This window comes from Streptomyces sp. NPDC002623, from assembly GCF_053592635.1.
On sequence record NZ_JBSFWB010000001.1, the window covers coordinates 405036 to 635721 of the forward strand.

Sequence of the window (230686 nt, forward strand, 5' to 3'; positions counted from 1 at the left end):
TCCCCGCCGAGGACATCTTCGACGGCTCCCGCCGTATCGACGCCATCGGCATCGGCCTCAACCTCCTCGTGCAGAACTTCTCCGGCCGCCGGCTGGTCCGCCTCGCCGAGGCAGGCGCGCGCGTCCGGCTGCTCTTCCTCAACCCGGCCTCCAGTGCGGTCAAGCGCCGCGAGCGCGAACTGGGCATGAAGCGGGGCGAGTTGAGCCGCGCCGTGGAGATGAACATCCTGCACATGCGCCGGGTCCGCGCCCGGCTGCGCGACCCGGGCGCCTTCCAGATCCAGGTCTACGACGAGACGCCCCGCTTCACCGCCTACCTCGTCGACGGCGACGGCACCGACGGCATCGCGGTGATCCAGTCCTACCTGCGGCGGATGCGCGGCATGGAGGCCCCGGTGCTGGTGCTGCGCAACGGCAACCGGGTGGTGAAGTCCGGCGAGGTGGACGAAGGCGGACTTTTCTCGGCATACCGCGAGGAGTTCGAGCTGGCGTGGGCGGATTCGCGACCGGTGTCCTGATTCATCACGACTCGGACCGGCTCGGACTGGCTCGGGATGGCTCGGGATGGCTCGGGCTGACATGGTCGGCTTCCGGCGGCTTCGGGACGTCCCCTCGCGCCGTTAAGCGGAACGCGATCCTCTGATTGTCAGTGGTGCATGGCAGGGTGGAGACCACTGGGGGAAGCACCACCAAGAAGGGGGGCCGACATGGCCTGGTACCGGGAGCTGCTGATCGGCTTCGACCTGGAGACGACCGGGACGGACCCGCGCGAGGCGCGCATCGTCACGGGAGCCGTGATCGAGGTCAGGGACGGGCAGGTCCTGGGACGCCGCGAATGGCTGGCCGACCCGGGCGTGGAGATCCCGGCGGACGCGGTCGCGGTGCACGGGATCAGCAACGAGCGGGCCGCCGGCGAGGGCGCCCCCGCCGACCGGGTCGCCGACGCGATCGCCGAGGTCCTCGTGGGGTACTGGCGCACGGGTGTCCCGGTCGTCGCCTACAACGCGGCCTTCGACCTCACCCTGCTCTCCGCCGAACTGCGCCGCCACGGGCTGCCCTCCCTGCGGGACCGGCTCGGCGGCCAGGATCCGGCGCCGGTGGTCGACCCGTACACCATCGACCGCTCGGTCGACCGCTACCGGCGCGGCAAGCGCAACCTCGAAGCGGTCTGCGCCGAGTACGGCGTCCCTCTCGAAACCGCCCATGACGCCGCGGCCGACGCCCTCGCCGCGGCCCGCCTGGCCGCTGCGATAGCCGCCCGCCACCCCAAGGTCGCGTCCCTCGGCCCGGCGGAGCTGCACCGTCGGCAGATCGAGTGGTACGCCGAGTGGGCGGCGGACTTCCAGAACTTCCTGCGCCGCAAGGGAGACGAGGACGCGGTGGTGGACGGCGTCTGGCCGATGCGGGAGCCGGCGCACAAGCCCGCCTGACGCCGGTGCGTCCCGTCGGACGCCGTCGTGCACGGCGGCGGGCCCGCTACTTCATTCGCCTGAGCCGGGCGGCCGCCCGCCACGCCCGTAGCGCCTGGATCAGAACGGATACCACCGGACCGCCTCGTCCCCGTCCCGCAGCGATGCCACCCGACGCCGGAACTCCGCGAGCGCCTCGGGGTTCGTGGGCGCGTGCTGGGCGACCCACGCGCAGCTCGCGGTCTCGCGGGCGCCCCGCAGGACCGGGCAGCCCGCCCACTCCCGCACGTCCCAGCCGTACGCCGTGGTGAAGGCGTCGTAGTCCGCGGCGGGCAGCCCGTACCGGTCGCGGGTGAGCGCCATGACGACCAGGTCGTGCTCGCGCAGATCGGCGGAGACGGTCTCCAGGTCGACCAGGACCGGGCCCTCGGGGCCGATGTGCACATTGCGGGGGAGCGCGTCGCCGTGGATCGGGCCGGGCGGCAGCTGCGGGGTGAGCGCGGCGGCGGCCGTGGCGAAGCCGTCGCGGCGCTCCCGGAGATACGCCGCGTCCGCCGGGTCGATCGCGTCGCCCGCGAGCCGCAGCCAGCGTTCGACCCCCGACAGCAGGTCGCGCGGGGGCAGCCCGAAGGCGGGGGTGGGCAGCGCGTGCACCAGGCGCAGGAGTTCGGCCAGATCCCGCGGTTCGGCAGCCCGTACGGGGTCGGGCAGCCGGTGCCACAGGGTCACCGGGTGTCCCTCGACCAGCAGCGGCTTCGGCTCGGCCGCCCGCACCGCCGGGACGCCCGCCTCGGCCAGCCAGACCGCGATGTCCAGCTCGCGCCGGGCCCGGTCGAGGAGTTCGGCGTCGCGGCCCACCTTCACCACCAGGTCACCGGCGGCGAACACCGCGTTCTCGCCCAGGGCGAGGAGCCGCGCGTCCGCCGCCGGGCCGGGCAGTACCCCCGCCGCGGCCAGTACGTCCCGGGCCCGTGCCTCGTCCATCGTCCGCCTCCGTGTCGCTCTCCGCCCGGCCTCACCGGGCGGCGTCGGGATCCGGCCATCCGACGGCCAGTGTCGCATTCGCACAGATCGGACCGCGCGCGTGGTGTCTTGACGGCGTACAGCACCTTCACGACCATGGCGAGGCCCGTCGAAGCCGCGGGAAGGGGGCCGCACACGTGTCGCTTGCGACCGAGAAGAGACGGACCGCGCGCCGGGCGTCCGCCGCCGGACAACCACGCAGAACCTCCGGCCACGGCGCCTGGTTCCTCGTCCTGCCCGCCCTCATTCCCGTCCTGGGCCTGAGCGTCGGCCCGCTGCTCTACGGGATCCTGCTGGCGTTCACCGACGCCCAGTCGGGCCGCACCGCCCCCACCCGGTGGATCGGCGCCCTCAACTTCTCCGACCTGCTGCACGACACGCTGTTCTGGGAGTCGTTCCGGATCGGCCTGGTCTGGGCGGTCGCGGTGACGGCCCTGCAGTTCGTGCTGGCTCTCGGCCTCGCCCTGCTTCTGAACGAGGAGTTACGCCTGCGCTGGCTGGCCCGCGCCCTCGCGATCGTCCCCTGGGCGATGCCCGAGGTCGTCGTCGGCGTCATGTGGCGGCTCGTCTACAACCCGGACGCCGGCATCCTCAACGAGACCCTGCGCGACCTGGGCCTGGGCGACGGGCGGGACTGGCTCAGCGGACTGACGACCGCCCTGCCCGCGGTGATCGTCGTCGGTGTGTGGGCGGGCATGCCGCAGACCACGGTCACCCTGCTCGCCGGTCTGCAGAACACCCCCCGCGAACTGCACGAGGCGGCCGCGGTGGACGGCGCGGGCGCCTGGCGCCGCTTCCGCACGGTCACCTGGCCGGCCGTGCGGCCCATCGCCCTGGCGATCACAGCTCTCAACTTCATCTGGAACTTCAACAGTTTCGCCCTGGTCTACGTGCTGACCAGCGGCGGACCCGGCGGCCGCACCCGGCTGCCCATGCTCTTCGCCTACGAAGAGGCCTTCCGCTACGGCCAGTTCGGGTACGCGGCGGCGATGGGCTGTGTGATGGTCGCGGTGATCTCGGTGTTCCTGGCCCTCTTCCTGGTGGGCCGGCTCAAGGGAGGCGACGACCGTTGAGGACCCGCCCCGCCGCCCGCGCCGGCCAGTACACGGCCCTGCTCGCCTACCTCGTCTTCCTCGCCTTCCCCCTCGTCTGGCTGATCTCCGTCGCGTTCAAGCCCGCCCGTGAGCTGGGCAGTCTGCACCCCACCTGGATCCCGAAGGACCCCACCCTCGCCAACTTCCGCCGGGCCTTCGACGAACAGCCCCTGCTGCACGCCGCGCTCAACTCCCTCCTCGCCGCGCTGAGCGCCGCCGTGATCGCCGTGTGCCTGGCCACGCCGATGGCGTACGTCATGGCCCGGCAGCGGACCCGGCTCGCGCGGGCCGCCTCCGGCTGGGTGGTGGTCAGCCAGGCGTTCCCGTTCGTGCTGGTGATCATCCCGCTGTTCCTGGTCCTGAAGAACCTGCGGCTGATCGACTCCGTGCCGGGGCTGGTCATGGTGTACGTCGTGTGGGCGCTGCCGTTCGCGCTGTGGATGCTCGTCGGATACGTCCGTGCCGTCCCCGTCGAACTGGAGGAGGCGGCGGCGATCGACGGGGCCGGACGGCTGCGGACCCTGGTGTCGGTGACGGCGCCGCTGCTCGCTCCGGGGATCGTGGCGACGGCACTGTTCGCGTTCATCACCGCGTGGAACGAGTTCTTCTTCGCGCTCGTGTTACTGAAAACGCCTGAGAAACAGACGCTGCCGGTCGTCCTGACCCACTTCATCGGGGCGGAAGGGGTCGCCGACCTGGGTCCGCTGGCCGCCGCCGCGTTCCTCGCCACCCTGCCCTCGCTGGTCGTCTTCGCCCTCATCCAGCGACGGATCACGGGCGGCATGCTCACCGGGGCGGTGAAGAGCTGATGCGGACGAGACTGCTCATGCGGACGAGACCGCTGAGGCGGACGAGACCGCTGAGGCGGTCGAGACTGCTGATCGCCGTGATCCTGCTGCTGCTCGCGGGCTGCTCCTCCGGCGACGGCGGAGGCGACGACGGCCCCGTGACCCTCCGCTTCCAGTCCCTGGCCTGGCAGGAGGAGTCCGTCACAGCCAACAAGGAACTCGTCGAGGAGTGGAACGCCACCCACTCCGACGTCAAGGTCGAGTATGTGCAGGGGAGTTGGGACAGCGTCCACGACCAGCTTCTCACCTCCTTCGAGGGTGGCGAGGCCCCCGACGTCATCCATGACGCCTCCGACGACCTCGCCGACTTCGCCTATGGCGGCTACCTCGCCGATCTGACCAACCTCCTGCCCGCGCGCCTCAAGTCCGACATCCCGCAACGCAGTTGGGAGACGACGACCTTCGGCGACGGCGTCTACGGCGTGCCCTTCCTCCAGGAGCCGCGCGTCCTCGTCGCCAACGCGACCTGGCTGCGGGAGTCCGGCGTCCGCATCCCGACGCCCGAACACCCGTGGAGCTGGCCGGAGTTCCGGCAGATCACCGAACAGCTCAGCGGCGGCGACCGATACGGCGTGGCCTGGCCGCTGAAGGACCCCGTCTCCGCCACCCTCAACCTGTCCCTGTCGGCGGGCGGGCAGCTGTTCCACCGGGGCGCGGACGGCAAGGTCACCGTCCGCTTCGAGGCCGGCGACGAGGTCGTGCCGCGCACCGTCCACGAGCAGGTCGGCACCGACCGCAGCGCCTCGCCCACGACGCTGGGCAGCGGCGGCTCGGACACCCTGCCGGGCTTCTTCGGCGGCCGGTACGCGATGGTCCCGCTCGGCTTCTCCTACCGCCAGCAGATCGTGCAGCAGGCGCCGAAGGGCTTCGACTGGCAGGTGCTGCCCGCCCCGGCGGGCGCCGACGGACTCGCCCAGGGAGTCAGCCCGCAGACGCTCTCCGTCGCCGAGGACAGCCCGCACCGCAAGGAGGCCGTCGAGTTCATCGACTTCCTGCTCCGCCCGAAGAACATGGTGCGTCTCGCGCTGGGCGACTGGATGCTGCCGACCGGCGCCCAGGCCCTCGCCGACCCCGCCCTGCACACCACGAAGGACGACTGGGCGATCGGCACCGCCCTCGCCGCCCATCTGCGCCCGGCGCCCGCCCAGGCCGTCCGGGGCTACCCCGAATGGAAGGACAAGGTGGCGACCCCCGCGTTCCAGGAGTACTACAGCGGGGCGATCGGCCTTGGCGAACTGCGTGAACGGCTCGAGAAGGACGGCAACCTGGTGCTGGCGCGCTACCAGCGATGAACGGGCGTTGCCGGCCGGGCAGTCCAGGCTGGGGCACAGGCCGCCACGCCGAACGGCTGCTTCAGGAGCGCGAGTTCAAGAGCGTGAGTTCAAGAGCGTGAGTTCAAGAGCGTGAGTTCAGGAACGCGAGTTAAGGAACGCGAGCTCAGCGAGGCCGGTTCGGGAGGCCGGTTCAGGGTACTGCCGGGCCGGTGATGAGCTGCCCCCGGTCGTCGTAGGGCCAGACGTTGGGGACGCAGCCCTTCATGCCCTTGATCTGCTGCATCATCGCGGGGGCGGGCTTGCCCGCACCGGGGCAGGTGACATGGTTGTGGCCGAGGAAGTGACCGACCTCGTGGTTGATGATCAGCGCGCGGTAGGCCTTGACGTCCTTGGCGTAGACGGGCGTGGCCAGCAGCCAGCGCTCGAGGTTGACCATGACGTTCTGGTTCACGCTGCAGTTGTACTCGCCTCCGGTGTTCAGCCCCCCTTGGAGACAGAAATCGTCCACCGTGCCGGGGGTCGCGACCCGGACGACGAAGTCGACGGCGCCGCTGGAGACCCGCTGGAACGCCGAGTCGCCGTCCGCCGTCCAGCCGCGCGGGTCGGCCAGGATGACCTCCACCTGCCGGGCGACGTCCGCGGCGGACAGGTCGAGGCCGTCCTCGACGTCGACCCGGTAGCGCAGCGGCGTGCCCTTGCCCACGCTCGAACTCGAGCCGTCCGCGACGGTGAACGTGCCCGGCCCGGTGGCCGGGATGTCGGCCTCGGTGGTGCCGCCCGACGGACTGCCGGACGAGCCGGCGGTGCCTTTGCCGACGCCGGAACCGCCGCCGGAACCGCCGCCGGAACCGCCGCCGGACGGGCTGCCGGACGGGCTGCCGGACGGGCTCGTGGACCGGCCCGCCGGGGACTTGGACTGCGGGCTCTGCGTCGGCCGGGTGGGGCCGGGGCTCGACGCCGAGGACTTCGTGGGCTCGGCCCCGGCAGCGGCGTCGCTCTTGCCCGTGCCCGGTAACGTCCAGCCCACGGCTGCGAAACCGGTGACGCCCAGGACGGTCAGCGCGGCGATCCCGGCCCACAGTGCTCCCTTCCGGCCGCGCCTGGCGGAGGACGCGTGCGCGGGGCCGCTCCGACGGCGACGGTTGTGGGAAGGAGTTGCTTTGTGCGCGGTCATGGTTGTTTAGATTGTGATTGCTATGTGATCGGATCAGGCCCAAGTGATAACGAAAAGATAACGACCTGGCTGATGCGGTTTCATGTGATCATCCGGTAACAGAGTCCCGGCCGGGTCAAGGGCGTACGGATACTGTGCGCATGCCACGAGTTCTGCTGATCGAGGACGACCGCGCCGTACGGGACGGCGTCGTCCTCGCGCTGCGCCGTCAGGGCCACGAGGTCGCCGCCGCCGAGACCGGAGAGGACGGCCTGGACCGGCTGCGCTCCTTCAGGCCGGACGTCGTGGTGCTGGACCTGATGCTCCCCGGCATCACCGGCCTCGACGTGTGCCGCAGGATCCGCGATCTGGACCAGACACTGCCCATCGTCATCGCGACCGCGCGGGGCGATGACGAGGACATCGTTGTCGGTCTCGAGGCGGGCGCCGACGACTACGTGGTCAAGCCCGTACAGGCCCGGGTGCTCCAGGCCCGCATCCGCGCCGTCCTGCGCCGGGCGTCCGGCCCGCCCGCCGACGGCGCCGGCATACCGAAGATCGACACGTACGGGGACCTGACCGTCGACCGGGCCGGGCTCTCGGTCACCTGGCAGGGGGACCCCGTCGCCCTCGCCCCGTCCGAACTGCGGCTGCTGCTGACCCTGTCCGCCTCGCCCGGCCAGGTGTTCAGCCGGCAGCAACTCCTCGAAGCGGTCTGGCAGCACAGCTATCACGGCGACGCGCGTCTGGTGGACGCCTGCGTCAAACGGCTGCGCGCCAAGCTGGGCGAGCCCCCGCGCGAGCCCCGCCACATCCAGACCGTCCGCGGCTTCGGCTACCGGTTCGCCGCCCGGTGAGAAAGCTGAGAAACCGTTTCCGAGCACCCCAACTACGCGGCCTGCGCATGCGGTTGGTGGTGGCGTTCGCGCTCGTCGCCGCGGTGACCGCCGCCACCACCGGCGCGCTCACCTTCCGGGAGGCGCGCACCGGAGTGCTCCAGCAGAGCCAGGACGCCGTGATCGAACTGCTGCGCACACAGGTGACCCGGCTCGCCGGCGAGCTGGCCTTCCCGCCCGACCGGGCCGAACTGGGACGGTTCGCGGCAGAGGTGGCCGGGGCCGAGCCGTCGGGCACCTGGCGGGTGCTGGCCGCCTACCGCGGGCAGGAGGCCACCTCCGAGCCCGGCGACCCGTTCGAGGAGCTGACGCCCGCCCTGCGCAAGGCCGTCGACGCCAAGTCCGCCACCGTCTTCCAGCGGGTGAACCGTGCCGACCACACCGCACTCGTCGTCGGCATGTCGGTCGCCTTCACCTCCGCCACGTCGATCAACTGGCCCCTCTCCGGCCTCCAGGTGTTCCTGACGGTCCCGCAGACCACCGAACAGGGCTACGTCGACGCCCTGGTCACCGCCATGCAGCGGGCCGCCGTGCCCGCCCTGGTCCTCGCCGTGCTGCTCGCGCTGCTCGCGGCCCGTGGGGTGCTGCGGCCCGTACGCGCGCTGCGCCACGCCACCCGCAGCATCGCCGAGGGCCGACTGGACACCCGGCTCGCCGTCAACGGCTCCGACGAACTCGCCGAGCTGTCGCACACGTTCAACGAGACGGCCGCCGCCCTGGAGGAAACGGTTGCCGAACTGCGCGGCATGGAGGCGCGGGCCCGGCGCTTCGCCGCGGACGTCTCGCACGAGCTGCGCACTCCGCTGGCCGCCATGTCGGCCGTCACCGACGTCCTCGACGAGGACGCCGCCGGCCTCGACCCCGACACCGCCACCGCGGTCCGGCTGATCAGCGAGGAGACCGTGAAACTCGCCCGACTCGTGGACGACCTGATGGAGATCTCCCGCTTCGACGCGGGCGCCGCCGTGCTGCACCTGGACGAGATCGACCTCGCCGAATCCCTCCGGCGCACCCTCGCCTCGCGCGGCTGGACCGACACGGTGGACGCCCGGCTGCCGCAGCCGGACGCGCTGCGCGGCCGCGTCGACCCGCGCCGCCTCGACGTCGTCGTCGCCAACCTGGTCGGCAACGCCCTGCGGCACGGCGCCCGCCCGGTGCGACTGCGTCTGTACGAGGACGATCGGCCCGGCGCCGAACGGTGGGCGGTCATCGAGGTGCTGGACGCCGGGCCCGGCATCCCCGACAGCGTGCTGCCCCATGTCTTCGAGCGTTTCTACAAGTCGGACGCCGCCCGGTCCCGGACCGAGGGCAGCGGCCTGGGGCTGGCGATCACCGAGGAGAACGTCCGGATGCACGGCGGCGCCGTCCGGGCGGCGAACCGGCCGGAGGGCGGGGCCGTCTTCACCGTCGAACTCCCGCTGCGGCGGGACGAGTCGGGGCAGGAGGCACGACCGTGAAAGCCGTGCACCGAGCCTCACGCAGGGCCCAGCGCCCAGCCGTGCCCCGAGTCGTGCACCGGGCCCTGCGGCGAGTTGTGCCCCGAGTCGTGCACCGGGCCCTGCGGCGAGCCGTGCTGCTGTGCGTTCCGGCGCTGTGCACGCTGGTCTCCTGCGGCATTCCCACGACCGGCGTGGTAGAGGCGGGCGGGCCCGCGCACGGGATCACGCCGACGCTACGGATCTACTTCGTCCACGACGGCGCCCTGATCGCCGTCCCCCGCAGTACCGACGCGGTGGTCGACGTCCAGCCGGCCGTGCTGAGCCTCCTCGCGGGACCGACGGAAGCGGAGCGGGCGGCAGGGCTGACCACACTGCTGCCTCCGGTGAAGCTCGCCCTGACACCTGCCCCGACCCGCGACCCGAGCACTCCTTTCGGCGCCGTTCCGTCCGAGGATCCGGCCGCCGAGGCCAAGGCCGAGGCTGCGGAGTCGCTGACCGTGGCCGTGTCGGTGAACGCGCAGAACGGCGACGTGTCGATCCGACTTCCCTATGGCAGCAGGGAGTTGGACGATCTCGCGATGGCGCAGCTGATCTGCACCGCCGTCGAGGCGCGGCGCACGCTCGACGTCGGCGCCGAGGCGGTGACCGTGACGGTGACGGACGCGCTCGGCCGGAGCGTCGAAGGGTCCGACGAGCGCTGTCCCGACTTCTGACCCACATTATTCAAGTTGCACGAGACGTTTCGTCTCGCCTACCGTCGAAGTCATGACAGGTCACCCCGCCCACATCGCCATGTTCTCCATCGCGGCCCACGGCCACGTGAACCCGAGCCTCGAAGTGATCCGCGAGCTCGTCGCGCGCGGGCACCGGGTGACGTACGCGATCCCGCCCGTCTTCGCCGAGAAGGTCGCCGGCACCGGTGCCGAGGTCAAGCCGTGGCACTCGACGCTGCCCTCGCCCGACGACGACCCCAGCGCCTGGGGGAGCACCCTCCTGGACAACGTGGAACCCTTCCTGGCCGACGCCGTCCAGGCGCTGCCCCAGCTGATCGAGGCCTACGACGGGGACGAGCCGGACCTGGTGCTGCACGACATCACCTCCTACCCGGCCCGCGTCCTCGCCCATCGCTGGGGCGTCCCCGTGATCTCCCTCTCGCCCAACCTCGTCGCCTGGGAGGGGTACGAGGAGGAGGTCGCCGAACCGCTCTGGGCCGAGCCGCGGAAGACGGAACGCGGAAAGGCTTACTACGCCCGTTTCCGCGCCTGGCTGGAGGAGAACGGGATCACCGAGCACCCCGATCCCTTCGCCGGCCGTCCCGCCCGCTCCCTCGTGCTGATCCCCAGGGCGCTCCAGCCGCACGCCGACCGGGTCGACGAAAGCGTTTACACGTTTGTCGGCGCCTGCCAGGGCGACCGCTCCGCCGAGGGCGACTGGACGCGGCCCGCCGACGCGGAGAAGGTCGTGCTCGTCTCCCTGGGTTCCACCTTCACCGACCGGCCGGACTTCTACCGGGAGTGCGTGAAGGCCTTCGGCGAGCTGCCCGGCTGGCACCTCGTGCTGCAGATCGGCCGACACGTCGACGCGGCCGTGCTGGGCGCCGCACCCGACAACGTCGAAGTACGTTCCTGGGTACCGCAGTTGACGATCCTGAGGCAGGCCGACCTGTTCGTCACACACGCCGGCGCGGGCGGCAGCCAGGAGGGGCTGGCCACGGCCACACCGATGATCGCCGTACCGCAGGCCGTGGACCAGTTCGGCAACGCGGACGTGCTGGAGGGGCTCGGCGTGGCCCGCCGCGTCCCCACATCGGAGGCGACCGCCGAGGCCCTGCGGAAGGCCGCCCTCGCCCTCGTCGACGATCCGGAGGTCGCACGTCGACTCAAGAGCATCCAGGCCGACATGGCGGACGAGGGCGGCACCCGCCGGGCCGCGGACCTGATCGAGGCCGAACTCCCCGACCGACCCGCGAACGAGGAAGCGACAAGGGCCCGTTGACTCCCCCGGGAGGTCAACGGGCCCTTGGGCCTGGCGGGTTGTGGAGGCACTGAGTGCTCAGAGGTTCAAGGAGTTCTCAGTGACTCAGAGGGGCTCTCGGTGGCTCCGAGAGCTCTCAGTGGTTCAGAGAACTCTCAGTGGTTCAGAGGGTTCTCAGAGGGACGTGTGGGCGTGCGGCGTGGAGCGTCAGACCGTCAGCCGCTCGCCGTCGCCCCGCGTCGTCGCAGTCGTCGACGTCGCGATCGCCTCCGACGACTCGTCGTGCGTGAGGTCGGGCAGCCAGTGCAGCCACTTCGGCAGATACCAGTTGCGCTCGCCGAGCAGCGCCATCACGGCCGGGAGCAGCACGCCCCGGATGATCGTCGCATCGATCAGGACCGCGGCGGCCAGGCCCACGCCCATCTGCTTCATGGACTGCATGGACAGCGTTCCGAAGATCGCGAACACGGCGACCATGATGACCGCGGCGCTGGTGACCACACCCGCCGTGGTGACCACACCGTGCTTGATGGCCTCGTTCGTGCTGCGGCCCCGCATCCGCGCCTCGCGGATCCGTGAGACGACGAACACGTGGTAGTCCATCGACAGGCCGAACAGGATCACGAAGAGGAACAGCGGCAGCCAGGTGATGATCGCGCCGACGCCCTCCGCGCCCACCAGCGACGCCCCCCAGCCGTGCTGGAAGACGGCGACGAGGATGCCGTAGGCCGCGCCCACCGACAGCAGGTTGAGCACGATCGAGGTGATCGCGATCGTCAGCGAGCGGAACGACAGCAGCATCAGCAGGAAGGCGAAGACCACGACGAACGCGAAGACCGGGGCCACGGCTCCGGCCAACTGGTCGTTGAAGTCCTTCGAACCGGCCACCTGCCCGGTGATCGGCGCCTGGAGGCCGTCGACCTTGCCGAGCGTGGCCGGCCGCACCTCGTCGCGCAGCTTGTCCAGGCTCGCACCCGCCCTGTCCAGGTCGGAGCCGCCGACCAGCGGAACGTACACGTAGGCGATGTTCTGCGCGTCGTGCAGCTTGATCTCGACCGGGCCGCGGGAGGCGCCCGAACTGACCGCCTGCTCCTTGAACGCCTGCAGCGCGGACTTCACCTCGGCGGCGTTGATGTCGTCCGCCTTGACGATCACCTCGGCCGGCTCGGAGCCGCCCGGGAAGGCGTCGTTGACCCGGTTGTAGGTCTGCACGATCGGCAGCGAGTCGCCGAACTCCTGGTCCAGGGTGAGGTTCTGGGTCTTCATGCCCACCGCCGGCGCGGCGATGGCGAGCAGCGCGCCGGCCGCCACGACCAGCGAGATCGCGGGCCTCGCGAGGACGACCTTCAGAACGGCGTTCCAGAACCGGCTGCCCTCGTCGGTCGACCGGCCGCCACCGTTCTCCTTGCCGTTCCTACGGCGCTTGTCCGGGTGCAGGAACGGGATCCGCCCCTTCTCCACCCGATGGCCGAGCAGCGACAGCAACGCCGGGAGAACGGTTACCGAGCCGATCATGGCGACCGCGACCACCATCAGCGAGGCCAGGCCCATCGCCTCGAACGTGGCGAGCCCGGTGAACAGCATGCCCGCCATGGCCACGCACACCGTGACACCGGAGACGATCACGGCACGGCCACTGGTCGCGGCGGCGATCCGGAGAGCGGTTTCCGGGTCGCGTCCCGCAGCCCGCTCCTCGCGCTCACGGCGCAGGTAGAACAGGCAGTAGTCGACGCCCACGGCCAGACCGACCAGCAGCATCACGGAGCTCGCGGTGTCGTCCATCGGCTGGAAGTGGCTGACGATGCTCATCAGACCGATCGTGGCGACGATCGCGGTGATCGCGAGCGCCACCGGCACCAACGCCGCCACCAGCGCGCCGAAGGCGATCAGCAGAATGCCCAGCGCCACCGGCACCGCGGAGTACTCGGCCTGCTGGAAGTCGTCGCCGAACGCGTCGTCGAACGTCTTCATCATGCTGGCGCCGCCGATCTCCTCGATCCGCAGCGAGGAGTGTTCCTTCTGGACGCCTTCGACGGCCTTGAGCACCGGCTCGACCCGCTCGCCCGCGGTGTCGGAGTCGCCCCGCATGTCGAACTGGACGAGCGCGCTGCGGCCGTCCTTCGAGATCGTGTCCGTGTCGTACGGCGAGGTCACGTCGGTGACCTCGCCGGTCTTGCCGACGGCCGTGACGACCGCGGTGACGGCGGCCCGGAACTCCGCGTCGGTGGCCTTGACGGAACCGTCCTTCGACTGGACGAGGACGGTCTCACCGGCCGGTTCGTCGATGCCGGCGTCCTCGACGATCCGGGCGGCCGTGTGGGTCTCGCCCCCGAGCTGGTCGCTCTCCTTGACCTCGACCGTGCCCGCCGCCGAGCCGATCCCCATGGCCAGGACCACGAACAGCAGCCAGATGCCCACGGCGGCCCATCGGTGCCGGACGCTCCAGCCGCCGGCCCGCGCGGCGATGCCCCGCACCCGTATGTCTGCGTTCCCCATGACGGGCCTGCCCCCTTGTATGCGGTGACAGCCCCCTGCCGCCACCTTTCGATTCGAAGGTATGGGTTGGATAAAGCCTTCTCGTCGTGCTGTCCGGTGACGTGCGGGGCCCCCGACTCCTCCCGTCGGACCCCGTCGTCTCACCGCTGGGGAGGACAGCGGCCCCTTACATCTATCCCGAGCTCTCGGGGACGGCGATCAGGGTGAAGCCGACGAAGAGGCCGGGGCCCACGCCGACGCCGGGGGCCGACCCGAAGTCGATCGCCCGGAGTTTCGGCCGCCCGGCCACCCGGCGGGTGGCCGCCGCGCCCACCCTCGCGGGGCACGACGGCCGCTTAGGGTGTGCGGATGACGACGACGTACGCGGCACTGCTGCGCGGCATCAACGTGGGCGGCAGCAGGAAGGTCCCGATGGCCGAGCTGCGCACCTTGCTGGAGGGGCTCGGTCTCGGCGATGTGCGCACCTACCTCCAGAGCGGCCAGGCCGTCTTCTCCTCCGCCCACGGCGACGAGGAAACACTCGCCGCCGAGCTCACGGTGGCGATCGAGAAACGCTTCGGCTTCGTCGTCGACGTGATCGTGCGGGATCACGCTTTTCTGAAAGCGGTTGCCGAAGCCTGTCCGTACCCGGCCGCCGAGCTGGAGGCCAAGCAGCTCCACGTCACCTACTTCTCCGGCCCCGTCGACGAGGAGCGCTACGCCGGGATCGACCGCGCCGCCTTCCTCCCCGAGGAGTTCCGCCTCGGCGACCGCGTCCTGTACCTGTACGCCCCCGACGGCCTCGGCCGTTCCAAGCTCGCCGAGCAACTGTCCAGGCCCCGCGTGCACCAGGGCCTCATCGCCACGACCCGGAACTGGAACACCGTCGTCAAGCTGGTGGAGCTGACGGCGCCCTGAGCACGGTGCCGGCCGGCGGGCGGACGAGGGGGAAGGGAGAGAGTGAGGGCGGAGCCGATCCGGCCGGAAACTTTTCCCACGTGCGTGAGGAGGCGAGCACACGGCTGTGCGAGGCTCGTCCCATGCGTTACATCATCATCGGGGCAGGGGCGGTCGGGGGCACGATCGGCGGACGGCTGGCGGAGGCCGGGCAGGAGGTCGTGCTGGTCGCGCGCGGCGCGCACCGGGCGGCACTCGCGGAGAACGGACTCCGGCTCAGGGTTCCGGACGCAGAGCTGACCTACCGCCTCCCCGTGGTCGACGGACCGGGCGAGCTGGGCGCACTGCGCGCCGACGACGTCCTCGTCCTCGCCGTCAAGACCCAGGACGGCGAGGCGGCACTCCAGGCCTGGGGCCCGGCCCCGGTCGAGGGCGGCGGCACGGCGGCCGAGCGGCTGCCGCTGGTCTGCGCGCAGAACGGAGTGGAGGGCCCACGCCTGGCCCTGCGCCGCTTCCGGCACGTCTACGGCGTCTGCGTCTGGCTGCCCTCGACCCACGTCGAACCCGGCGTCGTCTCCGCCGCGGGCGCCCCGCTCACCGGCATCCTCCACCTCGGCCGGTACCCCCACGGCACCGACGACACGGCCCGCCGTATCGCCGCCGACCTGGAGAAGGCGCACTTCGAGGCGCCGGTCGTACCGGACGTCTCCCGCTGGCAGTACGCGAAACTGCTGTCCAACCTGGGAAACGCCCTGGAAGCGGTTACCGGACCGATCGACGAACCGGCGGCCGAGGCGCTGTTCGAGCGGGTCCGGGCAGAGGGCGCAGCCGTGCTCCGGGCGGCCGGGATCGCCTACGCGAGCGCCGAGGAACAACGCGCGGTGCGCGGCGACAAGGTCACCCTCGTCCCGCTCGACGGAGCCCCGCGCGGCGGCGGCTCCTCCTGGCAGTCCCTGAGCCGCGGCGCCGGCAGCATCGAGGCCGACTACCTCAACGGCGAGTTGGCGTTTCTCGGCCGTCTGCACGGCGTGCCGACCCCGCTGAACGAACTGCTGCAGCGCCTCGCGAACGAGTTCGCCCGGGAGCGGAGGGCGCCCGGATCCCTGCCGCTGCCGGAGCTGATCGGCCTGGCCGACGCCGCTGTCGCCGCTGTCGCGTTTGTTCAAGAACCCTGAGGGCCGCACTGCCTAGCGTGCTGTGCATGAAGTACGACGACATGCGCGAGACGCATCAGTACATGTCCGAATGCGCCGCCGAGGCGTCGCGCATCGCCCGCGGTGTCCCGGCGGCACGACTGAACGCCCCGACGCACTGCCCCGACTGGGACCTGCGCGCCCTGGTCGACCACTGGGTGCTCTACACCTCCCACGGCCTCGAGCACCGCGCCCTGCGCAGACAGCTCCCCGACGATCTGATCGCCCGCGACTTCACCGCCGACCCGCAGTGGGCGCAGGCGTACGCCGACCAGCTCGACCGCGCGGTCGCGGCCTGGGCGGACCCGGCCGTGTGGGAGGGCGAGGTCCCGCTCGGGACGGCCGCGATGCCCGCCGCCGACATCGCCTCGATGATCGTCAAGGAGATGGCGGTGCACGGATGGGACGTGGCCGTCGCCACCGGCCAGGAGCTGCGCATCTCGGACGACGCGGCCCGCTTCGTCCTCGACGTCGTCGAACGGCACGGCGACCTCTACCGCCAGTACGACGGCTTCGGGGCGGCCCTGCCGGTCCCGGAGGACGCTCCACTGTTCGAACGGGTGTTGGGCGCGAGCGGCCGGGACCCACGGCAGGGCATCGTCCGCGGAGACGGCTGACCGGAGCTGCCTGCTGCCCGCGACCTGCGATCCGCGACCTGAAGCCCAGCCGGCGTCTCCCCATCGCCCGGCGTGTCACTGGCCCGACCCCTCCGGGAAACGGTCCCGGCGGATCACAGGACCGGTCGGCGTCGGGGGCGTCGTCATGGACATGGGGGCGGAGCGATCTGACGGCCACCGTCGCTCACGATCGCACCGCCGCCGCCGCCACCACCGCCGCCATCGCCACCGCCTCCGTCGGCTCAGGCGCCGACAGCCGCCAGGGCCGGTGTTCGCGCCGAGTCGTACCGCTCCAGCAGCGCCCGCGCCACCTCCGGCGCCGGCCCCAGCACGTCCGCCAGGACGTCCGCCTCGGCAGCGCCCCGCGCGATGCGGTCCGGCAGGAAACCGGGGGCCAGGACGTACGGGGCGACGGCGACCCGCGCGCACCCCAGCGCCCGCAGTTCGCGGACCGCGTCCTCGGTGCGCGGAAGAGATGCGGAGGCGAACGCGGGCCGCACGGCACACCAACCGGTGCGCCGCCACTCCCGCGCGATTTCTGCGATCACCGCGATCGCCTCCGGGTCCGTGGACCCCGCCGAGGCCAGTACGACCCCGGTCGAGGACTTGTCGGCGGACGTCAACCCCGCCTCGTACAACCGTCGTTCGAGCGCGGCGAGCAGCAGCGGCGACGGGCCGAGCACCTCGGCCTGTCTGATCCGCAGCTGCGGCGGCGCGTCCCGCAGGACCGCCGGGATGTCCGCCTTCGCGTGGAACGCGCGGGTCAGCAGCAGCGGCAGGGCGACGACGTCACGGACGACGCCCTCCGCCGCCAGCGACTCCAACACCCCGTGCACGGAAGGGATGTTGAAGTCGAGGAAACCGGTCTCCACGCGCAGCCCCGGCCGCAGCGACCGTACCCGCCGCACCAGGGCGTGCACGGTCGCCGCGTGCCGCGGATCGCGGCTGCCGTGGGCGATGACCACGAGCACGGGAGGAACCGGTTTCAGGTGCATGGGACGTCAGCTCTTCACCAGCAGACCACGGCTGCGCAGCACCCACCGCTCCAGCGGACTGAAGATCAGCAGGTCGATGGCGATGCCCACGAACAGGATCAGCAGGATCGCCTCGAACACCATCGACATGTCACTGGCGTTGCGGCCGTTCTCCAGCAGCTGACCGAGACCGACGCCGAGATCGGGGAAGGACGCGATGATCTCCGCCGCCATCAGCGAACGCCAGGAGAACGCCCAGCCCTGCTTCAGACCCGCCACGTACCCCGGCAGCGCGGCCGGCAAGGTGATGTAAACGGTTCCCTTCAGACCCGTCGCACCCATCGTGCGGCCCGCCCGCAGAAACAGCGGCGGTACCTGGTCGACGCCGGACACCAGCCCGTTGGCGATGGACGGCACCGCCCCGAGCAGGATCACCGCGTACATCATCGAGTTGTTCAGACCCAGCCACAGCACGGCCGGCGGCACCCACGCCACCGACGGCAGCGACTGCAGACCGGACAGGATCGGGCCGATCGCCGCCCGCACGAACTTCACCCGCGCCACCAGCAGACCCAGCGGGGTGCCGATCGCCAGGGCGAAGAGGAAGCCGAGCAGACCGCGGGAGACACTGGTCCAGATGTAGCCGAGCAGCTTGCCCTCGAGCCAGGCGTCCTGGATCGTCCGCCCGACGTCCAGGGGAGAGACCAGCTTGGTCGGGTCGTCGACCATCTTGAAGGTGATCTGCCAGACGACCAGCAGCAGTGCCGTCGCGATGATCGGCGGCAGGATCTTGTCGACGAACGTCCGCCGGAACGGGGTGCGGCCGACAGGCGTGACCACGTCCAGCGCGTCGAGCCCCGCCTCCACCCCGGCCAGCTCGGTAGTAACCGCCTTCGTCACGGTCGTCTTCGACTCCGTCGTATCCGTCGTCTTCGTCTCAGTGCTGGCCATGACGGCGGATCTCCCCACGCAGGACTTCGGTGATCTCGATGGACAGTTCCGCCACGGGGGCGTCCTCGATCCGGCGCGGCTGCGGGATGTCGACCGTCCACTCGCGCGCCACCCGGCCGGGCCGGGAGGACAGCAGGATGACGCGCTGCGCGAGTCGCACCGCCTCGCGCACGTTGTGCGTGACGAAGAGGACGGACAGCCCCGTCTCCTCCCAGATCCGGGTCAGCTCGTCGTGCAGCACATCCCGCGTGATGGCGTCCAGCGCCGCGAACGGCTCGTCCATCAGCAGGATGTTGCTCTCCTGCGCCAGCGCGCGGGCCATCGCCACGCGCTGCCGCATGCCGCCGGAAAGCTCGTGTACACGCTTTCCGTACGCGCCCTTCAGCCGCACCAGTTCGAGCAGTTCCTCGGCCTTGTCGTGCCGCTCGGTCTTCGCGACTCCCCTGAGCTTCAGGGCGAGTTCGATGTTCTTGCCCGCGGTCAGCCATGGGAAGAGGGCGTGCTCCTGGAACATCAGCGCCGGACGGCCGTCCGTCGAGATGGAGCCGGAGGAGGGCTGGTCCAGCCCCGCCACCAGGTTCAGCAGTGTGGACTTGCCACAGCCCGAGGCCCCCAGAAGGGTGACGAACTCGCCGGGAGCGACATCGATGGTGATGTCGTCCAGGACGAGCTGCTGCCCGCCCGGTCCCGCGAAGGACTTCGAGACGTGGTCAAGGCGCGCCGCGTACTCCACGGACTCGGTGGACTCGGCGGCCTTGGTGAGGGTCGTGCTCATGGTCGTCACCTCCTGGGAACTCATCGGGACTTCGATCAGCCGACGCCGAGACCGGCGTCGTCGACCGTGGACTCGCCCTCGGCCTTGAGGACCTTGTTCAGGATCGTCAGGTCGTAGATGCCCTTGAGGTCGGGCTTCTCCAGCAGACCTGCGTTGACCGCGTGCTCTGCCTCGGTGTTGAGGGTGGCGGCCAGCGGGTCGTTGATGAACTGGATCGACGTCCACGCCGGGTCCAGCACATCGGTCGGCAGCGCCTTGCCGGAGTCGATCGCCAGCTGCTTGTTCGCCGCGGCCTTGGCCTCCGCCGGATTGGCGTTGATCCACTTGTTGGTCTCGACCGAGCCCTTCAGCACGGCCTCGACGACCTTCGGGTGCTCCGTGAGGAACTTCTGCGACACGATGATGTTCGTGATCACGAACTTCTTGTCGGGCCACAGCGACGCCTCGTCCAGCAGCACCTTGCCGCCCTCGGCGACCAGCTTCGACGCGGTCGGCTCCGGCACCCAGGCACCGTCGATGGAACCGGCCTTGAACGCGTCGGGCGTCACCTTGTTGTCGCTGCGGACGACCGTGACGTCGCCCTTGCCGCTCTGCGCGTCGACCTTCCAGCCCTGGTCCGCGATCCAGTTCAGAAACGCCACATCCTGCGTGTTTCCGAGCTGAGGCGTGGCGATCTTCTTGCCCTTGACGTCCTTGAGGGACTTGATCTTGTCCGAGTTGACGACGAGCTTCACCCCGCCGGACGCCGAACCGCCGATGATGCGCAGGCTCTTGCCGTCGGACTTGGTGTAACCGTTGATCGCCGGGGAGGGGCCGATCCAGCCGATGTCGATGGAACCGGCGTTCAGCGCCTCGATCTCGGACGGCCCCGCGTTGAAGGTCGCGTACGACGCCTTGGTGGCGCCCAACGCCTTCTGGAAGATGCCCTGCTCACGACCGACCAGCGCGGTCCCGTGCGTCAGGTTGCCGAAGTAGCCGATCTTGACGGTGTCGAGCCCGTCGATCTTCTGCGATCCGGCAGCGACCTTTTCGTTGGCGTTGTCGTCCTTGGCCTCGGAACCGTAACCGCAGGCGGCGAGGGCGAGCAGCGGAAGGGCCGCTGCGGCGGCAAGGCCGCGGCGAAGGAGAGTGGAGCGGGCGGGGCGATTGGCAGGCACGGGAGGGGTTCCTCTCGTTGGCCCGGCGGTCACGGTCTTTCAGGTCGTGGCCGGGAAATCGGCAAAGGGTTTTCGTCGCTTCCGGGACGTCGGGTGGGGGGAGAGGGCGCGCAGGCAGTGCGCGTACGTCAGAGTGCACATCGCGCCACTCCGCCCTGCCCGCTGCCGAGGGCGCCGCTGCCGACACGGCCGCCCTCCTTCGCGAACGTCGAGTAGAAATCGATTGTGGTCATTTTCAGAAGTCCCAACCGTCTTCGTCGGAGTCGTCCTTGACCGGCTCCGGCGACGCGAACGACTCGCCGACCATGCCTGCGGTGAGCGTGGTGCCGTCGGCCGGATCGATCAGGATGAACGATCCTGTGCGCCGCGAGTCGGCGTAGGAATCCACCGGAAGCGGTTCCGCGGTGCGGATCTTCACGCGGCCGATGTCGTTGGCGACGAGCTGTCCCGGGTGCGGGTGCAGGGACAGGTCGTCGAGCGTGAGACGGGACGGGATGTCCTTGACGATCGCCTTGACCGTGCGGGTGCCGTGCTTGATCAGCACCCGGTGCCCGACGGTCAGCGGCTGGTCGGCGACGTGGCACACGGTCGCCTCGACATCCTGCGTGGTGGCCGGCGCGTCCTTGGTGGGCACTATCAGGTCGCCGCGCGAGATGTCGACGTCGTCCGCCAGCAGCACGGTCACCGACTGGGTCGTCCACGCCACGTCCACCGGCTCGCCCAGCAGGTCGATGCCGGAGATCGTCGACGTACGCCCGGACGGCAGCACGGTCACCGGCTCGCCCACCCGGAACGTGCCGGCCGCGATCTGACCCGCGTACCCCCGGTAGTCCGGGTGCTCGGCGGTCTGCGGCCGGATCACGTACTGCACGGGAAGACGGGCGTGGCAGTGCGCCAGGTCGTGGCTTACCGGAACCGTTTCCAGGTGTTCCAGGAACGTCGGGCCGCCGTACCAGTCCATGACCGCGGACGGATCGACGACATTGTCCCCGGCGAGCGCCGAGATGGGGATCGCGGTGATCTCCGGGACGCCCAGCTCGCTCGCGTACGCCGTGAACTCCTTGGCGATCGCCGCGAACACCGACTCCTGGTAGTCGACCAGGTCCATCTTGTTGACGGCGAGGACGACGTGCGGGACCCGGAGCAGCGCCGCGATCGCCGCGTGCCGCCGGGTCTGTTCCACCACACCGTTGCGCGCGTCGACCAGGATCACGGTCAGCTCGGCGGTGGAGGCGCCGGTGACCATGTTGCGGGTGTACTGCACGTGTCCGGGGGTGTCGGCGAGGATGAAGCGACGGCGAGGGGTGGCGAAGTAGCGGTAGGCCACGTCGATGGTGATGCCCTGCTCGCGCTCGGCGCGCAGGCCGTCGGTGAGCAGCGCCAGGTCGGGCGCCTCCTGGCCGCGGCTGGCCGATACGCGTTCCACGGCCTCCAGTTGGTCGGTGAGGATCGACTTGGAGTCGTGCAGGAGCCGGCCGACGAGGGTGGACTTGCCGTCGTCGACGGAGCCGGCGGTGGCGAAGCGCAGCAGGGTGGTGGCCGAGAGCTCCTCGGCGGTGATCGTGGTCATGGTTAGAAGTACCCCTCGCGCTTGCGGTCTTCCATCGCGGCCTCGGACATCTTGTCGTCGGCGCGGGTGGCGCCGCGCTCGGTGAGCCGGGAGGCGGCGATCTCGGCGATGACGTCGTCGAGCGTGACGGCGTCGGAGTCGACCGCGCCGGTGCAGGACATGTCGCCGACGGTCCGGTAGCGCACGAGGCGCTTCTCCACGATCTCGCCGTCCTTGGGCCCGCCCCACTCGCCGGCGGTCAGCCACATGCCGGCGCGCTGGAACACCTCCCGCTCGTGCGCGAAGTAGATCTCCGGGAGCTCGATGCCCTCCCGGTCGATGTACTGCCACACGTCGAGCTCGGTCCAGTTGGACAGCGGGAAGACGCGCACGTGCTCACCGGGTGCGTGGCGTCCGTTGTAGAGGTTCCACAGCTCGGGGCGCTGGCGGCGCGGGTCCCACTGGGAGAACTCGTCGCGCAGCGAGAAGACGCGTTCTTTTGCGCGTGCCTTTTCTTCGTCGCGACGCCCGCCGCCGAAGACGGCGTCGAACTTCTCCGACTGGATCTTCTCGGTGAGGGGAAGCGTTTGCAGCGGGTTTCGGGTGCCGTCGGGACGCTCGCGCAGGGTGCCGCGGTCGATGTACTCCTGCACGGAGGCGACGTGCAGGCGCAGCCCGTGGGCGTCGATCACCCGGTCGCGGTAGTCGAGGACCTCGGGGAAGTTGTGTCCGGTGTCCACGTGCAGCAGCGAGAAGGGGACCGCCGCGGGGGCGAACGCCTTCAGCGCCAGGTGCAGCATGACGATGGAGTCCTTGCCGCCGGAGAACAGGATCACCGGGTTCTCGAACTCGCCCGCCACCTCGCGGAAGATGTGCACCGCCTCGGACTCCAGCGAGTCCAGGTGGCTCAGGGCGTACGGGCTGGCCGTGCTGCCCTCCTCGGCCTTGGCGACGGTCGTCGTCATGCCAGTCCCCTCTCGCTGAGCAGCGCGTACACCGACGCCGCGGACTCCTGCACGGTCTGGTCCTGGGACTGGATCCGCAGATCGGGTGACTCGGGCGACTCGTACGGGTCGTCGACCCCGGTGAGCCCGGTCAGCTCGCCCGCCGCCTGCTTGGCGTACAGACCCTTCACATCACGGACGGAGCACACCTCGACCGGGGTCGCCACGTGCACCTCCAGGTAAGCGGTTCCGCTCTCCTGATGCCGCTTGCGCACGGCCTCACGGCTGTCGGCGTACGGCGCGATCACCGGGACGAGCGCCTTGACGCCGTTACGGGCGAGCAGTTCGGCCAGGAAACCGATGCGCTGCACGTTGATGTGCCGGTCCTCGCGGCTGAAACCGAGACCGGCGGAGATGAACTCGCGGATCTCGTCGCCGTCGAGCACCTCGACGAGGTGGCCCTCCTCACGCAGCCGTCCGGCCAGCTCGTACGCGATGGTGGTCTTGCCGGCACTCGGCAGACCCGTGAGCCAGACGGTGGCTCCGGTCGTCACGTGGTTCTCCCGGTTCGTAGAAGTGGGGGTGGGGACGGGGTCGTTCGTGGAAGTCGCGGTCATGGCGGTCAGCCGTGCAGCCCGCACTCGGTCTTCGCGCGCCCCGCCCAGCGGCCGGCGCGCGCGTCCTCGCCATCGAGGACCCGACGGGTGCAGGGGGCGCAGCCGACGGACGCGTAACCGTCCATCAACAGGGGGTTGGACAGTACGCCGTGCTCGGTGATGTACGCATCGACGTCGTCCTGGGTCCAGCGGGCGATTGGCGAGATCTTGACCTTCTGCCGCTTCTCGTCCCAGCCGACGACCGCAGTGTTCGCCCGCGTGGGCGACTCGTCGCGCCGCAGGCCGGTGGCCCAGGCGCGGTAGCCCCGCAGTCCCTCCTCCAACGGCTGCACCTTGCGCAACTTGCAGCACAGGTCCGGGTCACGGTCGTGCAACTTCGGCCCGTACTCGGCGTCCTGCTCGGCGACCGTCCGACGCGGGGTGAGCGTGATGACGTTGACGTCCATCACGGCCTCGACCGCATCCCGGGTGCCGATGGTCTCGGGGAAGTGGTAACCGGTGTCGAGGAACACGACGTCCACGCCCTTCAGGACGCGGGACGCCAGATGCGCGACCACGGCGTCCTCCATGGAGGACGTCACGCAGAACTGCTTGCCGAAGGTGTCCACCGCCCACTGGAGGATCTCCAGGGCGGATGCCTCCTCCAGATCGCGGCCCGCCTGCTCGGCCAGCGCCTTCAACTCGTCGGTCGTACGGCCTTCCTGAACGGTGGTCATATCGCGTCCCCTCCCGGTTCGGTGCGCTGAACGCCCCGGGCGAGCAGCCCGAGGAACTTCAGCTGGAATGCGCGGTTGCATGCCGCGCATTCCCAGGCGCCGTGGCCCTGCTCGTTCGGACGCAGGTCCTCGTCGCCGCAGTAGGGGCAGTAGAAAGGGGCGGCCCGCTCGCTCATGAGAGGGCCTCCTCGCTGGCGCGTGCCGCCCAGGCGGCGAACCGCTCGCCGTCCTCGCGCTCCTCCTGGAACCGCTTCAGCACACGTTCCACGTAGTCCGGCAGCTCGTCCGAGGTGACCTTCAGACCACGGACCTTGCGACCGAAACCGGCTTCCAGGCCGAGTGCGCCGCCCAGGTGGACCTGGAAGCCCTCGACCTGCTCACCCTGGTCGTCGAGGACCAGCTGGCCCTTGAGACCGATGTCCGCGACCTGGATCCGGGCGCAGGCGTTCGGGCAGCCGTTGATGTTGATGGTGATCGGCTCGTCGAACTCCGGGATGCGGCGCTCCAGTTCGTCGATCAGGGTGGAGCCGCGCTGCTTGGTCTCGACGATGGCGAGCTTGCAGTACTCGATGCCGGTGCAGGCCATGGTGCCGCGCCGGAACGGGGAGGGCTTGGCGGTCAGGTCCAGCGCCTCGAGCGCCCCGACCAGCGACTCGACCTGTGTCTCCTCGACATCGAGGACGATCATCTTCTGCTCGACGGTGGTACGGACCCGGCCCGAGCCGTGCGCCTCCGCGAGCTCTGCGATCTTCGTCAGGGTCGCGCCGTCGACCCGGCCGACACGCGGTGCGAAACCGATGTAGAAACGGCCGTCCTTCTGGCGGTGCACCCCGACGTGGTCGCGCCAGCGGGCGACCGGCTGGTCCGGGGCCGGGCCGTCGACCAGCTTGCGCTTGAGGTACTCGTCCTCGAGCACCTGGCGGAACTTCTCCGGACCCCAGTCCGCGACGAGGAACTTCAGACGGGCGCGGGTGCGCAGCCGCCGGTAACCGTAATCACGGAAGATCGAGATGACGCCCTCGTAGACGTCCGGAACCTCGTCCAGCGCGACCCAGGCGCCGAGCCGGACGCCGATCTTGGGGTTGGTGGACAGGCCGCCGCCGACCCACACGTCGAAGCCGGGGCCGTGCTCGGGGTGGTTCACACCGACGAACGCGATGTCGTTGATCTCGTGCGCCACGTCGAGCAGCGGCGAGCCGGAGATCGCGGACTTGAACTTGCGCGGCAGGTTCGAGAAGGCCTTGTTGCCGATGATCCGCCGCTGGATCTCCTCGATGGCCGGGGAGCCGTCGACGATCTCGTCCTCGGCGATGCCGGCGACGGGCGAGCCGATGACCACGCGGGGAGTGTCACCGCAGGCCTCGGTCGTGGACAGGCCGACCGCCTCGAGGCGGTTCCAGATCTCGGGCACGTCCTCGATGCGGATCCAGTGGTACTGGATGTTCTGCCGGTCGGTGATGTCGGCGGTGCCGCGCGCGAACTCCTGCGAGATCTCGCCGATCACCCTCAGTTGCTCGGTGGTGAGCCGGCCGCCGTCGATGCGCACGCGCAGCATGAAGTACTTGTCGTCCAGCTCCTCCGGCTCCAGGATCGCGGTCTTGCCGCCGTCGATCCCGGGCTTGCGCTGGGTGTACAGGCCCCACCAGCGCATACGGCCGCGCAGGTCGTTGGGGTCGATCGAGTCGAAGCCCCGCTTCGAGTAGATCGTCTCAATGCGTGTCCGCACATTGAGACCGTCGTCGTCCTTTTTGAACTGTTCGTTGCCGTTGAGCGGGGTGAAGTGTCCCGCTGCCCACTGGCCCTCGCCGCGGTGACGGCTCACCTTGCGGCGGGGAGTCGCGGCGGCAGGGTTCTGCGGGGTGGCGGCCATGGTTGAACGTCCTTCGGAACAGGCGGGAAGCGGCTCTGACCTGCGCGTGCGGATGCGCATGGGAGAACAGGTGCGCGTCGTTGCGCAGGAGGGGGCTCTGCGGAGATGTCGGCGGTGCTGGGGCTCGTCAGCTCGCCGGACAGATGGCGCTGGACATGCGGCCGAGGTCGACGTGCCGCCGACTCACCAAGGCAATTCCAGTTCCGGACATGACGAAAGCGTGTCAGGCGATCTGGACCCAGTCCAGCTTCGTCCGAGATGCGGACACCCTTGTCCCGGAATGCGAGACGAGGGTGTCCTCGATCACATGCTCTGCGCCGCCTCTTGTCGGCGCAGGTCAGAACGGATAGGAGCAGTGGGTCAAGCCGGGAACGCGCCCGGCCAGGGGCCCGGCGCGGACACCTCGGGCTGTTCCTCGACCTTGGTGTCGAACAGCTTGAAACCGCGTCGCTGATAGTTGTCCATCGCGTGCTCGCCGTCCAGGCTGCAGGTATGCAGCCACACCCGCTTGGTCTCGGGCAGTCCGGGCCAGCGGTCCGTGAGGTCCCACGCCCGGCCCGCGCCGTACGACAGCAGGTGTCCGCCGATGCGCCGCCCGCGGAAGGCCGGGAGCAGACCGAAGTAAACGATCTCTACGACACCGTCGTCCTGCGGCTCCAGCTCCACGTACCCGGCCGGTGTGCCCCGGTCGTATGCGACCCAGGTCTCGACTCCGGGGCGCGCCAGGTGTTCCTGCCACTGCGCGTACGTCCAGCGCAGCCGGTCGATCCAGCGGATGTCCCCGCCGACGGACGCGTACAGGAAACGGCTGAACTCCGGGGAGGGGGCCTCGGCGCGGACGATCCGGACGTCCCCCTCGGGCGCGACGGCCGGGAGGAGGTCGGTCGGGTCGGTCTGCTCCAGGGACCAGGTGGTCACGGGGATGTTGGTCATGCCCGTCAGGGAATCATCTACTTCGTCGTTCTGTCGATCGAGGCCAGCGGCAGTGCGAAGAGCACCCGCCCCGACTGGGTCCAGACCTCGCCGGTCGCCGCCCAGTAGGAAAGGGACTCCGTCTGCGTGCTCCAGCAGCTGTGTGTTTCCTCGCTGCCGCACACCGCGGCGCTCGAGCCGTCGGCCTCGCCGTTCTCGTCGCCGTCCGTCGTGCCGACGGTCTGCCGCCACAGCGTCCCGTGCTCGTCCTTCGGGCCGGCGGCGCGGGTCACGTACCAGTCCGAGCCGTAGGACAGCACGCCCCGTACTCCGGTGACGCTCGTCTCGTACGCCTCCGAGGCGGCCACCTGCCCGGTCGTGCTTGCGGCGAGCAGCCCCTCGCGGCCGGGCAGGGTGCTGAAGGGGTAGCTCCACAGGCGGGCGCCCCGGTCGCCCTCGTCGAGGGTCCACTCCCCGGCCACCAGGCTGTCCGGCACGGTGCTGCGGTCGAGGGAGACGGTTGCGGGATGCGGGGCGTCGGAGTCGTCGCTCAGCTCGTAGGAACCGATGGCCGGCAGTACGAAGCGGTAACCGTTTGCCGACCAGCCGCCCGGCACCCGGCCGACCGTGTCGTCGGCGACCGTGGCGCGCTGGATGCGGTTCATGTCGTACACATAGAGCGCGGACCGGTCCCCGTCGTCGGCGGTGACCAGCAGCTTGTCCTGATACCAGACCATCCCGGAGACATGGGAGACCAGCCCCCGGTAGTCGCGGCCGTCGTCGACGGGGACGGCGAGCAGTGCCCAGGTGTAGGAGAGGTGGTTCAGATTACCCGCGTTCACGAAGCCGACCCGGGCCAGCCCGCGGTCGGCCGCCGTGCCGCCGCTGCGCGACCAGCCGGAGAGGATCACCCGGTTCGCGCCCCAGACGCCGTCGTCGTCCGCGTCCCCCGACGTGGTGACCGCGCCGGGCTGCCAGCCCTCGGTGTCGTCCGTGTTCCAGCAGTACGCACGCGTGGCCACGGGGGAGACCGGCAGAACCTCGCGCTCGGCGGCCGTGCAGTCGATCGCGTCCCGCAGGCTGCGCTCGGCGCCCTCCAGTACCGCACCGACGCCGACCGGTCGGCCCATCCCGGCGGCGAGCCGGTCCAGGGAGGCCTGCGGCACCAGGTTCTCCGCCAGCCGTAGTTTCCCGGTCTCGGACGATGTCGTAAGCGGTTTCAGACCCCCGGGGCCGTCGTCGGTCACCGTCGCCTGAGAAACACTGACCATGGTGGCGGCGGCGGTGAGCGCGAGAGCGGTGCCGGACAGGAACGCCCGCAGTGCCCTGCCTCGCCTGCGCCGGCGATGTCGGCCGCGTTGTCTCATTCGTCCTCCCGAGGCGGGCCAACTGCGCCTGATGATCCGTACGTTGACCGAGGAGCAGGTGGGGTGACCCGTAGAGGGATGCTACGGCAGTCGACTGCCGCAGGGGACGAAGACCCCGCAAATATGCGGAAGATGCCGACGGAAGAACTCGGATGAAGCATTGTTGCTACGGTGCCGACATCCGGTCTCGCGCCACCGCGGGCGCGGTCGAATGGGGCAACAGACCCTTCGGATCCGCCGGAAGGAGCACCTCGACCTCGGCGTCTTCGCAGAAACGATACGGCCGGTGTTCCAGGAAACCCCCGAGATACCGCCGCACCCGGGACATCTCCGCTCGCACCGTCACCGTGCGGCCCGAGTCGCCGAACATGTCCTCGGCCAGGCCCGCCGCGCTGCGGCCGCCCCGGTGCGCCGCCAGCAGATAGAGCAACTCGGCATGCCGCGGGCTGAGTTCATGCGACCAGGATCCCGCGTCCCCCGACACGGTCACCGACCAGCGTCTGGCCCGGGTCAGGTCCAGCACGATCCGCGTCGCGCCGCGCGCGGGCGGCTCGGCGGCCTCGTCCACCGACCGCACCAGCCAGCCCCCGGCCAGCGGCTCGATCGAGCACAGCCCGAGCGTCGGCAGCCACCGGCGGCCCGCGGACGGCGACTTGGGCAGCGCGATCCGGCTCGCGTACGGCATCCCGGTCACCGCCGCCGTCCAGCCCTCCGCGTCCACCGCGGCCGCCCGGCCGCCGAGCCGGGCCAGCACCGGCGCCGCCACCGCACGCAACTGCTCCAGCGAACTCAGGTGCTTCTCGCGCAGCCTGGACTCGGCGAGCTTCGCCACCGAGTCGACCCAGGCCAGGGTGGCCGGATGCATCGTCTCCAGCGGTCCGCTGACGTCGACCACACCGAGCAGCCGGCCGTTGCGCGGGTCGGTGATCGGGGCGCCCGCGCAGGTCCAGGTCGCGTGCGAGCGCACGAAGTGCTCGGAGGCGAACACCTGTACGGGCCTGCGCACCACCGCCGGCGTACCCACGCCATTGGTGCCGACCACGGCCTCACCCCAGTCCGCGCCCAGCTCGAAGCCGAGCCCGTCGGCCTTGCGCAGCACGGGATTGCAGCCCTCGCGCCACAGCACCCGGCCCTCGTTGTCGGCGACCACCATGATGTGGTGGGCGACGTCCGCGACCGACAGCAGCCCCTCACGCAGCACCGGCAGCACCTCGCGCAGCGGCGACTCCTCCCGCCGTCGCCGCACCTCGTCGGAGCTGAGCAGCCCCACTCTGAAATCGTGCTCGGGGTCGACGCCGCTGCGCAGCATCCGCTCCCAGGACTGCTCGATCACGGGCCGCGGGGCGACGCGCACCCGCTGGCCGGCCAGCCGGGCGTCGCGCACCTCGTTGAGCACCCGCGCCGCCCGTGCGGCGTCGACGGCCGCCAACTGCGGCACGTTCATCGCTGGCATCACCACTGGGCCTCCCGGGGAACACAGGCGGACAACCGGATGTCAAGCTCCTGCGCCAATTGTTTCCGGTCTTATCTGAAGGTCTTGCCGAAGGCCCCTATCTTGCCGTCCACACATGACGGAGGGGCATAGTCCCGTCACAACCGCCGACAAGTTGCAACCCCCTGCAACCCTGGTGAACATCCACAGCCTGTTTGAAACTTGAGTCAAGCCGTCCCGAGCGGCGATTCTGGCCTCGCAGGGCCATTGCGGCGGGGGTGGTGCCGTGTCGGCGCAGCACCACCCCCGCTTCCTGCTGCCGCAGGTTTCTCCAGGTCACAGCGGTCACGGCCGAGGTGCGGCCCGCTCGACGATCGCCGCCAGGTCCAGACTGTGCGGCAACGTCCCGAAGGCCAGCCCCCCGTCCCCGCCCAGCCGCGAGGCGCAGAACGCGTCGGCGACCTCCGGCGGCGCGAATCGTACGAGCAGCGCCCCCTGGAGCACCAGGGCGAACCGCTCCGCCAGCCGCCGGGCCCGACCCTCGACGCCGTCCAGATCGGCCAGCTCCGTCAGCAGGCCCTTGATCGCCCCGTCCAGCCGGTGGTCCGCCCCGCGCGCCCGCCCCACCTCCTGGAGATAGGCGTTCAGCGCCTGCGGCTCCCGCTGCAGCGCCCGCAGCACATCCAGCGCCTGGACGTTTCCGGCGCCCTCCCAGACCGAGTTCAGCGGCGACTCCCGCACCAGCCGGGGCATCCCCGACTCCTCCACGTAACCGTTTCCCCCCAGGCACTCCGACGCCTCCACCGTCACCGGCGCACAGCGCTTGGTCACCCAGTACTTGGCCACCGGAACCGCGATCCGCAGCAGCGCCCGCTCCTGCTCGCTCCCGTCGTCGTAGGCCGCCGCGAGCCGCAGCACCAGCGTGGTCGCCGCCTCCGACTCCAGCGCGAGATCGGCCAGGACATTGCGCATCAACGGCTTGTCGACGAGTTTTCCGCCGAACGCCGCACGGTAGGTGCAGTGGTGGATCGCCTGCGCCACCGCCTGCCGCATCAGCCCCGCCGACCCGACCACACAGTCCAGCCGGGTCGCCGCCACCATGTCGATGATGGTGCGCACCCCGCGCCCCTCCTCACCGACCCGGCGCGCCCATGTCCCGTCGAACTCGACCTCTCCCGAGGCGTTGGACCGGTTTCCCAGCTTTTCCTTCAGCCGCTGGAGGCGGAAAACGTTACGGGTACCGTCTTCGAGAACACGCGGCACGAGGAAACACGTGAGCCCGCCCTCGCCCTTCAGCGGAGCCGCCTGCGCCAGCACCAGGAAACCGTCCGACATGGGAGCCGAACAGAACCACTTGTGCCCGGTCAGCTCGTAGGCGCCGTCCTCGGCGAGAGGAGTGGCGACCGTCGTGTTCGCCCGGACGTCGCTGCCACCCTGTTTCTCCGTCATCGCCATCCCGAACAGCGCCCCGGCCTTCAGCCGGGCCGGCCGCAGCACCCGGTCGTAGACCGTGGACGTCAGCCGGGGCTCCCACTCCGCGGCCAGCTCCGGATCGGCGCGCAGCGCGGGCACCGCCGCGTGGGTCATCGACAGCGGACAGCAGTTGCCCGCATCGACCTGCGTCCACACCAGGAAGCCCGCCGCCCGGCGCACATGCCCGCCCGGCCGCGCCCAGGCATCCGTCAGATGCGCCCCGACGCCCTTGCCGAGCAGCCGATGCCACGCCGGATGGAAGTCGACCTCGTCGATGCGATGCCCGTAACGGTCGTGCGTGCGCAGTGTCGGCGGGTGCTGGTCGGCCTGCACCGCCCACTCCTGCACCTGCGCGGATCCGGCCGCCCACCCGAGCTCCGACAACTCGTCGCGCGCCTCGACGAGCAGCTCCGGATCCAGGTGCCGTGCCACGGCATCCAACAGCGCCCGGTCGGTGCCGTAGACGTCGTACCCGGTCAGGGGCGGGGGCTGGTTGGTCACGGTGTGCGTGCTGCCTGCCATGACCCGAACCTACCCTCGGGTACGGCGGTCATGGCCATCCGGAGCCCGCGCGCCGCTCCCCGACCCGGTGAAGCAGTCCGGCCGAAGGTGAGTGCAGCCCCGAACGGCGGATACCTTTAAGGCGTGCAGCCAGCAAGTCAGTCACCCGAGCAACCCGGGAGCCCCACAGGGCGTCTCCACCGGGCGCGTGCCCTTTACCGGAACGTCTCCAAGCGCCGGACCGCCTGGTTGCTGTTGAAGGACACGGTCAACTCCTGCATCGAGTACCGCATCCTCGGACTCGCCGCAGAAGCCGCTTTCTTCACGTTGCTGTCCGTGCCCCCGCTCCTGCTCAGCCTCATCGGCCTGCTCGGCTACGTCGACGACTGGACCGGCACCGACACCATCACCAGCTTGGAGGCCAACCTCCTCGACGCCTCGCGCAGGGTCCTGTCGGACAAGGGCGTGAGCCAGATCGCCCAGCCGATCCTCGACGACGTCATGAAGGGCGGCCGCCCCGACGTCATCTCCATCGGTTTCCTGTTCGCGCTGTGGTCCGGATCGCGCGCGGTGAACGTTTTCATCGACACCATCACCGTGATGTACGGACTCGACGGCGTGCGCGGCATCGTGAAGACGCGGTTGGTGGCGTTCCTGCTGTTCATCGCGGCACTGCTGATCGGCTCGGTCGCGCTGCCGCTGATGGTGGCAGGGCCGGACGCGGTCGTGCGGATCCTGCCCTGGTCGACGACCGTGGTGCAGGTCCTGTACTGGCCGGTCGTGATCATCCTGTCCATCGCGTTTCTGACCACGCTCTACCACGTTTCCGTGCCCGTGCGCTCCCCGTGGATCGAGGACGTGCCCGGCGCGCTCGTGGCCCTCGCCATGTGGGTGCTCGGCAGTTTCCTGCTGCGCATCTACCTGTCGAACACGATCGAGGGCGCGTCGATCTACGGTTCCCTCGCCGCCGCCGTCGCCGTGATGCTGTGGATCGGCGTGTCCGCCTTCGCCGTGCTGGTCGGCGCCGCCGTCAACGCCGCGATCGACCGGGTCTGGCCGGCCGCCGCGACGGCCGCGGCCCGCGCCGCCAACGAGCGGCTGCGGGAGGAGGAGGCCGCGGACTACGTCGCCCGCATGGCCGCGGCCCGCTCCCACGAGGACGACGACCCGGACGACCCCGACATGCCGTCCGAGTTCCCCGAACGGTGGTCCCGGTTCCTCCCGCCGGAGGACGTGACGGGACGGTTCCGGACGCAGGTGAAGAGCTCTCCGAAAGGAAACGGCGCGAACGGGGAGGAACACCCCCGCGAGCAGTGAGCCTTGAGGGGAAGGAGCCCGTGCGATGAGGTTCCCGGAGCGGGATCCCCGGAGCGGGAACCTTTGGAGCGGGAGCCCGGGAGCGGGAGCCCCGGAGGGTGCCACCCAGTGGCGTGGGGGCTACGCCTTCCAGACGCCCGCCCCCGCCGCGTCCCGCGCGAACTCCGCGAAGTCGCGCGGCTCGCGTCCGAGCACCTCCTGGACGCCCTCGGAGAGGTGGGCGTTGCGCCCGTCGAGGAGCGAGTCGAACAGCTCCACCAGGAACGCGACCTCCTCCGGCGGCACCCCGAACCCGGCCAGCTGCTCGCCGTACTGACGCGCCGACACCGGCGTGTAGGTCAGCGCGCGCCCGGTGGCCTGCCCGAGTTCGGTAACCGCTTCCCGAAACGTCAGCAGCCGCGGCCCGGACACCTCCAGCGCCTTCCCCACGTACTGATCGCCCGTAGTAAGCGTCTTCACCACCACATCGGCGACATCCCGCAGGTCGACGAACGGCTCGCGCACCTCCCCACCCGGAAACACCAGCTCACCGCTCTGTCGCAGCCCCTCCACCAGCGGCCCCTCGCTGAAGTTCTGCGCGAACCACGAGGCCCGGACGACCGTCCAGTCGGCGCCCGACGCCCGCAGCGCCTCCTCGGTCGGCAGTGCCCGCTCCTCGCCCCGCGACGACAGCAGCACCAGCCGCCGCACCCCGAGCGCGACCGCCTCCCGGGCCAGCCGCCCGACCGCGTCCGCCGCGTCCGGGGCACCCACGTCCGTCGGATACACCAGGTACGCCGCGTCGGCGCCGCGCAGGACGTCCGCCCACGTCGAACTGTCGTGCCAGTCGAAGCCCTGCGACCGCGAGGCCGCCCGCACCGTGAGCCCGGCCGCCTCGGCGGCCCGCACCACCCGGCCGCCCGTACGACCGGACGCGCCGGTCACCACCACGGTCGTCTGCTGCGCCGTCGTCTGCGGCACGGCCGTCTTCTCCGCCGTCTTCGTCGCTGTCTGCTCTGTCGTGTTCTGCGCCGTGTTCTGTGTCATGACTCCAGTCAAGTGCGGTGCGCCGCATGCTCCCATCGCTGAACGGCTCATTCCCATAAGCGCGCGTCTACGCTGGCCACATGGACGCTCCCCCACGCTCGAACATGCTCACGCGGGGGGACCCCCTTGCGGGCCTTCTGGAGGGTCCACGCGCGCGTGGCGCCCTCATGATCCGTGCGTGCTTCGACCCGCCGTGGGGTGTACGGGTCGAGGACCGCGCCCCGCTGACGGTGATGCTCATGGTGCGCGGCGAGGGATGGGTCGTGCCGGACGGGGCGGAAGGCGTCCGGCTGCGGGCCGGTGACCTCGCCATCGCCCGCGGCCCCGCGCCCTACACCTGCGCCGACGCCCCCGGCACGCCCCCGCAGGCGCTGATCCTCCCGGGCGGACAGTGCGCGTACCCCGACGGGCGCCTCCTGAACGGCTCCATGGACCTGGGCGTACGCACCTGGGGCGACCGCCTCGACGGCTCCACGGTCGTCCTCATCGGCACGTACCTGATGCAGGGCGAGATCAACGGTCGGCTGCTCGACGCGCTGCCCCCGCTGCTGTCGCTCACCTCCGACGTCTGGCAGTGCCCGCTCACCCCACTGCTGATGGAGGAGATCGTCCGCGACGAACCCGGTCAGGAGGTCGTCCTGGACCGCATGCTGGACCTCCTGGTCATCGCCGCGCTGCGAGCCTGGTTCTCCCGCCCGGAGGCAGCGGCGCCCGCCTGGTACCGGGCGCTGGCCGACCCGGTCGTCGGCCGCGTCCTGCGCCTCGTCCAGGACGACCCGGCGCACGCCTGGACCGTCGCGTCCCTCGCTGCCAAGGCCGGCGTTTCCCGGGCGGCGATGGCCCGCCGCTTCACCGACCGCGTGGGCGAGCCTCCGATGGCCTATCTCACCGGCTGGCGCCTCGCCCTCGCCGCGGACCGACTGCGCGACACGGAGGACACGATCGGCGCGATCGCCCGCCAGGTCGGCTACGGAAGCGCGTTCGCGCTGTCCAGCGCCTTCAAGCGGGTGTACGGGATCAGCCCGCAGGAACACCGGACGCGGGTGCCCTAAGGGCGGCTGCGGCTCGGTGCTGGTGTGTCGGCACCGTGGCCTCCGGATGAGTCAGGCCCGCGGCTGGGGAAGCGTGACCCGTAGTAGTAGCTGGCGGTAAGCGGTTTCGCGCTGTTCTCGGGGCGTAGGGGGCGTAGGGGGCGTAGGGGGCGTAGGGGGTGGCGGGAGTGGAGTGATGGGGGAGTGCGAGGGCGCGGGTAACGAGGGAAATCGGTTACCGGTCGCAGAAACGATGGCGTCGTTTCGTCGGGCGCCCCGCTGCGTGCCAGGCCTCGTCCCCGGAGGGCTGGGACGGGTGCGGTCCGGAAACCGGTGCACCAGTACACCGCTTTCCGGCGGCGTAGGCTGGTACAGGTGTACGAGGAGAGGGCCTCGTCCCGGCTGGCCGGGGCGGTGCTGTGGACGAACACACCGTCGTCGGCACCCGGTGCGCGTCCTGAGTTTCCCGTGTTGCCCGACGGCTGCATGGACCTGCTGTGGAGCGAGGGCAGGCTGCTCGTCGCCGGACCGGACACCCGGCCCCACGTCCCCGCCGGACCGCCGGTGCCCTGGGCTGGCATCCGCCTCTTCCCCGGTACCGCGCCCGCCCTCCTGGGCGTGCCGGCCCATGAACTGCGCGACCGCCGTGTCGAGTTGGCAGATCTGTGGCCTGTGTCGGAGGTACGGCGACTGAGCGCCCGGATCGCCTCGGCGTCGCACCCGACGACGGCGCTGGAGTCGCTGGCGGTGGAGCGGGCGGCCGGTCCCGACCCCGCACTGCGTCGACTCGTGACCGCCCTCGCCGCCGGCCGTGCGGTAGCCGCCACGGCCGATGAACTCGGCCTGGGGGCGCGCCAGTTGCACCGCCGCTCGCTGGCCGCCTTCGGCTACGGCCCCAAGACGCTGGCCCGGATCCTGCGCCTGCAACGTGCTCTCGCGCTGGCCCGGGCCGGTCTGCCGTACGCGGATACGGCGGCCCGAGCCGGTTACGCCGATCAGGCCCATCTCTCCCGGGACGTAAGGGAGTTCACGGGCCTGACACTGCGCGAGCTGTTGCGCTGGCAGGCCGGTCTGCCGACCGACGGGCCCGGGTCACCTGACTGCCCGCACTGAACCCATCGGAGGCCGGCGGACTGAACCTACGGGGCCGACGGGCGGACGGACACCTCCTGGGCCAGCGGGCGGACCCGCCCCTCCGGCCGGGGCGTCTACTGGGCCAGCGGCGCGAACAGGTCGACGCCGTTGCCGTCCGGGTCCTGCACGATCGCGTACCGCTGGCCCCAAAAGGCGTCCCAAGGCTTCAGCTCGCCGTGGTGACCGGCGCTCAGCAGCTCCTCGTAGGCCGTGTCGACCTCGCCCGGTGTGTCGCAGCGCAGTGCGAGCGAGGCTCTGCCGCCCCCGGACGGTGGCCGCCACTCCGGGAGAAACGAACGGACCGTGTCCTCGGTGTCCAGCAACAGCCGCAGGCCTCCCGGAAGTTCGGCCTCGGCGTGCGGCTGCTGCTCGGAACCCTCGGGGAACGCGAACCCGAGCCGACGGTAGAAAGAAACGGAGGCGGTCATGTCGGAGACGACCAGGCCGATGGCATCGAATCGTGGACTCATGCGGCCACCGTAGGCACAGCCGACGCCGGCGGTCTTGAAGGAAACGGACACGTCCGGCGCCGGAAAACCGTTCCACACGTGTTTCCGGCCCGTGCCAGGGTGGTCCGATGGACAACCTTGGCCGTCGTGAGCTCCTGAGCTGGCAGTTCGACCTGACCTGGTCCCTCTTCGAGTACCACCTCGACCGGCTGGAACCGGAGGACTTCCTCTGGGAGCCCACCGCTCACATCTGGACTCTCCACCCGGACGGCGCCGGAGGGTGGACACCCGACTGGGCGGACACGGAACCCGACCCCGTTCCTGTCCCGACCGCCGGCTGGGTGAGCTGGCACCTCGCCTGGTGGCTGGGCACCGCCACCGACCACCTCCTCGGCCGCCCGCCCCGAGAGCGCGCCGACGTCCGCTGGCCGGGGGCGGGCGATCCGGCCGTCACCTGGCTGCGCGATCTGCGCGAGGAGTGGACGGCCGCCGTCGTGGAACTCACCGACGCCGACCTCGACCGGACCGCACCGTTTCCCTGGCCGGACGATCCCGAGCACACCGTGACCCACCTCCTCGCCTGGGCGAACGCCGAGCTGATGAAGAACGTGGCCGAGCTGGGTCAACTGCGCCTGCTGAGGGCGGCTTCCCAGGTCAGTCGAACGTAACGGGGCCGTTGGGCGTGTCCACGGTGAACGAGAAGGCGGCCGGTCCCTCGGTGAGCGTGAGGCCGGTGCCGAGGGCGGTCAGCACGGGGTGGATCTCGTCGGGCGTCGGGGCGGTGGCGGTCAGCTCCAGCAGACGGACGACGGGCAGGCCCGACGCGGAAGGATGGGGGGTGGCGCCCCAGTCGATGAGGAAGGGCACCAGACCGGACGGGTGCGGGGAGCCGCCGTCGGTGAGTCGCCATCGGAGCAGGGTGCCGTCGGGGCGACACCGACTCATCTCCCGCACGTCACCGGTGTCGTAGCCCTGCGCGCGGGCGGCCGCCACCGTCGCGTCCAGATCGGGCGGACTGATGGCCCAGCTGATCGTCCGCGCCGACGGGAGCGCGTCCGTCCCGAAGGGACGGGCCTGGGGAGGCGTCGGCTGCTCCGGATCGGGGCCGATGATCTCCAGGTAGGCGCCATGGCCCAGTCCGACCAGGTGGTTGCGTGTTCCGAGCCCGACATGCACTCCTCCCGGCGCCGGGGCCACTCCCGTGCGCCGGGTGAACTCGGCGACCGTCGCCGCCAGATCGGGCGTTGCGACGACGATGTGATCGAGGCGTGCGGGAATGGTGTTCATCCCACCCGAGCCTACGCGCCCGGGTCCGCGTCGCTGCTGATTCCTTGAGCTCCGCGAGGCTGTGGAAACCCGATGAAAGCGGTGTATCCGCCTCGAACCCAATGCCAGTGAGCGGGCGTTCGTCATCTCACGAGTACTCATGAGTACTTGTATGCATCGCTGGACAACGGCAGCTGCGAGGCGAAATTTTCGGTTTGATCGCATCCCTGGGACTCGAACGTCCGTCCGCCTAGGCTCGTTCCCATGTCCGACCGGCTGCTTGTCTACACCCGCACCACCGCCTACCGCCACGACTCAATCCCGGACGCCGTCGCTGCCGTACGCGCCATGGACGAGTTCGCCGTGGACCACACCGAGGATCCAGCCGCCCTGGAAGCCTCGCTGGACGGGTACGCGGCCGTGGTCTTCCTCTCCACGAGCGGTGAGGTGCTGACCTCGGCCGGACGGCAACGGCTCGCCGAATACGTCGAGGCGGGCGGCGGTTTCGCCGGGGTACACGCGGCTGCCTGCACGGAGTACGACTGGCCGTACTACGGCGAACTCCTCGGTGCCCGCTTCGACCGCCATCCCCGGTACCAGCCCGGCAAGGCGGTGATCGAGGACCACGACCACCCCGCCACCCGCTCTCTGCCGACCGTCTGGGACTTCACCGACGAGTGGTACGACTTCCGCGCCAACCCGCGCGGGCAGGTACGGGTCCTCGCCGTCGCCGACGAGTCGTCGTACGAGGGCGGCGGAATGGGCGCCGACCACCCCCTGGTGTGGTGCCGTGAGCAGGGGCAGGGACGCGTTTTCTACACAGCCCTCGGTCACGCGGCCGAGGCCTACCGGGACCCCGACTTCCTCACGCATCTGCGAGGCGGGATCACCTGGGCAGCCGGGGTACGGGACTGAAACCCAGTGGCGTTTCTTAGGTGAACCACATGCGCCATGTTCTGTCTCCGGCTTCGACTTCGCGACCCATGAGGCCGTGACCCCGTGACCCCGTCCTCACCGAACTAACGCGGACGGACGGGCGGTTGGCCGCACCGGACATCGCGAGCGGGGTCGGCGTCGCGACTGTCACCCGCCTGACAGAGGCAACATCGACCGCGGCCGTCCCGCAGTAGAAAACACGGCAGAAACGCAGGAAACGGCGAACAGCAGGCGCGACCGTCAGCCCCGCGGTGGTGCCGTGCTCTGCCGCTGCACGAGCCGCGTCGACAGTTCGGTCCGCGTCCCTTCCGGGCGTTCCCCGTCCATCATCCGCACCAGCAGCCGGAGGGCCGTCGCCGCCATCTCGGCCAGCGGCTGGCGGACGGTGGTGAGGGCGGGAGTGGTCCAGCGAGACTCCGGAAGGTCGTCGAAACCGACGACGCTGACGTCGTGCGGAACCCTTAACCCCCGTTCCCCCAGGGCCTGGTAGACCCCGAGGGCCATACGGTCGGAGCAGACGAAGACGGCCGTCGGGGGCACGGGAAGGTCGAGCAGTTCGACCATGCGACGGTGGGCGACGGACTCGTCGAAGCCGCCGTTGCGAAGGTACTCGGGGCGGTGCGCCAGTCCGGCTGAGGCCAACGCAGAGCGGTAGCCGGCGACGCGGGCACTGCTGCACATCTTGCGGCGGGGTCCGGCGATCACGGCGATGCGTTCGTGGCCGAGAGCCAGCAGGTGCTCGGTCGCCGTCACCCCGCCCTGCCAGTTCGCCGCGCCCACGGACACCACCCCGGGCGGTGGTTCGACCACGGGGTCGATCATCACGAAAGGGGTGCGGTGCTGTTCCAGCCAGGCGTACTGAGAGTCCGTCAACTCCGTCAGGTTGAACAGGACTCCGGCCGAACCGCGTACGGTCAGCTTGTCCAGCCAGCCGCGTTGCGGGCGGCCGACGCGGGTGCGGGACAGGGCCGCCGAGACGACCACGTCCAGACCTGCGTCGTGCGCCGCCTCCTCCACACCGTGCAGCACAGCTCCCGACCAGGAACTGTCCAGCGAGTGCACGACTAGGTCGACCAACCGGGGCGGCTTCGTCGCGTCGAAGCGCGGTCTGCGGACGTACCCGAGCCGGTCCAGAGCCTCCGTGACCCGGCGTCGGGTTTCGGGAGCGACGTCCTCGCGACCGTTGACCACCTTGGAGGCCGTCGGCACGGACACCCCCGCCTCGCGAGCCACGACTGCCAGGGTAGGCCCGGCCGTCACGCTCGCACTCGCCGTACGCACCATCGGGAACCACCTCTCCGGCCCGCCCGAGGGCCAGCGAAAGTTCGACCAGCGCACTTTCGGAGCCGATCCGGAAACGGACGGCTTGCAGAAAGCGCTTGCTATCCTAGGTGTGCCTCAGCGTGACGTGAAGACGCCGGGAAACGCGAGATCATGAGCGACTGAATTTTCGAAACTCCGAACACGTGGGACGGCGGACGACGACGGGCCACCTCCGTCCGGAAGCGGGTGTGGGCGGCGTTACCGGGGGTGGCGAATCCCGGGGACCCAGGGGATCCGGTGTGGCCGTGGGGAGCGGCAGTGCCGGCGGCTGCCGGGCGCCGGCTGCCAGCTGCCGGTCGCCGCGAGGGTGTCGAGTCGGTGCGGGCAGTTTCCGAACGGCGAACGGCATGAGCGGCTCTACGTCGACGTGCAGCTCAACCGGAAGTCCCGGAAGTCCGCGGTGAAGGACGCGTCGACCAAGTCCCGGACGTGGATTCCCGCCAGGGTGCCGGTGAAGCGCAGCCGCCCGCCGTGGTCGTCCGACAGTCGACCGGCGTCCAGCGGCCGACCGACCGGTATGCGCACGCCGTCGCGCATGTACCAGAAACGCGCTTCCACCCCGTCGACCGTCACGCCCAGCGTGACCGGCGCACTCGCGTCGACATCCACGACCGCCGCCTGCCGCGCACCCTTCTCGTCGCGTTCCACCAGGCTGAGCACCGTCCGTCCCGCACCGCGCCACTGCTGCCCGCGCTGCGGCTCGGCCGCGGGCTCCGCCCAGGTCAGATCGAGCGAGAGATATGCCTCCGAGTCGTAGCGAAGAATCAGCCCGGCGGCCTGCGTGTAGGTGAAGGGTGTGGCCTGGACGGTGACTTGGACCGTAGATCGGTGCTCCGTGAGGCGCTGCGCGAGCAGACTCTGCGCCCAGAGTGATTCCGGACCGTGCCGCCCGCGCAGCCGGATCCAGCCCGGCCGGGAGTCGAGATCCGCCCACGAGGAATCCGGCGGTTCGCGCAGAGTGCTCCAGGGCCAGCCCAACGGGCCGGCAGGGATCGCTGGTCGGGGGACATCGCAGGAGGCTGAGGGCACGGTGACCTCGACTGCCGGATGCCAACCACCCTGTCGTAGACGGGGTTTGCCCTCCGCGTCCCAGATCACCGCCTGGATAGCGGTTTCCCGGCCGAGCGTGCAGCGAGGGCCGTTCGCCGTGTGGAGCGGGCGGGCCGTGAGGTGGCTCAGAAACCACTCGCCGTCCGGTGTCTCCACCAGCTCGGCGTGCCCGGCCTTCTGCAGCGGCAGCTCCGGGTCGTCGCGCGAGGTGAGCAACGGCCGCTCGTCGAGTTCGTATGGGCCGGTGCGGGTGCGGCTGCGGGCGGTGCGGACACCGTGCTCGAAACCGGTTCCACCCTCTGCGAGAACGAGGTGGTACCAGCCGTCGCGAGCCACCAACTTCGGTCCCTCGACGAGCCGTTCATGCTGCAGGAGGAGGTGGGTGTCGCCGACCGCGGCCAGTGTTTCACGGTCCAGCTCGGTCAGGACGATGCCCGCAAAGCGGTGTCCCCCCGGGCGGTGGTCGTTCTGGAGATTGAGCAGCCAGAGCCGGCCCTGCTCGTGGAAGAGGGCGGGATCGAAACCGTGACTGGCCACGCGACGCGGCGGCGTCCAGGGACCGGTCACGTCGGTGGCCGTGGTCACGTAGGCGTCCTGGTCGAAGTACGGCGTGCCGACGGACCGGACGACCGCGTAGACCACCCAGTAACGCTCACCGTCCCAGCTCAGCGACGGGGCCCAGATGCCGCCCGAGTCGGGCACGCCGGCCAACGTTCCTCCGGGAGCGGCCCCTTGGACGTGGCCCGTGTACTCCCAGCGCGCCAGATCTCGCGAGCGATGGATCGGGATCGTCGGAAACCACTCGAAGGAACTGGTTGCCACGTAGTACCAGTCGCCGACCCGGATCAGAGAGGGATCAGGCGCGAAACCGCGGATCACGGGATTGCGCAGGACGGTCACTTCAGCGCCCCCAGCGTGACCCCGGACCGCCAGTAGCGACGCATGGCGACCATCATGATCGCCATCGGGACGATGGACAGCAGCGCGCCGGTGAGCACCAGGCTGGTGAGATCGACGCCCGATTCCAGGCGCTTGCCGCTCCAGTTGTAGAGGCCGATGTTCAGGGTCCAGTTCTTCTCGCCGCGCAGCACGGTCAGCGGCAGGAAGAAGGAGTTCCAGGTGTTGACGAAGGCCAGCAGAAACACGGTGGCGCCGCCCGTCGTCATCATCCGCAACACGATGCTGACGAAAATGCGCAGTTCGCCTGCGCCGTCCAAGCGAGCAGCCTCGAGGAGCTCGAAGGGAATCGTGGCCTCGGTGTACACCTTGGCGAGGTACACGCTGAAGGGGTTGATCAGGCAGGGGATCAGCATCGCCCACGGGGTGTCGACCAGGCCGATCTCAGAGAACAGCAGGTACAGCGGGAGCGTGAGCAGGGCGATCGGGATCAGGAAAGAGCCCACCACACAGGCGAAGACGACGGAGCGCCCGGGAAACTCGAAGCGTGCCAGACCGTAACCGGTTGCGAGCGCGATCACGGTGCCGCCGAGCGAGCCGACCCCGGCATACAGCAATGAGTTGGCTGTCCAGCGCAGGAAGATGCCGTCCTCGTAGGTGAACAGCTGGTGCAGGTTGTCCCAGAGGTGCATGCTCGAGAACCACAGCCCGTTGCTCTGGTAGAGCCCGGTGCGGTCCTTGGTGGCGGCGACGATCAGCCACCACACAGGAAACAGGCTGTAAACGCTTGCCAGGACCAGTCCCAGGAGCAGGAACCGCTGGCCGCCACGGGAACGGGCGGCGGCGTCGGGTTTCGCGCGGCGGTGCACCGCAGGTACCGGGCTCTGCTGTGCACGGTCTTCGGTGAGCGTCATCAGTCGGCCTCCCTCGACGTCAGCCGGTAGAAGAGGAAGGACGCGACGCCCAGGATCAGTGCCAGCAGCACCGACAGGGCGGCGGCGTAGTGGTAGTTGCCGGCGTTGAAAGCCTGGTTGTAGATGATCATGATCGGCGTGAAGCTGTCGTTCACGGTCTGCGGAGTGACGTTCCGGAACAGCGCCGGTTCATTGAAGATCTGCAGCATCTGGATGACGGAGAGCAGACCCGTCAGCACCAACGCCCCACGCACATAAGGCACTTTGATGCTGCGGGCGATCCGGATCTCCGAGGCGCCATCCAGTCGGGCGGCCTCGAACAGCTCTCGGGGCACGGCTTGGAGCGCGGAGTAGATGATCACCATGTTGTAGCCGATGCCGTGCCAGGTGAGCAGATTGCCGATCGACGGCCAGACCAGGGACGGCGAGAAGAAGTTCCAGTCGGCGCCGAACAGTTTCCCCAGCGGAGTCAGCGGACCGACGTCCGGGCTGTAGAGGTTGATCCACACGATCGCGGCGACAACCCCGGGAATCATGTACGGGACCAGCAGCAGGATCCGGAACCGGCTCGCGGCACGTGACGTGAGCGCGTCGAGGAACAGCGCCAGCGCCAGGCTGACCAACAGCATCACCGGGATCTGCACACAGGCGAACAGCACGACGCGCAGGATGGAGCTCAGAAACGCCGAATCGGTCAGGCCCTGCCGGTAGTTGTCCAGGCCGGCGAATGTCTCCGTCGCACCACCGAGACCCAGTCCGGACTGTTGGGTGCGGAACAGGGACTGATAAACGGCATAGCCGATCGGTACCAGATACAGGAACACGAAGCCGAGCTGGAAGGGCACTGTGAAGGCGGCGCCCTTCCAGCGCAGGGAATGAATCATCGGTTGAGCCTCAGCCTTCGACGCTGATGCCGCGGGACTTCAGGTCGTTGACCGTCCACTCCTGCATGTGCGCCAGCAGATCGGTGACTTTCTGGTCCTTGCTGACGACCTTGGCCCAACCGGCCTGCAGCTCGGTGAACATGGCCGTCCAGTCGGGGCCGAAGGTCCAGTCGGCGGTAACCGTTTTCAGGCTGTCCTTCACGATCTGCTGGGCGGGTTCGTAGTTCGCGCCGAGGAGCTTGTCGGAGATCGCCTCGCCGACGTACGCGTTGCTGTCGGCCAGCGCCGGCATCACACCGTTGCCCGTGGTCGGGCTGGCCATCGTCTTGACCGCGCCGCTGTCGGTGGACATCCACAGCGCCGCTTCCGCCGCCTGCTGCCGGTTCTTGCACTCCTTGGTCACCAGGGTCACGCCACCGCTCTGGTTGGTGCCCGCCGGGGTCTTGGCCACCTCGCCCGCGAACGTCGGCCAGGGCGTGAGCGCCCACTTGCCGAAGGACTTGGTGAAGTTCTGCACCATGCCGGCCATCTGCCAGGTGGAGATCTGCCGGGTGGCGGTGCCGCCGTTGTCGTAGTTGCGCTGTACGGCGGCGTAGTCGGCGAAGGAGAGCGTGGAGTTGAGATCGTTGTCGACGATCTCCTGGATCACCTGCGCGGCCTTGAGCGTTCCCTCGTCCTGGAAATTCACCTTCCAGGAGTTTCCGTCGATGGAGTACCAGTGCGCGCCGGCCTGCATGGCGAGCACTTCCAGGGTGCTGGGATCCTCACCGGCGTAGTTGGTGATCTTGATGCCGTGCTTCTTGAGCTCCTTGCCCGCGGCTATGAAGTCGTCCCAGGTCTTAGGTGCCTTCAAGTCGTACTTGGTGAAGAGGTCGGTGCGGTAGATGGTGAATGCGGGCGCGGAACTGGTCGGCACGCCGTAGACCTTGCCCTGTACCTGCCCGGCGGCCCAGGAACCGGCGTTGAACTTGTCCTTGCTCGACTCGACGTACTTCGTGATGTCGGCGAGCGCGCCCTGCGAAACCCAACTGGTCACATACTCGGCGGTGTTCTGCACCAGGCAGGGCGCGTTGCCCGCCTTGACCGCGTTGGTGAGCTGCTTCTGCATGGTCAACTGGTCAGTCACCTTGGTGTACTTCAGCTGAATGTCCTTGTGGGAGGCGTTGAACGCCTTGACGACCGCCTTCTGTCCGTTGGCCCAGCCCCAGTAGGGGAGGGTGACCGGGCCGGACGCCGAGGAGTCCCCGTCGCCCGACCCGCCGCAGGCGGAGAGCAGACCTGTCAGCGCCAGGCCGGCTGCGGCGGCGCGGGCGAACCTTCTCCTGGAACTGGTGGAGTTCATCTGACCGTGATCCTTCGGAAAGTAGGCGTCTCGGAATGAGAGAGCGCGGCTCGGTACTGGCCGGGAACGGCGGGCGAGAGGGCCGGACGACGTCGGCGAAGCAGAAGCGGTAGTAACCGGTTGCTGCGACGGTAGGCCGAGGCATCCGGGCATATCAAGGGCCGTGCAGGAAAATGTTGATTCGCGTTGACGGGGCCGTGCCGCACTGCCGAGTGACCGAGGCCGCAGATGCCTACATAGAGGCAGGTCAGGGAAGGCTGCCCGTCGACTGACGAAGAGTGTTGCCGGGCCTCCGGGGAGGCCCGCAACCTCGGAAGCAGGAGGGGAAAACGTTTACGTAACTAGATCGAGGAACCGGCCCCACTCGACGAGGCGGCTTACCGAGACCGCTTCGGCGGCCGTACCGAGTCCCGTACGACGACATGAGTGCCCAGCACCAGGTGCTCGGCGTCCGTGCCCTTGCGCCGGGCGGCGGCTCCGGGACCCTCCCGACGGTCGGCCACCGCGCGCAGGGCGACCCGGCCCATCTCCTCGTACGGCACATGGACCGTGGTCAGTTGGGGGGTGAGCTGGGACGCCAGCGGGATGTCGTCGTAGCCCGTGATCGACACGTCGTCCGGCACCCGCAGACCTGCCGCGCGCACCGCCTGCATGGCGCCCGCGGCGACGATGTCGGTCCCGGCGAGCACGGCGGTGAAGTCCGGCGTCTCATGCAGGGCCGCCTCCACCGCCGCATACCCGTGCTCGTCGTCGTACGGACCGTGCCGCACCAGCCCCGGGTCGAACGGCACGCCGTACGCCTCGAAAGCCCGGCGCGCGCCCTTCAACCTGCCCTGAGCTGTGGTGAGTCCGGCGGGTCCGGGCAGGACCAGGACGCGCCGATGCCCTGCCGAGAGCAGGTGGCTGGCCATGGCATACGCGCCCGATTCGTTGTCGTAGTCGACCGTGGTGGCCGGGACGTCGCCGTCCAGCGGCGGCCTGCCGACCAGGACCAGATGCGAGCCGGCCGCGTCCAGGGAACGAGCGAAGCGGGCCATGCGCAGCTGGTACTCGTCGTAGTCGTAGGCGCCGCCGAGCAGCACCACTGCGGCGACGCCCTGCTGACGCATGAGGTTGACCAGGGCGAGCTCACGTTCGGGGTCGTCGCCGGTGGTGCCGACGAGCGACAGCCAGCCGCGCAGCGTGGCCGCGCCCTCGACCCCCTTCGCCACGTGGGCGAACGCCGCGCCGGTGATGTTGTTGATCAGTATCGCCACGGTAGGGGTGCCACCACCGGCCAGGGAACGGGCGTGCGCGTTGGTGACGTAGTCCAGGTCGCGGACGGCCCGCATCACGTTGCTGCGCAACGCGTCCGAGACCGGGTAGTTGCCCGACAGAACTCGGGAAACGCTTGCTACGGAAACGTCCGCGCGTTTCGCCACGTCCCGGATGGTCGCCCGACCGCCTCTATCGGTCGTCCTGCGCTGACTCACGTTGCGGCTCCTTCACCGTCGTCGGTGCCGTCGTGGGGCACCTCGGAGGCCACGGTTGCGGACATCGTCGTGGCCTGATCACCGGACTGACGAGGCCTGGCCCCGCGTCGGTGCGGGAACCGTATCCCAATGTTCTTCCAGGTGGACCGGCCTGTGGATAACCCCGACGACGGCTGACGGCAGCGACGCGGACACCGGGATGGACGTGCGCATCAGGCCACCCTGACAAGGTCTGCGTGGCGCACTTCATGCGTCAGCGGCAACCCTTCGGCCAGCCGCTCCAACTCGTCGACGACGATGCGGCCGAGCCGCTCCAGCTCGTTGCCGAGGGACCCGGCGATATGAGGGGTGAGGAAGACGTTCGGCAACCGGTACAGCGGGGAGTCCGCGGGCAGCGGCTCGGGTTCGGTCACGTCCAGAACCGCGTGGAGCCGGCCGGAGACCAGTTCCTCGGTGAGTGCTGCGTGGTCGACCAGGGCACCTCGGGAGGTGTTGATGAGCACGCCGCCGTCGCGGATCAGGGCGAGCCGGGCCGGGTTGAGCATGTGATGGGTCTCGGGGATGTCCGGGGCGTGCAGGCTGACGATGTCGCTGCGCCGGAGCAGATCCTCCAGGGAGAGCAACTGCGCGCCTAGATCGGCGGCTTCGGCTGTGTCCACGTACGGATCGTGGAGGAGGACGTCGAAGTCGTACGGGCGCAGCAGTTCCAGGAGGCGGCGCCCGACACGTGAGGCGCCGATGACTCCGATCCGACGGCCGAGGTTGCCGATGGCCGCGGTCTCGGCTGCGGTCGGCTGAGCGTGGGTGCGACGGAAACGCTCACGGTGGACGAATGCGTCCTTCCCGGCGAGCAGGATCATCGCGAGGGTGTACTCGGCGACCGGGAGGGCGTTGCCGGTAACGGCGCTGGAGACGGTTACTCCCCGGTTCCACACGTCCTCGCCGACCAGTGAGCGGACCGAGCCGGCGGCGTGCAGGACCGTGTGCAGTCGGGGTGCCGAGGCGAGGATGCCCGCATCGAGGCGTGGGCAGCCCCAGCCGGTGATCAGGACCTCGGCGCCGGCAAGCGCCGAAGCGGCGGCGGGATCGGAGAAATCCTGCACGACGAGCGCAGGGTCGATCTCGGCCGTTCGCCGCAACCGGGCCACGAGGGGCGCGGGGAACAGCAGGGGTAGATGCACCGGATCCATGGCGAACACGGCCCTGGGCAACTGGGCGCTGGGCATGACTCTCCTGAGGTGCGTGGGAAACATTTTCTGAAAGCGTCTTCTACCGTAGATCTGGCGTGGAGACATGGTCAATCGCTCGGAGCGATCGCTGGAGCGGAAGTCCTTGCCCGGCGGATTCCGGGGTAACTGTCCTCTTCTGTCCGGCTGTTGAGCTGGCGATGAGGGTAGGTCTCGTCGTATATGCGTGCTGACGAAACCGGTTTCCGAGCCCCTGAGGGTGCGGGCTCGGGGAACGGAGAGATCCGGGTTGCTGGTGAGCGGGGCCACAACCGGTTGCTGCTTTCTTCGTCGAAAAGCGGACCTCGGTCAGCCGACCCCGGTGGCCCGATCCGGTCGGACCTTTCGAGGATCGGGATTCGGCCCGTGCGGTCTGATTTCCGCAGGTCAGATGGATGTCCTCAGAGTCCGACAGACGAGCCATAGGTAGCCGGAGAACGCATCCGAGCAACGCACAGGGTTTTCGAAAGTCCGCGAGGACCCTTGACGGGCTATCGGGAGCGGAAGAAGCTCTGGCCACTTGGTCGTAGCAACCGGTTCCTACCTGTTACTACGACGGCATCCGCGATCTGTCGGGCTCGCCTCCCCGAGCCCGGACATGCTCCAGCCCCGAAACAGAAGGCGAGGTCCGATGCGCCCCCATGCCGGTGCTCCCCCGAGTCGCCGCCGTTTCCTCGCCCTCGCGGCCGGCGGCGCGGTGGCCGGTTCGGCGGCGCTCAACGGATGTGCGATGCAGGTCTCGACCGGCGTGAGCGGGCCAGGTGAGACCGTCACGCTGATGGTCAAGCCCGACGACATCTCCCCGGAACTGATCAAGCAGGCGCAGAACGACATCGGCGTCAAGATCGTCACGGTCAGGTACGACATCACCAAGTTGATCGGGATGATGACCAATGGCAGCCCGCCCGACCTGGTGCGCGGCGTCGGAGCCGTGGACGCGCCCTACTTCGCGGCGCGGGACGTGATGGAGGAACTGGACCCCTACTTCGCGGCGAGCAGCGTCCTCAAGGCAGACGACCTGGACCCGGTCAACGACCTGTGGCGCTACGACGGCCGTACGCAGGGCAAGGGCCCGCGCTACGGCATGGCCAAGGACTTCTCGCAGGACTCCATGTACTGGTACAACACCGCGCTCTTCGACAAGGCGGGTGTCGACCTTCCGCCGGAGACCGAGCCGGTGACATACGAGCAGTGGCTGGAGAGTGCCAAGCGGCTCACCCAACGGAGGAACGGACAGACAACCGTTTTCGGCGGCAGTTACAACGGCGTCCTCACCCCCAACCTCCTCGCCAGTCTGACCGTGTCCGCCGGCGGCAGCCTCTTCAGCGACGACTTCTCCCGGGTCGACTTCACCACGCCCGAGGCCCGCAAGGCCCTGGGCTGGTACGTCGAATACTGCAGGGCCAGGGTCGGACCCAGCGTCATCCAACCGGACCCGAACACCTGGGACGGCCCCACCTATCAAGCGAACCGTATGGCCATGTCGAACTCGGGTTACTGGCTCGGCGGTCTGATCAACGGAGACGAAAAGCTGGCACCGCTTTCCCGACTCGCCCCGGCTCCGGTTTTCGAAGGCGGCGCGAGGATCAGCCCCTGCCAGGCCGGGACCGGCCTGTGGATGCCGAGAAAAGCACGTAACAAGGACGCCGCCTGGCGGGTCTTCGAGTGGTTCTTCGGCGAGGCCCCGGCCGAGGCGCGAGCCTCCAGTGGTTGGGGCATCCCCACCCTGAAATCCCTGCGGCATCTGATGCCAAGTCAGAAAAGCTATCAGCAGCGGGTGTTGGAGGTGCAGGAGGCGGAACTCCAGTACTTCTCGGTGATCGCCTTCACTCCGTACGCCACGGCGGACTCCCTCTACGCCCTCTTCAACCAGATCGCCCCGGCCGCGATGAAGGGCGACATGACTGTCGACACCCTCGCCGGACGGCTGAACTCGGCGATGAACAAACAGCTCGAACGCGGTAAGGAGCAAGTGGGATGACGGTTGGTCACATCGCGTCGGTGTCGGACCGGGCAGGCTCCCGGACGGGTTCTGACGGGGCTCGCGCCACGGTCCGGCCGCTGACTTCCATGACCACGCGCAGGCATCGGGCGTTCTACCTCTTCGCCTCGCCCTGGATCATAGGGTTTCTCCTGCTGACCATCGTTCCGATGGCCTATGCGCTGTGGCTGAGCTTCACCACGTTCGACGGAATCTCGCCCAATTGGCGTTATGTCGGCCTCGGCAACTACCGCGAACTGTTCGCAGACTCCCAGACCTGGGACGCTCTGCGTCGCACCGGTCTGTTCGCCGTGACCTCGGTGCCGCTGTCGATCGCCGCCGGGCTCGGGCTCGCCGTCCTCGTCAATCGGCCACTCAAGGCGCGCGGGCTGTTCCGCACGTTGCTGTATCTGCCGGCCGTGGTTCCTCCGGTGGGTGCCGGCCTGGCCTTCAAAGCGCTTTTCGACCAGAACTCCGGTGCCGCCAACGGTGTGTTGACCCTTTTCGGATTCGACGCCCTCGGCTGGCTCAACGACCCCTACGCCCGCTACGTCCTGCTGATGACCGTGCTGTGGAGTGCCGGAAACATCATGATCATCTCGCTGGCCGGGCTCCAGGACGTGCCTCGCGAACTCCACGAGGCGGCCCACCTCGACGGAGCGAGCGCCTGGCGGACCTTCCGCAGCATCACCGTGCCGCTTCTGTCGCCGGTTCTGCTCTTTCAGACGGTGACCGGTGTGATCGCCTCCGTGCAGACCGTCATGCCGTTGCTGCTGTCACCGGACGGCACCACGCAGGGCGTCACCGCGATCGCCCAGTCCAACTACATGTACATGATGCATGTGTTCGCCGATTACTTCGCACTCGGCCGCTACGGCTACGCCTCCGCACTGCTGTGGGTGCTCTTCGTCCTGATCCTCATCGTGACCGGACTCATCTTCAGATTCACGTCCGGCGTGGTGTTCTACAACGTCGACCCGGAGGCGAAGAAGTGACCGCCACCAGTCCGACCACCGGCCCCGCCACCGGTCTGCCGGCCACCTCCGCGCCCCGGATGCGGGTCCGCGCCAACCGCCTCGTCCTCTATACCGCTCTCGTAGCGGTTACCGGGCTCTTCACCGGACCCTTCGGCTGGCTCGTCCTCACCGGACTGAAGACCCCGGCCGAACTGGCCGCCTCGCCCGTCCACTGGCTGCCCGACCACTTCCAGTGGCGCAACTTCACCGACGCGTATCAGCTCATCGACTTTCTGGGCTACGCCCGAAACTCCCTCATCATCGCGACTCTTTACGCCACCCTCGTCACCCTCAGCTCTGCCTGGGTCGGCTTCGGTTTCGCCCGGCTGGACGCGCCCGGAAGGAAGATGCTCTTCGGCATCCTGGTCGGCTCGATGATGCTGCCCCAGCTCATCACCCTGTTGCCCACTTACCTGATCTTCGCCAAGCTCGGCATGGTCGACACCTACTGGCCTTGGGTGCTGTGGGGTCTGGCCGCCGCGCCCTACCTGGTCTTCCTCTTCCGGCAGTTCTTCGCCGGCCTGCCACGCGAGCTGGAGGAGGCCGCGATCGTGGACGGCTGTGGCTACACCGGTGTCTTCTGGCGGATCTTCCTGCCGCAGTCCTGGCCCGTGCTCTCCGCGAGCTTCGTGATCGCGTTCACCTGGACGTGGGGCGACTACATCGCTCCCCAACTCCTGCTCTCCACCGACCGGTCCACGCTCGCCGTCGCCGTCATGTCCACGTACGTCAACCCGGCGGGCACTCCCGCCACCAATCTCCAGGCCGCGGCCTCGGTGATGTACGTCGTGCCCATCCTGCTGATCTTCCTCGTCGCCCAGCGCGGCTTCGTCGCAGGGATGTCGACGTCCGGTCTCAAGTAGCCCGACGTTCGACGCCCCCTAGTAACCGCTTTCCGACCTGTTGCAAGGAGTCATGCATGAACACGCCCCTGTCCCGCCGTACCGCCCTCCAGGCGGCAGGCGCAACCGTGCTAGCGGTCGGCCTGTCCAGCGGTCTCACGGCCACGGCGGCTCACGCGGACGACGACAACTCCGCCCCGAAGCTGGTCACTTACCCGCGCCCGGCGACGCTGCCGACCAACACCGGTTTCAAGGTCCGCGTCCGCACCGCTCCCGACGGCGAGTGGCAGACCCTCGACATCTACCGGCCTCAACTGGAGGAGATCAACGCCACGACCGGTTCCGGCAAGGTCTACAACACCTCGATGGTCTACTTCGACTTCCGCGGCTCCGTGGAAGTGGAGGTCACCTACCTCAAGGGCGGCACCACCAAGGCCAGAGTGCGGCCGGACGCGCTGGGCATCACCCCTGAACTCCTCGGTGACACCCTGCGTTTCACCCTCAACGAGCCGCGCGACATCGTCGTCCAGATCAACGACGAGATCTTCGACTGTCTGCACGTCATCACCAACCACATCGACCCGCACCCGCCCTGCGCCGACGACCCGGACGTCATCTACTTCGGCCCCGGCGTGCACAAGGTCACCGGCAATGTCCTCACCGTGCCCAGCGGCAAGACCGTCCATCTGGCGGGCGGCGCCGTCCTGACTGCGCAGGTCTATTTCAAGGACGTCGAGAAGGCGGCCCTCACCGGTCACGGCATGCTCCACGCCGGCCCCGGGGGCATCCTCTGCGAGGGCAGCAAGAACATCCGTGTCCAGGACGTCATCATCATGAATCCGAACGGCTATGCCGGCACCTTCGGCGAGAGCGAGAACGTCCACATCAGGAAGGCCCGTTCGTTCAGCTCGAAGGGCAATGGAGACGGTTTCGACGTCTTCTCCTCGACCGGGATCGTCTTCGACGGCTGTTTCATGCGCAACTCGGACGACTGCTTCGCCATCTATGCCCACCGCTGGGACTACTACGGCGACACCCGCGACATCACCATCCAGAACTGCACCCTGTGGGCGGACGTCGCGCACCCCATCAACGTCGGCACACACGGCAACACGGACGCCCCCGAGATGATCGAGAACCTGGTCATCAAGAACCTCGACATCCTTGATCACCGTGAGCCTCAGATGGGGTACCAGGGGTGTATCGCCCTCAACCCCGGTGACTCCAACCTGATCAAGAACGTTCGCATCGAGGACGTCCGGATCGAGGACTTCCGCCAGGGCCAGGTCATCCACATGCGGATCATGTACAACACGAAGTACAACACCTCGGCCGGCCGCGGCATCGAGGATGTCTACCTCAAGAACCTCAGCTACACCGGCACGCACGCCAACCCGTCGCTCTTCCTCGGCTACGACGCCGAACACGCCATCAAGAACGTCACCTTCGAGAACCTGGTGATCAACGGGCAGGTCATCGCCGACTCGATGAAGAAGCCCAGCTGGTACTACACCACCGACGCCATGCAGTGGTTCTACAACGAGCACGTGCTGAACCTGAAGTTCCTCACCACCGCCGAGGCGGAGGCGGCAGCGCAGTGAGCCCGATCAGCCGCCGCGGACTGCTGGCCTCCTCCACCGCAGCGCTGCTTGCGGCGGGCACCAACACCCTGTTCGTGCCCGCGGCTCGAGCGGTGGCGGGGACGACGAGCGGCGACGGGCCCGCCTTCGCCTTCACGCACCCAGGGCTGCTGCACAGCGCGGCCGATGTCGCCCGTATGAAGTCCGCCGTCGACGGCCGACAGTCGCCTGTCTACGACGGCTATCTCGCGCTCGCCGCACACAGTCGATCGCAGACTGCATACACCATTCAGAACACGGGCCAGATCGCCTCCTGGGGCCGCGGCCCCGCCAACTTCCAGAACCAGGCCGTCGCCGACTCCGCAGCCGCCTATCAGAACGCCCTGCTCTGGGCTGTCACCGGCGACCGTGCCCACGCCGACAAGGCTCGCGACATCCTCAATGCCTGGACGGCTTCTCTCACCGTGATCACGGGAGCCGACGGCCCGCTCGGCACCGGTCTACAGGCCTTCAAATTCGCCAACGCGGCCGAACTGCTCCGCCACACCGGCTACGACGGATGGGCGGACTCCGACATCGCGCGCTGCGAGGAGTCCTTTCTGAACGTCTGGTATCCGGCAGTTTCCGGATACATGCTCTACGCCAACGGGAACTGGGACCTGACGGCTGTTCAGACCATTCTGGCCATCGGTGTGTTCTGCGAGGAGCGAACCCTGTTCGAGGACGCTCTTCGCTTCGCCGCGGCCGGTGCCGGCAACGGCAGCGTGGCCCATCGTGTCGTCACGGGGGAGGGGCAGGGCCAGGAGTCGGGTCGCGACCAAGGTCATGAGCAGCTCGCTGTCGGCCTCATGGGCGCCGCCGCCCAGGTCGCCTGGAACCAGGGCGTCGACCTGTGGGGATACGACGGCAACCGCATACTGGCCAACGCCGAGTACGCCGCCCGCTACAACCTCGGCGGCGACGTCCCCTTCACTCCCGACCTCGACCGCACCGGGAAGTACATCAAGAAATCGGTTTCAGCGACCGGACGGGGCAACCTGCCTCCGATCTACGAGATGTACTACGCCCACTACGCGGGAGTCCGCGGCCTTGACGCCCCTTATGCCCGGGCGGCCGTGTTCCGTGGCACAGGCGGTGCCCGAGTAGTCGAGGCCAGCAACGACGACCTGCCCGGCTGGGGCACCTTCGCCTACGCGGGCGCGACCGCCCCGACCTCGACCGTTCCCGCCCCACCGGCCGGTGTCACGGCAGTGGGCGAGGCGCGAGCCGTCACTGTGTCCTGGCTGCCGTCCGCCTGGGCGACCGGTTACACGGTCCTACGTGCCTCGGCTCCCGAAGGTCCCTACGAACAGCTCGCGACCGGGGTCGGGGAGCCCGGGTTCACCGACGCCGGCGTGCACGCGGGACGCGTGTATCACTACAGGATCGTCGCCTCCAACTCCGCTGGGCGGAGCGGAAGTTCGACTGCGGCTTCGGCCGCCGCCGGGCTGCCCCGGCCCTGGTCGACGACCGATGTCGGGGCCGTCGCGATCGCCGGCTCGGCCGCCTTCGACGGCGAGCGGTGTCTGCTGGAGGCCTCCGGCAGCGCGGACGCCCACCGCCTCGTGCACCTTCCCCTGCGTGGGGACGGTTCGGTCACCGCCCGGATCGTGTGGCCGCTCAGCTCTCAGTACTCCAGGATCGGCGTCACGGTCCGTGCCTCCCTCGCCCCGGACGCAGCTCATGCCTCGATGCTGATCCAAGGGCTGCCGCTGCACACCTGGAGCGGCGTGTGGACCGTACGGCCCACTGCCGGGGCCCCCGTCTCGGCGACCGGGAGCACGCCCGTGCCTCCCTCCCAACAGACGGCGATCACCACCAAGGCGTCGTTCCCGATCTCAGATCTCGGTGCGCTGCCGGAGTCCGCGACCCCGATCGAAGCCCCGTACGTGGAAGGTGCCGGCGACGGGTATCGGCTGCGCGCGCCGTACTGGGTGCGGGTGACCCGGAAGGGGCGGCGCTACACCGGCTCCATCTCTGCAGACGGTATGCAGTGGACCGTGGTCGGAACGTCGGAGGTCGACGGTATGCCGCATACTGCATACGCTGGCCTCGCCTTCACCTCCTCCCTCGGCGTCGACGAGACGTACGCCGAGACAGGTACCGGCGCATTCGACAACGTCAGCGTCGCCGGTGCCGACGGGGACGTCTGGTGCACACCCCGCCCCACGCGTACCGCCCCCGACCTGCGCGCCGCGGCCGGCGGTGACGGCGTCCGACTGACGTGGACCGACCCCGACCTCTCCGCCCGCTACAGCGTCCTGCGCGCCCCGCGCGCCCATGGCCCCTACCGGGCGATCGCGACCGGCGTCGGCCCTGTCGGCTTCGGCACGCGCATCAGGTACACCGACGTGAGCGGCGCTCCCGGGACGACGTACCACTACGCCGTGACCAAGACCAACTCCTCGGGCCAGGGCCCCCGTTCGGAGCCGATCAGCGCCCTCGCGCCATCCGTCTCCTCGACAGCCGGCGCGGCGACGCCCGCCGAATTCACGCCCCTTCCCGCCCCGTGGACATTCGGCGATCTCGGTGACGTCGTCCTCGATCGACGTGACTACGGAACCCTCGGCGTCGTGGCCGTCCTCACTCCCGGCGAAACGGTCTACGACGGCGGGACGTTCGTGGTGCGCGGCGCGGGATCCGACCTCAACGTCAACTCGCAAGGGATGACAGGTCAGTTCGTTCGGCAGCCCGTCGTAGGGGACAGCGAGATCACCGCACGCCTGCTCTCCCGAGAGGGGGCGACGGCCGACAGGGTCGGTCTGCTGATGGCCAAGTCCCTGTCACCGTTCGATCAGGCGGCCGGTCTGATCGTCACCGGCGGCACGACCGCGCAGCTCATGCTGCGGCCCACGGTCGCGGGCGCTTCCGTCTTCTCGGGCACGACCAACGCGCAGCTCCCCCTGCTCTTGCGGCTGAAACGCACGGGAACCGTTTTCGCCGCCTCCGTCTCCACCGATGACGGCGTCACCTGGACACCCCTCGCAGAGGGCTCGGTCCCCGCTTTCGGCGACGCCCCCTACCACGTGGGCCTCGTGGTCTGCTCCCGCAGTCCGCTGACCCTCGGCACCGCACGGTTCGGCGAGGTGATCGTCACCTCGGCATAGCCAACCCGGATCCCCCACGGATCCGTCTCACGATGGGAGCCGCACCCCATGAGCCGCACATCCCCCCACCACCACAACGATGTGAGCCGCCGCGGTCTGCTGAAGACCGCCGGAGGTCTTACCGCCGCACTCGCCCTGGGCGCGGGCGTCGCATCCGCCGCCGCTACGGCGAGTGCCGCGCCCGCCGCCTTCACCCACCCGGGAATGCTGCACAACGCCGGTGACATCAACCGCGCCAGGGTCAGGGTCGCCGCGGGCACCGACCCCTGGCTGTCCGGCTGGAACAAACTGACCGCCAACGCCCACTCCCAGTCCACCTGGACGCCCAGGGCGACAGCGACGATCATCCGCGGTGGCACCGGCGAGAACTACGGCCTGCTCTACAACGACATCGCCGCTGCCTACCAGAACGCCCTGCGCTGGCGCGTCGGCGGCACCGAGGCCAACGCACAGTGTGCCGCAGGCATCCTCAACGCCTGGGCGACGACACTGACTTCGGTCACCGGCAATGCCGATCGATTCCTCGCCGCCGGCCTCTACGGCTGGCAGTTCGCCAACGTGGCCGAGCTCATGCGGGACTACGACGGCTTCGATCTCTCCGCCTTCCAGGAGATGATGACCAACGTCTTCTACCCGCTCAACAACAGCTTCCTGACCAACCACAACGACGCCTGCATCACCAACTACTGGGCCAACTGGGACCTGTGCAACACGGCCTCCATCCTGGCCATCGGGATCCTCAACGAGGACTCCGCGAAGTACGACCAGGCTGTTTCCTACGCCAAGTCAGGGGCAGGAAACGGTTCCATCGCCCATGCCGTGCCCTACCTGTACACCGACGCGGGCGGCTACGACCTCGGCCAGTGGCAGGAGTCAGGGCGCGACCAGGGACACACCGTCATGGGGATGGGGCAGATGGGCGCGATCTGCGAGATGGCCTGGAACCAGGGCGACGACCTGTACTCCTACGACAGTAAGCGGTTCCTGAAAGCCGCCCAGTACGTCGCAAAGTACAACCTCGGCAACGACGTGCCCTTCACCACCTACACCTGGGGCAGCGGGCAGAACTGCGCGCAGAATGCGCAGACCGTCATCTCCGCCTCGTCCCGCGGGCAGGTCCGCCCGGTGTGGGCGATGCTGCACTACCACTACAACCGGCGTCTCTATCTGGACGACAAGTACATCTCCCAGATGTGCTTCTCCATCGCCCCTGAGGGAGGCGGCGGGGACTACGGGTCCACCAGCGGCGGCTACGACCAGCTCGGTTTCGGCACCCTGATGTACGCCAAATAGCCCTGCTACAGGCTCGTGCACCGGAATACCGTGCGCTGTTGTGGTGCTCTGGTGTTACCGGTGCGCGAGCGCGGCGAAGGGCTGGTGAGCAGGTGGCAGCAGACCAGACGAGTCCCGTGGGCGAGGGCCAGGCGGAACCCGACCCGGATCCCGTCGTCAGGACCCCGTACGGGGCGGTACGCGGGAGATACGAGCACGGCATCGCTGTCTTCCGGGGGATCCCTTACGCGGCACCCCCCTTCGGACCCCGCCGCTTCCGGCCACCCGTGCCGCCCGAGCCCTGGGGCGGGGTGCGCGATGCGGGCGTCTTCGGTCCGACGCCGCCGAAACCGCCGTACTCCGATGCCTTCGCCCCGTATCTGTCCGACCCCGTCGTGCCGGGCGACGACTGTCTCAACCTGAACGTCTGGACGCCCGAGCCCGGTCCGGGTGCTCGGCTGCCCGTCCTTGTGTGGCTGCACGGCGGTGCGCTGACCAGGGGGTCTTCAGCCGTGCCCGTGTACGACGGACGTGGCTTCGCCCGCGATGGAACCGTTTTCGTCTCGATCAACTACCGACTGGGCGTGGAGGGCTACGGACTGTTCCCGGACGCGCCGGCCAACGCCGGACTGCGTGATCAGCTTGCCGCGCTGGAATGGGTCCACCGTTCGATCGGGGCCTTCGGCGGTGACCCTGACAGGGTCACCCTGGCCGGACAGTCCGCCGGTGCCATCAGCGTCGGTGCCCTGATCGCGGCCCCGCAGGCGCAGGGACTGGTCCGGCGGGCCGTCCTGCAGAGCGGACCGCCCGAGGCCATCGAGCGGGACAAGGTCCGGCGCATGGTGCGCCGTATGGCGGCGCGGCTGAAGATCCCTGCCACCGCCGAGGCCTTCGCCGCCGTCGACCGGGACCTGCTGCTGCGCACCCAGGCCGACGTGGGCAGGCTCGGCAGTCCCGTACTGGGCGGGCCCGCCTTCGGCATCGTCGTCGACGGCGACCTCGTCCCGTGCGACCCCCTGGAGGCCCTCGTCGGCGGGGATGCGGCACGCGGCATCGACCTGCTCCTGGGCTGGACCCGCGACGAGTACCGGCTCTGGCTGGTCCCGGGCGGCCTGCTGGAGCACGTCGACCGGCTGGGGCCCGTCGCGCTCGCCGGCGCGATGGCCCGCTGCCGCTGCGGCCACGAGGTGCCGCGCGGCTACCGGGCACTGCACCCCGAGGCCGGCACCGCGGAGATCGTCGGCCAGATGGTCACCGACAACCTGTTGCGTCTGCCCCTGCAACAGCTGGCCGACGTCCGTCCCGGGGCGTCGTACGTGTACGAGTTCGCCTGGCCGTCGCTTCGGCCCGACCTCGGTGCCTGTCATGCCCTCGAGCTCGGCTTCGTCTTCGACACCGGTGCGACGCCCGAGTCCGCGAAGCTTGCCGGGGACGGCGCTCCGCAGGAGCTCGCCGACGCGATGCACAGGGCGTGGACGCGGTTCGTCGCGACAGGTGATCCGGGCTGGGAGGCCTGGGGCGCAGCCCATCCGGTGCGTGTCTTCGGCGAGGTCGACAGCGGACCGTATGAGGGAGACGGTATTTCGCACGAGGTCGACTGCATGTCGTATACCGCATACGGTCTGCGTGATCGTGAGCTGGCCCTCTGGACGATGGAGGCGAAAGGCGGCCTCTCGGGCCAATCCGTCGGCGAGGCGGCGACACCGGACCCATTGTTCGCCAGAACCGTGCGTGCCACAGAGCTGAGATCGGCGATGCGCCGACTGCGCCGGGCCGGAGGAGTGCGGGGCCGCTGACCGCCGGGTCACCACGCCGCGAGGGAACGTGGTGTCCATCCGGACCCGTGTCACCCCGCCGATGGCGAGCCATACCAGTTCCCGGTCGTGATGCGTACCGGTCGTGATGCGCCTCTGCCGTTGTCGTGGCAAACCAATCGCTTCACCTTGCGGCCGAGGAGCCCCTTCCGACGCCCACGACCGAGTCCCGCACCACCACGTGCGTGCCCAGCAAAAGGTGTTCGCCCGGTGCATCGGGGGAGCGGCCCAGCACCGTACGGACGGCGAGGCGGCCCAACTCCTCGTAGGGGACGTGGACCGTGGTCAGGGCGGGACGCAGGTCGCGGGCGAACGGAATGTCGTCGTAACCGGTCAGCGACACGTCGCCCGGCACGTCCAGGCCCGCCTCGTGAAGCGCGGCCAGGGCACCGACCGCGACCATGTCGGTGGCGGCAACGACGGCCGTGAAGTCCAGGTCCTGCTCCAGGGCCCGGCACAGCAGGCGATACCCCGAGTCTCGTGTGAAGTCGCCGTGCAGGATCAGCGCCGGGTCCACGTCGATGCCCCGCTCGCGATGCGCTGCCTTGTAACCGCTTTCCCGCCCCAGTGCCGTGGTGTGGTCCGGCTTGCCTCCAAGGAACAGCACTCGCCGGTGCCCCTGCGCCAGGACGTGCGCGACCATGGCGAACGCACCGCCCTCGTTGTCGTACTCGACGACCGTGACAGGTGCCTCCGGACCCAGTGGCGGGCGTCCGCACAGGACGAGCCGGGACCCGGCGCCCGCCAGCGAATCGGCGATCCGGCGAGTGCGCTCGCGGTACTCCGGCGTGTCGGCGGCACCACCGACCAGGATGACGGCGGCGGCCCGTTGGGCGCGCATGGTCTCCACGAAGTCCAGCTCGTGCCGGACGTCCCCCTCCGTGCTGCACACCAGGCACAGGTGGCCGAGCCGATGCGCCTCGCGTTCCACGCCGTGCGCCATGTGCGCGAACGACGGCCCGGTGATGTCCTCCAGCACGAAGGCCAGCGTCGGCGTCCCGGCGCCTGCGACCGCTTTGGCGCGCGCGTCGGCGACGTAGTCCAGCTCGCCCACCGCCCGCAGCACTCGCCTGCGGGTCTCCGCGCTCACCGGGTACACACCGCCGAGTACCCGGGACACGGTCGACGCGGACACCCCCGCACGGGCCGCCACATCCCGGATCGTGCTGCGTACCGCGTCCACGGACTTCCTCGTCATCCCCGCCCTCCCCTGGGACATCCGGCAGTAACCGGTTTCCCGAGCGGAGGCTAGCAGCGGCGGGCGCGTGGAAAGAGGCTTACCTGGAGGTCAGCGTCCGGGCGATCGACGCGACAGCCTCCGGACCGACCCGGCAGCAGCCGCCGATCAGCCGGGCTCCCGACTCTTGCCAGCCTCGGACCTGTTCGGGGGTGAAGGTGGCGCGGCCGTTCCAGGCGCGGGCCTGCGCGTCCCAGACCTCGCCGCTGTTCGGGTAGACGACGACAGGTTTGCCAGTCACCCGCGCCGCGGTCGCCACGGCGACGTCGACGTCCTCGGGTGCACAGCAGTTGATTCCGACCGCGATCACCTCGTCCGCGTCGGCGGCCAGGGCGAACGCCTCCTCCAGCGGTTGCCCGGCGCGAGTACGGTCACCGGCGATCGAGTACGAGAGCCAGGCCGGCACACCGAGACCGCGCACTGCGCGCAGCAGAGCCTCGGCCTCGTCGGCGTCGGGAACCGTTTCCAGCGCCAACGCGTCGGGCGCGGCGGCAGCCAGCACCTCCAGCCGGGGACGGTGGAAACGCGCCAGTTCCTCGACGCTCAGCCCGTAGCGACCGCGGTATTCGGAACCGTCAGCGAGCATCGCCCCGTACGGCCCCACCGAGGCGGCCACCCACAACGGGTGCGCGACCCCTTTCTCCCGAGCCTGCCGGGCTGCCTCCCGGGCCAGCTCCACGCTCAGCGTGAGCAGCCGGGTCGCCTCCCGGTGGTCGATCCCGCGCTGCGCGAAGCCTTCGAAGGTGGCTTGGTAACTGGAGGTGATCGCCACGTTCGCGCCGGCTTCGAAATAGGCGAGGTGTGCTTCGGTGATCGCCTCGGGCCGCTCGGCGAGCAGCCGTGCCGACCACAGCTCGTCGCTCAGGTCGTGCCCGGCGGACTCAAGCTGGTTCGACATGCCGCCGTCGAGGACGACGGATCCGGCGGCGAGAGCCGTGGCGAGAGAAGTCTCCGCGAGCGGGGTAGGGGTGTCGCTGGTCATGCCACGACGCTAGTCGAAAGCGGCGGAAGACAGCCCGATGCGTCCAGTGAATGAACGGATCGCTCACGATGCGGGATGTCGGTTTCGGTAACGCTTTCCCTCACCCACGCTGCTGCTCGCCGCCCCCTCACCTGGCCTCGCCTCACCATCGAGATCTTCACGCACGTGTGACTGGGTGGGCGCAAGGTGTCTGGGGAGGGCGTGGAGTTCCGGAAAGCGGCGGAGGTCGCCGCTTAGGCTGAAGGGGTGACCACACAGGCCTCGCCCATATCGAGGACGAGTCGCGTGAGATCTTCGGCAAGCGGACGGGACCGGTTCTTCTGGCATCCCTCACGCACAACGAGTCGTTCCTCGACATCTTGGAGAGCCTCCCGCGCGCCTTCAGCCCCCTCGACCTGTGGCCGGCGAACGTTCGTGCGGAACGGTGTTGACAGCGTCGTGTTGGACTGCGCCTTCGCCGGCGAGGTGCGCTCGGCGAGGGCCTCGGAAACTACCTCCCGGACTCTCTTCTCGACCTGTTTCTGCCCGTTGCCTCGCTCTGTGTGCACGCGCGGCGGCTGCCTACGATGCCTACCTGCGAGTGGGCCGCCGAGGCACGCATGCTGGCCCCGCGCTGGGTTTCTCGCAAGCACCGAGCGGCAGCTGACGGAACGTCATGACAGAGAGACGACCGCGGACATTGGCGACCGCGGACGGGGGGAGGGCAGCCAAGCGGATGCTCAGCACCACCTCCCGCGATGGGCCATCGCCCGTGAGTCGGGTCATCGCCCGTGCGCCGAGTGCCGTCCGCCTCGACGCCGTCCTCCGCCCCGCGTTCGCTTGGTCGCCGGGACCAGTAGTGCACCGAGCAGCCCGGCGGCCAGGACGTACGGCCACCAACCGAAAGCGCCACTCTCGGCAGAGCCGACGTTGCGCGCTGCGTCGGTCACGGAATCCGACGAGGCTCGCCCGGGCGCGCTTGCCGAGGGGCTCGCGGTCGTCGCCGTCAGGACCACGTCGTTGCCGTCTCCGGCCTTGTAACTGATCCGGTAAACGGTGTCGGCGAGTTTCACCTCGGCACCCTCGCGCAACCCGTCGAAGGTGCCCGTGATGGGTGTACTACCGGTGTGGTCGAGGACGGTGACTTCCCGCGCAGGGGTCTTCCCGGTCTTGGTGCCAACGTAACTGGAAGCGGTATGAGTACCGGTCGAGCTGGAAGACTTTCCGGAAGCGGTACCAGGACCTGGCGCCGTCGCGGATGCGGCTTCCGTGCCTGCCTCCGTCCTTGCGGCCCTCTCGACACCGGACAGGTCGAGCCCCCCGCCCAAGGTGACCTTGCCGTCCACCTTCAAGGGCGTATTTGCCAGGACGAGTTGACCCTTGTCGTTCTGCGTGTAGGCGCCGGCCACCGTCAGCCCGCCCGTGACCACGCCCTCGTTCGTCACGGCGCCCTTCACTGTGCCCTTGCCGCTTAGTGTGCTCATCACCCGCAGCGCCGAGCCGCCGGTGTCCAGCCGCGCCCCCGCCGACGTCAGCAGGATCGCCCGGCTGTTGGCGAGCGTCGCTCCGCCCTTGAGCGCGAGCGTTCCCTGCTTGACCGTCGTCGTTCCGGTGTAGGTCACGGCGGAGCCGGTGAGGGTCGTCGTCGCAGCTCCGGACTGGACGAGCGAGCCGCCGCCGCCTAGTCGGGACAATGAGAGCGCGTTTCTTGCGTTGTGCACGACGAGCGTGCCGTCGTTCACGATGCGGCGCCGGTCCGTGCCGGTGAGCAGGGAACCGTCTCCCTGCGCCGACCCCAGCCGCAGGACCGCTCCCTTCTTCACGGTTGTCGAACCGTCGTAGTACTGCGCGGCTGCGAAGGTGACGTCGTTGCCCTTGGTCCCGGCTATCACGACGTCGCCGGCACCGGGCGAGGCCAGCGTGTCGTGATACTTGCCGCCCCCGATCGGCGCGCCCAGGGTGACCGGCCCGTTGTAGTCGAACGTCAGCAGGGAGCGCCGTCCGCTGGCTTCGTGCAGATTGATGTAAACGGTGTCTTTTGTTCCCGGCATGAAGATCTTGTGCGTCGTGCCGTCGCCCCACTGCACGTTCGCACCCTCGATGTTGGTGCCACGCTTGTTCAACTGGTGTGGAACCGAGCGCCAGTTGATGTCCGGATCGCTGAGCGAGGGCGCGGTGTCGCCGCCCTGGTCGCTGTAGCTGTACTGCCCTGTGAGGACGACCTTGCTGCCGGGTCGTGTGTGGACGTTGACGTCGCTGCCGTACTCCCGCTGGTAGAAGTCCTGCCGCAGCGTGATCGTCTGATACAGCGGGGTGTCGATGATCCAGGAACCCTGGTTCAGGATCGCCCGGATGTTGGGCAGCGACACCGGATACTCGGGGCGGCCGACCGCCATGCCGGTGCCGTTGTCGATGACCCCGGAGAAGGGGTGTGTGCCCGCCAGGTCGAGCGTGCCCCACATGTTGCGGGGCTGGGTGACCAGGCCCGACCCGCTGATCGTGCCGATGTTGAAAGTGCGGGTCAGCGACAGCCGTAGGGTCCCGTCGACGCGGACGTTGAGCTGGTTGAGCTGATACCCGGGGGTGTCGTAGGGGAAGTGACCGATCAGCCCTGTACCTCCACCGGTGCCGTACTGCAGAGTCGTCCCGCGCTCCACTGTGATCGCGGGCGGGTCGGGGTTGCTGACCGTCGTGTAGGGATGGTTTCCGCCCTGTGTGCGCACCACCTGGCGCCGACGTGACTCGGGCAGGGTGAAGTCGCTGTCCTTGCTCAGAACGAGCGTTCCGCCGCCGCGCACGGTGAGCGTTCCCTGACCACGGAAGACACCGTCGTACGTCGTCGCCCCGGCCGGCACGGTGATCACAGTGTCGCCGGTGAGCGTCACGTCCCGGTTGGCGAGGACGTCGGCGGTGACGTCCCTGGCTTCGACGGCCATGGCCGGGGGAGCGGTGGCCAGGAGGGCCGCGACGGCCGCAAGGGCGCCGGCGGCTGCGGCTGAGGTGTGGAGATGACTGCGCACGCATCGGAGACGCGCGGGCACGCCGCTGATAACAGAAATTCGTTCCCTCCGAGAGTCCGTCCCGGCGTCCCGCGGCCCAGCGGACCGCGCTCCCGCCGGAAAACTCCGGAAAGGGCTTTCCATCAAGTCCCGTCAGACCCGTTGACCTGCTCGTAACACACCCTTACCTTTTCGGCGTTCGTCATTCCACATCTCGTTCGCAGTTCCGAACGCCCCTCGCTCGAGAGGCAACCGCGTGTACCCCAACCCGCTCGTTCCCCACCGCGCAGACCCCCACGTCCACCGCCAGGAAGACGGTTTCTACTACTTCACGGCCACCCACCCCGACTACGACAGGATCGTCCTGCGTCGTTCCCCGACGCTGGCGGGACTCGCCGCCGTTTCCGAGTCCGTCATCTGGAGGGCGCACCCCACCGGCGACATGGGCGCGCACATTTGGGCGCCGGAGCTCCACCACGTCGACGATGCCTGGTACGTCTACTTCGCCGCGGCGCCCGCCGAGGACCGATGGGCGATCCGTGTCTGGGTCCTGGAGAACACCAACTCTGATCCCCTCCAGGGCTCTTGGACGGAGAAGGGTCGCATCGAGACGGCCTGGGACACCTTCTCCCTCGACGCCACCACCTTCACCCATCGCGGTGTCCAGTACCTCGCCTGGGCGCAGCACGATCCCTCTCGCGAGGGTCACAACACGGCGATCCTGTTGTCCGCGATGGCGGACCCTTGGACACTGACCAGTCATCAAGTTGTGCTCTCACGCCCTGAGTTCGACTGGGAGTGCGCTGGACACAAGGTCAACGAGGGGCCGTACGTACTCCGACGCCACGGCCGGATCTTCCTCACCTACTCGGCGAGCGCCACCGACCACCGTTACTGCATGGGCCTGCTGACCGTCGACGCCGACGCCGACCTCCTGGACCCGGCCGCCTGGTCCAAGTCGCCGGTGCCGGTGTTCGCCACCAGTGACTCCGCCGGTGTGTACGGGCCCGGCCACAACTCGTTCACGGTGGCCGAGGACGGCGAGACCGACGTGCTGCTCTACCACGCCCGTCAGTACCGGGAGATCGACGGCGATCCACTGAACGACCCCAACCGCCACACCCGGATCCAGACCTTCGGCTGGAACCCGGACGGCACCCCCGACTTCGGCGTCCCCGTCGCCGACACCGTGAAGGAGAGTGCGTGAGATGAGACGTGCGTACGCAACCCTGCTTGCCCTCTGTCTGGCGCTGGCAGGCGCCCTCGCCACCGCGGGACCGGCCCACGCCGCACCCGTCACCATCGCCAACGGCACCCAGTTCGCCGACACTTCGGGCAGCCCGGTGCATGCCCACGGCGGCGGGCTTCTCAAAGTCGGTTCCTACTACTACTGGTTCGGCGAGAACCGCAATGCCGACAACACCTTCCGCTACGTGGACGCCTATCGCTCCAGCGACCTCAAGAACTGGGAGTTCCGCAACCACGTCCTGACCCAGTCGAGCGACACCGAGCTGGCCACCGCCAACATCGAGCGCCCGAAAGTCATGTACAACGCCTCCACCGGCAAGTTCGTGATGTGGATGCACAAGGAGAACGGCACGGACTACAGCGAGGCCCGGGCGGCTGTCGCCGTCTCGGACACCGTCGACGGAAACTACACCTGGCAGGGCAGTTTCCAGCCGCTGGACCAGTACATGTCCCGTGACATCACGGTCTTCGTGGACACCGACGGCGCCGGTTACATGATCTCTGCAGCCCGCGAGAACTACGACCTGCAGATCTACCGGCTCACCGACGACTACACCGGTATCGCAAGCCTGGTCGCCGACCCCTGGCACGGAGGGCACCGCGAAGCCCCGGCGCTGTTCAAGCGGAACGGCGTCTACTTCATGCTCACTTCGGGCGCGACCGGCTGGAGCCCCAACCAGCAGCAGTACGCGACGGCGACCTCCCTCGCCGGCCCCTGGTCGGCGATGACGAACGTCGGCGACTCGACGACGTACGGTTCCCAGACCGCGTACGTCCTTCCCGTCCAGGGGACTTCGGGCACCTCCTACCTCTACCTGGGCGACCGCTGGGGCAACTCCTTCGGCGGAACCGTCAACGACTCCCGTTACGTCTGGCTGCCGCTGACCTTCCCGACGTCCACCTCGCTGTCGATGTCCTGGTTCCCCGAGGTCACCGTCGACACGGCCGTTGGAACGGTTACCGGCACGAGCGCCACGTACAACACTCTGATCGCTCGGCACAGCAGCAAGTGTGCGGACGTCACGAGCCAGTCCCTCTGGGCAGGAGCCCAGATCAAGCAGTACGACTGCAACGGCGGCAACAACCAGAAGTACTGGTTCAAGTCGGTCGGAAGCGGTTACTACCAGTTGGTCGTCAGGAGCAGCTCCCTCTGTGTGCAGGAGAACGCGAGCACGGTCAGCCAGGAGAACTGCAGCGCGACGGCCATCAGCCAGCAGTGGTCGCTGATGACCTCGGGCAGCTACGTGAATGTCGTGTCCCGCGCGAGCGGCGAGTGCCTGGACGTGAACGGCGCGTCCACCGCCAACTCCGCAGCCGTCATCACCTACACGTGCAACGGAGGAACCAACCAGCAGTGGACGCGCGGGACCTGATGTCTCGTCAGGCAAGCAGGTCGATCGCGTCGATCGACGTGCCCGCGCTGAGATAGGAAATCGACCCCGAACCGCTCACCACGTTGATCTTCAACACGTTGTACTGACTGGTGTCCGTGAGCCAGGCGCTCGCAGGGACGCTGTAGGTGAACGTGTAGTTGTTGCCCCGGTAGGAACCGTTCGTCAGCGACCGGGTGCTCGGCTGGGTGGGCGGGGAGGGGATGGCGGAGGTCCAGGCGTCGTTCACGACGACCTGAGGACGTCCGTTGGCGTAGGCCGTCGTCACGCCGATGCGCAGGGTGTGCGCGGCGGCGGCCTGGGCCGCGGTCAGCCTGAAGTACACGAGCAGACCGCTGTTGACGTCCTTCCAGATGTAGCAAGGGAACGCCGAGGTCTCGCTGCCGCTGCCGATCACCACGTTGCCGGTCCAGGCGGCCGCCCGTACGTCCGACGGGTGCGCGTACGTCATGAGATCGGCGTTCTTGAAGCCGCCCGGAGTACCGGTCCAGTCGTTGATCCGCCAGATCGCGCTCGCGTTGCCCGGGTCGTTCGAGGACGGGATGGCGATCGAGTTCAGCGTCGTCGTCCCGCCCGCGGACACCGTCACCTGTGTACTGTATACAGCCAGCTCGCTCTTGTAGACGGTCAGCGTGTACGTCCCGGGCAGTGCCCCCGCGATCGAGAAGTAGCCGTCGGACGACCGGGCTGAACCCCAGTACTGAGCCGCCGAGTTGGCGAGCCCGACTGTGTACGGGTAGGCCGTGTTGCGCCCGGTGATGCCGACCCCCGCGACCCGGCCACGGCCGCTTGCGCTGACGTATCCGGAGATGCCGAGCGAGTCCGCCCAGGACGTGGTCAGGGTTCCCGGGAACAGCGACGACGAGGGTGCGCCGCCATCGGTGAAGGCGATGACATAGGGACCCTGGAGGCCGAACCGCTGCTCCTCGGTCTGGTTCTGGCCGTAGTACAGAATCTCGTACAGGCCGCCGCCGTCGGCGCTCTGATGGCGTAGGAGGGAGCGGTAGAAGGGGCCGCCGGAAGCCTTTTCATGGTTGCTGCGCACGATCCACAGACCGACGCTGCCCGTCGTCCAGCCGATGTAGTTGTAGTCGATGACGCGCAGCTTGGAGTAGTGCTTGGAACGGGTCTGGCCGTCGGACTTCGCGAAGACGTCAGAGGCCTCGATGGTGCTGGTCGTGTAGGTGTAGGAGTCGGGCTCGTCGTTGAGGAACAGGCCTGCTTTGACGCGCACGATGTAACGGGTTGCAGAAACGGACGTGTCGGCCTTGTTGGTCCACAGGTAGACGTTGTTCTCGCCGCTGCGGGCCGCGTAGTAGTGCTTGAGCGTGCCGTGCGTGACGGAGATCAGGATCGTCGAACCGGACTGCGTGATCGTGACGGTGGAGCTGCCGAGTCCCGACTCGATGTGCGAGTTCATGCCGCCGTAGCCCTGGTACTCGGTGCCCCGGTAGACCAGCGAGGTCAGATCGCCGGTGGTCTTGCTGACCTTGAAGACCAGATTGGCGCCGGTGTCGACGACGTAGTTCGAGCCGTCGTCGGTGTAGCCGAAGGCTGCCGCGACGGCCGGGGCGGCGAGCGGCCCGGCGAGGGCGGCCGATCCGGCGGCGGCCGCGGTGCCGAGGACGAAGGTGCGGCGTCGGACCGGCCTGGGGCTCTCGGTTCCGGACATGGGGGTGCCTCCTTCGGAGAGGTGTGGGGGTGCGGGTGCCTGAGAGAGTGACAGTTGAATCGATTTCGCGAAAGGGCTTTCGCTTGCTGGAGGTTGGCAATCTTGTGAAATTGGTCCAAGGTCTAGAAAGCGCTTGCCAGAGGATGTACGGTCCAGCCGCCAGCCCCTGTTGCCGTGACGGAGGAGCCGCAAGTGAGACGTTTCAACATCGCCGTGCTGGCGGCGCTGACCCTGACCGCCGGTCCGACGGCCGTACCCGCCGCCGCTCACGCCCACGGCGGCCGCGCGCCCCTCGGCATCGACAACTGCGCCGCCACCGCCTGCCACTTCGACGTCCCGCCCGGCACCTACGACGTGAAGGTCGTCCTCGGCGGCGACTCCGGGTCGAGCACCGTGGTCAGTGCAGAGACCCGGCGCGCTCTGCTCCCCGAGACCGCTGTCGACGCCGGCGAGCGCATCACCCGCAGCTTCACCGTCGATGTCCGCAGCCCCGAGGGCGAGCCGACGGGAGCGGACGGCACTCCCGGCCTGGACCTGGTACTCGGCGGCTCGGCGCCTGCCCTGGCCGACATCATGGTCACCCGCGCCCGGCACGCCCGGCAGATCTTCCTCGTAGGCGACTCCACGGTGTGCGACCAGCCCGCCGACCCGTACACCGGGTGGGGGCAGCAGTTGCCGCAGTACCTGCGCAAGGGGGTGTCGGTCGCCAACTACGCCGATTCCGGGGAGAGTACGGTCACGTATCTGGGGAACCCGCGACTCTGGGAAACAGTCCGGCCACTGATCCGCCCCGGCGACCTCGTTCTGGTCCAGCTCGCTCACAACGACAAGACGACCGACGAGGCGACGTATCGGGCCAATCTCGAGACGCTGGTCGCGGGAGTGCGGGAGAAGGGCGGTCGACCGGTCCTCGTGACCCCCATCGTGCGCCGCTGGTTCAACGCCGACGGCACGCTGAACAATGGAACAGCCCTGTTGGTCAACGGACTTGGCGTCGATCATCCGGGAGTCATCCGCTCGGTGGCCGCCGCGCAGGACGTTCCGCTCATCGACCTCACGGCCAAGACCAAGGCGCTGGTGGAGTCCCTGGGCGTGGAGGGCTCCAAGGCGCTCTACCTCTACAACGAGAAACGCGACAACACGCACACATCCGTGAACGGAGCCACGGTCTACGCGGGTCTGGTCCGCGATGAACTCGTCGCCCAGCATCTGGTGCCGAGAGGCACTGCGCGGGTGGGATGAACGCCTGGGGGCGCCCCGACCGGAACCGGGACGCCCCCAGGTCCTGGTCTCCCCAGGCTCAGACCCGGCCGCGAACGAAAGAAACAGCAGATGCACCTGCCTTCGCCCGACACCGCACGCAGCCCCCGCACCGGCTACACCCGCGCCCACTGGGAGGCGGCCGCCGACGCCCTGCTCTCCGCGGTAGAGCCGTACGCCACTGAGGATTACGCTCTCTACCACTTTCCTGGCAGCCGAGAGAGCTGGTCGGGGCGTCTCTCCGACGGCCTGGAGGGATACGCCCGCACTCTGCTGCTGGCTGCCTTTCGCCGCGACGAGACGGCGCTGGAACGTTACGCAAACGGTCTCGCGGCCGGTGTCTTCGGCGTCTGGCCCCGCATCGAGGACCGCGGTCAGCCCCTCGTCGAGGCCGCGTCGATCGCCCTCGCCCTGCGACTGACCCGGCCGCTGCTCTGGGACCGCCTCGACGACGGCGTGCAACAGCGCGCGGCGGCCTGGCTCGGCGATGCGCTGACCGCCGAACCCTGGCCCTGCAACTGGGAGCTGTTCCCGGTCACGGTAGGCGGTTTCCTGGAATCGATCGGCCACCAGCCTGAGGCCTCCCGCAAGGCGATCGACCGCGGTCTGGAGCGCATCGAGCAGTGGTACGTCGGCGACGGCTGGTACACCGACGGCGCCGGCCGCGCCTTCGACTACTACAACGGCTGGGCGATGCACCTCTACCCGGTCCTGCACGCCTGGCTGGCCGACGACTCCGACCTGCTCACCCGCTACGGCGGCCGACTCGAAGCCCATCTCGCCGACTACGCCCGCCTGTTCGGCGGCGACGGAGCCCCCATGCGCCAGGGCCGCTCCCTCACCTACCGCTTCGCCACCACCGCACCCCTGTGGCTGGGTGCCCTGACCGGCCACACCCCAATGGCCCCCGGAGAGACCCGCCGTCTGGCCTCGGGCGCGTTGAAGTACTTCCTGGAACGGGACGCGGTCGACGAACGAGGCCTGCTGACCCTCGGCTGGCACGGCCCCGACGAGTCGGTCCTGCAGGGATACTCGGGACCGGCCTCCCCCTACTGGGCGAGCAAGGGTTTCCTCGGTCTGCTGCTTCCGCCGGAACACGAGGTGTGGACGGCGCAGGAGGAAGCCGGACCTGTGGAACGGAAGAATGCGGTTACCCCGATTTCCGCTCCCAACTGGCTCCTGCAGTCGACGAGTTCTGACGGTCTGGTGCGCCTGCACAACCACGGCAGCGAGGACGTCCGCTACGACCCGTACTACACGCGGTTCGCCTACTCCACGGTGACGCGGCCGATGGACTCGCCACCGGACAACGCCGTCATGGTCGACGGCGACCCGCATCGCGAGGGCATCGCTCCCCTCGGGGTGGGGAAAGGCTGGGCGGCCTCCCGCTACGTGCTGAACTCCGGTGCCGAGGTCACCAGCCTGGTGGTCGCCGACGGCGCGGTGGAGGTGCGAGCGCATCTGGTGGCCGGCGCGGTGCCGGGAACGGAGGTGCAGGTGACGGGCTGGGCGCCGGTGGAGAGCAGGGACGAGCACGAGGACGGCGGTCTGCGGGCCGACCTGGTGCCGGTGCACGGACTGACGGGCACCTCCCCGCTGTCGGGTGCGGTGGGGGACGGTCCCGCCACGCTCTTTGTCGCGCTCGCCCGTCTCACCGCCGAGCCGGACCCCCTGCCCCTCCGGGAACTGGTGTCCGTGGAGGCGCAGAGGGTGGTGTCCGACAGCACTCGCGGCGCTTACGACCTCATCGTCCACTGGCGGACGGGTGCGGAGTCGCATTTCCGCTTCACGGCTTCAGACGAGCGATCCGCAACGTGGTCGTGGTCGGTGAAGCCCCGGTGAGCGCCTTCGCATAGGTCGGCGTCACGGGGGTGTACGCCCAGGTCAGCGTCCCGTCCTTGAGGACCGCGATGTCGCCGGTGATACGGGTGCTCACCACGGTGTCCGCGCTCTGGAACTTGCCGTTCCAGTCGACGAGACGCAGGTGGGTGCCCGTGAAGGTGCCGGTGCAGGTCCCGCTCGCGCACTTCGCGCTCTTCAGGGACTCCCAGGAGACGAGCAGACGGTCCTTGCCGTACGGCGCGACGTGGACGTTGACGTTCTCCGTCCCGACAGCACTGGTGAGATACACGGCCTTTCCGGGACCGGAGTTGCGGTTCTTCATGAAGGCGAGTGCGACCTGATGAGTGCTCGTCTTCGGCTTCACCGTCCAGCCGCGGCCGCTGGCGTCGTCCGGGTTCTTCTTCGCCGAGGCGGCGCCACGGGAGGCGAAAGCGGTTGCGTAACGGCCGGTGGACGACTTAACGAGGTCACCGGTGCGGCCGGGGAAGGTACCGCCGCAGTACCCGGCCCAGCACTGCTCGCGCTGCACCACCGGAGCCGTGTCCGGGGCACCGATCCCCGTAGACACGAACAGCCCCGAGCGCCAGTCGTCGAAACAGACGGAGGTGAAGGCGCCGGAGGTCTCGGCATGCAGGGCGATGCCCTCGTTATGGCTGCAGCCCCAGCTCCAACCACCGCTGAGCTTCGCCCCCTTGGCGCTGACGTACGCCATCTTGTCCCCGTAGTGGCCGTCGGCGAAGCCGCCGGCTCCGTGCACGACGAAGTACGCGCCGTACTTCGTGCCGTTCCAGGTGAGCTGTCCGTCGAGCAGCGGGGCGGTGTCATGGGAAGCGGTACCGGTGAGTTTCGTACGGAAGGTCTGCTTGGCACCCGTGTACCGGACGATCGCGGCCGCCGTCTCCTTCCACTTGTTCGTGTCGGCGACGCGGGTGAGCAGTGCGAAGCCGTCGTTGTGCGCCACGAGGCCGCCCACCTCCTTGGCGTCCTTGACGACCGTGTCGGCGCCCGAACGCTTCCCGGCTGCGGTCAGCGGGGTGACGTGGACACCGTCCGCCGCGGGCCAGGCGACGCGGAGCGTGCCGTTCGGGGCCACCGCGGTGGTCGTCCGCGTCCACTCCCGCGTGTTGTTGTAACCGGCCGACAAATAGGGGAACTTGGCGGCGAGCGTGACGGCCGTCGTGGTGGGGGTGAGCTTCGGGGAGGTCGTCGCCGCCCCGGCGGTGGCCCACCATGCGCCGGCGAGCAGCCCGGCGGCCGCGAGAGCTCCGATCGCGGGCTTGCGGGCCGCGCGGATACGGCGATGGCGCGTCGTGCGTCGTGCAGATGTCATGGCCTGTGGTTGCCGCGGGGTGGCGGAAGGTTGCCGTGCCGCAGCGAAACTTGTGAAACCGAGGTGACAGACGTGGCCGGGGAGGGTGCTGGGGGCCTGGCCAGACGGACTTGACCCGGTGGACGCCGCGATCGGAGTGCGCCGGAGACCTGGAGACAGGGAATATGCGTTGCCGTGCGTAAGCGGTGTCTACAAGAATCCAGCCATGACTTCTGCTATCCGGCACGTGACGATCAAGTGCTCCGACGCCTACACCCTGGGGAGTTTCTGGTCCGAGGTACTCGGTCAGCCTCTTCATGAGGACGACAACCCGGGAGACGAGGAAGCACTGATCGAGGGCGCGGGTCTGCTCTTCGTCACCGTCCCGGAGGCCAAGAGTGAGAAGAGCCGAATCCATTTCGACATCCAGCCCCAGGACCGCACCCGCGAGGAGGAGGTCGAGCGTCTGCTCGCCCTCGGCGCCGCCCTCGTCGACGACCAGCGCAAGCCTGACGGCAGGGGGTGGGCGGTCCTCACCGACCCGGAGGGGAACGAGTTCTGCGTGGAGCGCAGCGCGGGAGAACGGGAAGCCGGCTGACGTAGCGGTGTCGGGGCGGATCCGGAGGGATGCTTCGCCGGAAACAGGTCTGCGGAAACTGATCGACAGAAACCGGTGTGCGGAGGTCCGCGGAGATCGTTCGGCGGCGGCCGAAGCGATGCGCCTCTAGCGTGCGCTGCATGCGTGTACCCAGTGCGACTCCGAGCCCGTTCGCAGGCCTCCATCACGCCGGCACTCCCCTCCTCCTGCCCAATGCCTGGGATCACGCGTCAGCGCTGGCCATGGCAGGCCGGGGTTTCCGGGCCATCGGTACGACGAGTCTCGCCGTGGCGGCGGCTGTAGGACTGCCGGACGGAGCGTCGGCGACACGGGACGAGACCCTCAGGCTCGCCCTGGTCCTGGGTTCGCAGCCTTTTCTGCTGTCAGTCGATGCCGAAAGCGGTTTCAGCGAAGATCCGGACGAGGTAGGGGAGTTCGGGCGTCAGCTTGCGGCGGTGGGCGCGGTCGGCATCAATCTGGAGGACGGTTTGGGGGCGGTCGACCGGCACGCTGCGAAGATCGCGGCCGTCAAGTCGGCCGCGCCCGGCCTCTTCGTCAACGCGCGCACGGACACCTACTGGCTCGGTGAGCACGACGAAACCGAAACACTGTCCCGGCTCGACGCCTATCAACAGGCGGGTGCAGACGGCGTGTTCGTCCCCGGCCTGACCGTGGCCCGGGAGATCGCCGCGCTCGTCGCACGACTCGACCGGCCGCTCAACGTCCTCTACTCGCCGGCCGGACCCACGATCGCCCACCTCGCCGACCTGGGCGTAAGCCGCATCAGCCTGGGCTCGTTTCTGTACCGGCGGGCCCTGGGGGCGGCCCTCGATGCGGTGGACGAGATCCGTGCCGGGCGTCAGCCGGGTGGTCGTACACCGACGTACGAAGACGTGCAGAGTCTTGGCGCAGACGGCGCCGCCGCCCGCCACTCCTGACGTGACATCAGTTACTGGTTTCGTGCTCCCGCGGCCAGTGGGTGAGTGCCATGTGCAGAGCGTCGATCGCCTTGTCCCACGATCGCTGAACGTCGCGGGGCGCGCCGAAGCCGCCGCCTGCCTCCAGCATGCAGTACCCGTGAAAGGTGCTGCGCAGCAGGCGGACGGCGTCGGTGAGGTCGGGCTCGTCGAGACCGTAGCCGCGGAGCATCCCGTAGGTGATCTCGGCGGTTCGGCGTAGGGCGGGGGAGTCGGCCGCGAGTTCCCGGTCGAGTTCCGGGTCGATGCGGATCTGCATGGCGGCGTACCGGCCCGGGTATCGCAGGGCGTACTCCCGATAGGCACCCGCGAAGGCGACCAGCGCGTCCTTGCCCGCGAGTCCGACGGCGGCGGCGGCGATCCGGTCGATCATCTCGCCGCCGACGAGCAGCGCGAGCCTGGTCCGCAGCTCGCGGAGGTTCCTGACATGTGAGTAGAGGCTCGCGTCCTTGACGCCGAACCGTCGGGCCAGTGCTGAGATGCTGACGTTGTCGAAACCGACTTCGTCGGCCAGCTCAGCGGCGGCTTCGACGAGGCGGTCGGTGGTGAGGCCGACTCGTGGCATGGGGGACCGCCTTGTGCGCTCGGACCTGGAGGTATCACGCAGGATCCTAAGCGTTCCGCTGGTCGGAGGCCGGACGGTGAGAGGGCTTCGTTGGAGAAGCCGAGCAGGGTGCCTGGATCGCCGTGTCACGCTCCTCTCGACGGGGTACTCCCGCAGGGCCGTCCGCAAGGCCCGGATCTGCTCCGAGAGCCCACGGGGCCTGAGCCGACCGGACCGGCCGACCCGACCGCGGACCCCTACGACCGCAGTAAGGGCATCGGCAGGACAAGACGTCGGAGAAACTGGTCATCGGCAGTTTCTGCGGGGCGGGGGACCGGAGTGCGGCTCATCATGAACGGCGTACACCATCGGATGGACGGTCCGTCCACCTTCCCCTTCCCGACCATGGGCGGCTCCTGGTCCGAGTACTTCGACCTGTTCACCGACCTGCCCCACCGGGGGCATCGTCGTGGGTGACGACGCCTGGTTCGGATGTGGCACGACAGTGATGCCCGGCGTCCGGATCGGGCACAGCGAGATCACCGGCACCGGGGTCGTGGTCACTGCTGACGTGCCCGACTACGGGATCATCAGCGGCAACCCGGCCCGCCTCATCGCCGCTCCGGCTCGGGCTGCCCGGGAAACCGTTTTCCTGGACGTGTCCACACAGGGATGGGCTCAGCACCACGACCACCCCGCATCAGACGCTGGCCAAGCGCACCGAGAAGTACGCGGGTCTGAAGAGGAAACGGTTACTGCTGCTTGCCCTGCGTCTTCTGCTGGTTCTGTCTGCGCTGCTTGCGGCGCTCCCTGCGCGGGCGATACGACTCCTCCACCTCTCCGACTGCTGCCGACACATGTTGCGAGTTCTCTCCGTCACGCCCGCCCGCACACCACCACACCGCCCGCCCGTGCTCCTCGCCCGGGTGCACGCCGAGCCGGTGCTCGGGGCAGACGGGCCACACCTGCCACAGGCACTCCAGCACCGTGTCCTGCGCCGCGAGGGCGACGGCGGCGAGCGCTGCGCCGGGCCCGGCGCTCGGTTCCAGAGGCAGTTCGTCGCCGTGCCAGGAGCCGTTCGGCAAGGCGACGTACACGTGCTCTGCGGCATGTCCGTCGTCGGCCGATTCCTCCGGCCAGGCCGGCCGGGCCACCAGGCGTAGCAGTCCGTGGTCCGGGAGGAGGGCAGCCAGGTCGTGGTTGACGAGGGTCAGCGCCTCGTCCCACACCGGGTACTCGCCCGGCTCGACCGGGCGGGTCTGGGGATCGTTGAAGGGGGAGTACACGAGGCCATCGTCGTTCACTCGCGACCTCAACGGCATCTGAATAGCGACGGAACTGATCCCGGTACGGCCGCCGCGTTTCCGACCTGGCGCTGTTCGCGTCGCTGCCTGCGCCGTGATCCTCCCGGCGTCGAGCGTCCCGGAGCCTGAGTCGGGTGTCCGGGTGTGTCTGCGCGGCGGCCGTTCCGGATGGGCTGCGTGACCGGGGTCGTCGGCGTTTCCCGCAATGTCGACCAAGGCATCCGGCCTTTGGTGCCGCCGGGCGGTCGGTGGACGCCGGGTGGCTCGTGGCGTGTGGCGGGCCCTTCACCACCCTCGCGGGGCTGCAGCCGACGTTGTTTCTCATCGATCCACGGGAGCCCTGCCGATGCTGCGGGTGCCGTCGTCGGTGATGCGCGGGATCGGAGGCGGAGAGGAAATGCGAAGAGCGGCAACGGGCCTGGTTCCGCACTGGTACCGCCCACCTGGACTGAGAGGGGGGCTGACCCCGAATTGACCCCGAATCGGGCCGAATCGACTCCGAGTCCGACCCAAGTCCGAGTTCACGCCTTCGGATTGATTCCGTTCGACAGCCCGGTGTACGCGGGCTTCGCCGAGTAGCTCTCGTTGTACGGCAGGGCCGCACCGTAGCCGCTGAATGTGCCCGGCACCCACGAGTATTTGTCGCTGACGCCCCACAGCGTGACGCCGGCACAGCGCGGCACGCCCAGGCAGTTCTCGCTCGCCGTCTTGTAGTCGGTGGACTGCTGGGCGAGTTCGGCGGCGGAGACGGGCAACGGGATGCGGATGTCCAGCTCGGTGATGGACACCTCCAGGCCGAGGTCGGAGAACCGCTTCAGGTTCGCCTTCATCGACGCCGGAAGCCTGCCCACCTCGAAGTGCGACTGGAAACCGATGCCGTGCAACGGGACGCCCTGGGCGAGAAGTTGTTTCGCGAGCGCGTACAGGGCGTCGCTCTTGGCGTTGTCGGCCTCGATGTTGTAGTCGTTGATGTAGAGCTTCGCGGCGGGGTCGGCGGCGTGCGCCCAGCGCAGCGCGTTGGCGATGTAACCGGTTCCGAGCTTGTTCTGCCACAGTGAACTGCGCATCGAACCGTCTTCGTTGAACGCCTCGTTGACGACGTCCCAGGCGTATACCTTGCCCTTGTAGCGACCCATCTCGGTGTCGATGTGGCTCTTGAGGATGGTATTCAGCTCAGCTGCGGAAAAGTTTCCGTTCTTCAGCCAGGAAGGCAACTGCGCGTACCAGACGAGTGTGTGACCGCGTACGCCCTGGTTGCGTGCTGTCGCATGGGCCACCAGCCGGTCCGCCGCAGCCCAGTTGAAGCTGCCCCGGCTCGGTTCGACGGCGTCCCACTTCATCGCGTTTTCCGCCGTCACCGAGTTGAACTCCCGGTCCAGGACGGATGTGTAGGACGCGTCGGAGGTCAGCGGGGCGTCGCCGACCGCCGCGCCGATCTTCACGCCGCGACCGTCGGCGTATCCGCGCAGGGTGGTGGCGGCCGAGGCTTCCGGCGTGAGATGCGGCAGCGCTACGGCCGCGGTGGCCACGAGCGCGCCCGCGACGGCGAGCGGAACAGGGCGCAGAGCGCGACGCCGGTGACGGTGGCTTCCCGGTGCGTGGGGCACGACTGCTCCTCGAGGGGTGGGGGATACGGGCGCTTCACCTGTGTGTCGCCGCCGACGAACTTAAGGTTGCCGGGGATCTGAGAAGCGCCGAGTGCATGAGAGGGGCTGGGGCGGGTGGCGTACAAGGCGCGGAGCAGCCGATTCCGACGGCCACGGGACATCGCCTCCGAAACCGGTCTCCCGCTCTGGCGGCAGCGGAACTTCAGGATCTTCTGGGCCGCCCAGACCCTGTCCTTCCTCGGTGACTCCTTCGCCCTGATCGCTCTCCCCCTGCTTGTTCTCCAGGTCACCGGCTCGCTGGCCCGCATGGGTCTGCTCACGGCGGTCGGCGGGGCGGCCTCGGTAGTGGCGGCGTTGTTCGCCGGCGGGGTGGTGGACCGGGTCGACCGACGCAGACTCCTCATCGCCTGCGACCTCGTCCGCATGGTGCTGTACGGGCTGATCCCGCTCGTGTGGATGTTCGGTCCGCGCATCTGGCTGCTGTACACCGTGCTGCCGCTGTGCGAGGCCGTCGGCATGCTGTTCGCGGTCGGTTACGTAACCGTTGTCCGTGGCCTGGTCGGCACCGGGCAGCTGACCGAGGCCAACGGACGGCTCAATGCGACCGCCGCCGCGGCAGGCGTGCTCGGCCCGATGTGTGCCGGTGCACTCGCCGCCTGGACCGGTCCGGCCGCCGCCGTGGGCGTGGACGCGGCCAGCTTCGGAGTGTCGGCGGCGTGTCTGTCCGTCGTACGGATCAACGGGCGGCCGCCGGACGACAGGTCGCAGGAGCCGCAGGAACGGCCGGCCGAACGTCACGCGGAGCATGAGCATCCTGCAGAGCGCAAAGTTTCTGGTCAACGACCCGGTGAGCGGCCCGGGTTGTGGCAGGACCTGCGGGTCGGAGCGGCCTTTCTGTACGGTCATCCCGTGCTGCGTGCGCTGACCGCGTTGCTCTTCGTCTTCAGTTTCCTCACGCTCGGCCTGAACGACCTCGTCATCTATCACCTCAAACACGACCTCGGCCATGACGACGGCACGGTCGGATCCGTCATGGCGGCCGGTGCGCTCGGCACGATCGTCGGCTCCCTGCTCGTGGCGCGGGTACACCGCCGGTACGGCTTCGGGTCGACCTGGACGGCTGCGGTCGCCGTGAGCGGGGTCGCCGTCGCGGGACTCGGATGGGCGCGGGGCGTTCCCGTCGTCGGGGCCCTCTGCGCCGTCTTCCTGGCCGGTGCCGCTGTGGCGGGCACCTGCTCCATGTCTCTGCGTCAGGAGGTGACCCCGGAGCCGCTGTTGGGCCGGGTCACCTCGGCCTTCTGGACCCTCCAGTACGCGGCGGCTCCGGTGGGCGCGGCCGTCCTGACCTGGGCGGCGGAACGGCACGGCACCGCGCCGGTGGCGGCGCTGGCCGGCGCGGCCTGTGTGCTGATCGCGTTGGTCGCCCTGGCGACACCGGTACGGAGAGCCGGGCGGGGGTGACTCCGGAGCGACGGCCACGAGGCTCGGCAGCCGGTGCTCGCCCGCGCGACCAGGACGTCGATCAGCACTGACACGATCACATCCCCCCGCGCAGACGGTGCGGGAAGAGTGCTGCCCGTCAAGTGGTCGGCGCTGCGCGCAGGCGTCGCACGTCATGGATGAGCGCATAGGACGTGATCAGGAAGAGCACACCTCCAGCCGCGATCCAGAAACCTGATGCTCCGGAGCGGTACTCACGAACGCTGCCGATGAGCAGCACCACGGTGGCAAGGACACCGAAGGCCGAGACCACAGCGCTGATGCGGTGGGTCACGTGGACATCATCGACGACAACCCCGGCCGACGGGAGTGAAGTGAACGAAACGGTCCGGAGGCCGGGCCCATGAGCCGTCCTCTTAGGCGTCGTCCCCGTACGCGTCCGCCACAGGCGTCATCCGTTCACCCCCGTGTAGTGCCTCAGGCTCAATCGCCACAGCAGCCGCGAGCCGAGGTATGCCAGCAGGCCCAGCAGCGGGGAGGCCGCCGCCAGCCAGTAGGGGACGCCGGTGTCGTGGCCATGGCCCGTGAGGACGGCGGCCGGGAAGTACGCGACGAACGCGAGGGGAAGGCCGTACGTCAGGAGGCCACCCACCGCCTTGGGGAGCACGTTGAGCGGATAGCTGCCGAACGTGCCGAGGAGTTCCTCCAGCCAGCGGCTCCAGTAGTCGGCGGCCGGGAAACGCAGCGCTGCGGAGGCGAGAGCCGTGAACAGGGCTGCCTCCAGGAGCATGCCCCCGAGCACGGCGGCGACCAGGTACGAGGTCCGTCCCGCCGTCCAGTCGAGGTGACTGCGGCTGAGCGCGCCCACCATCAGACCCACCGCGACCGTGAGATCGCCGATGGCGTTCGTGGGAAACATGCGCAACTGGACCTGGAGATGCACGGACATGGGCCGCACCAGACAGACGTCGATCTGACCTTCCTGAATGAAGTAACCGATTCCGTGCACCCGTCCCAGGAAGAGAACGAACAGACCATGGGCGAGCATCCGGGTCGCCGGGATGAGCAGCACGTCCGAGCTGTCCCAGCCGCCCATCCCGCTGAAACGAGTCAGCAGCACAGTCGCGAACACGATCACCGAGACCTGCCAGACCGCACCGATTGCGACCATCATCAGGAACTCGGATCGGTACTCCAGCTGGGCGCGGAAGTTGAGACGGGTGATCCGCCATGCGAGGCGTACGGCCTTCAAGGGCATCAGCCTCCTTGTGAGATGACCTGCCGGGCGGCGAGTCGCCACACCAGCCGGGTGAACAGGGCCAGCGCCGCCACCCAGGCGGCCTGTGTCAGCAGCGCGGGACCGGCGTCCGACAGCGGGATGCGGCCCACATAGAGCGACAGCGGCACGCTCAGCGTGGCCTGGAAGGGCAGGAAACCGCTGAGCGTGATGAACCAGTCCGGGAAGAACCACAGCGGTGCGTACACCCCGGACAGCAGGTTCTGCGCGAAGATCAGGATGAGCATCGCGGCGTTGTTGCGCAGGGTGAAGAAGCACAGTTGGTCGATGGCCAGCATCACGTAGTACAGGACCCACTGCCCGAGCAGCAGGCTCAGCGCGAACACCCCTGCCACGGCAGCCGAGTCGGGCGGTTCCACCACTCCGGCAGCGAGACAGACGACGTATCCGCTCAACGCCCAGGCGAATCCGTACAGTTGCTCGCCGAGAGCGCGCAGGGCGTAGTAGCGCTGGGGCGACAAAGGGCGCAGGTACCAGTAGACGATGGTCCCGAAGTGCATGTGCTGGATCACAGTGTCCCGGGCTGTGTACTGGTCCAACTCCCGCAGCCGGGAGGCCAGCACGGCCAGCACGGCGTAGGTGACCGCCTGGTCGCGGGTCATTCCCGCGGTGGTGCCGGTGTGGGCGTACAGGCCGTGCCACAGGGACGCCACCAGTACCACCTGGACGGCCAGCCGCAGCAGGGCGGCGGTCATCCGGGGCGGTGTGTGCAGCTCGCCGAGCGGGGTGACGCGGGCGGCGCGCCAGGCGTGCAGGACGGCCATCAGGCGTCCCCGGCCTGTACGTACGCGGCCCGCATGACGTCCTCCAACTCGGCTTCGTCCAGGGCGATGTCGGTGACCTCGTACCGCTCGATGACCGACTTCAGCGCCTGATGCACCGTCGGCGCGCCGGATCCGTCCGGACCGAACACCACCCGTGAGCCCTGGTGCCGCAGCACCGTGATTCCCGGCAGCGCCACGACCTCGGTGTGCGGGTCCGCGAGCGTGGCCCGCACCTGCCAGGTGGAGCCGAACTTGCGGCGGATCTCGTCGAGGGTGCCGTCCAGGACCAGTCGGCCGTGGTTGATCAGCACCACGCGCTCGGCAAGCCGCTCGACCTCCGTCATGTCGTGCGTGGTCAACAGGACGGTGCGGCCCCGCTGTTCGACCTGGTGGCGCAGGAACTCGCGGACCTGCTCCTTCACCACCACGTCCATTCCGATGGTCGGTTCGTCCAGGAAGACTACGGGCGGGTCGTGCAGCAGCGCTGCGGCGAGATCGCAGCGCACGCGCTGGCCGAGGGAGAGGTGGCGCACGCGGGTGTCCCAGAAGGAGGAGAGGTCGAGAAGGTTGTCGAACTCCCGTAGCCGGGTGGCGTGTTCGGCCTTCGGCACTTCGTAGATGTCCCGCAGGATCGCGAACGACTCGCGCACCGGAAGGTCCCACCACAACTGGGTGCGCTGTCCGAACACGGCACCGATGTTACGGGCGTTGCGCTCCCGTTCCCGGTACGGCACCACGCCTGCGACACGTGCCTCGCCGGAGGTGGGGGTGAGGATGCCGGTGAGCATCTTGATGGTGGTGGACTTGCCGGCGCCGTTCGGACCCAGCAGGGCGAGGAGTTCGCCTCCGGCCACGTCGAAGGAGATGTCGCGGACGGCGTGTTTGGCGACCCGCTCCGGGTTGACCAGGGAGCGCAGGCCTCCGACGAGGCCGGGTCGGCGGACAGTGGTGTGGAAGGTGCGGGACAGGCCGCGCACTTCGATGCTGCCGATCACTCGTTCAACCTCCAGTGAAGCGCGGCCGGCCGGCTGGGGGCCGGTCGGCCGCGGGAGACGTCGTCACCGTGTCGGAATGTCGATCACATGGTCAATCGATTAAATCGGCTGATCGGCCCCGGCCTCTTGATCGGCTTCGATCGGTCGATGCCGATCAAGCGATGTCGATCGGGCGTCCGGTCAATCGGTTGCCGTGAACACGAACGAGAACTCGGCGGGCGCGGCGTTCAGGAAGTACTGCGGCAGCGGGCCGGGGCCACAGGACTGGGAGCCGAGGCCGTGCTGACCGTGATCGAGGTTGACCCACACGGTCTCGCCCGGGACCAGGTCGGTGAGGTGCTGGGCGGCGTCCAACTGCTCGGTCGTCCAGCGGCGTGCGGTGAACCAGAACTCAGGGTCGCCCTCGATGCGCAGTCCGCCGAGCTCTGCCCAGCGGACGTCGGCGCGGGCGCCGTTCTCCTGTGGGCGGACGTACGGCGTCTGCATACCGTCGACCGTCGACTGCCAGCGGCCGACCGTGGACGATGTCCTGCTGTCCGGATACGCCTCGCCGGGGCCGCCGCCGAACCACGCCACCCGGTCGGCCTCGGACAGTCCGAAGCGGACGCCGAGGCGGGGGAGCGGCACCGTCCAGTCGCCCTCGGGGGTCACGGTGACGGTCAGTCGTAGACGGTTTCCGTCCGACGTCCACCTGTATGCCGTCGACAGTCCGATCTCCCAGGCGGCCGGCGCCACCCGGGTCCGTATCGTCAGCGCGTCCTCGTCGGCTTCGACGGCGTCCAGGCGGTGCCGCATCCGGTGCAGGCCCAGCTTGCGCCACAGGACGCCGTGCCGGACGTCCGACTGCCAGGGCGCGCCGTCGTCGTTGTCGGTCGGAGCCCGCCAGACGTCCAGGCGCAGGCCGGTCACCGCCACCGAACCGATGGTGCGCAGCTCGCCCGTGCGGGCGTCGAAGGAGGCCGGGCCCAAGGTGATGAGCCGCTCACCGACGACCGGCCCGACGGTTTCGGCGAACGACGACAACCCCCGTGCCGCGACGGGCACTTGCCCCCACGCCACCACGTGTCCTGCGGGCGCCCAGCCGGTGTCCTCGGCCAGCACGGCCTGGATCGTCCAACCCGTCTCCGCACCGGCCGGGGTGTCGGTCGGCGGCGCCGGGAGCTTCACGTCGACCGACTCGCCCGCCGCGAGCGCCGGCACCGCGAGGCCGCCCGACTCGACGGTCATGCCGTTCACCTGGAACGCCCAGGTGAAGGCCAGCGCCGACAGGTCGGCGAAGTCCTGCTTGTTGGTGATGCGGACCGTGCCGTCGGCGGAGCCGTCGAGGGCGACCGGTTCGATCACCTTCTTGAACTCGACCAGGCCGGGAGAGGGGGTGCGGTCGGGAAAGACCAGGCCGTCGCAGACGAAGTTGCCGTCGTGCAGCTCCTCGCCGAAGTCGCCGCCGTAGGCGTAGCCCAGCTCCCGGTGCTTGATGCCGTGGTCGATCCACTCCCAGACGAACGCGCCCTGGAGGCGGTCGTGCGCCTCGAAGATCCGCTGGTAGTCGGCCAGTCCGCCGGGTCCGTTGCCCATCGCGTGGGCGTACTCGCAGAGAATGAAGGGCAGTTCGCGTCGCCTGAGCGTGCCGCCGTCCAGCCCCTGGCCGATTCGCTCGACCTCCTCATGGAAGGCGTACATGCGTGAATAGACGTCCGTGTCACGGCAGTTGACGTCACCCTCGTAGTGCACGAGGCGCGAGGCGTCGCGGCCGTGGATCCACTCGGCCATCGCGGTCAGGCCACGTCCGGTGCCGGCCTCGTTGCCGAGGGACCAGATGACCACCGACGGATGGTTCTTGTCCCGTTCGACCATACGGGCGGCGCGGTCGAGGAGCGCGGGGGTCCAGCGGTCGTCGTCGACGGGGTTGTCCCGCCAGTCCTGCTCGACGAATCCGTGGGTCTCCACATCGCACTCGTCGATCACCCACAGCCCGTACTCGTCGCACAGGTCGAGGAAGGCCGGGTGGGGCGGATAGTGCGAGGTGCGGACGGCGTTGACGTTGTGCCGCTTCATGAGCAGCACGTCCTCGCGCATCGTTTCCAGGTCGAGGGCGCGGCCCGTCTCCGGGTGCCATTCGTGGCGGTTGACGCCCTTGAAGAGGATCGGCCGGCCGTTGACCTTGATCAGGCCGTCCGCCAGCTCGACGGTACGGAAACCGATGCGCAGGGGCACTCGCTCGCCCTCCGTCACCAGCTCACCGTCGTACAGAGTCGGCGTCTCCGCCGTCCACGGCTGAACCGGTGCCGTAACCGTTTCCCCGGTCGCGACATCGATGTCCAGAGCCGGCACGGTCACCCGGCCGTCGACGTCGGAGTCGACGCGCAGGGCACCCTCCCCCGTGACATGGTCGTAGGAGGCGTGCACGAAGAAGTCGCGGACGCTGCCCGCCGGGCGGTGCAGCAGCGTGACGTCACGGAAGATGCCGGGCAGCCACCACTGGTCCTGGTCCTCCAGATACGAGCCCGCCGACCACTGGTGGACACGAACTGCCAGAACGTTTCCGCTCGGCTTGAGGAGATGTCCGATCGCGAACTCGTGCTGCAGTCGGGACCCCTTGAACTCGCCGAGGTCCGTGCCGTTCAGCCAGACTCGGGCGCAGGACTCGACGCCGTCGAAACGGAGAACGAAACCGCCTTCGGAAACACCCTCAGCGCTGGCGTCGGAGCCGCCTGCGGAAACGCCTTGGGAAGCGTCGGGCCACTCCGCGGGCAGGTCGAAGACCCTCAGATGGTCGCCGGTCGGGTTCTCGGTCGGGACCCGGGGCGGGTCGACCGGGAAGGGGTAGAGGTGGTTGGTGTAGATGGGCGAGCCGAAGGCGCCGTCGCCCTGCAGAACCCAGTGACCCGGGACCGTCACCTCTGCCCAGCCGGTGGCGTCGTACCCCTCCTCCGCGAACGAGTCGTCCTCGGCATCGGCCGTCGCCGACACCCGAAGTCGCCAACGCCCGTTGAGAGACAGGGACTTGGCGTCCGACGACGCGTACCAGGCGCGGGGCGCCAGGGCCCCGCTGCCCGGTGAGACATCCGTTACGTAACCGGTGGATCCAGGGTCCCCCGCCCGAGGGGATCCAAGAGCGGGGGAGGTGGTGCGGAAAGACATCTGTCTCCTAGTTCAGCCCTTGATGCCGGTCTGCGCGATCCCCTGCACCAGCCAGCGCTGGAGGAAGAGGAACACGAGCAACAGGGGCAGGATGGAAATGGCCGTGGCCATGAAGATCAGGTGGTAGTTGACGGTCTGGTTGGTCATGTACGACGACAGCGCGACCTGCACCGTCCACGCGCTGGGGTCCTGGCCGATGACCAGGGGCCACAGGAAGGAGTTCCAACCGTTGATGAACGTGATCGTGGCGATCGCCGCGAAGAAGTTCAGCGAGTTCGGCACGACGACCCGCCAGTAGGCGCCCCAGTAACCGAGTCCGTCCACGCGTGCCGCCTCCTCCAGCTCCTTGGGGAACCCCAAGAAGTACTGCCGGAACAGGAAGCAGGTGAAACCACTGAAGAGGCCCGGGATGATCAGACCGCGGTAGGAGTCGATCCAGCCGAGGGACGACACCAGCACGAAGCCGGGCACGAACGTGACCGCCGTCGGGACCATCAGGGTGAACAGGACGGCGTAGAAGACCTTGTTGGCGTGCCGGAACGGGATGCGCGCCAGGCCGTAGCCGGCCAGCGAGCACACCAGCAGGACACCGACGGTGTGCAGGACGCCGACGATCAGCGAGTTCACCATCGACTGGCCGAAGTCGACCGTCGGGTCGTCGAAGGGCTCGGTGATGTTGCCCCACTGGATGTCCGTGGGGAAGAACTTCCACTCCTCACCGGTGATCTCGGGGTCCGTGGAGAAGGCGTTGCGGATCAGGACATAGAACGGGACGAGGAAGAGAAGGGCGGCGATGCCGACCGCGATGTACAGGCCGACGGAGCTCATCACTCCACCGCGCCGACTGCTGCGGGTCGTGCGCGACTGCCGTGGTGCGGCGTCCTGCGCCGTGGCGACGGTGGTGGTCACTTGGACTCGTCACCCCTTCCGAATCCCATGATCTTGCCCTGGAACAGGGTGATGACGACGATCAGCAGGGTCAGGATCACCGCGCCGGCACTGCCCGCGCCGTAGTCCTGGTTGTCGCCGAGAGCGGTGTAGTAGAGCTCGACCAGCGGGGGCCGTCCCCAGGTGGTCTTCGACAGCAGGTTGAAGAACTCGTCGAAGGCCTGGTAAGCGGCGATCAGCAGCAGCAGGATGACGGCCGTCGAGGTCGCCCGCAGTTGCGGCAGCGTGATGTACCAGAAGGTCTGCCAGCCGGGCTTGGCGCCGTCGATGGACGCCGCCTCGTACAGCTCGTCCGGGATGTTCTGCAGTGCGGCCAGGAAGAGAATCATGTAGAAACCGGACTGCAGCCACAGTCTCGCGCTGACGATGACCAGCCAGTACCACGGCGGGTCGGGGTTGGCCAGCCAGGCGATGTTGTCGACGCCGAACCAGCCGATCACGGTGTTCGCCAGACCGAAGCGGACGCCGTTGAAGATCGACATCTTCCAGACGAGGGAAGCGGCTACGTAACTGCACGCCGTCGGGAGGAAGAAGACCGACCGGAAGAACGCCCGCATGAACCGCAGCCGGTTCACCATCAGCGCCAGTCCCAGCGAGAGTGCCCAGGTGGTGGGCACGATGATCGCGGCGAAAACGGTGAACGTGACCAGAGCGCCGGTGAAGTTCTCGTTCTCCAGCATGAACCGGTAGTTGTCGAACCCGACGAACGTGCTGGGCGTGACGGTGAAGCGGGCCTCGAAGAAGCTGAGCCACAGGCTCCAGCCGATCGGGACGTAGACGAAGATCAGCAGGCCGATGAGGAACGGCCCGGTGAAGAGCCAGAAGTTGAACGTGGGGCTGCCCCGCAGACCCCGCCGCGGCCTGGCCTTGGAGGCCTTGGCCGGGGCGGGGCGATCGAGGTCGAGCTTGGTGGTGGTCGACATGTCGAGGTCCGTCCGCCGGCCTATCCGAACAGCTTCTTGAGCTCGGTGTCGACCACCTTGTCGCACTTGTCGAGCGCGGCCTCCGGGTCACCGTCCTTGCGTACGGTGTCGGCGAAGACGTCCTCCGTCGCCTTGATCATGGCCTGGGTCCAGCCGATCTTGTCGAAGTGTCCGTAGTCGGTGAAGAGCTTGACGCCCTCGGCCGGCAGGCCGGACTTGAGCTTCTCGGCGGACGCGGCGATCGAGGTGCGCGGCGGGACGTGGAAACCGTAGGAGAGGGACCAGTCCTCCTGGTACTCCTTCTGGTCGATCCACAGCCACTTCACGTATTCCTTGGCCTCGTCGACCTTGTCGCTCTTGGCGTTGACGAACATCGACCAACCGCCGTTGTAGACCGAGGGCTTGCCGGCGTCGCCGACCTTCGGGAAGGCGAAGACGCCGAGGTCGTCGCCGAGCGCCTTTTGCATGGCGGGCATCGCCCACATGCCGCAGAACTGGATGGCGGTGAGGCCCTGGACGAGGGCGGACGGGTCCCAGTAGTCGGCCGGGGCGTCGAGGAGCAGGTCGCCGCTGGTGAACAGCTTGCGCATCTGCTTGAGGCCGCCGACGACGCCGTCCGTGTGGTAGGCGGGCTTGTTGTTGTCGTCGAGGGTGTCGGCGCCGGCCGCCCAGATCATCGGGCGGATGACCGCTTGCAGCGTGTTTCCGAGGTAGACGCCCTTGACCTTGTCCGTGGTGAGCTTCGCGGCGGCTTCGATCAGCTCGTCGAGGGTCTGCGGCGGCTCGACGCCCGCCTTCTCCAGCAAGGACTTGCGGTAGAAGAAGAACTGCGGGTCGTCGATCATCCGGATGCCGTAGATCTTGCCGTCCACCGTGTGCGACTGGATGTCGGCCTGGTTGAAGTCGTCCTTGACCGGCTCGATGATGTCCGTCAGGTCCGCCACCTGGCCGCTCTTGACGAGCTGGATCTGCGGGTGGAACTCGAACAGGTCGGGCGCGTTGTCGGTGAGCAGCGACGCGAACAGCTTGCTCTCGAAGTTCGAGCCGGTGATCCACTGCGTGGTGACGCTCGCGTCCTTGTAGGCCTTTGCGTACCGCTTGATGGCCTGCTCGGTGCCCGCCTCGCCGTAGGCGTGGAAGTACTGGACGAGGTTGCTGCCCGAACCGCCGCTGCTTCTCCCGTTGTTGCCGCCGCATGCGGCGAGGGTGCCGGCCGCGGCCATGCCCGCGGCGGCGCGGAAGAGGGATCGGCGGGACCAGTTGTTGTTGCTCAGTGCCGACATGGTGACGTCCTTGTCTCGAGTACGGCTGCGGCTCAAGCACTTCAGCGCCGGGTGGCTCAAATGGCGCTGCGGAGCGGGACGTTAACCTTCGGCTAAGGCTTCGGCAAGGGGTTGGACGAAGCCTGTTCGAAGCGTTGTGATCGGTTCGGGATGACGAACGGACGGGGTGGCGGCGTGGGTGCAGAGCCGTTGTGGAAGGGGTGACGCCGCCATGCGGAAAGGGAGTTGAGGGCCGCCGGTGTCAGGGGCCGGCGGCCCTCGGTCCAAGGGGTGAACCCTGGACGGCTATTGCCTGACCCGGGCCGTTTCGGCCGCGGCGGCATAGTTGTGGGGGATCGCTTTCGAGCCGTGGACGGTGGCACGCGGCGCGACGTGGGAGGACGCGTGGCCGACGGCGTCGGGGAGCATGCCCGGCACGGCGTCGACGATCCGGCCGTCGGCGCTCAGCGGTCGGCGCTGAGCGGGTTCATCGGTGGCGTCACCGGCGGTGTCATCGGTGGATACGGTCGTCCTGGAGCGACGCGAACTCCCGGCGGTGAAACGCCCGTTGCCGACGATCGCGTAAGCGGTTACGACTGCCACCGGGGTTAAGCCGGTCGCGTCGGCTTCGGTGCCTGCGGCGCCTGCGGTGCCCGCGCGGACGGATGTTTCGTGTCTGTCGGTGCGCGTCAAAACTGCCTCCCTTCCGGGTGTCGTGAGGGCGGTGTGGCTCGCCGGGTCATGAGGGCGGTGCGGTACGGCTCCTCACACGCGCGGGGACGCTGCGTTTCGCGTTCCTCTGCCCGACGGACTGCAGCGCCCCTTCGAGCGCGAACGTCGCCGCACCCAGACAGGCCGGGTCGGTGGGGATCGTGGAGAGAACGATCCGGTTGGCGGCCAGCGGCCGCTTCAACGCGTGCCGGGCGACGGCCTCGCGCACCTCCTCGAGGAGCGGTTCGCCGAGCCGGGCCGCGACCCAGCTGCTCAGCACGACCACCTCGGGGTTGAGCACATTGACCAGGTTGGCGATGCCGGCGCCGAGGTAACGGGCCGTGTCCCGTACCACCTTGACGGCCACGGGTTCGTCGGCGGCGACCCCGGCGGCCAGGGCGTCGATCGTGGCCGTCTGGTCCTCGGGGTGCAACAGCGGGCTCTGCGGGCTGAGTTCACGCAGGTTCTGCATGATGCCGGGCGCCCCGACGTACGTCTCCACGCAGCCGTGGTTGCCGCAGCGGCACAGTCGGCCGTCGAGCACGAGCGTGGTGTGTCCCCACTCGCCGGCGCTGTTGCTGACTCCCCGGTGCAGTCCGCCGCCCAGCACCAGCCCGGCGCCGACGCCGGTCCCGAGGTTGACCACCACGGCGTCCCCGTGCCCGCGCGCCGCCCCGAACCACAGCTCGGCCACCGCGCCGGCGCGCAGCGGGTTGTCCAAGTACAGCGGATACGCGATGTGTTCGGAGAGCAGATCGAGCAACGGCACGTCGTGCCAGTCCCAGTTGGGCGCGTACTCGGAGATGCCCGTGGCCCGGTCCACCTGTCCCGGCACGCTCACCCCGACGCCCAGCACCCGGGCGGCCTCGACCCCGGCCTGCGCGACCACCGAACCGGCGGCCGCGGCGACATGGGCGACCACCTGCTCCGGACGGCTCTCGCCGGGCCGCATGTTCTCCTCGGCGCGAGCCAGCACGTTCAGCGCGAGATCGAACAGCTCGACATGGACGTATGTTTCCGCGATGTCCACGCCGATCAACGCGCCCCCCGACGCGTTGACGGCCACGAGGCCCCGGGGGCGGCCACCCGCCGAGTCCTCGAACCCGACCTCGGTGATCATGCGGAGGTCGAGCAGCTCACCGACGAGGGTGGCGACGGTCGCGAGCGAGAGACCGGTTGCCGCCGCCAGCTCCTGTCGGGAGGTGGGCGAGGCGGCGATGATCTGACGCAGCACCTCGTAGCGGTTCGCGGTGCGGATGTCGCGAGATGTACCGCGCTTCATGGAGCGTGCCCCCTCATCCCTTCCGTCCCTTCCGTGCCGGGCGGGCCCGCTCTGCGACGGCACCGGCGCCGCGTCAGGTTATGGGGTGCCACACGGTTCGACAAGGGGTTAGGAAAGGGGCTTTATGAAGTCGGGTGAAAGTCGGGCCGAAGTGGAGGGAAACCGGTCCGAAGTCAGCTGTCCAGGACATCCTGCACGAAGGCATTGGTGAACTTCCCGGCGGGATCCAGTACCCGCGCCAGGGCCGTGAAATCGTCGATCCGGGGGTATCGCGTGCGCACCACGCCGGCCGGCATCTCGAAGACCTTGCCCCAGTGCGGCCTCGGCTCGAACGGCTCCAGCGCGGCTTCCACCGCCCGTACGGCCGGCAGTACGGCGGTCGTGTCCTCGATCCAGGTGAAGTGGAGCGCCACCGTGTCCCGCCCGTAGGAGGGGCTCAGCCACTGCTCGTCGGCGGCCACGGTCCGCACTTCGCAGATCTGCAGTACACGGGAGACTGTCTGCCGGATACCGTCGATTGCATACAGCGCTTCGGTGGCGTGCCGATGCGGCAGCAGGTACTCGCTCTGCAGTTCGGTCCCGCTGCTCGGGGTGAACTCGGCCCGGAAGTGCGGCAGTCGCTCGTGCCATGGTCCCGGCACCCCGAACTGCGCGGTGCAGTTGACCGCAGGCATCCCCGGCACCGGATGCAGGGCCTCCACGGCGGGCGTGGCCCACGGGAAGCCGGCGAGGGGCTCGTCCGTGCGCCGCTTCAGCCACACCTGTCGGAAGCCGGGCGCACCCCAGTCGGTGAACAGGCTGACGCTGTATGCCGCCGCGGCCACGGTCTCGAAGTCCAGCCCGTCCAGCGGCAGTTCGGTGAACACATGCTGCTCGACCTCGTAGCCGGGCTCCAGATCGAGGACGAGCGCGGTGACGACGCCGAGAGCGCCCAGCGAGGTGACGGCCCCGCCGAACCGCCGGTCGCCCCGCTCGATGACGACGGTGGAGCCGTCGGCGGTGACGATCTCCACTTCCCGTACGGCGGAGGCGAGCGAGCCGTTCCCGACGCCCGAGCCGTGGGTGCCGGTCGCCACCGACCCGGCGACCGAGATGTGCGGCAGGGAGGCCATGTTCGGCAGCGCCAGCCCGTGCTCGTGCACCCGGCGCGCCAGCTCCGCATACCGGATCCCGCCGCCGACCCGCACGGTACGGGCCGCGGTGTCGACCTCGACGCCGACGTCGTCGCTCAGGGCTTCGAGCGACACCAGTACCCCGTCGCCGCCCGGCTCGGCGATCTCGTTGAACGAGTGCCCACTGCCCAGCACCCGCACCCGCCCGCTCCCGGCCACCAGCGAGCGGAGCGCGTCGAGAGAGTGGGGACGGTGCAGCTCCTTGGCGGCGAAGGTGATGTTGCCGGCCCAGTTGGAAACGGTTTCGGTCATAACGCCGATCTTTCCCGAGAAATCGGAAACGGGGAAGCCGCCGCAGGGATCCGTGAACCCGCGCGAAGCCGATGCGCGCGGCTGTCAGGCGTCATTCTCCTTCGGCAGCGGCAGCGGCGGGTCGGGTCGGGGCGGAGCGCGGCGACGTGACCTTCCGTGATCCACCTGGTCAGTCTTTCGTAGGCCGCCGGCAGGGTGCTCGGCCGGTCCGGCCAGGCCCCATAACTCATTCGTCGCCAGGATCCAGCCGATGTCGGCTGCCGCCACGGGCGGCCGCCCTGTCCGCCGCGCGCAGCACCCGTTCACGCACCCGCATGTCCCGCGGCCGGCCGCGACCGTTCGGATCGCTCCGGCCCAGACGCCGCCCCACCTGCGGCAACTGCCCGAGAAGGGGCCCGCCGCCGGCCCACTGCTCGGCCTGCCGCAGTCCCGGTATCTGCAGGGGCGCGGTCAGCGTAGCGGTGAGTACGCGCAGCGGCCGGCCGAGCCCTTGCGCCTGCCTCTTCGCTTCGGACGGTCCGGGCAACTGCTGCCGGGCGTCCTCGATCACCCACAGTGTCCGGACGTCGCTCTGCCCCTGGGCCCGGCCTGTCGAGTGCCTCCACAGGCTCGGGAGCATCGGAAAGCCCTCCCGCTCCATCGCCACGCGGACCGGGGCCCCGGTACGACGGCCGTGCCGCCGGGGGCATACCGTGAGGAGTCGTACGCCTGAGCCGGGAGGCCAGAGCCGGGAGGAGAGACGGATGGGCAGCCGCACCGCGCTGGTCGAGGATCTGATGGAGCGGTTTCCGCATGTTCCGCGGGAGGCCGTCTTCAAGGAGGACCTGCTGCGTGGAGGTGTGGCCTTCGACCCCTCCGCTCTCAGCGACAACGAGTCGGGCGAGGTGAAACCGAAGTCGTACTTCATCTTCTCCTTCGACCACGGCACCCTGCCCGAACTCGGCGAGGCCGCACTGCGTCGCCCGCCGGAGGAGATCATCCTCACGGGCGGCCCGTACGACCTGCGGCGCACGGTCGTCTCGGTCCGGGTGAACCCGGCGTCGCCGTATCGGGTCGCGTCGGACGGCGACGGCCTGCTCGGGCTCTATCTCGACGGAAAACGCATCGCTGACGTCGGTGTGCCGCCGATGCCGGAGTACTACCGGCACAAGCTCTCCAACGGGAAGTCCGTCATGGAGGTCGCGCCCACCATCCAGTGGGGCTATCTCATCTATCTGACCGTTTTCCGGGTGTGTCAGTACTTCGGTGCCAAGGAGGAGTGCCAGTACTGCGACATCAACCACAACTGGCGCCAGCACAAGGCGGCAGGCCGTCCTTACACGGGAGTGAAGGACGTCGAAGAGGTCCTCGAAGCGCTGGAGATCATCGACCGTTACGACACCCAGCGGGCGTCCACCGCCTACACCCTCACCGGCGGCGCGATCACCAAGACCGTCGCCGGACGCGACGAGGCCGACTTCTACGGCCACTACGCCAAGGCCATCGAGGAGCGCTTCCCGGGCCGCTGGATCGGCAAGGTCGTCGCCCAGGCGCTGCCCCGTGACGACGTGCAGCGGTTCAAGGACTACGGGGTGCAGATCTACCACCCCAACTACGAGGTGTGGGACCGCCGGCTGTTCGAGCTGTACTGCCCGGGCAAGGAGCGCTACGTCGGCCGCGACGAGTGGCACAAGCGGATCCTCGACTCGGCGGAGATCTTCGGCGCGCGCAATGTCATCCCCAACTTCGTCGCGGGGGTGGAGATGGCCGAGCCGTTCGGCTTCACGACCGTCGACGAGGCCATCGCCTCCACCACGGAGGGCCTGCGTTTCTTCATGTCGCAGGGCATCACGCCCCGTTTCACCACCTGGTGCCCGGAGCCCACGACCCCGCTCGGCAAGGCCAACCCGCAGGGTGCGCCGCTGGAGTACCACATCCGGCTGCTGGAGGCCTACCGCGCCACGATGGACGAGTTCGGGCTCTCCTCGCCGCCCGGCTACGGCCCGCCCGGACCCGGCCGCGCGGTGTTCTCCGTGAGCTCCTTCATGGACAGCCTTCCGGCACAGGACGCAGCGACCGTGTAGTTCCGGAGGCGGCGGAGACCGCGGGGTCCAGGAAGCAGCGGCGACCGTGTCGTCCTCGAGCCCCTCGGTACTCCCGAGTTCCCGAAAGCGGTTTCGGACGCGTTGCATCCGAAACGGTGAGGAAACGGGTGTCGAAACCGTTCCCGAAACTGGTGTCGAAACCGGTGTGGAGACGAGTGTCCGAAGCCGCCGCCGCGAACGTTTACGAAACCGGTGTCGAAACACGGTGCCGACGTTGAGCGCAGGGCGGTCCGCGTCCGTACAGGAGGCCGGAGTACTGGGCGCGGCCGCCCCTTCGTTCTGTCCTGCTGTCCTGTCCTGCCGCCTTGACATGACATCTGAACAGGGCGCTTGTCAGTTGTGTTGGAAACGTGAAAAGCTCTGCCCCTGCCGCGAGGTTCCCCCCAACTCCATTGCCGTCATGGTGAGTTGACCTCGCTTGTGGATGCAGGAGACCCATGCCCGACCTGCCGACCCCGAAGGACGCCGCCGAGGCCGCGCTGTTCTCCGAGTGCTGGGACGCCGTCCTGTCGTACGCCGACCTGTGCACGTCCGGCTCGACCGCGGCGAACCAACTGGCTCGTGAGGCGTTCGCGTTCGGCATACGCGAGGCCCGCGCCGCCGAGGACGATACCGCGCGCGGCACCGGCCGTCGCTCGTCCCGGCTGCCCCGGATCCCCCTACTGCTGACCGCCGTACGCAGCACGGCGGCCGCCTGGGAGGCCCAGGGGCATGGCCATAGACTCGACCCGGATCTGCGCCTGTGGCTCAACTCCGGCAAGGCCGCACGGTACGTCGGACCGCCCCTGAGCCGTCCCATCGCCTTGCGCGGCCTGCGCGACATGCAGGAACCGGACGCCGCCCTGTTGTGGCTGGCGGAGGTGGAGGCGTTGCCGCTGCACGCCGTGGTCCGCCGACAGGGACTGGACCCGACCACCGCGGTGGAGGAGCTGAACCAGGTCCGCGGCCTGTTCCGGGACCGCTGCCACCGTAACCATCTCGACACGCCGATGGACGCGGAGTGCCGCAGCTACGTCCGGCTCCTGGACGCCGTCACCCGCTCGCCCGCTGCCGACACGCCCGCTGACCTCTCCCGGCATCTCGCCACGTGCGTGGAGTGCGCGGAGGCGGCCGCCTGTCTGCGGCTGCACGGGGGCGGGCTGCCCGCAGCGCTCGCCCAGGGCGTGATCGGCTGGGGCGGCCTCGCCTACCTCGAACGGCGTCGCCGGGCCGCCGAGGTGCGCCTCGGCGCCGGACGCCCCGACGCGCCGGACCCCGAGGGTGCGGCCGCGCATGCCGCCGCCGGTCGGGCGCGGGCGCTGCGCAACGGACTTCTCGTCGCCGCCGTGCTCGTCTCCGGGCTGGCGCTCGCCGTCTCGATGGTGCCCGGCGGCAGCGGCGGCGACAGCGTGGCCCAGAGCGGCCCCACGGACAGCAGCCCGGTGGCCGGCCCCGGCGTCTCCCTGCCGACCGCCACTTCCTCCGCTTCCGTCTCCGCCGCGCCGTCCTCGTCCGAGCCGCGGCCCTCCGTCAGCGGCACACCGGAGTCGACCGGCAACGCCGACTCCGGCAAGCCCGATCCCGAGCCCCAGGGCACCTCCTCGGCCACCGCCGGCACCGGCACCGGTGGCGGAACCGGTGGCAGCAGCGGGGACGGGGCGGCCTGCGAGGTTCAGTACGACCTCGTCAACCAGTGGCCGGACGGCTTCCAGGCGACCGTCACCGTCACCACGGTCGAGGCCCTCGACGTCTGGCGCGTGGCCTGGTCCTTCCACGACGGCCAACGCGTCGACCAGATGTGGGACGCGAGCCTCGCCCAGAACGGCTCCCGTGTCACCGCGACCGCCGCCGACTACAACAGGTCCGTCGCGGCCAACGGCACTCTTTCCTTCGGTTTCCTCGCCTCTTGGCAGAGCAAGAACTCCGAACCGGACGAGTTCACCCTCAACGGGCAGCCGTGCACGGGCTCTTGAACGACGGACGCTGAAACCGGAAGCGGACGGAAGAAGCCGCGGAGGCGCGGGAGGCAGGGGCGACCGGGGTCGGCCCTGCCTCCCGCTGCCCCCTTGTTTCTTCTGCTCCGCTCTTCCGTCTCCCCGGAGCCGGAATTGGGTGGCGCCCGGCTTCGAGCGTCCGTACTCTGAGTGAGTCTTGAGCGGAGCCGATGGCTACCGCTGTCAGTCGTATGAGGAACGGGAGGTGTGACCGATGACTGTCGCCATGAGGGGCGCTGTGCGCAGCGACCAGACGTTCGTTCACTCCACCTCCGCGGTCTCCGGCTGACCACTTCTTCTGCTGCGCGTACGCAAACGCTTTCGGGCATCTTGTGCATGCGCGTGTTTCGAGTAGGTGAGCAATGGCCGGGCTGCACCCTGTGAAGGGTTTTCCTTGTCTTTCTCGTCCGCGTCCTCTTCCTCGTCTTTCTCCTCCTCTTCGGTTTCGTCGCACCCTCTCGCCGCCTATGGCTGGGACGAGGGCTGGGAAACCGATTTCGCTCCCTTTGCCGAGCGGGGTCTCCTGCCCGGCCGTGTCGTCCGCGTCGACCGCGGTCTGTGTGACGTCGTCACGGAGGCCGGCATCGTCCGGGCCGACACCGAGTTCGTCGTGCCCCGTGACCCGATGAAGGTCGTGTGCACGGGGGACTGGGTCGCCGTCGACCCCGAGAGCGCCGACCCGCGATACGTGCGGACACTTCTGCCGCGCCGTACCGCGTTCGTCCGCTCCACCTCCTCCAAGCGGTCCGAGGGACAGATCCTCGCCGCCAACGTCGATCACGCCGTGGTCGCGATGTCCCTGGCCGTCGAACTCGACCTCGGCCGTGTCGAACGCTTTCTCGCCCTGGCCTGGGAGTCCGGGGCCCAGCCCGTCGTCGTGCTCACCAAGGCCGACCTGGTGCCCGACCCGGTCGCGCTGTCCTACCTCGTCGAGGACGTCGCGACCAGCGCACCCGGCGTGCCCGTGCTCACCGTTTGCGCTCGGGAGGGCGAACGCGAGGGAGTCGAGGAACTCGCCGCGCTCCTCGGGCGCGGTACCTCCGTGCTCCTCGGTGCGTCCGGCGCGGGCAAGTCGACGCTCGCGAACGCGCTCGTCGGCGAGGACGTGATGGGCGTGCAGGCCACCCGTGACATGGACGGCAAGGGGCGCCACACCACCACGACCCGCAATCTGCTGACCCTGCCCGGCGGAGGCGTTCTCATCGACACGCCCGGGCTGCGCGGCGTCGGCCTCTGGGACGCCGGCGGCGGTGTCGGACAGGTCTTCTCGGAGATCGAGGAGTTCGCCCGGGACTGCCGGTTCCACGACTGCGCGCACGAGTCCGAGCCGGGGTGCGCGGTGCTGGCGGCCGTCGAGGACGGGGAACTGCCCCTGCGACGACTGGAGAGCTACCGCAAGCTCGTCCGGGAGAACCAGTGGATCGTCGCCAAGTCCGACGCCCGCATGCGCGCCGACGTCCGTCAGGACTGGAAGCGCAAGCAGGCGGAGGGCCGGGCGGCGGGCGAGGCGAAACGGGGACGGGGTCCCTGGCGACCGGCACCGCCCCGGCAACCCGGTGGCGGCGGGATTTCCTGGTAGGGGATTCGCTGGGTAGTTCGGTAACCGGTTTCCGCGAGGGAGGCGGTATCCGGTTTGCGGCGGTAACGGGGTAACCGGTTACTTCGTTACCGCCGCCTTCGCCGCCGCCTTCGCCTTCGCCCCTCCCGCGCCCCCTCTTGTGCCAGCATCAGCGTCAGCGTCACGTCCGATTTCCGCTAGCACGGTTTCTCCGGCGGGCGAAGACTGGGACCCATGAAGGGACTGATTACGGGACCGATGCCGGGATCGATGCCAGGACTGATGACGGGACTCGTGGCGGACCAGGACACCCGTTACGAGGCGGTCCGCAGCCGGGACGCCCGGTTCGACGGCGAGTTCTTCTTCGCCGTCGAGACGACCGGCATCTACTGCCGGCCAAGCTGTCCCGCCGTGACGCCGAAACGCCACAACGTGCGTTTCTTCGCGACGGCCGCCGCCGCGCAGGGCTCCGGTTTCCGGGCCTGCCGGCGGTGTCGTCCGGACGCCGTGCCGGGCTCGGCGGAGTGGAACGTACGCGCGGACGTCGTGGGCCGGGCCATGCGGCTGATCGGCGACGGAGTCGTCGACCGGGAGGGCGTGGCCGGGCTCGCCGTACGGCTCGGCTACAGCGCCCGCCAGGTGCAGCGACAGCTCACCGCCGAGCTGGGCGCGGGACCGGTCGCCCTCGCTCGTGCCCAGCGCGCGCACACCGCGCGGGTGCTGTTGCAGACGACCGCCCTGCCGGTCACCGAGATCGCCTTCGCGTCCGGGTTCGCCAGTGTGCGCCAGTTCAACGACACCGTCCGGGCCGTGTACGCGGCGACCCCCACCGAACTGCGGGCCGCCGTGCGCGCCGCCCGCCGCAGCGCGACCCCGTCCGCCGGGATCCCGCTGCGGCTAGCCCACCGGGGCCCCTACCACGCGGGCACCGTGTTCGATCTGCTGCAACGGGAGGCCGTGGCCGGGGTGGAGGAGGTGAGCGGGCCGGACGGCCTGCGCACTTACCGCCGTACGCTGCGCCTGCCGTACGGCACGGGGATCGTCGCCGTCGACGAGCGGGCGGGCGACACCGGCCGGGCGGCCTCGGCCGTCCATCCCGGCGGCTGGCTCGACGCCCGGCTGCACCTCACCGACCCCCGCGACCTCACCACCGCCGTCCAGCGGCTGCGACGACTGTTCGACCTCGACGCCGACCCGTACGCCGTCGACGAGCGGCTCGGCGTCGATCCGCGGCTCGCCCCGCTGGTCGCCGTCCGGCCCGGGCTGCGCGCGCCGGGGGCCGCCGATCCGGAGGAGCAGGCGGTGCGGGCGCTCGTGGGGCGGGCGGAGGCGGAACGGCTGGTGCGCGCCTACGGCAAGGCCCTCGACGCGCCCTGCGGCACCCTCACCCACCTCTTCCCCGAGCCGGCCGTCCTGGCGGAGTCCGAGCCCGCCGGTCCCCTGGGCGCGCTCGCCGCCGCCCTCGCCGACGGCACCGTCCGGCTCGACCCGGGCATCGACCGGGACGACGCACAGGAAGCGCTGCTCGCGCTGCCCGGGCTGGACGCGCGTACCGTTGCGGCGATCCGCGCCCGCGCCCTCGGCGACCCCGATGTCGCGCCGCCCGGCGCTGACGTCCCCGACACATGGCGCCCCTGGCGCACCTATGCCCTGCACCACCTGCGCGCCGCGGAGGAACGATGACCGACGACCTGACAGGCAACCTCACGGATGCCCTGACCGACGCAACGATCGGCAACCTCACGGATGCCCTGACCGACGCAACGACCGGAAACCCCACGGACGCCCTGACCGACGGCCTGACGTACTGGACCAGTGTGGCGAGCCCGCTCGGTCCCCTGCTGCTCACCGCCGCCCCGGACGGAGCGCTGACCTCCCTCTCCGTGCCCGGTCAGAAGGGCGGACGGACCGTCCAGGACGGCTGGCTGCGCGACCCCGGTCCCTTCCGCTCCGCCGAGGAACAGCTCGACGCCTACTTCGCCGCCGACCTCAAGGAGTTCCGGCTCCCGCTGCGCAGCGAGGGCACCGCCTTCCGTGAGCGGGTGTGGGCGGCCCTCGACTCCGTCCCCTACGGGGCGACCACGACGTACGGAGAGGTCGCGGCGCGCATCGGCGCCTCGCGGATGGCCGTACGGGCCGTCGGTGGGGCGATCGGCGCGAACCCGCTGCTGATCGTGCGCCCTTGCCACCGAGTGATCGGCGCGGACGGTTCCCTGACGGGTTACGCGGGCGGCCTGGACCGCAAGGTGAAGCTGCTGACGCTGGAGGGTGCGCTGGGTGCACTCCCGGGGGATTCCTCGAGCTGATGCTCGTCGAAAACGGTTTCCGGCCGAACGCGCCGGCCGTACGTCAGCCCCACACCGCCGCCCCCAGCCACGCCCCGGCGATCAGCAGGCAGGTGAACAGTTCCGCGAGGACGCTCCAGCCGCCCGAGCGCATCGCCGTGCGCAGGGCCGCCCGGGCTTCGCCGGGGCGGCCCAGGCGGAGGCGTTCGGAGAGGTAGATGCCACCCATGAAGCCGGGGATCGCGCCGATCACGGGGAGCACGACGAAGCCGAGGAGCGCGCCGAGCCCCGCGTACACCCCCATCCGAGGGGTCGCGCCGCTCGTGCGCAGCCGGCGGGGCGGCAGGGCCCAGCGCACCACCTGGGACAGGAACAGGGCCACCGTGGCGCCGACCAGCACGGCCCAGGCGACCGGCCGCGGATCCTCCAGCGCCCACCACAGGACCGCGGCCCACACCAGCCACGATCCCGGCACGCCGGGCACCAGCACTCCGCACAGGCCGAGCAGAATGACCAGTCCGACCAGCAGGAGTTCCCACACTCCCATCTGCCCAGAGTGCCCGAGCCGGAGAGAACACGCAGGTCAAGACGTACGGCCGGGCGGGTCGCGCAGATGCCGTCAGCGCTCCCGGGTCACCCACCCGCGCTCGTACGCGTGCCAGCCCAGTTGCAGTCGGGTCGTGACCCCCGTCAGCTCCATCAGCCGCTTCACCCGGCGCTGTACGGTCCGCAGCCCCAGGTCGAGCTGTTTGGCGACGCTCGCGTCGGTCATCCCGGCCAGCAGCAGGGACAGGATCTCCAGGTCGGCGGCGTCGGGGCCGTCCGGGTCCTGCTCGGCGACGCCGGCCGCGCCGAGGCGCAGCGGCAGCGCCTCTCGCCACACCGACTCGAACAGGCCCGACAGCAACTCCAGCAGCCCGCTGGCGTGCACCACCAGCGCGGCGGGCTCCGCGGAGCGGCCGGTCAGCGGCACCAGGGCGAGCGAGCGGTCGGCGACCACCAGCTTGGTCGGCACCTCGTCCACGACCCGGACCTGCTCGTCCCGGCCCAGCGCGGCGGTCAGCTCCGTCATGCCGCCGGGCTGGTCGAGCACCGCCCGTTCCAGTACGACGCGGTAGCGCACCCCCCGGGCTGCCGCCCGTTCCTCCGCGTCGTTCTCGCTGCCGGTCACGGCCACCGGCGTGCCGGTGACCAGCGCACACACCTCCTCGCTCGCCCCGAGCTGGATCTGCAGAAAGCGCTGGGCGACGGCGGCGGCGCCCGTCACCACCTCGACCAGGTCGTGCACCGCGGGTTCGGCCGCGGCCGCCCGGTACTCCTCGGCGAGCAGGGCCGCCGCCAGTTCCGCCTTCTCCAACTCGTGACGCTGCTGGGTGAGCAGCGCGCCCAGAGCGACGCCCGGAGGCGCGGCGACCCAGCGTCCGGGGCGGCCCGAGGACTGGGCGGCGAGTCCGTGCCGTTCCAGCCGACGCAGCGCGCGTTCCGTGTCGTGCTCGCCGAGGGCCAGCCGGCGTGCGAGATCGGGCACGTCGGCGGCGCCCACGGACACCAGTGCCCGGTACGCCGACTCATGCGTCTCGTCGAGCCCTATCGCTCCCAGCATCGGGTGCTGTCCCTCCTTCAACATCCGTAGGACATCAGTACGACGCCCGCTCTGACGTCTGTCCTGACGCCTGTCCTGGCGTCTGTCCCGACGTCCGTCTTGACGTCCGTCTTGACGTCCGTCCGATATCCGTTTCCCACATCCGTGAGTGGCGGGAAACAGCCACGGCGTAAACCCGCCGCCGCACATCATCGCCGTACCGCCGGTCACTCTGCCAAGGTGTGGCCACGGCGGGAACATGTGATCATCCACTGATCATCCACAGCGGATCTCCAGGAACGCCGAGGAAACTCGGGCCGACCGACCACGACGTCGAGGTGCCGAGGTCTTTCGAGAACGTGATCCGGGCTCATGACGCGCAGGGGCGCAGGGGATCTGAGCCGGGGTCACCTGTGTCGCCGGACGGTTCTCCCGTGGGGGGTGGAACCGTCCGGCGACCCCTGTCGCACCTCGCGTCGCACTGCCGTTCCGGGCCTCGCTCGACATGCTGTGCGATACCCGTGTCGTGACGCATTTTCCTGATGCCCCGTTTTCATATGGCCCGTGCGGTGGACAATTAGGGGCATGAGCCAGCAGGGGGGAAGGGCCACCGGTCACGAGGACGACTGGTGGGGGCAGTTGTACGACGACTCCACCGAGGACACGGGGCCCGCGCCCGCCACCGACTCCCTGGACGACCGCTTCGCCTCGGCCGCCGGAGCGGTGCACTCCGCGGGCGTCGACGTGGGCTCGGGCGCGGAGGACGGCGTCGGAGCGCGGGCCCCTGAAGGGGGCGGTGCGAGAGACCCGGCGGGCCGGTGGGACGCGGCGGCCGTCGCACGGGACCCGGCAGGCGACCCGACGGGCGAGCCCACCGGCGACCCGGCCGACGAGGAAGTCTTCGACGCCGCCCGCAGTGTGCCGCCGCCGCGCGAGGCAGGGCCCGGTCCCGGTGCGCGGACCGATTGGTGGACCTCCCCGCAGGACGCGATGCCGGGGGCGGCGCCACAGTCGTCGGACGGCTTCGTTCCGCACCCTCGGGGCCGATTCGCTGTCGGGTTCGACGCCAAGTCCGACGACGAGTCCGACGCCAAGGGCGATGTCGGTTCCGATGTCGGGTCCGACGCGGGGCGCGCCATCCCAGGACAGTCCGCCGATGGGCCCGACGTCGATCAGGGCGCCGTCGCTGACCGCGAAGGCATTGCCTGGCGCGACGTCAGGGGGGATCTCGGGTGGGGCGCCGGGCCGGAAACCGTTTCCGACGCCGAGCGCCATGCGGGCTCCGGCCCGGGGCGTGACGTCGACCAGGGGGCAGAGTCCGACGACGTCGGGCGCTCCGACGGCGTCGGCATCGCCTCGGGCGCTGCCTCTGTCTCTGCCGCTGCCCCCGCCTCCGTCCCTGCTGCTGCCGCTGACGCCGATCCGGGGGCCCGTCCGCCGCAGCGGCACCGCGCTCCCTGGGAGCCGCCGCCGGACACGTCACCAGAGCCCACGAACTTTCCCTCCGGCCCGCTGCCGCCGGGGTTCGCCGAACGCGCGCCCCACGGCCCGATGGTCCCACCCACGACCGGCGACGGCAGGCCCACCGGGACACCGCAGGCGATCTCCGAGCCCCCTGCGGCGCCCTCCACATCCGGGCCATCGGCCGCACCCGCGGCGTCCGCCTCGCCCGCGGTCTCGGCGACCACACCCCCGAGGCCCTCCGCCGCACCCCTCGTGCCGCCGCCCGCGCCCGTGGCGCCGCCTGCTCCCGTCCATGCGCCGCCACCCCCGACCGCCCCCACGGCCTCCGGTCACGGCGAGGCAGCCCCCTTCGCCCCGCCCGCCCCCGAACGCGCTCCCGCCTCCGAGCGTGCGTTCGACTCCGAGTACGACCATCCCCCGACCGTCCTGGCCCTCCCCGCTCTCTCCTCCGCCCCCTCCGCCTCCTCCGTCCCCGCTCTGCCGGCCCACCCGCCCCTCTCGAACCTGAAGGACTACGTCGGTTCCGGGCCGCCCACCTACGACGCCGAACCCACCGCCCTTCCGCCCGCCGATCCGGACGAGTTGGACGATCTGGTCGCCGACACCGTTCTGGACGGCGCTCGGTACGGGGCCCTCGCGCTGCGGGCCGTGTCCGTGCGCGGGGACTCCGCGCGCTACCGCGGGGAGCCGCGCCGTGACTCGCTCCTCACCGCCCGCTTCGGCTCGGGCGAGCACGCGCTGATCCTGGTCGCCATGGCCACCGGCGCCAGGGCGACCCCGGGAGCCCATCGGGCGGCCGCCGAGGCGTGCCGGTGGATCGGACGGGCGGTCGGCCGCAGTCATGTCCGGCTCGCCGAGGACATAAGGGCTGCCCGGCGCGGCGACCTGAAGTCCGGTCTGCACCGTCTCACCGACCGCAGCCTCGGACGGCTCCGCGCCAGCGCCGCCGAACAGGGCCTGGAACCGGACGAGTACGCGGCGACCCTGCGCTGCCTGCTCCTGCCCGCCGACCCCGACTGCCGTACGCGCGTCTTCTTCGGCGTCGGCGCCGGCGGACTGTTCCGGCTGCGCAGCGGGGTGTGGCGGGACATCGAGCCCCGGGTGGGCGAGGTCGCCGGCGAGCCGGTCGTCGGGTTCGGCTCGCTCCCGGCCGAGACGCCCGAGGGCGACCGGCTGACGATGGACTTCGGCATCCCCACACCCCCGAACCCCTACGACCCCGATCCCGAACCGCCCCGGGAGCCCTTCCGCTTCCGCGCCTCCGTAGCCCGACCGGGTGACACGCTCCTGATGTGCACCGGCGGTCTCGCCGAACCCCTGCGCGGCGAGCCCGACCTGTCCGCGCACCTGACGGAACGCTGGTCGGGGCCCACCCCGCCCGGACTCGCGGCCTTCCTCGCCGACACCCAGGTCAGAGTGAAGGGCTACGCCGACGACCGCACCGCGGCGGCCGTCTGGGAGGCGTGAGCGCGCCGTCGCGGCCACTGTGGAGGGATGGACCCGAGGAGACCGAAGGGGTGCGTCGATCCATGGCCAGGCAGAACGTAGCCGAACAGTTCGTGGACATCCTCGCCCGGGCGGGGGTGAGGCGCCTCTACGGTGTGGTGGGGGACAGTCTCAACCCCGTCGTGGACGCGGTGCGCCGCAACTCGGCCATCGACTGGATCCACGTCCGCCACGAGGAGACGGCTGCCTTCGCGGCCGGTGCGGAAGCCCAGATCACCGGGAAGCTCGCCGCCTGCGCGGGCTCCTGCGGACCCGGCAACCTCCACCTGATCAACGGCCTCTACGACGCCCACCGCTCCATGGCGCCGGTGCTCGCCCTCGCCTCGCACATCCCTTCCGGCGAGATCGGGCTGGGCTACTTCCAGGAGACCCACCCCGACCAGCTGTTCCGCGAGTGCAGCCACTACAGCGAGCTCATCTCCAACCCCGATCAGATGCCACGGCTGCTGCACACCGCCATCCAGAACGCGATCGGACGTGGCGGCGTCAGCGTGGTGTCCCTCCCCGGGGACATCGCAGACCGGCCCGCCCCCGAGAAAGTCGTCGAAACCGCTCTCGTCACCGCCCGGCCCACCGTCCGCCCCGGCGACGCCGAGATCGAGGCACTCGTCGAGATGATCGACGCGGCCGGCAAGGTCACTCTTTTCTGCGGCAGCGGCACTGCGGGAGCGCACGCCGAGGTCATGGAGTTCGCCGGGAAGATCAAGTCCCCGGTCGGACACGCGCTGCGCGGGAAGGAACACATCCAGTACGACAACCCGTACGACGTCGGTATGAGCGGGCTCCTCGGCTACGGCGCCGCCTACGAGGCCACCCACGAGTGCGACCTGCTGATCCTGCTCGGAACCGATTTCCCGTACAACGCTTTTCTCCCCCACGACGTGAAGATCGCACAGATCGACGTGCGGCCCGAACACCTCGGCCGCCGCTCGAAGCTGGACCTCGCCGTGTGGGGCGACGTGGGCGAGACCCTGCGCTGTCTCATCCCTCGGGTGCGGGTCAAGGAGAACCGGCGTTTCCTCGACCGGATGCTGAAGAAACATGCCGACGCGTTGGAGGGGGTGGTGAGGGCGTACACCCGGAAAGTCGAGAAACACGTTCCCATCCACCCGGAGTACGTCGCGTCCGTCCTCGACGAACTCGCCGACGACGACGCCGTGTTCACCGTGGACACCGGGATGTGCAACGTCTGGGCCGCGCGTTACCTCACGCCCAACGGCCGACGCCGCGTGATCGGTTCCTTCTCCCACGGCTCGATGGCGAACGCGCTGCCCATGGCGATCGGCGCGCAGTTCACCGACCGTCGCCGACAGGTCGTCTCGATGTCCGGCGACGGCGGATTCACCATGCTGATGGGCGACTTCCTGACGCTCGTCCAGCACGACCTGCCGGTGAAGGTCATCCTCTTCAACAACTCCGCACTGGGCATGGTGGAGTTGGAGATGCTGGTCGCCGGTCTGCCCTCGTACGGCACCACCAACAAGAACCCCGACTTCGCCGCCGTCGCCCGCGCCTGCGGCGCCCACGGCCTACGGGTCGAGAAGCCCAGGCAACTGGTCGGCGCGCTGAAGGATGCTCTTCGGCACAAGGGGCCGGCGCTCGTCGACGTCGTCACCGACCCCAACGCCCTCTCCATCCCGCCGAAGATCAGCGCCGAGATGGTGAGCGGTTTCGCGCTGTCCGCCTCGAAGATCGTTCTCGACGGCGGAGTAGGACGCATGCTGCAGATGGCCCGCTCCAACCTGCGCAACGTGCCACGGCCGTAGGGCGGGCGTCGATCCGGCGGGAGGGGGAGGGGGAGGGGGAGGGGGGAGGAGGAGTCTGGGGGCGGGTGAGCAGGTGGGAGCAGGCGCGGCGGGCGTGGTCGGCGTGTGCAGGGGGGGAGTGCGGGGGTCAGCCCGTGACCGGGACCCACTTGCGCTCCCCGCCGTCCGAGCCGTACCAGTAGCGGGACAGGCCCTTGATGCTGCTCGTGCGGAACGGACGGCCGTGGTCGTCGATGCGGACCGTGCCGGTGCGGCCCTGGGAGGACCAGTCGAGTTCGAGGTACCAGTTGCAGTCGCACGACTCGGTCCGCGCCGTGACCAGCAGCACCTCCGGGTCCTCGCTGGACACGCGGTAGGGCAGACTCACCGCCGGGATCGGTGTGCCCGAGTCGTTACCGGCGACCGAGTGCGCGACAGGGCGGTCCTTGTCCAGGTCGACCGCGAAGTAACGCTTGCTCAGCGAGCCGCCGCAGCCCTGGTCCATGGCGTACGCCGTGCCCGACGCCGGTGCGGCACGGCCGACGACCCGCACGCGCAACGCCGTCAGGACGACGGCCGTGGAGCTACGGCCCTGCACCGAGATCTCCACGTTGGTCTCCCGCCCGTGCACCGCACCCTGGGCCGACGCCCAGGGCCCGGCGTCCTGCTCCGCCGGGGGCGGCGGAACCTGCGCCGGCGGCTTGCCGATGACGTAGTCGTGACCGCAGCCGAGCGCCCAGACCTGCGAGTCGGCGGTCCAGACGAGCGGTACGCCCGTCGCGGGGGCCGACGCCTTGCCGCCGCCCGGGGCGGCGTTCGCGGAGGGGGAGGTTCTGCCGGGAGCGGAGCCCGCGCCGGAACCGGGTGAGGTTGAGGCGGCGCCGGGGTCGAGGGAGGAGGCGGCGCTCGGGGTGGGTGTGGGGGAGTGGCGTGGGGCCGTCGTGCCGGACGGGCCGGCGGAGGACCCTGCGGACCGGGCCGCGTCTTCGGAGACCGTCGGGTGACCGCCGCCGGGCAGCGCGGACAGCGTGCCCAGGGTGGCGAGAAGCGCGCAGGCGACACCGACGAGGACCGTGGTGCGCCGCCGCCGGTGCCAGCGGCGGCGCGGTAGCTGTTTCTCATCCGGCTGCCGAGTTTCCGTAACCGCCGAAGCCCGGTTTTCCGTTTCTGTCGACTTTCCGGGTGTTCCGGATGCCTCACGCGTTTCAAGTGCTTCCGGAGTTTCCGACGACGTCTCCGAAGTTTCTGGGTTTTCCGTAGTGGCCGTGCCGGTGCCGGTGCCCCGCGGCCGCTGTCGTGCTGCGACCGCTCGCAGCCACCGTCGGTGCAGTTCGAGGCGCTCCTCCGGCGTCGCCCCGCAGAACTCGGCGAGCCGTTCCACGGGGGCGAAATCCTGCGGAACCGCTTCCCCGGCGCAGTACCGGTGCAACGTCGAGGTGTTCATGCCCAGCCGACGCGCGAGGGAGCCATAGCTGCGTTCCGTGCGCTCCTTCAGCTCCGTCAGCAGCGCCGCGAATTCCGTCACATCGCCTACACCGTCGTCGCTCGACACCGTTCCCCCGTGCTCGTCCGGCCCGGGCGGTCATCCCAGGCGCCCATATACCTGCACGTCAGATGGGCTGGGATGGTTCCACCGCAGCCGATCGGGCGAAGACCGTTGCAGCGGACGGTACGGACGGCCGATGCTCTTGGTGTCGCACCGAATGGGCCGGACGGACCGACCACCCGACCGCCCCACCGCCCCACCGCGACGATCTGCATCTGCATCTGCACCCACACCGACACTCATGCACTCACTCACGGGGGACACCCATGCCCAAGCGCACCCGGGCCGCCATGCTCACCGGGCTCACCGCACTCACGGCCGCGGGCCTCGCCCTTGGCACCGTGCTCGCCGCACCGGCCGGCGCCACCGTCCCGAAGCCGCCTGGCTTCCTCTCGGCCGCCGACCTGCCGCCGCACGCCAGCTCGCTCTGGACGGCCGGCGCGATCACCGCGGGCGCGTCGCCCGACGTGGAGGCGGACCGCTGCCTCGGCATGGCGCTGGGCGACGGCAGGGACTCCTGGTACCGGGACTTCCGGACCGAGCTCGACACGAGTGCCCGTCAGGTCAGCGTCGAGTTGGCGAGCGTCAGCGCGGCGAAGGGCCGGTACTCGCGGATCAACCAGGACATCAAGTCCTGCGCCGGATGGATCGAAGAGGCGGACCCGGAGGTCGAGGCCACGCTGAAGGACTACGGGAAGCTGAACGTCGAAGAGGGCGCCCACGTCTACGGCCTGCACACCGAGACGTCCTGGGGTGCGACCGACATCCGCCTCCTCTCCGTCGGCCGGGACGGCAAGACGGTGACCGTCGTGGACTGGGGCCAGCTGGGCGACTTCGGGGACGCCCCGGTGAAGGCCTTCAAGAAGACGACCGTCACAGCCGTCAACAAGCTCCACTGACCACTGACCACTGACGACTGGCCAACGACCACTGACCACTGAGAAGAGTCGGGGCCGTCGCCCTCCCGCCACGGGGGTCGGGAGGGCGACGGCCCCGCACGACCACTCAGCCACCAGACAGTCGTCCGAGACACACACGGGGAACACGCACATGACCAGCAAGACCAGCAAGACCAGCTGGACCGGTAAGCGCACCACCCGCCGGCGCAGCGCCCTGGCCGTCGGCCTCGCCCTGGCGCTCGGCCTCGGGGTGACGGCCCAGGCGTCCGCGGGCAGTCCGCGCAGCGTCAGCGGCAAGCCGTCCGACAACGTCACCCGCATCGCGGACTTCTACGGCGCCTACATCGACGCGATGACCGACGAGGGCGGCGACCGGCTCGCGGACGAACTCCGCAAGCACTACCTCACTCCCGCCTTCCAGAAGGAACTGACGGCGTGGGAGGACGAGAACCACGCCGACGGCGTCCTGCAGGCTCAGAACGTCCCGCTTGCGTGGAAGGTCACGGACAACGGCACGGCGAACTACACGGAGGCCGTCGTCACCCTCACCTGGGGCGGCAACCAGACCACCAAGCTCATCGTCGACATGACCCGCAGCCACAGGATCTTCCACATCGGCACGACGGGAGCCGAGGGCAGCTAGCCAGTTCCGGGTGAGGACCAGTGGATTCCGGCCAACCTCGCGGCCGGAGGCGACGCGCGGTGCGGCGGAAGGTCTCCGGCAGCGGGATCTCCTCCGCCCGACGGTCGACGCCCCGACAGCCGACAGCCGACACCTCGACATATCGCCGTCTCGACGAAAGTGCCTTTGGTGTAAGAGAGTTGGCGGCCGGGGAGGCGGCCCCCCTTGAACTCACCGTCAGACGTGCCGGCGTCTTGATCCCCTCGATCCTCGCGCCCGGCACCACCACGCCCCGGCCCGTCCCGGTGCCCAGCACCAACTGCCCCTCCCCTTCCCCGAGTACGGCCGGATCGGCAGAGGCGAGTCGTCCAATGGGCCGATGTCCGGCGGTCGGTGTGTGACCCGGGTGAGTAGGTTCGAAGGAGTGGGGGACGGCCGGGTCGGGGGCCGCCTCGAAGTGCGGATGCGCCGGCTCACCTCCGCTCGCGGGGGAAGCACCCGCCACATGTCGGTTGCGCGGGTGCGCGCCCCGCACGGGTACGCCCGCGCCGTCGTACGGCATCCCCTCCGCCCGGAAACCGGGTCGCTCACCGTGGCGGCCGGAGTTGATCGCCGCTGTTCGCCGTCGGCCCGTTGGCTTCCCGGGCACCCGCCCCGCCGATCGTCGAACAGCCTGTCCACCTGGGGCGTTCTCCACCTGACGTCGGTCGCGGACGCCTGATGCGCGATCGCCACGGCCGGATCGACACACGTCGGCTCGCCCGGCCCGTGCCGAACGGACACGGCCACCGGCATACCCGCAGCACACCTGCCGCGCACCGCACACGACGCACACGACGCACGGACCGCCGCATCGCCCGCTCCGGACCCGCCTGTACCAGGGCCCGGTCGTCGTCGACGGCACCCTCCACGGCGGCTCGGACGGCGCGCTCGGCCCGACAGTCGCCCCGACGGCCCACCCCGTGAGCCTCCGGGAGGCCCGGCCGAACATGGCCGAACACCCGGTCGTCGATGATTCGACATGACTGGCCCGCTGTCGACCGGGCAAGGATCCCCGTGAACGTGTTCGAGCAGGAGGGGAACCGACATCGACACGCGGGCGGGGGTCATGGAGAGGCAGGCACGAGGAAGCGGTCCGACGACGATCGCGGGCGCCTCGGCGACGAGACGGACGGGGGCAGGCGGGGCAGCGGGGGAAACAGGCGAGGGCGCGGCCGAAGGCGGCGCCGAGTACGCGGCCGAACGTGCGGTGGAGCAGGACCGGGCGTCGCAGCTCAGCCGCAGGCTCGGGCGGGCGGACCTGCGGGCGGTGCCCGAGGCACGCCGGGCGCTGCGGGAGCTGCTGCGGGACTGGGGGAAGCCCGGCCGGTCGGAGACGGCGGAACTGCTCACCAGCGAACTCGTCACCAACGCGCTCGTGCACACCGACGACGACGCGGTCCTGACGGCCACCGTCTCACCGTCCGGCCTGCGGGTGGAGGTGCGGGACTCGGCGGCCCGCCGGCCTCGGCCGAGCGTACAGAGCGCCGACGAGGGCACGCACGGCCGGGGCCTGGTCCTGGTGGAGTCCCTCGCGGACACCTGGGGCGTACGGGCGCACGGTGCCGGGAAGGTCGTCTGGTTCGAGCTGGACGCCGGGGCCGCGTGAGGCGTGGCGGGTCGTATCGACACCCGACGGGAAGGGGGCGCGACCGTGGTGGTCGCGCCCCCTTCCCATCGAGCCTGTCGGTCCGTCAGCCGAACTGCTGCTCCAGGTCCTTGAGCTTGCGCTCCAGGGAGTCGAGGCGCGGCAGGGCCATGGTGTCGTCCTCCGCGGTGAGATCAACGGTGAACGAGTCGGAAGAAGCGGAACTGTGGCGAGCGGGCTGCAGGGAGGGCCGCGAGCGCACGGGCAGCTGCTCCGCGGAGTTCGCTATGGCAGGCTCCGCGGAGACCCGCTCGGCCGTGGCGCGCTCCAGGGCGGCCTGGGCCTCCACCTGACGGCTTCCGCCGCCGCCACCGCCGCGGCCGGGGAAGCGTCCGTTGCCTCGGCTGATCGCCTTCAGGTGCGCCCGCTCGACCCGCTGCTGATCGCGACGGCGCAGCTTGGTCTCTTCCTTGCGGGCCTTGTCGTCGCGGACTTCCTCGACGGCCTCGTCCAGGCTGCGTACGTTCTCCAGCAGCATGAGCGACCATGCCTTGTACGTCTCACGGGGGGCACGCACCCAGCGCACCACGCGGATCTGCGGCAGCGGACGGGGCACGAGACCCTGCTCGCGCAGTGCGGCGCGGCGGGTCTGCTTCAGGGCCCGGTCGAAGAGCACGGCGGCCGAGAGCGACATGCCGGCGAAGAAGTGCGGGGCGCCCGCGTGGTCCAGGCCCCTGGGCGCGTGCACCCAGTTGAACCAGGCCGCGGCACCCGCGAAAGTCCATACGAGTATCCGGGAGCCGAGAGCCGCGTCACCGTGGCTGGCCTCACGCACCGCGAGCACGGAGCAGAACATCGCCGCGCCGTCCAGGCCGAACGGCACCAGGTATTCCCAGCCGCCGGTCAGGCCGAGGTTCTGCTCGCCGAACCCGACCAGGCCGTGGAAGGAGAGGGCCGCCGCGACGGCCGCACAGCAGAACAGAAGGACATAGGAGGCTGTGCCGTATATGGCCTCCTTGCGCCTGCGGCGCTCCTCACTGCGCTCCCACGAGTCTTCGCCGCTCGTGTCCTTCCCCGAGGGGCGCTTGCCGCGCGCCAGCACCGCAACCGCCGCCAGCATGCCCAGGAGGAGTACGGCGCCCGGAAGCAACCAGTTCAGCGATATGTCGGTAAGTCTCATCTGGGGTCCCTTGCATTGGGATAGGGCGTAACGCCCGCCATAGTGGCCCAATCCCGCCGTCCCTCAGGGGGTTTCGGGGCAAGAGGCCGCCAAGGAGGTGCAAGGGGATGCCCAAGGCGACGTTCTGCTCGAACTGCCGCTTGAGGGGCGGGAGTTGAGTTCGAATAAGACTACCCATACGAGTGGTTCCACGGAAAGTTCCCGTGGCAAGTGAGGATTTTGTGAATCGCTTGTAACCGTTGGGGAGCCTCGTCCGGGTGATCCTACGGGACTCTCCGCGGCCCTCCGCCCACGAGGGGTAACTCGAGGGGAAGCGGTATCTGAGCGTTACTCAACTGCCTGCGGAAGCCGCCGCGGTGAGCCTGGTGACGCGGTCCGCGTCGCAGGTGCGCGGGCAGGTGACGCAGGTGTCCTCGGGGCGCACCGTGTAGAACATGCAGCAGCTCGCGCGGTCGCGGGTGGGCAGGGCCTCGCCGTCCGGCCCCGTCAACTCGCGGAAGGCCGCGGAGCCGACATAGGGCTGCGTGGCACCCGGCAGCAGCAGCTCCAGGTCCCGTCGCGCCCGCTCCGGCTCGTCCCCGCCGAGCAGGTCGGCGATGTACCAGAGCCCCTCGACGATCTCGTCGGTCACCATGCCCCACAGGGCCCGGCCGCGCCGCCGGGCCCGCGGCCCGAAGCCGGCGAGCAGCGGCTCGTGGTGCTCGGCCACCGCCGCCCGTACCTCCGCCCGCAGCGCCTCCTCGTCCGGGACCACCCGGGCGCCGGGCAGCAGTGCCGCCGGGTCCCCCGGCAGACAGGCGAAGGAGGACGGCGGGCGGACGGCCATCCGCATGCCGTCGCCGGTACGGTCGTACGAGACGTGTGTCACCGGGAAACGGGGCGCCCGGCGGTGCAGGAACCACGGGACGGTGATCAGCAGACAGGCCGGCCAGGCGTACCGGTGCAGTCCGAAGCTCGCGACCACGTCGGGACGTGCCGGGCGGCCGTAGTCGCGGACGACCTGCTCGTCGTCCCACGCCAGGAAGGCCTCCAGGGCGGCTCCGCCCTCCGCGAGCTCGGCCGCGGTGACCCAGCCCCCGCCCCGGGGAAACGGTTCCACAAGTCCCAGCTCCGTGACGGTCAGGCCCGGGTAGACCTCCGTGAGACGGGCGTAGGCCTCTGCCGTGGCCGACGGGGCTGTGGTCGACGGGGCTGTGGGCATGGCGGGACCGCCGTTTCGGGTGCGATTGAAGGTAAGCCTAACCTTATCCAGTGTCGTCGGGATTTGAACTGGCGGCCACTACGCCTAAGGTGCTTGACGGACGAGTAACAACCCGCCGTAATGACCCCAAGTACCGACAAGGCCGTAAGGAGGCCCCGTGGAGCAGAGAGCGCACGGCTCCACCGGTACGGGGAAACCGGTTCCGCAACAGGTCGACGGCCGTGCCCGGGTGCCGGCGCAGTCGCGCACGGGGTCGGTCGGATCACCGGGGTCCGGGCCCGCTGGGCCGGTGGGGTCTGCCGGGAGCGCCGGGTCTGTGGGGTCTGCCGGGCCTGTGGGGTCTGCCGGGAGCGCCGGGTCTGTGGGGTCTGCCGGGCCTGTGGGGTCTGTCGGGCCCGGCGGGTCCGTCGAGTACGGCGACGGTGGGGACCGCGAGCGGTGCGGCCCGACGGGCGCGGCGCGCGGTGAGCACACGCACAGCGAGATCCCGATTCCGCGTCCCCGGCCGGTCGTCCAGCGTGCCTCCGTGCGCGGCCAGATCCTCGACGCCCTGCGCACCGCGCTCGTCGGCGGGGAGCTGCAGCCGGGCGAGGTGTACTCCGCGCCGGTGCTCGGCGAACGCTTCGGGGTCTCCGCGACGCCGGTCCGGGAGGCCATGCAGCAGCTCGCGCTGGAGGGCGCCGTCGAGGTCGTCCCCAACCGGGGGTTCCGGGTGATCGTACGAGGCACGCGGGAACTGGCCGAGCTGGCCGAGGTGCGGGCGCTGATCGAGGTCCCCGTGATGCTGCGGCTCGCCCGTACGGTGCCCGCCGAGCGGTGGGCGGAGCTGCGGCCCCTCGCTGAGGCGAGCGTGCGCGCGGCGGCCTCCGGCTGCCGGGCCACGTACGCGGAGGCCGACCGTGTCTTCCACCGGGCGCTGCTCGCCCTCTCCGGCAACGAGCAGCTGGTCGGGATCGCCGAGGATCTGCACCGGCGTTCGCAGTGGCCGTTGGTCGGCGCGCCGGTGCGACGGGGACGGGCGGATCTCGTCGCCGACGCGGCCGAGCACATGGCGCTGCTGGAGGCGTTGACGGCAGGAGAGCTGGACGCCGTGCAGGCGTTGATGCGCGAGCACTTCGCGGGCGCGGGCGGCTGAGGAGACCGGCGCCGGCACCGAGGAGACCGGCGCCGGCACCGGGGCCACCGCCCCGACGCCTCCCGCTCCGGCCGCGACACGGCGTCACCCGTTGTGCCGCACCCTGCCCGCCTTGTCTCCCGACCCGTCTCCCGCCCTGTTTTCCGCTCTAGCCCTGTCTGTCCGCGCTGGTTTCCGCGCTGGTTTCCGTGCTGCGATCCGCCGAATGATTCACCCTCGCCCGCTGCGACCCGTTCCCCGCTTGGTGCCTGGTGCCTGGTGCCTGGTGCCTGGTGCCTGGTGCCTGTGCCTGTGCGCGTCGTGGCTCCGGCCCCTGCGACCCGGTCGTCTGTGCCTACCGCGGCCTCGCCCGGCCTCGCCCTCCGTGCCGCCCTCGTGCCGCCCTCGTGCCGCCTTCCGCATGACCTGCCCGCGTGCCCAGCCGCAGCGTCCGTTCCTCACACTCCGGACGGGCTCGGGGCCGTCGGGGGCGCCAACTGCCTTGCCAGCCAGGTCGGTACGCCGCCCAGCAGCCGGAACAGCCGACGTGCCTCCTCCCGCAACCGCGAGGCCTCCGGCTCGACTTCCGCGTCCGCCAGCGAGGCGAGCGCGGGAGCGGTGCCCACCAGGTAGCCCAACTCCTCCCGGATGCGCAGGGATTCGGCAAATCCGTGCCGGGCCTCCGCCAACTCGCCGTCGCGCAGGGCGAGTCCGGCGAGGTGGCGCCAGGTGAAGGAGAGCAGCAGCGAGTCCGAGTGCGCCGCGGCCGCCGTGTGGGCGCGCCGGTAGGCGGCTCTCGCGGCCTGCGGGGAACGCGAGATGTTCTCGGCGAGCAGACCCCGGCGGAAGTCCAGCAGCGCCCGGCCCGCCGCGTCCGGCGGGATCAGCGCCGCGGCCCGGCCGAGCGCGGCCCGCGCCTCGTCCACCCGGTCGCGCACGCCGTGCAGCGTCGCCGCGTAGGCGAGTTGCCCTCGCTCGCAAGCGGCCGCGCCCCGCTCCTCGTCGTCGTGGGCCAGCGCCTCCGCGGTGCGCAGCGCGTCCTCGGCGTCCTGCCAGCCCTGCTCGGTGTACAGGCACCGCTCCACGAGCAGTGCGGCCCGCTGGATCGAGCCCGTCGCGGTGTCGGGCGGGATCAGTGCCGCCGCGTCGGCCCAGCAGGCACGCGAGCGCAACCGCCATACCGCGGTCTGGAGGGGATCGTCACCTGAGGTCGTTCCGGTACCGGACATGGCGCTGTACGCCACGTTGCCCTCCCCAAGTCCTGTCCTGCGGATCAGCTCGTGGGCGCTACGCAAGGCACCGTGCCCCGACTCCGACCTGATCCGAAGGACAGGCCCAGCGCGCCATCGAGCTTTGAGTGGTGCGCGCATCTCAGCACGAATGGCGGCACCGGGCCAAGGGGGCGGGTGAAGGATTTCACAAAGTCGTGGGATCTCCGTCCTCACAGGTTTCGACGGCTGGTGACCAAGGGGTAGTAACCGGTGTCGGCCGGCTGTCGGTCCGCTGTCAGCTCATGCGCAGCGCCAGGAAGAAGTCCAGCTTGTCCTCCAGCCGTGAAAGGTCACGGCTCGTCAACTGCTCGATCCGCCCGACCCGGTAGCGCAGGGTGTTGACGTGCAGATGCAGGCGGGAAGCGCATCGGGTCCACGAGCCGTCGCAGTCGAGGAACGCTTCCAGCGTCGGGATCAGCTCGGCGCGGTGGCGTCGGTCGTAGTCGCGCAGGGGGTCCAGGAGACGTGCAGTAAACGCTCTGCGCACATCGTCAGGGACGAACGGCAGCAGCAGGACGTGCGAGGCCAGCTCCTGATGGCCCGCGGCACAGACCCGGCCGGGTCGGGCCGCGGCCACCCGCCGGGCGTGCCGTGCCTCCTCCAGGGCCCCGCGCAGCCCCTCCGCCGAGTGCACGGCCGCGCTGACGCCCACCGTGAGCCGTCCGTCACCGTCGAGTCCGGACGAAAGCGGTTCCCGCACGGTCGCCAGGAGGGCGTCGGCGAGGACGCCCGTCTCGGAGCCGTCGTGCGCGTTCGACACCGCGGGCAGCGGGACCAGCGCGATGGCCTCCTCGCCCGTGTGCGCCACGGCGATGCGGTCGGAGGGCTCGGGGCCGGTGGCGAGCGGGTCGACCAGGATCTCCTCCAGGAGCGACTGGGCGGCCGGGCCCGGCTCCAGATCACCCTCGTCCCACTCGACGCGGGCCACGACCACCTGCCAGTGCGGGGCGGTCCCCAGGCCCGGCAGCAGCACCGGCGCGGCCACCCGCAGGCGGGCCGCGACCTCCGCCGGGGCCGCGCCCGTCTGGACCAGCTCCAGCACCTCCTGCGCCAGGCGCCGGCGCACCGTGCGCGCCGCGTCCCGGCGGTCCCGCTCGACCGCGATGAGCTGGGTGACGCCCTGGAGCAGGTCGAGCCGCTCGTCCGCCCACTCACCGGCGTCCGCCTCGACGGCCAGCAGCCAGTCCGACAGAACGCTCTCGCGCACGTCCCGCGAGACCGATGAGACGCCTGAGGCCCCGGAGACCCCTGATGTGCCTGATGCCCCTGAGGCCGACGGGACCGGCGAGGTGTGCGGCGGCGTTGACTTCTGCGTGGTCTGAGCAGAACGGCCGCCGTTGCTGCGGATGGGGAACAGCGAGTACGTCGTCTGGCCCACCATCACCCGGTGCGGTCCGCGCCGACCCGTGCGGACGGCCGCGAGGTGCTCCGCCGCGAGCTTCGCGCACACGTCGGGCGGCAGGGCCGGCCCGGCCGGCTTCGACCCCGTCGGCCTCGCGCCCGTCGGCTTCGGGCCCGCGATGAGCCGGCCGGTGGGGGACAGGACCCAGGCGCGCAGGTCCAGGTCGGAGCCGAGCAGGTCCAGGACCACGTCCGGGCCGCCGCCCGCCGGGCCCGAGATCATCATCCGGCGGTGCCGGTCGACCACGGCCGCGAGGTCCCCGGCGCGCTCGCCGGAGACCTGCCGCACGACGTGCTCGGTGATCGTCGCGAAGGCCACCGACTCGTGCACCGCGAACAGGGGGAGACGCTGCCGGGCACAGGCCGCGACCAGGTCCTCCGGGACGTTGCCCAGCTCCGCCTCGCCGGCCGCGAGCGCGGTCACCCCGGCCTGCACCAGGATGCGCACGAACGGGTCGGAGTCCGCCGCGTCCCGGCGCCAGGCCAGGCCCGTCAGCACCAGCTCGCCCCCGGAGAGGTAGCGGCTGGGGTCCCGCAGGTCGGTGGTCATGACACCCCGCACCGTGCGGTCCAGCTCGTCCTCGCCGCCGAGGAGCCTGAGGCCCAGCGCATCGGTGTCCAGCAGTGCGCGCAGCCGCATCTCGTCGCCGCCGTTCTCTGTCTCGAAATCTACGATGAATCTTGAAGGATGTGGTGGAGAGGACCCGCCGCCGGTCCTGCCGTCGGCCCCGCCCCGGGGCCCGGGGCGCTGCGGCGGCCAGTCAGTAACCGCTTTGGAACCGCATTCTTTGATTGCCAGGCTGTTTCCTACGTTTCCACAGGAAAACGAGGAGGTTACTGATGGCCTCCGTTCATACGAATCTACAAGATGGCCGGGCCGACCAGCCAACTCCTTCATGGTTTCCGTGACTGACCCGGTTGGAGCAAGGCGCTGTGTACTGGCCTCACTGCGCGTGAACAGGACATGAACGAGCCGGGCCCGCCGCACCCGATTCTGGCTCGATCCGAACGACTCACGAGAGGTCGGAGACGCCCGGGACTTCCACGAGGTCACAGACGTCCGAGACTTCCGAACGACTCACGAGACGAAGAAGAGAGCCGGTCATGGACTTCCTTCGCCCCGCCAGCTGGGAGGAGGCGCTCGCCGCCAAGGCCGAGCACCCCTCCGCTGTGCCGATCGCGGGTGGCACCGATGTGATGGTCGAGATCAATTTCGACCACCGGAGGCCCGAATATCTGCTCGACCTCAACCGCGTCGGCGACCTCTACGAGTGGGAGGTCGGCGAGGAGAGCGTGCGGCTCGGCGCCTCCGTCCCGTACAGCGCGATCATGGAGAATCTGCGCGCCGAGCTGCCGGGCCTCGCCCTCGCCTCGCACACGGTGGCCTCCCCGCAGATCCGCAACCGCGGCGGCGTCGGCGGCAACCTCGGCACCGCCTCCCCGGCCGGCGACGCCCACCCCGCCCTGCTCGCGGCCGGCGCCGAGGTCGAGGCCGAGTCGGTGCGCGGTTCGCGCCGGATCCCGATCGACGCGTTCTACACCGGCGTGAAGCGCAATGCGCTCGCGCCCGACGAGCTGATCCGCGCCGTCCACATCAAGAAGGCCGACGGCCCGCAGCAGTACTCCAAGGTGGGCACCCGCAACGCCATGGTCATCGCCGTCTGCGCCTTCGGCCTCGCGCTGCATCCCGAGACCCGGACGGTCCGCACCGGCATCGGCTCGGCCGCGCCCACCCCCGTCCGGGCGAGGACCGCCGAGGACTTCCTCAACGCGGCGCTCGAAGAAGACGGTTTCTGGGACAACGGGAAAATCATCACCCCGTCGGTGGCCAAGCAGTTCGCGGACCTGTGCGCCGCCGCCTGCAACCCCATCGACGACGTCCGGGGCACCGCGAGCTACCGCCGCCACGCGGTCGGCGTCATGGCCCGCCGGACGCTCACCTGGACCTGGGAGTCCTACCGCGGCGCCCGCCGCGCCTCGGAGGGAGCTGCGTAATGCGTGTCAACTTCACTGTCAACGGACGTCCGCAGGAAGCCGACGACGTGTGGGAGGGCGAGAGCCTGCTGTACGTGCTGCGCGAGCGGCTCGGTCTGCCGGGTTCCAAGAACGCCTGCGAGCAGGGCGAGTGCGGCTCGTGCACCGTTCGGCTGGACGGTGTCCCGGTGTGTTCGTGCCTGGTCGCCGCCGGCCAGGTCGAGGGCCGCGACGTCGTCACGGTCGAGGGGCTCGCGGACTACGCCAGGCAGCGTGCCGCGCACGGCAGTTGTGCGAGCGGCGCCTGCGGCACGTCGCTGCAGGACGCGCAGCACTGGGCGGCCAAGGGGCAGGACTCCCACACCGGCGAGGGCGCCGAACTCTCCCCGGTCCAGCAGGCGTTCATCGACGCCGGCGCCGTCCAGTGCGGCTTCTGCACGCCGGGGCTGCTGGTCGCCGCCGATGAGATGCTTGAGCGCAACCCGAACCCGACCGACGCGGACATCCGCGAGGCCCTGTCGGGCAACCTGTGCCGCTGCACCGGCTACGAGAAGATCATGGACGCGGTCCGTCTGGCGGCCGCCCGGCAGGAAGAGGCGGTCTGACGATGCCTGCCAACGGCGCCCCCATCGGCACCCCCACCAAGATCACCCAGGGTTCCCGGACCAAGGGCGGGATCGGCGAGTCCACACTCCGCCCCGACGGCACTCTCAAGGTCACCGGCGAGTTCGCGTACTCGTCCGACATGTGGCACGAGGACATGCTCTGGGGCCAGATCCTGCGCTCCACGGTCGCCCATGCCGAAATCGTTTCCATCGACACGTCCGAGGCCCTCGCCACGCCCGGCGTCCACGCCGTGATGACGTACGACGATCTGCCGACCGACGTGAGGAACTACGGCCTGGAGATCCAGGACACCCCGGTCCTCGCCCACGGCAAGGTACGCCACCACGGCGAGCCGGTCGCGATCGTCGCGGCCGACCACCCGGAGACGGCCCGCCGCGCTGCAGCCAAGATCAAGGTGGAGTACCGGGAACTGCCGGTCATCACGGACGAGGCTGCTGCGACCGCCCCCGACGCCGTCCTGATCCACGAGGGCCGCGACGACCACCACATCGGTCACGTCGCGCACCCGAACATCCTCCACCGCCAGCCGATCGTCCGGGGCGACGCGGCCGCGGCCGCCGAGCGCGCCGATGTGGTCGTCAGGGGCGAGTACACGTTCGGCATGCAGGACCAGGCCTTCCTCGGGCCCGAGTCCGGCCTCGCCGTGCCCGACGACGACGGTGGCGTCCACCTCTACATCGCCACCCAGTGGCTCCACTCCGACCTGCGCCAGATCGCACCCGTTCTCGGCCTGCCCGAGAGCAAGGTGCGGATGACGCTGGCCGGCGTCGGCGGCGCGTTCGGCGGCCGCGAGGACCTGTCGATGCAGATCCACGCCTGTCTGCTGGCCCTGCGCACCGGAAAACCCGTCAAAATCGTTTACAACCGTTTCGAGTCCTTCTTCGGTCATGTCCACCGCCACCCCGCGAAGCTCTTCTACGAGCACGGCGCCACCCGCGACGGAAAACTGACGCACGTCAAGTGCCGCATCGTGCTCGACGGCGGCGCGTACGCCTCCGCGTCCCCCGCGGTCGTCGGCAACGCCGCCTCGCTGGGCATCGGCCCGTACGTCGTCGACGACGTCGAGGTCGAGGCGATCGCCCTCTACACCAACAACCCGCCCTGCGGCGCGATGCGCGGCTTCGGCGCGGTCCAGGCGTGCTTCGCCTACGAGGCGCAGATGGACAAGGTGGCAGCGCGACTCGGCATGGACCCGGTGGAGTTCCGGCAGCTCAACGCGATGGAACAGGGGTCGCTCCTGCCGACCGGACAGACGGTCGACTCCCCGGCGCCGGTCGCCGAACTCCTGCGCCGCGTCAAGGCGATGCCGCTGCCGCCGGAACGCCAGTGGGAGAGCAGCGAGGGCGCGGACGTACGGCAGCTGCCCGGCGGTCTCTCCAACACCACGCACGGCGAAGGCGTCGTCCGAGGAATCGGTTACGCGGTCGGCATCAAGAACGTCGGCTTCTCCGAGGGATTCGACGACTACTCGACCGCCAAGGTCCGGGTGGAGGTCATCGCGGGCGAGCCCGTCGCCACCGTGCACACCGCCATGGCGGAGGTCGGCCAGGGCGGTGTCACCGTCCACGCGCAGATCGCCCGCACCGAGCTGGGCGTCGCGCAGGTGACCATCCACCCGGCCGACACGCAGGTGGGCAGCGCCGGCTCCACATCGGCGTCGCGGCAGACCTACGTCACCGGCGGCGCCGTCAAGAACTCCTGTGAGCTGGTGCGGGAGAAGGTCCTGGAGAGGGGGCGCCGCGCATTCGGCTCCTACCACCCCGCCTGGGCCACCGCCGAACTGCTCCTGGAGGGCGGCAAGGTCGTCACCGACGGCGGTGAGGTCCTCGCCGACCTGGTCGACGTGCTCGGCGACGAGGCCGTCGAGGTCGAGGCCGAGTGGCGGCACCGGCCGACCGAACCCTTCGACCTGCGCACCGGACAGGGCTTCGGACACGTCCAGTACAGCTTCGCGGCGCACCGCGCCGTGGTCGAGGTCGACACCGAGCTCGGCCTGGTGAAGGTCATCGAGCTGGCCTGCGCACAGGACGTCGGAAAGGCGCTGAATCCGCTTTCCGTGATCGGTCAGATCCAGGGCGGCACGACCCAGGGCCTGGGCGTGGCGGTCATGGAGGAGATCATCGTCGATCCGAAGACGGCGAAGGTCCGCAACCCGTCCTTCACCGACTATCTGATCCCCACGATTCTCGACACGCCGACCATCCCCGTCGACGTGCTCGAACTCGCCGACGACCACGCCCCCTACGGGCTCCGTGGCGTCGGCGAGGCACCCACCCTGTCGTCGACCCCGGCCGTCCTCGCGGCGATCCGGAACGCGACCGGGCTGGAGCTCAACCGCACACCGGTGCGTCCGGAGCACCTGACGGGCACCGCGTAGTCACCGACGTTCGTCTCGGGCCGTCCCCCGGGTCGTCCATTCCCAAATCCCGTGCTCCTTTCCGAAGGCGTCGCGCGGGTGCACCTATGAACCTTGGGAGATGGCCCCATGACCCAGCAGTCACTGGAGCCGAGGACCACGGCCGAAGACGCGGGTGAAGGCACCCGCGTCCCGGCCGGCAGGTCCTGGCTCGACCGGTACTTCCACATATCCGAGCGGGGATCCACGGTCGCGCGCGAAGTGCGCGGCGGCGTCACCACCTTCATGGCGATGGCGTACATCCTGTTGCTCAACCCCCTGATCCTGTCCGGCAAGGACGCGGCCGGGGACACCCTCGGCCAGAAAGCCCTGATCACCGCAACCGCTTTCGCCGCCGCTCTCACCACGCTGCTGATGGGCTTCCTCGGCAAGGTGCCCCTCGCGCTCGCCGCCGGTCTGTCCGTCTCCGGCGTGCTGTCCTCCCAGGTCGCCCCGCAGATGACCTGGCCGCAGGCGATGGGCATGTGCGTGATGTACGGCGTGGTCATCATGCTGCTGGTCGTCACCGGCCTGCGCGAGATGATCATGAATGCGATCCCGCTCGCGCTCAAGCACGGCATCACCATGGGCATCGGTCTGTTCATCGCGCTCATCGGTTTCTACAAGTCGGGCTTTGTGCACCAGGGCAAGGCGACTCCGGTCAGCCTGGGTCCGGCGGGCGAACTAGCGGGCTGGCCCGTCCTGTTGTTCGCCGGCACGCTTCTGCTGATCTTCATGCTCCAGGCCCGGAACATCCCCGGCGCCATCCTCATCGGCATCGCCGGCGGCACGGTCGTCGCCGCAGTCCTCAACGCCGCCGGGGTCGTCGACCCGAAGCAGTGGGCGGCGGGCGCCCCCGAACTGCACGGCAGCGCCGTCTCGATGCCCGACTTCTCGCTCTTCGGGGACGTGCGGTTCGGCGGCTGGGGCGAGGTCGGCGCGATGACCGTCTCAATGATCGTCTTCACCCTCGTCCTCGCCGGGTTCTTCGACGCCATGGCCACCGTCATCGGGGTCGGCACCGAGGCCGGACTCGCCGACGACAAGGGCCGGATGCCGGGCCTGTCCAAGGCGCTGTTCATCGACGGAGCGGGCGGCGCGATCGGCGGAGTGGCGGGCGGCTCCGGCCAGACCGTGTTCATCGAGTCGGCCACGGGGGTGGGCGAGGGAGCGCGCACCGGCCTCGCCTCGGTCGTCACCGGAGCCTTCTTCGCGGCCTGTCTGTTCTTCACCCCGCTCACCGCGATCGTCCCGCAGGAGGTCGCCTCCGCCGCCCTGGTCGTGATCGGCGCGATGATGCTGATGAACGCCCGCCATGTCGACTGGGCCGACCGGGCAACCGCTGTCCCGGTGTTTCTGACCGTGGTCCTGATGCCCTTCACGTACACCATCACCACCGGTGTCGCCGCGGGCGTCATCTCCTACGTCGCCATCAAGGCCGCGCAGGGCAGGGCGCGGGAGATCGGCGCGTTCATGTGGGGCCTGACGGTGATCTTCCTCGTCTACTTCGCGCTCCACCCGATCGAGGGCTGGCTGGGCGTGCACTAGGCGCTCCGCCGGAAGTGCCGCGATGTGCCGTCGTTCGGCTGCGGCGCCATCGTGGCTGGTCGCGCAGTTCCCCGCGCCCCTTCAGAGCGCTGCCGACTTCGCCCGACCTGCTCAGCCGCCCGCAACCGCCCACCCCGCAACCGCAGTCAAGGAGACCGAGAGATGCTGGACATCGCCGAGGAGTTGAACCGGTGGGTCGGGCAGGGCCGCGACTTCGCCGTCGCCACCGTGGTGGCCGTCGGCGGCAGCGCGCCCCGCAGGCCGGGCGCCGCCCTCGCGGTGGACGCCGACGGCACGGCGATCGGCTCGGTCTCCGGCGGCTGTGTGGAGGGCGCGGTGTACGAGCTGTGCCGACAGGCGCTCGAGGACGGGGAGGCGGTCCTCGAGCGCTTCGGCTACAGCGACGACGACGCCTTCGCCGTCGGGCTCACCTGCGGCGGGATCATCGACATCCTCGTCACCCCGGTGCGGGTCGGCGACCCCGTCCGCCCGGTGATCGCGGCCGGCCTAGAGGCCGCCGCCTCCGGCGAGGCCGCCGCGCTGGCACGGATCGTGAGCGGCCCGACGCACCTCGTCGGCCGCGCGCTGCTCGTCCGAGCCGACGGCAGTTACGACAACGGTTCCCACGATGACGGCTGTTACGGAAACGGTTCCCGCGGCGGCGGTTGTTACGACAGCGGTTCCTACCGCGGTGGCTTCGGCGCGCACCCCGAGCTGGACCGCACCGTCGCAGCCGAGGCCGGCGCGTTCCTCGACGCCGGTCGCACCGGCACCCTGGAGATCGGGGAGCAGGGCTCCCGCTGCGGGGCCCCGCTCACCGTGCTCGTCGAGTCGGCCGTCCCCGCGCCCCGGATGATCGTGTTCGGCGCGATCGACTTCGCGTCGGCGCTGGTGCGCGTCGGCAAGTTCCTGAACTACCACGTCACGGTGTGCGACGCGCGTCCCGTCTTCGCGACCCGGGCCCGGTTCCCCGAGGCCGACGAGATCGTCGTCGAGTGGCCGCACAGATACCTGGAGCGCACGGCGGTGGACGCACGGACCGTCCTGTGCGTGCTCACCCACGACGCCAAGTTCGACGTCCCCCTGCTGCAGCTGGCGTTGCGTCTCCCGGTCGCCTACGTCGGCGCCATGGGATCCCGCCGCACCCACCTCGACCGCAACGACCGGCTGCGCGAAGTGGGCGTCACCGAACTGGAGTTGGCGCGGCTGCGCTCACCCATCGGCCTCGACCTGGGCGCCCGTACCCCCGAGGAGACGGCGCTGTCGATCGCCGCGGAGATCGTCGCCGCCCGGCGTGGCGGCAGCGGGGTCCCCCTCACCGGCGCGCACACGCCGATCCATCACGACGTGACGTCGGCGCCGGCGGGCCGGATCGGCTCGGTGGCCTGAGCCGCCGCCACGCGCACGACCGGCTGGTCCGGCCAGGCGAAGACATGGCGAGGGTCGCCGCCCCTGCTCAGCCGCACATGACGCAGCAGTTCGCGCACGATGCCCGCGTTGCCCATCGCCCACCCGGTCTGCGGTTCGAGATCGCTCGGCGTGTCCCGGTGCTCGACGTTGGACCAGCGTGCGCCGTCGGCGTCCCGGATCGCGTGCGAGACGAGGTCCGCCACGAGGGTCCGGGCGAAGTCGGGGGAGTCGCCCTGCTCGGCGATCCGGTCGCAGGCCAGCGCCAGTACGCCCGCCGTGCCGCAGCAGCGGCCGTTGTTGTCCCAGAAACCGGGCCGCAGCCGGTTCGGCAGCCCGGAGCGGGTCACGGTGTGCCAGCAGCGGTCGGCGAGGTCGGACCAGGAGGGCTCGCCGAGGACGTCCCTCAGCAGCCGGAACACCTGGGCGTCGCCGGCCGGCCCGTGACACCAGCCGTAGCTGTGCCGCTCGATCCGCTCGGGGGCGCGCTGCGGGTCGGAGTGCGGCACCAGGAAACCGTCCGGTCCGCCCTCGTCACGGGCGACGACGTCCGCGACCGCGGCCCGCGCGAGGTCGACCAGATCCGCCCGGCCGACGGCGGTCCCGACGGCGGCCAGCGCGTAGGCGATCCCGAGGGTGCCGTGCGAGAGATGGTGCAGCCTGGACTCCACGCCCCGGTGGAACTCCCAGGTGACGCCGCCCTTCTCGGTCGCCTCGGCGGTTCTCAGGTACGGCTCCAACGCAAGCACGGCGAGGTCGGCGTCCCCCGCCGCCCAGGCTCCGAGCCCGATGCCCGCGTTGCCGCCCATCAGCTCGAACAGATCGCCCCAGCGCGTCCCGTCGAAGCGTGACCGCACCCGCTCCAGGGCCCGGTCCGCGGCCGCGCCGGCCTTGTCGGCGCCGAGTTCGCGGTGGACCGTCCGCAGCACGAGGGCGATACCGGTGAGGCCGAAGTACAGCGAGTCGTCGGGGTGTTCGTCGACGGCGTCCGCGAGACCGCGGGCGGCGCGCAGGGCGGTGTCGGCGTAGGCGTCGTCGCCGAAGTGCCGCCAGGCCTCCAGGAGTACGGGCACGACTCCGGCCGTCCCGTTGTAGAGCATCGGGTCGACGTCGTTGTCCGAGGGTCTGACGGGCCAGCCGAGCCCACCGCCCCCGGTGTCCCGGGCGACCCCGACCAGCCACCGCAGCCCGTCCACGGCCAGCGCCTCGACCTCTCCCGTTGCTGTCATGGGCCCACCCTGACATGCGCGCACGGCGGCCGCACAGAGCGCCCTCGGGCACCAACTCCGGCCGGGAGCAGGGGAGATGGGGCGGGAGGCGCAGGTCGGGGCGGTAGGCCGCCCAGCGGTCCCGGCGGGTCCTGCCGGTGCTGCCGTCCGGATCGGCCGGCGTCCGTCAGGGGCGGCGCAGCAGCCGGTTGACGGCGCGGCCGAACACCCGGCGGGAGGCCGTGCGCAGGAGCGGGTCGCACAGTGAGGGGAGCAGGCGCACGCTCAGTTCCTCGCGCCAGATCACCCGGGTCCGGCCGCCGGGGCCCGGGCGGACCTCGATCTCGGCCCAGCCCAGCACGACCCGGCCGCGTTTCTCCAGTCGGCACAGACCGGGCTCGTCCTCGGTCGGCGGGCACCAGGAGGTGACCTCCATCCGGTCGTCGAAGGCGAACGGGCCGAGGCCCGAGCGCGCCACGAACACCGTGCCCGCCCGGGTCGGCGGGGGAGTGAGCACGGTGACACGGGTCAACGGGACCACGTCGCCGTGCCGGTGCCACTCGGTGAGCCGGCGCCACGCCTCGTCGAGGGAGAGCGGGGCCGTGCGTTCGAGTTGGAAGGTGACCACACTGTGATCGTAAGGAGTCGGGGCCGCGCGGCGGCGCGTTCTGCGACGGCTCACACACTTGGCGCATCCCGTATGTCCCCTACCCACCCGTACGCCCGTACGGGAACATGGGCGCGACCCCGCACCACCACCGGCCGGGAGGACTCGTGGACGGCTCAGGGCTCGGCAGACTCGACGAGGTGCAGCGCGACCCGTATCCGCTCTACGCACAGGCCCACAGCGCCCAAGGACTGCTCCACGTACCGGAGTTGGACGCCTGGCTGGTCGCCCGGGACGCCGATGTGCGCGAAGTGCTGCGACGGGCGGAGGACTTCTCGTCCGTGGGGTCGTTACGGCCGGACGTGCTGCCCTCGCCCGCCGCGCTCGCGGTGCTCGGCGGCGGGTTCGGCGGGCGGCCGGTGGTCGTCGGCTCCGACGGGGAGGAACACCAGCGGCTGCGCCTGCCGATCGTGCGCGGTCTGTCGCCGGCCCGCGTCGCCGCCGTCCTGCCGTACGCCGCCGAGCGCGCCGCCGCCCTCGTCGGCGAGTTCGCCGGGGACGGGCGGGTGGAGCTGATGGCGGCGTACGCGCGGCGGCTGCCCGGGGAGGTCGTCGGGCGGATCGTCGGGCTGGACCCCGCCGATGTGCCCGCCGTCGTGCACGGCGGACACCGCGCCGAGGAACTGCTGTTCCGGCCGCTGACGGAGGAGCAGCAGATCGCCGCCGCGGAGGATGTCGTCGCCCACCAGCACCTCCTCGACCGGTACGCCCGGGAACGGGCGGCCGACCCGCGCGAGGACCTCTGCTCGGAGATCGTCGCCTCGGTGGCCCCGGTCCCCGGCGAACTCACCCTGGAGCAGCGGCACGAGGCCGTCTCCCACCTCCAGAACCTGCTGATCGCCGGGCACCTGACCACCACCGCGCTGATCGGCACCACCGTGCTGCATCTGCTGCGCCATCCGCGTCAGTGGGAGCTGCTGTGCGCGGAGCCGGAGCGGAGCGAAGTCGAAGCGGATGGGGGTGCCCCCGTGCCCGAAGGGCTACGGGGGAGGATCGCGGCGGCGGTCGAGGAGGCCGCCCGCTACGACGGCGCCCTGCAGGGCTTCCGCCGGGTCACCACCCGGCCCGTCACCCTCGCCGGCACCGAACTCCCCACCGGCGCCTCCCTGTTCGTCGCGTTCGGCGGAGCCAACCGGGACGCGCTGCGGCATCCGCGACCGGACGCCTTCGACATCACCCGCCGGCCCGGCCGCCATCTGGCCTTCGGGCACGGTCCGCACGCCTGTCCGGGCGCTCAACTGGCCCGCGAACAACTGCGGTTGACCCTCGGTGAGTTGACGCGTCGACTGCCGGGCCTGCGGCTGGCGGACACGGACCGGCCCGTCGCGATGCGGCCCACGATGATCCACCGTTCCCCGCACCGCCTGGACCTGGCCTGGTGAGTCAGCGGTAGACCTCGCCCGGCTCCGCCTTGCCCGGCGCGAGCAACTGAGGCACCGTCACGAAAACGTATCCACGCTCTTTCAGCGCGTCGATGATCCCGGGCACGGCCGGCACGGTTCCGTCGTAGATGTCGTGCAGCAGGATGATGCCGTCCCGGTCGGCCTGGTCGAGGACCCGGCGCTGGATCAGCGCGGAGTCGGTGGTCGTGTAGTCCTTGGCGGTCACCGTCCACAGCACCTCGGAGAGGCCCAGCTCGCGGCAGATCTTGTGCACGGTCTCGTCGGTGCGGCCCTGCGGCGGCCGCATCAGGGTGGGGCGCCGGCCGGTGAGGCGCTCTATCTCGTCGTTGGGGCGCTGGAGTTCCTCGCGTATCTCCTCCGGCGTGATCTGCGTGAGGATCTTGTGGTCCCAGGTGTGGCTGGCCACCTCGTGTCCCTCGGCGGCCATACGTCTGACGAGCTCCGGGTACTTCTCGATGTGCCGTTGACCCAACAGGAAGAAGGTCGCCGGGACCTGTTTCTCCTTGAGGATGTCCAGCAGCCGGGCGGAGTTCTCGCTCGGGCCGGCGTCGAAGGTGAGGGCGATGCACTTCGCCTCCCGGCAGTCGACGGAGCCGAAGCGGGCGGCCTGCTCGGTGGCCGCGGGCCGGGTGCGGGCGGTGCTCGGGTGTGTGGTGTCGGCGCCCCCGCAGCCGGTCAGGGTGAGGGCCAGACAGGCGGCCGCCGCAGAGACGGCGGCGGCACGCAACCCGGCCCCCGTGTTCTTCATCTTCCTGGTCAGAGAAAACATGCCGAGACTATACATAGAGCGTATACACGCGATGTATAGTCTCGGCGTCGTGCCCTTCAGGCCCTCACTGGGCGTAGAAAGTGGCGTCCCCCTTGTCCGTCGCCGTGCTCGGGGTCTGCACGTTCAGCAGGTAGTTGTAGTGCCGGATGTAACGGCCGGCGTAGTTGTACGACTCGTAGGAGATCCCGGCCGGGTCGGCGAGCCCGGCGCGTCGGTAGAAACTCGCGTCGGAGGCGAACGTCGACGTGCCGTCGTTCTTCTCCAGCCACACCTCGAAGTTCTTGTGCCGCAGGTAGTAACCGGGGAAGTTGGCCGACTCCAGGGAGACCGTGTCGGTTCCCGCGAGACCGGTTACCACCCGGAACTGCGAGTCGGCGAGCGGGCTGACGTTCGCCTCGATGCGGGCGCGGTACTCCCAGTGGCGGATGAACCGGTCCGCGTAGTTGTAGGAGGAGAAGCGCTGCGGGGTGACTCCGTCGGCCACCGGGATGCCGAAGTCGGGCGAGCCGTCGGCCTTCCAGTACACCTTCTGCACCCGCGTGCGGCGGTTGGGGTCGTTCAGCGGGTCGCCGGTGATGTCCTTGTAGCTGCGGTCGTGGTAGACGAGGATGTCGGACCTGCCGTCCTCGGACACCGTGAACGAGTTGTGGCCCGGCCCGTACTGCGAGGTCGAGGCGTTCGAGGTGAAGACGGGCTGGGTCCCCTTGGTCCAGGACGCCGGGTCGGTCAGGTCGGCCGTCGCGGAGGCGGTCAGCATGCCGAGGCAGTAGTTGGCGTCCGTCGCGCTCGCCGAGTAGGTCATGAAGACCTTCCCGCCGTGCTGGATCAGCGCGGGCCCTTCGTTGACCTTGTAGCCGATGGTCTCCCACGAGAGCGTCGGCTGCGAGATCTCCGCCGGAGTGCCTTGGATCGTCCAGGGGTTCGCCATCCTGGCGATGAACAGGCTGGTGTTGTTGTCCTCGGACGGGTTGCGCTGCGCCCAGGCGAGATAGCGGACACCGCCCACGACGAAGGTCGTGGAGTCGAGCGAGAAACTCTCCCACGTGGTCTTGATCTGGCCCTTCTCGGTCCAGGTCGCGGTGAGCGGGTTGGCGCCGGAGCCCTCCAGGACGTACATCCGGATCGCCCACACGTCACTCGTCGATCCGGCCGCGAAGTACACGTACCACTTGCCGTCGATGAAGTGGATCTCCGGCGCCCAGATGTGGGCGCCCATGACCCCGCTGCTGTGCTTGGTCCAGATGGTGACCTCCTGGGCCGTCGACAGGCCCTGGATGGTCGTCGCCCGGCGCAGCACGATGCGGTCGTACTCGGGGACCGTGGCGGTGAAGTAGTAGTAACCGTCTGTGTGCTTGTAGATGTGCGGGTCGGCGCGCTTCTCGGCGATCGGGTTGGTGTACGTCACCGCGGGGGAGTCGGGCACGGCGGCCTGGGCGGGGGCGCCCACGCCGGTGAGGACGGCCGCGAGGGCGACGAGGCCGGCCAGGAGCAGCCGAACGGCGTTGCGTCTCAAGGGAGTTCTCCAGATGGGGGGAAGGGGGCTGCGGGGGTCGGGCTCAGGTGGTGGGCACGAGGCGCCACTGCTGGCAGGTGTTGTTCAGCCAGGTCCACTGCCGTACGTCGGCGCCGTCGGCGGTGGCGCAGTTCGCGACGTCGGCGACCTTGCCGCTGTTCTCGTTCACGAGCCGGACGTAGTCCCCAGTCGCGGTGAAGACGGCACGGAAACGCTGGCACTTGTTGTTCAGCCACGACCACTGGCGCAGATCGGCGCCGTCGGCGGTGGAGCAGTCGGCGGTGTCCATCACCCCGCCGGTGGCCACGTTCACCAGTCGGCCGGTGTCGTCGCCCTGGTCCTCGATCCGCCACTTCTGGTTGGCCCCGCCGTTGCAGGTCCACTGGAGGATGTTCGTGCCGTTGGCGGTGGAACCGCCCTCGACGTCAAGGCACTTGCCGCTGTTGCGGTTGACGAGGGTGTACGCCGTCGGGGTTGCCGCCGTCTCGCCGGACGGGCCGGGGAGCGTCGTGCCGAGGGCGACGGGCGTGCCGAAGTTCGGGGTGCCGTCGGCGTTCCAGGTGAACTTCTGGGCACGGGTCGTGCGGCCGTTGCCGCAGCCGCCGCTCGCGGAGGAGTTCGCGTGGTAGACGATCCAGTTCTCGGTGCCGTCGGGCGAGCTGAAGAAACCGTTGTGGCCCGGACCGTAGACGCCGTTCGCGTCGCTGCGCTGGAAGACCGGCGTCTGTTTCTTCGTCCAGGACGCCGGGCTGAGCGGATCGGTGCCGGTCAGTTCCAGCAGGCCGAGCTTGTAGTCCGCCGTCTGGCAGTAACTCGCGGAGAACGAAAGGAAAGTGCGTCCGTCGTGGTAGAGCGGCTCGGGTCCCTCGTTGACGGGAGCGCCCGAGGTCTCCCAGCTCAGCGTGGGGCTGGAGATGATCGTGAATGTGTTACTGGACAGCGTGTACGGGTTGCTCATCGGCGCGATGACCAGGCTCTGCGTGCTGCCGTTGATGAAACCGCTTCCGACGAGATACAGGTTTCCGTTCGCCTGCAGCACGCTCGCGTCGATCAGCCAGCCGCCCGGCGTGAGATTGGAGCCGGTGAGGGAGCCCTTGTAGGTGTACGGGCCCAGCGGGTCGGTGCCGGCGCTCTCCAGCACATGGGTGCGCTGGGAGTCGCAGCACGCGGTGCCGCCCTGGCCGGCCGAGTAGTACAGGTACCAGTGGCCGTTGAACCGGTGGATCTCCGGCGCCCAGATGTTGGTGTTGCGGGTGGAGGTGGTGTCCGACCACACCTGCACGGTGGGCGCGGTGGCGAGCCCCGCCAGGGTCGGCGCCTTCCGCATGCCGAGGACGCCCGTGAACGTCGTCGTGATCAGGTAGTAGTTGCCGTCGTAGTACTCCAGCCAGGGGTCGGCCCCCTTGGCCGACTTCACCGGGTTGGTGTACGGGCGGCCGTCGGCCGCGGAGACCGGCTGGGTCGCCGCCACCAGAGCCACGAGGAGTGCCAGCACGCACACGAGCAGGGGTCTGCGGCGATAATTCCGAGGCATACAGGACCGTCCCTTGTCCATGAAGCCGCATGTCCGGGATTTCGAACATGGTTCGTAACTTCGGCCAGAAGATAGGGGGCGTGCATGTCCTCGTCAATGGTTTCAGCAGTACCACCGGTATCGGAAAGCAGTCGAAAACCAGCTGTCGCTTCGGAACGACCGTGAGCGCGCCCGGTCGCGCACAACGCAGCGGGGCGCCCTGCTCGACCGTTGTGGTCGAGCCGGACGCCCCGATGACTTCAGCCGGAGATCAGCTGGAGATCAGACCAGGTCGAACCGGTCGAGGTTCGAGACCTTGACCCACGCCGCGACGAAGTCGTTCACGAACTTCTCCTTCGCGTCGTCGCTCGCGTAGACCTCGGCGATGGCGCGCAGCTCGGAGTTCGAGCCGAAGACCAGGTCGGCACGGGTGCCGGTCCACCTGACCTCGCCGGAGGCGTCGCGGCCCTCGAACGTGGCCTGGTCCGAGGACGTGGACGACCAGGTCGTGCCCAGGTCGAGCAGGTTGACGAAGAAGTCGTTCGTCAGCGTGCCCGGGGCGTCGGTGAGGACGCCGTGCGAGGACTGGCCGTGGTTGGCGCCCAGCACGCGCAGGCCGCCGACCAGGACCGTCAGCTCGGGGGCGCTCAGGGTCAGCAGGTTCGCCTTGTCGAGCAGCAGGTACTCGGCCGGCAGGCGGTTGCCCTTGCCGAGGTAGTTGCGGAACCCGTCGGCGGTCGGCTCGAGCGCGGCGAACGACTCGACGTCCGTCTGCTCCTGGGAGGCGTCCACACGGCCCGGCGTGAAGGGGACCTCCACGTCGTGACCGGCGTCCCCCGCGGCCTTCTCCACGGCGGCGGCGCCGCCGAGGACGATCAGGTCGGCCAGGGAGACCTTCTTGGCGCCGGAGTTGAACTCCTGCTGGACGCCCTCGAGCGTGCGCAGCACCAGCGCCAGCTCGTCCGGGTTGTTGACCTCCCAGCCGCGCTGCGGCTCGAGGCGGATGCGGGCGCCGTTGGCGCCGCCGCGCTTGTCGCTGCCGCGGTGGCTGGAGGCCGCCGCCCACGCGGTGGACACCAGCTGGGAGACGGTGAGCCCCGAGTCGAGGAGCTTGGCCTTCAGGGCCGCGATGTCCTCGGCGCCGATGACCTCGCCCTCGGCCGCCGGCAGCGGGTCCTGCCACAGCAGGGTCTCCGCCGGGACCTCCGGGCCGAGGTACAGGGACTTCGGACCCAGGTCACGGTGGGTCAGCTTGTACCAGGCGCGGGCGAAGGCGTCCGCGAACTGGTCCGGGTTCTCGTGGAAGCGCTTCGAGATCTCGCCGTAGATCGGGTCGAAGCGCAGCGAGAGGTCGGTGGTGAGCATCGTCGGCAGCTTCTTGGAGTCGCTGTGGGCGTCGGGGATGATCGCCTCGGCGTCCTTGGCCACCCACTGGTTGGCGCCGGCGGGGCTCTGGGTCAGCTCCCACTCGTAGCCGAAGAGGATGTCGAAGAAGTCGTTGCTCCACTGGGTGGGCTTGGTGGTCCAGGTCACCTCGAGGCCGGAGGTGATGGCGTCGCCGCCCTTGCCGGTGCCGTAGGTGGACTTCCAGCCCAGGCCCTGCTGCTCGATCGAGGCGGCCTCGGGGTCGTCGCCGACCGACTCGGCCGGGCCCGCGCCGTGGGTCTTGCCGAAGGTGTGGCCACCGGCGATGAGGGCGACCGTCTCCTCGTCGTTCATCGCCATGCGGCGGAACGTCTCGCGGATGTCACGGGCCGCGGCCAGCGGGTCCGGGTTGCCGTTGGGGCCCTCCGGGTTGACGTAGATGAGGCCCATCTGGACCGCGCCGAGCGGGTTCTCCAGCTCACGGTCGCCGGTGTAGCGCTGGTCGTCGAGCCAGGTGGTCTCCGGACCCCAGTACACGTCCTCGTCGGCCTCCCAGACGTCCGCGCGGCCGCCGGCGAAGCCGAAGGTCTCGAAGCCCATCGTCTCCAGCGCGACGTTGCCCGTGAGGATCATGAGGTCGGCCCAGGAGATGGACTGGCCGTACTTCTTCTTGACCGGCCACAGCAGACGGCGGGCCTTGTCGAGGTTGCCGTTGTCCGGCCAGCTGTTCAGCGGCGCGAAGCGCTGCTGTCCGCGGCCGCCACCGCCACGGCCGTCGCTGATGCGGTAGGTGCCGGCGCTGTGCCAGGCCATACGGATCATCAGCGGGCCGTAGTTGCCGAAGTCGGCGGGCCACCAGTCCTGCGAGGTGGTCAGCACTTCGGCGATGTCCTGTTTGACGGCCGCCAGGTCGAGCGCCTCGAACGCCGTGGCGTAGTCGAACTCCGCACCGAGCGGGTTCGCCACGACGGGGTCCTTGGCGAGGATCTTCAGGTTGAGCCGCTCCGGCCACCACTGGCGGTTGCCGCCGCCCTGGGTCGGGTGCGCGGCGCGTCCGTGGGCGACGGGGCAGCCGCCCGTCTCCTCCTTCGCGTCGGTGACGATTGCGTCGTGGTTCTCGGACATAGCGATCCTTCCGAACATGGGGGAATTCAGAGTGCTGCGGTACCGCTGGTGGACGCGGTATCGGCGGTCGAGCAGGCGGGGCACAGGCCCCAGTAGATGACCTCGGCCTCGTCGATCGAGAAGCCCCGATCGTCGGCCGCGGTGAGGCAGGGGGCGTGACCGACCGCGCAGTCGACGTCGACGACGACGCCGCACGAGCGGCACACGAGGTGGTGGTGGTTGTCCCCGACGCGCCCCTCGAACCGGGCCGGGCTGCCGGGCGGCTCGAGGCGGCGCACGAGTCCTGCCGTGGTCAGCGCGTGGAGGGCTTCGTACACGGCTTGCAGGGAGATGTGGCCCACGCGGTCGCGCACTCCGGTGGCGATCGCCTCGACACCGAGGTGATCGCCGTCCCGGACGGTCTCGAGCAGGGCGACACGGGCGGCCGTCACCCGCAGGCCGACACCGCGCAGCTCCTCGGCGGTGGTCGGTGTACGGGGTGCTGTCATGAGGCCGAACCTACTTCATAAACACGAACGCTTCAAGAAAACGAAGAGTGCAAGTCTGGGAAACAGGAGGAGACGGGGGCGGGGGAGACGGGGGCGGTGGGCCCGGCGGGAAGCCGGCGGGGAAACCGACGGGGAAGAGACTTTCAGAGAAACGAGGCGAGCCCGTCGAGGAGCCGGTCGACGTCCTCCGTGTCGTTGTAGGGGGCGAGTCCCGCCCGCAGCGCGGGGTCGGGGAGTCCCAGTGCGGCGAAGACCTCGTGGGCGTAGAAGGACCCCGCCGGGGCAACGACCCCGCGGGCGGAAAGATGCGCCTGTGCCGCGGTCGCGTCCCGGCCCTCCAGGGTCATCAGGACGGTCGGGGTGCGGTCCGCCGCCCTGGAGTGGACGGTGACGGCGTCGCCCAGTGCGCGCAGTCCGTCGTCCAGCCTGGCGCGCAGCGCGTTCTCGTGCTCGTGCAGGGAGTGCAGCGAACGCCTCAGCCGCTCTCTGCGCGATTCCCCCGTGCCCGGCCCGGACTCGTCCAGCGCCGCCAGGAAGTCGACGGCGGCGGTGGCGCCCGCCAGGGTCTCGTAGGGCAGCGTCCCGAACTCGAAGCGCTCCGGCACCGTGTCCGGGGAGGGCAGCAGCTTGTCCGGGGCGAGGGATTCGAGGAGCTCGGGGGATCCGGCGAGCACCCCGCAGTGCGGTCCGAGGAACTTGTACGGCGAGCAGACGAACAGGTCGGCCCCCAGTGCGGGCACGTCCACCAGGTGGTGCGCCGCGTAGTGCACGCCGTCCACGTACACCAGCGCGCCGACCTCGTGGGCCCGGTCGGCGATCCGGCGCACGGGCGGCTTCGTGCCCAGCACGTTGGAGGCCGCGGTCACCGCGACCAGCCGGGTCCGCGGCGACAGCGCCCGCTCGTAGGAGTCCAGGTCGAGCTCCGTGGTCGCGGCGTCGATCTCCGTCCAGCGGACGACGGCCCCGGCGCGCTCCGCCGCCTGGACCCAGGGGCGGACGTTGGCGTCGTGATCGAGACGGCTGAGGACGATCTCGTCGCCGGGCCGCCAGTCCTTGGCCAGGTGCCGGGAGAAGTCGTAGGTGAGCTGGGTGGCGCTGCGTCCGTGCACGACGGTGCCGGCGGGCACGCCCAGCAGGTCGGCGTAGGCGGCGCGGAACTCGCCGACCGCCCGCTCGGCGTTCAGCTCGGACGCGCTGACCAGCCCCCGGTTGGACAGCGGGCCGGTCAACGTCCTGGTCACGGCCTCGGCGACCGGGAGGGGGGTCTGGGTCCCGCCCGGCCCGTCGAAGAAGGCGAGACCGTGCGTGAGGGAGGGGAAACGGGTGCGCAGTGCGGCGACGTCCATGGCCATGGCCCAGACTCTGGCACTCGGGGCCGACGCCTGCCAGTGGACGCGCGAATCGATTGTCAGACCCTTGACTGTCTTACTTTTGACGAATACGGTCCGTCGTGTTCGGAGGTGTCGGACGGGCGTCGGAAGGGGCTGCCGGTGAGCGACGAATTCGACGCCGACGTGGTCGTCGTGGGGCTGGGCCCGGTCGGGGCCACGGCCGCCAACCTCGCCCATGACCTGGGCCTGAGCGTCGTGGCGTTCGACCGCGCCGTGGAGATCGAGCCGCGGCCCCGGGCCATCGGCTTCGACCAGGAGGCGATGCGGGTCTTCGCCGGCCTCGGGCTGGCCGAGGCCCTCGCGGACCACACCATGCCGTACCGGCCGTCCGAGTACCGCAACGCCGGCGGACGGGTCATCAAGCGCATCGGCGTCGCGCCGCCGCCCCGTCTCCTGGGCTGGGAGCCCAACTACGTCTTCGACCAACCGCAGCTGGAGGCCGCCCTGCGCCGCCGCCTCGAACAGGCGGACGGCGTCGACCTGCACCTCGGCACGGAGGTGACGGACGTCCGCCCCGACGACGTCGGCGCCACCGTGGACGTGGTCGACGCGGCGGGCCGCCCGCGCGCGCTGCGGGCGCGGTACGTGCTGGCCTGCGACGGCGGCGCGAGCCCGGCGCGCAGACGGGCGGGGCTGCGGATGGCGGACCTGGAGTTCGACCAGCCGTGGCTGGTGGTGGACCTGCGGCTGCGCCCCGGCGCCGGAGCCGCTCTGCCGCGGACGAACGTCCAGTACTGCGAGCCGGCCCGGCCCAGCACGTTCGTCGTGGGGCCGGGGGACCATCGCCGCTGGGAGTTCATGATCAACCCGGACGAACGGCCCGAGGACGTCGCCGACCCGGACTTCATCCGCGGCCTGCTGGCACGCTGGCTGGCTCCCGGGGAGTACGACCTGTGGCGGGCGTCCACCTACCGCTTCCATGCCCTCGTCCTGGAGCAGTGGCGGGTGGGGCGGCTGCTCTTCCTCGGCGACGCCGCGCACATGACCCCGCCGTTCCTCGCGCAGGGCATGTGCCAGGGCATCCGGGACGCGTCCAACCTGATGTGGAAGCTCGCCCTGCATCTGCGCGGCGGCGCCGACGACTCGCTCCTGGACGCCTACCAGCGGGAGCGGGCGCCGCATGTGCGTCAAGTCACGCTCACCGCAAAGGAGTTCGGGCACGTCATCTGCGAACGCGACGAGGAGGCGGCCGCCGAACGCGATGCCAAGCTGCTGGCGGAGCTGGCGGCGGCGCCCGAGGGGACCGTCCGGCAGTCCCTGATCCCCGGACTGCGCGCCGGGTTCCTCGCGCCGCAGGGTCTCCCCGCGCGCGGCGACATCATGCCGCAGCCGCGCGTGACCGACTCCGGGGGCGGCACCGGACTCCTGGACGAGTTCACCGGGAGCACGTTCCGGCTGGTGCTGCGGCAGGACGCGGATCCGTCCGCGGCCGAGTCCGCGCTGCGCGCGCACGCGGCCGAGGGCGGCTTCCCGGTCCGTCTCGTGCGGCTCGTGGACGGCGCTCCGCCCGCCGGGACGCAGGAGTACCGCGAGGAGGGGCACGTCCTGGACGCCTGGCTGCGGCACCGGTCGTGCGAGGCGGTGCTCGCCCGCCCCGATCACTACGTGTTCGGCGGCGTCGGTTCCGCGGACGGCATCGGCGAGCTGCTCGCCTCCGCCCGCGGACGACTGCGCGGGACCGATCGGGGGCGGTGACCGGGGCGGTGACCGGGGGCGGTGACCGGGCCCCGGCCCCATCCACCCCGTGGATGAGCCGGATACGGGATTCGGATCGCGCAGGGGATGGCGACGGGCGCCTCGACGCCCCCATAGTCGTCGCTACCCGCACGCCGCCGTCCGGATCCTCCGTCGGCGCGCGGCCTCCCCCCAGCATGCCGGCGCCGACGGCGCCCCCGAGGCATGCCCACTCCCTACGCCGTCCCCTGGAGTCGCCATGCCCGGATCCGTGCCATCCGTGCCCCCGCCGCCGCCCGCCGCGGTGGACGACACCGCCCCGCCGCCCGTCGCCGACTCGGGCCCGGCCCATCTGCTGAGGGTGACCCTGCTGATGGCGGGCAGCTGTCTGCCGATCCTCGGGGCGGTGCTGATCGCCCCGGTGCTGCCGAAGATGCAGGACCACTTCGCGTCGACGCCGGGCGCCGAGGCGCTGGTGCCGCTCGCGCTGACCGTGCCGGCCCTGGCGATGGCGCTGCTGGCGCCGTTCGCCGGGGTGATCGTCGACCGGCTGGGCCGCAAGCGGCTGCTGATCGTGGCGACCGCCCTGTACGCGGCGTTCGGCACGGCGCCGCTGTGGCTGGACTCCCTCGGCGCGATCATCGCCGGCCGCGCGCTGGTCGGGGTTGCCGAAGCGGCCATCATGACCTGCTGCACCACGCTGATCGGCGACTACTACACCGGTCGCCGACGGGTGAAGTACCTCGCCCTGCAGACCATGTGCGCCTCCGCGTCCGCCACCGTCTTCTTCGTGATCGGCGGCGCGGCCGGGGCGGCGGGCTGGCGCGCGCCGTTCTGGCTCTACGCCGTGAGCCTGGTGCTCGCCCCGCTGATGGCCGTCGCCCTGCCCGGCCGGGCGGCGCGCACGACGTCCGACGCAGCCCCCGTCCCCGCCGCCGAGGCGTCGCAGCGCCGCTCGTTCCCCTGGCGGCAGTCGCGTGGCATCTGCGCCCTCACCTTCTTCGGCGCGATGGTCTTCTACACCGTCCCGGTGGAGATGGCGTACCTGCTGGACGACCTCGGGGTGGAGGACTCGGGGGTGATCGGTCTGGCCACCGCGGCCGCGAGCGCCGCCACCGTCGGCGGTGCGGTCGCCTTCGCCCGGCTGAAGCGCGCCCCGGAGCCGTTGCTGCCCGCGGTCCTCGCGCTGTGCGCCGCCGGATTCGCGGTGATGTGCCTCGCGGGCAACGCCCCGCTGCTGGTCGTCGGGGCGGTGCTCAACTGCCTGGGCACGGGTCTGCTGTTGCCCGCGCTGCTCACCAGCGCCATGTCCCGGCTGGCCTACGAGGACCGCGGCCGGGGCACGGGACTGTGGACGGCGGCGTTCTTCGGCGGCGAGTTCGTCTGCCCGCTGGTGCTGCTCGCCGTGGAGTCGGCGGTCGGCAGTCTCGCGGGCGCGGTGGGTGTGCTGGGGCTGGTCGCCGCGGCCGTCGCGGCGGGCCTGTGGGAGGCCCGCCGCCGCACGGACGCGGCGAGCCCCCGGCGGCTGCCGGAGCAGGTGGCCTGAGCGGCTCGGCTCGCCGCCCGGGCCGACGGGAGGCGCCGGAAGACCGCCGGGATCAGGAGGCGACCTGCGCCGCTCCGACCTCCGCCGCCTTCCGGCGCAGCCAGATGTGGGACGCGTCCTGGGTGTGCACGGGGTGCCACCACATCGCCTCGCCGACCGGCACGGCCTCGAAGGGGCAGGGCAGGACGCGGACCGCGGCGGCGCGGACCGCGCGGCGGGCCAGGCGTTCCTGGATCATCGCGACCCGGCGTGTGCCCTCGACCATGTGGGGGAGCAGCTGGAAGGTCTGCACCGAGACCTCCACCCGGGGGCTGATGCCGAGCATGCTGAGCTGGCGGGCCACCGGCGCGTCGTAGGGGCGCTGGTAGACGGCCCAGGGCAGCTGGGCCAGCTGGTCGAGGGAGAGGGCCTCGCCGACCTCCGGGTGGTCGTCGGCGACCATGCACAGCCAGCGGTCCTGGAAGAGGTCGACGGCCGGGAAGCCGTCGATGACGCCGTGCGGCATCAGCAGTCCGTCGACGGTGCTCAGCAGGGCGGCGGTGTTCTCCGTGACGGTGGGCGGCGGGTGCTGGAAGTCGAGCCGGATGCCCGGGGCCTCCTCGTGCAGGGCGCGGGCCAGCGCGGAGCCGAAGACGGCCGTGCCGTAGTCGGAGGCGAGCAGCGTGAACTCACGGGTCTCGACGGCCGGGTCGAATTCGGCCTGGCTGGCGAAGACCCGTTCCAGCAGGTCGCACGCGGTGGCGCTGCGGTCGCGCAGGGCCACCCCGAGCGGCGTCAGCTCGTAGGCGTTGCCGGTCCTGGCGAGGAGCTCGTCGTCGAAGTGGCGGCGCAGCCGGGACAGCGCCGCGCTCATCGCGGGCTGGCTCAGTCCGATGCGTTCGCCGGCCCGGGTGACGTTGCGCTCCTCCAGCAGCGCGCGCAGCGCGACGACCAGGTTCAGGTCGAGTCGGGACAGGTTCAACGGGCACCCACCTAGCGGCCGAAGCATATCCACGGTGTGGATGAGGTGCATCCACAGGATTGATTTCCGTGATCTGTCGATCGCGGTCAGAGTAGACCGCAACCCAGCGGGAGGACATCTCATGGCAACACTCGTGCAACCTGCCGGCCCGTTCGGTCTCGGCACGTTCTCGCTCGCGGACGGGCGGCCGTTCCCCGGTCTGCTGGCCGAGGGCCGGGTTCTGGACCTGGCCAAGGCCCTGACCCGGGCGCCGGCCACGATGCGCGCCGTGCTGGAGGGGTGGGACGAGATCCTGCCCGACCTGCACACGCTCGCAGCCGCAGCCGCAGCCGCAGCCGACGACGACGCCCCGGCGTGGCATCCGCTGGACGCCCTGCGCGTGCACGCCCCCGTCGAGCCCCGGCAGGTCTTCCAGTCCGGTGCCAACTACCGGCAGCACGTGATCGACCTGGAGGTCGCCCACCGGGCCGCCGACGACCCCCGCACGGTCGAGGAGGCGCGCGCCGAGATCGCGGAGATCATGGACCGGCGGGCCGCCGAGGACCTGCCGTACGTGTTCATCGGCCTCCCGAGCTCGATCACCGGCCCCTACGACGACGTCGTCCTGCCCGCGTGGGCGAAGAAGCCGGACTGGGAGCTGGAGCTGGCGGCCGTGATCGCCAGGCCCGCTTCCCGGGTCTCCGTCGAGGAGGCGCTCGGGTATGTCGCCGGATACACCGTCGCCAACGACCTCACCGACCGGGCGACCGTCTTCCGCCGGGACATGCCGGCCATCGGCACCGACTGGCTGCGCAGCAAGAACGCGCCCGGCTTCACCCCGCTCGGCCCCTGGATCGTGCCCGCCGGGTCGATCGGGGACCCCGGCGACCTGCGCGTCACGCTGAAGCTGAACGGCGACACCATGCAGGACGAGTCCACGAAGGACATGCTCTTCGGCGTCGCCCGGCTGGTGTCGTACATCTCGCAGACCGCTCGACTCCTGCCCGGCGACCTGGTGTTGACGGGCAGCCCGGCCGGCAACGGCATGCACTGGGGACGACTGCTGCAGGCCGGCGACGTCATGGAGGGCTCCATCACCGGGCTCGGCGTCCAACGCACCCGATGTGTGGCGGAGGCAGGGGCATGAGCCCGCTCCGCCACGACCCCGAGGCGGCGATCACCGAGGCCGCCGAGGCGTACTCGAACTGGGGGCGCTGGGGCGCGGACGACGTGCTCGGCACCCTGAACTTCCTCGACGAGGCCAAGCGGCGCGAGGGCGCGGGCCTCGTACGACGGGGCGTCAGCTTCTCGCTCTCCCAGTCCTTCGACATGAACGGCCCGCAGAAGGGCTGGCGTCGGCGCACCAACCCGGTGCACACGATGCTCGACACGGGCGCCGACGCCGCCCTCGGCAACCAGGGCTTCCCGCACGGCATCGGCGGCGCCGACGACGTCATCGCGATGCCGTTGCAGTGCTCCACCCAGTGGGACGGGCTCGGGCACATCTTCGATCACGGCAAGGCCTGGAACGGCCGGCCGGCCGAGCGGGTCGTCACCTCCGACGGCGACCTCGTCACCGGCATCGAGCACATGGCGCCGCACGTGGCCGGCCGCGGCGTGCTCCTCGACGTGGGGCATGTCCTCGGCGACGGCGGTGAGCTGCCCGACGGCTTCGCGATCACCGAGGAGCACCTGACCGCGACCGCGGCGGCGCACGGGGTGGCCGTCGGCCGCGGCGACCTCGTCGTCGTCCGCACCGGACAGCTGGCCCGCGCCCGGCGCGACGGCTGGGGCGACTACGCGGGCGGACCGGCCCCGGGACTGTCGTTCACCGCCGCCGGCTGGCTGCACGGCACCGAGATCGCCGCGATCGCCACCGACACCTGGGGCTTCGAGGTCCGGCCGAACGAGTTCGAGAACGCTTTCCAGCCGTTGCACCAGGTCGTCATCCCCAACGTCGGTCTGCTGATCGGCGAGATGTGGGACCTCGACGCCCTCGCCGCGGACTGCGCGGCGGACAGCGTGTACGAGTTCTGGCTGACCGCCGCGCCGCTGCCCATCACCGGAGCCGTCGGCTCCCCCGTCAACCCGATCGCCGTCAAGTAGCGACAAGCAGCAAGAGGAACAAGGGAGTTCCCATGACCGACACCCGTACCGTCCTCGTCGTCGGCGGCGGCACCTCCGGAAACGCCCTGACCGTCCTGTTGCGCAGGGCCGGGATCGCCGTCGACCTCGTGGAGGCGAGCCCCGACTGGAAGGCCTCCGCCGGCTCCGGCATCACCCTGCAGGGCAACGCGCTGCGCGTGCTGCGCGAGGTCGGAGTCCTCGACGGCGTCGTGAAGGAGGGATTCGCTGCCGACGGCGTCGCCGTCCTCGCCCCCGACGGCACCGTGCTGCACGCCCACGACGAACTGCGCACCGGCGGCGACGACCTGCCCTCCCACATCGGCATGAGACGGCCCGGGCTCCAGCAGCTCCTGATCGACCGGGTGCTGGCCGCGGGCGCCGACGTCCGCCTCGGCACCACGGCCGACGCCTTCCGCCAGGACGGCGACGGCGTGGACGTCGCCTTCTCGGACGGCACGAGCGGTCGCTACGACCTGGTCGTCGGCGCCGACGGACTGGACTCCGCCACCCGCCGCATGATCGGCGTCACCGACGCGCCCGAACCCACCGGCATGGGCATCTGGCGCGCCCCCGCGCCCCGCCCGGCCGGCGTCCACCGCACCGAGATGGTCTACGGCGGACGCTGTTTCATCGCCGGGTACTGCCCGATCGGCGAGGACACGGTCTACGCCTATCTCGTCGAACCGGCCCGCGACCGGTCCTCGCTGGACCCGGACGCGTACGCCGACGAGATGCGGGCGCTCAGCGAGGGCTACGGCGGCGCATGGGAGGAGCTGCGCTCCGCGTTCACCGACCCGAAGGCCGTCAACTACGCCTGGTTCGACCGGCACTTGGTGGAGGGCCCGTGGCACCGCGGCCGGATCGTGCTCGTCGGGGACGCCGCCCACGCCTGTCCGCCCACGCTCGCCCAGGGCGCGGCGATGGCCCTGGAGGACGTCCTCGTCCTCGCCGAACTGCTGACCGGCCCGGGCGACTGGGACGACCGGCTGCTCACCGAATACCACGCCCGACGGCTGCCCCGGGTGCGCATGGTCGTCGACGCCTCCGTCCAGCTCGGCCGGTGGCTGCTGGACGGCGTGCGCGACGCGGACGTCCCCGGGCTCATGCACCGCACCCTGAGCGCGCTGAAGGAACGCCCGTGAGCCGGCCGCCCGCTGCGGCGCCCACCGTCGACGTCCACGCCCACCTCCTGCTCCCGGAGGTGGAGGAGGCCGTCGCCGGTCACCCCCATCTGGCCGCGGCCCGGAGCCTGGACGCCCGCCGCAACGGCCCCGAAGCCCTGGCCGTGAACGGTCCGATGGTCGCCGCGCGCGTGCCGCTGCTCACGGACGCCGCCGTGCGCCTGGCCGCCATGGACGCGGCCGGCGTGGACATACAGCTCGTGAGCCCGTCGCCGTCGCACTACCACTACTGGGCCGATCGCGAACTCGCCGATCTTCTGTGCCAGTTGGCCAACAGCGGCACCGCCGCGCACTGCGCGAAGGCCCCCGACCGGCTGTTCGGCCTCGGCCTGGTCCCGCTCCAACACCCGGATCTCGCCGTGGAGTTGCTCGACCACGCGCTGGAACAGGGCCTGAAGGGCGTGGAGATCTCCTCGCACGCACCCGGCCGAGAGCTCTCGGACCCCGCGTACGAACCCTTCTGGTCCCGGGCCGAGAAGACGGGCGCCCTCCTCTTCCTGCACCCCTTCGGCTGCACGCTCGACGAGCGCCTGGACCGGTGGTACCTGTCCAACACCGTCGGCCAGCCCACCGAGAACGCCGTGGCGCTCTCCCAGCTGATCTTCTCGGGCGTCCTGGACCGCCGTCCGGGCCTGAAGCTGATCGCGGCGCACGGCGGCGGCTATCTGCCCACCCACCTCGGCCGCTCCGACCACGCCTGGCGGGTCCGTCCGGACGCCCGCGGCTGCGCGCGGGAGCCGAGCGGTTATCTGCGGCAGCTCTACTTCGACTCGCTCGTCCACGACCCCCACGTACTGCGGGAACTGCTGCGCGCCGCAGGCCCGGGGCGGGTCCTGCTCGGCTCCGACTTCCCCTTCGACATGGGCGTCGAGGACCCGCTGGGCGCACTGCGCGCCGCGGGCCTGTCCGACGCCGACTTCCACGCCGTGCGCGGCGCGACCGCCGCCGCGCTGCTCAACCTCGCCTGAGGAGGCCCCCATGGGCACCAGCCTGCTCACCCATCTCCGGCACGTCGACCTCGCCGTGCCCGACCACGACAAGCAGCTCGACTTCTACGCCGGCATCTGGGGCCTGACCCGGGTCGCCGAGGACTCCGGCCTCTCCTTCCTGGCCGCCGAGGGCAGCCCCGAACAGTACGTCGTCCGGCTGCGCAAGGCCGACGAGAAGCGCCTCGACCTGGTCTCCTACGGGGCGGGCAGCCCGGCGGACGTCGACACGCTCGCCGAGCGACTCCTGGCGGGAGGCGTGCAGTTGATCTCCCGTCCGGGGAAGGTCGACACCCCCGGCGGCGGCTACGGCTTCCGGTTCTTCGACGTCGACGGCCGCACCGTCGAGGTCTCCGCCGACGTCGAGGCCCGCGCGCACCGCAAGGTGGAGGAGAAGGAGTCGATCCCGGTCCGGCTGTCGCACGTCGTCCTCAACTCCCCTGACCTGAACCGGACTCGGGAGTGGTACGAGACCCACCTCGGCTTCCGCCTCTCGGACACGCTCAGCTCACCGCACATCGGCGAGGTCATGCACTTCATGCGGATCAGCAGCCAGCACCACTCCATGGCCATCGCCCAGGGCCCGCACACCGCCCTGCATCACGTCTCCTTCGAACTGCGCGGCCTGGACGAGTACTTGCGCGGCTCCGGTCGGCTGATGCGGGCCGGCGTCCGCAAGATCTGGGGCCCGGGACGGCACCTGGCGGGCGACAACACCTTCACCTACTTCCTCGACCCGCACGGCAACACCGTCGAGTACACGACCGAGTTGGAGGAGCTGGACGAGGACACCTGGCATCCGCACGTCCACGACTTCTCCAGGCCCGAGGTCACCGACCAGTGGGGCACCGCGAACCCGATGAACGAGCTGATCGCCAAGGAGTCCTTCAACGACGTCGACCGCGGCCTGTTCGTCGCCCCGCCGGTCTGAGGGCGCCCGCCATGCGCATCGCCAGCTATCTGCACGAGGGGCGCCGCCGCTGCGGCGTCGTGGAGGACGCCGTCGTCCGGGCCCTGCCGGACGGCGTCCCACCGCTCGAAGCGGTCGGCGCCCACCCGGTGGGCGCGGCCGTCCCCCTGTCGGAGGTACGGCTCCTCCCGCCGCTGCAGCCGCCCACCGTGAGGGACTTCGTCACCTTCGAGGAACACGTCGAGGGCGTGCGGCGGTCCGTGGACGGGGCGTCCGGCGTGCCGGAGCAGTGGTACGCGGCCCCGACGTTCTACTTCACCAACCCCTATGCCGTGTACGGCCCGTTCGACGACATCCCGCTGCCCCCGGGTGCGCAGGTGCTCGACTTCGAACTGGAGGTCGCGGCCGTGATCGGGAAGGAGGGCCGCGACCTCACCCCCGAACAGGCCCGCGACCACATCCTCGGCTACACGGTCCTCAACGACTGGTCCGCCCGCGATCTGCAGTCCGCCGAGATGCGGGTGGGCCTCGGCCCGTGCAAGGGCAAGGACACCGCGACCACTCTGGGCCCCTACCTCGTCACCGCCGACGAACTGGAGAAGTACCGCGACGCGGACGGGTTCCTGCGCCTCGCGCTGACCGCGGAGGTCAACGGCGAGGTGGTCGGCGAGGACCTGCTCTCCCATATGAGCTGGACCTTCGAGGAGATGGTCGCCTACGCGTCGCGCGGCACCCTCGTCCGCCCCGGCGACGTCCTCGGCTCGGGCACCTGCGGCAACGGCGGCTGCCTGGCGGAGCTGTGGGGCGTGCGCGGGGAGCAGTCACCCCCGCCGCTGCGGCCCGGCGACACCGTCACGCTCACCGTGGAGGGCATCGGCACGGTCTCCAACACGGTGGTGGCCGGCGTCGATCCCGTGCCCCTGCCGACCGCGCGCCGTCGCCCCCGGGAGCGGCGGTGACGGCCGAACCCCTGGGTGCTCAGTGCAGGGTGAGCGAGGTCTCCGACTCCACGCGGGTCAGTTTCTCCGGGTTGCGGACGAAGTAGAGGCCGGTGATCCGGCCGTCCTCGACCCGGACCGCGAGGACGCCGTCGAGCTCGCCGTCCAGCCGCAGGAGGAGTCCTGGGCTGCCGTTGACCACGGTGAGCGCACTGGTGAGCTCGGCCGGGTTCCGTTCGGTGGTGCCGATGATGAAGCGGGCCGCCTTGTCCGCGCCGACGATCGGACGCACCGCGGCCTGCTTGATGCCGCCGCCGTCGGTCAGGAGGACGACGTCGGGGGCGAGCACGTCGAGGAAGCCCTGGAGGTCCCCGGTCTCGACCGCGTGCTGGAACGACTCCAGAGCCGCCCGGGTCACCCTTGCGGAGACCGCCGCGCGCGGGCGGCGGGCGTCGACGTGCAGCCGGGCGCGGTGCGCGATCTGTCGTACGGTCGCGGGGTTCTTGTCGACGGCGGCGGCGATCTCGTCGTAGCCGACGCCGAACACCTCGCGCAGCACGAAGACGGCGCGCTCGGTCGGCGACAGCGTCTCGAGGACGAGCATGAGCGCCATCGACACGCTCTCGGCGAGCTCGACGTCCTCGGCCACGTCCGGTGCGGTGAGCAGCGGCTCGGGCAGCCAGGGGCCGACGTAGGCCTCCTTGCGGCGGGTCATGGTGCGCAGCCGGTTGAGCGACTGCCGGGTCGTGATCCGGACCAGGTAGGCGCGTCGGTCCTGCACCTGCCCCAGATCGACCTTGACCCACCGCAGCCAGGTCTCCTGGAGGACGTCCTCGGCGTCGGCCGCCGATCCGAGCATCTCGTAGGCGACGGTGAAGAGCAGGTTGCGGTGCGCGACGAACGTTCCGGTCGCCTCGTCGGTGTCTGTATCCGCATCTGTATTTGTGTCGGTGTCGGCGGCGTGATCACTCATGTCTCGTTCCCTCCCCCGTTCGTGCGCGGTCTAGACGGCCTGTTCGGCGGGGGTGGTGGCGGTCGTGGCGGCAGCGGTCGGCGACTCGTCGCGCTCGGTGTCCTTGGCCGCCAGCGCCTGCCGGCGATGGGCGCCGCCGGAGACGTTGTGCAGGCGGTACGAACCGGGCTTGTGCGCCTCGCCGGCCAGGTGCTTGACGATGCCGGCGCACACGAACTCCTTGACCTTCGCCCCGGGGCGACCGCCGATGTGGAAGCCCACCGCGACGTCGTACCGGTGGGCGAACTGGAAGATGCCGCCCTGACGGCCCAGGCTGATGCACTGGCCGGCGAACGTCTGGTTGAGGGCCGTGGCCCGCTCGCCCGCGATCCGGCTGAGCACCGTGTCGGCGGCCCGCGCGCCCAGCGGAATCGCGGCCTGGCAGCTCATCCGCAGCGGCAGGTCCGAGGGCGCCGCAGAATCCCCGGCCGCGACGATGCGGACGTCGTCCACGCTGGTCAGCGTCTCGTCCGTGAGCAGCCGGCCCAGGGCGTCGGTGCTCAGCCCGCTGCGCACGGCCAGGTCCGGCACGGCGAACCCGGCGGTCCAGACGGTGACCGTGCTCGGCACCTCTCGGCCGTCGCCGAGCCGCACGGAGTCGTGCGTCACGGCCGTCACCTTGGTGTCGGGGCCTTCCAGGACGCTCACCCCGAGCGCGGCCAGCCGCCTCGCGACCGAGCGTCGACCGCGCGGGTGCAGGTACGGGCCGAGCACCCCGCCGCAGACGAGGGTCACGGCACGGCCCTCCTCCGCCAGCTCGGCGGCGGTCTCGATACCGGTCGGACCGGCGCCGACGACCGTTACCGGGGCCGCTGCGGGCGTGTCCTCGAGGACGGCCTGGAGTCGCTGCGCCTCCTCGAAGGTGGCGATCGGGTGGGCGAACCCGGCCGCGCCGGGCACGCTCAGGTCGGCGCTGCCGCTGCCCACGGCGTAGACCAGGTAGTCGTAGCCGACGGCGCCGCCGCTCTCCAGGAGCAGGCTTCGTCCGCCCGCGTCGATCCGCGTCACGGAGTCGACGACCAGCCGGACGCCCTCGGCCAGCACGTCCCGGTACTCGACGACCGCGTCGTCGGACCCGCCGACCAGCTGGTGCAGGCGGATCCGCTCGACGAAGGTCGCGCGCGGGTTGATCAGGGTCACGCTCACGCCGTCGCGCAGGGTCAGGCGGTTGGCCGCCATGACGCCCGCGTATCCGCCGCCGATCACGATCACATCCGTGTTCCCGGTCATGGTGTTGCTCCTTCGTTTCCCGGTGTCCGTCTCTTGCCGTCTCGCCCACAGGACACCGGCTGCCCGACCGCTGTGACAGGTGTGACGCAGATCACTTTGTCAGACCCCCGTGCCAAGCTGGGTGACATGGCATCAGTCAAGGGTTCGACCGACTCCGCAAGCCCTGTCGGAAGCGTCGACAGCGTCGACGGCGTGGACAGCATGGACGCCCTGTTGTGGCGGTGGGTGGCGCACATCGACCGCGACGGCGCGCTGGGCGCGGGGAGACCTGAATGGTTCTCTCGCGTCGGGGAGCTGGCCGTGGCCGAGGACATCACCTGGTTCGGGATGGCCACGGCCGGCAGATGGTGCCACGGGGACCTGCCGCCAGGGCTGAGCAGCTGTCCCGTGTACGCGGGCTTCTACTGGCACCGGGCCGAGGACCGGCCGCCGGTGGCCCGGGTCGGCGTGGTCGTCCTGCCGCTGGCCGACCCCGCCAGGATCCTCGCGGCCGAGTGGGAGGACGACGGGTACAACGGCTACGAACCGGCGCCGCTGGACGGGTACGCCGTCCTGTGCAGCGGCCCCTTCGACCCGGGGCACGTCGTCGGCCGTGACCCGCAGGCCGATCTGCGCGAGGCCCGGCGCATCATCGCGGCCGGCGACCAGGAGGGCCGTCGGGACAACTTCGCCGAGATCGTCACCGACCCGGACCGCGGCGGCAACGTCCTGTTCTTCCCGGTCGAGGCCGAGGAGCGGAACGGCTACGAGGCGCTCGAGCCGGACGGCACCGTCGTCTGCCTCGCCTTCACCGCCTACGACTTCTGATGTCAGCGCCAGGACCCCGCGCGACCTGGAGGCCGCGCTGCGGCTCGGCGTCGGCCGCATCGTCATCGACAGCCCTTCCGAGATCGCCCGGCTCGCCGCCGCCGTCGGCCCCGGCGGCCAGCAGAAGGTCATGGTCCGGGTGGTGCCCGGCATCAGCGCCGGCGCCCACGAGAAGACCCGCACCGGCACCGACGACCAGAAGTTCGGCCTCTCGATCTCCGACGGCTACGCCCAGCACGCCGTCGCCCGCATCCTCGACCAGCCGCAGCTGCGACTCACCGGCCTGCACTGCCACCTGGGCTCGCAGATCACCAGCGTCAAGCCCTACCTGGCCGCGGTGCGCCGCATGGTGGGGCTGATGGCCCGGCTGCACGAGCAGCACGGCCTCGTCCTGCCCGAACTCGACCTGGGCGGCGGCCACGGGATCGCCCACCGGCCGGGCGAACCGGCCCTGGACCTCACCACCCTGGCCCGCAAGGTCCGCGCCGAGCTGACCGAGGCGTGCGCGTCGGCCGGACTCACCGTGCCCCGCCTCGTCATCGAGCCCGGCCGGGCGATCGCCGGACCGGCCGGCATCGCCCTCTACCACGTCCTCGCCGTCAAACACACCGGCCGGCACACCTTCGTCGCGGTGGACGGCGGCATGAGCGACAACCCGCGGCCCGCGCTGTACGGAGTGCGCTACGCGCCCCGCCTCCTCGTCCGCCGCGAGTCCCTGGAGGACATCCGCAGCCGCGACGTGGGGCTGTAGCCGACGGCTGGGCTCCCGGGCACGGGACTCCGGGAGACCGGCTCGGCAGGAAGCCTGCGCGCCCTGCGCACCGGGCCGGGAGCCCGCCGCCGTGCCCCTGAGGTCTCCCCATTTCTGCCCCTACGGACCCGGCCCTATTTCCCTCGGGGTTCGTCACACGATCTGTTCTGGGAATTCCCCGGTCGGGCACGACTTCCGGTCGGCGCCGATGAGTGGGAAAGAAGCGCGAAGGGCGAACCCGTCCGGCATACTTGCGAGCTGCGGGCCACCCTGCTCACCAACGCGCAAGCCGAAGCGCAGCGCGGAGCATTCGAGCGCTGATGCACACTTCCGGGGAACAGTCGTCATGAAAAACCTTCAGCCTTCGGACCCGACGTCCATAGGCGGTTATCCGTTGCTCGGCCGGCTCGGCGCGGGCGGCATGGGGCAGGTGTTCTTGTCCCGTACGGGTTCGGGTCGGCTGCTCGCGCTGAAGACGATCCGCGACGATCTCAGCTCCGAGCCGGGGTTCGAGGAACGGTTCGCCCGCGAGATACGCAACAGCGACCGCGTCCGCTCGCCGTGGACCGTGACCGTCGTGGACTACAGCGCGCCGGGCCAGTCCCCGCAGTGGCTGGCCACCGAATACGTGCCCGCGCCGCCGCTTGCCGAATGGGTCACGGCCCATGGCCCGCTGCCGCGGACCGCGCTGCTCTCGCTCGCCGCCGAACTGTGCGCCGCCGTGCAGGCCGTGCACCAGGCCGGCCTCGCGCACCGGGACGTCAAACCCGGGAACGTCCTGCTGGCACGCGACCGTCCACGGCTGATCGACTTCGGTGTGGCACGGGCCGCCGACGACAGCCGGCACACCCGCCTCGGCGTCTCCGTGGGCTCCCCCGGCTTCCTCGCCCCGGACCAGGCCGTCGGCAGTGTCGCCGCCGAACCCGCCGACGTGTTCTCGCTGGCCGCCGTGCTGGTGTACGCCGCGACCGGACGCGGCCCCTTCTCCCGCGCGGGGGAACAGGTCCCCGCGGCCACCCTGCTGTACCGGGTGGTCCACGAGGAACCCGACCTCACCGGCGTCCCCCCGGAGTTGACGCCGCTGCTCACCGCATGTCTGGCCAAGGACCCGGCCGAACGCCCGACGGCGGCCCGGCTGAGCGGATGGCTGGAGGAGCGGGGCGGCCGGACCGGGCGCTGGCCCGAGGAATGCCCCGGAGATCTCTCCGGACGACTGACGGAGTCCGAGCAGGCGACACGCACCCTGGTCGACCTCGCACCCCGCTCCGCCGGGGCCGCCGCCGATCCGGGAGCGGCCACACAGACGACCAGGACCGACGTCGCCCCGGCCGAGTCCGGCCGACGCCGTCGGCTCGCCTGGCTGCTGACCTCGGCCGGTGCGGCGGTCGCGGTCGTGGTGGCCGTGGTGGCCGCCGTGCACTTCGGCACGCAGCGCTCCTCGGCCGAGTCGGACCCCTCCGCGAAGGGACGGTCGTCCGGTTCGGCGACCGCTGCGCAGACACCGTCCGCCTCGTCCCAGGAGACTCGGGAGTCCCAGGAGCCCCAGGAGAGTCAGGAGCCCGACGCGGCCATCAAGGTCGTACAGGCCACGTTCGAGCTGCCCACCGGAGCGTCCGTGGTGGCCGGCGCCAGGAGTCTGATCATGCAGCAGGACGGCAACCTGGTGGTCTACGACCAGGACCACAAGCCGCGCTGGGCTGCGATGACCGGCGGCGAGGGCAACTCCGCCCGCTTCCAGACGGACGGCAACCTGGTCGTCTACAACAGCGCCGGGCGGCCCGTGTGGGCCTCACAGACCAATGGCCACCAAGGAGCGGTCCTGGTGTTCCAGGCGGACGGAAACATGGTCATCAAGTCCGGCGACACCGTGCTCTGGGCCGCGGGAACGGAAAACTGACCGTTATCCGGCGCCTCGAGAAACTCCACGGCGGTTTCGGCAAAGAACGAACCGTCCCGCCGGTGCCCCGGAGAATTCCCGACGCGTAAATTCCCGCCACCCGATACCGGGCCTTGCTCAGAGCCAGTCCTTCCGTTTGAAGATGACGTACAAGCTGGTGCAGACGCCCGCCATCAGCAACACCGCGAAGGGATACCCGAGCACCCAGTGCAACTCCGGCATGTGGTCGAAGTTCATCCCGTAGATGGTGCCGACCAGCGTCGGGGCGAACAGGATGGCCGCCCATGACGAGATCTTCTTGATCTCCTCGTTCTGCTCGAACCCCGCCTCCGCCAACGCCCGCATCTCCGCGTTCTGTTGCTGGGTGACGAGGGTCGCGTTCACGGTGAGGATCTCGGTGAGGGCCTGGCGGTAACCGTCGACGCGTTCGCTGGTGTGGGTGACGTGGTCGGCGACGTCCCGCAGATAGCGTTGCAGCTCGTCGTCCGTGCCGTACTTGGAGAAGCCGGCCATCAGACCGTGCAGCATGCCGACCAGGGGGCGGGTGGCGCGCTGGAACTCGACCATCTCGCGGGAGAGTTCGTAGATCCGGCGGGAGACCTCCGGGTCACCGCGGAAGACCTCGGTCTCGATCTCGTCGATGTCGTTCTGGACGCCCGCCACGACCGGCAGATAGCCGTCGACCACGGCGTCGAGGATGGCGTACAGCACCGCCTCCGGGCCGAGTTTGAGCAGCTCGGGCGTCTCCTCCATGCGGCGGCGCACCGCCGACAGGTCGGGGGCCGCACCGTGCCGGACCGTGATGACGAAGTCGGGGCCCACGAAGACGTGCAGCTCGCCGAAGTCGATCTCCTCCTGCGCATCGAGGTAGCGGGCCGCCCGCAGGACGACGAAGAGGGTGTCGCCGTAGCGCTCCAGCTTGGGGCGCTGGTGAGCCTCCTTCGCGTCCTCCACGGCGAGCGGATGCAGGTCGAACTCCGAGGCCAGGGAGTGGAGTTCACCCTCGGTCGGGCGGGCGAGCCCGATCCACGCCATGCCCGACCGCTGCTCGTGCAGCGCCCGGTAGGTCTCCGAGAGCGTGGCGGGCGCGAAGACCCGGACGCCGTCGCGGTACAGCGCGGCCTGGACGACGCTGGCGACCTCGCCGGTCTCGGGCGGCTGCGGCCCGGCGGGCGCCGACGGGGGCGGGGGCGTCGGCTCCGGCACGGGCGGAGTGCGGCGCCAGATGGATTTCTTGGGGCGCTCGGGCATCGCGTCTGCCTCTCCGTCGACTCGGCCGCTGCGCTCGAGCCTACGTCTACGTGATCACAGAGCAGGATATACGGGACGAACGGCCGGAGCCCGGGGAGTCGCCCACCGGGACCTGCCCGGCCGGACAGGCCGCACGAGATCGGCCGTGTCCTCGGTGCTGCCGGTGAGCGGGAGGCGCGTGCCGCACCCCGCGTCTGTGGCACGACCGGCCGGACAGGACCTAGCTTGCCGTGCATGACGAAGACGACGTCCCCGGCGGCCCCCGTGCTCGGCCCCCGCGCCCTCAACCGTGCCACCCTCGACCGGCAGCTGCTGCTGCGTCCCTCCTCGCTGTCGGCCGAGCGGGCCGTCGAGCATCTGCTCGGGCTGCAGGCGCAGAACGTCAAGCCGCCGTACTACGCGCTCGCCGCCCGCCTCGACGGCTTCGTCCCCGAGACGCTGTCGACGTCGATGGCCGAGCGCGCGGTCGTCCGTATCGTCACCATGCGCTCCACCATCCACACCCACACCGCCGACGACTGCCTGACCCTGAGACCGCTCGTCCAGCCCGCCCGCGACCGCGAGCTGACGTACTTCCGCAAGGGACTCGTCGGGGTCGACCTCGACCGGCTCGCCGCCCTCGCCCGCGACCTCGTCGAGGACGGACCGCGCACCATGAAGCAGCTGCGCGAGGCCCTCTCGGCCGAGTGGCCGAAGGCCGACCCGCAGTCCCTCGCCGTCGCCGCGCGCTGCCGGCTGCCGCTCGTCCAGGTCACCCCGCGCGGGCTGTGGGGCCGGAGCGGACAGGTCGCGCTCACCACCGCCGAGCACTGGCTCGGCCGCGCCGCGCGGCCGGCCCCGACGGCCGACTCCGTCGTCCTGCGCTATCTGGCCGCCTTCGGGCCGGCCTCCGTCAAGGACATGCAGACCTGGGCCGGCCTGACCCGGCTGCGCGAGGCCTTCGAACGGCTGCGCCCGCGACTGCTCGTCTTCCGCGACGAACAGGGCGTCGAGCTCTTCGACCTCCCCGACGCCCCGCGCCCCGACCCCGAGACCCCGGCCCCGCCCCGATTCCTCCCCGAGTTCGACAACCTCCTCCTCTCCCACGCCGACCGCACCCGCGTCGTCCCGCCCGAGTACCGGGGCCGCTCCTGGCAGGGCAACCAGGCCTACTGCACCCTCCTGGTCGACGGCTTCCTGGCGGGCGTGTGGAGACTGGAGCCGGACGCCCTCGTCGTCGAGCCCTTCGGCACCCTCACCCGGGCACAGCGGCAGGACGTGACGGAGCAGGGCGAGCGGATGCTGGCCACGATGCACCCGCAGGCGAGCCACGACATCCGCTTCGGCACGGTCGTCGCACGACAAACCCCCACCGGGGACCGGTGAGGGTGTGGAGAGGGGGCGCTGCGGGCCGCTCGTGGAGGCTCGCAGCGCCCCCTGGTCGTTCCCTGAGGGATCCTCAGGAGTTCTTGCGGGTCACGCGGTCGACTCGGGCACTACGAGTTGACCTGCGCGGTGACCAGGCTGGAGAAGGTGGTCAGCCGGGTGTACACACCCGGGTAACCGGCCTGCGCGCAGCCCTCGCCCCAAGAAGTGATCCCTGCCAGGACGCCCCCGATGAGCAGGGGACCGCCGCTGTCGCCCTGGCAGGTGTCTACGCCGCCGGATGTGTATCCGGCGCAAACCATGTCGGTCGCGACGAAGTCGGAACCGTAGGAACTCCGGCAGCTGGAGTCGGACACGATCGGAACGGTCGCGGTCCGCAGCTGGTTGGAGGAGCTGCCGCTCTCCGAGGTGGTGCCCCAGCCGAGGACGCGGGCGGTGGTGCCGGCCGCGTACACACTGGTCTGGGACGAGGAGACGTACGACGCCGTGGTGTACGGCATCGACGTCGACAGGGTCAGGACGGCCACGTCGTCGCCGTTGGTGGCGTCCGTGTAGTCCGGGTTGATCCAGATCTTGCTCACCCGGCTGACCGTGCCGTTGGTGCCGTTGAGGTAGGTGCGCCCACCGACGACGCGCACACTGCTCGTGGTCTCGCCGACCATACAGTGGGCGGCCGTGACCACCTTGGTCGCCGAGACGAGGGTGCCGCCGCAGAACTGGTTCTGCGAGGCGTCCGTGATCTGCATCATGAACGGGTACGTCGTGGTCGTGGTCGTCGTGCCGCCGACGATCGGCTGGGGCGCTGCGACAGCGGTGGGGGCGCTGAGCAGTGCGGTCGCTGCCGCGGCGGCGGTCGCCGCGAGGACGGCGGCGGTCTTCTTCACGCGGTTGAGCCCGAACATGGATCTCCTCGTGGGGTTGCCGGTGGGGGGTCGCGCGGGTGTGGGGGGAGTGCACGGGGGTCGCGGGACCGACCCCCGTGTGCCCGGGCGAGCGGCACGTCCCTTACGCTAGGACCCGGAACCCGCTCCTCCCAATGAGGGAACCCCCTAGGGGAGTTGGGGCAGGGAAAACCCTCGGTCGTCCCAGGGAACGCACAGCCGCCGTAGAGCGTCCCCTCAGTGAGGCCGCCGCGCCGGGCGGAGTGCCCGCTGAGTACAGGTAGCCCGTGAGCGGCAGTTAACCCGCGGATTCCTCACTTCGCGTGACGCCCCGCCGCCAGTCGGACGATGTCCACCCGCGAGCGGATCCCCAGCTTGCGGTAGACCCGGGTCAGGGTCGCCTCGACCGTCTTGACGCTGATGAACAGCCGCGCGGCGATCTCCCGGTTGGTCGCGCCCTCCATGACGAGCGCGGCGACCTGACGCTCCATCGAGGCCAGCCCCTCCAGCGCGTCGGCCGGCAGAGCCTGCTGGGGGACGGCGGCGACCGTCTCCGGCGCGCCCTCGGCGGCGGCCACCTCCACCTGACGCAGCCAGGGCAGCGCCCGGCACCGCCGGAACAGCCGCGCCGCCTCGTCGTACGACGTCGGCCCCGGCCCCGGTCCCGGCTGCAGGGCGCGCAGCCGGGCCTGCGCGAACGCCGCCCGCGCCTCCTCCAGGCCGTATCCCAGCTTGGCGAGCCGGTCCTGAACGGACGTCAGCCGGGACAGCGCCGCCTCGTGGTCGCCGAGCGCGGCCCGCACCATCGCCTCCGAGCGGTCCAGCACGGCCAGCACGCTCTCCCGGCCCAGCCTGAGCGCGTGCTCGCGGGTCACGTCGATGACGTCCTGCGCCTCGCCCGGCTCCCCGACCCGGACCAGCGCGTCGGCGAGGTCGCCGTGCCAGCGGCCCCGCGCCGGGTCGGTGATGCCCAGGCCCTGCTCCAGCTCCCGCACCCGGCGCAGCGAGCCGACCGCGCCCGCCGCGTCCCCGGCCACCAGCTGGGCGTAGCCCAGCGCGGCCAACGCCCGCGAGAGGTACATCTGGTCGCCGTCCTCCTCGGCGCGGTCGCTTGCCTCCCGGGCCAGCACCAGCGCCCGGTCCACCTCACCGCCGGAGGCCTCGGCCAGGGAGGTGAGCATCGCGGAGGCGCCCAGGCCGATGCCGGAGTCCCGGGCCAGCCGCAGGCTCTCGCGGGCCAGGTCGAGGGCGCGTCCGCAGTGCCCGGAGCGCAGTTCGGTGTCGGCGAGGAACCGCTGGAAGTGCACCTCGCTCTCGACCATCCCGCGCCGGCGCACCTCGCGCAGCAGCGCGGTGATGGTGGAACGGGCCTCGGGGAGCTGGTCGCTCATCAGCAGCCAGCGGAACCGGGCCATGCCGGCGCCGTTGTGATGGCACGCCACGTACGGGTCCTGGGGCTCCTTCAGCGCCCGTTTGATGGTGGTCGGCGCGAGCGGATGGCCCATCAGGATCTCCGTCGACGCCTGGAAGGAGAGCGCGAACAGTTCCGTGCGGCGGTCACCGCCCCGGGCGGCCAGCTCCGCCGTGTGCGCGGCCTCCTGCCGGGCCTCGGCGAAGTCGCCCTCGACGATCAGCTTGCGCCAGGCCAGCCGGTAGTGGACCAGGGCGAGCAGCCGCGGGTCGTCGCCGGCGTCGGCGAGGGCCTGCGGGAAGACGGCGTCGACCTCGCCGAGGGACTGCCCGGCGGCCTCGATCACCACCTCCCAGGCCCGGATCCGCTCGGCGGGCACGGTCGCCCGGGTCAGCACCTCGCGGGCGATGTCCCGGGCGAGGTCCACCTCGCCGGCGGTGATCGCGTCCTCGGCCGCCTGGAGTCTTCGGTCGTCCGGGGCGGGGGCGCCGTCCGGCGGGGTGTGGCGGGCGGCGAGCAGTCCGAGCGAGGCGGCGACCGTGGGGGCGCCCCGGTCGCGGGCCAGCGCGGCGGCCTCGGCGAGCCGGGCGGCCACCTCCGGGTCGGTGCCGGTGGTGGCCAGCGCGAGGTTGCGGGCCCGCTCGATCGGGTCGGAGGCGGCGGTGGACAGCGCGGCGTGCGCGGCCCGGCGCTCCTGCGCGGGCGCCTCCGCGTAGAGCGCGGCGGAGATCAGCGGATGCGCGAACCGGACGGCCGGCCCCTCGGGTTCCGTCGTCAGCAGCCCGAGCGCCGCGGCCTGCGCGGTCTCCGCCTCGGCGTTCTCGCGGCCGGCCGCGTGCAGCAGGGCCAGCGTGGGACGGGCGCCCGCGCTGGCCACGAGCAGGGTGCGGCGGGCGTCGTCGGAGAGCATGTCGAGCCGGCTGAGCACCAGCGCGCGCAACGAGGTCGGCACCGGCAGGGGTTCGCCGGGCCGGGGCGGGGTCGGGTTCTCGCCGAGGGCGCGGCCCAGCTCCAGGGCGAACAGGGGGTTGCCGCCGCTGGTGCGGTGGATCTCCCGCACGGTCGAACGGGGCAGGGCGGTGTAGCCGCGGTGATCGAGCAGCGCGGAGACCTGGGCGCGGGAGAGCGGGCTCAGCCGGACGGCGAGGGTGTCGGGCGGGGACGCGCGTAGATGACGGTCGTACTCCTGCCCCTCCGTCCGTACCGCGCACAGCAGTTGGACGCGGGTGTCGCCGAGGCGGCGGGCGGCGAAGCCGAGGAGCTCGGCGCTGGCCGAGTCCAGCCACTGCAGGTCGTCGGCGACGAGCAGGACGGGGCCCGAGGCGGCGAGGGCGCGCAGGGCCGACAGCACGGCCAGCCGCAGGGCGAGGCCGTCGCGTTGCAGAGTCGATTCGCCGCGACCGGTGAGCGCCGACTCCAGGGCCGTGCGCTGGGCGGCCGGAAGCTTGTCCGAGATCTCGTCCAGGACGAGGCCGAAGAGATCGGCCAGGGCCAGGAACGGGAGGTGGGATTCGGACTCGGTCGCCGAGCAGCGCAGCACTGTGCGCGCCGCGTCGCCGTAATCCGCGGCCAATGCCCGCAGCACGGTCGACTTTCCTATTCCGGCGGGGCCGTGCAGCAGCACACTGCCGCCGCGGGTCAGCTGGTCACGGGCCGCCGTGAACAGCTCCTCCCTGCCGATGACCAGGTCGGGGCGGCATCTGGCAGGCTCCTGGAACTCCCGTGGCACGGTCACCGCTCCCCTCCGAGTGTCGTGTCCGGGCCAAATTCTAGGCAACGACTCTTTGAAATCCGGAGACACGACGTGGTGAGGGATATAACAACATGACGCATATGTAAATTCATGACGGCGGTGGGTGAATGGTCGCTTGTCGTGAGGGGCCTCCCTGGCTTGATGTGATCGTTGCTCCCGGCATCCTGCCCGATGCGCGTCACGGGAGTGTTGCGACGCCCGCGCGCTACGGCAGCGGACCCGTCCTGCGGGCCGCGACCACCGCCTCTCCCCATGTGCGCGCACCCGGTCCGCGCGGCGCCGCCACGGACGTCGGCATGACCCGTTCGCGCGGGGCCAGGCCGGCCGGCTCCCGTCCCGACCGCCCCGGCTCCCGTCCCGACCGTCCCGGCTCCCGTTCCGACCGCCTCGGTCGTCCCGGCGGTGCTTGGCGTGCCCCCGAGCTCAGCAGTCCGCAGGCGTCGAGGAGTTCGGCGCGCGGGGCCGGGTCGGTGATCCGCGCCGCCGGCGCACGCAGGCCCGCGTGCGCCTCGCGCACCTCGGCGACGGCCACGTCGTACCCGTGGCTGATCCGCCGGGAGAGCGAGCAGTCGGTCACGGCGCACGGACGGTCCGGCGCGACCGCCGTGCCGCCGAGGCCGTTGCCCGAGGCCACCGCCGGTCCGCGCGGCGCGACGCCGGACGCGCCGCTGAACCCGCTGATCCGCATCCGCTGCCGCCCCGGCTCCATCGGAGCGCCGAACGCGACCGGCAGCCCCGTCGCCCGTCGCAGCCGCGCCGGGGCACCGCGAATCTCCGCCGTTCCGGCCCCGTCTGCTGCCACGTTCTCGCCCTTTCCGCGCGGCGTGGTGCCGCACACCCCCGTTCAGGGGTAGTGAGACCTGCATCACGGATTACACGATGTCAGAGCCGCCCGGCAATGGTCCGGCACCGAGGAGGACAGATGACGACGGCGACGGAGCGTTTCCGCAGAGCCCGCGACTTCCTGCAGGAACACCGCGAGGACTACACAACCGCTTACGAGCGTTTCGAGTGGCCCCGTGCGGAACGCTTCAACTGGGCCCTCGACTGGTTCGACGTCATCGCCGACGGGAACGAGCGCACCGCCCTGCACATCGTGGAAGAAGACGGTTCCGAAACCCGTCTCACCTTCGCCGAACTGTCGGAGCGCTCCGACCGCGTGGCGAACTGGCTGCGCGGCCGTGGGGTCGCCGCCGAGGACCGGATCCTCGTCATGCTCGGCAACCAGGCCGAGCTGTGGGAGACCGCGCTGGCCGCGATGAAGCTGCGCGCCGTCGTCATCCCGGCGACCCCGCTGCTCGGCCCCGCCGACCTGACCGACCGCGTCGAGCGCGGCCGGGTCCGGCACGTCCTCGCCCGGTCCGCGGACGCGGCCAAGTTCGACGAGGTCCCCGGCGACTACACCCGCATCACGGTCGGCGGCGCGGCGGACGGCTGGCAGCAGTACGAGGACGCCTACGCCGCCCCGGCCGGCTTCACGCCCGACGGCCCCACCCTCGCCGACGACCCGCTGATGCTCTACTTCACCTCCGGCACGACCGCCCGCCCCAAGCTGGTGGAGCACACCCACACCTCGTATCCGGTCGGACACCTGTCCACGATGTACTGGATCGGGCTCAAGCCCGGCGACGTGCACCTCAACATCTCCTCGCCCGGCTGGGCCAAGCACGCCTGGTCCAACCTCTTCGCCCCCTGGAACGCCGAAGCAACCGTTTTCATCCACAACTACACGCGCTTCGACCCGGCCCGGCTCATGGCGGAGATGGACCGCGCGGGCGTGACGACGTTCTGCGCCCCGCCCACCGTCTGGCGCATGCTCATCCAGGCCGACCTCACCCAGCTGCGCACCCCGCCCCGCGAGGCGGTGGCCGCGGGCGAACCCCTCAACCCCGAGGTCATCGAGCAGGTGCGGCGCGCCTGGGGAGTGACGGTCCGGGACGGGTTCGGCCAGACCGAGACGGCCGTGCAGATCGCCAACAGCCCCGGACAGGAGCTGAAGACCGGTTCGATGGGCCGGCCCGGCCCCGGATACCGGGTGGAACTCCTCGACCCGGTGTCCGGCGCACCCGGCGCGCGGGAGGGCGAGATCGCGCTGGACCTGTCCGCGCGTCCGGTCGGCCTGATGACCGGTTACCACGGCGAACCCGACCGGACGGCCGAGGCGATGGCCGGCGGCTACTACCGCACCGGTGACATCGGCAGCCGTGACGAGAACGGTTACATCACGTATGTCGGGCGGGCCGACGACGTCTTCAAGGCCTCCGACTACAAGATCAGCCCCTTCGAGCTGGAGAGCGCGCTGCTGGAGCACGAGGCGGTCGCCGAGGCGGCGGTCGTCCCCGCCCCCGACGAACTGCGCCTCGCCGTGCCCAAGGCGTATGTCGTCCTCGCCGAGGGCTGGGAGCCGGGACCCGACACCGCGAAGGTGCTGTTCGAGCACTCCCGCGAGGTCCTCGCCGCCTACAAGCGCATCCGCCGCCTGGAGTTCGCCCCGCTGCCCAAGACCGTCAGCGGCAAGATCCGCCGGATCGAGCTGCGCGAGGCGACGGCCGCGGGCTCGGCGGACGAGTACCGCGAGGAGGACTTCCGGTGAACTCGTACACGCACGGCGCCAGTGACACCCCGCTGCTCGGGGACACCATCGGCGCCAACCTGGACCGGGCCGTGGCGGCCTGGCCGGACCGCGAGGCGCTGGTCGACGTCCCGTCGGGCCGGCGCTGGACCTACGCCGAATTCGGCGCGGAGGTCGGGAGGCTGGCCTCCGCCCTGCTCGGCGCCGGGGTCGCCAAGGGCGACCGGGTGGGGATCTGGGCGGTCAACTGCGCGGAGTGGGTGCTCGTCCAGTACGCCACCGCCCGCATCGGGGCGATCATGGTCAACATCAACCCGGCCTACCGCACCCATGAGGTCGAGTACGTGCTCGACCAGGCCGGGGTCTGTCTGCTCGTCGCCTCCCTCGGCCACAAGGGCAGCGACTACCGGGCGATGGTCGAGCAGGTCCGGCCCAGGTGCGACCGGTTGCGCGAGGTGGTCTACATCGGCGACCCGAGCTGGGAGGCGCTGCTCGCTCGGGGGACGGGGACACCCGCGACACACCCGACACCCGAAGCCCGCCCCGAGGAGCTGTCCTGCGACGACCCGATCAACATCCAGTACACCTCGGGCACCACGGGCTTCCCCAAGGGGGCCACGCTCTCCCATCACAACATTCTCAACAACGGTTACTTCGTGGGTGAGTCGATCGCCTACAGCGAGCAGGACCGGATCTGCATCCCGGTGCCCTTCTACCACTGCTTCGGCATGGTGATGGGAAACCTCGCGGCCACCTCGCACGGCGCCTGCATGGTCATCCCGGCGCCGTCCTTCGATCCGCAGGCCACGCTCAGGGCGGTGCAACAGGAGCGGTGCACCTCCCTGTACGGCGTCCCGACCATGTTCATCGCGGAGCTGAACCTCCCCGACTTCGCGGCCTACGACCTCTCGTCCCTGCGCACCGGCATCATGGCGGGCTCGCCCTGCCCGGTGGAGGTGATGAAACGGGTGGTCGCCGAGATGCACATGACGGAGGTGTCCATCGCCTACGGCATGACCGAGACCTCGCCCGTCTCCACCCAGACCCGCCGTGACGACGACCTCGACCACCGCACCGGCACCGTCGGCAGCGTCCTGCCGCACGTCGAGGTGAAGGTCGTGGACCCGGCGACCGGGGTGACGCAGCCCCGCGGCACGGCGGGCGAGCTGTGCACCCGCGGATACAGCGTGATGCTCGGTTACTGGAACGAGCCCGCGAAGACCGCCGAGGCGATCGACGCGGGACGCTGGATGCACACCGGGGACCTGGCGGTGATGCGCGAAGACGGTTACGTCGAGATCGTCGGCCGCATCAAGGACATGATCATCCGGGGTGGGGAGAACATCTACCCGCGCGAGATCGAGGAGTTCCTCCACGGCCACCCGAAGGTCAGGGACGTCCAGGTGGTCGGCGTCCCGCACGAGCGGTACGGCGAGGAGGTCCTCGCCTGTGTGATCCCGGACGACGAGAGGGACCCGCTGACCCTGGAGGAACTGCGCGGCTACTGCGAGGGCCGGCTGGCGCACTACAAGATCCCGAGCAGGCTGCAGCTCCTGGAGACCTTCCCGATGACGGTCTCGGGGAAGGTGCGCAAGATCGAGCTGCGCGAGAAGTACGCGGACAGGTCCTAGCGGACGCCTCGGGCGTCCAGGGCGTCGGCCATCGCGTTGACCGGCTGCGGGGCGCCCGTGAGGTCCAGCACGAACAACGGGACGCGGAGCTGGTCGGCGCGGGCGCGGGCGTCGTCCGCGTATCCGGCGAGGGAGAAGTAGACGCAGTCCGCGGACTCCGTCATCGCCGTCAGCCACAGGCACTCCACGTCCCGCAGCGAGGCCGGGCGCACGCTCGGGTCCACCTGGGCCAGCAGCCCGCGCGCGGCGAGGCCGATGCCGGCGGTGGGCCGCTGGTCGGCCCGCCGGATGTCCCCGTGCCCGAGCCAGTTCAGATAGAGCGCGGCAGCCGTGACCGCGTCGCGAGCGGTACGGATGGCGACGGGGCGGAAGGCACGGCGCTCCGCGGTCGGAGCCGGGATCGGGATCGGGATCGGCGACCGAGCCGGCCCTGGTGTCGGCGGTGACCCCGGCTCCGGCTCCGGCTCCGGCTCTGGCTTCAGCTCCGGGCCCGGGGTCTGCGTCGACGGTGGCTCCGGTGCCGGTCCCGGGCCCGTTGTCGATGCCGGAGGCCGTGTCGGCGGCCGTGTCGGCGGCGCGGATGTCTCCGGATCGGGCTCCGGATCGGGCTCCGGGTCGCTCGGCGGGGCGGTCACCGGGATGCGTAGCACCGTTCCGCAGGTGCAGCCCAGTTCCGGGTGGGGCCACTGGTCGCAGCGGCCGCAGGCGGGGCAGCGCAGGGCGATCCACTCCTCGTCCCAGACCCGGTGCGCGACGGCCGTCGGCGTCGTCCGCCGGTCGAGCACCGGCGTGACGGGGGCGCCGCACGCGCACGGGTAGGACGGCACGGTGTAGGGGCGCTCGCGCCGACAGGCCGGGCAGCGCACCGGCACGCTCTCGGACATGGCCCCCATCGTCCTCCTTCGGACCCCGCTTGTCCGTCTCTTGACGACCTTTGCCCGCCCACTTACATTGCTTCCAGATAGTAGAAAACAGTTTCCGTATTACGGAAAAGATGGAAAACGGCAGGGAAGCTGAGCTCTCACCCGCGGGGCGCGACGGGAGAGCGAATCCGAGGAGTACTCCATGGCTCGTATGACCGCTGCCCGCGCGGCAGTCGAGATCCTCAAGCGCGAGGGCGTCACCAGCGCGTTCGGTGTCCCCGGCGCGGCGATCAACCCCTTCTACGCGGCGCTCAGGGCCGCAGGCGGCGTCCAGCACACACTCGCCCGCCATGTCGAGGGCGCCTCGCACATGGCCGAGGGCTACACCCGTACGCACCCGGGCAACATCGGGGTCTGCATCGGCACCTCCGGTCCGGCCGGCACCGACATGATCACCGGGCTGTACTCCGCCATCGGGGACTCCGTCCCGATCCTGTGCATCACGGGCCAGGCCCCGACCGCCGTGATCCACAAGGAGGACTTCCAGGCCGTCGACATCGCCTCGATCGCGCGGCCGGTGACCAAGATGGCGGTCACCGTCCTGGAGGCGGCGCAGGTCCCCGGCGTCTTCCAGCAGGCCTTCCACCTCATGCGCTCCGGCCGGCCGGGTCCGGTCCTGATCGATCTGCCGGTCGACGTCCAGCAGACGGAGATCGAGTTCGACCCGGACACCTACGAACCGCTGCCGGTCTACCGGCCGGCCGCGACCCGTGCGCAGATCGAGAAGGCGATCCGGATGCTGAACGCGTCCGAGCGCCCGCTGATCGTCGCTGGCGGCGGGGTCATCACCGCCGACGCCGCCGAACTCCTCGTGGAATTCGCCGAGTTGACCGCGACCCCGGTCATCCCGACCCTGATGGGCTGGGGCGCGATCCCGGACGACCATGAGCTCAACGCCGGCATGGTCGGCCTGCAGACCTCGCACCGCTACGGCAACGCGACCTTCCTGGCGTCCGACTTCGTCCTCGGCATCGGCAACCGCTGGGCCAACCGGCACACCGGCCGCATCGACGTCTACACGGCCGGCCGCACCTTCGTCCACGTCGACGTCGAGCCCACCCAGATCGGCAGGATCTTCGCCCCGGACTACGGGATCGCCTCGGACGCGAAGGCGGCCCTGGAGCTGTTCGTCGAGGTGGCGAGGGAGTTGAAGGCGGCGGGCGCGCTCCCCGACCGTTCGGCATGGGCGGCCGCTGCGCAGGAGAAGAAGGCGACCCTCCAGCGGCGTACGCACTTCGACGACATCCCGATCAAGCCGCAGCGCGTCTACGAGGAGATGAACAAGGCTTTCGGCCCGGAGACCCGGTACGTCACCACCATCGGCCTCTCACAGATCGCCGGCGCGCAGATGCTGCACGTCTACCGGCCGCGGCACTGGATCAACTGCGGCCAGGCGGGCCCCCTCGGCTGGACGATCCCGGCGGCGCTCGGGGTCGCCAAGGCCGCCCCCGAGGCGCAGGTCGTCGCCCTCTCCGGGGACTACGACTTCCAGTTCATGATCGAGGAGCTGGCCGTCGGCGCGCAGCACAGGATCCCGTACGTCCATGTCCTCGTGAACAACGCCTACCTGGGGCTGATCCGTCAGGCGCAGCGGGCGTTCGAGATCGACTTCCAGGTCAACCTGGAGTTTGAGAACGTCAACTCGCCGGAGCTGGGGGTGTACGGCGTCGACCATGTCAAGGTCGTCGAGGGGCTCGGGTGCAAGGCCATCCGGGTGACGGACCCCGCCGAACTGGGCGCGGCCTTCGAGCAGGCGAAGAAGCTCGCCGCCGAGTTCCAGGTGCCGGTCGTCGTCGAGGCGATCCTGGAACGCGTCACCAACATCTCGATGAGCACCACCAACGACATCGGAAACGTCGTGGAGTTCGAGGAACTCGCCACGGAGCCGGCGCACGCGCCGACGTCGATCAGGACGCTGAAGGTCTGACCGGACGCTGAAGGTCTGACGCGAGCGGTTGTCGTCCGAAAGGGGCGGCCCATCCGGGGGACGGGCCGCCTCTCTCCGTTTTCCGTATGCGGTTTCCGTGCGTGTTTCTGAGGCGCTCGGCCCGATGCGCTCGGTCCGATTTCTGCGGCGCTCAGTCCCCGCCGCCGCTCCCGCCTCCGCAGGAGACGTACGACCCGCCGCCCGTGCCGCCGCCCCGGGGTGCGTTGCGGTGGAACCCCTTGTCCGCCACCTCGGCCCGGGCGGTCAGCCCCGCCCGCAGGGCGAAGCGCGCGGCGAGGACGTTCAGGGCGGGTTCCCCGTGCAGGGCGACGGCGATCAGGACGTCGTCCGGCGACAGTGCCTTCCGGTCCGTCGGCAGGGGATGCCCGGCGACCAGGGCGCGGAGCGCCTGCCGAGCGGCGCGGGTCCGGCGCGGGGGGAGGGAGCGCAGCATCCTGGCCGCGACGAGCCCTGCCCGCAGCTCGGAGAGCGCCCCGCGCACACCCGGCGCGGCCTCCAACTCCGCGATGCTTGCGGGGCGTTGGAGCGCCGCGTACACCGCCGTCGGCAGGGGCGGGAGGTCGTCTCCCGAGTTCCCCGCAGGCCCAGTCCCTGCCCCACTCCCTGCCCCAGCCTCTGCCCCCGCCGCCCCCGTCGTGCGGATCCGTCCCTGTCTGCCCGCGTCGACCAGACCGCGCAGCTGCAGAGCGAGCACGGCCACCGTGACCGCCGATCGGGTGCCACCCCGCATCAGCGCGACCTCGTAGGGCTCCAGTCGGACCGACGTGCCTCTGCTCATGTCATTCCCCCCGGAAGCGGAGCCCGCCGCCCCCGTGTCGGCGGGCTCCCGCGTGACGACAATGTGCCCTGTCCTGGGGGCGGTTGAAGCCTGCCGGACGACGTTCAGAGGTTGATTTGAGGTTGGCGCGCCCCGCTCGCCGCCCCGCTCGCCGCCCCGCTCGCCGCTCCGCTCGCCGCTCCGCTCGTCGCCCCGAGCGGCCCCCTCGACCTCTCTGGCTCTAGGCCTCGTGATGCTCCTCATGGTGTTCCGACAGGCCCGGCCAGTCGTCGGGGCCGCCGCCCTGCCACTCGATGAGGTCGCTCTCCTCCACCTCGATCCGGTCCAGGTCGGCCAGGCGCAGGATCTCGACGACGTCGTCGAGATGCGAGGCGACCCCGAGAACGGTGTCGCCCGAGGTGACCCGGCGGGACCCGTCCAGCGCCGGGGCGTGGACCACGATGTGCGGATACTGCGTCGGATTGCCCATGCCTTCAGCGTCCTGCGGGTGGGCGGGATCCGCATGCCGGGCGGAGCCGGGTGGAGCCGGGCGGGACGACGCGCAGCGCTCCCCCTCGGCCATGCCGACGGGGGAGCGCTGGGGTGGGTATGGGCGACCCACTGTCCGGTGGGCAGGGACCGCGGCGGATACGACGGAGACGCGGGCCTCCTCCCTCAGGTCGAGAGGGGACCCCGTTCCTTCACCACCGCACTGGCTCGCAGGCCGCCGCGGTCCCTCAGCACGCACGGATCCTGACCTCCCGTCAGAGTCCGTACGTGAGCCGGGTTTCCGGGCGGCGCCACCGCCTGGGCGCGACAGGACAGATGTCAGCGGCGCCGCCGCCCGGAAGTCTCAGAGCTGTGCGCCCGAGAGGCGCTCGACGCCGCGCAGCAGGGCCGAGTGGTCCAGTCCGCCGTCGCCCTGCGCGCGCAGGCTCGCGACCAGCTGGGCGACCACCGAGCCCACGGGCAGGGCCGCGCCGACGCCGCGGGCGGCGTCCGTCACGATGCCCATGTCCTTGTGGTGCAGGTCGATGCGGAAGCCGGGCTTGAAGTCGCGGGCGAGGAAGTTGTCCTTCTTGCGGGTCAGCACGGTCGAGCCGGCGAGTCCGCCGTTCAGGACGTCCAGCGCGGCCTTCAGGTCCACGCCCGACTTCTCCAGGAAGACCACGGCCTCGGCGCACGCCTGGATGTTCACGGCGACGATCAGCTGGTTGGCGGCCTTCACGGTCTGCCCGCAGCCGTGCGGTCCGCACAGCACGATGGTTTTGCCGAGCGCCTCGAGGACGGGCTTCGCCTCGTCGAAGTCGGCCTGTTCGCCGCCGACCATGATGGACAGCACGGCCTCCACGGCGCCGGCCTCGCCGCCGGACACGGGGGCGTCGAGCACCCGGATGCCCTTGTCCTTCGCCGCCCGCGCGAGGTCGATCGAGGTCTGCGGGGTGATCGAGGACATGTCGATCAGGAGTGCGCCGGCCCGTGCGTTCTCCAGGATGCCGTCGGGACCGTATGCGATGGCTTCGACCTGCGGGGAGGCGGGCACCATCGTGATCACGACGTCGGCGTCCCGGACCGCCTCGGCGATGGACCCGGCCGCGGAGCCGCCGGCGGCGGAGAGCCGGTCCAGCTTGTCCTGCTCCAGGGTGAAGCCGGTGACGGCGTAGCCCGCCTTGATCAGGTTCTCGGACATGGGGGAGCCCATGATGCCGAGGCCGATCCAGGCGATCCTGGGAAGTGCGTTGTTCGCGTTGCTCATCGGGATGCCTCTCGGTACGGGGGGATCAGCGGGGCAGCCAGTCGAAGGCCTCGGCGCTCGGGCGGTCGCCCGGCTTGTACTCCAGGCCGACCCAGCCGTCGTAACCGGCCTTCCGCAGCCGGTCGAGGAGGTCGGCGAGGGGCAGTGCGCCCGTGCCGGGCGCGCCGCGGCCGGGATTGTCGGCGATCTGGACGTGGCCGGTCCTGGACGCGTACCGATCGATCACCGACGGCAGGTCCTCGCCGTTCATGGACAGGTGGTAGAGGTCCATGAGGAAGCGTGCGTTGCCGAGCCCGGACGCCGCGTCGACCCGGTCCGCGATCTCGACCGCGGCCGGTGCGCTCACCAGCGGATACCGCGGCGACTCGGGCCGGTTCAGTGCCTCGATCAGCAGGATCGCGCCGATCCGGTCCGCCGCGCGGGCCGCGAGCACGAGGTTCTCCAGGGCCAGCGCGTCCTGTTCGGCCGGGTCCACGCCGTCCACCCGGTTGCCGTACAGCGCGTTGAGCGCCTTGCAGCCCAGGGAGCCCGCGAGGTCGGCGGCCACGTCGATGTTGGCGCGGAACCGCTCCGACTCCGCGCCGGGCAGCGAGAGGGCGCCGCGGTCGGGGCCCGGGAGCCGGCCGGCGTAGAAGTTGAGGCCCGTGAGCCGGACGCCCGCGTCCTCGATCGCCTTCCTCAGGGCGTCGAGCTCGGACCGCTCGGGGGTGGGGGAGTCGATCCAGGGCCACCACAGCTCGACCGCCGTGAAACCGGCCGCGGCGGCGGCCGCGGGGCGCTCCAGGAGCGGGAGTTCCGTGAAGAGAATCGACAGGTTGACGTTGAAGCGCTGGTCCTCGAAGCCCATGGGCTCTCGCGCTCCCTTCCGAGTCCTAGAATTCCATATTGCGGAAGTTGTTTTCTGCTTACTGGAAGATTGCCGTTCGGTCTCAAGGCTTGTCAAGGGGTGGGAACGCGTCGGAGCCCGGCGGCACGCGCGAAGAGCGCAGGCCGCCGGGCTCCGGGGGCTCGGCGGGTCGGCTCAGCCGGCGAGGTTCTCGGCCGGCGCCCGCTCGCTCAGCCACTCGTGCGTGGACCGGAAGGCGCGCAGCTCCGTGCGGCCCAGCCGCTGTTCGTCCCAGCGCCGCATCTGCGGGCCGAACAGGCTGTTGGTGAACTCGTGGACCCACAGGGAGTGTTGCCCAGCCCCGGTCCCAGCCCCGGTCCCCGTCTCGGCCCCGGTCTCGGGCGCTTCGACGCGGAAGCGTTCCAGCTCGGACCAGGGGAACGCGCCCGCCAGCAGGGCGGTTCGCCGGGCGACCTCCACCACGTCCGCCACATCGAGGCCGGAGTTTGTCAGCGCGCAGGAGACGAGCAGGCCGCCCTGCACGGACCACGGCCGCTCCACGTCCAGCGCCGCCGCGCGCACCGCCGGTACGGACAGCAGGAACTCCGCGAAGTCGTCGTCCGCCGTGCACGCGATCCGCGACCCCGGGGCGAAGGGGTGCACCGAGGCCAGGTACGGCAGCCGCACCGGCAGGTGCACGGCGACCACGGTCAGATAGTCCTTGGACGCCTCGGCGGCCCGCTCGAAGCGGCAGCGCCTGCGCAGCTCGCGCACATCGGCGTCATTGATCATCTCCAGATCGAACGCGGTGACGGGAAAGCCGTCGATCCGGGTGCGCAGGACGCCCTCCGCCACCAGGCCGGCCGCGTGCCGGGCGACGGCCTGTTCCTCCTCCTTCGCGAGCCCGAGGTCGGGGACGTCCTGCGGGATGCGGCCGAACCCCACCGCGGTCTCGGCGCAGGACGCCTCGAACTCCCACCCCTCCTCCCGCCCCGCGAACAGCATCCGTTCCGCCATCGAGGCGATGTGCGCCTTGAGCGCCCGGGCGCGATCCTCCTCGACGGCGCGAAACTGTTTCTGCCCCTCCTGATAGCCGAAGAACAATAGCGCCGCGCTCCACAGCACGAAGAGGACGCCCAGCGCACCCGCGCCGAACCGGCCTCCCACATAGAAGAACGCGGCCAGCGAGAGCGCCGCGAAGAGGTTGAGGAGCCATTTGTGGCGGGCGAACGTGTGCGGCGGAAACGGTGTGCGGTGCATGCTTTCTGTCCTTCTGGGTGAGGCTCGGATTCAGGCGCCGGTGTGGACGTGGGACGCCCACAGCGACGGTGTGCGGGGCAGTTCGTCGCGCAGTCGCCGCACGGCCGCGTGCAGGGCGTACGGCGACCGGTCGGGGTCCGGGGCGGCGTCGGGTCCGGGCCGCAGGGCGGCGTAGAAGGCCTCCGCGAACTCGACGGCGGTTCCGTCGACGACCGGCCACAGGGTGCCGACGACATGCCGGAAGCCGCACAGCTGGAACGCCGAGGTCAGCTGCACGGCCTCGTCGAGGAGGACGCCGTCGTAGGAGACGGCCGTCCCGCACGCCGACAGGTACGCGAGCCGCGCGTGGTCGAGCCGGACGGTGGCCAGCTCACCGATCGTGAGCGGGCTCTCGGCGTGGTCGTGCAGGAGCAGCCGGTGCTGCGCGGGGTCCGCGGAGAGGCTGTCGCCGTGGCAGGCGAAGTGGACGACCGGGCAGCCGGGCAGCCGGCGCAGCACCTCGTCGCGGGTCGGCGGCCGCTCCGGGGCGAGCAGGACCGCCGCCCCGGGCAACAGCTCCGCGCACACCTCGGCCTCGTCCGCCGCGAAGTCGAGTGGCGCATGGCCCGGCGTGCTGGGCATGGCCACGACCAGCGGCGGGCCGAAGGCCGGGGTGTCCGGAAGTTCGCGGCGGGCGTGCCGCAGGGCGCGGACGGTCGGTGCGTACGAGGAGACGACCCGGTCGAGCACGGCCCGGCCCGACCCGTCGTGATGACCGGCGGCATGGATCGGCAGCCGGGCGAGCGGCCCGCCGGGCACCCACCACACCCGCGGATACCTCCCGTCCCGGGGCGCCCGGTCGTGCCCCAGCGCGGTGAGCACCGGTTCGACGACGACGTCCCACAGCGCGCCGAGAACGGCCGACAGCGTCTCCTGGGCCTTGGTCCGCACATCCGGGTCGTCGTCCGTCGCCTCGTGCGCGGCGCGCTGGCAGGCGTGGGCGAGATCCGTCGCGTACGACAGCGTGAGCCCGGGCAGCGGGACGGCGGTGACGCCGGCCGGGGTGACCAGCAGGGCGTCGCAGAGCTCCGTGGTGACATTGAGGACGACGACCGCGCCCTCCTGCGCGGCGGCCAGGAGCTCGCCGACCGAGGGCGGCAGCCCGAAGGAGCCGAACCCGTCCTGTGCGCGGATCCGTTCGAGCACGGCGGTCAGCTCGGCGTCGAGCCGGTGCCGGTCGCCCGTCGCGGACCCGGGCCCTGCCCCAGCCCCCGGGACGCCTCCCATCAAGGCGTCCGCCCCGTCGTCCGGCCGATCCAGGGTGTCCCGCAACTCCTCGAAGCGGGCGGCGAGTTCGGGATGCGCCCGGCGCAGCACCCCCAGCTCGCTCCAGGCGTCCAGCGCCTGGCCCATCAGCACGCCCCGCCCGGTCTCCAGCAACCGCAGTGCGCGCAGGGCCCGTTCGCCCGGCGGCCTCGCGGGGTCGCGCAGTGCCAGCGCCGCCGCGACGGCCGCCAGGCCCTGGAACCGGCTGAGCAGGTACTGCTGTTCACCTCGGCGCAGCCGCCGCGGGGCGATCCGGTGCAGCAGGGTCACGGCCTCCTCGAAGAAGCCGGCCGTACGCGACACGTCCTCGGACGCCGTCAGCAGTTGCGCCGCCCGTACCGCCCCCGCGATGCGCAAGGTGGGCGGCGCCAAGGGCAGCGACGCGACCTGCGCCGACAGCCGTACCGCTTCCGCCAGGTCGGCTCGGTCGCCGTCGCGTTCGTGTCGGGAGGCGAGGGCCTCGCCCAGCAGTTGCAGGTGGATCGGCGTCGCCACCGGGTTGCCTCCGGTGCCGTGGCAGGCCTCGTGCAGGGCCGCGACAGCCTCGTCGAGATCGGTGGCCGGACCGCCCGACTCATGGCGGTGCGCCAGCGCCTGGCCGAGCCGGCCGAGGGCCCAGGACCGCCAGACGCCGTCGACGGGCATCACGGCGACCGCCTCGCGGGCGATCGCCACCGCCACGTCGAGGTCGGCCCTGTCGCCCGTCGCCATGGACCGCATCAACAGGGCGTTGCTCCAGTTGGGGAGGACCTGGGCCCGCGCCGGATGGCCGACGGGCGCGGCCTCGGCCGCCGCGGCGAGGACGTCGATCGCCTCGTCCCCGTCGGAGCTCGAACCCGAGTGGCGGTACCTGGCCTGGAGGAAACCGCCCAACGCGCCCAGCAGTTGGGCGCGGGCGCTGTGCCGGGGACCGGCCATTTCCACCGCCGTGCGCTGGGCGTCGATCGCGGCGTCCAGATCCGGCCCGGAATGGGTGTGCACACAGCGTGCCAGGAGCGCCAGCGCCAGGTTGTGCAGGATCACCAGCCGTGCGCTGTGCCCGGGGGCCAGTGTCCGCAGTGCCGTTCGGAGGGCGTCGATCGTCTCGTCGAGGTCGGCCGTCGAGGCCGTCTGGATGTACCGGGTGTGCAACGCCCCTGCGCCGGAGGCCAGTTGCTCGGCCCAGCGCGCCGGGGAAAGTTGGGAACCGGGCCGGAGCAGATCCCGGCCGATCGCGACGGCCTCGGCCAGATCGTCGGGGTTCGTGGTCTGTTCGTACCGCATGCGCAGAGCGTCCGCCAGGAGACCGAGGGACTTGGCGTGCGCGGGGTGCGTCGGGGACAGGTCCACGAGCGCCGTCCTGGCCGCCGTCACCGCCTCGTCCAGGTCGGCCCGCCGCAGCCCCGTCCGGAAGAGCCGCTGGTAGTGGGCGAGAGCCAGGTTGTGCAGGATCCGCGACCGCACCGGGGAGCCGGCCGGAGCGGCGGGGAGCGCGGCCCGCAACAGGTCGACGGCCTCCTCCAGATCCTGTTGGTCTGCCAGCTGTCGGCCTCGCGTCGTCAGCGCGCCGCCCAGCGAGGCCAGGTACTGGACACGACCCGGATGCGCCTCGGGGGTGGCCTCCACGGCGACCCGCAGCACACCGACGGCCTCGTTCAGGTCGGCCGGGTCGCCGGTGCGGGCATGCCGCAGTTCCAGCGCCTCGCCCAGGTTGTTCAGGGCGAGCCCCGGGCCCTTGGGGTCGGCCGGCACGGCCCGGGCGGACTCGCGCAGGACGGCGATGGCGTCGTCGAGGTCGGCCGGGTCCTCGTGCCGCTCGAACCGCAGGGCCAGGGTCGTCCCCAGCGAAACGAGGTACTGGGCCCGGTCGGTGTGATCGTGCGGAGCCCGTGCGACTGCCTCCCGCGTCAGGTCGACGGCCAGGTCCAGATCCTCGGTCTCCCCCTCGCGCAGATACCGCTCGGACAGCCCGGCCGCGAGGTTGCCGACCCCCAGGCCGCGTTCCGGATCGTCCTCCCGCGCCTCCCGCACCGCCCGGCGTGCGGTGCCGAGCGCCGCCGCCAGATCCTCCTCGGCGCCGGTGAGCTGGTAGCGGGCCAGCAGGGTCTGGCTGAGGTTGGCGAGGGAGATGTGCCGTCGCCGATCCCCCGGCGGGGTGATGCCGATGATGCGCCGCCACAGCGCGATGACGGTCTCGTGCTCGGCCGGGTCGTAGGCGTTCACGAGCCGCAACTGCCGGGCGAGAGCCAGGGGCGCGGCCGTCGCGGCCACGTCGGAGGCCACCTCCGGCGGGATGTCGTCCAGGCCCGCCAGGAAGCACAGCGTGTACTCGTCCGCCGGGGCGCCGGACGTGCCGGACGTGCCGGACGTGCCGGTGCCGTCGGCCGCGCCGGAGCCGTCGGCCGTCGTGCGCAGTCGGTCGACGGTCCGCTGCAGCGCTGTCACGCCCTCGACGTCGCGGTAGCGGATCAGCAGGGTCCCGGCCAGGTTGTGCAGGCGAAGCGACCGGTTCGGATCGTCCGCAGGCGTCGCCTGCCACGCCTCGCGGCCGGCGGCGACGGCCGCGTCGAGGTCCGCCGGATCCCCGTACCGGCCGAACCGGTCCCGCAGCGTCAGCGCCAGGTTGGACAGGCACAGCGCCTGGTTCGGGGACCCGGCGGGCGCGGCGTCGACGGCCGCCCGCATCCCCTCGACGGCGCCGTCCAGGTCGGCGGGGTCGCCCTTCAGCCGGTGGCGGGACCACAGCACGCCCGCCCGCCCGCTGAGCCGCGTCGGCAGGTCGGGATCGTCCGGCCGGGTCGTGCGGACCGCCTCGTCGTGGGCGTCCAGTGCGGCGGTCAGGTCCTCCTCGGACGGCCGCCGCTCGAACCGGTTGTGCAGGGCGACGCCGAGGTTCGCAAGCCGCTGCGGACGTCCGGGATGATCGTCGGGCGTGGCGGCCACGATCCGCCGGTGCTGCTCCAGGACCGTGTCGAGCAGGGCCGGATCGGACGACGACCGCGCCTGCCGGAGCAGGTCGGTCGCGGCCGGTTCGGCGATCGACGCGATGCCGGGCAGGAACTGGGCCGGGAGGTCGTCGACGCCCGCCAGCAGGGCGTCGGCGAATCCTTCGCCCATGGCGTCCACGACGGATTCGTCCGGCTCCTGCTCCTGGAGGTGCTGGAACAGCAGCAGCCAGGCGAGCCGGTAGCCGGCCTCGGCGTCGCGGCGGCCGTCGGACCGCAGTGCGTGCAGCGCCCGCAGGTCGGCCTGCGCCTCCGGCGTCCGCAACGGCGATCCGTCCCCGGTCGCCCTGAACCGCCGTAATCGCCGCCGTGCGGAGGCGAGCAGCCGGTCGCGCTCCGCCTCCCGTTCACTGGTCATGGCAGCGCAGAGTAGAGCAACGGGGCAGGCGCGGATCGGGAGTTGCCCTACCGTACTCGCATCGTCACACCGCACCCCCGCACACGCCCCGCGCCCCCGCAGGGCCCGTCCGGAGAAGACATGACCGCAGAGAACATGAGCAGCGTCCCCGACCGGAAGGCCCGGCGCACGTCCGAGGCGCTGGTCTACTTCTTCACCCATGCGGAGGACCTCCGCGCTCGCCTGCGCGAGCAGGAGTCGCGGGACGCCGTCGACGGTCTGCTGGCCGCCGTACGCGACGGGGGCGACGTCGAGGCGCCGGTCGGGCGGCTGCACCGGCGGATCCTCGCCGAGGGCGACGCGAAGGGGCTGCACGGCGGCACCCGCGGCCCCGGCGCCCGGCTCGCCGGAGTCCCCGGCGCCGGCCGCGAGCCGGGGATCTATCTGTGCCCGCACGGCCGCTGCCTGCGCTACCACTGGGCCGACGACACCCCCGACGCCCCGCCCGCCTGCGAACTCGACGGCGCCCCGCTGCGGTTGAAGAACCTGTGACGCCGTGAACGGCCTCCTGACCGAACTCGGCAAGAAGCTCGCCGAGCGATGGCTGACGCTGCTCGTGCTGCCCGGCGCCCTCTTCCTCGGCGCGCTGGCCGCCGGACGGGAGCTGGGGCACACGCGCTGGTACGCGCTCGGCACGCTGCCGACCCGCCTCGAGCGGCACACCGGATCGCTCGCCGTGTCCACCGCCGACCTGCTTCTGCTCCTCCTCGCCTTCCTGCTCGCCGCGGCCGCCTGCGGGCTGGCCGCGCAGGCGCTGGGCTCCCTGGTGGAGCGGCTGTGGCTGGCCGCCGACTGGCCCGCGTGGCCGACGGCGACCCACACCGTCGTCCGCCGGCTGATCGCGCGCCGCGCACGGCTGTTCGACCGGCGTCGGGCGGAAGCGGGCGCCGCCCTGGCCGCGGCGGGCCTGGCCGACCCTGAAGCGGACGCGGCGCACCGGGCGGCCGTCGCCGGCAGCCGGCTGCGCCGGGTCGCCGACGCGACGCCGGCCCGGCCCACCTGGACGGGGGACCGGCTGCATGCCGTGGAGACCCGGCTGCGCGGCGACCTCGGCCTCCAAGTGGCCGTGGTCTGGCCCCACTTGTGGCTGCACGTCCCCGACACGACACGCGCCGAGATCACTGCCGCGCGCGAGAGCATGCTTCGCGCCGCCACCCTCGCGGGCTGGGGCCTGCTCTATCTCGCCCTCGCCGCCCTGTGGTGGCCGGGCGTGCTGCTCTGCGGCGCGATCACGGGCACGGCCTGGCACCGGTTCCGCGCCGCCACCGACGGCTACGCGACCCTGGTCGAGTCCGCCGTACGACTCCACGCGCAGGACCTGGCCCGGCAGCTCGGCATCGGCCGCCGGGGCCCGCTCACCCTCGCCCACGGCGCCGCGCTGAGCGCCTACCTCGCGGACGGCCGGGACCCCGCGCCCGACCTGCTGCTGCCTCCCGACTGAGGCGGAATCCCGAGTCCGGGGTGATCGTCCGCCGGGTCCGTTAGGGTCGGGGTCCGGGGCGTCGACGGCCCGGATCCGTTCAGAGAGGTGTGGGGCGCGATGCGTCTGAAAGTGGAGTTCACCACCGAGCCCTTCGACCTCGACGAGGCGCCCGCGCACGCGCTGGCCGCCCGTGCGGTGATCGAGGCGGCCGACCTGGACGCGGTGGACGTCGGACCCTTCGGGAACACCGTGGAGGGCGCCTCCGACGCGGTGCTCGCCGCCGTGGACGCCCTGCTGCGCAAGTCCCTCGACGCGGGCGCCACCCGTATCTCGCTCCAGGTCAACGTCCTCGGGGAGGGCGAGTGACCACGGGCGGCGAGGAAGCCTTCATCGCGGCGGTGAAGCCACTGGTCGACGCCATGGGCGGGGAGATGCTCCCGCCGGACGAGGCCGGCCCGGACGACGTCGTCCTGAGCTGGGACGGCGTCGAGACCCTCGCCGTGCGGCTGCCCCAGCTCGCCGACTCCCTCGACCACATCCTGGCCGCCATGGAGCGCAAGAAGGGCAGACCGCTCGCCGACCTGGACCGCAAGGCGAAGCAGGAGGTCGTACGGATACTCGAGGCGCGCGGCGCCTTCTCCGTCCGGCACGGCGTGGAAACGGTGGCGAACGCCCTCGGGGTGAGCCGCTTCACGGTCTACAACTACCTGAACCGGGAGAAGGGCTGAGGTGCGAATCCTGTTCAGTGCAGGCTCGACCGAATTGCGGCCCCCGTCTGGCCGACCGACTCGCGCCATGGGTGCTTTCGTAGGTCACCATTGAAATCATGGTGTCCGATGAACGCGGGACGGTCTCTCCCCCCTCGTCACATGCGTCACATGCACGAAGGCGCTTCGATCTGGCCCACGCGTGGACCAACACAGTCGCCGGGATCGCCGCCCTCGCACTGTCCGCCTACAACTTCATCCAACTCGAGCGGGACCCGGATGTTGATGTTGCACTCCCGCACATCTTGCGGGTAGCTCAAGGAAACGATGTCTGGCTGTATCTCCAGCCCACCCTGTCCACGAGGCTGGAGACGCAAAAGGTCGAGGTGATCACCGGAGCGCAGCTTGAGGTGGAACGTGCTGACCTGAACGGCATGAAACCCGCATTCTTCTGGGATGAGACCGGCTCGTTCTCATACGATCCACAGGAGAATTCCCTGAACTATCAGCGCGTGGCAGACCCGAGCCCGCTGGTGGTGAGTCGAGACAAGCCTCAGCAGCCGGTGATGCTGTTCAACGCCATCGGGTGGAGATTCGCAGTAGGCCGCTACGAAGGTACCTTGACGCTGAAACGCAGTAGCGGGCGTACTCCCCTCATCAGCCGTTTCTGCCTCATGATCTCAAGAGAGGCCACGGCGACCTTCAAGGAGGTCGGCCAGTTCATCCACCGGGACTTCCGTGACGACGTGCCGAACACGAACGGCAAGGGCACGTCGAAAGGCTGCTACATCCTGTCCCCTGTGTAGCAGGGCTGGAGAACGAAGCATCGCTCGCAGACCTGCGCGCGATGATCGATGCCCCTGAGCGACGGCGGGTCCCGGAGGGGGCCTGTCACCCGAAATTTTCAACAAAGTGTTGACGTGAAGTCGCGGTGAGGCGTTAGCTGGCCCCGTGACTTCGACTTCCACGCCCCCCGGCCTGGCCCGGTTCAACGGCCTCGGGGAGTCCGCCGCCCGTGCCGCGCTCCGCGAGGCCTGCGCCTCCGGCGCCTGGGCGGACCGGCTGCTCGCGGCCCGCCCCTACGCCACCGCCGACGACCTCTACGCGGTCAACGACGCCGCGACGGCCGCGCTGACCGCGGCCGACCTGGCCGAGGCCATGGCCGGGCACCCGCCGATCGGCCGCCCGAAGCCGGGCGACCCGACCTCGGCCCGGGAGCAGCGCGGCATGTCCGGCGCCTCCGAGGAGCTCAAGACGGAGATGCTGGAACTGAACCTGGCCTACCAGGACCGGTTCGGCCATGTCTTCCTCATCTGCGCCACCGGCCGGACCGGCGAGCAGATGCGGGACGCGGTCAAGGAGCGGATCGGCAACACGCCGGAGCAGGAACGCGAGATCGTCCGCGCCGAGCTGGGCAAGATCAACCGTATCCGCCTCGCCCGACTCGTCGAAGAGGACTGAGCCCGCCATGAGCACCAGCACCACCGCCTCGGTGTCCACACACATCCTGGACACCAGCATCGGCCGTCCCGCCGCGGACGTCGCCGTCCGGCTCTGCGCCCGCAGCGGCCGGGCTGCGGACTGGCAGGCGCTCGGCGGCTCCGCGACCGACGCGGACGGGCGGTGCAAGGACCTGCCGGCGCTGCCGGAGGGCACCACCCACGTACGGCTCGACTTCGCCGTCGAACCGTACTTCGAGAAGAAGCAAGCCGATGCGCAGCAGGACGCCCCCGCGAATCGGGACAGCGGTGTGTTCTTTCCAGAGGTGGCGATCACCTTCGCCGTCACGCCCGGCGAGCACTACCACGTACCGCTGCTGCTCAACCCGTTCGGCTACTCCGTATACCGAGGGAGCTAGCAGAAGATGGCAGACAATTCCCGCCCGGCCCGCCCGGCCCGCCCTGTGATCCTGGGACAGAACCAGTACGGCAAGGCCGAGAACCGAGTCGTGAAGATCACGCGGGACGGCGCCACTCACCACATCAAGGACCTCAACGTCTCCGTGTCGCTGAGCGGCGACATGGACGAGGTCCACTACTCCGGCTCGAACGCCAACGTCCTGCCGACCGACACCACCAAGAACACGGTGTACGCGTTCGCCAAGGAACACGGCATCGAGTCCGCCGAGCAGTTCGGCATCCACCTCGCCCGCCACTTCGTCACCTCGCAGGAGCCGATCAGGACGGCCCGGATCCGTGTCGAGGAGTACGGCTGGGAGCGCATCGAGCACGGCGGCGAGGGCGCGCACTCCTTCGCCCGCAAGGGCCAGGAGACCCGGCTGACCCAGATCACCTACGACGGCACGTCGTGGGAGGTCGTCTCCGGGCTCAAGGACCTCGTGGTGCTGAACTCGACGGACTCCGAGTTCTGGGGGTACGCCAAGGACAAGTACACGACCCTCCCCGAGGCATACGACCGGATCCTCGCCACCGAGGTCTCCGCCCGCTGGCGGTTCAACTGGACCGACGACGAGCAGCCGGCGCCCGTCTGGGAGACCTCGTACGAGGAGACGCGCCGGCACCTGCTCGCGGCGTTCGCCGAGACGTACTCGCTCTCCCTCCAGCAGACCCTCTACGCGATGGGCTCCCGGATCGTCGAGCAGCGCGCCGAGATCGACGAGGTCCGCTTCTCCCTCCCGAACAAGCATCACTTCCTGGTGGACCTGGAACCGTTCGGGCTCAAGAACGCCACCGAGGACGGGGCGGTGTACTTCGCCGCCGACCGCCCCTACGGCCTGATCGAGGCCACCGTCCTGCGGGACGGCTGCGAGGCGCGGATCCCGGCTGACCTCACCAACCTCTGAAGCGGACACGGAAGGAAGAGGACACATGATGGCTCAGCGCATCGTCATCGAGAACTGCTCGATCGCGACCGTCGACGCCCGGGACACCGAGTACGCAAACGGTTACGTCGTCATCTCCGGCAACCGCATCGAGTCGCTCGGCGCGGGCCGGGCCCCCGAGGGCCTGACGGACGTCGTACGCCGGATCGACGCCTCGGGTCACCTGGTGACCCCCGGCCTGGTCAACACCCACCACCACTTCTACCAGTGGATCACCCGGGGCCTGGCCACCGACCACAACCTCTTCGACTGGCTGGTCGCCCTCTACCCCACCTGGGCGCGCATCGACGAGCCGATGGTCCGTGCGGCCGCGGAGGGCTCCCTGGCGATGATGGCCCGCGGCGGCGTCACCACCGCCATGGACCACCACTACGTCTTCCCGAAGGGCACCGGCGACCTGTCCGGCGCGATCATCGGCGCGGCCCGTGACATGGGCGTCCGCTTCACCCTCGCCCGCGGCTCCATGGACCGCAGCGAGAAGGACGGCGGGCTGCCCCCGGACTTCGCGGTGGAGACGCTGGACGGCGCCCTGGCCGCCACCGAGGCGACCGTCGCGGAGCATCACGACGCGTCCTTCGACGCGATGACCCAGATCGCCGTCGCCCCCTGCTCGCCGTTCTCCGTCTCCACCGAACTCCTGCGCCAGGGAGCGGAGTTGGCGCGTCGGCTCGGCGTGCGGCTGCACACCCACGGCTCGGAGACGGTCGAGGAGGAGAAGTTCTGCCACGAGCTGTTCGGCATGGGCCCGACCGACTACTTCGAGTCCACCGGCTGGCTCGGCGAGGACGTGTGGATGGCGCACTGCGTCCATATGAACGACTCCGACATCGACGCGTTCGCCCGGACGAGGACCGGCGTCGCCCACTGTCCGTCCTCCAACGCCCGGCTGGCGGCCGGCATCGCCCGCGTCCCCGACATGCTGGCGGCCGGCGTACCGGTCGGCCTCGGGGTCGACGGCACGGCGTCGAACGAGTCCGGCGAACTCCACACCGAGCTGCGCAACGCCCTGCTCGTCAACCGTCTCGGGGCCCACCGGGAAGCCGCCCTGAACGCCCGTCAGGCGCTGCGCCTCGGCACGTTCGGAGGCGCCCAGGTCCTCGGCCGGGCACGGGAGATCGGCTCCCTGGAGCCCGGCAAGCTGGCCGACCTGGTGCTGTGGCGGCTGGACACCCTCGCCCACGCCTCCATCGCCGACCCGGTGACCGCCCTGGTCTTCGGCGCGGCGGCCCCGGTCACCGCCTCCTTCGTGAACGGCCGTCAGATCGTCGAGGACGGACGCCTGTTGCACGCCGACGAGGACGCGATCGCACGCTCCACCCGCAAGGAGGCGCAGCGCCTGGCGCGGATCGCCGCGCAGGGCTGACGGGTTGAAGATCTCCGGTCGAGGGGGACGGCCCTCGCCCGGAAGCCGTGACCGGGGCGCGCGTGGAAGCGCGCGCCCCGGAACGGTTCCTCCGCCGTCCACGTGGGCCAGGGCCGCCGGGACGCGGCGGACGCGACCCGTCCGAGGGGGCGGGCCAGGAGATCATCGGGGCGATCCGGGCCCCCGCCAGGCCATGAGGTTGGCGAAGAGTTCGGCCTGTTCGACGGCGTCGTCGAGGGCGTGGTGGGTGTGCGGGCGGCTCGACAGCAGCTCCGCCGGCATCGTCCGCTTGGCCACGGCCCGCAGCGGCAGTCCCGCCTTGGTCGCGTACAGGGTCTTCATGTCGAGGCAGCCGGAGTGCCCGAACGGGCTCGCGCCGGTGAAGCGGATCAGATACCAGTACAGGAACGTCCAGTCGAACGAGGCCGGGTAGGCGCACATCACCGGCTGCGCGTCCCCGCTCACCTCGCGCACCCAGCGGGTGAACTGGGCGAGCGCCAGGGCGGGTTCGATCCCCTCCACGGCCAGCCGCTCCCGGTCGAGTCCGCTCACGGCCAGCGCCTCCGGGACGAACTCGGCGCTGATCGGCCGTAGTTCACGATAGAAGGTCTGTCGGTCGGGGTCGGCCGCGGTGAACCCGTCGGCGTCCTGCCGGCCCGCGACCGCCGCGCCCAGGCTCAGCAGCGAGTAGGGTCCCGGGATCGGACCGTCGGCTTCGACGTCGACGGAGATGTAGAGACTCGGTTTCACGCGTTGTGCGGCCATGGAGCCGGATCATCGCAGGTCCGGTCCCATGGCCGCAGCGGCTTTTCTCCTGCGCGCTCAGTGCTGCCGACGCGGCTGCCTCGGCCGCCTCGTACGCAGTGCCACCGCCGCGAGCATCAGCGCCGCCACCGCGATCGACGCGGCCACCCGGAACGCCAGCTGGTAGCCCTCCGCCGTGGCGGGGACCAACTCCACCCCCTTGCCGAGGAGTTCGTCGGTGCGGCTCGCGGCCAGCGTCGACAGGACCGCGAGACCGAGCGAACCGCCCACCACCTGCGTGGTGTTGAAGAGCCCGGAGGCCAGGCCGCCGTCCTCCTCCCGTGCCGCCGACATGGCGAGCCCGGTCAGTGCGGGCATCGCGGCGGCGAAGCCGGCGGACATCAGGAGCATCGGCGGCAGGAAGTCCGCGGCGTACGAGCCGTCCGCCGGTGCGCGGCTCAGCAGTGCCATTCCGGCGGCGATCAGGACCAGACCGGCCAGCAGGACGCGGTACGGGCCGAAGTGGCCGATGGTCCGCGCGGACAGGAACAGCATCAGCAGACCGATCGCGACCGGCGCCGGCAGGAACGCCGTACCGGTCGCCAACTCGCTGTACCCGAGGACGCGTTGCACATACAGCGCGCCGATGAACTGGAAGCCGAACATCGTCGCGATCATCAGGACCTGGACGGCGTTGGCCCCGCTGAGCAGCCGGGAGCCGAACAGCCGCAGCCGCAGCAGCGGGCGCGCGGTCCTCGCCTGGCGGAGGACGAACCCCGTGAACAGCGCGGCGGCGAGCAGGGCGAGCAGCGCGGTCGTCGTGCCGTCGCGTTCGCCCGCGCCGACGATGACGTACACGGTCAGCATGAGCGCGCTCGTGACCAGGGCGGCCCCCGGGTAGTCGGCGCCCCTGCCGAGCCCGGCGCCGTTCTCGGGGGCGAGGACGCGGACGGCCGCGAACCAGGCCGCCACGCCGATCGGCAGGTTGATGAGGAAGATCCAGTGCCAGTCGAGGAGTTGGGTCAGCGCCCCGCCGAGGAACGTGCCGAGCGCGCCGCCCGCCGCGCCGACCGCGCTGAACACCGCGATGGCGCGGGCCTGTTCACGCGGCTCGGGAAACAGCGTCACCAGCATGCCCAGGACCACCGCCGAGGTCATCGCCCCGCCGACGCCCTGCACGGCCCGCGCCGCGATGAGGACCTCCTGGCCGGTGGCCACCCCGCACAGCACCGACGCCGCGGTGAACACCGCGAGGCCCGCCGTGAACATCCGCTTGCGGCCCACCAGGTCGCCGAGCCGGCCGACCAGCAGGAGCAGGCCGCCGAAGGGGATCAGATAGGCGTTGACGACCCAGGCCAGACCCGGGCCGCTGAACCCGAGGTCGCTCTGGATGGCCGGCATCGCCACCGTGACGATGTTGCCGTCCAGGATCGTCATCAGGGTTCCCGCGCACAGGACGACGAGGGCCGCCCAGCGGGAGTACGTTCGTCGCGGTGTCCGCGTCGAGGAATCGGCGATGACCGTCATGGCGGTGTGGCCTCCACAATCTCCAGGGCAACCCTTGGTGCACGACTTGTAACGGAGACCATCGTGGATAACCATGGAGAGCGGTGTAAGGAGGCACTTCGATGTCGCAGAGGAACACGGGTGTTACCTCGCAGGTCGTGAACGCGCACGCCTGCCCCGTCCGCGAGGTTCTTGACAGGGTCTCCGGGAAATGGAGCGTGCAGATCCTCGTCGCCGCCGCGCACGGACCCATCCGGTTCACCGAACTGGAGCGCAGCATCGAGGGCATCAGCCGCCGCATGCTGACCCTGACGCTGCGCAACCTGGAGCGCGACGGACTCGTCACCCGCACCGTGCATCCGACGGTGCCGCCCAAGGTGGAGTACGAACTCACCCCGGTGGCCCGTGAGTTGCACGAGACCCTGCAGCGCCTCACCGACTGGGCGGAGCGCAACAGGGTCTACATCGCCGAGGCGCGCGCGACGTACGACACCGAGCGGGAGCAGGAGTCGGCCTGATCTGACCTGACCTGACCTGACCCGACCGGGCCGCAGCGACTCGTCGATCGTCGTCACGCCTTTCTGTAACCGTTCCTGTTCACCCCGTTGACACCTCGCGTACGCGCCCCTAGTGTTCCGCAAGCTTCCGAACATGTGACGACATTTCGAACGCTTGAAAGGCGAGCGCCCTGCGCATCACTGGAATCAGCACGCCCGTGGGCCGAACGCGGTGGCGCACCCTGACGTACGTACAGGTGCACACCGGCAACAGGGTCACGCGTGTCGGCGAGACCCGGATGCCGCGCCACACCCACGCACTGACCGGTGATCGAGGGCCGCCGTCCGGTTGTTCGCCGCCCTTGTGAAGATGCGCACCCAGACCCCCGACGACCTCGGCGGGCCATGTGCGGATCCATACGGTCGCCGGGCTGATCCGCCGCGGCGCACCGCTCTCCCCGGAGCCGGTCCGTGCCGACCGCCCGGCTCGCTCCACCGCGCCTCCGAGCGACATCCGATATGCCCTCATCCTCTCAACGACGAGAAGAAACAAGGACCGTTGACTATGCGCAACCGAAGAGCCGCCCTCGCCACGCTGGCCGGAGCCGTCTCCCTAGCCCTCACGTTGTCCGCCTGCGGGCAGGACACCAAGGGCAGCTCCGAAGGCAGCTCCAACGGAAGCACCGTCGGCATCGCCATGCCGACCCAGGCCTCTGAGCGCTGGCTCACCGATGGCAAGAGTGTCGTCGACGACCTGAAGCAGAAGGGGTACGAGACCAAGCTGGTCTACGGCAAGGACGATCCGAAGACCCAGGTCTCCCAGATCGAGCAGCTGATCGAGCAGGGAGTCGACGCGCTGATCATCGCGGCCATCGACAACAAGTCGCTGAACGGCGTGCTCAAGCAGGCCGCCGCCGCGAAGATCCCGGTGATCTCCTACGACCGGCTCATCCTCGGCACCGAGAACGTCGACTACTACGTCTCCTTCGACAACGAGCAGGTCGGGCGGCTCCAAGCCCACTACATCATCGAAGAGCTCGGCCTCGATGACGGCAAGGGCCCGTTCAGCATCGAGCTGTTCGCCGGCTCCCCGGACGACAACAACACCAAGTACTTCTTCGACGGCGCGATGCACCTCCTGCAGCCGTACCTGGACAGCAAGAAGCTGGTCGTCCGGTCCGGCGAGACCGGGCTCAATGACGTCACCACCCTGCGCTGGGACGGAGGCACCGCGGAGAAGCGCATGAACGACATCCTCGCCGAGTCGTACGGGAACCGGACGGTCGACGCGGTGCTGTCGCCGTACGACGGCATCTCCCTCGGCGTCCTGTCCGCGCTCAAGGCGGACGGCTACGGCTCCGGCAGCAAGCCCCTCCCGGTCATCACCGGTCAGGACGCCGAACTGCCCTCGGTGAAGTCGATCATCGCAGGTCAGCAGGCGCAGACCGTCTACAAGGACGTCCGCCTGCTCGCCGGCGTCGCCGCGGATATGGTCGACGCCATATTCAAGGACAAGACGCCGAGGGTGAACAGCAGAAGGGCCTACAACAACGGCGCCAAGTACGTGCCCGCCTTCCTGCTGCAGCCGACGAGCGTCGACAAGAAGAACCTGGACTATGTTCTGGTCGCGGGCGGCTACTACACCGCCGACGAGCTGAAGTAGCCGCACGGCCGTCGTGCGCCCCGTCCGCCCCGTGTGCCTGTCCGCCCTGTCGAGGCAGTCCAGGCGGTAGCGGGTGCCGACGTCGCCCCGGGATCGTCTGCCGTACGTCTCCCGGGGCTCCGGCCAGGACTGCAGTTCAGGACCGCGGTTCAGCACTACAGTCCAGGACTACAGTCCGAACAGGCCGGGATCCGTAGCGAGTTCCTTGAAGTAGCCCTGGGGGTTCGCGACCATCCGGCGCTTCTCCAGGTCCAACAGGCCGCCGACCGAGGTGAGTTCGGCGGAGACGGTGCCGTCCGCCCTGCGGATGGTCTGCTGGATGCGGAACGTCTTCCCGCTGCCCCACTCGAAGACGCAGGTGACGTCGACCTCGTCCCCGGCGAGGAGTTCGCGCTTGTACTGGATGTTCGTCTCCAGGGCGACCGGGCCCACTCCCTTGCCGATCAGCCCCGCCTGGGTGATGCCGGCCGCCTGCAGTAACGCCCAGCGAGCGTGTTCCGCGTAATTGATGTACACGCTCTGGTTGAGGTGTCCCTGCACGTCGGTCTCGTATCCGCGGACGGTGACCCGGACGGAAAACGGCTCGCTCACTGTTTCCCCTTACATATCGAGAGGCATCGATCTTGGCATGCCTTCTACATGCGGCGCATGCCTTCTACACGCGGCGCGGGGAAGCCAACAGATAGCGTTTCCTGCTCCGGCGATCGGTGTGCTCGCCGACCTGCCAGCCGGCCTTCTCCAGTGTCGCCGCACAGGCGGACAGCGTCGCGTCGTCCGGCCCGTGCACGGCCACCGCCTCCGGCTGCGGGGTCGCGCGCACCCGGTAGCCGTCGGTGCCCGTCGGCCCGGCGGGAGGGTGTCCGGCCGCCTCCAGGGCCAGGGCGGCGGCCCGCACGAGATGCGTGCGCTCCCAGCCGCAGGGCCGCTCCCGGCTCCCGTCCGGGTTGGTCATCCGGCGCAGCTCCAGCAGCCCCTCCCAGGCGCTGTGGACCTCGCGGACCCGGGCGGGACCGGCCGGGGGCGGGGCCTCCTCACCGCCGACCCGCGCGGCGAACCCGCCGGTGTCCGCCGGTCGCGGGGACTCCGTCCGCGGGGATTCAGGCCGCGGGGACTCAGGTTCGGCAGCGGGATCGTCCTCCCGCATCCGATGCCCCGCCGGGGTCAGGAAGTGATCGTGCGGCGGGCGGGGGTGCCGGAAGGCCAGCCCCCGCTTCACCAGCGCCGTGAGCTGCGCCTCCGTACCCCGCAGGCGGCCCGTGACCGGGTCGGCGGCCTCGATCAGCCGCAGTTGCGCGGCGGTCGGCGGTCGGGTCACGGCGGGCCCCCTCCAAGTGCTGTCCCCGGCCTCGGAGACCGACGGAACAGCCAGTATCGCCGAGGCGTCGGACAGCTTTCCGCTAGCTTTCCGCTGTGATTGCCAACGCCCGCAGTTTCAAGCAGCGCCAGGTCCCCCGGTCCGAAGTCCTCGCCGCCGTCGGCCGGTTCCGGGACAGCCACAAGATCAAGCATGTGACCGTAGGACTCGACGAGATCGAGGACTACGAGGCCGACGTCTGGCTGGCCGACGGCGACCTGCACGTCCACGGCGACCTCGACCTGCACCAGGAGCGCGCCTACCTGCTCGTCGTGCTCGGTGACCTGGTGGTCGACGGCGGTTACGCCGACTACGACGACCCCGAGTCGTATCTGCTGGTCACGGGTGACATGAGGGCCCGCGACGTGGTGACCGCCGGCTGGCTGGAGGTCCACGGAGAGCTCCGCGCCGACCGGCTGATCGGCGACTACAACGACTGCGCCGCGTACATCGGCGGGGATGTGCACACCGGCCTCTTCTACGGCGAGGAGCACCACTTCACCGTCGGCGGCGCACTGACGGCCGCCGCGGTGATCGGCCGGCCGCGCCTGGAGATCGCGCAGCAGCCGGTCGGGCTCGAGATGGACGATCCGCGGCTTCTGGAGCACCTCGACCGCGACCTGCTGCGCGTGTACGACGACGAGGACGAGGACGGTCGCAGGGTCACCTGCGTGGACGGCATCCGGGACTTCCGCGAGGTGAAGCGCCGCGTCAAGGCCGGGCGCCCGCTCCACAGCCCCGATTAGGCCCCCATCAGGCCCCCATCAGGCCCCGAGGCTACGCCCCGGCTCCGACGTTCCACTCGGCGATCACCGGCCGCCCGTGCTCCGTGCCCAGCCTGCTCAGCGTGCCCGTCGCGAGCTGGAAGTGGGCCCCCGCCGAGGGAGCCAGCCCGAGGTACCGGGCGGTCAGCACCCGCAGGACGTGCCCGTGCGCCACGAGCACCACGTCGCCGTCGGTGTCGTCGTCGGTGTCGCCGTCGGTGGTGATCCTGGCCAGGATCCGGTCGGCCCGCGCCCCGACCTGCTCGGGCGTCTCCCCGGGATGCTCCGGCGGCCCCGGCGCGACCCCGTCGTCGAACAGGAACCAGCCGGGGCGCGTTCGCTGGATCTCGGCGGTCGTGACGCCCTCGTACGCGCCGTAGTCCCACTCGCGCAGATCGTCTTCGACGCGCGGCCGGCGCAGCCCGATGAGCTCGGCGGTCTCCCGCGCCCGCCGCAGCGGACTGACGAACGCGGCGCCGACCCGGAGCCCCCGGATCAGCGGCGCGAGCTGTTCGGCTTCCTTGCGCCCGTTCTCGGTCAGCGGGAGGTCCGTCCAGCCGGTGTGCCGCCCGGACAGCGACCACTCGGTCTCACCGTGCCGGACAAGGAGAAGATCGCCCACGTTTTTCAGCGTACGACAGGAGAGCCGACCGTTCCTGCGCTGCGGTGACCACAGGGGAGTCCCGACGGCTACCACCGATGGCTACCGCCGGTGACTACTGCCGGTACCCGCTGAGGAACCGTCCGATCCGGCCGATCGCGGTCTCCAGGTCGTCCGCGTGCGGGAGGGTGAGGATGCGGAAGTGGTCGGGGGTGGGCCAGTTGAAGCCGGTGCCCTGGACGACCTGGATCTTCTCCTGCAGCAACAGGTCCAGGACGAACTTCTCGTCGTCGTGGATCGGGTGCACCTTGGGGTCGATGCGCGGGAACGCGTAGAGCGCGCCCTTGGGTTTCACGCAGGAGACGCCCGGGATCTCGTTGAGCTTCTCCCAGGCCACCTGGCGCTGGTCGTACAGCCTGCCGCCCGGCACGGTCAGCTCGTGGATGGACTGGCGGCCGCCCAGCGCGGCCTGGATGGCGTACTGCGCGGGCGCGTTCGCGCACAGGCGCATGGAGGCCAGCATCGTGAGGCCCTCCAGGTAGTCCTTGGCGTGTTGCTTGGGACCGGTTACTACCAGCCAGCCCGAGCGGAAACCCGCTACCCGGTATGTCTTCGACAGACCGCAGAAGGTCAGCACGACCAGGTCGGGGGCGAGCGCGGCGGCCGAGTGGTGGACGGCGTCGTCGTACAGGATCTGGTCGTAGATCTCGTCGGCGAAGACCATCAGACCGTGCCGGCGGGCGAGATCGAGGATGCCCTCGACGATCTCCTTGGGGTACACCGCGCCGGTCGGGTTGTTCGGATTGATGATCACAACCGCTTTCGTGCGGTCCGTGATCTTCGACGCCATGTCGGCCAGGTCCGGATACCAGTCGGCCTGTTCGTCGCACAGGTAGTGGACCGCCTTGCCCCCGGCGAGCGTGGTGACCGCCGTCCACAGGGGGAAGTCCGGGGCCGGGATCAGGATCTCGTCGCCGTCCTCGATCAGCGCCTGGACGGCCATCGACACCAGCTCCGACACGCCGTTGCCGAGGAAGACGTCGTCCACGCTCACCTCCAGGCCCCGCTCCTGGTAGCGCTGGGCCACGGCACGGCGGGCCGAGAGGATGCCGCGCGAGTCCGTGTAACCGTGCGCCTGCGGAAGCATCCGGATCATGTCCTGGAGGATCTCCTCCGGCGCCTCGAAGCCGAACGCCGCGGGGTTGCCGGTGTTCAGGCGCAGGACGCTGTGGCCCGCCGCCTCCAGCGCGTTGGCGTGCTCGATCACCGGGCCGCGGATCTCGTAACAGACCTCGCTCAGCTTGTTCGACTGCCGGAACTCCATGCGCGCTCGCCCCTCCCGTTCGTTGTGTTGCTTGGTTTTACCAAGTTCCAGCTTGGAAAGTCCAACGACATGTCTAGACTGCGTGCCATGTCACCTCGCCGAAGCTACGACCAGTACTGTTCCGCCGCCCGCGCACTCGACACCGTCGGCGACCGCTGGACCCTGCTGATCGTCCGGGAGCTGCTCGCCGGCCCGCGCCGCTACACGGACCTGCACGCCGACCTGCCGGGGGTGAGCACGGACGTGCTCGCCTCGCGGCTGAAGGACATGGAACGGGACGGGCTGGCCACCCGACGCCGGCTGCCTCCGCCCGGCGCGGCCTACGTTTACGAACTCACCGCGCGGGGGCGGGAGTTGCTGCCGGTGCTCCAGGCGCTGGGGAAGTGGGGCGAAGCCGAGCTCGGCGAGCGGCGCCCCACCGACGCAGTCCGGGCGCACTGGTTCGCGCTGCCCCTGTTGCGTGGGCTGGAGGGCGAAGGGCTCGTCGAAGTCCGCCTGGAAGAAGGGGAGTTCCATCTCCTCGTCGGATCGGAAGGCGTTCCCGTGTACGGCGACGGACCCGCGCCCGCCGAGCCCGACGCGCGGCTGGTCCTCGACGTGGACACCTGCATGGGCGTCGCCCAGGGGAAGTTGAGCGTCCTCGACGCGGTGCGTGCCGGGCGGATCGACGTGAGCGGCGAGGGCGCACTGGCCAAGGCGCTGCGCGAGGCCTGAGACGGCGTGCCGGCGGGACGGCAGGACGGGCGGGACGGCAGGACGGATGGCAGAAGGCCCACCAGTGTGTCCTGGTGGGCCTTCTGATGGGATATCAGCCAATGCACAGCTGAGGTGTCGGCCGAGGTGGCGTCACGCGCCCGGCGGTACGTGCCTCGGGCGTCCCGTGCCGCGCGTCAGCGTGTAGCCGCCGATGCCCGCCAGCGCGGCCAGCACCGCGCCGAGGGAGGTCCACACCCAGCGGTCGGACCACCAGCCGGACGCCCAGCCGTCGTCCGGCTCGATGCTCGACAGCACGGCCGAGGCCGACGAGTCGTCCTCGGAATCCTCCGCCTGCGACGTGACGGCGATGCCCGGAACCAGCGGCTGCGCCAGCGAACCGTCGACGGCCGCGGAGCCCCCGATGTCCTTGGAGTCCACCCGCAGTTCGGCGTCGACCGGGAGCCCCAGGTCGGACGCCTTCAGGTCGAGGACCGTCAGCCGGACGTAGTACGTGCCCGGCAGCGGGTCGTCCGCCCACGGCTCCGACCAGGCGCGGACCGTGCGCAGCACACAGGCCAGTTCGACGGAGGCGGCCTGCGCTCCGGCGGTGCGCGTCTGGGCGCCGTACTGGCAGGCCTGACGGCGCCGCAGACCGTCGTACACGTCGACCTGCCAGGTCTGCGCGGTGTGGGTCTGAGGCAGCTTCACCGTCGCCTTGACGGTGGGGCGCTGGCCCGAGTCCGCCGGGAACGACCAGTACAGGTAGTCGCCCGCGGAGCCGTTCGCCGTGGCCGTCTGGCCCTGGTCGATCTCGGTCGCCGTACGGAACGACGTGCCCGCCTCGGTGGGCGCGGAGTCGTCGCCGTCGCCGGACGGGCTCGCGGACGGGGTGGAGTCGGCCGCGGCCGGTGCGACCGCCCCCGGTCCGACCGCCAGACCCAGCGCGAGCAGCGCGCCGCTCAACACACGTGAGATCCGCATCAGTTGGTCCTCCAGACCGCGATCCGCAGGCGCGACACCCAGCCCCACAGCACACCCGCGAGGAAGCCGACCAGCACCAGGACGCCGAGCAGCCACCAGCCGCGGCCGAGGCCGAAGGAGGCCACATCGCTCGCCTGGGAGGGACCGTCGACCACATCGAGGTTGAGTTCCAGCGGCATGCCAGGCGTGGTCTTCACACCGGCGGCCGCCGAGTAGGAGTTGGTCACCTGGACGCACACCGTCTCGGCGGGAGCGTCATCGTCGTCGCCCTCCGCCTTCGGGTAGCGCAGACCGGTCGAGATGACGTCGGTACGGCCGTTGCCCGCCGCCTCGCCGCGCACGATCTCGCGGCCGTGCACGGTGACGGCCCGCAGCAGCACCCCGTAGTCGGGGTTCATGGCCCGGTCCGCCGACACGCTGACCGAGGCCCGCAGTTCCTGGCCCGGCTCGACGTCGACCTTGTACCAGCGCTCCTGGCCGAACTCCTCGCGGTCGGTGTACAGACCGGACTTCAGCGTGGGCGCCGCGGCGCAGGAGGCCGCGCCCTCGGTGGCGACCGGAGTCACCACGGGGTCGGCGGCCCGGTCGACCAACTGGTTGACGCGGTCGGTGAGTTCGGCGGTGTGCTCGACCGAGGTGTAGGTGCCGCCGGTCGCCTCGGCGATACAGCTGAGCTGCTGGCGCATCTTGACGTTGGGCACCAGGCCGAGGGTGTCGATGGTCAGACCGATGCCCTTGGCCGCGATCTCACGGGCCACCTCGCACGGGTCGAGCGGAGCGCAGGTGTCCTCGCCGTCGCTGATCAGCACGATCCGCTTGGAGCCGGTGCCGCCTTCGAGGTCGTCGGCGGCCTTCAGCAGGGCGGGACCGATCGGCGTCCAGCCGGTCGGCGCCAGCGTCGCCACGGCCGTCTTCGCCTCGGTCCGGTCCAGCGGGCCGACCGGATAGAGCTGAGCGGTGTCCTTGCAGCCCGTCTTCTGGTCGTCGCCCGGGTAGTTGGCCCCCAGGGTGCGGATGCCGAGCAGGACGTTCTCCGGGGTCGCGTCGAGCACCTCGTTGAACGCCTGCTTGGCCGCGGCCATCCGCGTCCCGCCGTCCATGTCCTTGGTCCGCATCGAACCGCTGACGTCGAGGACCAAATTGACCTTGGGCGCGGTGGCGGTGGTCTCGTCGGCTACCGCCCCGGCCGGGAACGCGATCCCGGCCGTCAGCGCGGCGAGCAGAGCGCATACGCCCGCCGCCAGCCGTTGTGTTCTGATCATCGGCGGATCCTATTGATCAGAGGTGTCTCGCCACAAAACGAAGGCCGGCCCACGTACGAAACGAAGGTTTCGGCCCGCGTACCTGACGAAGGTCAGCCCGCGTCCCCGCCCAACGGGTTGGGCAGCAGCGCCCACTGGTCCCCGGGCGCCCCCGGCGACAGCCGCATCAGCGTCAGCGCCTTGGTGGGCAGCGGCTGCTCGCGCAGCGCCCCGAGGTCCGGGGTGGGCGGGACCTCCCGCAGGGCCGTCTCCAGGGCCGCTCGCAGGGCCGTACGGCTGCCGGCCGTCCCGGCGAGCGCGCCCGCCACCAGGGAGCCGAACAGCTTGCGTCGCAGCGCCGTGACGTCGTCCGTGAGGATCCGGGCGGGCAGGCCGTCGGGGAGCGCGATGCCGTGCCGGGCCAGCCGGGCCGGGCTGACGCGGATGTCGGCCAGGTCGCGGTAGACCAGCCGCAGCGGCGCGCCCGACGCCGCTAGCACGACCAGCAGGTTCTGCCCGTGCGCCTCCAACGCCACGCCCAGCTCCAGCAGTCGCAGCCCGACGGTGAGCGCCAGCCGCGCGAACTGCGCCGACCAGGCCGGGGAGCCCGGCAGTTCGGTGCCGGCGAGGGCGGCCACCGGGACGACCCGCTCGCCCGGTCCGCCGTAGACGGCGGGCGACTCGCGCAACACGGCGGCCAGATCGGGGGAGTCGGCGGTCGCCGCGCCCAGTGTCCGGGTCATGTGCAGCAGGCCGTAGGCGTGCGGCGTCAACGTCTCCGCGAACTCCGACAGGGCCGCGGACGCGACGATGGAACCGACCGAGATGTCCCGCACCGAGGACGTCAGCCGGGTGCTCAACGCCGTCTTGACATGCGGACCGTCGGTGAGGGCCAGCGTGCGCAGCGACATCAGCGGATGCGCCGTGGCCCCCTCCTCGCAGGAGCGCTTGAGCACGTGCGCCGCCTGCCACGGATGCACCGGGATCACCAGCCGCGCCCCGTCCCGCAGCTGCGCCGGCCACTCGCCCGACACCAGGCACTCGTCGGCCGGCACCGGCAGCAGACCCAGCCGCACCGACGGCCGGTGCTCGGGCCCGTAGGCCAACTGCTCGGCCACCGTGAAGCCGGGCCGCGAACGGCAGCTGGGGTGGTACGGATGCCCGTCGACGACCCGCTGCTCCCACTCCCAGTCGTGCGCCGGCCAATCCCGCGGGTCCTTCAGCGAAGTGTCGTGGGGATCCTGCCCGGCCCGCGACAGCGCCAACGAGGCGACGCTGTGGCCGAGTTCGACGGCGAGATCCGCGCCGTGCGGCACCGCCAGATCCGTCATCAACCGTGCCGGATCGTCGTAGGCCACCTCGTCCAGCCGAACCTCCGTCACATAGGCGGCGGTCGCGTACGGGTCCGCGCGCGGGCCGTGCAGACGGCGGCCGTCGCCCAGTGTGAGCAGGCTCTCGCCCTCGGGTTGCGCCCGGTGCGCGATCCAGGGCAGCGGTTCATGGACGAGGGCCCGCCACAGCCGGGTCAGCACGGCTGCCCTGGCCCCCGGCAACGCGGCCGCGAACCGGGGACCGAGAGCGGGGCGTACGGCGGCCAGTTCTCCGGCCAGCTCGGACTCGGCGCTTGAGGGACGGTGCACGGGTGGGCTCCTGGGGTACGGGTACGACGTCACGGAGGGGCGGTGACGACGGCGATACTGATCGTCTCCGCTCAGAAGAACCGTAGGGAACCAGGGAACCAGTGGATCACGTGGACCTCATCCCCCCGCCCGCCGAAGCCGCGGCCCCCGCCGAGGCCGACGCCTACGCGGCCGCGCCGCTGCTCAACTGCCTGCTCCGCGAGATCGGCGAAGAGCTGCCCCGACGGCCCGGAGCCGACGGGCGGCTCGTGTACCGGCTGCCCGGCAGCGGCCGTCTGCTGCGCGTGCGCGGCGCCCGGCGGCCGGCCGAGCCCGAGGTGGAGGCGGCGGGCGCCTGGTGCCGGCTCGGCCACGAGGAACTCGTCGAACTGGTTGCCGAGGAACTGCGCCGGCACACCGGACTGTCCAACCACGAACTGCCCGCCGAGATGATCGACAGCAGGGACGCGGTGGCCGCGCTGCTCACCGCACGCGCGCGTGCCACCCCGCCCGCCGACCCCTACCTGCGCTCCGAGCAGTGCCTGATCACCGGCCACCCCCACCACCCCGCCCCCAAGGCGCGCGGCGGCGGCCCGCACGCCGGCTGGCTGCCCTACGCCCCGGAGGCGTACGCCCGCTTCCCGCTCGTCGTGCTGGGCGTGCGCGAGGACAGCGTCGTCGAGGAGGGCGACACCTCCGCGCTGGACGCCCTCGGCGCGGCCCCGCCCGGCTACCGGCTGCTGCCCGCCCACCCCTGGCAGCTCGACCTCGTGGACCTCACCCGGGCCTTCGCCGACGGCCGTCTGGTCCGGCTCGGCACGACCGACTTCGACGCCTGGCCCACGGCCGCCGTGCGCACGCTGTACGCGCCCGAGCGGGACCTGTGCCTGAAGTTCAGCCTCGACGTCCGCATCACCAACGACATCCGCCGGCTGTGGCGGCACGACCTGCTGGGACTGCGCCGCACCGACGCGGCGGCGGCCCGCGCCTTCGAGGCGATCGACGGCCCGGCGGCCTGGCTGAGCGACCGCGGCTACCGCACCGCCGACTTCGCCTTCGAGGAACTCGCCGTCCTCGTTCGCGACGGTCTCGACGGCCATCTGCTGCCCGGTGCGACCCCGCTGCTCGCCGCGGGCCTCGTGGAGGGCTTCGAGGGCAGCCCGCTGGCCGCCGCGCCGGACCCGGCGGCCTGGTGGGAGGCGTACCTGGCCGTCGTCGTCCCGCCGGCGCTGGCGGCCTTCGCCGACCACGGCGTCGTCCTGGAGGCGCATCTGCAGAACACCCTGGTCGCCGTCGACGCCGAGGGCACCCCCGTGCAGGCCCTGTTCCGGGACGCCGAGGGCGTGAAACTGCTCGCGGACGTGGAGCGGCCGGCCGGCTGGGAGCGGCTGGTGTACTGCCTGGTCGTGAACCATCTGTGGGAAGTCGCCGCGGCCCTCGCCGAGCGGCGCCCCGGTCTCGACCCCTGGCCCGCCGTACGCCGCGAACTGGCCCGCCACGACCTTCCCGAGGCCGCCGCCCTGCTCACCGCGCCCACCCTGCCCGGCAAGACCAACCTGCTGCTGCGCTGGACGGGCGCGGACGGCGCCGACGCCCGCTACCTGCCGCTGCCGAACCCGCTGGTCGGCACATGATCTGAACTACGCTGGCCGATGTGCTGCGCGATGTGACTGCTGTTCGATACGTGAACCCGCTGAGGTCCGGCGGCTCCGTCCCCGGAGTCGTCGAGGCCGACGACCTGGGCACCTACGTCGTGAAGTTCACCGGCTCCGCGCAGGGCCGCAAGGCGCTGGTCGCCGAGGTGATCGTCGGCGAGCTGGCGCGCGCCCTCGGGCTGCGCTTCCCCGAACTGGTCCTGGTGCACTTCGACCCGGCGATCGCCGACGGCGAGCCCCACCAGGAGGTGCGGGAACTGCACGGCGCCAGCGCGGGCCTCAACCTCGGCATGGACCATCTGCCGGGCGCGCAGGACTTCACCCCGGAGATCGCGAAGTCCTTCCCCGTGGACCCGCTGGAGGCCGGCCGGATCGTCTGGCTCGACGCGCTGACCGTCAACGTCGACCGCACGGTCCACAGCTCCAACCTGATGATCTGGCCCACCCTCGGGATCGCGCCCCCGCGGCTGTGGCTCATCGACCACGGCGCGGCCCTCGTCTTCCACCACCGCTGGGACGGCGCCGACCCCGAGAAGGCGTACGACTTCCGCCACCACGCCCTCGGCCACTACGCCCCGGACGTCCGGGCCGCCGACGCCGAGCTGGCCCCCCGGGTGACCGAGGAGCTGCTGCGCGCGATCGTGGCGGAGGTGCCGGACGCGTGGCTCACGGACGAGGAGGGGCTCGGCGCCCCGGACGTCGTCCGAGAGGCGTACGTGGAGTACCTCCACGCGCGCGTGAGCGCCTCCGCGGCCTGGCTGCCCACCGACTTCCCCACCCGGGAGGAACTCGCCGCCGAGGAGGCCCTCAGGGCGGCGAGGACTCAGCAGGGCCGGCCGAAGTGGCTGAAGCAGGTCCCCGACCTGCACGGCAAACCGGCGGCGGAACAGGATTGGTCGGTGCATCTCGGATGACCCAGATCGTGCAGATCGAGTACTGCACCCAGTGCCGTTGGCTGCCCCGCGCGGCCTGGCTGGCGCAGGAGCTGCTCACCACCTTCGAGACCGAGCTGACCGAGCTGTCGCTCAAGCCCGGCACCGGAGGCGTCTTCGTCGTCCGCGTGAACGACGAGGTGGTGTGGGACCGCCGCGAGCAGGGCTTCCCGGAGCCGACGGCGGTGAAGAGGCTCGTACGCGACCGAGTGGCCCCGGGGAAGTCCCTGGGCCACTCGGACAAGCCTGCGCAGGACGGCGTCAGCCCCTGAGCCTCAGCTCTGGAGTCCCGCCCCCGAGCCTCAGCCCTTGAGCTGCTCGTACGCGGGCAGGGTGAGGAAGTCCGCGTAGTCCTCGTCGAGGGAGACCGTCAGCAGCAGGTCGTGGGCCTGCTGCCAGTGGCCGGACGCGAAGGCCTCCGCGCCGATCTCCGCGCGGATCGCGGCCAGTTCCTCGGCGGCGACCTTCCGGGCCAGCTCGGGCGTGGCCTTCTCGCCGTTCTCGAACTCGACGCCCGCGTTGATCCACTGCCAGATCTGCGAACGGGAGATCTCCGCGGTGGCCGCGTCCTCCATGAGGTTGAAGATGGCGACCGCGCCCAGGCCGCGCAGCCAGGCCTCGATGTAACGGATGCCCACCTGGACGGCGTTGACCAGACCCGGGTACGTCGGCACGGCCTTCAGCGAGTCGACGGCGATCAGGTCGGCCGCCTCGACGTGGACGTCCTCGCGCAGCCGGTCCTTCTGGTTCGGCTTGTCGCCGAGGACCTTGTCGAAGGACTCCATGGCGATCGGGACCAGGTCGGGGTGGGCGACCCAGGAGCCGTCGAAGCCGTCGCCCGCCTCACGGTCCTTGTCCGCGCGCACCTTCTCGAAGGCGACCTTGTTGACCTCCGCGTCCCGGCGGGAGGGGATGAAGGCCGCCATGCCGCCGATGGCGTGCGCGCCGCGCTTGTGGCAGGTGCGGACCAGGAGTTCGGTGTACGCCCGCATGAACGGGGCGGTCATCGTCACCAGGTTGCGGTCCGGCAGGACGAACCTGGCGCCGCCGTCACGGAAGTTCTTGACGATGGAGAACAGGTAGTCCCAACGGCCCGCGTTCAACCCCGAGGCGTGGTCGCGCAGTTCGTAGAGGATCTCCTCCATCTCGTACGCGGCCGTGATCGTCTCGATGAGCACGGTGGCGCGGACCGTGCCCTGCGGGATGCCGACGTAGGTCTGCGCGAAGACGAAGACCTCGTTCCAGAGCCGGGCCTCCAGGTGCGACTCCGTCTTCGGCAGGTAGAAGTACGGGCCCTTGCCGAGGTCGAGCAGGCGCCGGGCGTTGTGGAAGAAGTACAGGCCGAAGTCGACGAGGGCGCCGGGGACCTGGGTGCCGTCGGGGGCGACCAGGTGACGCTCGTTCAGATGCCAGCCGCGCGGGCGCATGACGACCGTGGCGAGCTCGCCGGCGTCCTTCAGCGCGTACGACTTCCCGGACCCCGGGTCGGTGAAGTCGATGTTCCGGGTGTAGGCGTCCGCCAGGTTGAGCTGCCCCAGGACGACGTTCTCCCAGGTCGGCGCCGAGGCGTCCTCGAAGTCCGCGAGCCAGACCTTGGCGCCCGAGTTGAGGGCGTTGATCGTCATCTTGCGGTCGGTCGGGCCGGTGATCTCGACCCGGCGGTCGTCCAGGGCCGCGGGGGAGGGGGCCACCTTCCAGGAGTCGTCCGCGCGGATCGCGGCGGTCTCCGGGAGGAAGTCGAGCGTGGAGGTGCGGGCGATCTCGGCGCGGCGCTCCGCCCGGCGGGCGAGGAGCTCGTCACGGCGCGGGGTGAACCGCCGGTGCAGCTCGGCCACGAAGGCGAGCGCCGCCTCGGTGAGGACCTCCTCCTGCCGCGGCAGGGGCTCGGCGTCGACGATGGCCAGCGGGGACGGCGCTGGTGCGGACATGAGCGGTCACTTCCTTCAGCGAGCGTGGCACCGGGTGCCCTTCTGATCAATGGATACTAGTTTCCTCATCGTGGAAGTTCAATGGTTTGTTGACGTCAAGATTCCTGCGGGCCCGCGCTGGAACCACTGGATCCTGTGGGTCCTTTGGATCCAGTGGGTCCAGTGGGTCCAGTGGGTCCAGTGGGTCCAGTGGGTCCAGTGGGACAGGTGGGACCGGTGAGGCGGCCAAGATCCTCGGGGGTGTCGATGTCGTACGGCTCGGCCACGTCCCCGCACTCCACGAGCGTGACGGTCGCCGCGTGCTCCTTGAGGTAGGCGCGCGCACCCCGGTCCCCGCTCGCGCTCGCCGCGACGCCCGCCCAGTGGGCCGACCCGAACAGCACGGGATGGCCGCGCAGACCGTCGTAGGCCGCCGCCGCGAGCGAGTGTTCGTCCTCGAACGCGGCGAGCACCCGGGCCACGGCCCGCGGGCCGATGCCCGGCTGGTCGACGAGCGAGACCAGCGCGGCCCGCGCTCCCGACCCGGCGAGCGAGCCGAGGCCGACGCGCAGCGAGGCGCCCATGCCCTGCTCCCACTCCGCGTTCTCCACGACCACGCACCCCGCCAGCCGCGCCCGCTCCCGTACGGCGTCGGCGGCGGCCCCCAGCACCACGTGCACGCGCGTGCAGCCCGCCGCCCGCAGCACCCCCACCGCGTGCTCCACGAGCGGCCGCCCCCGGTGTTCGAGCAGCGCCTTGGGCCGCCCGCCGAGCCGCCGGCCCCCGCCCGCCGCGAGGAGCAGGCCGACGACCGAGCCTTCGGCGTCCTCGGCGTCCTCGGCGTCCTCGGGTTCCTCGGCATCCTCGGGTTCCTCGGTGGCGACGGCGGCCCGGTCCTCGTATTGCGTCATGCGTCCTGCATACCCGACCCGGGGCTGAATTTCCGTCCGCGCAGTGGCGGATCCGGCATCGGGTGGCGTTAACTGACCCGCGCGTCCTTCGGTGCCCGACCAGCGCCACGGGGACGCGGGGTGGGAACACGCGCGCGTACTCGCACGCGCGCGGGTGCGTGCCAGGGGGGAGCCGTGTTGCGAAGCTTGGGGCAGAGGGCGCAGAGGGCAGTGACCGGCAGCGACGAGGATCCGAGGGTGGCGGAGCTGAGGACCGCGGTGTCCCGGCTGCGCCGCGAACTCGCCGCGCACCCGGCCGAGTTCCCGGACCGGGTCGTCGCCGAGGACGAACTCGCCGCGCTCGCCGCGATGGCCGCGCACGGCATCCCGGAGATTCCCCGGTTACGCCGGTCGCTGTTGCTGATCGCGGGGGCGATCGGCTCCATGAGCGCCCTGTCCCGCGGACTGTCGGAAGTGCGCAGCGCGGTGGAGCTGTTCGGCGAGTCACCGCGCCGCTGAGTCGTGGGGCGGTGACTCGCCGACAGTCGACGTGGGCTCAGATGTCGCAGGCCAGCTCGTAGGCGCCGCTCTGCACGTCGTTGCACAGGGCTCGGCAGGCGGCGAGCCGCGCGGCGAACTCGGGCGAGGCCTGCCAGGCGCGCATCGATTCGACGTCCTGCCAGGCGGCGAAGGACTTGAAGGAGTTGGGTTCCGTGAGGTCGCGGATCAGGCGAGCCCCGATGAAGCCCTCGTTGGACTCCTTGGTCCAGGTGAGGAACTCCCGCCAGCTCTCGATGAATTCATCGCCCTGGCCCAGCTTGACCTGCCAGTTTCCCGAGGACCAGTACTTGCTGTCCTGAAGCATGGCGCACACCTCGCTTCTCTCGCGGATGACCCCCGTCCCAGGCTAACCGCCACCTGTTCACGCCGCTCTCGGACAGCCTCCGGGCCGCCCGTGCACCGGTCCTACACCGTCGGTCCCGAGCTGGTCAGCGCCTCCGACAGCTCCACCGCCACCTGTTGGAGCACGGGCACGATCCGCTCCGTGGCCGACTCCGTGACGCGGCCCGCCGGGCCGGAGATGGAGATGGCCGCAGCGGTGGGGGAGTCGGGCACCGACACCGCCAGACAGCGGACGCCGATCTCCTGCTCGTTGTCGTCGACCGCGTACCCGGCGCGGCGCACCTCGGCGAGCGCGGCGAGGAAGCCGTCGGCCGTGGTGATCGTCTTCTCGGTGGCGGCGGGCATGCCGGTGCGGCCCAGCAGGGCGCGCACCTCGGCGTCCGGGAAGCCCGCGAGCAGAGCCTTGCCGACGCCCGTGGAGTGCGGCAGGACCCGGCGGCCGACCTCGGTGAACATCCGCATCGAGTGCTTGGACGGCACCTGCGCCACGTACACGATCTCGTCGCCGTCGAGCAGCGCCATGTTCGCCGTCTCGCCGGTCTCCTCGACCAGCCGGGCCAGGTAGGGGCGGGCCCAGGTGCCCAGCAGCCGGGAGGCGGACTCGCCGAGCCGGATCAGCCGCGGGCCGAGCGCATAGCGGCGGTTGGTCTGCTGGCGGACGTAACCGCAGGCCACCAGGGTGCGCATCAGGCGGTGGATGGTGGGCAGCGGCAGCCCGCTGCTGGCGGACAGCTCGCTCAGGCCCACCTCGCCGCCCGCGTCCGCCATCCGTTCGAGCAGATCGAAGGCGCGCTCGAGGGACTGGACCCCTCCGCCGGCGGACTTGGCGGAGTCGGTGGTGCTGGCGCTGGACGTCGGCACGGCGCGTTCCTCTCGAAACTGGCGGTACGAATCTGACGGTTCGAAACTGGCGGGAGGGGCTGAAGCCTACCCGGCGGTCGGTTGACTCCTCGCTTGTGCATAGCTACGTTCTGCTTGTCGGAATACTAATTCCGCCTTGTGGAAACGTCCAGGGTGCCGAAGGCGGGCATTCTGTGGACAGGTGTGCCCTTGACGGTGTGGGGGCGGGAGTGAAGACTCCTTCAACGGAATGTTGAACAGAGAGGGGTCCGGGTGTCCGACGCTGAAGCTGACCTGGTGCTGCGCTCGACGCGGGTCATCACTCCCGAAGGGACGCGTCCCGCGGCGGTCGCGGTCGCCGGCGGCACGATCACGGCCGTCCTGCCCCACGACGCCCCCCTGCCCGAGGGCGCCCGACTGGAGGACTTCGGCGACGACGTCCTGCTGCCCGGGCTCGTCGACACCCACGTGCATGTCAACGACCCCGGCCGTACGCACTGGGAGGGCTTCTGGACCGCCACCCGCGCGGCGGCGGCCGGCGGCATCACCACCCTCGTCGACATGCCCCTGAACTCCCTGCCGCCGACCACGACGGTCGACAACCTCCGCGTCAAGCGGGAGGTCGCCGTCGACAAGGCGCACATCGACGTCGGCTTCTGGGGCGGCGCCCTGCCCGACAACGTCAAGGACCTGCGGCCGCTGCACGACGCCGGCGTCTTCGGCTTCAAGGCGTTCCTCTCCCCGTCGGGCGTGGACGAGTTCCCGCACCTCGACAGGGACGGCCTGGCCCGGTCCCTGGCCGAGATCGCCGCGTTCGACGGCCTGCTGATCGTGCACGCCGAGGACCCACGCCACCTGGAGGCGGCCCCGCAGACGGGCGGCCCCAGGTACGCCGACTTCCTCGCCAGCCGCCCGCGCGACGCCGAGGACACGGCCATCGCGGGCCTCATCGCCCAGGCGAAGCGCCTCCACGCGCGCGTGCACGTGCTGCACCTCTCGTCGAGCGACGCGCTGCCGCTGATCGCCGCCGCCAAGGCGGAGGGCGTCCGCATCACGGTCGAGACGTGCCCGCACTACCTGACCCTCACCGCCGAGGAGGTCCCGGACGGCGCCAGCGAGTTCAAGTGCTGCCCGCCCATCCGCGAGTCCGCCAACCAGGACCTGCTGTGGCAGGCCCTGGCGGACGGCACCGTGGACTGTGTCGTCACCGACCACTCGCCGTCCACGGCCGACCTGAAGACGGACGACTTCGCGACCGCGTGGGGCGGCATCTCGGGGCTCCAGCTCGGCCTGGCGGCGGTGTGGACCGAGGCGCGCAGACGCGGTCACGGCCTGGAGGACGTCGTGCGGTGGATGTCGGCCCGGACGGCCGCGCTGGCGGGCCTGGCGCAGAAGGGCGCGATCGAAGCGGGCCGCGACGCCGACTTCGCCGTCCTCGCCCCCGACGAGACCTTCACCGTCGACCCGGCCGCCCTCCAGCACCGCAACCCCGTCACGGCCTACGCCGGCAAGACCCTGTACGGCGTCGTGAGGTCCACCTGGCTGCGCGGCGAACGCATCGTCGCGGACGGCGAGTTCACCGAGCCGAAGGGGCGACTCCTCACCCGCACCCCCTGACCCACCCCGCACCCGCACCGCACCGGCATCCGCACCGGCCGACCACCGAAAGGCAGACCTGATCACCGTGACGGCGATACAGAGCTTCACCGGCGACGCGAACCCCTACGGCGGCGGCGACCCGTACGCGGACCACCGCACCGCCGACTTCCCCTTCACGCACCACGCCAACCTCGCCGACCGGCAGCTCGGCGCGGCGGTCGTCGCCGCCAACGACGAGTTCTTCGCGCAGCGCGAGAACCTGCTGCTCCCGCACCCGGCCGAGTTCGACCCGGAGCGCTTCGGGCACAAGGGCAAGATCATGGACGGCTGGGAGACGCGTCGTCGCCGGGGCGCCTCCGCCGACCGTCCGTGGCCGACCGCCGAGGACCACGACTGGGCGCTGGTCCGGCTCGGCGCACCCGGCGTGATCCGGGGCATCGTCGTCGACACGGCCCACTTCCGCGGCAACTACCCGCAGGCCGTGTCCGTCGAGGGCACGTCGGTGCCGGGCTCGCCGTCCCCCGAGGAACTCCTCGGCGACGACGTGAAGTGGACGACGCTCGTCCCGCGCACGCCGGTCGGCGGCCACGCGGCGAACGGTTTCTCCGTGTCGGTGGAACAGCGCTTCACCCACCTGCGGGTCAACCAGCACCCCGACGGCGGCATCGCGCGGCTGCGCGTCTACGGCGAGGTCGTCCCGGACCCGGAGTGGCTGGCCGTGCTGGGCGCCTTCGACGTCGTCGCCCTGGAGAACGGCGGCCGGGCCGAGGACGCGTCGAACCTCTTCTACTCCCCGGCGTCGAACACCATCCAGCCGGGCCGCTCCCGCAAGATGGACGACGGCTGGGAGACCCGCCGCCGCCGTGACACCGGCAACGACTGGATCCGCTACCGGCTGGTCGCCCAGGCGCAGATCCGCGCGCTGGAGATCGACACCGCGTACCTGAAGGGCAACAGCGCCGGCTGGGCCTCGGTGTCGGTCAAGGACGGCGAGAGCGGCGAGTGGACGGAGATCCTGCCGCGCACCCGCCTCCAGCCCGACACCAACCACCGCTTCGTCCTGCCGACCCCGGCCGTCGGCACGCACGCGCGCGTGGACATCTACCCCGACGGCGGCATCTCCCGCCTGCGCCTGTTCGGCTCCCTCACGGACGCGGGCGCCGCGGCCCTGACCGCCCGTCACCAGGAACTGGGCGGCTGATCCGGCCCGCGCCGCCGTGAACACCCCGGCGCGGACGGGGTGTTCACGGGGCTGACGGGGTGTTGACGGGGCGGGCGAGAGGGCGTCGCATCACGACTTCGGTCACCCGTACCGGGTGGGCGAGAGTCACCCGCACCGGGTGCGGGGGCGTTCGCACCGGGTGCAGGAGGCGCTCGCCCGACGCTCACGCCGCGTGTCCGCCGTCCACGGCGAACTCGGCGCCCGTGACGTAGCCGGCCGCCGCGAGATGCGCGACCGCCGCGGCCACCTCCTCCGCCCGCCCGAAGCGGCCGAGCGCGGTCATCGTCGCCTGGGCGGCCGCGTACGGGCCGTCCGCCGGGTTCATGTCCGTGTCGACCGGGCCCGGGTGGACGAGGTTCGCGGTGATCCCGCGCGGACCCAGCTCCCTGGCGAGCGCCTTGGTCAGTCCCACCAGGGCCGACTTGCTCATCGCGTACAGCGTGCCGCCCGGGCCGGGCACCCGCTGCGTCATGCAGCTGCCGATCGTGATGATCCGGCCGCCGCTCGTCATCCGCCCGGCGGCCGCCTGCGAGGCCAGGAACACCCCGCGCACGTTCACCGCCAGCACCCGGTCGACCTCGGCGAGGTCGAGCTGCTCCAGCGGGCCGAGGACACCGACGCCCACGTTGTTCACCAGCACGTCCAGACCGCCCAGCGCCTCCGCCGCCCGGTCCACCGCCCCGGCCGCCGCCGCCGGGTCCGCCGAGTCCGCGCGCAGGGCCACCGCCCGCCGCCCCAGGCCCGCCACGGCCCGCACGACCTCCTCGGCCGCCTCCTCGCCGTTCAGGTACGTCACCGCCACATCCGCGCCCTCCTGGGCGAGCCGCAGGGCCGTGGCCGCCCCGATCCCGCGACTGCCGCCGGTGACGAGGGCCGCCCTGCCGTGCAGGGTTCCGTGTGTCGTGCTCATCGCGTATGTCGTCGTCATGTCTCCATCCCAGCCGTCGGGGCCCTGCGCCGCTGGCGGCGAACGGACATCGAGATCGCCCGGGCCGGCTCCGACCTCGACGGCCGGCCCCGCCATGGCCCGTACGAACTCCCGGACAGCGGGTAGCCGGAGGTTAACTTCCCGAAAATTCATCGGACTTGACGGGAAAATCCTCGGAGTTGTCATTGACATGCCACGGTCTACGCGCGTCATCATGTCGGCATGAGATTCCCCCCACGAATCACCCGCATCGGAGCGTCGGCGGCCGTCCTGACCGCCCTGCTCGTCGGCGGCACCGTCTCCGCCACGACGGCGCACGCCGCGGTCGGCAGCATCTGCTACGGCAGCCTGCCGTCCCAGGCGTACGACACCCTCGAACTGATCGAGGAGGGCGGACCCTTCCCGTACTCGCAGGACGGGGCCGTCTTCCAGAACCGCGAGGGCGTGCTGCCCAGTCAGTCGACCGGCTACTACCACGAGTACACGGTGAAGACCCCCGGGTCGTCGACGCGCGGAGCGCGCCGCATCGTGACCGGGAAGAAGACCGACGAGGACTACTACACGGCGGACCACTACGTCACGTTCAAGCTGATCAACTACGGCTGCTGAGCCGGCACACGATCAGCTGTCGAACGTCGAGGATCGGTGCGACGGGACCGGAGGTCCGGCTGACCCCACTCAGCCCGACCTCCGGCTCTCCGCGGCGGCGAACAGGGCGAACGCCAGCACGATGAGCGCGGCGCTCGCGTACACCTCGTAGCCGTCGAGGAAGCCGAGCCGCTGCACGAGACCCACGTGCCAGTCGGTGAACTCGTGCAGCAGGCCCAGGACGCCCTGCGCCAGGGCGAGAAATCCGAGTACTCCCAGCAGTTCCTTCATGTCCGAGACCCTCGCCCCGCGGACCCCCCTCGCGCCATCGGCCGCGGGGCGAGACATGTCCGACGCAAGGCCCCGTCCCGCCGGCCCGGCCGCGCCGAAAGTAGCGGGCGCCGCGACTTCGGTCGATCGTCGCCTCCCTTCGGTAGGGATCCGGGCCACGAGGAGGTGCCGCGGGCCCGCACTGCGTAGATTTGTCGACCATGAGGGCAGACGACGACACGGCGCCGACGGCGGCCGGAATCACCGGACGCCGATGGCTGCTGCCGTCCGCCGTGGTCGCGGAGCTGGCCCCGGACCCCGAGCGCCCCGGCCGGCCGCAGCGGCGCACCGCCCGCGACTGGGTCGTCGACTTCTGCTGCTTCCTCATCGCCGTCGGCGTCGGCCTGGCCGTCGCGGACGCGTTCCCCGGCGACGCGGACCTCTCGCCCGCCTTCGCCGTGACCGACCAGCTCCTGGGCGTCCTCGCCTGCGCGGCGGTCTGGCTGCGCCGCCGGTGGCCCCTCGCCCTGGCGGTCGCCCTGGTCCCGCTCGGCTTCCTGTCGACCACCTCGGCCGGCGCCTGCACGGTCGCCCTCTTCACCCTCGCCGTGCACCGGCCGCTGCGCTACGTGGCCTGGGTGGGCGGCGCCCAGCTCGCCCTGCTCCCGCTGCTGGCCTGGGTCCGCCCGGACCCCACCCTGGCGTACGGGCCGTCGGTGGCGTGGAGCGTGCTGTTCATCGTCACGGCCATCGGCTGGGGCATGTTCGTGCGCTCCAAACGCCAGCTGATGCTGAGCCTGCGCGACCGCGCCCGGCGCGCCGAGACGGAGGCCCGACTGCGCGCCGAGCAGGCGCAGCGACTGGCCCGCGAGTCCATCGCCCGGGAGATGCACGACGTGCTCGCCCACCGGCTCACCCTGCTCAGCGTGCACGCGGGCGCCCTGGAGTTCCGTCCCGACGCGCCCCGCGAGGAGATCGTGCGGGCGGCCGGGGTCATCCGGGAGAGCGCCCACGAGGCCCTCCAGGACCTGCGGGAGATCATCGGGGTCCTGCGGGCCGGCGAACCCGACGACGCGGGCCGCCCGCAGCCGACGCTGGCCGCCCTGGACACACTGGTCGCCGAGTCCCGGGAGGCCGGCATGAAGGTGACCCTCGACCAGCGCGTCACGGACGCCGACGCCGTCCCCGCCTCCGTCGGCCGCACCGCCTTCCGCATCGTCCAGGAGTGCCTCACCAACGCCCGCAAGCACGCCCCGGGCGCGGAGGCCGCCGTCACCGTGTCCGGCGGGCGGGGCGAGGGCCTCGCCGTGACCGTGCGCAACCCGGCCCCCGAGGGCGACGTGCCGGCCGTCCCCGGCTCCGGCCAGGGCCTCATCGGCCTGACCGAACGGGCGACGCTCGCCGGGGGACGCCTCACGCACGGGGCCTGCGAGGACGGCGGGTTCGAGGTACGGGCCTGGCTGCCGTGGGCGTGAGCGCAGCCCGTCCCTCCGACCGCCGGCGCGGTCACCGGGTGCGTCCGCGCCGCCCGCATCCGCGCAACTCGCCTGCCGCAACCGTGATTACGTAAGACCCATGACTGCGATCAGACTCCTCCTCGTCGACGACGATCCCCTGGTGCGGGCCGGTCTGACGTTCATGATGGGCGGCGCCGACGACATCGAGATCGTCGGTGAGGCCGCCGACGGCGGCGAGGTGGAGGGGCTCGTGGAGCGCACCCGCCCCGATGTCGTCCTGATGGACATCCGGATGCCGTCCGTGGACGGACTCACCGCCACCCGACGGCTGCGGGAGCGCGAGGACGCCCCGCAGGTCGTGGTGCTCACCACCTTCCACGCCGACGAACAGGTGCTGCGGGCGCTGCGCGCGGGCGCCGCCGGGTTCGTCCTCAAGGACACCCCGCCGGCCGAGATCCTCGACGCCGTGCGCCGGGTGGCGGCCGGCGACCCCGTCCTGTCGCCCGCGGTCACCCGGCAGTTGATGGACCATGCGGCCGGCACGGCCGCCGACACCCGGCGCGCCCACGCGCGCGTGCGGCTCGCGGTGCTCGGCGAGCGCGAACGCGAGGTGGCCGTCGCGGTCGGCCGGGGACTGTCCAACGCGGACGTCGCCGCCGAACTGTTCATGAGCGTCGCCACCGTGAAGGCCCATGTCTCCCGGGTCCTGGCCAAGCTCGACCTGAACAACCGGGTCCAGATCGCCCTCCTGGCCTACGACGCGGGCCTCCTGGAGCAAGGCGAGCACGGCGGGCACTAGACGGACGGCCCGCACGTTGTGGGGGTGGCATGTTCCGCGGACGACGTGAGGGGGAGCGGCATGGTCGAGACGGTCGACCTGGGCGAGTTCGGCGACGACTTCCGCAGGAACCCGCACCCGGTCTACGCCCGGCTGCGCGAGCGCGGTCCGGTGCACCGGGTGCGGCTGCCCGACGAGGACCACGTGACCTGGCTCGTCGTGGGCCATGCGGAGGCGCGCGCGGCGCTCGCCGACCCCCGGCTGGCCAAGGACACCTCGCGGACGGGCCGTACGTTCCCCGACGATCGGCCGATCGGCAGACACCTGCTGGTCTCCGACCCGCCGCAGCACACACGTCTGCGCTCGCTGGTCTCCCGGGCCTTCACCGTGCGCCGCGTGGAGGAACTGCGGCCGAGGATCCAGGAGATCACCGACGACCTGCTCGACGCGATGCTTCCGCACGGCCGCGCCGACCTCGTGGAGTCGCTCGCCTACCCCCTGCCCCTCACCGTCATCTGCGAGCTCCTCGGCGTTCCCGAGCTGGACCGCACGGAGTTCCGCAAGCTGTCGAGCGAGGCCGTCGCGCCCACGAGCGCACAGGCCGAGCACGACGCGTTCGCGCGGCTCGGCGAGTACCTGACCGAGCTGATCGAGGACAAGCGGTGCGCCGGACCGAGCGGCGACCTGCTGAGCGACCTGATCCGCACCACCGCGCAGGACGGCGACCGGCTCTCGCCCGGGGAGCTGCGCGGCATGGCGTTCGTCCTCCTCATCGCCGGCCACGAGACGACCGTCAACCTGATCACCAACGCGGTGCACGCCCTGCTCACCCACCCGGACCAACTCGCCGCCCTGCGCGCCGACATGACCCTGCTGGACGGCGCGGTCGAGGAGACCCTGCGCTACGAGGGGCCGGTGGAGAACGCCACGTACCGGTTCGCCGCCGAGCCGCTGGAGATCGCCGGCGTGCCCGTCGCGCCGGGCGAGGCGGTGATGATCGGCCTGACCGCCGCCGGCCGGGACGCGGAGCGCTTTCCGGCTCCCGACGGCTTCGACATCCGCCGCGACGACCGCGGCCACCTCGCCTTCGGCCACGGTGTCCACTACTGCCTGGGGGCCCCGCTGGCCCGCCTGGAAGCCCGCACGGCGATACGTTCCCTCCTCGAGCGCGCCCCGTCCCTGGCGCTCGACGGACCGCCCGGCGAATGGATCCCCGGCATGCTGATACGCGGAATGCGCAGCCTGCCGCTCCGCTGGACGCGGAGCGGCGACTCCCGGTCCTGAGCCACCGGTCCTGAGCCACCGGGGGCGCGGGGCACCGGTGGCGTGGGGCGCCGGCGCGCCCGTGCTCAGCCCGCCTCCGAGGTCTCCGGGATCTCGGCGAGCCACACCGCTCTGCGCTCCCGCCGGGAGACCTCGCAGGCCTCGGCGATCCGCAGGGCCTGGAGGGCCTCGCGGCCGTCGCAGGGGTTGGCCCGCTTGCCGCGGACGACGTCCACGAAGGCGTTCAGCTCCGCCTGGTAGGAGGGCTCGAAGCGTTCCAGGAACCCGGACCAGGGCTTGTCCGCGGCGGGCGGCCCGGTGGGTTCGGTGGACGCGATCGGTGTGCGGTCGTCCAGACCGACGACGATCTGGTCGAGTTCCCCGGCCAGCTCCATGCGGACGTCGTAGCCCGCGCCGTTCAGCCGGGTCGCCGTCGCCGTGGCGAGGGTGCCGTCGTCGAGGGTGAGGACGGCGGCGGCCGTGTCCACGTCACCCGCCTCGCGGAACATCGCCGGTCCGGCGGCGGACCCGGTGGCGTACACGTCCGCCACCTCGCGCCCGGTCACCCAGCGCAGACAGTCGAAGTCGTGGATGAGGGCGTCCCGGTAGATCCCGCCGGACACCGGCAGCCACGAGGCCGGCGGCGGCGACTCGTCGGACGTCAGCGCCCGCACCGTGTGCAGCCGTCCGAGCCGCCCGGAACGCACCGCCTCCCGGGCCCCTGCGTACCCCGGGTCGAAGCGGCGCTGGAAGCCCATCTGAAGGATCGTTCCGGCGGTCTCGACCTCGGCGATCGCCTGTAAGGTCCCCGCCAGATCCAGGGCGATCGGCTTCTCGCAGAAGACCGGCAGCCCCGAGCGTGCCGCCCGGCCGATCAGTTCGGCGTGGGCCGAGGTCGCCGTCGTGATCACCACGGCGTCCACGCCCCAGCGGAAGATCTCGTCCACCCCTGGGGCGGCCGTCTCGCCCAGCCGGTACGCGAGCTCCTGAGCCCGCGCGTGGTCCGCGTCCGTCAGGATCAGGGATCCGACCTCGCGGTGACGGCTGAGTGTGTTCGCATGAATGGTGCCTATGCGGCCCGTCCCGATGACCCCGATGCGCATGGAATCAAAGTGACCTCGCAGGCAGTGCCCTGTCAATGCGTATGTCCGGACAACCGAACCACACAACTTCCCGTCAACCGGTCACGGAGCTACGCTCGGCCCGTGCCGAAACCAGGAGTGGACCCGACTGTGCAGCTCGAACTACGTGTGGACCGAAGCTCTCCGGTGCCGTTGTACTTCCAGCTGGCCCAGCAGCTGGAGGCCGCGATCGAGCACGGCTCGCTCACCCCGGGCAGCCTGCTCGGCAACGAGATCGAGCTGGCCGCACGGCTCGGCCTGTCCCGGCCGACCGTCCGCCAGGCGATCCAGTCGCTCGTAGACAAGGGCCTGCTGGTGCGTCGCCGGGGCGTCGGCACGCAGGTCGTCCACAGCCAGGTCAAGCGCCCCCTGGAGCTCAGCAGCCTCTACGACGACCTGGAGGCGGCCGGGCAGCGTCCGGCGACCACGGTCCTGGTCAACACCATGGTCCCCGCGTCCGCCGAGGTCGCGGCCGCGCTCGCGGTGGCCGAGGGCAGCGACGTCCACCGGGTGGAGCGGCTGCGGCTGGCGCACGGCGAGCCGATGGCGTACCTGTGCAACCACATCCCCTCCGGTCTGCTCGGTCTGGACACCGAGCAGCTCCAGGCCACCGGCCTGTACCGGCTGATGCGGGCCGCCGGGATCACCCTGCACAGCGCCCGGCAGTCCATCGGCGCCCGGGCCGCCACCGCCGCCGAGGCCGAGCGGCTCGCCGAGGAGGAGGGCGCCCCGCTGCTGACCATGCAGCGCACGACCTTCGACGACACCGGCCGCGCGGTGGAGTTCGGCGACCACATCTACCGGCCGACCCGCTACTCCTTCGAGTTCCAGCTGCTCGTGCGCCCCTGAGGACTTCTCCGAGGGTTCCCCTGAGGACTCCCCTGAGGAGCCCGTGCGGACCCGGGCCGGGATCCGGGGCGGGATCCGGGGCGAGGGGCCGCCTCGCAGTATGTTGGTCGCATTGTCCGGACAATATGCCAGGATGGCGATATGTCAGGACGAGACGTTTCGGCGGTCATAGGACATGTGACCCCCTTCACGGCCGCCCGAGGCAGGGCACGAGACCGTGGCGACCTGTCGCGCCGCCCCATGGGCCTCGACCAGCCACGACACACCCGGGAACGGCCGACGACGCGCACGCCCCGCCGCCGCCCGGCTCGGCACCCGGCATGAGGGTGAGGCAGAATCGGCGACGATGAGCACCTACGGCAACTTCACCGCCCCCATCGGCTCCCGCCGCGCACCGGCGCTGCGCACGGTAGGCACCCGGGAGCGCCGCTCGCACCTGACCGCGCCCCGGGTGCCCACGGTGGGCATCGACATCGGCGGCACCAAGGTGATGGCGGGCGTCGTCGACGCCGACGGCAACATCCTGGAGAAGGTCCGCACCGAGACCCCGGACAAGTCCAAGAGCCCCAAGGTCGTCGAGGACACCATCGTCGAGCTGGTCCTGGACCTCTCCGACCGCCACGACGTGCACGCGGTCGGCGTCGGCGCGGCGGGATGGGTCGACGCGGACCGCAACCGCGTCCTGTTCGCGCCCCACCTGTCCTGGCGCAACGAGCCCCTCAGGGACCGTCTCTCCGGCCGGCTGGCGGTTCCCGTGCTGGTCGACAACGACGCCAACACCGCCGCCTGGGCCGAGTGGCGCTTCGGCGCGGGACGCGGCGAGGACCACCTCGTCATGATCACCCTCGGCACCGGCATCGGCGGCGCGATCCTGGAGGACGGCCAGGTCAAGCGCGGCAAGTACGGCGTCGCCGGCGAGTTCGGCCATATGCAGGTCGTGCCCGGCGGCCACCGCTGCCCGTGCGGCAACCGCGGCTGCTGGGAGCAGTACAGCTCGGGCAACGCGCTGGTCCGGGAGGCCCGTGAACTGGCCGCCGCCGACTCCCCGGTGGCCTACGGGATCATCGAGCACGTCAAGGGCAACATCGGCGACATCACCGGCCCGATGATCACCGAGCTGGCCCGCGACGGCGACGCCATGTGCATCGAGCTGCTCCAGGACATCGGCCAGTGGCTCGGCGTCGGCATCGCCAACCTGGCCGCCGCCCTCGACCCGTCCTGCTTCGTGATCGGCGGCGGCGTCTCGGCCGCCGACGAACTGTTGATCGCCCCCGCGCGGGATGCCTTCAAGCGCCAGCTCACCGGCCGCGGCTACCGCCCCGAGGCCCGGATCGTCCGCGCCCAGCTGGGCCCCGAGGCCGGCATGGTGGGGGCCGCCGACCTGGCCCGCCTGGTCGCCCGCCGCTTCCGGCGCGCCAAGCGCCGCCGCGTCGAGCGTTACGAGCGCTTCGAACGATTCACGGAGGCGGCCCGCCGAACCCAGGACCCGGCGTGACCGCCGGGCCGCCCCGCACCGCCCCGGACACCGCATGACCACCGCACCGCCCCGCACCACCTGGGACATCGCATGACAGCATCGCTGCCCCGCCAGGCCGCGGCCGCCTCAGAGCCGTCCCGCCCGCCGGAGGACCGCAGGCACGTGATCCGCCGCAGGGCGCTCACCCTGCTGATCATCGTGCTGCTCATCGGCGTCCCGGCCGGCTACCTGGTGATCTCCGCCAACCAGAGCCGTGACAGCGGCAGGAACAAGGAGGCCAAGTACTCGGCCACCGGCCTGACCGAGGGCTGGCCGTCGAAGGTCCAGCGCCGGCTCTACCAGGTGCCGATCCCGCACCCGTCGAACCAGGTCGCCTACTACGAGACGAACAACTGGAAGACCAGCCGTCTCTATGTGCAGTTCCAGACCACGCACGACGGTCTCGACCAGTTCCTCGCGGACGTCGGCCTGAGCCGGGCCGACCTGAAGAGCGGCGACATCACCATCAGCGCCCGCGACCAGGAGATCACGGGCTGGAAGTTCACCGGCCCCGGCTCCCGCCCCGGCGACGACTTCGGCATCGTCCATGAGCAGAAGGACCCCCAGCCGACGCTGGACATCGTGGTGAACACCGGCAACGCGGTGTACCCCTTCGTCTACGTCGTCTCGCGCGCGGTCCCCTGACCTGACCGGCCGGATCCGACCCGACCTGACCGGCCGGACCCGACGGGGTGCTCCGCAGGCCGCCGGGGCCGAATGTCAGACCCCGCCCGTAGAGTCGAAGACGACTGATCCGACACGCGGGCGGGAGGTGGACACAAGGTATGCGCGCCCTGGCCGACGACGGCACGACAGCGGCGAGGACGGCTTCCGTCTCCGTGCGGCTCGCCGCCGTCTTCCTGCCCGCGCCCCTCCCGCGCGAGGGCCGCGTCGCCTTCTGGGACCCGGCCGACGGCACACTGCCCGACACGACGGACGCGCAGCTCACGGAGCTCACCGTCGTGCGCCGCCACGGTTCCTCGATCCGCCGTACGCAGGCCCCGGCCCTGTCCCTGCCGCTCGACAAGGCGCTCCCGCTGCTCGTGCGCGCCCGCCGCGACCCCGCCGCCCACCCGGCGACGGCCTGCTGGGGCGCGGCCGCGCTGCACGCGCTGCGGCTCACCGCCCGCGGCCGCCTGCTGCCCGGTCTGACGCCCACCGGGCACGACGCCTGGCGGGCGGGCCCGCTGGACCCGGAGGACATCGCACACCTGCGCGCGGTCGCCGCTGCGCTCCCGCACGAGGGCCACGCGGTGCCGCTGCCCGGCCCCGGCCCGCTCCTGCTGCCCCGCCCGGAGGCCCTGATGCGGTCCTTCCTGGACGCCGTGGCGGACACCATGCCCCGCACCCCGGCCGCGCCCCACGCGTGCGGGAAGCCCTTCGCGGACCGCCGGCCCCAGCGGCTGCCCGGCGCGCACGACTGGGCCGCCGAGGTCGCCGCGGGCATGGACGCGGGCGTGCGGATCTCGCTCCGCCTCGACCTGAACGCGCACGACCTGTTCGACGACGGCGGCGGACGGGGGCGCAGCGCGGGCGCGGCCGTCGTCCAGGTGCACAGCCTCGCCGACCCCACCCTGATGACCGACGCGGCGGCCCTGTGGGCGGGCGAGGCGGACGCCGCCTTCGGGGCACGCGCACGCGTGGACGCGGCCCTCGCGGTGCGGCGCGCGGCCCGCGTCTGGCCGCCGCTCGCCCGGCTCGCCGAACAGGACGCGCCGGACGTCCTGGCCCTCGGCGAGGACGAACTGAGCGATCTGCTCGGCGTGGCGGCCACCCGGCTCGCGGCCGCCGGCGTCGCCGTGCACTGGCCGAGGGACCTGGCGCAGGACCTCGCCGCGTCCGCCGTGGTGCGGCCCGCGCCGGGCTCGGCGACCGACGGCACCGGCTTCTTCGAGAGCGAGGAACTGCTGCAGTTCCGCTGGCAGCTGGCGCTCGGCGGCGACCCGCTCAGCGAGGCCGAGATGGACCTGCTGGCGGAGGCCCACCGCCCGGTGGTCCGGCTCCGCGACCAGTGGGTCCTGGTCGACCCGGCGCTCGTGCGCAAGGCCCGCAAGCGCGAGCTGGGCCTGCTGGACCCGGTCGACGCTCTGTCCGTCGCCCTCACCGGCACCGCGGAGGTCGACGGCGAGACCGTGGCGGCGGTCCCCGTCGGAGCCCTGGCCACCCTGCGCGACCGGCTCACCGCAGGGGTGCACCCCGCCGAGCCGCCGGCCGGCCTGCACGCCACCCTGCGCGACTACCAGCTGCGCGGCCTGGCCTGGCTGGACCTCATGACCTCCCTCGGCCTCGGCGGCTGCCTCGCCGACGACATGGGCCTCGGCAAGACGATCACCCTGATCGCCCTGCACCTGAAGCGGGCCCGCACCGAGCCGACCCTGGTGGTCTGCCCGGCCTCCCTGCTGGGCAACTGGCAGCGCGAGATCACCCGTTTCGCGCCCGGCGTCCCCGTCCGCCGCTTCCACGGCCCCGAGCGCAGCCTGACGGACCTGTCCGGCGGCTTCGTCCTCACCACGTACGGCACGATGCGCTCGGCGGCCCCCGCACTGGCCGAACAGCCCTGGGGCATGGTCGTCGCGGACGAGGCCCAGCACGTCAAGAACCCCTACTCGGCGACGGCGAAAGCACTGCGCACGATCCCGACGCCCGCGCGCGTGGCGCTCACCGGCACCCCCGTCGAGAACAACCTCTCCGAGCTGTGGGCCCTGCTCGACTGGACGACACCGGGACTGCTCGGCCCCCTGAAGTCCTTCCGCGCCCGGCACGCGCGCGCGGTGGAGAACGGCGAGGACGCAGCTGCGGTGGAGCGCCTCGCCCGCCTGGTCCGCCCGTTCCTGCTGCGCCGCAAGAAGTCCGACCCCGGCATCGTGCCCGAGCTGCCGCCCAAGACCGAGACCGACCACCCGGTCCCGCTGACCCGCGAACAGGCCGCGCTGTACGAGGCGGTGGTGCGGGAGTCCCTGCTGGCCATCGAGACGGCGGACGGCATCGCCCGCCGCGGCCTGGTCCTGAAGCTCCTGGGCGCGCTGAAGCAGATCTGCGACCACCCGGCGCTGTATCTCAAGGAGGAGGCCGCCTCGGTCGGCGACGCCCTGGCCACCCGATCCGGCAAACTCGCCCTGCTGGACGAGCTGTTGGACACCCTGCTCGCGGAGGACGGCTCGGCCCTCGTCTTCACGCAGTACGTCGGCATGGCCCGCCTGATCTCCGCCCACCTCACCGCCCGCGCGGTCCCGGTCGAGCTCCTGCACGGCGGCACCCCGGTACCCGAGCGGGAGCGGATGGTGGACCGCTTCCAGAGCGGCGCGACCCCGATCCTGGTCCTCTCCCTGAAGGCCGCCGGCACCGGCCTGAACCTCACCCGCGCGGGCCACGTCGTCCACTTCGACCGCTGGTGGAACCCGGCGGTGGAGGAACAGGCCACCGACCGCGCCTACCGCATCGGCCAGACCCAGCCGGTCCAGGTGCACCGCCTGATCACCGAGGGCACGGTGGAGGACCGCATCGCCGAGATGCTCCAGGCCAAGCGCGCCCTGGCCGACGCGATCCTCGGCTCCGGCGAGTCGGCCCTCACCGAGCTGACGGACCGTGAACTGTCCGACCTGGTCAGGCTGCGGAGGGAGGCGTGATGGGGGAGCCGGAGAGGGACGAGCCGGAGCAGGAGGCGGTGGCCCCTGAGCTGGACGAGGAGCCGGGTTCGAGGCCGGCCGACGAGGCACGCCGCGCGCTGCGCGAGGCCCGGGAACGGCGGCAGGAGCAGCCCCACGAGCAGGAGCAGCCCGAAGGCCGGGCCCCCAGGCCGGGCGACGCCGCTCGCGCGGCCCTGCGGCGGACGCCGGAACCCGCACCCGGACGCACTCCCGGCCCCGCTCCCGCGGCCGACGGCACTCCCGTGGCGGACCCCCCGGCAGCCGACGCCGTCCCCGCACCGGCCCCCGCCCCGCAGGCCCCCGCCCCGCAGGTCACCGAGGGCCCGCGCCCCGGGGACGTCGCCCGTGAGGCTCTGCGCGCGGCGCGGGCGCAGGCGCGGCAGGGTGCGGCCGATGCGGGGGAGCCGACCGGGCCCGGCACCGCACGCAACGGCCCCCGCTCCTCGTCCCGCCCGCGCCCCCGCGCGGAGGTCCGCCCAGCCGAAGCCCGCCCACCGGGCCGTACGCGCGACCCTGTCGCGGAGGAACGTGCGCGTGTCGTGAGGGAGTCGCTCGCGGGCGCCTTCCGGATGCCGTCCCACGAGCACGAGACGGCCGAGTCGGAGCCCGAGTTCGCGACCGAGCCCGAGTTCAGGCCCGAGCCCGAGCCCAGGCCCAGGTCCGAGTCCGAGGCCGACGGGGACGGCGCGGCGACCGCCGGCGAGAGCTCGTCCTTCCCGGCCGCCGAACCGGCCCGCGCCGCGCGCTCGATGGCCGCCCCCTCCCGGGACGGCGACCACCGCCGCACCTTCCCCGCCTTCCCCCCGCGCACCGGCGGCTCGTTCGCCGGGACCTGGTGGGGCAACGCCTGGGTCGCCGCGCTCGAAGAGGGCGCCCTGGACCCGGGTCGCCTGGCCCGCGGGCGCGGTTACGCCGAGCAGGGAAACGTGGACGCGATCACGGTCACCCCCGGGCTCGTCCTGGCCTACGTACAGGGCAGCCGCCCCCGTCCGTACCGCGTACAGGTGCGGCTGCGCACCCTGGGCGAGGAGGACTGGGAGCGTTTCCTGGACGCCGCCGTCGAACGCCCCGGACACATCGCCGCCCTGCTCGACAAGGAGATGCCCGAGTCCCTCGCCGAGTGCGGGGTGCCGCTGCTGCCCGGCCCCGGCGACCTGGAGCCGCACTGCAGCTGCCCCGACCGCGGTCACCCCTGCAAGCACGCCGCCGCACTCTGCTACCAGAGCGCGCGACTGCTCGACGCCGACCCGTTCGTCCTGCTCCTGCTGCGCGGCCGGGGCGAACGCGAACTGCTCGACGCGCTGTCCCGCCGCAACGCCGCCCGCGCGGCCCGCGCCGCTCAGGAACAGGAACCGGAACCCCTGCCGGGCGTACGGGCCGGGGAGGCCCTCGCCGAGCGCCGACTCCCGCCGCTCCCGGCCCCGTCGCCCGTGCCCGCGCACCCCGAGCAGCCCCCGGCCTACCCCTCCGCGCCGGGCGGCCCGGACTCCTTCGCGCTGGATCACCTGGCGACCGACGCGGCGGCCCGCGCCCACGCCCTGCTGCTCTGCGGACACGACGAGATCGGTGAACTGACCCTCTGGCAGGACGCCGTACGGCTCGCCGCGTCGCGCCCCGGCTCCGGGCTCACCGCCACCACCCGCTCCCTGTACGCCTCGCTCGCCTCCGCCGCCGGCCGCACCCCGTCCGAGCTGGCGCGCGCGGTCGCCGCCTGGCGCCAGGGCGGGCCGGACGGGCTCATCGTCCTGGAGGAGCAGTGGGATCCGCCGGCCGGACGCTTCGACCGGGCCCGCCCCCTCCTCCTCGCCGCCGACCTGCCCGCCTTCCGCCCGCGCCGCAACCACCTCACCCACCCGCACGGTCACGTCCAACTCCGGTTCGGCCGCGACGGACTGTGGTACGCCTACGAGTCGGATCCGGGCCACGACGACTGGTGGCCGCGCGGCACCCCCGACCCGGATCCGGTGGGTGCGCTCACCGGCCTGGGCGGCGCCGACGAGATGTGATCGTCGTCCCGGTGCAGGCGGCTGTGCGACGCGAATCGGAGCTTCGCAGGATGCGTCGGTACGATGCTCGCGCGTCGTGTCTCACATGCGTGAAGCCCGATGCACCGGATCTTCGCGAGGCTGCCACAACGTGGGACGGCCTGCACGGGGTTCCGACCTAAGCCCTTGAGAAATTCGGAGATGTGGGAGCGTGAGTCGGGTGAGCGAGAGTACGTCCAACACCCTGCAATACCGCTTTGACGGGCCGGAAGAGGCACCAGTGCTGATCCTGGGCCCCTCGCTCGGTACGACATGGCACATGTGGGACCGCCAGGTTCCCGAACTGGCCCAGCAGTGGCGGGTGTTCCGGTTCGACCTGCCCGGCCACGGCGGCGCCCCGGCCCACGCGGTGGGCTCGGTGTCCGACCTCGCCGCACGGCTGCTGGCCACCCTGGACGGGCTCGGCGTACAGCGCTTCGGCTACGCGGGCTGCGCCCTGGGCGGCGCGGTGGGCGTGGAGCTGGCCCTGCGCCACCCGGAGCGGGTCGCCTCGCTCGCGCTGATCGCGGCCTCGCCCCGGTTCGGCACGGCCGACGAGTTCCGCCAGCGGGGCGTGATAGTCCGCACCAACGGCCTCGACCCCATCGCCCGCACCTCGCCCGACCGCTGGTTCACCAGCGGCTTCGCCGCCGCGCAGCCCGCCATCACCGAGTGGGCCGTGCAGATGGTGCGCACCACCGACCCCGGCTGCTACATAGCGGCCTGCGAGGCGCTCGCCGCGTTCGACGTACGGGCCGAGGTCTCTCTCGTGGGCGTGCCGACGCTGGTCCTCGTCGGCTCGGACGACCAGGTCACCGGCCCCGCGGAGGCGCGCACCCTGGTCGCCGGCATCCCGGACGCCCGGCTGGCCGTCGTACCGGGCGCCTCGCACCTGGTCCCGGTGGAGCAGCCCGCGGCCGTCACCGACCTGCTGGTCCGCCACTTCTCCACCGCCTGGCAGCCCGCCTACGACTCCGCCACCGGGCAGACGGCCGTCCCGGGCATCCCCGTCAGAGCGGTCCTGACCGCGCCCCAGCCTGTGCAGCCCGTGGCGATCGCGGAGATCGCGCCCGCCCCCGTCCTCGAACCGCCGCAGGTCATGGGCCGCCCCGATCCGTACGACGCGGGGCTGAAGGTGCGCCGGGAGGTGCTCGGCGACGCCCACGTCGACCGGGCCCTGTCGCAGGCCGACGACTTCTCCGGCGACTTCCAGGAGTTCATCACCCGCTACGCCTGGGGCGAGATCTGGGACCGCCCCGGCCTCGACCGGCGCTCCCGGTCCTGTGTCACGCTCACCGCGCTGGTCGCGGGCGGCCACCTGGAGGAGCTCGCCTTCCACACCCGCGCCGCGCTGCGCAACGGCCTGACCCCGGACGAGATCAAGGAGGTGCTGCTCCAGGCCGCCGTCTACTGCGGCGTGCCGGCGGCGAACAGCGCGTTCAAGGTGGCGCAGCAGATCATCCGCGAGGAGACCACCCCGCAGGAGTGAGCGCCGGCCGTGGGCGAGCGGCAGGATGGAGCTCATGACGACCATGAAGCTCACGAAGAAGTCGCACGCCTGCGTCCGTCTGGAGAAGGACGGCCGCACCCTCGTCCTCGACCCCGGCGGGTTCAGCGAGGCGGACGCCGCGCTCGGCGCGGAGGCGATCCTGGTCACGCACGAGCACCCCGACCACTTCAGCGAGGAGCGGCTGCGCGCGGCCATGGAGGCCGATCCGGCCACCGAGATCTGGACCCTGCGCTCGGTCGCCGAGAAGATCTCCGCCGCCTTCCCGGGCCGCGTCCACACCGTCGGCCACGGCGACACGTTCACCGCCGCGGGCTTCGACGTCCAGGTCCACGGCGAGCTGCACGCCGTCATCCACCCGGACATCCCGCGCATCACCAACGTCGGCTACCTCGTCGACGGTGGCCGCGTCTTCCACCCCGGCGACGCGCTCACCGTCCCCGACGGGGCCGTCGAGACGCTGATGCTCCCGGTGATGGCCCCCTGGAGCAAGATCTCCGAGGTGATCGACTACGTCCGCGAGGTGCGGCCGCAGCGCGCCTACGACATCCACGACGCCCTCCTCACCGACCTCGCCCGGCCGATCTACGACAACCAGATCGGCGCCCTCGGCGGGGCGCGGCACCTGCGGCTGGCCCCCGGGGAGAGCGCGGCACTGTGAGTGTCAGTGGCGCCCGGTAGGTTGTGAGGCATGCGCATCGCGACCTGGAACGTGAACTCGATCACCGCCCGCCTGCCGAGGCTCCTGGCCTGGCTGGAGAGCAGCGGCACCGACGTGCTGTGCCTCCAGGAGGCCAAGGTCGCCGAGGCGCAGTTCCCGCTCGACGAGCTGCGCGAGCTGGGCTACGAGGCGGCGGTGCACGCCACGGGCCGGTGGAACGGCGTGGCGGTGATCTCCCGCGTCGGCATCGAGGACGTGGTCAAGGGCCTGCCCGGCGACCCGGGCTACGACGGTTCCACCGAGCCCCGCGCCGTCTCCGCGACCTGCGGCCCGGTCCGCGTCTGGTCGGTGTACGTGCCCAACGGCCGCGAGGTCGACCACCCGCACTACGCCTACAAGCTCCAGTGGTTCGAGGCCCTCAAGGCCGCCGTGGCCGGGGACGCGGCAGGCAGCCGTCCCTTCGCGGTGATGGGCGACTACAACGTGGCGCCGACCGACGACGACGTCTACGACGTGGCCGCCTTCGCGGGCCTCACCCATGTCACCCCGGCGGAGCGCGCCGCCCTGGCCTCCCTGCGAGAGGCCGGCCTGGCGGACGTGGTCCCGCGCCCCCTGAAGTACGACCACCCCTTCACGTACTGGGACTACCGCCAGCTCGGCTTCCCCAAGAACCGTGGCATGCGCATCGACCTGGTGTACGGCAACGAGTCCTTCGCCAAGTCGGTCGAGGACTCCTACGTCGACCGGGAGGAACGCAAGGGCAAGGGTGCCTCGGACCACGCACCGGTCGTGGTCGACCTGGCGGTGTAGTTCCCCGCTCCGCCGGGTGCCGCGGCACGGGTGGCGGGGCGGGAATTCGACCCTCGGCGCGGGCCAGCGCGCCTGTGGTGCGCGCGTGGGTGCGGGTGTCACGCTGGAGCAATGAACATCCCTTTCCTGGGCAACAGGAGCAAGAAGTACCGCGCGGCGGTGCTGGCCGAGGACCCCGAGGGGATCGCCGAACTCCTCTCCGAATGCGAGCTGTTGCGTTCGGTCGCGGCCCGGGAGGGGATCGGACTGGACGACACGGCCGCGTCGTTGGAGGCGCTGGACCAGCTTCCGCCGCGCTGGCGCGACGACGAGGAGAGCCTGCCCTGGTTCGGCCACGACGCCGGGCTCTACCTGGGGACGGTCGTCGTGCGCACGGTGCCCGGCGCGGCCTGGGCGATCCGGCCCGGCGGGGAGGCGGTCGTCCGGCTGGTGTCCGGCCGGGAGGTGGACGTCGTCACGGCCGGACGGGAGTGGGCCGTGACCGGGACGCCCGAACTGTCGCAGCTGTACGCCGAGGTGGCCGAGAACTGAGGAGCGGGAGTAAATAGGGCTAATGCCCTGAAAGTGCGTGTCGCTTCTTAACGCGGGCCTTATGTCGATAGTTTGCGGCAACCACGACACGGCTGAGAGTGAGTAGGGCTGCGGATGGCCGTCGATCCGTTGATCGAGCTGCGTGACGTCAACAAGTACTTCGGGGAGCTCCATGTCCTGCAGGACATCAACCTCGTCGTCGGCAGGGGGGAGGTGGTCGTGGTGATCGGCCCTTCGGGGTCGGGGAAGTCGACACTGTGCCGCGCGATCAACCGGCTGGAACCCATCCACTCCGGTTCGATCACGCTCGACGGACAGCCGCTGCCCGAGGAGGGCAAAGGGCTGGCGCACCTGCGTTCCGAGGTCGGCATGGTCTTCCAGTCCTTCAACCTCTTCGCCCACAAGACCGTCCTGCAGAACGTCTCGCTGGGGCAGGTGAAGGTGCGCAAGCGCAAGAAGGAGGACGCGGACGGACGCTCCCGCGAGCTTCTCGACCGGGTCGGTCTCGCCGACCAGGCGGACAAGTTCCCCGCGCAGCTCTCCGGAGGCCAGCAGCAGCGCGTGGCCATCGCGCGCGCCCTCGCCATGGACCCCAAGGCGCTCCTGTTCGACGAGCCGACCTCCGCCCTCGACCCCGAGATGATCAACGAGGTCCTCGAGGTCATGCAGCAGCTCGCCCGCGAGGGCATGACGATGGTCGTCGTCACCCACGAGATGGGTTTCGCGCGCTCGGCGGCGAACCGGGTGGTCTTCATGGCCGACGGCCGCATCGTCGAGGACCGCACCCCCGAGGAGTTCTTCACCGACCCGCGCAGCGACCGCGCCAAGGACTTCCTGTCCAAGATCCTCAAGCACTGAACGACGGCGACGGCCACGGAGCCCACCCGCCCCGGCGGCGGCCGGAGATCACTGCTCGCGCAGCGGAATCGACACGTACGACGGGTCGTTCGTCGGCGAGGAGAAGGTCAGCCGGGCGCCGGACGGGTTGTGCTCCATGTAGAGCGGGTCGACCGTGTCGACGACCAGGGCGAGCCGATGCCCGGCCGGGACGTCGTAGGCCGTGGAGAGCAGCTCCAGGTCGAGACCGAACGGTCTCCCGGGCGTGCGCCCGTGGAAGGTGTACGGCGCGTTGGCGACCAGCTTGCCGAGGCCGAGCGGCCCCACGTCGTACAGGTAGGCGACGAGGGTGCCGCTCTCCTCGGTCGGGGTGACGGTCGTGTGCAACTTCGCGGTGCCGCGCACCTGTTGGGGCGTCGCGTACTTCTCCGACTGCCACACGGCGGCCCAGCGGCGGGGGAGCAGCGGGATCGAGGCGACGGGCGGTGCCTGGGCGATCTGGTCGAGGATGCTGGACAGAAACACGATCCCGCCGTCCGCGCCCGAGTTGACGTTCGTGTGGATCGTGGTCGTGCCCGCGAGGGCGATCTTCTTCCGCGTCGCGCCCACCGACTTCCAGTCCGGGTAGCCCTCGTAGCCGCCCCCGGTACGGGACTTGAGCTGCACGGGCTGCTCGCGGTCGACGCCGTTGTCCACGCCCTTGAGGTAGTGGTCGAACCAGCGCTCGGTGTCCGTCCACACGTCGTTGGGCAGCCCGAGCAGACCCGGGAGCTCGGCGGTCGCGTGGTCGCCGGGCCGCAGCTCCAGCCGCTTCGGGCCGGTCAGCTGCTCGTAGAAGGCGATGGACTGGTTGGACGGGAAGATCGTGTCGCCCCAGGAGCCGGCGAGCAGCACGGCCGCGCCGTTCCGGTCGAGCTGGTCGGCGTAGGTCGCGGGGGAACGTTTCTTCCCCCAGGCGACGATGTCCTTCTCGTTCGACAGGTCACCGGAGTAGAAGGCGGAGAAGATCTCCCGGGACTCGGCGCTCTGCCGGCCGGTGACCGTGCCCACGGTGTCGAGCACGGCGGCGGCCTGGACGTGCTGGGTGCGCCCCGAGTAGATCGAGTCGATCAGGTCGCCCCAGCCGCTGAGCGAGGCGACGGCCTTGACGCGCGGGTCGTGCGCGGCGGCGAGCACGCTGATCCCGGCCCCGTAGGAGACGCCCGCCATGCCGATGTGTTCCGCGTCGGCGTCGGTGTGGGCGAGGGCCCAGTCGATGACCTCGGAGGCGTCCGCGACATCGCGCGGCCCGGCCACGTCGATCTCCCCGCCGGACTGCCAGAAGCCCCGCACGTTGTAACTGAGCACGATGTAACCGGAGTCGGCGAGCTTCCGGGCCTGGGCGAGGTACTGCACCTGCGGGAAGCCCCAGCTGGTCGGCAGCACGATCAGCGGATACCGGCGGGTGCCGTCGGCGTCGGCGGGGGTGACGACGTTCGCCTTGAGGACGGTGCCGCCGTCGCCGGCGATGTCGACGAAGCGGACGCCGTTCCCGGCGGCCCCGGCCGCGGGAGCCAGGGCGAGGACGCCACCGGCGACCAGCGAGGCGGAGACGACGCCCACGACGGTCGTGCGCAGGGCCTGGCGGTGCTGTCCCACGGGTCTCACGGGTCACTCCTCGACGTGCGGCATAGCAAAGTGACCCGACGGTAACCGGGTTTCGTACCGGCGGTAACCCGTCAGTAAGTTACGCACGAGTAACGATTGCTGTGCCGTACAGGGACTGAGGGCGACTCAGGAGGCGCGGTGCGACGAGCGGGTGGAGACCTCCTGGGCGGGCGGCAGGGGAGCCTGGGCCGCCCGGGTCACATCGGAGACCAGTTCCACCACGTCCGGGCCGTACGCCTGCGAGTTGACGACCTTCAGCAGCAGCACGAAGGAGCCGTTGCCGTGCTTTCGCGCCAACCGCTCGTGGTTGCGGGCGAGGTAGCGGGTGGCGGCCTGGTTGTTGATCGCCCGCTGGCCGCAGAACAGGAACACCGGCCGCGCCTCGCGCCGTTGGCCCGCGGTGAGCCGCGCCAGCAGCACGTACTCCGTGATGCCCGGGTCCAGCCGGTAGCGCTCGGCGCCGATCTGGAACGCACCCCGGTCGGGCCCCGGTTCGGGATCGACGTTGACGCGCACCCCGGGCAGCATCGCCGACATGTGCGCCATCATGCGCCGGTTGGAGGACGGGCCGCCCACACAGAACTCGGTGCGCTCGCCGAAGCCCTGCTGCGCCGTGTCCTGCGTGACCACCTGGACGTTCGCGCCGCAGTCCTTGATCAGCGCGGAGAGCTCCAGGAGCGCGAACACGTCGAACCGGTGCACCGCCGGCTCGGAGGACGCCGGGTCGCGGTTGACGACGAGCAGCGTCTCCGAGTTCTCCGGCAGCCCGAAGAACGTCTGCTTGCGCCGGAGCCTGCGCTTCCACAGATAGGTACGGGCGAGCCAGCCGAGCGCGGCGCTGATACCGGCCGCGACGACCCCGAGGGCGATGTTGCGCACGTCGTCGTTCATGGGCGCGCATGGTAGCGGGCGAGCATGACCGGTACGTACCCGTGTTCGAGGTATGGCAGTCGTATGACACTGCCCGGAAGGAGGCTGTCGAGGCCCTGCGAATGTGGTTACGCTGCGCGGACGGTTCCGGACTGGAGGTACGGATGGGTCGCTCCGTCGCGCGAAAACTGTCGGTCCTGGCGGTCTCGGCCGCCGTGGTCACGGTGGGGGCGGCGGCGCCACCCGCCGCCGGGGGAACGACAGTCGAGAAGGTCCCGGTCGCCGTCGGCTACGGCGGCGCCGTGGCCAGCGTCGACGCGGACGCCTCCGCCGCCGGCATCGAGGTGCTCAGGAAGGGCGGCAACGCCGTCGACGCGGCCGTCGCCACCGCCGCCGCCCTCGGCGTCACCGAGCCCTACTCCACCGGCATCGGCGGAGGCGGCTACTTCGTCTACTACGACGCCAAGTCCCGCACGGTGCACACCATCGACGGCCGTGAGACCGCCCCGCTGACCGCCGGCTCCGGTCTGTTCCTGGAGAACGGCGCACCGCTCGCCTTCGCGGACGCCGTCAGCAGCGGCCTCAGCGTCGGCACCCCGGGCGCGCCCGCCACCTGGGCGACGGCGCTGAAGCAGTGGGGCAGCCAGAAGCTCGGCACGGTCCTCAAACCCGCCGAGCGCATCGCCCGCGACGGCTTCACCGTCGACGACACCTTCCGCTCGCAGACCGCCGGCAACGAGACCCGCTTCCGCTACTTCCCGGACACCGCGGAGCTCTTCCTGCCGGGCGGTCAACTCCCCGTCGTGGGCTCGACGTTCAAGAACCCCGACCTCGCCAGGACCTATGCGGAGCTGGGCCGCAAGGGCGTCGACGCGATCTACCGGGGCGACCTCGGCAAGGACATCGTCTCCACCGTCAACAACCCGCCCGTGGACCCGAGTTCGGGCTGGAACGCCCGGCCGGGCAAGCTGACCGCGAAGGACCTCGCGGCCTACCGCGCCAAGGTCCAGGCGCCCACGAAGACCTCCTACCGGGGCCTGGGCGTCTACTCCATCGCGCCCTCGTCCTCGGGCGGCACGACGGTGAGCGAGGCGCTCAACATCCTTGAGAACACGGACCTTTCGAAGGCGAGCGAGGTCCAGTACCTGCACCGCTACATCGAGGCCAGCCGGATCTCGTTCGCCGACCGCGGCCGCTGGGTCGGCGACCCCGCCTTCGAGGACGTCCCCACGAAGCAGCTGCTGTCGCAGAGTTACGCCGACTCGCGCGCCTGCCTCATCAAGGACGACGCGGTCCTCACCAGCCCCGTCGCGCCCGGCGACCCGCGCAACCCGGCGGCCTGCAACACCGGCGGCACGGCCGCGCCGACGACGTACGAGGGCGAGAACACCTCGCATCTGACCGTCGCCGACAAGTGGGGGAACGTCGTCTCCTACACGCTCACCATCGAGCAGACCGGCGGCAGCGCCATCACCGTCCCCGGCCGTGGCTTCCTGCTCAACAACGAGCTGACGGACTTCTCCTTCGCCCCCGCAAACCCGGCCGTCCACGACCCGAACCTGCCCGGCCCCGGCAAGCGGCCGCGGTCGTCGCTCTCGCCGACGATCGTGCTGGACCGGCACGACAAGCCCGTGGTGGCGCTGGGCTCGCCCGGCGGCGCGACCATCATCACCACCGTGCTGCAGACCCTGACCCAGTTCCTCGACCGCGGCCTGCCGCTCGTCGACGCGATCGCCGCGCCGCGCGCCAGCCAGCGCAACGCCGCCCAGACGGAGCTGGAGCCCGCGCTCTTCAACGACACGAGCCCCACCGGCCTCAGGGCCCGGCTGGAGGCCATCGGGCACTCCTTCAGGCTCAACCCCGAGATCGGCGCCGCAACGGCCGTCCAGCGGCTGCCGAACGGCAAGTGGCTGGCCGCCGCCGAGACCGTACGACGCGGCGGCGGCTCGGCGCAGGTGGTGTACCCGGCGCCGTAGCGCCGCCCGCGGAGCGCGGATCAGAGTGGGGGCGCGGGCGGCTCGCCGGTGTCCGTACGGGCGTCGACACCGGCGCCGGTGCGGAACGCGAGCCGCCCGTCCTCGACCTCCACCGTCACCCGGTCGCCGTCCTTGACCCGCCCGTCGAGCAGCAGCCGCGACAGCTCGTTGTCGACCTCCCGCTGGATGGTGCGGCGCAGCGGACGCGCACCGTACTCGGGCTGGTAGCCGCGCCGGGCGAGCCAGTCCACGGCCGCGTCGGCGAACTCGACCGTGACGCCCTGCGCGTGCACCAGCCGACGCGTCTTCTCCAGCAACAGGTCGGTGATCTGCCGCAGTTGCTCACCGCTGAGCTGACGGAAGACGACGATCTCGTCGATCCGGTTGAGGAACTCCGGGCGGAAGTGCTCGCGCAGCGGCCGCAGGATCTGCTCGCGCCGCGCCTCCTCGTCGGCGTCCGTGCCGCCCGCCCCGAAGCCGATGCCGGCGCCGCGCCGGGTGATCGCCTCCGAACCCAGGTTGCTGGTCATCACGATGACCGTGTTGGTGAAGTCGACCGTGCGGCCCTGGGAGTCGGTGAGCCGGCCGTCGTCGAGGACCTGGAGGAGGATGTTGAAGACGTCCGGATGGGCCTTCTCCACCTCGTCCAGCAGGAGCAGCGAGTACGGGTGGCGGCGGACGACCTCCGTCAGCTGCCCGGCCTCCTCGTGCCCGACATAGCCGGGCGGGGCGCCGACCAGCCGGCTGACCGTGTGGCGCTCCTGGTACTCGCTCATGTCCAGCCGGACCATGCGCTCCTCGCTGCCGAACAGCGACTCGGCGAGCGCGCGGGCCAGTTCCGTCTTGCCGACCCCGGTCGGGCCGAGGAACAGGAAGCTGCCGATCGGCCGGTCGGGGCTGGCGAGGCCCGCGCGCGAGCGCAGCACCGCGTCGGCGACGACCCGTACGGCCTCCTCCTGGCCGACGATCCGCTCGTGCAGATGGTCCGCCAGGCCGAGCAGCCGGTCCTTCTCCTCCTGGGTGAGGCTGGCGACCGGAATGCCGGTCTGCCGGGACACCACCTCGGCGACGGCCTCCGCGGTCACCTCCAGATGCAGGCCCTCGTCGGCCGTCTCCTCGCCGGTCGCCGCCGCGATGCGCTGCTTCAACTCGACGATGCGGTCCCGTAGTTGGGTGGCCTGCTCGTACTGTTCGTCGGCCGCCGCCTGGTCCTTGTCGCGGGCGAGCTGCTCGACCTCGCGCTCCATCGCCCGCACGTCCGTGCCCTTGGTGCGGGCGCCGAGCCGCACCCGGGCGCCGGCCTGGTCGATCAGGTCGATCGCCTTGTCCGGCAGCCGGCGGTCGGTGAGATAGCGGTCGGACAGCTCCACGGCCGCGACGAGCGCCTCGTCGGTGTAGCGGACCTGGTGATGGGCCTCATAGCGGTCGCGTAGCCCGCGCAGGATCTCCAGCGCGTCCGCGACGGACGGCTCCGGCACGAGGATCGGCTGGAAACGGCGGGCGAGCGCCGCGTCCTTCTCGATCCGCCGGTACTCCTCCAGCGTCGTCGCGCCCACGATGTGCAGCTCGCCGCGGGCCAGGGCCGGCTTGAGGATGTTCCCTGCGTCCATCGAGCCGCTCTCGCCGCCCCCGCCCGCGCCGACCACCGTGTGCAGCTCGTCGATGAAGACGATCAGCTGGTCGGAGTGCGAGCGGATCTCGTCGACGATGGTGTTCAGCCGTTCCTCGAAGTCGCCCCGGAAGCGGGTGCCCGCGACCACGCCCGTCAGGTCCAGCGCGACCACGCGCCGGGCGACGAGGACGTCCGGCACGTCCCCGTCCGCGATCCGCTGGGCCAGCCCCTCCACGATGGCGGTCTTGCCCACTCCCGCGTCGCCGATCAGCACCGGGTTGTTCTTGCCGCGCCGGGACAGCACCTCGATGGTCTGCTCGATCTCGTCGTCCCGGCCGATCACCGGGTCGATCCGGCCCTGGCGGGCCGACTCGGTGAGATCACGGCCGTACTTGTCGAGGGTGGGCGTGTCGGTGGGCCGCTGCCGGTCCGTCGCACGGGCCGGCTGCGCGGTGTCCGGCGGCTCG

General features: G+C 70.8%; 191 protein-coding genes and 4 pseudogenes (2 of these 195 only partly in view). 98 read left to right on the plus strand and 97 right to left on the minus strand.

Features of this window, described 5'->3' with window-relative positions; translation table 11 throughout:
* On the plus strand, nucleotides 1–518 hold the final stretch of the coding sequence (locus ACWD4O_RS01595) for an SAV2148 family HEPN domain-containing protein (protein WP_363169480.1). It extends 721 nt beyond the left edge of the window; only the last 518 of its 1239 coding nucleotides appear in the window; its start codon lies beyond the left edge, outside the window; its stop codon occupies nucleotides 516–518.
* A 189-nt stretch (nucleotides 519–707) separates the two neighbouring features.
* Complete coding sequence (locus ACWD4O_RS01600; protein ID WP_451276320.1) at nucleotides 708–1430, plus strand: exonuclease domain-containing protein; 723 nt, start codon at nucleotides 708–710, stop codon at nucleotides 1428–1430.
* Nucleotides 1431–1529: 99 nt separating this feature from the next.
* Here the strand turns inward: ACWD4O_RS01600 and ACWD4O_RS01605 are convergent, their stop codons facing one another.
* The gene (locus ACWD4O_RS01605; RefSeq protein WP_451276322.1) at nucleotides 1530–2393 is read right to left on the minus strand and encodes a phosphotransferase enzyme family protein; all 864 of its coding nucleotides are present in this window, start codon (nucleotides 2391–2393) and stop codon (nucleotides 1530–1532) included.
* A gap of 176 nt (nucleotides 2394–2569) precedes the next feature.
* Between ACWD4O_RS01605 and ACWD4O_RS01610 the strand changes: the two genes are divergently transcribed.
* From ACWD4O_RS01610 to ACWD4O_RS01620, 3 genes are read left to right on the plus strand one after another with little or no spacing between them, the layout of a single operon-like run.
* Nucleotides 2570–3505, plus strand: a complete 936-nt coding sequence (locus tag ACWD4O_RS01610; RefSeq protein WP_451276324.1) for a carbohydrate ABC transporter permease — start codon at nucleotides 2570–2572, stop codon at nucleotides 3503–3505.
* Nucleotides 3502–4335 (plus strand): carbohydrate ABC transporter permease, encoded by an 834-nt coding sequence (locus tag ACWD4O_RS01615; protein WP_451276326.1) that lies wholly within the window; start codon nucleotides 3502–3504, stop codon nucleotides 4333–4335. Before ACWD4O_RS01610 ends, ACWD4O_RS01615 begins: the two co-directional genes overlap by 4 nt.
* Nucleotides 4336–4352: 17 nt before the next feature.
* Nucleotides 4353–5666 (plus strand): ABC transporter substrate-binding protein, encoded by a 1314-nt coding sequence (locus tag ACWD4O_RS01620; RefSeq protein ID WP_451276328.1) that lies wholly within the window; start codon nucleotides 4353–4355, stop codon nucleotides 5664–5666.
* Between the two features lie 172 nt (nucleotides 5667–5838).
* Here ACWD4O_RS01620 and ACWD4O_RS01625 read toward each other — a convergent pair whose 3' ends face one another.
* On the minus strand, nucleotides 5839–6822 hold the full coding sequence (locus ACWD4O_RS01625) for a DUF3152 domain-containing protein (protein WP_451276330.1): 984 nt from the start codon (nucleotides 6820–6822) through the stop codon (nucleotides 5839–5841).
* A 140-nt stretch (nucleotides 6823–6962) separates the two neighbouring features.
* Between ACWD4O_RS01625 and ACWD4O_RS01630 the strand changes: the two genes are divergently transcribed.
* From ACWD4O_RS01630 to mgt, 4 genes and pseudogenes are all read left to right on the plus strand, one after another.
* A complete protein-coding gene (locus tag ACWD4O_RS01630; protein WP_451276332.1) occupies nucleotides 6963–7658 on the plus strand; it encodes a response regulator transcription factor in 696 nt (231 codons plus the stop codon).
* 47 nt (nucleotides 7659–7705) lie between these two features.
* Complete coding sequence (locus tag ACWD4O_RS01635; protein WP_451276334.1) at nucleotides 7706–9154, plus strand: sensor histidine kinase; 1449 nt, start codon at nucleotides 7706–7708, stop codon at nucleotides 9152–9154.
* 41 nt (nucleotides 9155–9195) lie between these two features.
* The gene (locus ACWD4O_RS01640; protein WP_451276336.1) at nucleotides 9196–9849 is read left to right on the plus strand and encodes a hypothetical protein; all 654 of its coding nucleotides are present in this window, start codon (nucleotides 9196–9198) and stop codon (nucleotides 9847–9849) included.
* Between the two features lie 15 nt (nucleotides 9850–9864).
* Nucleotides 9865–11131: pseudogene (gene mgt / locus ACWD4O_RS01645) on the plus strand (macrolide-inactivating glycosyltransferase).
* 186 nt (nucleotides 11132–11317) lie between these two features.
* Here mgt and ACWD4O_RS01650 read toward each other — a convergent pair.
* Both ACWD4O_RS01650 and ACWD4O_RS01655 read right to left on the minus strand, forming a co-directional pair.
* Nucleotides 11318–13606 (minus strand): MMPL family transporter, encoded by a 2289-nt coding sequence (locus tag ACWD4O_RS01650; RefSeq protein ID WP_451276338.1) that lies wholly within the window; start codon nucleotides 13604–13606, stop codon nucleotides 11318–11320.
* 172 nt (nucleotides 13607–13778) lie between these two features.
* Nucleotides 13779–13919 carry a hypothetical protein gene (locus tag ACWD4O_RS01655; RefSeq protein ID WP_451276340.1) on the minus strand — a complete coding sequence of 47 codons (141 nt, stop codon included), beginning with the start codon at nucleotides 13917–13919 and terminating at the stop codon, nucleotides 13779–13781.
* Between the two features lie 35 nt (nucleotides 13920–13954).
* Between ACWD4O_RS01655 and ACWD4O_RS01660 the strand changes: the two genes are divergently transcribed.
* The 3 genes from ACWD4O_RS01660 (at nucleotide 13955) to ACWD4O_RS01670 (ending at nucleotide 16292) form a co-directional block, all read left to right on the plus strand.
* The gene (locus ACWD4O_RS01660) at nucleotides 13955–14503 is read left to right on the plus strand and encodes a DUF1697 domain-containing protein (RefSeq protein WP_451276342.1); all 549 of its coding nucleotides are present in this window, start codon (nucleotides 13955–13957) and stop codon (nucleotides 14501–14503) included.
* 122 nt (nucleotides 14504–14625) lie between these two features.
* The gene (locus tag ACWD4O_RS01665) at nucleotides 14626–15657 is read left to right on the plus strand and encodes a ketopantoate reductase family protein (RefSeq protein WP_451276344.1); all 1032 of its coding nucleotides are present in this window, start codon (nucleotides 14626–14628) and stop codon (nucleotides 15655–15657) included.
* 26 nt (nucleotides 15658–15683) lie between these two features.
* Nucleotides 15684–16292, plus strand: coding sequence for a TIGR03086 family metal-binding protein (locus ACWD4O_RS01670; protein WP_451276346.1), 609 nt, complete (start codon nucleotides 15684–15686; stop codon nucleotides 16290–16292).
* A gap of 242 nt (nucleotides 16293–16534) precedes the next feature.
* On the opposite strand, the gene ACWD4O_RS01675 is transcribed toward ACWD4O_RS01670, so the two are convergent.
* From ACWD4O_RS01675 to ACWD4O_RS01745, 15 genes are all read right to left on the minus strand, one after another.
* On the minus strand, nucleotides 16535–17287 hold the full coding sequence (locus ACWD4O_RS01675; RefSeq protein WP_451276348.1) for a sirohydrochlorin chelatase: 753 nt from the start codon (nucleotides 17285–17287) through the stop codon (nucleotides 16535–16537).
* A gap of 6 nt (nucleotides 17288–17293) precedes the next feature.
* Complete coding sequence (locus ACWD4O_RS01680) at nucleotides 17294–18217, minus strand: ABC transporter permease (protein ID WP_451276350.1); 924 nt, start codon at nucleotides 18215–18217, stop codon at nucleotides 17294–17296.
* Nucleotides 18204–19016, minus strand: coding sequence for an ABC transporter ATP-binding protein (locus tag ACWD4O_RS01685; protein ID WP_451276352.1), 813 nt, complete (start codon nucleotides 19014–19016; stop codon nucleotides 18204–18206). The genes ACWD4O_RS01680 and ACWD4O_RS01685 overlap by 14 nt, the downstream gene beginning before the upstream one ends.
* A gap of 11 nt (nucleotides 19017–19027) precedes the next feature.
* Nucleotides 19028–20149: an aliphatic sulfonate ABC transporter substrate-binding protein gene (locus ACWD4O_RS01690; RefSeq protein ID WP_451276354.1), complete on the minus strand. Its 1122-nt coding sequence runs from the start codon at nucleotides 20147–20149 to the stop codon at nucleotides 19028–19030.
* Between the two features lie 235 nt (nucleotides 20150–20384).
* On the minus strand, nucleotides 20385–21719 hold the full coding sequence (locus ACWD4O_RS01695) for a sulfate adenylyltransferase subunit 1 (RefSeq protein ID WP_451276356.1): 1335 nt from the start codon (nucleotides 21717–21719) through the stop codon (nucleotides 20385–20387).
* A gap of 2 nt (nucleotides 21720–21721) precedes the next feature.
* Complete coding sequence (cysD, locus tag ACWD4O_RS01700; RefSeq protein WP_451276358.1) at nucleotides 21722–22663, minus strand: sulfate adenylyltransferase subunit CysD; 942 nt, start codon at nucleotides 22661–22663, stop codon at nucleotides 21722–21724.
* Nucleotides 22660–23259: an adenylyl-sulfate kinase gene (cysC, locus tag ACWD4O_RS01705; protein WP_451276360.1), complete on the minus strand. Its 600-nt coding sequence runs from the start codon at nucleotides 23257–23259 to the stop codon at nucleotides 22660–22662. The genes cysD and cysC overlap by 4 nt, the downstream gene beginning before the upstream one ends.
* Nucleotides 23260–23264: 5 nt before the next feature.
* Nucleotides 23265–23975, minus strand: a complete 711-nt coding sequence (locus tag ACWD4O_RS01710; RefSeq protein ID WP_451276362.1) for a phosphoadenylyl-sulfate reductase — start codon at nucleotides 23973–23975, stop codon at nucleotides 23265–23267.
* Nucleotides 23972–24151, minus strand: a complete 180-nt coding sequence (locus ACWD4O_RS01715; RefSeq protein ID WP_351909278.1) for a hypothetical protein — start codon at nucleotides 24149–24151, stop codon at nucleotides 23972–23974. Before ACWD4O_RS01715 ends, ACWD4O_RS01710 begins: the two co-directional genes overlap by 4 nt.
* Nucleotides 24148–25845: a nitrite/sulfite reductase gene (locus ACWD4O_RS01720; RefSeq protein WP_451276365.1), complete on the minus strand. Its 1698-nt coding sequence runs from the start codon at nucleotides 25843–25845 to the stop codon at nucleotides 24148–24150. Before ACWD4O_RS01720 ends, ACWD4O_RS01715 begins: the two co-directional genes overlap by 4 nt.
* 127 nt (nucleotides 25846–25972) lie before the next feature.
* On the minus strand, nucleotides 25973–26056 hold the full coding sequence (locus tag ACWD4O_RS01725; protein ID WP_309486338.1) for a putative leader peptide: 84 nt from the start codon (nucleotides 26054–26056) through the stop codon (nucleotides 25973–25975).
* A 149-nt stretch (nucleotides 26057–26205) separates the two neighbouring features.
* Entirely contained in the window at nucleotides 26206–26778 is a 573-nt protein-coding gene (locus tag ACWD4O_RS01730; protein WP_451276367.1) for a GNAT family N-acetyltransferase, read from the minus strand.
* Nucleotides 26779–26795: 17 nt separating this feature from the next.
* Nucleotides 26796–28124, minus strand: coding sequence for a hypothetical protein (locus ACWD4O_RS01735; RefSeq protein ID WP_451276369.1), 1329 nt, complete (start codon nucleotides 28122–28124; stop codon nucleotides 26796–26798).
* 166 nt (nucleotides 28125–28290) lie between these two features.
* Nucleotides 28291–29568 carry a GAF domain-containing protein gene (locus ACWD4O_RS01740; RefSeq protein ID WP_451276725.1) on the minus strand — a complete coding sequence of 426 codons (1278 nt, stop codon included), beginning with the start codon at nucleotides 29566–29568 and terminating at the stop codon, nucleotides 28291–28293.
* Nucleotides 29569–29901: 333 nt separating this feature from the next.
* Nucleotides 29902–31551 (minus strand): acyl-CoA dehydrogenase family protein, encoded by a 1650-nt coding sequence (locus ACWD4O_RS01745; protein ID WP_451276371.1) that lies wholly within the window; start codon nucleotides 31549–31551, stop codon nucleotides 29902–29904.
* Between the two features lie 123 nt (nucleotides 31552–31674).
* Between ACWD4O_RS01745 and ACWD4O_RS01750 the strand changes: the two genes are divergently transcribed.
* Nucleotides 31675–32847 (plus strand): YihY/virulence factor BrkB family protein, encoded by a 1173-nt coding sequence (locus tag ACWD4O_RS01750; protein ID WP_451276373.1) that lies wholly within the window; start codon nucleotides 31675–31677, stop codon nucleotides 32845–32847.
* Nucleotides 32848–32967: 120 nt separating this feature from the next.
* Here the strand turns inward: ACWD4O_RS01750 and ACWD4O_RS01755 are convergent, their stop codons facing one another.
* Nucleotides 32968–33873, minus strand: a complete 906-nt coding sequence (locus ACWD4O_RS01755) for an NmrA family NAD(P)-binding protein (RefSeq protein ID WP_451276375.1) — start codon at nucleotides 33871–33873, stop codon at nucleotides 32968–32970.
* A 104-nt stretch (nucleotides 33874–33977) separates the two neighbouring features.
* Between ACWD4O_RS01755 and ACWD4O_RS01760 the strand changes: the two genes are divergently transcribed.
* Together ACWD4O_RS01760 and ACWD4O_RS01765 are read left to right on the plus strand one after the other, a co-directional pair.
* Nucleotides 33978–34925 carry an AraC family transcriptional regulator gene (locus tag ACWD4O_RS01760; protein ID WP_451276727.1) on the plus strand — a complete coding sequence of 316 codons (948 nt, stop codon included), beginning with the start codon at nucleotides 33978–33980 and terminating at the stop codon, nucleotides 34923–34925.
* Between the two features lie 354 nt (nucleotides 34926–35279).
* Nucleotides 35280–36017 (plus strand): helix-turn-helix domain-containing protein, encoded by a 738-nt coding sequence (locus ACWD4O_RS01765; protein WP_451276377.1) that lies wholly within the window; start codon nucleotides 35280–35282, stop codon nucleotides 36015–36017.
* Between the two features lie 95 nt (nucleotides 36018–36112).
* On the opposite strand, the gene ACWD4O_RS01770 is transcribed toward ACWD4O_RS01765, so the two are convergent.
* On the minus strand, nucleotides 36113–36508 hold the full coding sequence (locus ACWD4O_RS01770; protein WP_451276379.1) for a VOC family protein: 396 nt from the start codon (nucleotides 36506–36508) through the stop codon (nucleotides 36113–36115).
* 107 nt (nucleotides 36509–36615) lie between these two features.
* Here ACWD4O_RS01770 and ACWD4O_RS01775 point away from each other — a divergent pair, with 107 nt between their 5' ends.
* Complete coding sequence (locus tag ACWD4O_RS01775; protein ID WP_451276381.1) at nucleotides 36616–37155, plus strand: DinB family protein; 540 nt, start codon at nucleotides 36616–36618, stop codon at nucleotides 37153–37155.
* On the opposite strand, the gene ACWD4O_RS01780 is transcribed toward ACWD4O_RS01775, so the two are convergent.
* The gene (locus ACWD4O_RS01780; RefSeq protein ID WP_451276383.1) at nucleotides 37142–37774 is read right to left on the minus strand and encodes a VOC family protein; all 633 of its coding nucleotides are present in this window, start codon (nucleotides 37772–37774) and stop codon (nucleotides 37142–37144) included. The genes ACWD4O_RS01775 and ACWD4O_RS01780 overlap by 14 nt on opposite strands.
* Nucleotides 37775–38017: 243 nt before the next feature.
* On the opposite strand from ACWD4O_RS01780, the gene ACWD4O_RS01785 reads away from it, so the two are divergent.
* Nucleotides 38018–38668 carry a ThuA domain-containing protein gene (locus ACWD4O_RS01785; protein ID WP_451276385.1) on the plus strand — a complete coding sequence of 217 codons (651 nt, stop codon included), beginning with the start codon at nucleotides 38018–38020 and terminating at the stop codon, nucleotides 38666–38668.
* 261 nt (nucleotides 38669–38929) lie between these two features.
* Here the strand turns inward: ACWD4O_RS01785 and ACWD4O_RS01790 are convergent, their stop codons facing one another.
* The 7 genes from ACWD4O_RS01790 to ACWD4O_RS01820 all read right to left on the minus strand — a co-directional run bounded on the left by ACWD4O_RS01790 (nucleotide 38930) and on the right by ACWD4O_RS01820 (nucleotide 47797).
* Nucleotides 38930–39973: a LacI family DNA-binding transcriptional regulator gene (locus ACWD4O_RS01790; protein ID WP_451276387.1), complete on the minus strand. Its 1044-nt coding sequence runs from the start codon at nucleotides 39971–39973 to the stop codon at nucleotides 38930–38932.
* Nucleotides 39974–40369: 396 nt separating this feature from the next.
* Nucleotides 40370–41962, minus strand: a complete 1593-nt coding sequence (locus ACWD4O_RS01795; protein WP_451276389.1) for a family 43 glycosylhydrolase — start codon at nucleotides 41960–41962, stop codon at nucleotides 40370–40372.
* On the minus strand, nucleotides 41959–42873 hold the full coding sequence (locus ACWD4O_RS01800; RefSeq protein ID WP_451276391.1) for a carbohydrate ABC transporter permease: 915 nt from the start codon (nucleotides 42871–42873) through the stop codon (nucleotides 41959–41961). The genes ACWD4O_RS01795 and ACWD4O_RS01800 overlap by 4 nt, the downstream gene beginning before the upstream one ends.
* Nucleotides 42873–43757 carry a carbohydrate ABC transporter permease gene (locus tag ACWD4O_RS01805; RefSeq protein WP_451276393.1) on the minus strand — a complete coding sequence of 295 codons (885 nt, stop codon included), beginning with the start codon at nucleotides 43755–43757 and terminating at the stop codon, nucleotides 42873–42875. Before ACWD4O_RS01805 ends, ACWD4O_RS01800 begins: the two co-directional genes overlap by 1 nt.
* Nucleotides 43758–43767: 10 nt before the next feature.
* Nucleotides 43768–45099: an ABC transporter substrate-binding protein gene (locus ACWD4O_RS01810; protein ID WP_451276395.1), complete on the minus strand. Its 1332-nt coding sequence runs from the start codon at nucleotides 45097–45099 to the stop codon at nucleotides 43768–43770.
* A gap of 377 nt (nucleotides 45100–45476) precedes the next feature.
* On the minus strand, nucleotides 45477–46520 hold the full coding sequence (locus ACWD4O_RS01815; RefSeq protein WP_451276397.1) for a LacI family DNA-binding transcriptional regulator: 1044 nt from the start codon (nucleotides 46518–46520) through the stop codon (nucleotides 45477–45479).
* 263 nt (nucleotides 46521–46783) lie between these two features.
* Complete coding sequence (locus ACWD4O_RS01820) at nucleotides 46784–47797, minus strand: hydroxyacid dehydrogenase (protein WP_451276399.1); 1014 nt, start codon at nucleotides 47795–47797, stop codon at nucleotides 46784–46786.
* A 631-nt stretch (nucleotides 47798–48428) separates the two neighbouring features.
* On the opposite strand from ACWD4O_RS01820, the gene ACWD4O_RS01825 reads away from it, so the two are divergent.
* The 7 genes from ACWD4O_RS01825 (at nucleotide 48429) to ACWD4O_RS01855 (ending at nucleotide 59430) form a co-directional block, all read left to right on the plus strand.
* On the plus strand, nucleotides 48429–49778 hold the full coding sequence (locus ACWD4O_RS01825) for an extracellular solute-binding protein (protein ID WP_451276401.1): 1350 nt from the start codon (nucleotides 48429–48431) through the stop codon (nucleotides 49776–49778).
* The gene (locus tag ACWD4O_RS01830) at nucleotides 49775–50773 is read left to right on the plus strand and encodes a carbohydrate ABC transporter permease (RefSeq protein WP_451276403.1); all 999 of its coding nucleotides are present in this window, start codon (nucleotides 49775–49777) and stop codon (nucleotides 50771–50773) included. Before ACWD4O_RS01825 ends, ACWD4O_RS01830 begins: the two co-directional genes overlap by 4 nt.
* Nucleotides 50774–50832: 59 nt before the next feature.
* A complete protein-coding gene (locus tag ACWD4O_RS01835; protein WP_451276729.1) occupies nucleotides 50833–51657 on the plus strand; it encodes a carbohydrate ABC transporter permease in 825 nt (274 codons plus the stop codon).
* A 56-nt stretch (nucleotides 51658–51713) separates the two neighbouring features.
* Nucleotides 51714–53237 carry a glycosyl hydrolase family 28 protein gene (locus ACWD4O_RS01840; protein ID WP_451276405.1) on the plus strand — a complete coding sequence of 508 codons (1524 nt, stop codon included), beginning with the start codon at nucleotides 51714–51716 and terminating at the stop codon, nucleotides 53235–53237.
* Nucleotides 53234–56362 carry an alginate lyase family protein gene (locus ACWD4O_RS01845; protein WP_451276407.1) on the plus strand — a complete coding sequence of 1043 codons (3129 nt, stop codon included), beginning with the start codon at nucleotides 53234–53236 and terminating at the stop codon, nucleotides 56360–56362. Before ACWD4O_RS01840 ends, ACWD4O_RS01845 begins: the two co-directional genes overlap by 4 nt.
* Before the next feature lie 48 nt (nucleotides 56363–56410).
* Nucleotides 56411–57655, plus strand: coding sequence for an alginate lyase family protein (locus ACWD4O_RS01850; protein ID WP_451276409.1), 1245 nt, complete (start codon nucleotides 56411–56413; stop codon nucleotides 57653–57655).
* 92 nt (nucleotides 57656–57747) lie between these two features.
* Complete coding sequence (locus ACWD4O_RS01855) at nucleotides 57748–59430, plus strand: carboxylesterase/lipase family protein (RefSeq protein WP_451276411.1); 1683 nt, start codon at nucleotides 57748–57750, stop codon at nucleotides 59428–59430.
* A 142-nt stretch (nucleotides 59431–59572) separates the two neighbouring features.
* Here ACWD4O_RS01855 and ACWD4O_RS01860 read toward each other — a convergent pair whose 3' ends face one another.
* The 3 genes from ACWD4O_RS01860 to ACWD4O_RS01870 all read right to left on the minus strand — a co-directional run bounded on the left by ACWD4O_RS01860 (nucleotide 59573) and on the right by ACWD4O_RS01870 (nucleotide 64666).
* Nucleotides 59573–60646 (minus strand): LacI family DNA-binding transcriptional regulator, encoded by a 1074-nt coding sequence (locus ACWD4O_RS01860; protein ID WP_451276413.1) that lies wholly within the window; start codon nucleotides 60644–60646, stop codon nucleotides 59573–59575.
* A gap of 79 nt (nucleotides 60647–60725) precedes the next feature.
* Nucleotides 60726–61667, minus strand: a complete 942-nt coding sequence (gene mmuM, locus ACWD4O_RS01865; RefSeq protein WP_451276415.1) for a homocysteine S-methyltransferase — start codon at nucleotides 61665–61667, stop codon at nucleotides 60726–60728.
* 761 nt (nucleotides 61668–62428) lie between these two features.
* Entirely contained in the window at nucleotides 62429–64666 is a 2238-nt protein-coding gene (locus tag ACWD4O_RS01870) for an autotransporter (protein ID WP_451276417.1), read from the minus strand.
* A 235-nt stretch (nucleotides 64667–64901) separates the two neighbouring features.
* Here ACWD4O_RS01870 and ACWD4O_RS01875 point away from each other — a divergent pair, with 235 nt between their 5' ends.
* A complete protein-coding gene (locus tag ACWD4O_RS01875; RefSeq protein ID WP_451276419.1) occupies nucleotides 64902–65852 on the plus strand; it encodes a glycoside hydrolase family 43 protein in 951 nt (316 codons plus the stop codon).
* Between the two features lies 1 nt (nucleotide 65853).
* Nucleotides 65854–67266: an RICIN domain-containing protein gene (locus tag ACWD4O_RS01880; protein ID WP_451276421.1), complete on the plus strand. Its 1413-nt coding sequence runs from the start codon at nucleotides 65854–65856 to the stop codon at nucleotides 67264–67266.
* A gap of 7 nt (nucleotides 67267–67273) precedes the next feature.
* On the opposite strand, the gene ACWD4O_RS01885 is transcribed toward ACWD4O_RS01880, so the two are convergent.
* On the minus strand, nucleotides 67274–68956 hold the full coding sequence (locus ACWD4O_RS01885; RefSeq protein WP_451276423.1) for a rhamnogalacturonan lyase B N-terminal domain-containing protein: 1683 nt from the start codon (nucleotides 68954–68956) through the stop codon (nucleotides 67274–67276).
* Between the two features lie 192 nt (nucleotides 68957–69148).
* On the opposite strand from ACWD4O_RS01885, the gene ACWD4O_RS01890 reads away from it, so the two are divergent.
* Nucleotides 69149–70198, plus strand: coding sequence for a rhamnogalacturonan acetylesterase (locus tag ACWD4O_RS01890; RefSeq protein ID WP_451276425.1), 1050 nt, complete (start codon nucleotides 69149–69151; stop codon nucleotides 70196–70198).
* A gap of 90 nt (nucleotides 70199–70288) precedes the next feature.
* Entirely contained in the window at nucleotides 70289–72058 is a 1770-nt protein-coding gene (locus tag ACWD4O_RS01895; protein WP_451276427.1) for a DUF2264 domain-containing protein, read from the plus strand.
* On the opposite strand, the gene ACWD4O_RS01900 is transcribed toward ACWD4O_RS01895, so the two are convergent.
* Complete coding sequence (locus ACWD4O_RS01900; protein WP_451276429.1) at nucleotides 72003–73388, minus strand: hypothetical protein; 1386 nt, start codon at nucleotides 73386–73388, stop codon at nucleotides 72003–72005. The two genes, ACWD4O_RS01895 and ACWD4O_RS01900, sit on opposite strands and share 56 nt — an antisense overlap.
* Nucleotides 73389–73593: 205 nt before the next feature.
* Here ACWD4O_RS01900 and ACWD4O_RS01905 point away from each other — a divergent pair, with 205 nt between their 5' ends.
* Nucleotides 73594–73965, plus strand: coding sequence for a VOC family protein (locus tag ACWD4O_RS01905; RefSeq protein WP_451276431.1), 372 nt, complete (start codon nucleotides 73594–73596; stop codon nucleotides 73963–73965).
* A gap of 140 nt (nucleotides 73966–74105) precedes the next feature.
* Entirely contained in the window at nucleotides 74106–74903 is a 798-nt protein-coding gene (locus tag ACWD4O_RS01910; protein WP_451276731.1) for an isocitrate lyase/PEP mutase family protein, read from the plus strand.
* Between the two features lie 7 nt (nucleotides 74904–74910).
* On the opposite strand, the gene ACWD4O_RS01915 is transcribed toward ACWD4O_RS01910, so the two are convergent.
* A complete protein-coding gene (locus tag ACWD4O_RS01915; RefSeq protein ID WP_451276433.1) occupies nucleotides 74911–75507 on the minus strand; it encodes a TetR/AcrR family transcriptional regulator in 597 nt (198 codons plus the stop codon).
* A 275-nt stretch (nucleotides 75508–75782) separates the two neighbouring features.
* Here ACWD4O_RS01915 and ACWD4O_RS01920 point away from each other — a divergent pair.
* Nucleotides 75783–76105 (plus strand): annotated as a pseudogene (locus ACWD4O_RS01920) (antibiotic acetyltransferase); the annotation flags it as partial.
* Nucleotides 76106–76238: 133 nt separating this feature from the next.
* On the opposite strand, the gene ACWD4O_RS01925 reads toward ACWD4O_RS01920, so the two are convergent.
* Together ACWD4O_RS01925 and ACWD4O_RS01930 are read right to left on the minus strand one after the other, a co-directional pair.
* On the minus strand, nucleotides 76239–76772 hold the full coding sequence (locus ACWD4O_RS01925; protein ID WP_451276435.1) for a hypothetical protein: 534 nt from the start codon (nucleotides 76770–76772) through the stop codon (nucleotides 76239–76241).
* Between the two features lie 539 nt (nucleotides 76773–77311).
* Nucleotides 77312–78397, minus strand: a complete 1086-nt coding sequence (locus tag ACWD4O_RS01930) for an endo-1,4-beta-xylanase (RefSeq protein ID WP_451276437.1) — start codon at nucleotides 78395–78397, stop codon at nucleotides 77312–77314.
* A gap of 159 nt (nucleotides 78398–78556) precedes the next feature.
* On the opposite strand from ACWD4O_RS01930, the gene ACWD4O_RS01935 reads away from it, so the two are divergent.
* Nucleotides 78557–79858, plus strand: a complete 1302-nt coding sequence (locus ACWD4O_RS01935) for an MFS transporter (protein WP_451276733.1) — start codon at nucleotides 78557–78559, stop codon at nucleotides 79856–79858.
* Between the two features lie 118 nt (nucleotides 79859–79976).
* Here ACWD4O_RS01935 and ACWD4O_RS01940 read toward each other — a convergent pair whose 3' ends face one another.
* The 12 genes from ACWD4O_RS01940 to ACWD4O_RS01995 all read right to left on the minus strand — a co-directional run bounded on the left by ACWD4O_RS01940 (nucleotide 79977) and on the right by ACWD4O_RS01995 (nucleotide 93134).
* Nucleotides 79977–80171, minus strand: coding sequence for a hypothetical protein (locus ACWD4O_RS01940; protein ID WP_451276439.1), 195 nt, complete (start codon nucleotides 80169–80171; stop codon nucleotides 79977–79979).
* A gap of 117 nt (nucleotides 80172–80288) precedes the next feature.
* Entirely contained in the window at nucleotides 80289–81095 is an 807-nt protein-coding gene (locus ACWD4O_RS01945; RefSeq protein ID WP_451276441.1) for an ABC transporter permease, read from the minus strand.
* Complete coding sequence (locus tag ACWD4O_RS01950) at nucleotides 81095–81898, minus strand: ABC transporter permease (RefSeq protein WP_450945201.1); 804 nt, start codon at nucleotides 81896–81898, stop codon at nucleotides 81095–81097. Before ACWD4O_RS01950 ends, ACWD4O_RS01945 begins: the two co-directional genes overlap by 1 nt.
* The gene (locus ACWD4O_RS01955; RefSeq protein ID WP_451276444.1) at nucleotides 81898–82893 is read right to left on the minus strand and encodes an ABC transporter ATP-binding protein; all 996 of its coding nucleotides are present in this window, start codon (nucleotides 82891–82893) and stop codon (nucleotides 81898–81900) included. Before ACWD4O_RS01955 ends, ACWD4O_RS01950 begins: the two co-directional genes overlap by 1 nt.
* Before the next feature lie 180 nt (nucleotides 82894–83073).
* Nucleotides 83074–86034 carry a glycoside hydrolase family 2 TIM barrel-domain containing protein gene (locus ACWD4O_RS01960; protein ID WP_451276446.1) on the minus strand — a complete coding sequence of 987 codons (2961 nt, stop codon included), beginning with the start codon at nucleotides 86032–86034 and terminating at the stop codon, nucleotides 83074–83076.
* A 12-nt stretch (nucleotides 86035–86046) separates the two neighbouring features.
* Complete coding sequence (locus ACWD4O_RS01965) at nucleotides 86047–86862, minus strand: carbohydrate ABC transporter permease (protein ID WP_451276735.1); 816 nt, start codon at nucleotides 86860–86862, stop codon at nucleotides 86047–86049.
* A gap of 77 nt (nucleotides 86863–86939) precedes the next feature.
* The gene (locus tag ACWD4O_RS01970; protein ID WP_451276448.1) at nucleotides 86940–87905 is read right to left on the minus strand and encodes a carbohydrate ABC transporter permease; all 966 of its coding nucleotides are present in this window, start codon (nucleotides 87903–87905) and stop codon (nucleotides 86940–86942) included.
* Nucleotides 87906–87925: 20 nt separating this feature from the next.
* Nucleotides 87926–89188 carry an ABC transporter substrate-binding protein gene (locus tag ACWD4O_RS01975; protein ID WP_451276450.1) on the minus strand — a complete coding sequence of 421 codons (1263 nt, stop codon included), beginning with the start codon at nucleotides 89186–89188 and terminating at the stop codon, nucleotides 87926–87928.
* Between the two features lie 285 nt (nucleotides 89189–89473).
* Nucleotides 89474–89860 (minus strand): hypothetical protein, encoded by a 387-nt coding sequence (locus ACWD4O_RS01980; protein WP_451276452.1) that lies wholly within the window; start codon nucleotides 89858–89860, stop codon nucleotides 89474–89476.
* A 46-nt stretch (nucleotides 89861–89906) separates the two neighbouring features.
* A complete protein-coding gene (locus ACWD4O_RS01985) occupies nucleotides 89907–91160 on the minus strand; it encodes an ROK family protein (RefSeq protein ID WP_450945195.1) in 1254 nt (417 codons plus the stop codon).
* Between the two features lie 173 nt (nucleotides 91161–91333).
* Entirely contained in the window at nucleotides 91334–92584 is a 1251-nt protein-coding gene (locus tag ACWD4O_RS01990; RefSeq protein ID WP_451276454.1) for an FAD-binding protein, read from the minus strand.
* A 226-nt stretch (nucleotides 92585–92810) separates the two neighbouring features.
* Nucleotides 92811–93134 carry a hypothetical protein gene (locus ACWD4O_RS01995; protein WP_451276456.1) on the minus strand — a complete coding sequence of 108 codons (324 nt, stop codon included), beginning with the start codon at nucleotides 93132–93134 and terminating at the stop codon, nucleotides 92811–92813.
* 193 nt (nucleotides 93135–93327) lie between these two features.
* Here ACWD4O_RS01995 and ACWD4O_RS02000 point away from each other — a divergent pair, with 193 nt between their 5' ends.
* From ACWD4O_RS02000 to ACWD4O_RS02020, 5 genes are all read left to right on the plus strand, one after another.
* A complete protein-coding gene (locus ACWD4O_RS02000; RefSeq protein WP_451276458.1) occupies nucleotides 93328–94647 on the plus strand; it encodes a radical SAM protein in 1320 nt (439 codons plus the stop codon).
* A gap of 458 nt (nucleotides 94648–95105) precedes the next feature.
* Nucleotides 95106–96620 carry a cellulose binding domain-containing protein gene (locus ACWD4O_RS02005; RefSeq protein WP_451276460.1) on the plus strand — a complete coding sequence of 505 codons (1515 nt, stop codon included), beginning with the start codon at nucleotides 95106–95108 and terminating at the stop codon, nucleotides 96618–96620.
* A gap of 415 nt (nucleotides 96621–97035) precedes the next feature.
* Nucleotides 97036–98220, plus strand: coding sequence for a ribosome small subunit-dependent GTPase A (rsgA, locus tag ACWD4O_RS02010; RefSeq protein WP_451276462.1), 1185 nt, complete (start codon nucleotides 97036–97038; stop codon nucleotides 98218–98220).
* A gap of 261 nt (nucleotides 98221–98481) precedes the next feature.
* Complete coding sequence (locus tag ACWD4O_RS02015) at nucleotides 98482–99882, plus strand: bifunctional transcriptional activator/DNA repair enzyme AdaA (protein ID WP_451276464.1); 1401 nt, start codon at nucleotides 98482–98484, stop codon at nucleotides 99880–99882.
* 104 nt (nucleotides 99883–99986) lie between these two features.
* Entirely contained in the window at nucleotides 99987–100505 is a 519-nt protein-coding gene (locus ACWD4O_RS02020) for a methylated-DNA--[protein]-cysteine S-methyltransferase (protein ID WP_451276737.1), read from the plus strand.
* Between the two features lie 43 nt (nucleotides 100506–100548).
* On the opposite strand, the gene ACWD4O_RS02025 is transcribed toward ACWD4O_RS02020, so the two are convergent.
* Together ACWD4O_RS02025 and ACWD4O_RS02030 are read right to left on the minus strand one after the other, a co-directional pair.
* Entirely contained in the window at nucleotides 100549–101031 is a 483-nt protein-coding gene (locus tag ACWD4O_RS02025; protein ID WP_451276466.1) for a DUF456 domain-containing protein, read from the minus strand.
* Nucleotides 101032–101103: 72 nt separating this feature from the next.
* Entirely contained in the window at nucleotides 101104–102087 is a 984-nt protein-coding gene (locus ACWD4O_RS02030) for a helix-turn-helix domain-containing protein (protein WP_451276468.1), read from the minus strand.
* Between the two features lie 564 nt (nucleotides 102088–102651).
* On the opposite strand from ACWD4O_RS02030, the gene ACWD4O_RS02035 reads away from it, so the two are divergent.
* Both ACWD4O_RS02035 and ACWD4O_RS02040 read left to right on the plus strand, forming a co-directional pair.
* Nucleotides 102652–104997, plus strand: coding sequence for a protein phosphatase 2C domain-containing protein (locus tag ACWD4O_RS02035; protein ID WP_451276470.1), 2346 nt, complete (start codon nucleotides 102652–102654; stop codon nucleotides 104995–104997).
* 62 nt (nucleotides 104998–105059) lie between these two features.
* Nucleotides 105060–106802 carry a pyruvate dehydrogenase gene (locus ACWD4O_RS02040; RefSeq protein ID WP_451276472.1) on the plus strand — a complete coding sequence of 581 codons (1743 nt, stop codon included), beginning with the start codon at nucleotides 105060–105062 and terminating at the stop codon, nucleotides 106800–106802.
* Nucleotides 106803–106929: 127 nt separating this feature from the next.
* On the opposite strand, the gene ACWD4O_RS02045 is transcribed toward ACWD4O_RS02040, so the two are convergent.
* Nucleotides 106930–108306, minus strand: coding sequence for a helix-turn-helix domain-containing protein (locus ACWD4O_RS02045; RefSeq protein ID WP_451276474.1), 1377 nt, complete (start codon nucleotides 108304–108306; stop codon nucleotides 106930–106932).
* Between the two features lie 287 nt (nucleotides 108307–108593).
* Here ACWD4O_RS02045 and ACWD4O_RS02050 point away from each other — a divergent pair, with 287 nt between their 5' ends.
* The 3 genes from ACWD4O_RS02050 (at nucleotide 108594) to ACWD4O_RS02060 (ending at nucleotide 111496) form a co-directional block, all read left to right on the plus strand.
* Nucleotides 108594–109226 (plus strand): hypothetical protein, encoded by a 633-nt coding sequence (locus tag ACWD4O_RS02050; protein WP_451276476.1) that lies wholly within the window; start codon nucleotides 108594–108596, stop codon nucleotides 109224–109226.
* A gap of 151 nt (nucleotides 109227–109377) precedes the next feature.
* Nucleotides 109378–109869, plus strand: coding sequence for a hypothetical protein (locus tag ACWD4O_RS02055; protein WP_451276478.1), 492 nt, complete (start codon nucleotides 109378–109380; stop codon nucleotides 109867–109869).
* A 1087-nt stretch (nucleotides 109870–110956) separates the two neighbouring features.
* Complete coding sequence (locus ACWD4O_RS02060; RefSeq protein ID WP_451276480.1) at nucleotides 110957–111496, plus strand: ATP-binding protein; 540 nt, start codon at nucleotides 110957–110959, stop codon at nucleotides 111494–111496.
* An 85-nt stretch (nucleotides 111497–111581) separates the two neighbouring features.
* Here the strand turns inward: ACWD4O_RS02060 and ACWD4O_RS02065 are convergent, their stop codons facing one another.
* Nucleotides 111582–112655 (minus strand): DUF2637 domain-containing protein, encoded by a 1074-nt coding sequence (locus ACWD4O_RS02065; RefSeq protein ID WP_351918250.1) that lies wholly within the window; start codon nucleotides 112653–112655, stop codon nucleotides 111582–111584.
* Between the two features lie 331 nt (nucleotides 112656–112986).
* The gene (locus ACWD4O_RS02070) at nucleotides 112987–113856 is read right to left on the minus strand and encodes a (2Fe-2S)-binding protein (RefSeq protein WP_451276483.1); all 870 of its coding nucleotides are present in this window, start codon (nucleotides 113854–113856) and stop codon (nucleotides 112987–112989) included.
* A gap of 379 nt (nucleotides 113857–114235) precedes the next feature.
* Between ACWD4O_RS02070 and ACWD4O_RS02075 the strand changes: the two genes are divergently transcribed.
* Nucleotides 114236–114991: a GntR family transcriptional regulator gene (locus ACWD4O_RS02075; protein ID WP_451276485.1), complete on the plus strand. Its 756-nt coding sequence runs from the start codon at nucleotides 114236–114238 to the stop codon at nucleotides 114989–114991.
* A gap of 437 nt (nucleotides 114992–115428) precedes the next feature.
* On the opposite strand, the gene ACWD4O_RS02080 is transcribed toward ACWD4O_RS02075, so the two are convergent.
* The gene (locus ACWD4O_RS02080; protein ID WP_358804179.1) at nucleotides 115429–116214 is read right to left on the minus strand and encodes a hypothetical protein; all 786 of its coding nucleotides are present in this window, start codon (nucleotides 116212–116214) and stop codon (nucleotides 115429–115431) included.
* 262 nt (nucleotides 116215–116476) lie between these two features.
* Nucleotides 116477–118282, minus strand: a complete 1806-nt coding sequence (locus tag ACWD4O_RS02085) for a PucR family transcriptional regulator (protein WP_451276487.1) — start codon at nucleotides 118280–118282, stop codon at nucleotides 116477–116479.
* A 464-nt stretch (nucleotides 118283–118746) separates the two neighbouring features.
* On the opposite strand from ACWD4O_RS02085, the gene ACWD4O_RS02090 reads away from it, so the two are divergent.
* The 5 genes from ACWD4O_RS02090 to ACWD4O_RS02110 all read left to right on the plus strand — a co-directional run bounded on the left by ACWD4O_RS02090 (nucleotide 118747) and on the right by ACWD4O_RS02110 (nucleotide 125575).
* Nucleotides 118747–119637, plus strand: a complete 891-nt coding sequence (locus ACWD4O_RS02090) for an FAD binding domain-containing protein (RefSeq protein ID WP_451276489.1) — start codon at nucleotides 118747–118749, stop codon at nucleotides 119635–119637.
* Nucleotides 119637–120221 (plus strand): (2Fe-2S)-binding protein, encoded by a 585-nt coding sequence (locus tag ACWD4O_RS02095; protein WP_451276491.1) that lies wholly within the window; start codon nucleotides 119637–119639, stop codon nucleotides 120219–120221. The genes ACWD4O_RS02090 and ACWD4O_RS02095 overlap by 1 nt, the downstream gene beginning before the upstream one ends.
* 2 nt (nucleotides 120222–120223) lie before the next feature.
* Nucleotides 120224–122620 (plus strand): xanthine dehydrogenase family protein molybdopterin-binding subunit, encoded by a 2397-nt coding sequence (locus tag ACWD4O_RS02100; protein ID WP_451276493.1) that lies wholly within the window; start codon nucleotides 120224–120226, stop codon nucleotides 122618–122620.
* Between the two features lie 108 nt (nucleotides 122621–122728).
* A complete protein-coding gene (locus ACWD4O_RS02105) occupies nucleotides 122729–124186 on the plus strand; it encodes an NCS2 family permease (RefSeq protein WP_451276495.1) in 1458 nt (485 codons plus the stop codon).
* A 162-nt stretch (nucleotides 124187–124348) separates the two neighbouring features.
* A complete protein-coding gene (locus ACWD4O_RS02110; protein WP_451276497.1) occupies nucleotides 124349–125575 on the plus strand; it encodes an XdhC family protein in 1227 nt (408 codons plus the stop codon).
* Here ACWD4O_RS02110 and ACWD4O_RS02115 read toward each other — a convergent pair.
* Together ACWD4O_RS02115 and ACWD4O_RS02120 are read right to left on the minus strand one after the other, a co-directional pair.
* Nucleotides 125527–126822, minus strand: a complete 1296-nt coding sequence (locus ACWD4O_RS02115; RefSeq protein WP_451276499.1) for a lanthionine synthetase LanC family protein — start codon at nucleotides 126820–126822, stop codon at nucleotides 125527–125529. The two genes, ACWD4O_RS02110 and ACWD4O_RS02115, sit on opposite strands and share 49 nt — an antisense overlap.
* Before the next feature lie 166 nt (nucleotides 126823–126988).
* Nucleotides 126989–127429: an SRPBCC family protein gene (locus ACWD4O_RS02120; protein WP_451276501.1), complete on the minus strand. Its 441-nt coding sequence runs from the start codon at nucleotides 127427–127429 to the stop codon at nucleotides 126989–126991.
* Nucleotides 127430–127536: 107 nt separating this feature from the next.
* Here ACWD4O_RS02120 and ACWD4O_RS02125 point away from each other — a divergent pair, with 107 nt between their 5' ends.
* A complete protein-coding gene (locus ACWD4O_RS02125; protein ID WP_451276503.1) occupies nucleotides 127537–128850 on the plus strand; it encodes a cytochrome P450 in 1314 nt (437 codons plus the stop codon).
* A 1-nt stretch (nucleotide 128851) separates the two neighbouring features.
* Here ACWD4O_RS02125 and ACWD4O_RS02130 read toward each other — a convergent pair whose 3' ends face one another.
* From ACWD4O_RS02130 to ACWD4O_RS02155, 6 genes are all read right to left on the minus strand, one after another.
* Nucleotides 128852–129619 carry a polysaccharide deacetylase family protein gene (locus tag ACWD4O_RS02130; RefSeq protein WP_451276739.1) on the minus strand — a complete coding sequence of 256 codons (768 nt, stop codon included), beginning with the start codon at nucleotides 129617–129619 and terminating at the stop codon, nucleotides 128852–128854.
* A gap of 85 nt (nucleotides 129620–129704) precedes the next feature.
* Entirely contained in the window at nucleotides 129705–131153 is a 1449-nt protein-coding gene (locus ACWD4O_RS02135; RefSeq protein WP_451276505.1) for a family 43 glycosylhydrolase, read from the minus strand.
* 43 nt (nucleotides 131154–131196) lie between these two features.
* Entirely contained in the window at nucleotides 131197–132687 is a 1491-nt protein-coding gene (locus ACWD4O_RS02140; protein ID WP_451276507.1) for a family 43 glycosylhydrolase, read from the minus strand.
* Between the two features lie 261 nt (nucleotides 132688–132948).
* The gene (gene katG / locus ACWD4O_RS02145; RefSeq protein ID WP_451276509.1) at nucleotides 132949–135156 is read right to left on the minus strand and encodes a catalase/peroxidase HPI; all 2208 of its coding nucleotides are present in this window, start codon (nucleotides 135154–135156) and stop codon (nucleotides 132949–132951) included.
* 26 nt (nucleotides 135157–135182) lie between these two features.
* Nucleotides 135183–135644, minus strand: coding sequence for a Fur family transcriptional regulator (locus tag ACWD4O_RS02150; protein WP_351905556.1), 462 nt, complete (start codon nucleotides 135642–135644; stop codon nucleotides 135183–135185).
* 143 nt (nucleotides 135645–135787) lie between these two features.
* Entirely contained in the window at nucleotides 135788–136996 is a 1209-nt protein-coding gene (locus tag ACWD4O_RS02155; RefSeq protein ID WP_451276512.1) for a cysteine desulfurase-like protein, read from the minus strand.
* Between the two features lie 138 nt (nucleotides 136997–137134).
* Between ACWD4O_RS02155 and ACWD4O_RS02160 the strand changes: the two genes are divergently transcribed.
* Together ACWD4O_RS02160 and ACWD4O_RS02165 are read left to right on the plus strand one after the other, a co-directional pair.
* Nucleotides 137135–138730 carry a bifunctional 3-(3-hydroxy-phenyl)propionate/3-hydroxycinnamic acid hydroxylase gene (locus ACWD4O_RS02160; protein WP_451276514.1) on the plus strand — a complete coding sequence of 532 codons (1596 nt, stop codon included), beginning with the start codon at nucleotides 137135–137137 and terminating at the stop codon, nucleotides 138728–138730.
* Between the two features lie 238 nt (nucleotides 138731–138968).
* Nucleotides 138969–140255: an MFS transporter gene (locus tag ACWD4O_RS02165; RefSeq protein WP_451276516.1), complete on the plus strand. Its 1287-nt coding sequence runs from the start codon at nucleotides 138969–138971 to the stop codon at nucleotides 140253–140255.
* 52 nt (nucleotides 140256–140307) lie between these two features.
* On the opposite strand, the gene ACWD4O_RS02170 is transcribed toward ACWD4O_RS02165, so the two are convergent.
* Nucleotides 140308–141216, minus strand: a complete 909-nt coding sequence (locus tag ACWD4O_RS02170) for a LysR substrate-binding domain-containing protein (protein ID WP_451276518.1) — start codon at nucleotides 141214–141216, stop codon at nucleotides 140308–140310.
* Between the two features lie 121 nt (nucleotides 141217–141337).
* Between ACWD4O_RS02170 and ACWD4O_RS02175 the strand changes: the two genes are divergently transcribed.
* Genes ACWD4O_RS02175 through ACWD4O_RS02200 form a run of 6 tightly spaced genes read left to right on the plus strand, consistent with a single transcriptional unit; the run spans nucleotide 141338 to nucleotide 147358 of the window.
* Nucleotides 141338–142342 (plus strand): fumarylacetoacetate hydrolase family protein, encoded by a 1005-nt coding sequence (locus tag ACWD4O_RS02175; protein ID WP_451276520.1) that lies wholly within the window; start codon nucleotides 141338–141340, stop codon nucleotides 142340–142342.
* A complete protein-coding gene (locus ACWD4O_RS02180; RefSeq protein WP_451276522.1) occupies nucleotides 142339–143301 on the plus strand; it encodes a cyclase family protein in 963 nt (320 codons plus the stop codon). The genes ACWD4O_RS02175 and ACWD4O_RS02180 overlap by 4 nt, the downstream gene beginning before the upstream one ends.
* Nucleotides 143302–143333: 32 nt before the next feature.
* A complete protein-coding gene (locus ACWD4O_RS02185; RefSeq protein ID WP_451276524.1) occupies nucleotides 143334–144464 on the plus strand; it encodes an FAD-dependent oxidoreductase in 1131 nt (376 codons plus the stop codon).
* Nucleotides 144461–145471 carry an amidohydrolase family protein gene (locus tag ACWD4O_RS02190; protein ID WP_451276526.1) on the plus strand — a complete coding sequence of 337 codons (1011 nt, stop codon included), beginning with the start codon at nucleotides 144461–144463 and terminating at the stop codon, nucleotides 145469–145471. Before ACWD4O_RS02185 ends, ACWD4O_RS02190 begins: the two co-directional genes overlap by 4 nt.
* A gap of 10 nt (nucleotides 145472–145481) precedes the next feature.
* On the plus strand, nucleotides 145482–146420 hold the full coding sequence (locus tag ACWD4O_RS02195; RefSeq protein ID WP_451276528.1) for a VOC family protein: 939 nt from the start codon (nucleotides 145482–145484) through the stop codon (nucleotides 146418–146420).
* An 11-nt stretch (nucleotides 146421–146431) separates the two neighbouring features.
* Entirely contained in the window at nucleotides 146432–147358 is a 927-nt protein-coding gene (locus ACWD4O_RS02200; RefSeq protein ID WP_451276530.1) for a fumarylacetoacetate hydrolase family protein, read from the plus strand.
* A gap of 19 nt (nucleotides 147359–147377) precedes the next feature.
* On the opposite strand, the gene ACWD4O_RS02205 is transcribed toward ACWD4O_RS02200, so the two are convergent.
* Entirely contained in the window at nucleotides 147378–148310 is a 933-nt protein-coding gene (locus ACWD4O_RS02205) for an RNA polymerase sigma-70 factor (RefSeq protein ID WP_451276532.1), read from the minus strand.
* Between the two features lie 30 nt (nucleotides 148311–148340).
* On the minus strand, nucleotides 148341–149579 hold the full coding sequence (locus tag ACWD4O_RS02210; RefSeq protein WP_451276534.1) for an NAD(P)/FAD-dependent oxidoreductase: 1239 nt from the start codon (nucleotides 149577–149579) through the stop codon (nucleotides 148341–148343).
* Nucleotides 149580–149705: 126 nt separating this feature from the next.
* On the opposite strand from ACWD4O_RS02210, the gene ACWD4O_RS02215 reads away from it, so the two are divergent.
* From ACWD4O_RS02215 to ACWD4O_RS02225, 3 genes and pseudogenes are all read left to right on the plus strand, one after another.
* Nucleotides 149706–150386: a hypothetical protein gene (locus ACWD4O_RS02215; RefSeq protein WP_451276536.1), complete on the plus strand. Its 681-nt coding sequence runs from the start codon at nucleotides 149706–149708 to the stop codon at nucleotides 150384–150386.
* Between the two features lie 4 nt (nucleotides 150387–150390).
* Nucleotides 150391–151107, plus strand: a pseudogene (locus tag ACWD4O_RS02220) (diaminopimelate decarboxylase); the annotation flags it as partial.
* A gap of 376 nt (nucleotides 151108–151483) precedes the next feature.
* Nucleotides 151484–153034: a protein kinase domain-containing protein gene (locus ACWD4O_RS02225; protein WP_451276538.1), complete on the plus strand. Its 1551-nt coding sequence runs from the start codon at nucleotides 151484–151486 to the stop codon at nucleotides 153032–153034.
* Between the two features lie 117 nt (nucleotides 153035–153151).
* Here ACWD4O_RS02225 and ACWD4O_RS02230 read toward each other — a convergent pair whose 3' ends face one another.
* Nucleotides 153152–154285 (minus strand): magnesium and cobalt transport protein CorA, encoded by a 1134-nt coding sequence (locus ACWD4O_RS02230; protein WP_451276540.1) that lies wholly within the window; start codon nucleotides 154283–154285, stop codon nucleotides 153152–153154.
* A 234-nt stretch (nucleotides 154286–154519) separates the two neighbouring features.
* On the opposite strand from ACWD4O_RS02230, the gene ACWD4O_RS02235 reads away from it, so the two are divergent.
* A complete protein-coding gene (locus ACWD4O_RS02235) occupies nucleotides 154520–155650 on the plus strand; it encodes a winged helix DNA-binding domain-containing protein (protein ID WP_451276542.1) in 1131 nt (376 codons plus the stop codon).
* Nucleotides 155651–155760: 110 nt separating this feature from the next.
* Here ACWD4O_RS02235 and ACWD4O_RS02240 read toward each other — a convergent pair whose 3' ends face one another.
* The 3 genes from ACWD4O_RS02240 to ACWD4O_RS02250 form a co-directional block, all read right to left on the minus strand.
* Nucleotides 155761–156552 (minus strand): S1 family peptidase, encoded by a 792-nt coding sequence (locus tag ACWD4O_RS02240; protein ID WP_450946916.1) that lies wholly within the window; start codon nucleotides 156550–156552, stop codon nucleotides 155761–155763.
* 293 nt (nucleotides 156553–156845) lie between these two features.
* Nucleotides 156846–159677: a helix-turn-helix transcriptional regulator gene (locus tag ACWD4O_RS02245; protein ID WP_451276544.1), complete on the minus strand. Its 2832-nt coding sequence runs from the start codon at nucleotides 159675–159677 to the stop codon at nucleotides 156846–156848.
* Between the two features lie 223 nt (nucleotides 159678–159900).
* Nucleotides 159901–160497, minus strand: a complete 597-nt coding sequence (locus tag ACWD4O_RS02250; RefSeq protein WP_451276546.1) for a hypothetical protein — start codon at nucleotides 160495–160497, stop codon at nucleotides 159901–159903.
* A 120-nt stretch (nucleotides 160498–160617) separates the two neighbouring features.
* Here ACWD4O_RS02250 and ACWD4O_RS02255 point away from each other — a divergent pair, with 120 nt between their 5' ends.
* On the plus strand, nucleotides 160618–162288 hold the full coding sequence (locus ACWD4O_RS02255) for an AMP-binding protein (protein ID WP_451276548.1): 1671 nt from the start codon (nucleotides 160618–160620) through the stop codon (nucleotides 162286–162288).
* Entirely contained in the window at nucleotides 162285–163898 is a 1614-nt protein-coding gene (locus ACWD4O_RS02260) for an AMP-binding protein (RefSeq protein WP_451276550.1), read from the plus strand. The genes ACWD4O_RS02255 and ACWD4O_RS02260 overlap by 4 nt, the downstream gene beginning before the upstream one ends.
* Here ACWD4O_RS02260 and ACWD4O_RS02265 read toward each other — a convergent pair.
* Complete coding sequence (locus ACWD4O_RS02265; RefSeq protein WP_451276552.1) at nucleotides 163895–164782, minus strand: hypothetical protein; 888 nt, start codon at nucleotides 164780–164782, stop codon at nucleotides 163895–163897. The genes ACWD4O_RS02260 and ACWD4O_RS02265 overlap by 4 nt on opposite strands.
* A 181-nt stretch (nucleotides 164783–164963) precedes the next feature.
* Between ACWD4O_RS02265 and gcl the strand changes: the two genes are divergently transcribed.
* Entirely contained in the window at nucleotides 164964–166748 is a 1785-nt protein-coding gene (gcl, locus tag ACWD4O_RS02270; protein WP_451276554.1) for a glyoxylate carboligase, read from the plus strand.
* Between the two features lie 151 nt (nucleotides 166749–166899).
* Here the strand turns inward: gcl and ACWD4O_RS02275 are convergent, their stop codons facing one another.
* The 6 genes from ACWD4O_RS02275 to ACWD4O_RS02300 form a co-directional block, all read right to left on the minus strand.
* Nucleotides 166900–167547, minus strand: a complete 648-nt coding sequence (locus ACWD4O_RS02275) for a TIGR04222 domain-containing membrane protein (RefSeq protein ID WP_451276556.1) — start codon at nucleotides 167545–167547, stop codon at nucleotides 166900–166902.
* Between the two features lie 220 nt (nucleotides 167548–167767).
* Nucleotides 167768–168016 (minus strand): hypothetical protein, encoded by a 249-nt coding sequence (locus ACWD4O_RS02280; RefSeq protein WP_451276558.1) that lies wholly within the window; start codon nucleotides 168014–168016, stop codon nucleotides 167768–167770.
* 363 nt (nucleotides 168017–168379) lie between these two features.
* Nucleotides 168380–169282, minus strand: coding sequence for a 2-hydroxy-3-oxopropionate reductase (locus ACWD4O_RS02285; RefSeq protein WP_451276560.1), 903 nt, complete (start codon nucleotides 169280–169282; stop codon nucleotides 168380–168382).
* A 25-nt stretch (nucleotides 169283–169307) separates the two neighbouring features.
* The gene (locus ACWD4O_RS02290; RefSeq protein ID WP_451276562.1) at nucleotides 169308–170129 is read right to left on the minus strand and encodes a TIM barrel protein; all 822 of its coding nucleotides are present in this window, start codon (nucleotides 170127–170129) and stop codon (nucleotides 169308–169310) included.
* Nucleotides 170130–170303: 174 nt separating this feature from the next.
* On the minus strand, nucleotides 170304–171368 hold the full coding sequence (locus ACWD4O_RS02295; RefSeq protein ID WP_451276564.1) for a hypothetical protein: 1065 nt from the start codon (nucleotides 171366–171368) through the stop codon (nucleotides 170304–170306).
* 30 nt (nucleotides 171369–171398) lie between these two features.
* Nucleotides 171399–176015: a CHAT domain-containing protein gene (locus ACWD4O_RS02300; protein ID WP_451276566.1), complete on the minus strand. Its 4617-nt coding sequence runs from the start codon at nucleotides 176013–176015 to the stop codon at nucleotides 171399–171401.
* 120 nt (nucleotides 176016–176135) lie between these two features.
* On the opposite strand from ACWD4O_RS02300, the gene ACWD4O_RS02305 reads away from it, so the two are divergent.
* From ACWD4O_RS02305 to ACWD4O_RS02345, 9 genes are all read left to right on the plus strand, one after another.
* On the plus strand, nucleotides 176136–176546 hold the full coding sequence (locus ACWD4O_RS02305) for a hypothetical protein (RefSeq protein WP_451276568.1): 411 nt from the start codon (nucleotides 176136–176138) through the stop codon (nucleotides 176544–176546).
* 4 nt (nucleotides 176547–176550) lie between these two features.
* Nucleotides 176551–177495 (plus strand): hypothetical protein, encoded by a 945-nt coding sequence (locus ACWD4O_RS02310; RefSeq protein ID WP_451276570.1) that lies wholly within the window; start codon nucleotides 176551–176553, stop codon nucleotides 177493–177495.
* A gap of 99 nt (nucleotides 177496–177594) precedes the next feature.
* Complete coding sequence (locus ACWD4O_RS02315) at nucleotides 177595–177843, plus strand: hypothetical protein (protein ID WP_451276572.1); 249 nt, start codon at nucleotides 177595–177597, stop codon at nucleotides 177841–177843.
* Nucleotides 177840–178205 (plus strand): helix-turn-helix domain-containing protein, encoded by a 366-nt coding sequence (locus tag ACWD4O_RS02320; protein WP_451276574.1) that lies wholly within the window; start codon nucleotides 177840–177842, stop codon nucleotides 178203–178205. The genes ACWD4O_RS02315 and ACWD4O_RS02320 overlap by 4 nt, the downstream gene beginning before the upstream one ends.
* Before the next feature lie 98 nt (nucleotides 178206–178303).
* The gene (locus ACWD4O_RS02325; protein WP_451276576.1) at nucleotides 178304–178990 is read left to right on the plus strand and encodes a hypothetical protein; all 687 of its coding nucleotides are present in this window, start codon (nucleotides 178304–178306) and stop codon (nucleotides 178988–178990) included.
* A gap of 145 nt (nucleotides 178991–179135) precedes the next feature.
* On the plus strand, nucleotides 179136–179645 hold the full coding sequence (gene uraD / locus ACWD4O_RS02330; RefSeq protein WP_451276578.1) for a 2-oxo-4-hydroxy-4-carboxy-5-ureidoimidazoline decarboxylase: 510 nt from the start codon (nucleotides 179136–179138) through the stop codon (nucleotides 179643–179645).
* A 7-nt stretch (nucleotides 179646–179652) separates the two neighbouring features.
* Nucleotides 179653–180042 carry a hydroxyisourate hydrolase gene (uraH, locus tag ACWD4O_RS02335; RefSeq protein ID WP_451276580.1) on the plus strand — a complete coding sequence of 130 codons (390 nt, stop codon included), beginning with the start codon at nucleotides 179653–179655 and terminating at the stop codon, nucleotides 180040–180042.
* Between the two features lie 6 nt (nucleotides 180043–180048).
* The gene (gene pucL / locus ACWD4O_RS02340) at nucleotides 180049–180987 is read left to right on the plus strand and encodes a factor-independent urate hydroxylase (protein WP_451276582.1); all 939 of its coding nucleotides are present in this window, start codon (nucleotides 180049–180051) and stop codon (nucleotides 180985–180987) included.
* A gap of 28 nt (nucleotides 180988–181015) precedes the next feature.
* Entirely contained in the window at nucleotides 181016–182389 is a 1374-nt protein-coding gene (locus ACWD4O_RS02345; protein WP_451276741.1) for an 8-oxoguanine deaminase, read from the plus strand.
* 162 nt (nucleotides 182390–182551) lie between these two features.
* Here ACWD4O_RS02345 and ACWD4O_RS02350 read toward each other — a convergent pair whose 3' ends face one another.
* Both ACWD4O_RS02350 and ACWD4O_RS02355 read right to left on the minus strand, forming a co-directional pair.
* Entirely contained in the window at nucleotides 182552–183154 is a 603-nt protein-coding gene (locus ACWD4O_RS02350) for a 3'-5' exonuclease (RefSeq protein WP_451276584.1), read from the minus strand.
* Between the two features lie 57 nt (nucleotides 183155–183211).
* Nucleotides 183212–184660, minus strand: a complete 1449-nt coding sequence (locus tag ACWD4O_RS02355) for an MFS transporter (RefSeq protein WP_451276586.1) — start codon at nucleotides 184658–184660, stop codon at nucleotides 183212–183214.
* Between the two features lie 101 nt (nucleotides 184661–184761).
* Between ACWD4O_RS02355 and ACWD4O_RS02360 the strand changes: the two genes are divergently transcribed.
* Both ACWD4O_RS02360 and chvE read left to right on the plus strand, forming a co-directional pair.
* Complete coding sequence (locus ACWD4O_RS02360) at nucleotides 184762–185157, plus strand: winged helix-turn-helix transcriptional regulator (protein ID WP_451276588.1); 396 nt, start codon at nucleotides 184762–184764, stop codon at nucleotides 185155–185157.
* Between the two features lie 544 nt (nucleotides 185158–185701).
* Entirely contained in the window at nucleotides 185702–186799 is a 1098-nt protein-coding gene (gene chvE, locus ACWD4O_RS02365; RefSeq protein WP_451276590.1) for a multiple monosaccharide ABC transporter substrate-binding protein, read from the plus strand.
* A gap of 168 nt (nucleotides 186800–186967) precedes the next feature.
* Here the strand turns inward: chvE and ACWD4O_RS02370 are convergent, their stop codons facing one another.
* Both ACWD4O_RS02370 and ACWD4O_RS02375 read right to left on the minus strand, forming a co-directional pair.
* A complete protein-coding gene (locus ACWD4O_RS02370) occupies nucleotides 186968–187390 on the minus strand; it encodes an acyl-CoA thioesterase (protein WP_351905460.1) in 423 nt (140 codons plus the stop codon).
* 64 nt (nucleotides 187391–187454) lie between these two features.
* Nucleotides 187455–188114: a hypothetical protein gene (locus ACWD4O_RS02375; RefSeq protein ID WP_451276593.1), complete on the minus strand. Its 660-nt coding sequence runs from the start codon at nucleotides 188112–188114 to the stop codon at nucleotides 187455–187457.
* Nucleotides 188115–188209: 95 nt separating this feature from the next.
* Between ACWD4O_RS02375 and ACWD4O_RS02380 the strand changes: the two genes are divergently transcribed.
* Nucleotides 188210–188899: a hypothetical protein gene (locus tag ACWD4O_RS02380; RefSeq protein ID WP_451276595.1), complete on the plus strand. Its 690-nt coding sequence runs from the start codon at nucleotides 188210–188212 to the stop codon at nucleotides 188897–188899.
* 31 nt (nucleotides 188900–188930) lie between these two features.
* On the opposite strand, the gene ACWD4O_RS02385 is transcribed toward ACWD4O_RS02380, so the two are convergent.
* Together ACWD4O_RS02385 and ACWD4O_RS02390 are read right to left on the minus strand one after the other, a co-directional pair.
* Nucleotides 188931–189539: a histidine phosphatase family protein gene (locus tag ACWD4O_RS02385; protein ID WP_451276597.1), complete on the minus strand. Its 609-nt coding sequence runs from the start codon at nucleotides 189537–189539 to the stop codon at nucleotides 188931–188933.
* A gap of 94 nt (nucleotides 189540–189633) precedes the next feature.
* Entirely contained in the window at nucleotides 189634–190842 is a 1209-nt protein-coding gene (locus ACWD4O_RS02390) for a pyridoxal phosphate-dependent aminotransferase (RefSeq protein ID WP_451276599.1), read from the minus strand.
* An 87-nt stretch (nucleotides 190843–190929) separates the two neighbouring features.
* Here ACWD4O_RS02390 and ACWD4O_RS02395 point away from each other — a divergent pair, with 87 nt between their 5' ends.
* On the plus strand, nucleotides 190930–191556 hold the full coding sequence (locus tag ACWD4O_RS02395) for a winged helix-turn-helix transcriptional regulator (protein ID WP_451276601.1): 627 nt from the start codon (nucleotides 190930–190932) through the stop codon (nucleotides 191554–191556).
* Between the two features lie 132 nt (nucleotides 191557–191688).
* Here the strand turns inward: ACWD4O_RS02395 and ACWD4O_RS02400 are convergent, their stop codons facing one another.
* From ACWD4O_RS02400 to ACWD4O_RS02410, 3 genes are all read right to left on the minus strand, one after another.
* The gene (locus tag ACWD4O_RS02400; protein WP_451276603.1) at nucleotides 191689–192519 is read right to left on the minus strand and encodes a hypothetical protein; all 831 of its coding nucleotides are present in this window, start codon (nucleotides 192517–192519) and stop codon (nucleotides 191689–191691) included.
* Entirely contained in the window at nucleotides 192519–193781 is a 1263-nt protein-coding gene (locus tag ACWD4O_RS02405) for a VWA domain-containing protein (RefSeq protein WP_451276605.1), read from the minus strand. Before ACWD4O_RS02405 ends, ACWD4O_RS02400 begins: the two co-directional genes overlap by 1 nt.
* Nucleotides 193782–193873: 92 nt before the next feature.
* Nucleotides 193874–195400 carry an IucA/IucC family protein gene (locus ACWD4O_RS02410; protein WP_451276607.1) on the minus strand — a complete coding sequence of 509 codons (1527 nt, stop codon included), beginning with the start codon at nucleotides 195398–195400 and terminating at the stop codon, nucleotides 193874–193876.
* Between the two features lie 110 nt (nucleotides 195401–195510).
* On the opposite strand from ACWD4O_RS02410, the gene ACWD4O_RS02415 reads away from it, so the two are divergent.
* From ACWD4O_RS02415 to ACWD4O_RS02425, 3 genes are read left to right on the plus strand one after another with little or no spacing between them, the layout of a single operon-like run.
* Nucleotides 195511–197013, plus strand: coding sequence for an IucA/IucC family protein (locus tag ACWD4O_RS02415; RefSeq protein ID WP_451276609.1), 1503 nt, complete (start codon nucleotides 195511–195513; stop codon nucleotides 197011–197013).
* A 20-nt stretch (nucleotides 197014–197033) separates the two neighbouring features.
* A complete protein-coding gene (locus tag ACWD4O_RS02420) occupies nucleotides 197034–197948 on the plus strand; it encodes a HipA family kinase (RefSeq protein WP_451276611.1) in 915 nt (304 codons plus the stop codon).
* A complete protein-coding gene (locus ACWD4O_RS02425; RefSeq protein ID WP_451276613.1) occupies nucleotides 197945–198238 on the plus strand; it encodes a SelT/SelW/SelH family protein in 294 nt (97 codons plus the stop codon). The genes ACWD4O_RS02420 and ACWD4O_RS02425 overlap by 4 nt, the downstream gene beginning before the upstream one ends.
* 30 nt (nucleotides 198239–198268) lie before the next feature.
* Here ACWD4O_RS02425 and aceB read toward each other — a convergent pair whose 3' ends face one another.
* Both aceB and ACWD4O_RS02435 read right to left on the minus strand, forming a co-directional pair.
* Nucleotides 198269–199894, minus strand: a complete 1626-nt coding sequence (aceB, locus tag ACWD4O_RS02430; protein WP_451276615.1) for a malate synthase A — start codon at nucleotides 199892–199894, stop codon at nucleotides 198269–198271.
* Between the two features lie 218 nt (nucleotides 199895–200112).
* A pseudogene (locus ACWD4O_RS02435) lies at nucleotides 200113–200676 on the minus strand (nucleotidyltransferase family protein); the annotation flags it as partial.
* Nucleotides 200677–200994: 318 nt separating this feature from the next.
* On the opposite strand from ACWD4O_RS02435, the gene ACWD4O_RS02440 reads away from it, so the two are divergent.
* Nucleotides 200995–201282 carry a DUF5955 family protein gene (locus tag ACWD4O_RS02440; protein WP_450946953.1) on the plus strand — a complete coding sequence of 96 codons (288 nt, stop codon included), beginning with the start codon at nucleotides 200995–200997 and terminating at the stop codon, nucleotides 201280–201282.
* Nucleotides 201283–201319: 37 nt separating this feature from the next.
* Here the strand turns inward: ACWD4O_RS02440 and ACWD4O_RS02445 are convergent, their stop codons facing one another.
* Nucleotides 201320–201628 (minus strand): antibiotic biosynthesis monooxygenase family protein, encoded by a 309-nt coding sequence (locus ACWD4O_RS02445; protein ID WP_451276618.1) that lies wholly within the window; start codon nucleotides 201626–201628, stop codon nucleotides 201320–201322.
* A gap of 101 nt (nucleotides 201629–201729) precedes the next feature.
* Entirely contained in the window at nucleotides 201730–202527 is a 798-nt protein-coding gene (locus ACWD4O_RS02450; RefSeq protein ID WP_351905417.1) for an IclR family transcriptional regulator, read from the minus strand.
* 252 nt (nucleotides 202528–202779) lie between these two features.
* Between ACWD4O_RS02450 and allB the strand changes: the two genes are divergently transcribed.
* Both allB and alc read left to right on the plus strand, forming a co-directional pair.
* A complete protein-coding gene (allB, locus tag ACWD4O_RS02455) occupies nucleotides 202780–204123 on the plus strand; it encodes an allantoinase AllB (RefSeq protein WP_451276620.1) in 1344 nt (447 codons plus the stop codon).
* A gap of 67 nt (nucleotides 204124–204190) precedes the next feature.
* Nucleotides 204191–205306, plus strand: a complete 1116-nt coding sequence (gene alc / locus ACWD4O_RS02460; RefSeq protein ID WP_451276622.1) for an allantoicase — start codon at nucleotides 204191–204193, stop codon at nucleotides 205304–205306.
* A 184-nt stretch (nucleotides 205307–205490) separates the two neighbouring features.
* Here alc and ACWD4O_RS02465 read toward each other — a convergent pair whose 3' ends face one another.
* A complete protein-coding gene (locus tag ACWD4O_RS02465; RefSeq protein WP_451276743.1) occupies nucleotides 205491–206237 on the minus strand; it encodes an SDR family oxidoreductase in 747 nt (248 codons plus the stop codon).
* A gap of 240 nt (nucleotides 206238–206477) precedes the next feature.
* On the opposite strand from ACWD4O_RS02465, the gene ACWD4O_RS02470 reads away from it, so the two are divergent.
* A complete protein-coding gene (locus tag ACWD4O_RS02470; RefSeq protein ID WP_351905409.1) occupies nucleotides 206478–206864 on the plus strand; it encodes a ribonuclease domain-containing protein in 387 nt (128 codons plus the stop codon).
* A gap of 69 nt (nucleotides 206865–206933) precedes the next feature.
* Here the strand turns inward: ACWD4O_RS02470 and ACWD4O_RS02475 are convergent, their stop codons facing one another.
* Nucleotides 206934–207134, minus strand: a complete 201-nt coding sequence (locus ACWD4O_RS02475) for a hypothetical protein (RefSeq protein WP_451276624.1) — start codon at nucleotides 207132–207134, stop codon at nucleotides 206934–206936.
* A gap of 200 nt (nucleotides 207135–207334) precedes the next feature.
* Here ACWD4O_RS02475 and ACWD4O_RS02480 point away from each other — a divergent pair, with 200 nt between their 5' ends.
* The 3 genes from ACWD4O_RS02480 (at nucleotide 207335) to ACWD4O_RS02490 (ending at nucleotide 210632) form a co-directional block, all read left to right on the plus strand.
* Nucleotides 207335–208588, plus strand: coding sequence for a sensor histidine kinase (locus tag ACWD4O_RS02480; protein WP_451276626.1), 1254 nt, complete (start codon nucleotides 207335–207337; stop codon nucleotides 208586–208588).
* A gap of 100 nt (nucleotides 208589–208688) precedes the next feature.
* The gene (locus ACWD4O_RS02485) at nucleotides 208689–209369 is read left to right on the plus strand and encodes a response regulator transcription factor (RefSeq protein ID WP_351905403.1); all 681 of its coding nucleotides are present in this window, start codon (nucleotides 208689–208691) and stop codon (nucleotides 209367–209369) included.
* A gap of 60 nt (nucleotides 209370–209429) precedes the next feature.
* The gene (locus ACWD4O_RS02490; RefSeq protein WP_451276629.1) at nucleotides 209430–210632 is read left to right on the plus strand and encodes a cytochrome P450 family protein; all 1203 of its coding nucleotides are present in this window, start codon (nucleotides 209430–209432) and stop codon (nucleotides 210630–210632) included.
* A gap of 65 nt (nucleotides 210633–210697) precedes the next feature.
* Here ACWD4O_RS02490 and ACWD4O_RS02495 read toward each other — a convergent pair whose 3' ends face one another.
* Nucleotides 210698–211714, minus strand: coding sequence for a Gfo/Idh/MocA family protein (locus ACWD4O_RS02495; protein WP_451276631.1), 1017 nt, complete (start codon nucleotides 211712–211714; stop codon nucleotides 210698–210700).
* A 129-nt stretch (nucleotides 211715–211843) separates the two neighbouring features.
* Between ACWD4O_RS02495 and ACWD4O_RS02500 the strand changes: the two genes are divergently transcribed.
* The 10 genes from ACWD4O_RS02500 to ACWD4O_RS02545 all read left to right on the plus strand — a co-directional run bounded on the left by ACWD4O_RS02500 (nucleotide 211844) and on the right by ACWD4O_RS02545 (nucleotide 224135).
* A complete protein-coding gene (locus ACWD4O_RS02500; protein ID WP_450947098.1) occupies nucleotides 211844–212581 on the plus strand; it encodes a GntR family transcriptional regulator in 738 nt (245 codons plus the stop codon).
* Nucleotides 212582–212927: 346 nt separating this feature from the next.
* Nucleotides 212928–214076, plus strand: coding sequence for an ROK family glucokinase (locus ACWD4O_RS02505; protein ID WP_451276633.1), 1149 nt, complete (start codon nucleotides 212928–212930; stop codon nucleotides 214074–214076).
* A 72-nt stretch (nucleotides 214077–214148) separates the two neighbouring features.
* Nucleotides 214149–214742: a sugar kinase gene (locus tag ACWD4O_RS02510; protein WP_450946963.1), complete on the plus strand. Its 594-nt coding sequence runs from the start codon at nucleotides 214149–214151 to the stop codon at nucleotides 214740–214742.
* A gap of 140 nt (nucleotides 214743–214882) precedes the next feature.
* A complete protein-coding gene (locus ACWD4O_RS02515) occupies nucleotides 214883–217723 on the plus strand; it encodes a DEAD/DEAH box helicase (RefSeq protein ID WP_451276635.1) in 2841 nt (946 codons plus the stop codon).
* Nucleotides 217723–219750, plus strand: coding sequence for an SWIM zinc finger family protein (locus ACWD4O_RS02520; RefSeq protein WP_451276637.1), 2028 nt, complete (start codon nucleotides 217723–217725; stop codon nucleotides 219748–219750). Before ACWD4O_RS02515 ends, ACWD4O_RS02520 begins: the two co-directional genes overlap by 1 nt.
* A gap of 199 nt (nucleotides 219751–219949) precedes the next feature.
* On the plus strand, nucleotides 219950–221257 hold the full coding sequence (pcaDC, locus tag ACWD4O_RS02525; protein ID WP_451276639.1) for a bifunctional 3-oxoadipate enol-lactonase/4-carboxymuconolactone decarboxylase PcaDC: 1308 nt from the start codon (nucleotides 219950–219952) through the stop codon (nucleotides 221255–221257).
* Nucleotides 221258–221300: 43 nt separating this feature from the next.
* A complete protein-coding gene (locus ACWD4O_RS02530) occupies nucleotides 221301–221936 on the plus strand; it encodes an MBL fold metallo-hydrolase (protein ID WP_451276746.1) in 636 nt (211 codons plus the stop codon).
* A gap of 30 nt (nucleotides 221937–221966) precedes the next feature.
* The gene (locus ACWD4O_RS02535; RefSeq protein ID WP_451276642.1) at nucleotides 221967–222746 is read left to right on the plus strand and encodes an exodeoxyribonuclease III; all 780 of its coding nucleotides are present in this window, start codon (nucleotides 221967–221969) and stop codon (nucleotides 222744–222746) included.
* Between the two features lie 111 nt (nucleotides 222747–222857).
* Nucleotides 222858–223277 carry a DUF6278 family protein gene (locus tag ACWD4O_RS02540; protein WP_451276644.1) on the plus strand — a complete coding sequence of 140 codons (420 nt, stop codon included), beginning with the start codon at nucleotides 222858–222860 and terminating at the stop codon, nucleotides 223275–223277.
* Nucleotides 223278–223391: 114 nt separating this feature from the next.
* A complete protein-coding gene (locus tag ACWD4O_RS02545) occupies nucleotides 223392–224135 on the plus strand; it encodes an amino acid ABC transporter ATP-binding protein (RefSeq protein ID WP_451276646.1) in 744 nt (247 codons plus the stop codon).
* 48 nt (nucleotides 224136–224183) lie between these two features.
* Here ACWD4O_RS02545 and ACWD4O_RS02550 read toward each other — a convergent pair whose 3' ends face one another.
* Together ACWD4O_RS02550 and ACWD4O_RS02555 are read right to left on the minus strand one after the other, a co-directional pair.
* Complete coding sequence (locus tag ACWD4O_RS02550) at nucleotides 224184–225752, minus strand: alpha/beta fold hydrolase (protein ID WP_451276748.1); 1569 nt, start codon at nucleotides 225750–225752, stop codon at nucleotides 224184–224186.
* Between the two features lie 135 nt (nucleotides 225753–225887).
* Nucleotides 225888–226652 carry a hypothetical protein gene (locus ACWD4O_RS02555; protein ID WP_451276648.1) on the minus strand — a complete coding sequence of 255 codons (765 nt, stop codon included), beginning with the start codon at nucleotides 226650–226652 and terminating at the stop codon, nucleotides 225888–225890.
* Nucleotides 226653–226795: 143 nt separating this feature from the next.
* Between ACWD4O_RS02555 and ggt the strand changes: the two genes are divergently transcribed.
* Nucleotides 226796–228607, plus strand: coding sequence for a gamma-glutamyltransferase (gene ggt, locus ACWD4O_RS02560; protein WP_451276650.1), 1812 nt, complete (start codon nucleotides 226796–226798; stop codon nucleotides 228605–228607).
* 20 nt (nucleotides 228608–228627) lie between these two features.
* On the opposite strand, the gene ACWD4O_RS02565 is transcribed toward ggt, so the two are convergent.
* Nucleotides 228628–230686, minus strand: the 3' portion of a protein-coding gene (locus tag ACWD4O_RS02565) for an ATP-dependent Clp protease ATP-binding subunit (protein ID WP_451276652.1). The gene runs 518 nt beyond the window's last position; 2059 of the gene's 2577 nt are visible here — the last part of the coding sequence; the start codon falls outside the window, past its right edge; the stop codon is at nucleotides 228628–228630.

Coding starts and splice junctions, on each gene's coding strand:
- ACWD4O_RS02540 (WP_451276644.1), top strand. CDS start 222,858: ATGAACATCCCTTTCCTGGGCAACAGGAGCAAGAAGTACCGCGCGGCG.
- ACWD4O_RS01745 (WP_451276371.1), bottom strand. CDS start 31,551: ATGGCAGGCAGCACGCACACCGTGACCAACCAGCCCCCGCCCCTGACC.
- ACWD4O_RS01825 (WP_451276401.1), top strand. CDS start 48,429: ATGCGCCCCCATGCCGGTGCTCCCCCGAGTCGCCGCCGTTTCCTCGCC.
- ACWD4O_RS02165 (WP_451276516.1), top strand. CDS start 138,969: ATGCCCGGATCCGTGCCATCCGTGCCCCCGCCGCCGCCCGCCGCGGTG.
- ACWD4O_RS02055 (WP_451276478.1), top strand. CDS start 109,378: ATGACCAGCAAGACCAGCAAGACCAGCTGGACCGGTAAGCGCACCACC.
- ACWD4O_RS02195 (WP_451276528.1), top strand. CDS start 145,482: ATGGGCACCAGCCTGCTCACCCATCTCCGGCACGTCGACCTCGCCGTG.
- ACWD4O_RS02530 (WP_451276746.1), top strand. CDS start 221,301: ATGAAGCTCACGAAGAAGTCGCACGCCTGCGTCCGTCTGGAGAAGGAC.
- ACWD4O_RS01830 (WP_451276403.1), top strand. CDS start 49,775: ATGACGGTTGGTCACATCGCGTCGGTGTCGGACCGGGCAGGCTCCCGG.
- ACWD4O_RS02275 (WP_451276556.1), bottom strand. CDS start 167,547: ATGAGCAGAGGCACGTCGGTCCGACTGGAGCCCTACGAGGTCGCGCTG.
- ACWD4O_RS01600 (WP_451276320.1), top strand. CDS start 708: ATGGCCTGGTACCGGGAGCTGCTGATCGGCTTCGACCTGGAGACGACC.
- ACWD4O_RS01895 (WP_451276427.1), top strand. CDS start 70,289: ATGCACCTGCCTTCGCCCGACACCGCACGCAGCCCCCGCACCGGCTAC.
- ACWD4O_RS01775 (WP_451276381.1), top strand. CDS start 36,616: ATGGACAACCTTGGCCGTCGTGAGCTCCTGAGCTGGCAGTTCGACCTG.
- ACWD4O_RS01710 (WP_451276362.1), bottom strand. CDS start 23,975: ATGACCACCGTTCAGGAAGGCCGTACGACCGACGAGTTGAAGGCGCTG.
- ACWD4O_RS01770 (WP_451276379.1), bottom strand. CDS start 36,508: ATGAGTCCACGATTCGATGCCATCGGCCTGGTCGTCTCCGACATGACC.
- ACWD4O_RS01840 (WP_451276405.1), top strand. CDS start 51,714: ATGAACACGCCCCTGTCCCGCCGTACCGCCCTCCAGGCGGCAGGCGCA.
- ACWD4O_RS02095 (WP_451276491.1), top strand. CDS start 119,637: ATGCGTGTCAACTTCACTGTCAACGGACGTCCGCAGGAAGCCGACGAC.
- ACWD4O_RS01660 (WP_451276342.1), top strand. CDS start 13,955: ATGACGACGACGTACGCGGCACTGCTGCGCGGCATCAACGTGGGCGGC.
- ACWD4O_RS02180 (WP_451276522.1), top strand. CDS start 142,339: ATGAGCCCGCTCCGCCACGACCCCGAGGCGGCGATCACCGAGGCCGCC.
- ACWD4O_RS02090 (WP_451276489.1), top strand. CDS start 118,747: ATGGACTTCCTTCGCCCCGCCAGCTGGGAGGAGGCGCTCGCCGCCAAG.
- ACWD4O_RS02405 (WP_451276605.1), bottom strand. CDS start 193,781: ATGATCAGAACACAACGGCTGGCGGCGGGCGTATGCGCTCTGCTCGCC.
- ACWD4O_RS01975 (WP_451276450.1), bottom strand. CDS start 89,188: ATGTCGGCACTGAGCAACAACAACTGGTCCCGCCGATCCCTCTTCCGC.
- ACWD4O_RS02030 (WP_451276468.1), bottom strand. CDS start 102,087: ATGCTGGGAGCGATAGGGCTCGACGAGACGCATGAGTCGGCGTACCGG.
- ACWD4O_RS02300 (WP_451276566.1), bottom strand. CDS start 176,015: ATGACCAGTGAACGGGAGGCGGAGCGCGACCGGCTGCTCGCCTCCGCA.
- ACWD4O_RS01625 (WP_451276330.1), bottom strand. CDS start 6,822: ATGACCGCGCACAAAGCAACTCCTTCCCACAACCGTCGCCGTCGGAGC.
- ACWD4O_RS01720 (WP_451276365.1), bottom strand. CDS start 25,845: ATGGCCGCCACCCCGCAGAACCCTGCCGCCGCGACTCCCCGCCGCAAG.
- ACWD4O_RS02070 (WP_451276483.1), bottom strand. CDS start 113,856: ATGCCCACAGCCCCGTCGACCACAGCCCCGTCGGCCACGGCAGAGGCC.
- ACWD4O_RS02265 (WP_451276552.1), bottom strand. CDS start 164,782: ATGTCCGAGAGCGTGCCGGTGCGCTGCCCGGCCTGTCGGCGCGAGCGC.
- ACWD4O_RS01850 (WP_451276409.1), top strand. CDS start 56,411: ATGAGCCGCACATCCCCCCACCACCACAACGATGTGAGCCGCCGCGGT.
- ACWD4O_RS02110 (WP_451276497.1), top strand. CDS start 124,349: ATGCTGGACATCGCCGAGGAGTTGAACCGGTGGGTCGGGCAGGGCCGC.
- uraH (WP_451276580.1), top strand. CDS start 179,653: ATGAGCACCAGCACCACCGCCTCGGTGTCCACACACATCCTGGACACC.
- ACWD4O_RS02215 (WP_451276536.1), top strand. CDS start 149,706: ATGGCATCAGTCAAGGGTTCGACCGACTCCGCAAGCCCTGTCGGAAGC.
- ACWD4O_RS02130 (WP_451276739.1), bottom strand. CDS start 129,619: ATGAAGAACACGGGGGCCGGGTTGCGTGCCGCCGCCGTCTCTGCGGCG.
- ACWD4O_RS01680 (WP_451276350.1), bottom strand. CDS start 18,217: ATGGCCAGCACTGAGACGAAGACGACGGATACGACGGAGTCGAAGACG.
- ACWD4O_RS02100 (WP_451276493.1), top strand. CDS start 120,224: ATGCCTGCCAACGGCGCCCCCATCGGCACCCCCACCAAGATCACCCAG.
- chvE (WP_451276590.1), top strand. CDS start 185,702: ATGCGCAACCGAAGAGCCGCCCTCGCCACGCTGGCCGGAGCCGTCTCC.
- ACWD4O_RS02125 (WP_451276503.1), top strand. CDS start 127,537: ATGGGCGCGACCCCGCACCACCACCGGCCGGGAGGACTCGTGGACGGC.
- cysC (WP_451276360.1), bottom strand. CDS start 23,259: ATGACCGCGACTTCCACGAACGACCCCGTCCCCACCCCCACTTCTACG.
- ACWD4O_RS01695 (WP_451276356.1), bottom strand. CDS start 21,719: ATGACCACGATCACCGCCGAGGAGCTCTCGGCCACCACCCTGCTGCGC.
- ACWD4O_RS01990 (WP_451276454.1), bottom strand. CDS start 92,584: ATGACCGAAACCGTTTCCAACTGGGCCGGCAACATCACCTTCGCCGCC.
- ACWD4O_RS02225 (WP_451276538.1), top strand. CDS start 151,484: ATGAAAAACCTTCAGCCTTCGGACCCGACGTCCATAGGCGGTTATCCG.
- ACWD4O_RS02255 (WP_451276548.1), top strand. CDS start 160,618: ATGACGACGGCGACGGAGCGTTTCCGCAGAGCCCGCGACTTCCTGCAG.
- ACWD4O_RS01905 (WP_451276431.1), top strand. CDS start 73,594: ATGACTTCTGCTATCCGGCACGTGACGATCAAGTGCTCCGACGCCTAC.
- ACWD4O_RS02105 (WP_451276495.1), top strand. CDS start 122,729: ATGACCCAGCAGTCACTGGAGCCGAGGACCACGGCCGAAGACGCGGGT.
- ACWD4O_RS01790 (WP_451276387.1), bottom strand. CDS start 39,973: ATGGTGCGTACGGCGAGTGCGAGCGTGACGGCCGGGCCTACCCTGGCA.
- ACWD4O_RS02235 (WP_451276542.1), top strand. CDS start 154,520: ATGACGAAGACGACGTCCCCGGCGGCCCCCGTGCTCGGCCCCCGCGCC.
- ACWD4O_RS01650 (WP_451276338.1), bottom strand. CDS start 13,606: ATGGGGAACGCAGACATACGGGTGCGGGGCATCGCCGCGCGGGCCGGC.
- ACWD4O_RS02350 (WP_451276584.1), bottom strand. CDS start 183,154: ATGGCCGCACAACGCGTGAAACCGAGTCTCTACATCTCCGTCGACGTC.
- ACWD4O_RS02465 (WP_451276743.1), bottom strand. CDS start 206,237: ATGAGCACGACACACGGAACCCTGCACGGCAGGGCGGCCCTCGTCACC.
- ACWD4O_RS01725 (WP_309486338.1), bottom strand. CDS start 26,056: ATGTCCGGAACTGGAATTGCCTTGGTGAGTCGGCGGCACGTCGACCTC.
- ACWD4O_RS02325 (WP_451276576.1), top strand. CDS start 178,304: ATGGTGTCCGATGAACGCGGGACGGTCTCTCCCCCCTCGTCACATGCG.
- ACWD4O_RS02050 (WP_451276476.1), top strand. CDS start 108,594: ATGCCCAAGCGCACCCGGGCCGCCATGCTCACCGGGCTCACCGCACTC.
- ACWD4O_RS02285 (WP_451276560.1), bottom strand. CDS start 169,282: ATGAGCAACGCGAACAACGCACTTCCCAGGATCGCCTGGATCGGCCTC.
- ACWD4O_RS02445 (WP_451276618.1), bottom strand. CDS start 201,628: ATGCTTCAGGACAGCAAGTACTGGTCCTCGGGAAACTGGCAGGTCAAG.
- ACWD4O_RS01620 (WP_451276328.1), top strand. CDS start 4,353: ATGCGGACGAGACCGCTGAGGCGGACGAGACCGCTGAGGCGGTCGAGA.
- mmuM (WP_451276415.1), bottom strand. CDS start 61,667: ATGACCAGCGACACCCCTACCCCGCTCGCGGAGACTTCTCTCGCCACG.
- ACWD4O_RS01835 (WP_451276729.1), top strand. CDS start 50,833: ATGCGGGTCCGCGCCAACCGCCTCGTCCTCTATACCGCTCTCGTAGCG.
- ACWD4O_RS02085 (WP_451276487.1), bottom strand. CDS start 118,282: ATGCGGCTGCGCGCACTGCTGGACACCGATGCGCTGGGCCTCAGGCTC.
- ACWD4O_RS02175 (WP_451276520.1), top strand. CDS start 141,338: ATGGCAACACTCGTGCAACCTGCCGGCCCGTTCGGTCTCGGCACGTTC.
- ACWD4O_RS01820 (WP_451276399.1), bottom strand. CDS start 47,797: ATGCCCAGCGCCCAGTTGCCCAGGGCCGTGTTCGCCATGGATCCGGTG.
- ACWD4O_RS02555 (WP_451276648.1), bottom strand. CDS start 226,652: ATGAACGACGACGTGCGCAACATCGCCCTCGGGGTCGTCGCGGCCGGT.
- ACWD4O_RS02065 (WP_351918250.1), bottom strand. CDS start 112,655: ATGAGACTTACCGACATATCGCTGAACTGGTTGCTTCCGGGCGCCGTA.
- ACWD4O_RS01985 (WP_450945195.1), bottom strand. CDS start 91,160: ATGAAGCGCGGTACATCTCGCGACATCCGCACCGCGAACCGCTACGAG.
- ggt (WP_451276650.1), top strand. CDS start 226,796: ATGGGTCGCTCCGTCGCGCGAAAACTGTCGGTCCTGGCGGTCTCGGCC.
- ACWD4O_RS02200 (WP_451276530.1), top strand. CDS start 146,432: ATGCGCATCGCCAGCTATCTGCACGAGGGGCGCCGCCGCTGCGGCGTC.
- ACWD4O_RS01950 (WP_450945201.1), bottom strand. CDS start 81,898: ATGGCCGTCCTGCACGCCTGGCGCGCCGCCCGCGTCACCCCGCTCGGC.
- ACWD4O_RS01910 (WP_451276731.1), top strand. CDS start 74,106: ATGCGTGTACCCAGTGCGACTCCGAGCCCGTTCGCAGGCCTCCATCAC.
- ACWD4O_RS01885 (WP_451276423.1), bottom strand. CDS start 68,956: ATGTCCGGAACCGAGAGCCCCAGGCCGGTCCGACGCCGCACCTTCGTC.
- ACWD4O_RS01900 (WP_451276429.1), bottom strand. CDS start 73,388: ATGACATCTGCACGACGCACGACGCGCCATCGCCGTATCCGCGCGGCC.
- ACWD4O_RS01805 (WP_451276393.1), bottom strand. CDS start 43,757: ATGATTCATTCCCTGCGCTGGAAGGGCGCCGCCTTCACAGTGCCCTTC.
- katG (WP_451276509.1), bottom strand. CDS start 135,156: ATGTCCGAGAACCACGACGCAATCGTCACCGACGCGAAGGAGGAGACG.
- ACWD4O_RS02205 (WP_451276532.1), bottom strand. CDS start 148,310: ATGAGTGATCACGCCGCCGACACCGACACAAATACAGATGCGGATACA.
- pucL (WP_451276582.1), top strand. CDS start 180,049: ATGGCAGACAATTCCCGCCCGGCCCGCCCGGCCCGCCCTGTGATCCTG.
- ACWD4O_RS01670 (WP_451276346.1), top strand. CDS start 15,684: ATGAAGTACGACGACATGCGCGAGACGCATCAGTACATGTCCGAATGC.
- ACWD4O_RS01810 (WP_451276395.1), bottom strand. CDS start 45,099: ATGAACTCCACCAGTTCCAGGAGAAGGTTCGCCCGCGCCGCCGCAGCC.
- ACWD4O_RS02505 (WP_451276633.1), top strand. CDS start 212,928: ATGAGCACCTACGGCAACTTCACCGCCCCCATCGGCTCCCGCCGCGCA.
- cysD (WP_451276358.1), bottom strand. CDS start 22,663: ATGACGACGACCGTCGCCAAGGCCGAGGAGGGCAGCACGGCCAGCCCG.
- ACWD4O_RS02150 (WP_351905556.1), bottom strand. CDS start 135,644: ATGACAGCACCCCGTACACCGACCACCGCCGAGGAGCTGCGCGGTGTC.
- ACWD4O_RS01800 (WP_451276391.1), bottom strand. CDS start 42,873: ATGACGCTCACCGAAGACCGTGCACAGCAGAGCCCGGTACCTGCGGTG.
- ACWD4O_RS02155 (WP_451276512.1), bottom strand. CDS start 136,996: ATGGCCATGGACGTCGCCGCACTGCGCACCCGTTTCCCCTCCCTCACG.
- ACWD4O_RS02345 (WP_451276741.1), top strand. CDS start 181,016: ATGGCTCAGCGCATCGTCATCGAGAACTGCTCGATCGCGACCGTCGAC.
- ACWD4O_RS02360 (WP_451276588.1), top strand. CDS start 184,762: ATGTCGCAGAGGAACACGGGTGTTACCTCGCAGGTCGTGAACGCGCAC.
- ACWD4O_RS01635 (WP_451276334.1), top strand. CDS start 7,706: ATGCGGTTGGTGGTGGCGTTCGCGCTCGTCGCCGCGGTGACCGCCGCC.
- ACWD4O_RS01915 (WP_451276433.1), bottom strand. CDS start 75,507: ATGCCACGAGTCGGCCTCACCACCGACCGCCTCGTCGAAGCCGCCGCT.
- aceB (WP_451276615.1), bottom strand. CDS start 199,894: ATGTCCGCACCAGCGCCGTCCCCGCTGGCCATCGTCGACGCCGAGCCC.
- ACWD4O_RS02510 (WP_450946963.1), top strand. CDS start 214,149: ATGACAGCATCGCTGCCCCGCCAGGCCGCGGCCGCCTCAGAGCCGTCC.
- ACWD4O_RS01860 (WP_451276413.1), bottom strand. CDS start 60,646: ATGACGAGGAAGTCCGTGGACGCGGTACGCAGCACGATCCGGGATGTG.
- ACWD4O_RS02315 (WP_451276572.1), top strand. CDS start 177,595: ATGCGTCTGAAAGTGGAGTTCACCACCGAGCCCTTCGACCTCGACGAG.
- ACWD4O_RS02475 (WP_451276624.1), bottom strand. CDS start 207,134: ATGAAGGAACTGCTGGGAGTACTCGGATTTCTCGCCCTGGCGCAGGGC.
- ACWD4O_RS01945 (WP_451276441.1), bottom strand. CDS start 81,095: ATGCCCTTGAAGGCCGTACGCCTCGCATGGCGGATCACCCGTCTCAAC.
- ACWD4O_RS02025 (WP_451276466.1), bottom strand. CDS start 101,031: ATGGGAGTGTGGGAACTCCTGCTGGTCGGACTGGTCATTCTGCTCGGC.
- ACWD4O_RS02545 (WP_451276646.1), top strand. CDS start 223,392: ATGGCCGTCGATCCGTTGATCGAGCTGCGTGACGTCAACAAGTACTTC.
- ACWD4O_RS01735 (WP_451276369.1), bottom strand. CDS start 28,124: ATGAGACAACGCGGCCGACATCGCCGGCGCAGGCGAGGCAGGGCACTG.
- ACWD4O_RS02485 (WP_351905403.1), top strand. CDS start 208,689: ATGACTGCGATCAGACTCCTCCTCGTCGACGACGATCCCCTGGTGCGG.
- ACWD4O_RS02535 (WP_451276642.1), top strand. CDS start 221,967: ATGCGCATCGCGACCTGGAACGTGAACTCGATCACCGCCCGCCTGCCG.
- ACWD4O_RS02185 (WP_451276524.1), top strand. CDS start 143,334: ATGACCGACACCCGTACCGTCCTCGTCGTCGGCGGCGGCACCTCCGGA.
- ACWD4O_RS02230 (WP_451276540.1), bottom strand. CDS start 154,285: ATGCCCGAGCGCCCCAAGAAATCCATCTGGCGCCGCACTCCGCCCGTG.
- ACWD4O_RS01880 (WP_451276421.1), top strand. CDS start 65,854: ATGAGACGTGCGTACGCAACCCTGCTTGCCCTCTGTCTGGCGCTGGCA.
- ACWD4O_RS01960 (WP_451276446.1), bottom strand. CDS start 86,034: ATGTCTTTCCGCACCACCTCCCCCGCTCTTGGATCCCCTCGGGCGGGG.
- ACWD4O_RS01630 (WP_451276332.1), top strand. CDS start 6,963: ATGCCACGAGTTCTGCTGATCGAGGACGACCGCGCCGTACGGGACGGC.
- ACWD4O_RS01740 (WP_451276725.1), bottom strand. CDS start 29,568: ATGAACGTGCCGCAGTTGGCGGCCGTCGACGCCGCACGGGCGGCGCGG.
- ACWD4O_RS02035 (WP_451276470.1), top strand. CDS start 102,652: ATGAGCCAGCAGGGGGGAAGGGCCACCGGTCACGAGGACGACTGGTGG.
- ACWD4O_RS02240 (WP_450946916.1), bottom strand. CDS start 156,552: ATGTTCGGGCTCAACCGCGTGAAGAAGACCGCCGCCGTCCTCGCGGCG.
- ACWD4O_RS01965 (WP_451276735.1), bottom strand. CDS start 86,862: ATGAGCTCCGTCGGCCTGTACATCGCGGTCGGCATCGCCGCCCTTCTC.
- ACWD4O_RS01780 (WP_451276383.1), bottom strand. CDS start 37,774: ATGAACACCATTCCCGCACGCCTCGATCACATCGTCGTCGCAACGCCC.
- ACWD4O_RS02470 (WP_351905409.1), top strand. CDS start 206,478: ATGAGATTCCCCCCACGAATCACCCGCATCGGAGCGTCGGCGGCCGTC.
- ACWD4O_RS02305 (WP_451276568.1), top strand. CDS start 176,136: ATGACCGCAGAGAACATGAGCAGCGTCCCCGACCGGAAGGCCCGGCGC.
- ACWD4O_RS02210 (WP_451276534.1), bottom strand. CDS start 149,579: ATGACCGGGAACACGGATGTGATCGTGATCGGCGGCGGATACGCGGGC.
- ACWD4O_RS01730 (WP_451276367.1), bottom strand. CDS start 26,778: ATGACCAACATCCCCGTGACCACCTGGTCCCTGGAGCAGACCGACCCG.
- ACWD4O_RS01685 (WP_451276352.1), bottom strand. CDS start 19,016: ATGAGTTCCCAGGAGGTGACGACCATGAGCACGACCCTCACCAAGGCC.
- ACWD4O_RS02515 (WP_451276635.1), top strand. CDS start 214,883: ATGCGCGCCCTGGCCGACGACGGCACGACAGCGGCGAGGACGGCTTCC.
- ACWD4O_RS01715 (WP_351909278.1), bottom strand. CDS start 24,151: ATGAGCGAGCGGGCCGCCCCTTTCTACTGCCCCTACTGCGGCGACGAG.
- ACWD4O_RS01605 (WP_451276322.1), bottom strand. CDS start 2,393: ATGGACGAGGCACGGGCCCGGGACGTACTGGCCGCGGCGGGGGTACTG.
- ACWD4O_RS02480 (WP_451276626.1), top strand. CDS start 207,335: ATGAGGGCAGACGACGACACGGCGCCGACGGCGGCCGGAATCACCGGA.
- ACWD4O_RS02520 (WP_451276637.1), top strand. CDS start 217,723: ATGGGGGAGCCGGAGAGGGACGAGCCGGAGCAGGAGGCGGTGGCCCCT.
- ACWD4O_RS01755 (WP_451276375.1), bottom strand. CDS start 33,873: ATGACACAGAACACGGCGCAGAACACGACAGAGCAGACAGCGACGAAG.
- ACWD4O_RS02015 (WP_451276464.1), top strand. CDS start 98,482: ATGACGGGACTCGTGGCGGACCAGGACACCCGTTACGAGGCGGTCCGC.
- ACWD4O_RS01760 (WP_451276727.1), top strand. CDS start 33,978: ATGCTCACGCGGGGGGACCCCCTTGCGGGCCTTCTGGAGGGTCCACGC.
- ACWD4O_RS02425 (WP_451276613.1), top strand. CDS start 197,945: ATGACCCAGATCGTGCAGATCGAGTACTGCACCCAGTGCCGTTGGCTG.
- ACWD4O_RS02390 (WP_451276599.1), bottom strand. CDS start 190,842: ATGGAGTTCCGGCAGTCGAACAAGCTGAGCGAGGTCTGTTACGAGATC.
- ACWD4O_RS02490 (WP_451276629.1), top strand. CDS start 209,430: ATGGTCGAGACGGTCGACCTGGGCGAGTTCGGCGACGACTTCCGCAGG.
- ACWD4O_RS02395 (WP_451276601.1), top strand. CDS start 190,930: ATGTCACCTCGCCGAAGCTACGACCAGTACTGTTCCGCCGCCCGCGCA.
- ACWD4O_RS02290 (WP_451276562.1), bottom strand. CDS start 170,129: ATGGGCTTCGAGGACCAGCGCTTCAACGTCAACCTGTCGATTCTCTTC.
- ACWD4O_RS02040 (WP_451276472.1), top strand. CDS start 105,060: ATGGCCAGGCAGAACGTAGCCGAACAGTTCGTGGACATCCTCGCCCGG.
- ACWD4O_RS01665 (WP_451276344.1), top strand. CDS start 14,626: ATGCGTTACATCATCATCGGGGCAGGGGCGGTCGGGGGCACGATCGGC.
- ACWD4O_RS02140 (WP_451276507.1), bottom strand. CDS start 132,687: ATGCCTCGGAATTATCGCCGCAGACCCCTGCTCGTGTGCGTGCTGGCA.
- ACWD4O_RS02060 (WP_451276480.1), top strand. CDS start 110,957: ATGGAGAGGCAGGCACGAGGAAGCGGTCCGACGACGATCGCGGGCGCC.
- ACWD4O_RS02400 (WP_451276603.1), bottom strand. CDS start 192,519: ATGCGGATCTCACGTGTGTTGAGCGGCGCGCTGCTCGCGCTGGGTCTG.
- ACWD4O_RS02355 (WP_451276586.1), bottom strand. CDS start 184,660: ATGACGGTCATCGCCGATTCCTCGACGCGGACACCGCGACGAACGTAC.
- ACWD4O_RS01785 (WP_451276385.1), top strand. CDS start 38,018: ATGTCCGACCGGCTGCTTGTCTACACCCGCACCACCGCCTACCGCCAC.
- ACWD4O_RS01970 (WP_451276448.1), bottom strand. CDS start 87,905: ATGTCGACCACCACCAAGCTCGACCTCGATCGCCCCGCCCCGGCCAAG.
- gcl (WP_451276554.1), top strand. CDS start 164,964: ATGGCTCGTATGACCGCTGCCCGCGCGGCAGTCGAGATCCTCAAGCGC.
- ACWD4O_RS02000 (WP_451276458.1), top strand. CDS start 93,328: ATGGGCAGCCGCACCGCGCTGGTCGAGGATCTGATGGAGCGGTTTCCG.
- ACWD4O_RS01675 (WP_451276348.1), bottom strand. CDS start 17,287: ATGCACCTGAAACCGGTTCCTCCCGTGCTCGTGGTCATCGCCCACGGC.
- ACWD4O_RS02005 (WP_451276460.1), top strand. CDS start 95,106: ATGCCCGACCTGCCGACCCCGAAGGACGCCGCCGAGGCCGCGCTGTTC.
- ACWD4O_RS02115 (WP_451276499.1), bottom strand. CDS start 126,822: ATGACAGCAACGGGAGAGGTCGAGGCGCTGGCCGTGGACGGGCTGCGG.
- ACWD4O_RS02495 (WP_451276631.1), bottom strand. CDS start 211,714: ATGCGCATCGGGGTCATCGGGACGGGCCGCATAGGCACCATTCATGCG.
- ACWD4O_RS02295 (WP_451276564.1), bottom strand. CDS start 171,368: ATGCACCGCACACCGTTTCCGCCGCACACGTTCGCCCGCCACAAATGG.
- ACWD4O_RS02280 (WP_451276558.1), bottom strand. CDS start 168,016: ATGGGCAATCCGACGCAGTATCCGCACATCGTGGTCCACGCCCCGGCG.